Here is a 224212-nt window from a genome sequence, read left to right on the forward strand (position 1 = left end):
TCCGGGCGGAGCCCCAGGGGGTCCGGGCGGAGCCCCAGGGGGTCCGGGCGGAGCCCCAGGGGGTCCGGGCGGAGCCCCAGGGGGTCCGGGCGGAGCCCGGGGTCCCGCCTTCAGCCCGTCCGGCGTTTGAGGACTGGGGTCCGGGCAGCGCCCGGGGAACGGTGGAAGGGCGGGTAGGGGACAGCCGCCCGCAGGGCCCGGGCAGTCGCACCCGCCCCGCGGGCCCCGCGCCGCCGGACGGAGTTCGGAGCAGCGGGGCGCAGCCCGCGCGGGAGGTCAGGGGCCGCACCGCGGGAGTGGAGGTGCAGGGGAGAGGATGGGCCGCGGGGCGCCGATCTTGGCGGGGCCCGTCGGATTCATTCGGAGGTGCCTCATGGACGCAGCCCGTTCCCACGACCTCGTGCCGCCCGGCCCGCTCGTAGGCGGTGACTGGCTCGCGGAGCGTCTCGGTATACCCGGGCTCGTCGTCTTCGACGCCTCCGTGGGGGCGCATCGGGATGCGAGTCGGGGGATTCCGGGGGCCCGGCCCTTCGACCTCGACGGCGTGCTGTCCGACCACACCGCCGCCGCCCCGCACACCATGCCCGGCCCCGCCGCCTTCGCCGAGGCGATGTCCGCCCTCGGTGTCGACGACACGAGCACGGTCGTCGCGTACGACGGCGCCGGGATCTACTCCAGTGCCCGCGCCTGGTGGATGCTGCGCAGCATGGGCTTCGACCGGGTCGCCGTCCTCGACGGCGGGCTGCCCGCGTGGCTCGCCGCCGGGCTGCCGGTCGAGGAGGGCCGGCCGGGCTACGAGGGCCCGCGCGGCTCCTTCACGGCCCGGCCCCGCGCCGGGCTGCTGGTGGACGCCGCCACCGTCTCGGCGGCCCTGGCCGATCCTGCGGCGGCCGTGCTCGACGCCCGTACGCGCGAGCGCTTCGCCGGCACCGCCCCCGAACCCCGCCCGGGGCTGCGTGGCGGCCACATGCCGGGTGCGGTCAGCCTCCCCTTCGGCGAACTGCAGCGCCCCGACGGCCTGATGCGTCCCGCGGCCGAGCTCCGCGCCGCTTTCGGGGCGGCGGTGGGTGAGCGGGAGCGGCTGTACTTCAGCTGCGGTTCCGGGGTGACGGCCTGTGTGCTTGCGCTCGGGGCGGAACTCGCCGGGTACGGCAACCTCGCGGTGTACGACGGCTCCTGGAGCGAGTGGGGCGTGCCGTCCCCGGACCGGCCGGTCGTGCAGGGGAGTTAGGCCGCCCCCGGCCCCGGGGGTTAACCCCACCCCGGATCCGGGCACATGCACCATGCCCCCGCGGCCACCGCGCGGGCACGATCGACACCATGACCACGAAGACGCGCCCGCGCGGCACCAAGGCCACCGCCACCCTCACCCTCACCGCCACGGCGCTCGCCGCCGGGCTGCTGCTCACCGGTTGTTCCTTCGGCTCGCTCGTCTCCCGCGGCGGACCGGAGAAGACGGCGAGCGCGGACGCCACGGTGGCCGAGGCCGTCACCGCGGTCGAGGTGTCGGACTCCGGAAGCGGGTCCATCGAGGTGGTCGTCGGATCCGGCCCCGGTGTCGTCGTCGGCCGCACCGTCCACTACCACGGCGACACCGTGCCCGAGCCCGCCCAGCGGCTCTCCGGCGGAGTGCTGACCCTCAGCGCCGGCGACTGCTCCGGCCGCTGTTCCGTCGACTACCGGCTGGAGGTACCGGCCTCCGCCACGGTCCGGGCCAAGAGCAGCAGCGGCCGCGTCGCGGTGTCGGGGGTGGCCGCCGCCGACGTCGTGACGTCCTCGGGCGGGGTGCGCGTGGAGCGGATCGCCGGCGCGCTGGAGGTCGGCACGGCCTCCGGCCCGGTCCGGGCGGACCGGATCGCCGGCCCGCTGAAGGTCCGTACGTCCTCGGGCTCGATCACGGCCGGGGAACTGTCCGGAACGGGCGCGGACGCCCGTTCCGACTCCGGCGACGTCCGCCTCGCCTTCACGACGGCCCCGGCCTCGATCGCCGTGCGGACCAGCTCGGGCGAGGCGAAGCTGAAGGTCCCCGCAGCCCCGTACGCACTCGACGTCGCCACCGACTCCGGCGCACGCGACATCACCCTGCCCGCGACCCCCTCCGCCGCGGCCCGCCTCGCGGTGACGACCTCCTCGGGCGACATCCACATCTCCGCGGCCTGAGCACCGGTCCGAGCTACGGGGCTTCGACGACCTGCCAGTCCTCGATCGGCTTCGTCCGGAACAGCCCGCGGTACACCCGCCGGGTCAGCACGGCGGCGCCCGGCCCGTACTCCGCGATCTCTCCGAAGGCCTCGGCGGCGGACTCGTAGACGAACTTCTTGCCCTTGGCGTTCTGGATGACCCATTCCCTGGCCTCGGCGACGCCCTCACCCTCTACGTACATGTGGGGAGCGTAGCCCTGCCCGGAACGCGACCCCGCTCGCGGTGACCTGGGTATTTCCAGTGATGTCACCGCCTGGGTGGGGATGTGCCCGACCCTGTTCGCCCCCGGCGAACGGGTGTTGGGGAACATTGGGCGACGCACATGCATTGAGTCGGCATAGCTCAACTTCACTGCCGGAGGGAACATCATGGCTTCGACGTCCGTAACGCTCACCCTGCCCGTGCTGCCGCTCGACGACGAGGTCGTGCTGCCCGGGATGGTCGTTCCGCTGGACCTGTCCGACGCCGAGGTGCGGGGTGCCGTCGAGGCCGCTCAGGCTGCTCAGGCCGGTGCCGCCGGGGACAAGCCGAAGGTGCTCCTCGTGCCGCGGGTCGACGGGAAGTACGCCGCCACCGGGGTGCTCGGGACCGTCGAGCAGGTGGGGCGGCTGTCCGACGGGGATCCCGGGGCGCTGATCCGGGGACGGGGCCGGGTAAGGATCGGGGCCGGTACGACCGGGCCCGGGGCGGCGCTCTGGGTCGAGGGGGAGACGGTGGACGAGAGCGTCCCCGATCCGCTGCCCGGGGCCGTCGCCGAGCTCGTCAAGGAGTACAAGGCGCTCGCCACCAGTTGGCTCAAGAAGCGCGGGGCCTGGCAGGTCGTGGACCGGGTGCAGCAGATCGAGGGGGTCGGGGCGCTCGCGGACAACTCCGGCTACTCCCCGTTCCTGAGCGTCGAGCAGAAGGTGGAGCTGCTGGAGACGGCCGACCCCGTCGCCCGGCTGCGGCTCGCCGTCAAGGCCCTCAGCGAGCACCTCGCCGAGCAGGACGTCGCCGAGTCCATCGCCAAGGACGTCCAGGACGGCGTCGACAAGCAGCAGCGCGAGTTCCTGCTGAAGCGCCAGCTCGATGCCGTGCGCAAGGAACTGCGCGAGCTCAGCGGGGAGAAGGACGGCGAGGAGTCCGACGACTACCGGGCCCGGGTCGAGGCCGCCGACCTGCCCGAGAAGGTACGGGAGGCCGCCCTCAAGGAGGTCGACAAGCTGGAGCGCTCCAGCGACCAGTCCCCGGAGGGGTCCTGGATCCGCACCTGGCTGGACACCGTGCTCGAACTGCCCTGGAACGAGCGCACGGAGGACGCGTACGACATCCGGGGCGCCAGGGCCGTACTGGACGCCGAGCACGCCGGGCTGAGTGACGTGAAGGACCGGATCACCGAGTACCTCGCCGTGCGCAAGCGCCGTTCCGAGCGGGGGATGGGCGTCGTCGGCGGGCGCCGGGGCGGGGCCGTGCTGGCGCTCGTAGGCCCTCCGGGCGTCGGAAAGACCTCGCTGGGCGAGAGCGTGGCCCACGCCATGGGGCGCGAGTTCGTCCGCGTGGCCCTCGGCGGGGTCCGCGACGAGGCCGAGATCCGCGGGCACCGGCGTACGTACGTGGGCGCGCTGCCCGGCCGGATCGTACGGGCCATCAAGGAGGCGGGGTCCATGAACCCGGTCGTCCTGCTCGACGAGATCGACAAGGTCGGCTCCGACTTCCGCGGAGACCCGGCGGCCGCGCTGCTTGAAGTCCTCGACCCGGCCCAGAACCACACCTTCCGGGACCACTACCTGGAGGTGGAACTGGACCTGAGCGACGTCGTGTTCCTCGCCACCGCCAACGTGCTCGAAGCCATCCCCGAGGCCCTCGCCGACCGCATGGAACTGGTCCGCCTCGACGGCTACACCGAGGACGAGAAGGTCGTCATCGCCCGGGACCACCTGCTGCCCCGGCAGCTGGAGCGCGCCGGCCTGGCCGCGGAGGAAGTGGTCCTGGAGGAGGACGCGCTGCGCAAGCTGGCGGGGGAGTACACCCGCGAGGCGGGCGTGCGCACCCTGGAGCGTTCCCTCGCCCGGCTGCTGCGCAAGGTGGCCTCCCAGCACGAGCTGGGGGAGCGGGAGCTGCCGCTGCGGATCGGCGCGGACGACCTGCGGGTGCTCATCGGGCGGCCGCACCACGTACCGGAGTCCGCGCAGGACCCGGCCGAGCGGCGTACCGCGGTACCGGGCGTGGCCACCGGCCTCGCCGTGACCGGGGCGGGCGGCGACGTCCTGTTCGTCGAGGCCTCGCTGGCCGATCCCGAGACGGGCGCGGCCGGGCTCACGCTGACGGGCCAGCTCGGGGACGTGATGAAGGAGTCGGCGCAGATCGCGCTCAGCTTCCTGCGCTCGCACGGCGCCGAGCTCGAACTCCCGGTCGCCGACCTGAAGGACCGGGGCGTGCACATCCACTTCCCGGCGGGAGCGGTGCCGAAGGACGGCCCGAGCGCGGGCATCACCATGACGACGGCGCTGGCCTCCCTGCTGTCGGGCCGACAGGTCCGCACGGACGTGGCCATGACCGGCGAGGTCTCGCTCACCGGGCGGGTGCTGCCGATCGGCGGGGTCAAGCAGAAGCTGCTGGCCGCGCACCGGGCCGGGCTGACCACCGTCATCATCCCGAAGCGGAACGAGGCCGACCTGGACGACGTTCCCGCCGAGGTGCTGGCCGGGCTGTCGGTGCACCCGGTGACGGACGTACGGCAGGTCCTGGAGCTGGCGCTGTCGCCGGCGGCGGCGGAGACGACGGCGGACACGGCGACGGATGCGGCCGTGGACGGGGTGCCGGTGGCCGCCGCGGCCTGATCCGGCGGCCGGCATCCGCCCGGCCGCCCGGCTGCCGTCCGGGCCGGGGGCCCGGGGTTCCCCGCTCCGGCGGGGCCCCGGGCCCCCGGCGTACGCGCTGCGAAATACTGGTGGACCACACACCAGCGAAGGAGCGGGCCGTGCACGGGACCGACGACCAGGAGTTCCTTGCCCTGGAGCGGGAGCTGTCCGTCTTCCTCCGGCGGGCCCGGGCCTCCTCCGGGGAGATGGCGCGCGAGCTGCACCCCGAACTGGAACCGGCCGCGTACGGGCTCCTCGTACGGCTGGAAGCCGCCGGCCGGCAGCGGGCGACCGAGCTCGCCGCGTACTTCGGGGTCGGCAAGGCCACGATGAGCCGGCAGCTGCGGGCCCTGGAGGTGCTGGGCCTGCTGGCCCGCGAGCCGGACCCGGCGGACGGGCGGGCCTTCCTGGTCGGGCTCACCGAGGAGGGGCGGGAGCGCTTCCTGCGGGTCCGGGGCGCCCGGCGCGAGCAGTACATGCGCAAGCTCGCGGACTGGGACCGCGGGGAAGTGGCGGAACTGGCACGGCTCCTGAACCAGTTGAACGCGGGCGGGGAGTAGCTCCCCAGACGCCAGACCCCAGAGCCCAGAGCCCCCTAGAGCTCCGCGTAAGCCGCCGACGCGTCGTCGTGGCGCTTGCCGCGCCGGTGGGTCCGGAGCGGATCCGATTCCAGGGTGCGGACCCGGTCGATCAGGGACTGCGCGCCCTCCTTGCGCAGCACGGCCAGGCATTCGGCCCAGTCGCCCTCTCCGAACGTGTCCGTCCACCGGCTGGCCCCGTCCGTGAGCACCGCCACCGCACGCACCTCCGCGCGCGGCGTCCGCCCGGTCACCGCCCGGGCCGCCACCTCCGGGTCCGCGGCGGCGGTGAAGAAGCCGCCCTCCGCGTTGCGCAGCGCGTCCGCGGAGGCCTCCGTACGCAGGCGTTCGCGCGGGATCCGGTCCAGCCGGTCGTCGAGGACGGCGCGCACCTCGCCGCCGGGCGCCTGGAGGAGGAGTACGGAATCCGAGAGCACCAGGTGCTCGACGCAGGAGGCGTCCCAGCGGACCACGACCACCGTCGCCTGCGGCGTCCGGACGTGAGAAAGGTCACAGGTGTCGCGGTGGGCGTCCGCGGTGACGCGGATGGCCTCCGCGAGGACGCGGTCGAGCGGCATGTCCCGGCGCGATCCGGACAGTTCGGTCAATCGGCCGCCGAGCCGGGCCGCGAACCACGGCACTCCGTGCGCGCATCCGACCTCGCCCGGCGGCGGGGTGACCCCGTCGAGGGCGACCAGGACCCCGCCGCCCGAGGCGGGGATCGCGGCCGACAGCCAGTCCTCGTTGGGGCGTTCCGGATTGCCGGGGGCGGAGGAGAGATCGATGCGCATGTGAACATTCTGCTCGCGCGGGGCCGCGCGGAAGCGGAACGGGACATGGAAGGGCGGGGAAGGTCCGGACCAAAGTGCGACGGGTGGGGAGAGAAGGGACTTCCGGGGCCTGCGGGGTGGCCCTCCGCGATGTGGCCGAGCATCCTGCCAAAAGCCGCATCGATCTTTCAACCACCCGTCCACGGCAGCGCTCTGACAGCCGATCGCCGAGTTGGTCGCCAACTCCTCCGTGCTGTTCACTCCTTCGTGTGGCCGGGCGGGCGATGTGCGGCCCTCTTCCCGACGCACTGCGAGGGTCTGAGGCGGTACGGCGGTGGACGCGCGTACGCGGCACCGGGTAGCACGTACCGGGCATCAGACAACGAGCACGAGCAGCACACGTAAACACGTAAACAGGATTGCGAGCACCGGTGCAGAAGAAGCGGCCTCGGAAGAACGGCACCGTCGCGAACGGCACCGCACCCGACGGCACCGCACCCGGCCGACGAGCCCCCGGCGGCCCGGTCGTCGCGGCCGCACCCGCCGGGCGCCGCGTCCGGGTGCGCCGCAGGCTGGTCATCGGGGTCGCCGTGGCCGGGCTCGCCGTGCTCGTGGCGGGTGCGCCCGCCGTCCTGTCCGCCTCCGCGGACCTCAGCGACTCCCAGCGGCTGGTCACCCTCGCCGACCGGAGCCGGCAGACCCTCACCCTCGCCCACCTGCTCGGGGACGAGCGCGACGCCGTCACCGCCTACGTGGCCAAGGGTCGCCCCGGCGGCGCCCGGGGCCAGCAGGCCGCCGCGGTCCAGGAACGCGCGGCGGGCACCGACCGCCAGCTCGCCGAGGTCCAGCGTGAAGCCGACGAGGAGCTCGCCCGCGCCCTCGGCCGGGTCGCGGCTGTCCGCACCGAGGCCATCCAGGGCCGGGACAGCGCCCTCGCCGCCCACCAGGCCTACTCCGGGGTCATCGCCGAACTCCTCGCACCCGGCACCCGGCTCGCCGAACTGACCCCGCCGCGCGCCGCCGACGCCCTCGTCACCGCCCGACCGCTGGCCGCCCTCGGCCAGGCCGTGGAGCAGGCCTCCGCCACCCGCGGGCTGCTGCTCGCCGCGCTGTCCGTGCCCGGCGGCGACAAGCAGCCGGGCGCCGCCTTCGTGGACGAACTCACCGCCGCCGCCCAGCGGGCGCGCGTACGGGAGCAGGGCGCGCTCGACGATTTCGCGCGGGCCGCGCGTCCCGACGTACGCCAGAGCCTCACCGCCACCGTCACCGGACCCGAGGTCAAGACGGCCGACGACTACCTCAAGCGGCTCACCGACCGGCCGGCCCTTTCCACGGCCGACCGCAAGCTCGATCCCGGCGACGTCGGACCGGCCCTCACCGCCCGCGTCGACCGCATGCGTTCGGTCGAGGCCACCCTCGCCGGCCAGCGCGCCACCGCGCTCGCCGCGCTGCGCGACGACGACGTGACCGCGCTGGAGGTCATGGTCGCCTTCCTCGGCGTGCTGTTCCTCCTCACCCTCGGCATCTCCACCGCCATCGCGCGCTCCCTCACCCGCCCGCTGTCGGTCCTGCGGCGCGGTGCGGCCCGGCTGGCCACGCCGGAGGGCTCGGTGGAACCGGTCCGCTTCACGGGCCGCAACGACGAGTTCGCCGAAGTGGTGCGCCACCTCAACGCAGTACGCGACCAGACGGTCTCCCTGCACACCCGGATCGCCGGACTCGACGCCGACCGGCACCGCCTCGTGGGCCGCACCGAGGCGCTCTCGGCCGGCCGGGAGGCCCTGGAGGAGGAACTCGCGCAGCTGCGGGCGGGGCTGGAGGAGCACCGCCGCATCATGTCGACCACCTCCGTGTCGCTGTCCCTGCGCACCCTCGGGCTCGTCGAGCGCCAGCTCGCCGTCATCGAGGAGCTGGAGTCGCAGGAGCCGGACCCGGACCGCCTCTCCACCCTCTTCAAGCTCGACCACCTGGCGACCGTGATGCGCCGCCACAACGAGAACCTGCTCGTCCTCGCCGGCCAGGAACACGGCCACGGACAGGGCCTGCCGGTGCCGCTGGTGGACGTCATGCGGGCGGCGGTCAGCGAGATCGAGCGCTACGAGCGCGTCGACCTCGGGGTGCTGCCCTCGTACACGCAGGTCGCAGGGCACGCCGCCGACGACATCTCGCACGTCCTGGCGGAGCTGCTGGAGAACGCGACGACCTTCTCGCCGCCCGACGCCAAGGTCAAGGTGTCCGGCTGGCTGCTGGACTCCGGCGACGTGGTGCTGTCCGTCGTCGACGAGGGCATCGGGATCACCGGTGACCGGCTCGCCACGCTGAACGAGCGGCTCGCCACGCCCGACGCGTACGACGAGGAGCCCGAGTCGGAGCACGGCCTGGGCCTCGGCCTGTACGTGGCCGGGCGGCTCGCGGCCCGGCACGGGGTCAGCGCGGAGCTGCGCGCCCCGGGGCACGGTGGCACGGAGGCCCTGGTCGTCGTACCGGCGGCGCTGCTCCCCGCCACCCCGCCGGCTTCCCCGGTCCACACCCTGGGCGCACCGGGCGCACCCGCGCTGCACCTGCCCGGGGTGATCGCGGAGGCCAACGAGAACACCCTCCCCTCGCGCCTACGGGGCCCTGCCGCCGCGCCGCCGAAGACCCCGGCGGAGCCGGTGGGCCAGGCCCCGGCGGAGCCCGCCGTCGAGGCGGCCCCGGCCCCCGTCCCGGCCCCGGCGGCCGAGGAGGCCCTTCCGGAGCCCGCCTCCTTCCCCGAGCCGGAGCCGGCGCACGGCACCGCGCACGACACCGCGCGGGCCACCGCCGAGGAGCCGCCCGCGCGGGTCGCTCCGGAGCCGGCTCCGGCGGCGTTCGCGCCCCCGCCCGGGCAGCTGCCGCCCACGGAGCAGGTGTTCCGGGTCCCGGCCGCCGCGGAGGCGCCGGTCGAGGTGCCGGCCGAGCAGGTGTTCCGGGTTCCGGCCGCCGCCGAGGCGCCCGTCGACGTACCCGCCGAGCAGGTGTTCCGCGTACCGCCGCAGGCCGCCGCGCCCGCCGGGCAGGACGACGCCGGGGAGTCCGGCCCGCAGGAGGTCCTCACCGACAAGGGGCTCCCCAAGCGGAGCCCCCGTACGGTGGCCGCCGGGCGCGGGGACGAGGCGCGTCCGGCCCCGGGCCGGGTGGACGCCGAGGAGCTGCGCCGCCGTCTCGGCGGGTTCTACCGGGGAGCCCTGGACGGGCGCCGCGTGGTGGAGGCCGAGCTCGCGCAGGACCCCCGCAATGGCCCGCCGCAGGACCAGGGGCAGACCGACCGGGGGGACACCGCACAGGAGGCACGCACATGAACGCGTCCAGTACGTACGGACTGAGCACCCAGGCCCGCAACCTTCAGTGGCTGCTGACCGACCTCGTCGAGGAGGTACCCGGGGTCAACTCGGTGGCCGTCGTGTCCTCGGACGGGCTCCTCCTGCTGTCCTCCGATCCCGCGGCACCCGACACACCAGCCGCCGCCCGCCCCGCGGGCCCCCGCGGAGCGTCCGCCGATCTCGCGACCATCGTCTCCGGCCTCGGCTCGCTCACCACGGGCGCGGCCGCCCTGATGGACGGGGGCTCGGTCAAGCAGACGATGGTGGCCATGGAGCACGGTTCCGTGTTCGTCATGTCCATCAGCGACGGCTCGCTCCTCGGCGTGCACGCCACGCCGGACTGCGACATGAGCGTCGTCGCCTACCACATGGCCTTGTTCGTGGGCCGCGCCGGCCACGTCCTGACCCCCGAAGTCCGCAGTGAGCTGCGCCAGTCGATGGAGAACACCCCGTGAGGAGTCCGGCCTCCGACCGGCTGCCGATACGCGGCGCCGACCGCCGTCCCGCCCGCGTACGCCCGTACTCCCTGACGGGCGGCCGTACCCGCTTCACGCAGGTCCTGCACGTCGAGACCTTCGTCGCGGCCCTCGACACCAAGGTGTCCGGGCCGCGCAAGGCCGACCGGATGCCGGAGATGCCGGCGATCGTCGAGGTCTGCCGCCGCATGCGGACGATCGCCGAGATCGCCGCCCTGCTGAAGCTTCCGCTCGGCGTGGTCCGCGTCCTGGTCAGCGATCTCGCCGACCAGGGCAGGATCCGTGTCTACGGGACCGGGCACGGCAGCGGCCGTCCCGACCGCGCTCTGCTCGAAAGGGTGCTCAGTGGGCTCCGCCGTCTCTGAAACCGGCCTCTTCTCCGCGCGCACGGACGCGGACCCGAACACGGCCCCGGACACGGATCCGGACGAGCCCGTACAGCCCTGGCAGTACGACCGCTCGCGCGCGCCCGTCGCCGTGAAGGTGCTGGTGGCGGGCGGTTTCGGGGTGGGCAAGACCACCTTCGTCGGTTCCGTCTCCGAGATCCGGCCGCTGCGCACCGAAGCGGTGATGACCGAGGCCGCCGCTCCGACGGACGACCTGTCCGCGACCCCGGACAAGCACACCACCACGGTCGCCATGGACTTCGGACGCGTGACCCTCGACGACGACCTCGTCCTGTACGTGTACGGGACCCCCGGCCAGGAACGCTTCTGGTTCATGTGGGACGACCTGGTGCGCGGCGCCGTCGGCGGGATCGTCCTCGCCGACACGCGGCGGCTGCGCGACTGCTTCCCCGCCCTCGACTACTTCGAGAGCTGCGGGCTCCCGTACGCCGTGGCCGTCAACCACTTCGAGGGCACGCCTTCGTACGAACCGGAGGACGTGCGGGAGGCGCTGACCATACCGGGGCACGTACCCGTCGTGATCATGGACGCGCGGCGCCGGGTCACGGTACTGGAATCCCTGATGACCCTCGTGGGCCACGCCCTCGACACGACTCCCGAATAGAGAACGTGCACATGCGCAAGATACTCGTCGTCGGTGCCGGCCAGTCCGGCCTGCAGCTCGCCCTCGGACTCCAGGCGAAGGGCTACGAGGTCACCCTCATGTCCAACCGGACGGCGGACGAGATACGCACCGGCCGGGTCATGTCCACGCAGTGCATGTTCGATACGGCGCTCCAGCACGAGCGGAACCTCCAGCTGAACTTCTGGGAGCAGCAGGCGCCGAAGATCGAGGGCCTGGGCGTCTCCGTCTCCGCCCCCGACAGCAGCCGCGCCGTCGACTGGCTCGGCCGGCTGAAGGGCTTCGCCCAGTCCGTCGACCAGCGCGTGAAGATGGCCGGCTGGCTCGACACCTTCGCGCAGCGCGGCGGCCAGCTGGTCATCCACGGGGCTTCCGTCTCCGACCTGGACTTCTTCTCCCGTACGTACGACCTGGTGCTGGTCGCGGCCGGCAAGGGCGAGCTGGTCTCGCTGTTCGCCCGGGACGCCGCCCGCTCCCCGTACGACGCCCCGCAGCGCGCGCTCGCCGTGTCCTACGTGCACGGGCTGGGTCCGCGCCCCGAGCACCCGGAGACGGAGGCCGTGCGCTGCAACCTGGTCCCGGGCGCCGGCGAGCTGTTCGTGATGCCGACCCTGACCACCTCCGGGCGCGCCGACATCCTGTTCTGGGAGGGGATCCCGGGCGGACCGCTGGACGTCTTCGGCGGCGTGAAGGACCCGGCGGACCACCTCGCGCTGACGCTGGATCTGATGGAGAAGTTCACTCCCTGGGAGTACGCGCGGGCGACGAAGGTGGAGCTGACGGACGCGGGCGCCACGCTCGCCGGGCGGTACGCCCCCGTGGTCCGCAACCCCATCGGCCGGCTGCCGGGCGGCGGGCTGGTGCTGGGCGTGGCGGACGTGGTCGTCGCCAACGACCCGATCACCGGGCAGGGTTCGAACTCCGCCGCCAAGTGCGCGGCCTCCTACCTCTCGTCGATCCTCATGCACGGGGACAACCCGTTCGACGAGGCGTGGATGAAGGCGACCTTCGACAAGTACTGGTTCACCAGCGGCAAGCCCGTCACCCAGTGGACCAACGCCATGCTCGGCGTCCCGCCGGAGCACGTGCTGAACCTGATCGGCGCGGCCGGGCAGCTCCAGCCGGTGGCGGATCGATTCGCCAACGGCTTCGACAACCCGGCCGACTTCGACGCGTACTTCTACGACCCGGAGGACGCGGCGGACTACCTCGCGGAGGTCGCGGGCGCCTCGGACGCTGCGGACGTCCAGGACGCCTAGGACGTCTCGGGCGCCCCGGCCTCCGAGTAGCCCGTGTCGTCCCCCGCCGTCGCGGCCTCGGGCAGCGGCGGCGGGGTGAAGGACCGCAGCGGAGCTCCGTCGGGGTCCGGCCGTACCGCGCCGAGCAGCGGATTCGCGGCGATCGGCGAGACCTTCACCTTCGCGCCCGGCCGCGGCGCCTGGATGACCTTGCCGTCGCCGATGTAGAGGGCCACGTGGGTGGCGGTCGGGAAGTACACCACCAGGTCGCCGGGGCGCAGTTCGTCGAGCGGCACCCGGGGCAGCCGGGCCCACTGCTCCTGACTGGTCCGGGGGATCTCGCGGCCGGCGTGGGCCCAGGCCTGCGAGGTCAGCCCCGAACAGTCGAAGGAGGCCGGCCCCTCGGCGCCCCAGACGTACGGCTTCCCGATCTGGGCGGCCGCGTACGTCAGGGCCGTGCCGCCGGCCGCGGTCGGGGTGCGCAGCGACGGTGCGCCGCCGCTGCCCAGCTTCCCCGAACCGAGCAGCTCCCGCTGCGCGGTGGCGGTGTCCCGGGCCTCCCGCGCGTCGAGCTCGGTGAGCTGGGCGGGGGTGAGCGAGGCCAGCATCCGCTCGACCTCCCTGAGCTGCGCGGCGGCCTCCTCCTTGCGCTCCTTGGTCTCGGCGGCCAGCTTCTGTTCCGAGTCCAGGGCCTTGCGGGCGGCTGTGGCCAGGGCGTCGGCCTGGCGCTCGCCCCGGGTGAGCCGGTCCAGCGCGGCGGCCCGCCGGGCGCCCTCGCGTTCCGCGACCCGGCGCTGCTCCAGGGCCCCCTGGGGGTCCCCCGCGAACAGCATCCGGGCGTACGGGGAGAACCCGCGGGACCCCTTGTACTGCTCGCGCGCCAGCCGGCCCGTGGTGGTCTGGGCTTCGGTGACGGCGGTACGGGCCTTCCCGAGCTCGGTGCTGAGCCGGCTCTCCTCGCGCTGCCGGCCCGCGAGCGCGGTCTCGGCGGCGTTGTAGGCCTCGGCGGCCTGCTCGGCGCGCTGATAGAGGCCCTGGAGGCGGGTGAGCAGGACGCCGACGGGTTCGGCGGGGGCGCCCGGGGTGCCCGGAGTCGTGGGTGTGTCCGGGGCCGCCGGTGCCTCCGGGACCGCGGGGGCCTCCGGGACCGCGGGTGCGGCGGGTTCGGCGTGGGCGACGGGGAGCGGGCCCGCCGTGACGAGGGCTGCGGCGAGGCAGGCGGCACGAAGCAGCCGGCGCCGACGTCGATGTGACATGGGGTCACCTCCAGGCGGCCGATGCTGCCACGCGCGGTATGACAAATCGCCCAACGGTGCGGCCGACCGGGCCCGGGGTCACCCGGTTGGCGGGTCGGGGGGAGCGGGCCGGCGGCACGGAAACCTGTTCGATCGGGAGTCGTCCGCATGGGATGCTGCCTGGCGATGATCACCTTTGACGCGCGTCGTAACCCGCTGCTCACCCTCGCCGCCACCGCGGTCGCCCTCACGGTTCTGTCCGGCTGCCAGGACTCCGGGAGCGCCGGGTCCGCCGCAGCATCCGCATCCGCATCCGCCACGGTGTCCGCATCCGCATCCGCGTCCACCCCGGCTTCCGCCGCGCCCGCTGCCGGGGCGTTCGAACCGGAGCAGGCCCTCGCGGAGGCCGCGCGGACGCCCTACGCGGCGACGATGAAGGCGTCCACCCAGCTCGCCGGGAAGGACGTCGCCACGAGCACGGGCCGCGGCAACTTCGAAACCCTGTTCACGGGCCGGATGGAGACCCGCTCCACGGACGCGCTCCCCGCCGCGCAGGCCGTCTGGATGGAGAGCGTGATGACGGCGGACGGCACGTACGTCCGCGACCGCCTCAAGCCGGGCGGCGCCTGGACCAAGGCGCCGCGCTCCCCGGACAACCAGGCGAGCTACACGGGTTACGCGAAGCTCCTGCTCGCCACCGGACCTTCGGCGAGGAAGGGCATGGAGGACCTGGGCGGAATCCCCGCGTACCACCTCACCGGGCGCCTCGATGTCGATCAGATCGCCTCGGTCGATCCGCGGGTGCACCGGTCGATGAAGGCGAAGGGCGTCACGGGCTTCGACTGCGACCAGTGGATCGACGCCCACGGCCGCACGCTCCGCTTCGAACAGCGGATGGAGATGCGCGGCATGGCGGGCGGCAACAAGGTCACCTTCGGCGAGTTCGGTCCGGTCGAGACCTTCGCAGCACCCACGGGCGGCTGACCCGGACCCCGGCCGTCAGTCCCGCAGCAGGCGGGCCTTGGCCGTCGAGAACTCCTCCGGAGTGAGCAGGCCTTCGCGGGCCAGCGAGGCCAGCTGGGTCAGGCGGTCCGTCAGTTCGGCCCCGGGGGAGACCGGTCCGGGGACGCCCCGGCCGGCGGGGGGACCCGGACGGGCGGCCGCGGACTCCCGGCGGGCGGAGGGACCAGCGGCCGGGGCCGTGCCCGAGCCCGGACCCGGACCCGAGCCCGCGCCCGAGCGCGGATCCGGGCCTGAGGCGGTGCCAGGACCCGGAGCTGTGCCCGCGCCCGGGGTGTCCTGAGGGTGCGGGGTCGGGGCCGCCACCGGGTGCTGGGACGCGTCCCAGACGTAGGCCCCGCGGGCCAGGAGTCCGCGCAGCAGGGGGTGGCCCGCGGGGCGAAGGGAGGGGTTCACCACGGAGCCGATGGGGCGGATGAACATCAGGCCGCCCCCAGCCGGTCGGCCGGGAGCCGGACCGCTCCGGCGATCCGGCCGCCCGCCGCGCGGACGGCGATGGCGGCGTCCTCGGCCCATACGTGCTCGACGACGAGGAGGAGGGCGCAGCTCCCGCGGTCCATCAGCTCGGCCGACTCCCTGACGTCCTCCGGCCCGATCAGCGGGGCCGCCTCCCGGTGGGCGAGCAGACCCCGGAGTTCGACGAACTCGTCGAACTCCGCCGACAGCACCTCGCCGCTCGCGGTCCTGGTGGCCACCAGCCCGTCGACCAGCCGGACGACCCCGGCCTTGCGCAGCCCCATCACCGCCTCGACCGCCGCGACCCGCAGCTGTTCTTCCGGAAAGGCCAGGACGATGAACTCCGCAGGTCCCATGGGAGGAGACTCCTGATCCGCTGATTCCCTGATCCGCTGATTCGCTTCCGACCAGTTCTGACGACTCTTCGGCACACTATGACATAAGCGGACATACGGCCCGGCTCCTTGCTACGTTTCCCCGTATGACCGCTCTGACGGCGAAGGTGACGGAACCCGCCCCGCCACCGCCCCCCGACGCCCGCACGCCCAAGCGTCGTGGAGTCGAGCTGTCGCTGCTCTTCGGCGCCGTCCTGATCGCCGTCCTCGGCCACCTCTACGTCGGGCTCGCCACCACCGGCCAGATCCCCGCGGCCGCCTCCCACTACGCCGCCGGACTCGGGGTGGCCGCGCTCGTCGCCCATCTGGCCGTCCGCCTGTTCGCCCCGTACGCCGATCCGCTGCTGCTGCCGATCGCCGTCCTGCTCAACGGCCTCGGTCTCGTCCTCATCCAGCGCCTCGACGCCACCACCCCAGGCAACGCCACCGCCGGCGAGCAACTGCGCTGGTCCGCCCTGGGGGTGGTGCTCTTCGTGCTCGCCGTCGCGCTGCTGCGCGATCACCGGGTGCTGCAGAGGTACGCGTACCTGTCCGTCGCCACCGCCCTCGTGCTGATGCTGGTGCCCGTCTTCTTCCCGGCCGTGAACGGCGCGCACATCTGGATCCGGTTCGCCGGACTCTCCTTCCAGCCGGGGGAGTTCGCCAAGATCCTGCTCGCCGTCTTCTTCGCCTCCTACCTCGCGGCGAACCGCACCGCCCTGGCCCTCACCGGGCGCACCCTCTTCTGGAAGCTGAGGCTGCTGCCCGGCCGGGTGCTCGGCCCGATCCTGGCCATCTGGCTGCTCTCCGTCGGCGTGCTCGTCCTGGAGCGCGACCTCGGGACCTCGCTGCTCTTCTTCGGGCTCTTCGTGATCATGCTGTTCACGGCCACCGGCCGGATCGGCTGGATCGCCATCGGGCTGCTGCTCGCGGCCGTGGGCGCGTACGCCGTCGGAACGTTCGAGCCGCACGTGAACAGCCGCGTGGACGACTGGCTGAATCCTTTCGCCTCGATCGAGCGCGGCGACGGCCCCGGTCAGCTCGCCCAGTCCCTCTTCGCCTTCGGGGCCGGTGGACTGCTCGGAGCCGGGCTCGGCCACGGCCAGTCCTTCCTCATCGGGTTCGCCGCCAAATCGGACTTCATCCTCGCCACCGCGGGGGAGGAGCTCGGCCTCGTCGGCCTCACCGCGATCCTGCTCCTCTACGGGCTGCTCGTCGCCCGCGGTTTCCGCACCGGGCTGGCGCTGCGCGACCCCTTCGGGCGGCTCCTCGCCACCGGACTCGCCTCGATCGTCGCGCTCCAGGTGTTCGTCATCGCCGGCGGGGTCACCGGGCTGATCCCGCTGACCGGCATGGCCATGCCCTTCCTCGCCCAGGGCGGCTCCTCCGTGGTCACCAACTGGATCATCGTCGCGCTGCTCGTCCGGCTCAGCGACAGCGCCCGCAGGCCCGGACCGGCAGAGGAGGCCGACGGGTGATCCGCTACATCCGCTGGTGCGCGTACTTCTGCGCCCTGCTGCTCGTCGCCCTGCTGGTCAACGTCACCCGGGTGCAGGTCTGGGAGGCCGCGGGGTACGGCGCGAACCCGGCCAACAAACGCCCCGCCATCGAGCGGTACGCCGAACCGCGCGGGGACATCACCGTCGACGGCCGTCCCGTCACCGGCTCCCGGGACAGCCGCCAACTGCTGCGCTACGAGCGCACGTACAAGAACGGCCCGCTCTACGCGCCCGTGACCGGCTTCGCCTCCCAGACCTACGGGACCAGCTTCCTGGAGCGCGCCGAGGACGCGATCCTGTCCGGCACCGCCCCCGGGCTCTCCGCCTTCCCGCTCTGGTACGAGCTCTCGCGCGGCCGCCCCGGCGGCGGGAACGCCGCCACCACCATCCGGGCGAACATGCAGCTGGCCGCGTACGCCGGGCTCGCGGGCAAGCGGGGCGCGGTCGCCGCCGTGGAGCCGTCCACCGGCAAGATCCTCGCGCTGGTCAGCAGCCCCTCCTACGACCCCGGGGTGCTCTCCGGGACGGGGCCGCGGGTGAAGGAGGCCTGGGAGGGGCTCAACGCGGACCCCGCCAAGCCGATGCTCAACCGCGCGCTGCGCGAGACGTACCCGCCCGGCTCCACCTTCAAGATCGTGACGGCGGCCGCCGCCCTCGACGCGGGCGTGGTCACCGACGTGGACGCGCCGACCGAGACCCCGGACCCGTACCCGCTGCCCGGCACCAGCACCCTGCTGCCGAACGCGGGCACGGGCTGCGCCGACGCCTCCATGGCGGACGCGGTGCAGTGGTCGTGCAACACGGTGATGGCGAAGATCGGCGTACAGGTCGGGCTGCGCGGGATGACGGAGGCGGCGCGGCGGTTCGGCTTCAACGACGCGGGGCTGCGGGTGCCGGCCTGGGTGTCGCGGTCGAACTTCGACACCGACATGAGCCCCGACCAGCTGGCCCTGTCCTCGATCGGGCAGTTCAACACCAAGGCCACCCCGCTGCAGATGGCCATGGTGGCGGCGGCCGTGGCCAACGGCGGGGAGCTGAAGGCCCCCTACCTGGTGGACCGCACGACCCAGGACGACGGGGACCCGGTCCGCCGCGCGGATCAGCGCAGTCTGGGCCGGGCCATGTCCCCGCTGACCGCGATGCGGATGCAGGAGCTCATGGTGAAGGTGGTGGAGGGCGGCACCGGCCGCAACGCGGCGATCCCCGGAGCCGTGGTCGGCGGCAAGACCGGTACGGCCCAGCACGGCGTCGGCAACGCGGGCACCCCGTACGCCTGGTTCATCTCCTGGGCCGGACCGAAGGGCGGCAGGCCGCCGGCGGTGGCGGTCGCGGTGGTCGTCGAGGACGCGTCGGCGGTCCGCGGGGACATCAGCGGGAACGGCGCGGCCGCGCCGATCGCCCGGGCGGTGATGGAGGCGGCGCTGTCCGCCCAGTGAAATGGCTTCGGGGAGGCGGCCGTTCTGTGCCTACGGTGAGGAAATGACCCACGAACTGGCACAGGTGAACATATCCCGGCTCAAGTACCCCCTCGATTCCCCGGAGCTGAAGGACTTCGTCGACGGCCTCGACCACGTCAACGGCGTCGCCGACGCGGCGGAGGGGTTCGTCTGGCGGCTGGTGGGCGAAGGGGACGATGGGGGTGACGCCACCGCGGTACGGGTCTTCGACGACGAGTGGATCATCATCAACATGTCCGTCTGGCGCGACTTCGACGCCCTGAAGGCCTTCATGTACGCCGGCCGGCACCGCGAGCTGATGGTCCGCCGCCGGGAGTGGTTCGAGCACGTCAAGGAGGCCATGACCGCCCTGTGGTGGGTCCCGGCGGGGCAGCGCCCCACGGTCGCGGACGCCGAGGAACGCCTGCTCCACCTGCGGCAACACGGCCCGACTCCGCATGCGTTCACCCTGAGTACCCGGTTCGCACCGCAGCCCGTGGCGTAGGGCCGCAGGCCCGGCACCGTCCGCGAGCCGGGCCGCCGCCCTAGGTGTCCGCCCCCTCCGCGACGGCCTCCGCCACCTCCGCCACCCGCAGCTCCTCCTCGGCCGCGAACCGTTCCCGGTCGAGGGCCTCGGCGATCTCCTCGTCCTGGCTCATCAGCAGGTCCAGGTTGGAGTTCCCCATCTCGAAGACGCCCATGTCCAGGTACGCCTTCTGCAGCCGCTCGCCCCACAGCCCGATGTCCTTCACGCACGGCACGATCCGGCTGAACAGCAGCTTGCGGAAGAGCGCGAGGAACTCCGACCGCTCGCTGAGCTCCTCCGACTCCCGGCGCGAGATGCCGAAGTTCTCCAGCACCTCCACCCCGCGCAGCCGGTCCCGCATCAGGTAGCAGCCCTCGATCACGAACTCCTCGCGCTCGCGCAGCTCCGCGTCCGACAGCTGCTTGTAGTAGTCGCGCAGGGCCATCCGCCCGAAGGCCACGTGCCGTGCCTCGTCCTGCATCACGTAGGCCAGGATCTGCTTCGGCAGCGGCTTGTTCGTGGTGTCGCGGATCATCCCGAAGGCGGCCAGCGCCAGTCCCTCGATGAGCACCTGCATGCCGAGGTAGGGCATGTCCCAGCGGGAGTCGCGCAGGGTGTCGCCGAGCAGTCCCTGCAGGCTGTCGTTGATCGGGTACAGCATCCCGATCTTCTCGTGCAGGAAGCGCCCGAAGATCTCCGCGTGCCGGGCCTCGTCCATGGTCTGGGTGGCGGAGTAGAACTTCGCGTCGAGGTCCGGCACCGACTCGACGATGCGCGCCGCGCACACCATCGCGCCCTGCTCGCCGTGCAGGAACTGGCTGAAGTTCCATGCGCTGTAGTGCCGGCGCAGTTCGCCCCGGTCCTGCTCCGTGAGCTTGGCCCAGTGCCGGGTGCCGTGCAGCGGAAGAGCCTCGTCCGGGGTGCCCAGGGGATCGTACGGATCCACCTCGATGCCCCAGTCGATGCGCTTGGCGCCGTCCCACTGCTTGTCCTTGCCCTTCTGGTACAGGGCCAGCAGCCGCTCGCGGCCGCCGTCGTACTCCCAGCTGAACCGGGCGTTGCCGGAGGCGGGGACCGCCCAGACGGTCTCGCCGGGATCGTTGGTGTAGAGCCGTTGCGTCGACACTGACGCCCCCTCGTCTCACGTAACCGCGTACTTCCGTACGGGACCGGACAGTTGGCAGCGTCACACGTTGGTAGACGGGCGGTCAACAAGTCACGCACGAGGGATTGACGGTCTTGCTGACAGGCAGTCTCATAAGAGGTGACCGCCGGTAACTCGACGCAGAGGTGTCCGAAGCCATGACCACCGTGACCGAACGAGCCGAGCTGCGCGACGCCCTCGGCCTGCTCAAGGACCGCGAGCAGATCGCCGAGCGACTGCTCGAATCCTCGGCGAAGCACTCCTTCGACCCGGACAAGGAACTCGACTGGGACGCCCCGCCCATCGACGGCAAGTACTACTGGCCGCCGGAGCTGCTCTCCCTCTTCGACACCCCGCTCTGGAAGAAGATGGGCGAGGAGCAGCGCATCGAGCTCTCCCGCCACGAGGCGGCGGCCCTCGGCTCGCTCGGCATCTGGTTCGAGATCATCCTCATGCAGCTCCTGGTCCGGCACGTCTACGACAAGCCCCTGACCAGCAATCACGTCCGGTACGCGCTCACCGAGATCGCCGACGAGTGCCGCCACTCGATGATGTTCGCCCGCATGATCAAAACGGGCGGCGCCCCCGAGTACCCGGTCTCCCGCGCCAACCACAACCTCGCCCGCGTCCTGAAGACCGTCTCCACCACCCCCGGCTCCTTCGCCTGCACCCTCCTCGGCGAGGAGGTCCTCGACTGGATGCAGCGCCTGACCTTCCCCGACGAGCGCATCCAGCCCCTCGTCCGCGGAGTCACCCGCATCCACGTCATCGAGGAGGCGCGCCACGTCCGTTACGCCCGCGAGGAACTGCGCCGCCAGATGCTGACCGCCCCGCGCTGGGAGCAGGAACTCACCCGTGTGAGCTGCGGCCAGGCCGCCCGCGTCTTCTCCCAGGCCTTCGTCAACCCCCAGGTCTACGACAACATCGGCCTCGACCGGCGCGAGGCGCTGGCCCAGGTCAAGGCGAGCGGCCACCGCCGGGAGGTCATGCAGACCGGAGCCAAGCGGCTCACCGACTTCCTGGACGACATCGGCGTGCTGCGCGGAGCCGGCCGCAGGCTCTGGAAGAGCTCGGGCCTCCTCGCCTGAACACTCCTCACCCCAGGGCCATGGGGTGCGGCTACCCTGCGGACATGACAGCCGTACGGGCGTACCGCAGGATGAGCGTCGAGGAGCGCCGGGCCCAGCTCCTCGATGCGGCCCTGACGTTGTTCGCACACCGGGCGCCGGAGGAGGTCTCGCTCGACGACGTGGCCGAGGCCGCCGGCGTCTCGCGACCCCTCGTCTACCGCTACTTCCCCGGCGGGAAGCAGCAGCTCTACGAGGCGGCCCTCCGCTCGGCCGCCGACGTCCTGCGGCTCTGCTTCGCCGAACCCCAGGCCGGCCCCCTGACCCAGCGGCTCTCCCGGGCCCTGGACCGCTACCTCGCCTTCGTCGACGAGCACGACGCCGGTTTCTCCGCCCTCCTCCAGGGCGGCAGCGTGGTCGAAACCTCCCGCACCACCGCCACCGTGGACGGCATCCGCCGGGCCGCCGCCGAGGCGATCCTCTTCCACCTCGGCGTACCGGCCCCCGGCCCGCGCCTGCGCATGATGGTGCGCACGTGGATCACGGCGGTGGAGGCCGCCTCCCTGATCTGGATCGACGAGGGCAAGCAGCCGGAGACCGATTCGCTCCGCGACTGGCTGGTGGACCAGTTCATCGCCCTCCTCACGGCCACGGCCGCCACCGACCCGGAGACGGCAGCCGCGGCCCGCGCCGCCCTCGCGCTCGAATCGGCGGACGGACCGGTGGGGGTGCTGGCCCGCCGGGTGATCCCGGTGGTCTCGGAGGCGGCCCACCTCCTGTGACCGCCGAAGAGCTGTGACCTCGGAAGAGCTGTGACCTCCGAAGAACCGCGACCTCCGAACAGCTGTGAGACTGGAGGGGTGAGAAGCCAACCCACCCCCTTCGAGGGCGGCCCGATGGACGGCCGGATCCTCCCGATCCTCCTCGGCCCGACCGGCCACCCGTCGAAGTGGTACGAGATCCCGGTCCCCGCCCCGGACGGCGGCGCCCCCACGGTCCTGCTCTACGAGCGGGTCCCCGCGGGGTACTCCAAGCGGCTGGGCCTCCAGCAGGGATGGAAGTACGTCTACGCCCCGGGCGGCCAGAAGCCGAAGCTCCGCTGGCCCTGGACCAAGCCGACCCCGCCGCCCCCGACCCCGGCCCCGCCGGGGGAGTGAGGGCCGGGCCCCGCCCGACGGCGGCCCGGCCCGGCCCCGCCAGGCGGCTGCCGTGGGTCAGCTCACGGCAGCCGGGCCTCGACCAGGGTCAGTACGGCCTCCGCCCCGCCCTCCCCGTCCCCGGTGGGCTCCGCCTGCCGGAACACCAGCCGGGCCCCGATGACCTCCGCCTGCCCCACCGCGATCGTCAGCCCCAGCCCGTGCCCCTTGCTCCCGCCCCCGGTGCGGAACCGCTGGGGCCCGTGGGACACGAGGTACTCGGGATAGCCGTCGCCGTGGTCCCGTACCGTCACCACCGGCCCGTCCACCGTCACCACCACCGGCGGCCGTCCGTGCTTGTGGGCATTGGCGACCAGGTTCCCCAGCACCCGTTCCAGCCGGCGCCGGTCCGTCTCCACGTGCGCGTCCCGGACCACCACCACCTCGGTACCGGTCCCCGACGCCCGCACCACCCGCCGCGCGAGCCGCCCGAGCTGGTGCAGGTCCGTCTCCACCACCTCACTGCCCGAGTCGAGCCGGGAGATCTCCAGCAGGTCCTCCGTGAGCTGCCGCATCGTGCGCACCCGCTCCTGCACCAGCTCCGTCGCCCGCCCCTCCGGCAGCAGCTCCGAAGCCGCCTGCAGACCGGTCAGCGGGGTGCGCAGCTCGTGCGCCACGTCCGCCGTGAACCGCTGCTCCCGCTGGAGCTTCGTCTGCAGGCTGGCCGCCATCGTGTCCAGGGCCGCCGCCACCGTCGCCACCTCGTCCTGGTGCCGCGAGGGGTCCTTGGTGCGCGGGTCCCCGACCCGGGCGTCCAGGTCGCCCTGGGTGATCCGGCGGGCCACCGTCGCCGTCTGGTGCAGCCGCCGCGTCACCCGGGTCACGGCGAAGGCGCCCACGAGCAGCGTCCCGCCGATGGCCAGCACCGACGAGCCGATGATCGCGTTGTCCAGCCCGGTGATGGTCCGCGCGCTCTGCCCGTAGTCCACGGCCGCGGCCAGCGCCTTGCCGTCGGCCGGGGCCGCCGCCCACATCAGCTGGCGGTCCCCGTGCCGCGCCACGAGCGTCCCGCGCTGCCCGGTCAGGGCCAGCGCGCGCAGCCGGTCCGGCAGTCCGGCCGGATCCAGCCCGGACCCCGGCGGCAGCATCTCGCCGGCCTCGTAGGCGCGCGAGGCGTCGGTCAGTTTGCCGAGGGCCTTCTCGCGGGCCGTCGCGACGGTCTGCCGGCTCACCTCCACGTGCACGAGCACGCCCAGCACCGCCGCGAGCGCGCAGCACATCAGCACGATGAAGCACGCCGACTTCCAGGTCAGCGTCGCCGTCCACGAGGGCATCCGCGGCTTCACCGCGCGGCCCCCGGCGAGCCGGGGCTCGGGGAAGGTGCAGGGGTCCGGCTCGGGCCGGTGCGGGGCACGCGGACGATCTGCTCCCACGCGGGCAGCATCGAGCGCTGGGTCGCGTCCCAGGACCAGGTGGTGTTCACCTCGTAGCCGGCGTTGGCGCTCGGGACGCGCAGGATCACGTCCCGGCCGGCGAGCTCGACGCTGATGACGGTGTCGGTGGTGGCCATGATCCGGTTGAGCCGGCCCTCGGCGTCCGCCGTGTAGACGCGCACGGACATCTGCCGCTCCGGGTACTCGATGCCGACGATCAGCTCGTCCTTGCCGTTGCCGGTGAGGTCCCGGTAGTACGGCGTCAGCACCGGACAATTCCTCGGATCGGCCCCGTCCGTCCCGCACGCCAGGATCGCGGCGGCGGTCTCGGGCGGCATCCCGTCCGGACCGGTCCGCAGGTTCGAGTGGGCCCGCAGCTCCGCCTGCACCAGGGTCACCGGGCTGATCGCGTGCACGTTCTGGTCCTGGACGGGCGCGATCCCGGGCACGTACTCGGGCGGCGCACCCCCGGGATCGGCGGGCGGTACGACGGCCCCCACGCGCCCCGGCCACAGGTGTACGGGCCCGCTCGCGGTCGGGGTCGCCCCGGCACCGGCCAGCCCGCCGGTGTCACCGCAGGCGCTCACCAGCGGCAGCAGCAGGGCGGCCAGCAGCCCGGCCGACAGACCGGCCCGGACACGCCGGTCCCGGCCCGGGCTCCGGCCCCGGTTCCCGCTCACCCGTCCACCCTCCTCCGCCGCGCGCCTGTGCCCGTCCACAGTAGGCAGAGGCGCATCGTTTCCGCCCGTGAGCCCGGGCCGGGAAGCCGGGGTCCGCGGGAGGAGTGGGGCCTACGCCTCCGTCCGCCCGCGGCGCAGCATCGCGAAGCCCAGCCCGGCGGCTCCGACCGCCGCGAAGCCGGCACCCGCGGCGATCAGCAGCATGCCGTCGCCGGGGCCGTCGGCCAGGTTGTCCAGGCCCAGCGCCTCGACGGTCCCGGCACCCTCGCGCGGGGCCGCGGCGACGGGGACGACCTGCCCGTCGCGGTGCGCGGTCTTGTACCCGGCGGTGCTCCCGGCGCCGGAGTCCGCCGCACCGCTCCCGCCCCCGGACCAGGAGCTGAGCCGGCCGTCGGACCGCAGCGCGAGGTGCATCTCCCCGGCGTCGCCGAAGCCGGTGCTGCCGTCGCGGCTGGTCAGGGTCGCGGCCGTGGAACCGTCGGGGTTGAGGACATCGGCCTGGTAGGCACCCTTGGCCACGCGGTACACGCGGGCGGTGGAGACGCCGTCGGCCAGGGACAGGGTCTTGACCAGGGTCCGCGGGGCGGTGACGCCCTGCGGACCGGAAGCCGGCGCCGCCCCGTCGGCGAGCGCGGCCGCCGTGGGGAACGCCAGCAGGGCGCCGGCACCCACGGCCACGGCGGCGGCGCGGACGAGCGTGCGAGGGCTGCGGCTCCGGCTGCGGCTCACGGTGTTCACGGGAACGTCCTTCGGTGCAGGTCAGGCCCTGGGCTGTCCAGGTGGGATAAACGTATGCACCGGCCGTTGCGGTAACCCGTTGCTTCTGTAACAGCCGTGCCTCGACGACCCGGCGGAGTCGTTACACACCGGAGGCCGCACGGCACGCACCGCGGTCCCGACCCCACCGGGGGATTGCCGCCGGGCGCCCGGGCTGCTCCCATGGACGGCGGGGGTGAGGACCATGGCATCGAGGGGACTGAAGGTACTGCCGAGCGGCCGGCCCGGCCGCGGCCGGCTGTACGTGAACCTGCCCGACGGCCGCGCGGTCGCCTGGTACGACCGGCGGGCCAACCGGATCAGCGTGCTGGCGGACGAGCGCCGGGAGGAGATCCTGACGGCGTTACGCCCCTACCTCACCGGAACCGTGGCCATCGGCCCGCCACCCGTCCCCACGGCCGAGGACCTGCTCCGCCTGTCGCTCCCGCCCGACGAGGACCTGGCCCCGAACCGCCCGGGGGAGGCCCTGCTCGGCGCCCTCACCTACGGCACCGCGGGCACCCGGGCCCGGCACCGGCTCCGCCAGGAACTCACGGTGAGACAGCGCATGGGCGACGTCCTGGACGCCCTGGCCGACTCCGAGGACTGGAAGGTCCTCCACTCCGTCCACTCCCTCCACCCCGTCGCGGACCACCTGCTCATCGGCCCGCCCGGAGTCTTCTGCATCCGCACGGTCCCGGGCCGCCGCCAGCGCGCAGTGATCGGCGAACTCCTCCTCACGGTGGGCCGGGCGAACCCCACCCCGGACCCCCGTGAAGCCCGCCGCGCGGCCACGTACGCGACCCGCGCCCTCTCCACTCCGGTAACCCCGGTCCTGGCGGTGGTGGACGCGACCCGCCTGGAGATCGCCCCCACCCTCCGGGACGTCCAGATCCTCACCCCGTCCACCACCTCCACCTTCCTGACCAACACCCCCACCACCCTCAAACTCCCGGACATAGAAGCCCTCTTCACCAAGGCCAGAGACCGCAGAACCTGGCAATAGCCCCATCCGGCCCGGCGAGCCTCGGAGCCCGAGGCCCGGGGCGCCCTTTCAGCCGGGCCGGGGTCTGTCCCTTCAGCCGTCCGGCGTTCGAGGACCGGGGTCCGGGGCGGAGCCCCAGGGGGTCCGGGCGGAGCCCGGGAGCCCTCCCAGCCTCGCCGGCGTTTGAGGCGCGGGGTCCGGGGCGGAGCCCCGGGATCCTTTCAGCCGGTCCGGCGCCTGAGGCGCGGGGTCCGGGGCGGAGCCCCGGGGTCCTTTCAGCCGGTCCGGCGCCTGAGGTGCGGGGTTCGGGGCGGAGCCCCGGGGTGCTTTCACCCCGTCCGGCTCCTGAGGCGCGGGGTTCGGGGCGGAGCCCCGGGGTCCTTTCAGCCCGTCCGGCGTTTGAGGACCGGGTCCGGGCGGAGCCCGGGGAACGGTGGAAGGGCGGGTAGGGGACTTCGCCCCGCAGGGCCCACGGCCCCCTCAAGCGGAGCTCCGCTTGCGCGGTGTCACCGCCTTCTTCGCGGCAGCCCGCACCGGCTTGGCCTCCGCGGCCTTGCCCGAAGCCGTCTTCTTCGCAGCCGCCGCAGCGGCCTTCTTCTTCGCGGCAGCAGCCGCAGCCGTCGACTTCTTCGCAGCACCAGCGGCACCACCCCGGCCACCACCCGACGCCGCCGACGCAGTCGACTTCTTCCCGCCCACCGCCTTCGGCGCAGCCGCCCCCACCGCCTTCTTCCGCCGAATCGGCGTAACCTCCGCCCCAGCCCCCTCCGCCTCCGGCGCCCCGCCCCGAGAGGCCTTCGCCGCCCGCACACTGCTCTCCAACGCCGCCATCAGGTCGATGACCTGTCCACCCGCCCCCTCCGCCGGCCCCGCCGGCACGACCCCGGGCTCCCCTCCGCCTGCCTTCGCCGCGATCATCGCCTCCACCGCTTCCCGGTAGCCGTCGCGCAGCGAGTCCATCTCCACTTCCCCCAAAGTCGCCATCAGCGCGTCCGCCAGGTCCAGTTCGGCTTCCCGTACCGACACCTCGCCCTCGGGCGCCACCCCCTCCGGAACCCGGATCTCGTCCGGCCACAGCAGCCCGTGCATGGCGATCACGTCGTCGACGACCCGCAGCATGCCCAGCCGTTCCCGCCCCCGCAGCGCGTACTTCGCGATCGCGACCTTCCGGCTCCGCTTCAGCGCCTCCCGCAGCAGCGTGTACGGCTTGGCCGCCGTGGCCCCGCTCGCCGCGAGGTAGTACGCCGCGTCCATCTGCAACGGATCGATCTGATCGGCCGGCACGAACGAAACGATCTCGATCGTCTTCGCGGTGGCGATCGGCAGCTGCGCCAGATCCTCATCGGTGATCGGAATGATCGACCCGTCCGCCTCCTCGTACCCCTTGCCGATCTCGGCGGTCGGCACCTCCTCCCCGTCCAGCTCGCAGACCTTGCGGTAGCGGACGCGTCCGCCGTCGCCGACATGGATCTGGCGGAAGGAGATCGAGTGGCTCTCGGTGGCGTTCACGAGCTTGATCGGAATGCTGACCAAGCCGAAGGAGATCGCCCCGTTCCATATGGATCGCACGGTTCCTCCTGTTTCGTGGCAATCTCATCGTATGACCCCGATCACCCTGGTGGAGGGCCGTCGCATTTCGCTCAGCAACCTCGACAAGGTCCTCTACCCGGAGACCGGTTTCACCAAGGGCGAGGTCCTCCACTACTACGCCACGGTCGCGGACCCCCTGCTCGCCCACATCCACGACCGGCCGGTGTCCTTCCTGCGCTATCCCGACGGCCCGGACGGACAGCTCTTCTTCACCAAGAACCCGCCGCCCGGTACCCCCGCTTGGGTGAAGACCACCCCGGTGCCCCGCTCGGAGGACCTCCGGGCCGAACAGGTGGTCGTCGCCGACCTGCCCGCCCTCATGTGGGCCGCCAACCTCGTCGTCGAGTTCCACACCCCCCAGTGGCCCGCCGGGGCCCCCGCCCTCGCGGACCGCCTGATCCTGGACCTCGACCCGGGTCCCCCCGCCACCGTCGTGGAATGCTGCGCCGCCGCCCTCTGGCTCCGGGACCGGCTCGCCGCCGACGGCCTCCACGCCTGCCCCAAGACCTCCGGCTCCAAGGGCCTCCATCTGGCGGTACCCCTCGTACCGACCCCCTCCGAGCACGTGTCGGCGTACGCCAAGGCCCTCGCCCAGGAGGCCGAGCGCGAGCTCCCCGACCTCGTCGTGCACCGGATGACCAAGGCGCTGCGTCCCGGGAAGGTCTTCGTCGACCACAGCCAGAACGCCGCCGCCAAGACCACGGCGGCCCCCTACACCCTGCGCGCCCGCGCCCTGCCCATGGTCTCCGCCCCCCTCTCCTGGGCGGAGGTCCGGGCCTGCCGTACCCCCTCCGACCTGGTCTTCCTGGCCGATGACATCGCTCCCCGGCTGGCCCGCGAAGGCGACCTCTTCGCCCCGCTCCTCGACCCCGGCCTGGCCGGACGGCTCCCGTGATTCCCGTGATCACCGTCGCGCTCGCCGTCGCCGTACGGACCCTGCCGCGCGCGCCCGGTCTCGCGTACGAGCCCAAGTTCGACGGCCACCGCCTCGTCGTCATCCGCACCGACCGCGCCGTTGACGGGGTGGTCCTCCAGGCCCGCTCCGGCCGGATCGTCACCGCGGCCTTCCCCGATCTCGCGGCGGCCGCGCACCACCTGCCCGCCGGGACGGTCCTCGACGGGGAGGTGGTGGTGTGGCACGCGGGCCGCACCGACTTCGCGCTCGTGCAGCGCCGCGCGGCGGCCGCCTCCGCGGCGCGGGCCGCCGTACTGGCCCAGACCCTGCCGGCCTCGTACGCGGCCTTCGACGTCCTCGAACTCGCCGGGCTGGACCTGCGCGCCCGGCCCTACGAACGCCGGCGCGCGCTCCTCGTGGACCTCCTCCTGCCCCTGGGCCCGCCGCTCCAGCCGGTCCCCATGACCACGGACCCGGAGCTGGCGGAGACCTGGTACGAGACCCTGCCCGCGAGCGGTATCGAGGGTCTGGTCGTCAAACGCATGGACCAGCCCTATCCGGCCGGCCGGCGCGCCTGGCAGAAGCTCCGCCACACGAACGTCCGCGACGCGGCGGTGGTCGGCTACACGGGCACGGCCCGCCGCCCCCTCGCCCTCGTCCTGGTCCTGCCCGTCGGGGACGAGACCCCGCTGGTGTCGAGCCCCCTGACGGCGGCGCTACGGGCCGAGGTGGCGGCGGTGGTCGCCGCCCGGGCACCCGCGGCGGCGGCCGGGGGCGCCACCGTCACGGCCATCGGCCTCGGCGAGGTCCCCTTCCGGCCCCTGGACCCGCCGCTGACGGCCGAGGTCCGCCACACCTCGACCCGGCACCCGCCGCCTGAGGTGCTGCGCCTGCGGACGGACCTGTGACCCGCGACGGGGCCGCGGGTCACAGGTCCGGCCGCCGGATCAGGCGTGTGCTCCCCGCCCCGAGTCGGGCGGAGAACCGGGCTGCGGGTGGGGGCCCGGCCCTTCGACGTGCTGGTGGGCCGATTCCCGCCGGGCCCTGACCTCTTCCGGGTGGAGCGAGGTGGTGGAGCCGAAGTTCCCGTAACCCTGCATCTCGTGCGGGCGCAGACCGCTCTCGGGGAAGTCCACGTAGTCCCGCTCCTCGCGCACCTCGTACACCGCACCGCCGTCGGGCAGGTGCGGCTGGCTCTCCGGAGTGGGGGGTGCGGGTTCGTGTGCCCGGACCCGCTTGCCCAGCAGGAAGCCGCCGAGCAGGAAGCCGACCACGATGAGCCCGACGACCAGGAACCACGCGATGTTGGTCAGTGTTCTGTCCACCGCGAGGAAGATCAGAGTCGTGTCCATACAACCCATTTTCCCGCATAGGTGACTATTTCACCCGGTCGGACCCGGCGCCCCGCGCCCGCGCCCCGCCCGCCCCCGCCTGCGCCCCGCTCGCGCGGGACCGACCGCCCCCTCAGCCCTTGAGCGGCCCGTCCGCGTCCCGCACCCCGCGCACGTCCCTGCCCCCGAGCACCGCGAGGATCTCCGCGCAGATGGCCAGCGCCGTCTCGGCCGGGGTCTGCCCGCCCAGATCCAGGCCGATCGGCCCGTGCACCGTCCGCAGCCGCTCCTCGCTCACCCCGGCCGCGAGCAGCCCCTCGGTGCGCCGCGCGGTGGTCTTGCGGGAGCCGAGCGCCCCGACGTACGGGATCCCGAGCGCGAGCGCGGTCCGCAGCGTCGGCACGTCGAAGTCCGGGTCGTGGCTCAGCATCGCGAGACAGGCGGCGTCCCGCCGCGCCTCCAGCAGCTTCGCGGCCTCGGCCACGGACACGACGACGCTCACGTCCCACCCGAGCAGCAGGGCCTGGGCCTCGATGACCTCGGCCAGCTCCCCGCCCCCGCCGATCACCACGTACGGAGCCGAGGGGTACGCCTCCACGAGCACCAGCCCGGACCCCGCGTACAGCGCGTCCCGCCCCGGCCGCCGCGTCCGCAGCAGCTCGCCGGCCCGCCGCTCGGCGTCACCGGAAGGCTGGTCCGCCCCCCGCACGACAACACTCACAGCCTGATCGGCCCGCTCGTTCAACTGGGTCACGAGCGCGACCCCGACCCCCTGTCCGAGCAGCTCCCACCACTCACCGGGAATCGCCCCCAGCGGCTGCAACAGCACCTCGGCCTGCCCGCCGCAGGTCAGCTTCGCCTCGACGGCCTCGTCACCCCCGACCGAGACCTCGCACACCCGGGCGGTCTCCCCGCCCCCCATGGAGGCGGCCTCCGCCACCAGCTCGGCGTCGAACACCCCCCGGTACAGGGCCCCGACGCACTCGCCCTTCACATCCACGAGCACCGCCCCGGCCGGATCCCGGGGCCCGAACCCCTGCTCGGTCACGGGCCGGGCCAGGAACCCGACCCGCCCCTCGGCCACCCACCGCTGCGCCGTCTCCACCAAGTCACGCATTTCGCGCCGCCCCATCCTCACCGTCAGAGCACGCCACGAAGCGCCAGGTCAGCGGCACAAGGTGGCCTCCCACCCAACGTACGCACCCCAGCCCCCCGCCCCCACCCCCCAAAACCCACAGACCCGCCCCCACGTCCTTCGTACGGACCACCGGAACCCGCCCCGGCACCGCGGAGGCCCCGTAGCGCGCCAGGCCCCTCAGGGACACCGTGACGGCTCCACCGAGGCAGCGAAGTGGGCCGCGATCCGCAGCAGTTCCCGGACATCGCCCTCCGGGGTCCGCAGGCCCGGGTGCCGGAAGCCTCGCGGACGGCGGGCTCCAGATGGACGTCCAGCGCCCACTGGCCGTCCTGGAGTAGCTGCTGCATGGTGCGGGCAGGTCACCGCCACTCGCGGAGCGGCGGCCGGGCAGCCCGGTCCTGACGGGTGGTCCGCCGTCGCACCGGCCGGTGCAGCAGGTGCTGGAGGTGGGTGCCGATCAGTTCGGCCGCCCGCTCCTCCTCGTGCGCGGAGTCGGTGCGGCCGAGCATCACCCGGACCTTCGCCGGGTCCGGGTACGGGACGAGCCGCTCCAGCTGGTCGGCCGTCGACGGCTGTTGCTGCGCGGCACCCAGCCGATGCCGGTCGGGCGCGCAGCGCAGCAGTTGGCTGCGCATACGCGAAGACCCCGTCTCAGCGAACTCGCTGATGGCGGGGTCTTGGGCACTTCCTGCGAAGTGCCCCCGGCAGGATTCGAACCTGCGCACACGGCTCCGGAGGCCGTCGGATTTTCACACGTTTCCGCAGGTCAGCGAGCTGTCTGACGGGTTATCAGGCTCGTCGGCCCACGCATGTCCCACGGTAATGAAATGTCCGATCTGGCCACCTTGCGCTGGGTTGATTGGCTCGCGCGACGTGACGGAGGTCACGGGGCTTCTGTAAGGGTAGGGGGTGTACATCCCCGGCTTCAATCGAACGAGCAGGCGGCCGGGAGCGCGCGGGCAGCCGAGTGCGCCGGGCGTGCGCCTGGGGTCAGTGGATCTCCCGCGATACCCCGGGGTCGGGGCGGGTGGAGGGCATGCGTCATGGCCTCCCGTGGATGGCCGGGAGGCGGTCCGGGTGTCGGTGCGGAGTCGCCGGCTTGTGGCCGAGGGCAGAAGGCCCGTCGCCCAGCCTGAGTGACGAGGTCCGTGCCGCGTCGTGAATGGGGGCGGCGGCTGTCGTATGTAATTGCGGGTTCGGCTTGGGTGCGGCCTTTCGGCGTGGTGGTCAGGGAGTGGCGGTGGATCTTCCAATGATGCGCGTGATCCCCGGTTGGGCTAACCGGGGATCACGTGCTACACGGGGTCCGGGGGTTCCGATCGGGGTGGGCGCCTTCTGCGGACGGGCAGGATCTTCAGGGCCATGACGGTGCCGTCGGGGTGGAATGAGATCGGGCCGTTCCATTTCTCGGCTTCATGGGTGCCGGTGCGTATGGAGCGAAGTTCGTAGGCTGCATGCCGGTACTCCTCCACGCGGCCGTCTTTGAGGAGGTCGTACAGGTCCGACGCCATACCGGAGAACGCCTCGATTCGGACCATCTCTATGCGGAAGACGTGGTCGGTGCCGATGAATTTCGTGCTGCCGGCCGTGATTTCCGCGTCGTGGTGGCTGCATGTGGCGGCGAAGGTGGGCATGCCATATTTCTCTCGGCCGTGGCGCGTAGTGAGGTACTGGGCCGTTTTCTGTCCTCCGCCGGCGAATGCGATCAGGCCGGCGTTCCCCGTTACGGGCCAGGAGCTGGCCGAACCAGCCGAGGTTTTCCTCGCCGACCTGGAAGCCGTCGGCATTCCGTGCCCGACTCCCGTCGCGGGCGGGTATGCGGATGGCATTGGGGTAAGGGATTCCGGATGCGGCGTAGCCCTCTCGAACGTCCGACAATCCGCACTCGTCAACCGGGTGATACGCGAGTTCCCTCTTGCCGGGGGATCTTCGATTGAATGCGCCGGGCAGTCATGTCCCGCCGATCAGAAGGAGGCGGGCATGGGGTCGAACGGGCGATACAGCGGTGCGGCACTGGACTTCGCGGTGCCGGTGCACAGTGAGGGGCGATGGGATGGGGGCAGCGCTGTCGCGGATCTGGCGGGGGAGTTCGGCGCGGAGCTGGTGCGGGCCATTCGCGTGGGCATGGCCCAGGGCAGCACGGCAGCCCACACGCCCCGGGGGTCGTCTCAGCTGAGTTGGTATGCGTTCGCGACCGAGTATGCGCGGGCCCACTGGCCCGGCCGGGCGGCGAAGACCCGTGACGAGACCAGCGACGGGCTGACAGCCGTCACGCTGGCGATGTTCTGGGACCTTCCCGGCCGGCCGAACGAGCGGCTGCTGCGCCGGGCCCTGCGGCACTGGGCTTTCGTCGTACCCGGGCCGGGACAGCAGATGGGGCCGCCGGCGGAGGACCGGCTGGTGCTGCAGTGGGTGGCGAAGGCGTCGAGGCCGCTGGTCGACCTGCACGATCCGATCCTGGCGCGTGACGTGCTGGAGTCGCTGCGCCGCAAGCTCGACGGTGGCGAGGCGGCCGTGGAGACGATGCGCCGCAAGCGCAAGGTGCTGGTGCACGCCTTGGGCTATGCCATGGAGCGGGGCGAGTTGGGCAGCAACCCGCTGGCGCAGGTCCGCTGGCGGGTGCCCAAACCGGCCGTCTCCGTGGATCCACGCGTGGTCGCCAACCCGTACCAGGCCCGGGATCTGCTGACAGCCATCTCCTATGTCGGCGGATACCGGCGTGCCCGTGGCCGCCGGCTGGTCGGGCTGTTCGCGGGCATGTACTACGCGGGCCTGCGCCCGGAGGAGGCAATCGCGGTGGCGCTGCCGGACTGCCGTCTGCCGAGGACCGGCTGGGGGCGGCTGATCGTGCACCGCACCCTGCCACAGGCAGGCAAGCGGTGGACCGACACCGGCCTGTATCACGACGAGCGAGGGCTGAAGAACCGTCCGCCCGGGGAAACGCGGGTGGTGCCGCTCCCGCCGCATCTCGTGGCGCTGTGGCGTGAGAGCGTCACCACCTTCGGCACGGCCGACGACGGCCGGCTGTTCTTCAGCGAACGCGGCGGCATCCTCAGCTATACCGCCTACCACTATGTCTGGCGCGAGGCCCGCGCCCTGGCACTGTCTCCCGCTCTCGCGTCCACCCCGCTCGCGAAACGCCCTTACGACCTGCGGCACTCGGCCCTGTCCACCTGGCTGTGCGCGGGAGCCGACCCGGCCGAGGTCGCCCAGCGCGCCGGCAACAGCGTCGAAGTCCTCCTCACCCGCTACGCGAAATGCCTGTACGACCGGCAGTCGATCAACAACCAGCGCATCGAAGGGCTCCTTAGCGCCTACGACCGGCCGGCTGATCTGGATGAATAGCGGTTGGACTGAAAGACGCCGCCCCTCGGCGAGGGGCTGGGCAGATCTTGATCACGGTGGCGTGACCACCCCCAGTGCGGTCAGATCCTCGGGGCCGGAAGCGATCTTCGGGCGTCGCCCGCCGACCCGGCCGCGGACCCGCGCGGACGCGAGCCCATGTTGGTGACGTTTCGTGAGCGCGCCGGGAGGCGTGTACGCCCGTGTGTGCCGCTGCTTGTGATCACGTCGTCCATGTTCGGCGGTCGCGGCGGATATCGAGGGTGGCGCAGTGGAAGGAGCCTCCCAGGGCCTGGACGTTGCGGAAGGGGGACGGCAGGGGTGTGAAGCCGAGTGAGGTCAGCAGGGTTTGGAGCTTCTCGTCCTGGGCTTCCACGAGGACGTGCTGGTCGTCGACGACGAGGAGGTTGATGCTCAGCCACGCGCTCGTCATGTAGCGCGGCGGGGGTCCGGCGTTCGGTTCGGGCCGTGGCGCGGGAACCAGTTCCCACCCGTCCAGCGGCGTGCCGCGCATCGTGTCCGGGGTGATGCGGTCCGGGTTGTAGAGGGCGAGTCCTTCGCGCAGTGGGCAGAGGGTTGCGTCGATGTGCATGGCGTGGGGATCGTCAGGCTGCAGCAGGTGCACCTGGATGTCGGGTCCGAGCCGCGCGCGCAGGTGGTCGATGCCGGAGCGGTTGGTGACGTGGCTGAGCTGGCCCACGACGGTGCGTGGCCCCAGGCGGAGGAAGTCGGCGGCGTCCCAGGCGGGCCTGCCTTCACCGATCACCCATCGTGGTCCGGGTTCGCGCGGTCCGGCGTCGAGGAGCTCCATGCCAAGGTCGACGTCGGCCGGCAGCCAGCGTGCGCCTGCCTGCCGCCACTGCTGGATCAGCGGCCAGTAGGCGAGCAGCTCGTGCTGGCGGCTGCGCCAGGCCATGGGGGCTTCGATGATGCGGTCGCCCATCACGACCAGGCTGTCGCGGGGCATGGTCGCGCAGTACCCGCCCAGTCCCTCCCAGGGCACGCGCTTGGGGCGGTGGACGCGGCAGCCCATCGACTCCAGTAGTTCTGCCACCGCCTGGAGTTCCTGCTCCGCGGCTTCGGTGATCCATACCGGGAACGGGTGGCCTGGCCGGAACTCGTCCCAGTGCTCGCGCGGCATGGTGGCCTCGATCATGCGGCGGTCCTCGTCGGGGAACATCGCCCCGTACGCAGTGCCGACCACCACCTCCCGCAGAGGACTCCATTCGTCGCACGCGTCCACCACTGCCACAGGCGCTCCTGTCCACTCAGCCCTTGCGAAGGACCGTACGCAGGCACGGGGTGCGACAGGTCAGGACACGCCGCGGCGGCCGACCCTGACCGCGCAGGAGGACGGCGTAGTGCCGTTCCCGGCTCTGTCGCGACATGGGGGCGTTGTCACAGGAATTGTGCTGATGGGGGCAGGGTCTGGGTGACGCGCCACAGGCATCGGGGCAGGTCGCCTTCCTCGAAGGGGTGGACCTCCTCCAGGGTCCAGCCGTCGGCGAGCGCGTCGACCAAGTGGCGGGGGAAGAAGTGTACGGCGAACCCGCCGCGCTCGTAGATGTCGTCGCCGCGGGCGATGCCGGTGCCGTAGTGGGCGTCGCCGGTGTGCCGGACGGTGTAGACGAACATGCCGCCCGGCCGCAGCACGCGGCGGACCTCGTTCACCAGTCTGATGATCTCCCGGGTGGACAGGGCCATGCACAGCAGCATGTGCGCGAAGACCGCGTCCACACACTCGTCCGGGAACGGGAGAGCCTCGCGCACATCGTGGACGGCTGTGGTGACCCGTGCGGCGACGCCCTGCTCCCGGGCGGCCTTCTCCAGCTGCTCCAGGCCGGTCGCGCTGAAGTCGGTGGCCCGGACGGTGAACCCCGCACCGGCGAAGTGGAGAGCGTCGCGGCCATGGCCGGCGCCGAGTTCCAGTACGTCCTTCGCCCCAGCAGCCCGGAAAAGCGCCGCAGCGTGGAGCGCGGGCGCGGAGGGCTCTCCGCCATACATGCCGGGATGGGCGGTATAGGTGCTCTGCCAGTGGCGGCGCTGCGCGTCCGCGAGATCGTGGTCGCTGTCCGTCATGGACCGTGTTTCCCTTCGTGTCCCAGGCCGGTTCTGGTGTTGTTGCAGGTCTGGCCGGTTGTGCCGGTCAGTGCTTGCCGCAGCTGCTCTGGGCTGGGGAGACCGCAGAAGCCGTCGGGTGTCCGGTATACCCGGCACGCCAGCCCCGCCGGACGGCCGGGCTCGGAGTGGGGGCAGTCCGGTACGGCCGGGAACCTCGACGTTCATGTCTTCAGGATCGCGCACATCGCGCCGGGCGGGCGCCGTCTGCTGCTGGGCCAGGGCTTCCGCCGTGCGGGCGTGTCACCCAGACCCTGCGGAGTTGATCAGCGCTGCTTGTGGCTGGGGATCCAGTCGGACCAGCATTCGGCGTATCCGGGCCGGCAGGTCTCGCTGCTACTGCTTCGGGAGGTCAGACAGGACCCGTGTTGGAAGGTATGGGGTTAGGGCGAGACGAGCGTTATTGCGGCTCGGGAGGGGAGCGATGGGGCGGGTTCTGGGCATCACTCGCCCGGCACCGTAGGCCCCCGTACATGCCCCTCTGCGACGCATTGGTCGGCACATCTCGTACGTAGCACGGCAAGCCGTCATTCTTCTCTCACCGTCTCGGAGTTCCCGGTTCCGGCGTCATCATGATCACTGGCCTACGCTGAGAATCCACGTGGACACCAGCTGGTGTTCGTTGACAGCATCCGCACGTCTGTTCTCAACTTTCCATGATTTTCTAGGAGTTGACAGCGTGAAGAGACCGAAAAAGGTAGTCGGCCGGTCCCGTAGACCTGTTCGAAACGCCCTGCGTAGCGGGGGTGTGGCTGTTCCCCTCGCCCTGCTCCTGCTGGCCCAGGCCGGCAGCGCGGCATTAGCCGCTCCCAGAGTTGGCGCTGCGGAGTTGCCCGCGTCCAGGGACGGCAGCGCTGTGCGCAGTGTCCAGGACCGTGAGGAGACCGCTGCCCGTCTGACCGCGCAGGCGCAAGGGCGCCGGATCGAGGTCGTGGAGGCGCGCACGGAGACCACCTCCCTGTGGGCGAATCCCGACGGGACCATGTCGGTGGAGTCCTTCGCCGGCCCTGTCCGCTACCGCGAGAACGACGCCTGGATACCGGTGGATGTCTCTCTGGTGAAGGACTCTGATGGTTCGGTGCGCTCGAAGGCGCACCCCCATGGTCTGAAGCTGGCCGGGCGCACCGGTCAAGCGGGCGGTGACCTGGTCACGCTCGGCCGTGGTGACCGGGCAGTCGCCTTGGGCTGGAAGGGCTCTTTGCCCGATCCGGTTCTGGAGGGCGCGAAGGCCACGTACCGCGATGTGACCGCCGGCACCGACCTGGTGGTCGAGGCGACCCGGACCGGGTTCGAGCAGTACCTGGTGGTCAAGGACCGTTCGGCGGCCGGGCAGGCCGCTTCGTTCACACTGCCGGTGCGGGCCAAGGGCCTCAAGGCCGGCCAGGGCGCGGATGAGACGGTCACCTTCACCGATGCCAGGACGGGGAAGACGGTCGGCCAGCTGCCGACGCCCTTCATGTGGGACGCCTCCCGCGACAAATCCGGCCGTGAGGGCACCAAGCGTGCTCCCGTAGACGTCGACGTTGTTTCCCGCGGTGAGGAGTTCGACCTCAAGGTCACCGCGGACAAGGGCTTCCTGGCCGCCGCGGACACCCAGTTCCCGGTCACCATCGACCCGGCGGTGTACTTCGGAACCAACTTCGACACTTTCGTCCGCAACGGCGACACCGCCGACTTCTCGGGCGGCATCGGGCTGAGCGTCGGCCGGGAGTGGCAGAAGACCGAGGCCCGCTCCTTCATCAACTTCCCCCGTCACTCATCGGTGACCGGGCAGGACATTCTCAACGCCGAGCTGAACCTGTTCGCCACGTGGTCGGACTCCTGCGAGCCCCGCTCGTGGGAAATCTGGGACACCGGTACCGCCTCGGCGGCGACCCGCTGGAGCAGCCAGCCCGCCTGGCGCTCCAAGGTGACCGCCTCCACCCAGACGCACGGGCACGGAGACTGCGGGCCGCGCTGGCTGTCGGAGGACATCACCCCGCTGGTCAAGCAGTGGTCCCAGACCAGCCGGACGGTGGACACCATCGGGCTGCGGGCCACCGACGAAGCCGACTACAAGTCGTACAAGATCTTCGCTTCCGCCGACGCGCCGGCGAACGCACCCTCGATCCTGGTGACGTACGAGGCTCCGGCCGACCCGGTCAAGGACCACGTTGTCTACTGGAACGACGTCCTGCAGGAGACCTACCGGCAGGTAGGAGGCGCGCCGGGCCCGCTGGCCCGCGCGGGCGCCATGATGCACGGCGCCGTCTACGACGCGGCCAACTCCGCGCGCTGCGCCGAGGGCGCCACCAAATGCCTGGGTGACCCTTACCTGGTCAAGGCCACCGCGGCCAATGGCGCTGTGCCGGATGTGAACAGTGCCATCGACCACGCTGCCTTCGAGGTTTTGAAGTCGCTCTACCCGCAGTACAACTTCGACGACGAGATCGCCGCGGCTCGCTCCACCATTCCGGCCGCTGTCACCGCCGAGCAGCGCGCGGCAGGCACCGATGTCGGTCAGAAGGCCGCCGCCGCGATGGTCGCGAACCGGCAGGACGATGGCTCGGCCCCGGCCGCTCCGTACACGGGCAGCACGGTTGCCGGACACTGGCGTCCCACCGGAACCGGGAACGGCGCCACACCTGAATGGGGCAAGGTCAAGCCCTTCGGCATGGCCTCCGGCGCGCAGTTCCGCCCGGCCGGCCCCGCAGGCCACACCGTCATGGACACCCTGCTCAAGAGCCAGCCCTACACGGATCAGTTCAATGACGTGAAGAGCCTGGGCGGCGCGAACTCCACGACCCGTACGGCCGACCAGACCAAGGCCGCGCTGTTCTGGGCCAACGACCTGGACCTGACCTACAAGCCCCCGGGCCAGCTCTTCGAGCACACCCAGATCCTCTCCCGCCAGAACGGCCTGGCCGTCGCGGGCAACGCCAAGCTGTTCGCGCTCACCGCGTTCGCCATGGCGGACGCCGCGGTCACCGCCTGGGACGCGAAGTACCAGACCGAGATCGACCTGTGGCGGCCCGAGAGCGCGATCCGTGTGGACGGCGACGGCAACCCGAACACGGCCGGCGACGCGAACTGGCAGCCGCTCTCGCAGGACCGCAACGGCAACCACTTCAGCCCTGCCTTCCCCGCGTACATCTCCGGCCACGCCACCTTCGGCGGCGCCTGGGCGAAGGCCATGCAGGACTGGTTCGGTACCGACCAGATGACGTGGACGGCCACCACCGAAGACCCCAACGCCCTCGGTGTGACCCGCACGTTCACCACCTTCTCGGCCGCGGCCACCGAGAACGCCGTCGGCCGCGTCTGGCTGGGTGTGCACTACCGCTGGGACGGCACCGACGGCGTCAGCGCGGGCAGCAAGGCCGCCGGATACGTGTCGGCCAACAAGCTCAAGGCCAACACCGCCGCCAGCTGGGTCAAGTACGAGGACCTCAACAACCGCGCCGGCTGCGAGGCACAGGGCAAGCGCCTGCTCGCCGAACACCGCTGGACGGCCTACCAGTGCACCCAGATCCAGGCCCCCAGCCCCGACCACACGCTCTACGTCAAGTAGCCGGCCCCGTGACAAGGAGAGACACCACCATGCGTGTGAGGTACACACCCCGGACACGTTCCGGGCGGGCCCTCCTGGCCGTCGTCGCGGCCCTCGCGATCGGGGCCGCCGCGGCCCCCCTGTCCAGCGCCGTCTCCGGACCGGACACCCAGTCCGCAGCCGCCCGCAGCGACGGCCCCAATGACCGGCTGCTCCGCACCCCCGAGGCACCGCGGATATCGGATGGCCCCTACGCCGGATTCCAGGTCTGCGGCGGCGGCATCAAGCCGGTCGTCACCAGCGGCTCGCCGACCCTGGCCGCCACCCTGGAGTCGGTGGCCCCGCCCGGCACCGTCGAGAACGGCACCGAGACCGGCCCGCGCCGGAAGGTCGTCTTCGAAGTCGACGCCGCCAACGGCAAGCAGGCCGTGCGCAAGCAGCTGACCAGTGACAACAGCCACGACGCGGGCTTCCAGCTGCCCGAGGGCAAGCTCACCGACGGCGAGTACCGCTGGCGGATGAAGGTCAAGGACGGCTCCGCCGTCTCCGAGTGGACCGCCTGGTGCGAGTTCACCGTCAAGCGCGCCTGACCAGGCATGTGACCCGCACTTGGTGAAATCTCGCCGCGCAGTGCGGCCAGCGGCCCGCCGACCACACGTCGGCGGGCCGCTGCCGCTCCGTCAGGTCTTGGCGAGTGCCGCGGCGCCGAAGGAGACGTTGAAGCGGTCGCACCAGATGCTCACGCTCGTGTACTGGGAGAGGTCCACATCGGCGGGAAGGACGTAATTCTGGTCGCCCTTGTTGCCCTTGAGCTTGCCCAGACTGACGTACTTGCCGTCATCGAAGACCTCCCAGCCCGCCTTGCCTTCCTTCACCGGAGCATCGGTCAGCCACACGTGCAGGTCGGGACCGTTGCTGGTGTCGAGGTTCTCCAGCCGCACCGTGTGCGATCCGTCCGCCAGGCGTACGATCTTCACCGTGCCTGTCGTGGTGTGCTCATGACTGATCAACTGCCCCGTAGAGACAGTCCGGGGCTCTGGAGGCGCCGACGGCGAAGCCGAACCCTTACCGGACGGGGTCGGCACGGCCGACGCGGTCGCCGCTGTGGAGGGCAGGGCTTCCCGCACCGTCTCGTCCTGCCACAGCTTCCACGGCTGAAACAGGTACATGCCCACGCCGATCACAGCGACCGCAACCACCGCGACGCCGAGAACAACCGGCCTGCTCGATATCCATCCACGCGCCATAAATGCCTCCCGCAGCATCAGAATCCCGCCTGACATTAGACGGCATCCACCACTGGCGAGAGCCTGGATCCAGACTCCGGACCCTGGCTCGGCTGCGTGAGCGACACGCGGCACCGCCATTGGCCTCGTTCGCCGGCCACATACGACAGCCTGGCAGGCGAGCACCGTTCAGTTCGGGCCGGCCGCTCGGACGGTCTCGGCTCGCTGCCCTGAGGAGCACGGCATGGCGATCGAAGGGGTGTCCCCCTACCTGCGGTACGCGGACGCGGACGCGGCTCTCGACTGGCTGGAGCGGGTCCTCGGCTTTACCGACGCGATCCGGTGGCGCGACGATTCGGGGCGGACGTTCGAGGCCGACATCCATGCGGGTGGGACGAAGATCGGGGTCAGCGGCGGCAAGTCGAGCGGCCAAGGCAAGAACGCCCTGCTCATCGTGCACGTCGACGACGTCGACGCGCATTTCGAGCTGGTCCGGGCCGCATCCGGCATGGAGCTGGACGCTCCGGAAGATCAGCCGTACGGGCCGCGGACCTTCACGATCACCGACCCCTGGGGGTATCAGTGGAGCTTCTGGCAGGGCGAGGCCACACCACCCCAGTGATCGGCGGTACGCCCCGGCGGCTTCACTGGGCCGTCGACGACGGCGCAGCCGACTCCGGTGCCGCCGCCGTGATGTGGCTCAGCAGGCACAGCCAGCGGCCGTCCCGCTTCACGAACACATCCGACGTCCACTCGTCGGCGTCGAACCGTCGGCCCCCGTAACGGGCGGTGTTGGTCATCCGCACGCTGAAGACCGCGGTGTCGCCGTGCACCCGGACCCGCGGCCTGCTGACGAGGTCCATGGCCGAGTGGGACAGCTGCCCGGAGGCGACGAACGCCAGGAACTCCTCCTTGGAGGCGATGCCGGACTCCGAGACGATGGCCCAGTCGTCGGTCATGAAGCTCGCGATCCGTGCCGCGTCGTTGGAGACGATCGCCGCGGCCCAGGCCTCCGCTAGGGCGGTGAGGTCCGCTTGGACCGCGGCGTCGACGCCGTGCTGAGCCGCTTCGTCCGCCGGACCGGTCGGGTCTCCGCTGTGGTTCTCGGCCATGACTCGATGCTAGGCCCTGCCCGGGCCCGCCGGGCTGTGGAGCAGCCCGGCGACCCTCGGCGGGCGGTGCGTGGGGGCTGCCGGAACCTCTGGGTGGCTGCAGTCACCGGGCCGGGCGCCCCTTGCCGCGGGCGTGGATCCGTCGGGAGCGCCGCAGCGCCCACCCGGCGAGAACCGCAATCGCGGCTACCGCGTACGCGGTAGTTGCCACCGTGTGCCGGTCGCCGAACGCCCGGCCCGTGACGTAGGTGGCGGCTCCCGCCAGCGCGATGCTCAGCCACTCCCAGCGGCCGTCGAGCGCGACCAGGGCGACGAGCAGCAGCGCGTACCAGGAGTAGCCCGGCGTCAGCAGCAGGAACGCCGTTCCTGTGACCAGCAGGCCGCCGCTCCAGGGGCGTTCAGGATCGCCGTGCCGCAGGACGTGCCACACGACGGCCAGCATGCCGGCCGCTGCGGCGGGCGGAGCCCAGGATTCGGGCAGGACCAACTGGAGCAGGGCGTAGCGGTTCGTACCCGATGGGGCACCGGCGTACCCCTCCTCCTCGACGTAGCCGCCGAGGTAGCCGAAGACCGAGCCCTTGGAGATCAGCATGTACGGCAGATAGGCGGCGGCGACGACCGCGGCGGCAGGGAGCAGTACGGCCGCGGCGTCCCGGACCCGCCGTACTCCGGACAGTGCGCCGGGCAGCAGCAGCGCGGGCAGCAGTTTGGTCGCGACGGCCGCGCCGAGCAGGGCGCCGCCCGTGATCCGGTGGCGGGTGACGATTCCGAGCGCGACGACGGCCAGAAGTACGCCGAGGACGTCGGCGTGCGCGTTGTTCACCGCTTCGATGGGCACGGCCGGGCACCAGGCCCAGTACGCCGCCCATCGCACATTGCCCCGCCGGCGCAGCAGCAGGAGCAGGGCGGCCGTGGTGCCGACGGAGAGGAGCGCCCCGCCGATCTGTAGCGGCTTGTGGCGGGACCCCTCCGGGGACAGGGCGTGGAGCAGGAGGAAGTAGCCCTCGGCGACGGGTGGATAGATGGTGCGTACCTGCGGCCGGTTGATGCGCGTGCAGTGACTGGCGCCGGCCGGAGCGGGGATGCGTGCCAGGTCCGGATGTCGGCATGCGCTGCCGGTGGGGAAGAGCCAGCCGTCCCGCAGCCCGGCCAGTTGCGGGGCTGCGGGCGCATGGTCGTAGGGGGAGATACCGGCCGTCTGGACACGGCCGTCCCAGGCGTAGCGGTAGGAGTCGGTGCTGGTGCGCGGGGGAGCGGCCAGCCCGGTGGCGGTCACCGCGATGCCGCCGGCCAGGACGAGCAGCACGACGTGACGGCCGGGAACCATCCGCAGCGACCACACCGCGACCGCGAACAACATCCAGCACACCCCGTACCACCAGGACAGCCCGGCCGGATCGGAGTGATACCCGTCCTTGCGGACGGTCAGGACGAGGGCAGCGGTCAGGGCAGCCAGCAGGAGAGCGGTACGGACGGTAGGCGGATTGATCACGGGTTGGCAGCTGCCGTGCTGCTTGAGCGGCTTGCCTGGCGACTGCACCGTTCGCTTGTCGGGCGTGCGGAGTTGTCGGGTCCAGGCGAGCGAGGAGCGTATCGGCGTACCCGTACCCGCAACGGTACGCATGCCGGACCGGGGCGCGGTGTGATGTCGGCGGTCATCGCGGCCTGGCCGGCGTCAAGGAGGCCAGGGTGGAGGCGAAGAGAGTGTGCGGGGCCTCGGCGGCCACCGCCAGTGCGTCGGCGGCGGTGTCGACATCGCGCAGCACCTCCAGTTCGCGCACTGTCAGACCGGCGTCGGTCAGCCGCCGCCGTTGCCGGGTTCCGGTGTCGGGTACGTCCATCGGCACGCCTCGCAGGAGCGCCGGATCGGGTTCGGCGAGCCCCAGTGCCCAGAAGCCGCCGTCGGCCGCCGGGCCGAACCAGGCGTCGCAGTCCCGCCAGGCGTTCTCGGCCAGTGCGGGCGCGAGGATGGCCGGGGTGACGTGCGGGGTGTCCATGCCGATCAGCACGGCCGGACCGGTACAGAGTCCGAAGGCCGCGGCCAGTCGTTCGTCCAGTCGGCCCTGCCCCTGTGGCGCGACCTCGATGCCGGGCGGCAGCCAGGGGCCTGGCGTGCCTTCGAGGACCAGCACACGCCGCTGCACCGGGGCCGCGAGCATGGCTTGCAGGGAATCGGCGAGCATCGCCTCGGCCAGGAGGGCCGCCTCCTGGGGCGTGTACGGCGGAGTGAGCCGGGTCTTCACCCGCCCGGGCACTGGTTCTTTGGCGAGGATGAGCATCGTGGTCACCGCGCACCCGCCCCACCGGCTGCGGGGACGGTCAGCGGCGGCTCGGAGAGCACCGCGCGCATGTCGTGTACTGCCTGCCAAGTACCGCGCCAGGTTCCGGTGACCTTCGATCTCCCTGAACGCGGAAGGTAGGGGACGTCGAGTTCGCTGACGCGCCAGCCCGCGTCGGCCGCGCGTACGACCATCTGGAGGGGGTAGCCGCTGCGCCGGTCGGTGAGGCCGAGGCCGAGCAGCGGCTCACGCCGTGCGGCGCGCATGGGCCCCAGATCATGCAGCCGCAGTCCGGTGCGGCGGCGCACCATCCGGGACAGGGCCAGGTTCCCCGCCCGGGCGTGAAGGGGCCAGGTGCCGTGCCCCTGCGGTCGGCGTCGTCCCAGCGCCAGATCGGTCTTCCCGCCTGCCACCTCCCGTACGAAGGCGGGCAGCAGTCCGGGGTCCAGGGAGGCGTCGCAGTCGCAGAAGCAGACGAACTCGGCCTCCGCCGAGAGCAGCCCCGCTTGGCAGGCGGCGCCGAAGCCACGTTCCGGCTGGTACACGACGGTGGCGCCGAGCGCGGCGGCGATCTCTCCAGAGCCGTCGCCGGAGCCGTTGTCGACGACGATCGCACGCCAGGTGGGCGGGATGCGCTCCAGCACCCAGGGCAGGGCGCGGGCTTCGTCCAGGCACGGCAAGACGACGTCCACCGTCGTCGCATCCGGGTCGGTCACCCCCTCACCGTACTCACCCAAACCGCACATCCAGGGCTTTCGGGTCACTTCGGGGTCACAGGGGTGCGTGTCCAGTGATCCTGCTCACGGCATCGGACCAGTCGACCGGCAGCGCGCCGCGGGGCACAGTCCACGTGACGAACACCGGATCGCGCAGCCGGAGGTGGAAGTCCCTCATGGTTCGCTCGTGCGGCAGGGCTTCCACGAACGAGTCCAGCGCCTCCTGGTCACGCCAGGCCGAGAGCGTCCAGAAGGTCTTGGCGAACGGCTCGGCCCGCAGGGACAGGCCGAGAGCGCCGTCGGCCGCCATGACCTGACGTCGAATGGCCTGGGCCGCGGTGATGAAGCGCGGAATGTCCCGTGCGCGGCGCAGGAGCAGGCGCGAACCCAGGACCAGCACCTCGTCCGGAAGTGACCCCGCTGTGCCGGCTGCGGCCGACGTGGCGATCCAGGGCAAGGTCGGCATCCCGATCCTCCTCATCCGCGGTCGGCCTGGTCTGATCCCCGAGCCATCCCAGCGTGACCCGCTGCCGGTCCGGCCGCGACGTGAACGGGGCGTACCGGTGACACGAGCCAAGGCGCCCGGACACAAGCTGCCGCGCAGGAGAAGGCAGCGGTGGGTGAACGATCGGTGGTGAGTACACGGCGCTGGTCGTGGCATTTCGAGATCACCCTCCGCGCAGTCCGCTGCGGGCGAACTCCGCCATCCCCTCGGCGAAGCCGACCTCTGCCCGCCAGCCCAGCTCACCGGTCAGGCGGCGCGAGGACGCGGTGATGTGCCGTACGTCCCCCAACCGGTACTCACCCGTGACCACCGGCCGTGGGCCGCCGTGCGCCAGGGCCAGTGCCGTCGCCATCTCCCCGACCGTGTGCGGTTCGCCGCTCCCGGTGTTGAACACGGCCAGGACGCCCGGCTGACGGCCCGCGAGCGCCTCCAGCGCCACCACGTTCGCCGCCGCCACGTCCCGGACGTGCACGAAGTCCCGCCGCTGCCCGCCGTCCTCGAAGACCCTCGGCGCCTCGCCCCGGGCGAGCGCCGACCGGAAGAACGAGGCCACACCCGCGTACGGAGTATCGCGCGGCATCCCCGGCCCGTACACGTTGTGGTAGCGCAACGACACGGCCCGCCCGTTACTCGCCCGCGCCCATGCGGCGGACAGATGCTCCTGGGCGCGCTTGGTCGCGGCATACACGTTGCGAGGATCGGCGGGCTCGTCCTCATCGACCAGTCCGGGCACCAGTTCGCCGCCGCAGCCCGGGCATAGGGGCTCGAAACGCCCGGCTTCGAGATCCGCGGCCGCCCGCGGCCCCGGCCTGACCCGCCCGTGCCGTGGGCAGTCGTAGCGGCCCTCCCCGTACACGACCATCGACCCCGCCAGTACCAGGTCACGGACCCCGGCCTGCGCCATGGACGCCAGAAGTACGGCGGTGCCGAGGTCGTTGCAGCTCACGTAGTCCGGCGCGTCGGTGAAGCCCTCACCCAGGCCCACCAGCGCCGCCTGATGACAGACCGCGTCCACGGTGTGCAGTACTCGGACGAGCGCCTGACCGTCCCGGACATCCGCGTTGATCCAGTCCACGGCGGCGACCGGTCGTACGGGGGCGGACGTATAGGCCGTGGGAAGCAGTGCGTCGAGGACGACGGGTTCATGGCCGCGGGCGGCGAGCGCAGTGACGATGTGCGAGCCGATGAAACCCGCGCCTCCGGTGACAAGTACACGCATACCGGGACGCTAGGCGATGCGACGGCCTGCTGCCCGGGTGCGCGCCGGGAGGTCACAAGACCCGGGTGCCGACTCTGATGCCCGTAGGAGAAGGCCCCCGCGGCTTGCCGCTCCCGTACCGGCGTGAGTGGATGGGAGGTAGGCAGATGACTCCTGGAGTTCCTGGAGCTGGATCAGAGGTCGTTCAGCATGGCCGTCACCCATCGGTCCCCACCCCCCGGCCTGGAGCCGCTGGGCTCGTCCCGCGTCTCCCGGGTGCTGTTGGCCGTGTGCCGCGTCACGGTCGGCCTGCTGTGGATCCAGAACCTTTCCTGGAAGCGCCCACCGGACTTCGGGAACAACAGCGACCCCCCGCAGGACCTGTACGCCTGGACCCTGAAAGGGGTCGACAACGAGGTCTTCGCCCCGTGGGCGTGGCTGGTCGAGCATGTGATCATTCCGAACTTCGCGGTGTTCGCCTGGGGCGCCTTCGCGGTCGAGGCGTGCCTGGGTGCGTTCCTGCTGGTGGGCCTGGCCACCCGCTTCTGGGCGGCGGTCGGGCTGGTCCAGACGACAGCCATCCTGTTCTCCGTGCTGAACACCCCGCACGAGTGGTTCTGGTCGTACTTCCTCATGTACGCCGTGCACCTGGCACTGCTGGCCACCGCCGCCGGACGCGCCTACGGCGTCGACGGCGCCCTGCGCCCCGTATGGCGGCAGCACGGCGGCACGCTGTCGCGGATGCTGCTCGCGGCATCCTGAAAGAGAGAGGCGTTTCGATGCGGACTCAACGATCCGCGATCGGCCGGACCGCCTCCGGCCTGGGCATCGGCGCCGCGGTGAGCACCGTCCTGGCCATCGCCGACGGCCCGCCCTGGGGGCTCGTCGCGCTGGGTGGCGTGGGGACTCTGGTGCTGCTGCTCCTGGCCGCGGCGGCCGTGGCGGCGGGCTTCTCAGGGGTGCGTTCGCTGATCGCGCTGGCCGGGGCGGGTTTCCTGGCGGCCGCCGTCCTGCAGCTGGTGCAGATCGGCTGGACCGGTGCGAACCTGCTCGGGGGCGACGGTTCCACCGTGGCCCTGCTGATCGGCTTCGCCGTGGGCCTCCTCGCCCTCGGCCTTACTCCCGTAGCCGACAGCGCCGCCGCCCCCACTCCCGTCACGGGAAGGCATGATCCCGCATGAACGTCGACAGCCTGTTGCAGCCGGTGCTGGCCGCCGCCACGGAGGACTGCCGTAGAGGTCGAAAGTATGCGGCGGCGCCGCGGGGGTCGGGCCCCGATCCGCACGCCCGTTGCGACCATTCACCTCCCTGGTCGGGGGCCGGTCGGGTGCCGTCGGGTCGCTGGTGGGTGCACGGCGAACGTCCGGGCCGCGTTGTCGTGGCAGACGGCGCGTAGCCAGTCGTCGCCGAGGTCGAGCCGGGTGAGTGCGTGCAGCGCGTGGGCATAGGGGTAGGGGATGTTGGGGTAGTCGGTGCCGAGCAGGATGCGGTCTTGGAGGTCGCGCAGGCGGGGCAGCTCGTGGTGGGGGAAGGGCGCGTCGCGTTCGGCCATGTCGGTGAAGGTCATGGTGGTGTCGAGCATGATCTGGGGGTGGCGGGCGGCGAGGTCGAGGAAAGCCGTGTAGTCGGGATGGCCCATGTGGGCGATGATCAGGCGGAGCCGGGGATGGCGTTCGAGCAGCTTGTCCATGGGTGCCGGTCCGGTGTGCCGGCCGGGGGCCGGGCTGGAGCCGCAGTGGATGACAACGGGCGTGCCGGTGTCCTGGAGCAGTCCCCAGACGCTGTCGAGGAGCGGGTCGTTGGGGTCGTAGTCGCCGACTTGGAGGTGGGCCTTGAATACCCGGGCGCCCGCCTCGACCGCCTGCTGTACGTATGTCGCGGCGCCGTCCTCGGGGTAGAAGGTGGCGGTGTGGAGGCAGTCGGGTGTGCGGGCGGCGAAGTCGGCGGCCCAGGAGTTGAGCCAGTGCGCCATGTCCGGCTTGTGGGGGTAGATCATCGCGGTGAAGGCTCTGACGCCGAACGCCCTGATCCGGGCCAGTCTTTCGGCTTCTCCCATGCGGTAGGTGATGGGCCAGGGGCGTCCGGTGAGCGGGCCGGCCGCGTCGAAGTACTGCCAGACCTTGGTCATGACCGGTTCGGGCATGAAGTGGGTGTGTACGTCGATCAGGCCGGGCAGGCCGAGGTCCTGCCAGAACGCGGTCACCCGGCCGATGTCGTCCGTCATGCGATGACCGTTCGGGCGCGATCGAGGATGGCCGCCGTGTCGATGCCGGTCGGCAGCGTGCCGAACGCGTGGCCGTGTTCGCCGCCGAGCCGGGAGGCGCAGAAGGCGTCGGCGACCGCTGCGGGGGCGTGGCGCTGGAGGAGGGAGCCCTGGAGGACGAGGGCCATGGTCTCGGTGAGCTGCCGGGCCCGGAATTCGATCTCGGCGGGGTCCGCCAGCTGCTTGTGGAGTCCCGCGGCAGCCGCGTCCAGGTGCCGGTTGACACCCGCCGCCTGACCTACTTCGTCGAAGAACGCCTCGACGGTTTCCGGTTGCCGTGCCATGGCGCGCAGCGAGTCCAGGGCGGCTACGTTTCCCGAGCCCTCCCAGATGGAGGAGAGCGGTGCCTCCCGGTAGAGGCGGGGCATGCCGGATTCCTCGATGTATCCGTTGCCGCCCAGGCATTCGAGGGCCTCGGCGGCGTGCGCGGGGGCGCGCTTGCAGACCCAGTACTTGGTGACCGCGAGGCCCAGCCGGCGGAGCATGGCTTCGTCGGTGTTGCCTGCAGCGACGCGGTCGGTGGCGCCCGCGAGGCGCAGGGCGACGGCGGTCGCGGCCTCGGATTCGAGGGCGAGGTCGGCCAGGACGTTGCGCATGAGCGGCTGGTCGATGAGGGCCTTGCCGAAGGCGTGGCGGTGGGTGGCGTGGTGGACGGCCCGGACGAGGCCGAGCCGCATGCCGGACGCCGCACCGAGGACGCAGTCGAGGCGGGTCATGTTGACCATCTCGATGATGGTCGAGACCCCTCGGCCCTCCTCACCGACGAGCCAGCCGAAGGCCTCGTCGTACTCGATCTCGGCGGAGGCGTTGGAGCGGTTGCCCAGTTTGTCCTTGAGGCGCTGGATCAGGAGCCGGTTGCGGCTGCCGTCCGGCAGTATCCGGGGCAGCAGGAAGCAGGACAGTCCCCCGGGCGCCTGGGCGAGGGTGAGGAAGACGTCTGACATGGGGGCGGAGGTGAACCACTTGTGGCCGGTGAGGCGGTAGGTGCCGTCGCCTGCCGGGACCGCGGTCGTGGTGTTGGCGCGGACGTCGGAGCCGCCCTGCTTCTCGGTCATCGACATGCCGGCGATCAGGCCGTGTTTGGTGTCGGGCTGCCGGAGGCCGAAGTCGTACGTGCGGGCGGCGAGCAGCGGCTCCAGCCAGCCGGCGAGGTCCGGGGCGGCGCGCAGCGCGGGCACAGCGGCGTAGGTCATGGACACCGGGCAGGTGTGGCCGGCCTCGACCTGGCCCCATACGTAGAACTTCGCGGCGCGCGCGACATGCGCGCCGGGCCGGTCGTCCCGCCAGGGCGCGGCGTGCAGACCGTTGCCGACGGCGATGCCCATCAGGTCGTGCCAGTGGGGGTGGAACTCCACCTCGTCGATCCGGTTGCCGTAGCGGTCGTGGGTGCGCAGCACGGGTGGGTTCTCGTTGACCAGCCGGCCCCACTCGGCGGCCTGTTCAGAGCCGGCGAGGACACCGAGGCGGTGGATGTCGGGGGTGGCCCATTCGGCGCCCTCCCGGGCGATGGCCTCCAGCAGGGCCGGATCGGCGGCCGCGTCGTATCCGTGGTGCGGCGGAACCTGGTTGGTGACCTCATGCGTCTGCGGCATCGTGTCCTCCCAGGGCACGCAAGGTGAAAGTGATCAGAGCGGGAATGACGTCGTCTGGTGCCGCGTCGCCGTCCGCCAGCGGGCCGATGAGCGCCTCCGCGATCGCACCGACCAGGGCGGCTGCGGTCAAGTCGGGTGACTGCGGAGGCAGCTCGCTGGCAGCCACTCCGGCGGCGACCGCCTGCGCGTACACGTCGCGGAACGCCCGGCGGAAGACGAGCCGTTCGGTGTCCACGGCCGGGTCGGCGGGCTCCGCGAGAAGGGCGAAGGCGCGGCGCGGGGCCTGCAGCGCCCGGGTGGCGAAGACCTCGACGGCGGCGGCGACGCGCTGTGGCGCGGGGCCGGGACGGTCCGCCGCGGCGGCGACCGCCTCGACCTCCCGGGCGACCAGGGTCCTGAACAGCACGGCCGCCAGTTCGGATTTCCCTGAGAAGGACTGGTAGACGCTTCCGGTGGAGATGCCCGCCTCGGCGGCGATGGCCGCGACCGAGCATCCGGCGTACCCCTCTCGGGACAGCAGGCGGACTGCGGCCTCCAGCACCTCGTCGCGACGGGCGTCGAGACGGGCCTGTACGGCGGGTGGGCGTCGGTAGGGCATACGAAGAATTGAAGCATTGATTCAGTGCTTCACGCCAGCTCCTGTATGCCACCGTCCGGACCGGGTTTGTGGCTGCCGACGCCATAGGCGCCTGCACGCCCGCGCTCAACCCGCCCGTGTCGTCCAGAGCCGATTGCCGTGCTGGAGCGCACGCTGCGCAAGGACCGCACCGAGGTCAGCGCAAGGACGGGGAGCGTTCAGCTTCATCTCCCCGCACTTCCGCCCCCGGCGACACCTGATGACAGCCCGGAACTATCGAGAAGAGATGACCACCCGCTTCACCGTCTGGAAGACGGTTACCGGCGTGTCCACGATGAGCTGAGCCACAGCGGACCCCGCGGACAGCCACACCCCGATCCGGAACAAGCCGCCCACGACCCGACCAAGTTGACAACGCCGTGCGGACGGCTGTGACGGAGAGGGAAGCGGCCACCCCTGTCACAGCCGTCCGGTGGCGACCGCGCCGGTCCGCCACCTACCGCCGACGATGACCGGTCGGAGACAGCGGGCGGGCCGCGGCACGCCGGGGACCGACCCGTACGGGTGAACGGCCGCTGCCAGAGAGGTGGAACCCGCACCGCTGCCGGTGGCGCCGCTCGGCAGAAGACGACCAGATGCCGGTGGATGTAGGGGAGCCTGCACTTCACCGGCGGCTTCCCGTCCGGTAATAGGGGGACGGGGCTGGTGAAGCTTCCCCCGCGAGACTGGGCGGCTCCTACGTGCTCTCGGTTCGGGTGTAGCGGTACCAGCCCGCCGCGGGCGCTTCGGCCTGCTGCCAGCGGTCGCCCAGGAGTGCGGTGATCTCGCCCGCGCTGATCCCGCGTGGTCCGACCCCTCGGTGCTGGGGCGGTGCGGCGCGTACGAGGAGGACGGCTCCTGGCGCGGCCAGGATGTTGACGGTGACGGCCCAGCCCAGTCGGCGTACGGCCGGGATGCCGTGCAGGCAGCCGTTGTCGAGCAGGAGCGACGTAGCGCCGGAGAGGTGGCCGTCGGGGTCTACCTCTTGAGGCTCGGTCGCGTCGGCGACGCGCCACAGGACCTGCCCGCGGGGATCCTTGTGGCGGGCGGCGGAGATGGCCTCGGGTGTGTAGTCGACGGCCGTGACCTGCCAGCCGTGTTCGGCGAGGTAGCGTGCCTGGCGGCCGGTGCCGCAGCCGAGGTCGACGGCCTGAGCGGGTGGCAGCGTGCTGTGACCCTCGACGATGTCGACGAGTGGGGCTGGTACCCCGGTCGTATCCCAGGGGACGATGCCCAGGCGGTAGAGGGTGCGGTAAGCGCGGCGCATGTCGATTCCTGTGTCGTGGGCCGGCGTACCGGCGCCCGGCCGCCGACACTCGGGGAAGCGCTGGAGCGCGCCGGTGAAGAGCAACCGGACGAATGCCTGGCGCGGGGCCCGGCCGGCGGTCAAGGCCCCGCGCGAGTTCAGTGGGATCGCAGCAGAGGGGCGAGTACGTCCTGGGGCGTGGTGGTGCCGTGTTCGATGGGCGCGTCGTCGTTGAAGGCGACGCGGCCGTTGGCGATGCCGGCGTACATCTCTGCGTAGAGTTCCGCGGCTTGCTGAGGGAAGCCCATCCCGGTGAAGGCTGCGGTTGCGTCTTCGGCGGGTGCGGGGGCGAGTGGTACCGGTTTGCCGAGGAGGTCGGACAGGGCGGAGGCGATGTCCTGCGGGGTGTACTGGACGGGGCCGGCGACGTGCCTGATCCGGTGGCCCTGGGCCGGGTTCAGGAGGGAGTCGGCGACGAAGGCGCCGATGTCGGCGGTCGCGATCGTGTCGATCGGGGTGTCGGGCGCCAGGAACGTCGGCAGCACACCGTGCTCTAGGACGACGGGCAGGACGGGGGCCCAGTTCTCCAGGAAGTACGCGGCCCGCACGAAGGTGAGGTTCCGGCCGACGGGCCTCAGCGCCTGCTCGCCCCAGTTGACCGTGACGATCGGGCCGGTGCCGGAGTCGTGCTGCGCGCCGACGGAGGAGAGGAGCACGGTGTGCTCCACTCCGCTGTCCTTCACAGCGGTGGCGAGCGAGGAGATGAGTTCCCGGCTCGCTTTCAGGTAGTCGGGGACGGAGAAGTTCGGCGGGACCATCAGGAAGGCGCCCACCGCTCCGGTCAGCAGTCTGGTGAGAGCGGGTGCGTCGGTCAGGTCCAGGACCGCGGCCTCGGCACCCTCCTCACGCCACTGCCGGGCCTTCTCCTCGGAGCGGACGATGACGGTGACCGGCTTGCCGGCCTTGATGAGAGTGCGTGCGGCCGCCGATCCGACGTTGCCGGTGGCTCCTGCGATGACGTACATGTCCGGTTCCTTGTCTGATTCTGCTGCGAGGGGATCGGGACTGAGTGAGGCCGGGGGCCGGGTCTTCCCCCGGAGGCATCGGCACGGCGGGAACTCCCGCGCCTCCCGGTGGTGCACGTTCAGTGACAACCGCCGTGCGCGGTCATGATTTCCGAAAGATACGGATATCTTCAAAGTGCTATAGTTACCTGATGGAAACCATCGAGGTCAGCGTCGTCGACCAGCTCGTACGCTGTGGCGATCTGAGCAACCCCGACTGTCCCAGCCGCGATGCTCTCGACTTGCTCGGCGGTAAATGGAGCGTGTTGATCATCCTGACGCTCGCGTCAGGCACTCACCGGTTCTCCGCACTGCGCGACGCGATCGCGGGTATCACTCCCAAGGTCCTGACCGCCAACCTCCGCGCGTTCGAACGCGACGGCCTGGTGGAGCGAAAGGTGTACGCCGAGGTGCCGCCGCGCACCGAGTACAGCCTGACGCCGCTGGGGGCCAGTGTGATCGAGCCCTTCACCGTGATCCGGCACTGGGCGGAGACGCATGCGGCCGAGATCCACCGCAATCGCACTGCCCACGACCGGGCGGCGGGCTGACCTGCCCAATGCTCCTGAACCACGGGCACGGGATGAGTGGCGTCACGGTCCGCGGTTGGTTTCGGCTCAGCCTCCGTCCAGGGCGACTGTCTGGTACCGGTCCATGCTCATGGTGGCCGCGTCGATCACCGACATGAATCCCTGGGTGTTCGGGTCCGTGGCGAAGCGTGACATGGAGGCGTCGGCGTCCGCCGCGGTGCGCCAGTGGACCACGACGACGTACCCTCCTCCCTCGCCCGAGGCGAGTTCCCGACTGAGGAAACCGGGCTGCTTGACGATGTAGCCGGCTTCCAGGACACGGTTCTGCTCGATGAACTGTTCATGCGTCGCTCCTGACGCCAGGGCAACACGGGCGATCTCGATCACGCTCATGGGATTCCTTTCATACGCCGACGCGGCTGCCGAGCATGTGACGCGCCGGTCGGGCGGGCCGGCCCGTCAGGGCGATGTCATGGCCGGTCTGTTCGACCTTGGCCCACAGGTAGGCCTCATTGCTCTCGGTCACGAAGGCGCCGGTGGGTACCCGATCACGGACAGTGATTCCCAGCCGTCGCAACTGCCGTGCCTTGGCAGGGTTGTTGGACAGCAGGTCGAGGGTGTCGATGCCCAGCGCGGTCAGCATCTGGGCGGCGGCGGTGTAGTCCCGGCCGTCCTCGGGCAGGCCGAGGGCGGAGTTGGCGGCGTAGGTGTCCAGGCCGCCGTCCTGCAGAGCGTAAGCGTCGAGCTTGTTGTAGAGGCCGATGCCACGCCCTTCCTGGCGCAGATACAGCAGAACGCCGCCGACAGCGGAGATCCGTTCGAGCGCCTCCTCCAGCTGGGGGCGCAGTCGCAGCGGGCGGAGCCGAAGACATCGCCGGTCAGACACTCGGAGTGCAACCGCACCAGCGGGACCCGGGTGGCCGGCGGGGTCCCCAGCACGAGCGCGACGTGCTCCGCGCCGTCGGCCAGGCCGTGGAAGGTGACCGCCTCGGCGGTGAGGGTGAAGCCGTCGCTGAGACGGCAGGGAATGGGTACCCGGGTACGCTCCGTCGCTCCGGCGAAGGTGGGCCGCATGGAAGTCTTCCGATCATCCGGTCAGTAGTGAGGGGTCTGGTAGGCCGGCGTCAGAGGGTGGTGACGACGTCGTCGTAGTCCAGGCGGGGCAGGCGAGGGAACCAGGCGTTCTCGCCGGGGTGGCCGATGTTGACCACGACCATCGCCTGGTGCTCGCGGTCGGGGAAGAACTTCTTCGACACGCCGTCCGCGTCGAAGCCGGTCATCGGTCCCGCGGCCAGTCCGGCGGCCCGCCCGCCGACGATGAAGTAGGCGATCTGCAGTGCCGTGTTCAGGCGGGCGGGCTCGACGCGAGCCCCGGCGTCGCCTTCGAACATGTCGCGGGCGCCGGGGAAGTGCGGGAACAGCCTGGGCAGCTCGTCGTGGAAGCGGGTGTCGGCAGCCAGGACCGCGACGAGGGGGGGCAGTCGCCGTCTTCTTCCGGTTTCCCTCGGCCAGGTACGGGACCAGGCGCGAGCGGGACTCGTCGGAGCGCAGCAGCACGACCCGCAGCGGGCTCTGCAGTGAGCGGGTCCAGCAGGTATAGGTGCAGCCGGGGCGCGCGTGCATGGTCAGAGCGGCGAACAGCTTCTCCTCGCCCAGATCGGTGACGGCCACCCGTACGGCCCGCCGGTCCTCCGGGTCGGACGTACGGGCCAGCAGACCGTCCCGCTCCATGCGGTCCACGAAACGCGTGAAGCCGCCGGAGCTGAACGTCATCTCCTCGGCCAGCACGCTCATCCGGGCAGTCCCGCCCGGGTGGCGGGAGAGTCGCAGCAGCACCTCGAACTGTTCCGAGCTCAGCCCGACCTCCGCGATGTCTCGCACCGCCCTGGCCTTGACCACGTATCCCGCACGCAACAGCAGGCCCAGCAGCACGACCGCGTCGTCATCGAGCAGCCCGTCGAATCGATCACTCATACCGGCCATGCTCACACGTGCGTCGGCCGAGATCCCGGCACGGCCACCGCTCCAAAACGTCCGGCACCCGGCTGCGCCGCGCCACGGATTCGCGGGCGGGCCGGCCGCATGGGAGTGGCGGCCGGCCGCGCTCCCCGCGGGGCGCACCCCGCGGCGGGTCAGCCGACGAACGACTTGACCTGACCGTAGGCGGTGCTGCCGGAGCGCAGTTCGCCGTGGCTGATGCAGGCGGTTTGCTGTTGCTCGCGCCGGAGAGCGCGACGCTGGTGTCCGGCTTGATCACGGAGTCGCAGGGCCACCATCACGTGGCGTACCGGGAGGCGCCGGGGGGCTCATCGCCGGAGTTGAGGGCGCCCAGGAAACTGGAGCCGGGGCGCATCTCGGTGCAGGAGGCGCACCCCCAGAAGTACGCGGTGTCCGTTCCGTGGTTCGGCCCGCCGAGGGAGATCCAGGCGTCCGCCTTCGCGTCTCCGCCGAGATTCTTCGTGTAGTAGCGGGACGGCAGGGCACCCATGGAGTGCGTCACCACATCGACCTCGGACGCTCCCGTTGCGGCGAGGACACGGTCGATCTCCTGGGACAGCTGCGAGGCGGTGGTGGCGTTGGGCTGGCTGGTATTGTAGGTCCACTGGCCGGGGGCGTCGATGGGCTCCCAGCCGACCCCCTCATCAGCCCACGCCCGGACCCGTCGGGGTGCCGACCGCCGACGACGTTGCCTGACCACGGGGGATCCACCGGACGGCGTCCGACCAGCACCCGCGCGCCGGGGCGCCGACACGGGGGCGAGCATCATCAGAGGTTCACCGCCTTCGCCTCAGAACTTTCCGCTGTTCCCTGCCTCGGCGGGAGAGGGAATCGGCTCGGCGTTGTCCCAGTGCTCCACGATCAGGCCGTCCTTCAGTCGGAAGATGTCGAACACCGTCATGGGCGTGCCCGCCCAGTCGACCTCGCTGAGGGTGACGACGAAGTTCCCCTGGCCGATGAGTCGATGCACCTTGGTGTACGTGAGCGACTGCCCCTTCACCGCCAGGTCGGCGGCGAAGGCCCCGAAGCCCTCGATCCCATCGGCCACTTCCGGGTTGTGCTGCACATAGCGATTCCGTGAGATGAACTCGGCGATGCGGTGGGTCTGTCCGCCTTGCAGCACATCGGTGATGAACGCCGCGACCCGCTGCTTGTTCTCCTCCGTCCGCCCCAGGTCGGTGATCTCGGTGGCGCCGTCCGTCTGGGTGTGACCCGACGGGCTGGTCCGCCCGCCGGCCGCGATCGTGTCCCAGTGCTCGACGATCCGGTCGTTCTCGTCGGTGTCGAACAGGTCTGCAGTGACCCACCGCGTCGTCCCTCCGAGTGTCTGTTCCACGTGGAGGAAGACGCACGGGCCGTCCTGGATCGCCCGCACGACCTCGATCTTCCGGTCAGGGTTGCGTGTGAGGAACGGTTCGAAGAACGCGAGGAAGCCTTCCTTGCCGTCGGCGACGCCCGTGCTGTGCTGCGTGTAGCGGTCGCCGACGTACCGGTCGAGGGCCTCGCGCGCGTTGCCGTCGCGGATCCCGTCGAGGTAGAGCCCCACAGCGTTGTCCAGTTTGGCTGTCATGCGCGTCATCATGAAGGCCGTGTCGCACCCCGCGCGGCCACGACGCGGACCGCGCGGAACGGTGCGCCGTACCGGTGGCGGCGCCGTGGTCGCGACGGCAGCGAAGGGTCTGGTGTGAAGCAGCGAATCAATCCTTCAATTCTTCCCATGCCCTACCGACGACCCCCCGCTGTGCAGGCCCGTCTCGACGCACGTCAAGAGCTGGTACTGGAGGCCGCGATCCGGCTGCTGTCCCGGGAGGGCTACGCCGGCTGCTCGGTCGCCGCCATCGCCGCGGAGGCCGGGATCTCCGGAACGGCGGCGCAGCGCGTGGCCGCTGCCACGGAGGTCGTCGCCACCCGCGCGCTGCACGCCCCGCGCCGGGCCTTCGCCCTGCTCGCGGAGCCCGCCGACCCAGCCGTCGACACCGAACGGCTCGTCTTCCGGCGGGCGTTCCGCGACGTGTACGCGCGGGCTATCGCCGCCGGTGTGGCGGCGGGGGAGCTGCCCCCGCAGTCACCCGAGCTGACCGCGGCGGCACTCGTCGGAGCCATTGACGAGGCCCTCGTCGGCCCGCTCGCCGACGGTGACGCCGCTTCGGGGGGCGTCGTCTCCGCCCTGATCACTTTCACCCTGCGCGCCCTTGGAGGACACGTTGTCGCAGACGCATGAGGTCATCAACCAGGTCCCGCCGCACCACGGTTATGACGCCGCCGCCGACCCGGCACTCGTCGAGGGGCTGCGCCGCGAGGGTGCCGACTGGGCCACCGGCGAACTGCACGAGCTCGGCATCCTCGCCGGCTCCGAGCAGGCCGCCGAATGGGGCCGCCTCGTCAACGACAGCCCGCCCGTTCTGCGCATCAACGACCGTTACGGCCACCGCGTCGACGAGGTCGAGTTCCACCCGCACTGGCACGAGCTGATGAGCATCGCCGTCGGCAGCGGACTGCACGCCACCCCGTGGCAGGAGCCCCGGCCCGGCGCCCACGTCGCCCGCGCCGCGAAGTTCTACGTCTGGGGCCAGGTCGAGGCCGGCCACACCTGCTCCGCCTCCATGACCTACGCCGCCGTCCCGGCCCTGCGCACCACGCCCAGCCTCGCCGAATGGCTGGAACCTCTGCTCGCATCCCGGACGTACGACTTCGGCCTCCGCGCACCGCGTGCCGCGGCCTGCAACACCGACGAGGTTTCCCAGGTCAAGACCCGGTGGCCTCATCGGCTGAACACCCTTCCTGCCTACGCGATGGGGTCGGCGGGCCCCCACCGCGTACGCGTCCCCGCTCCGTTCGGCATCCCGGCAAGCCGGGTGCGGCGCCGGGCACAGCCGGCCGCCTCAGGTGCGGCCCTCCGTCGGCGTAGACAGTGAGTTGAACTCAACTTAGCATCGTGCTCATGGCATCTGACAAGAGGTCCCGAGGGTCGGCCGCTCGTGCCGGGCTGCTGCGGGCCGCCGCCCAGGAACTCGCCGCGACCGGCCATCTAGAGGTGGCCGCCGTCGCCCACAGGGCCGGAGTCAGCGTCGGCCTGCCCTACCGCTATTTCGGCACCCGCAGCGGTCTGCTCATCGCAGTGGCGGAGGACTTCCACCAACGCCTCTGCCAGGCCAGTGCGTTGCGCACCTACGACGCGCCCACATGGGCCGCGCGCGAACGATCGCGCGTCCGCGACTGGATCGCCTTCCTGTACGCCGAGCCGCTGGCGCCGTTGATGCTCGCCGGCCCGGTGGGCGACGGCGAGGTCGCCGCCGCGCACACCCGGCTGCTCTCCCGACTGGTCGACCTGGGCGCGGCCAACATCGCCCACGGTCAGGCCACCGGCGAACTGGAACCCGACCGGGACCCCGAGCTGACCGCTGCGGGTGTCCTCGGCGGCATCCACGCGATGGCCACCGTCGCCCTGGCCCGCACCCCGACACCGCCCGCCGACCTGGTCACCGACCAGGTGTGGGCCTTCACCCGCAGGGCCGTCGGCCTGCGCGACCGAAAGGACTGAGCACCATGCCCGCCACCTCCCGCGAACACCCGCAGCCGGCCGTCACCGTCCTTGACGACCTCGCAGGCGACCTGGCCCGCCGTTACAAGGCCGCCCCGAGCAGCGGCGCCGCAGTCGACCCTGCCGTCACCGACGCAGACCTGGCCGCCGTCCAAGAGCACGGGTACGTGATCTGGGAGGGCCTGCTCGACCGGCGCCAGTGCGAACGCATCCATGCCGAGGTCGCGCCCCTGCTCGACCGCACCGGTCGCAACATCTTCGAAGGCCACCGCACCCAGCGCCTCTACAGCGTCCTCAACAAGACGCGCGTCTGCGATCGGCTCGTCGACCACCCGCGCGTCCTGGCCCTCCTCGACCGGCTGCTGATGCCCAACTACCTGCTCTCCCAGCTCCAGGTGATCAACATCCAGCCCGGCGAGGACGGCCAGCTCCTTCACCACGACGACGCGTTCTACCCGATCCCCCGTCCGCGTCCAGCCCTTGCAGCGGCCACCATCTGGGCCATCGATCCCTTCACGTGCGACAACGGCGCCACCATGGTCCTTCCGGGCAGCCACCGCTGGGGCGAGGGGCGCCGCCCCACCGACACCGACCCGCGGGTGCCCGCGACCATGCCCGCAGGTTCCTGCGTGTTCTTCCTCGGCACGCTGTGGCACGGCGGCGGAGCCAACCGCTCGGACCGCGATCGACTCGCCGTCACCGCCCAGTACTGCGAGCCCTGGCTACGTCCCCAGGAGGCCTACACCCTCTCCACCAGTCGCGACACCGCTCAGACCGTCTCCGAGGACATCCGGCGCATGCTCGGCTACAGCATCCACCCGCCCTTCGTCGGCGCCACCAACGGAATGCACCCCAAACGGCTCCTCGAAACGGAAGCGTCACGAACACCGGACCCGACAGCGTGAGCCGGTCAGCCGCGTCCCCGTCGCGGGCGCGGAGATCGACCTGCCGTCCTGGCGGACCTTCGCCGCCACCCGTGGCGACCACCGGCTCACCATGGCCGGGCTCAGCCCGGACCTGTGGGCGATCGGCCACAGCACCACGACGGCCGCCGTCATCCAGCAGGACGGCACGATCCTCGCCGAAGCCCCCGACTCACCGTCCCTGACCGTCCTGCTCGACTGGCTGAAACAGTGGGAAGAAGCCGGGTCCCCTGCCCCCGCCACCTACACCCCTGCCCTGGTCCGCACCGGCGACGGCTGGGACCTGAGGCTCTCCCGGTAGCCCTGCCGCTCACGCATGATGCCCGGAACGCTGAAGCGTTCCGGGCATCATCGTCTGTGCGGGCTGACCACGGTCAAGCCGGGCCGCGGTTACATGCGTGGCAGGTCTCCGCGCAGGGCCGCGATGCCCCATTCCACATCCGGGGCGCTCATCTGCTGTTCCAGGGTCGCGCGTTCCAGCAGCGCCGCCATGTCGAGGATCTGTGCGTTGATGCGGCGGAGTTCGGCGAGGTTGCCGTCCAGTTCCGCCAGGCCGCTGCGGCGCGAGCCGGTCAGGTTCGGCAGAGCCGCCCAGCGCGCCGACTGAGCTCGAACAGCGCCAGGTCCTCCTGCTGCTCGGTGTAGACGCGCTTGATCCGAGCGACGTCGGAGTCCGTCAGCACTCCCGGACGGCTCAGCCCCTCCTTCACCGTCTCCGCGTTCTCCCGCGCCTCCCGTTTCCACGCCGACGTATGGCGGAGGAAGAACGAGACCTTGGAGATCGGGTGGTCGATCGGCGTCGGCTGCGTCATCCCCCGAAAATAGCGCTCTGCCTGCGCCAATGGGGCAAGAACCCTCATAAGGACGGCGGTCCCGCCGAACCGGCGGCGTCAGTCTGCCGGGACGTCGCCAGCGAGGGGCCTCGGCGGCGGTCCCGCGTTGCGGAGGCTGTGTTCGACGAGGCCGGGCTGGTCGATGGTGCCGGAGTAGCGCAGGGCCGCGCCGACGGACAGGTCGAACAGGTCGCAGATGCGGCGGGGGTCGCCGCCGGTGGCCTCGGCCTCGTGGAGGAGGCGGTCCTCGCGGAGCCGGCTGGTGGGCATGCCGAGCACGTCGTTGATCCAGACGTGGCTGACCGGCTCCACGCCGCAGCCCGTGGTCTGGGAGACGAATAGGTGGGAGTTCGCGGTGCGGGGCCACCGGTGGTTGCGGTAGTCCGGGTAGGCCGCCAGGCGGGTGCGTACGGGGTCGGCGAGCAGGACCGTCCGGTTCGGCAGGAACAGCGGGCCGTCGCGCAGATCGGTGGTCTTCAGGCTGCGCAGTTGCCCGGAAGTGAGCGCGTGGAAGATGGCCAATGCCGCCAGGGCCGCCCGCGGTACTTCCTGGGCGTGGAGGATTTTACGGAGGTCGTCGACCTCGACCGGCAGAGGGATGGTGGAGGTCGGCATGCCGCAGAAGATCCGTGCGGTGGGGTCGGTGAAGATGATCCGCCGGTTCTTCAAGGGCCGCAGGATGTGCCGCAGGCCCTGGAGCATGACGGCGACGGGGTGTTGCTGCTTGCTGCGTCGGCGACCTGTTCGGCGACGTGTTGTCCGGCCTTCGCCAGGCGGGGCCGGTACGGTCCTCTTCGTCGGCGAAAAGTTACGTCTCGGCGCCATTCGTCCCATCCCGGCAGAGAGCCAGAGCGTGACACCCCGGCCCCAGGAGAACCGCGTGCGTCCGCGAGGGAAGAGGTCACCGTGCACTACGGCAGTGGGAATTACGAGGCATTCGCACGTCCGCGCAAGCCTGAGGGGGTGGAGCGGAAAACGGCATGGTTCGTGGGCTCCGGAATCGCTTCCCTTGCCGGCGCTGCCTTCCTCATCCGTGACGGACGTATGAGCGGTGACCGGATCACCGTCCTGGAACAGCAGAAACTTCCGGGGGGCGCGCTGGACGGCATCAAGGAGCCGGAGAAGGGCTTCGTCATCCGCGGGGGCCGCGAGATGGAAGACCACATGGAGTGTCTGTGGGACCTGTTCCGGTCGATCCCCTCGATCGAGATCGAGGGCGCCTCGGTCCTCGATGAGTTCTACTGGCTGAACAAGGACGACCCCAACTTCTCCCTGCAGCGGGTCACCGAGAACCAGGGCCAGGACGCTCACACCGACGGGCTGTTCGCCCTCAGCGACCGCGCGCAGAAGGACATCTTGAAGATCTTCCTCGCCACTCGCGGGGAGATGGAGGGCAAACGCATCAACGAGGTCTTCGGCCGAGACTTCCTGGACAGCCACTTCTGGCTGTACTGGCGCACGATGTTCGCCTTCGAAGAGTGGCACAGCGCCCTGGAGATGAAGCTGTACCTGCACCGCTTCATCCACCACGTGGGCGGTCTTCCCGACCTGTCCACGCTGAAGTTCACCAAGTACAACCAGTACGAGTCGCTCGTGCTCCCGCTGACCCGGTGGCTGGTCGGCCAGGGAGTGACCTTCCAACTCGACACCGAGGTCACCGATATCAGCTTCGACATCACCTCGGATCGCAAGCAGGCGACCCGCATCCACTGGATCTCCGCCGGAGAGGCGGGCGGAACCGACCTCGGAGCGGACGACCTGCTGTTCACGACGATCGGTTCCCTCACCGAGAACTCGGACGACGGTGACCATCACACCGCGGCCCGCCTGGATGAGGGCCCGGCCCCGGCATGGGACCTCTGGCGGAGGATCGCGGGCCACGATGAGTCCTTCGGCCGGCCCGAGGTGTTCTGCGGCAACATCCCCGAGAGCAAATGGGAGTCGGCTACCGTCACCACACTCGACTCGCGGATCCCGAGACTGATTCAGAGGATCGCCAAACGCGACCCGTTCAGCGGAAAGGTCGTTACCGGCGGCATCGTCACGGCACGGGATTCCAGCTGGCTTATGAGCTGGACTGTCAACCGGCAGCCCCACTTCAAACAGCAGCCGGCCGACCAGATCGTCGTGTGGCTTTATGGGCTGTTCACCGACCGGCCCGGCGACTACGTGAAAAAGCCGATGCAGGACTGCACCGGGGAAGAGATCACGCAGGAGTGGCTCTACCACCTCGGCGCCCCCACCGACGAGATCGGGGAACTCGCGGCGAACGGCGCTACGTGCGTGCCGGTGATGATGCCCTACGTCACCGCCTTCTTCCTGCCCCGCCGGGCCGGGGACCGCCCGGACGTGGTACCCCGGGCAGCGGTGAACTTCGCGTTCATCGGCCAGTTCGCCGAGACCACCCGCGACACGATCTTCACCACCGAGTACTCCGTACGCACGGGCATGGAAGCCGCCTACCAACTGCTCGGCATCGAACGCGCCGTCCCGGAAGTGTTCAACTCCACCTACGACATCCGCAGACTGCTCGAAGCCGCCGGACGGCTCCGGGACGGCGAGACACTCCACCTGCCAGGCCCCGAGATCCTTCGCAAGCACCTGCTGCGCAAGCTGGACTCCACCGAGATCGGTGAACTGCTGACGGAATTCGGCCTCATCCCCGACACGGCATAGCCGAGGCCGCTGATTCCCGGCGGGCAGATGGCCGCGTTGGATGCCAGGGAGACGGAGGTGTGGCGGGTGCGGGCCAGCAGCATCGGCGTGGATGCGATCGTCTTCACTTCTTCGTCGCCGCAGCGATCCGGTCGGCATGCGTGCGGTACGCCTTGCGCCCTGCCGGGGTGGAGCCGTCATCGGCGAGGGCGGCGCACTGCTCAAGCGCGGCCTGGTGGAGCGCGAGCGGGGCGGTGACCCGCACCGAGTAGCCCTGCCCTCGGCGGATGGTCCGGCCGCTGCGCAGCGCCTCGTGGACAGCGGCGTCCTGGGCGTCTTCAAGGTGGTCGGCGAACAGGCCGGGCACGTCGATGGCATGCGGGTGCTCGGGCTCGGGCGCCTGCTCCTGGTCCCGGCCACACCGCCCAGTTGTGGGACGACGTCATTCGGGATGTCGCGGGCTCCGGCCGCATCCAGGATGGTCTTGGGCGCCAGGCCGTACCGCCGGGCGAGCCCCTTCACCGCGGCGCCCTCGCCGTACGCCTTCACGATGTCGGCGGCCGGGTACTCGTCGAGGGTGGCCGGGCGGATGAGGATCTTGCCGGAGGCCGCTGCGGCGGCGGCGCCCTCCTTGGTGTTCTCGCTGATCATGTCGCGCTGGAACTCCAGGACCCCGGCGAGCATGGTGACGAACAGCTTGGTCTGCGGTCGTCGGCGGCGAGATCGAAGCCGGGCCAGGCGCCGGTCGCGATGCGCAGGTGCAGGCCGCGCTGCTGGAGAACCTCCCGGATCTGGATGACGTCCTTGGTCGAGCGGAACAGCCGCGCGGCATCCGCGATGCGGATGGTGTCGCGTACCGCCGCCTCGTCGAGAAGCCGCCGGAACCCGGCCCGGTTGATTGCGTAGACGCGGGACGACGTGGCCGGGTCCTCGTACTTGGGTGCGCCGCACTTTGAGGCTGATCCATTGTGAGGGTGTCCACTCCAACGGATCAGCCTCAGTGTGCCATTACCCCGGAGGGGTGGTTGTATCGGTTGCGCGTCGCAGCAGGACCGCGGTGAATTGCTGGGAGGTTCCCCAGGGGGTCTGGTGGTCCTCTCCTGCTGTGTCGACGAGCTGAAAGCCGGGGAACTGGTCGGCGAGTTCGGCGTGGGTGTAGCGAACGATCGGCAGGCCGCTGCACGTGGTCGGGCCGTCCGGGCCGAACGTTGCCACGACGAGCCATCCGCCTGGTCGCAGCGAGCGTTGCAGCGACGCCAGGTAGTCGGCGCGCTCTTCCGGTTCGGTGAGGAAGTGGTAGACGGCGCGGTCATGCCACAGCGCGTAGGTGCGGCCCATGCGGAGGTCGAGGACGTCGGCGACGGTCAGGACGACGTCCGCGCCTGCGGGGCCGAGTCGGTCCCGGACGGTGTGCAGGGCGGTGACCGACAGGTCGACCGCCGAGAGGTCGCGGTAACCGCGTTCCACCAGATGGTCTATCAGGGTCGACCATCCGGCCCCTACGTCGATGATCGGTTCGTCGGGGCCGAGCCCGGTCTCGTCGACGAGGCCCAGGGAGAGTGCTGGGACCGACTGCCACCAGGAGACTCCGTCGACGTTCTTGCCGTGATGGATCTCTTCCCAGAACGTCGCGCGGGCCGCTGCGTTGTCGGGGCGCGCCTTGCCGTCGGTCATGGCTCCGACGATAGACCCCAGGGGACTGGTTCGCAGAAGCGGACGACGACATCACCGTGTCGTCATGAGTGATCAGCTCTACGCCGGGCAGTGTCGCCGCTACCGTGGGAGACATGACTCAGCCGGCTGATCCTGATCGGGCACCGAATCCCCTCGGCGAGGTCGCTGCCCTCGTCGACGGCGGTGACATGGACTGTGGGAGTGGTCTGCTGCTGCTGATCACCCGTGCGATGAGGCGTCTGGAGCCCGGGCAGCTGCTCGGTGTGCGCAGCGCGGAGGTCAGCGTGGTCACCGACCTGCCGGCCTGGGCGGACCTGGTCGGGCACGATGTGGTGACCGAGTTCGCCGAGTCGGCGGAGGGCCCATGGTGGTTCGCGGTGAGCAAGACAGGCGCGTCCACCCGTCCGGACACGGTCTTCAGTCGGGGCGCACGGACACCGGTGGGCCGACGATTGTGGGTCTATACCAATTTCAACTGCAATCTCGCCTGCGTCTACTGCTGCGCCGAATCCTCTCCGAAAGCCGTCGCGCGGCGCTTCGATCCCGCTGTCGCCACTGCGGTCTTCGCCGAGTTCCTCCCCCAGGGAGGCCGCGAGGTGTTCTTCACCGGCGGCGAGCCCTTCATGCACCCGGAGCTCGGTGCCCTGGTGGCCGCCGGCGCCGGCCTGGAGCGCACCGTCCTGACGAACGGCATGATCTTCGCAAGGGGCACCCGCCGCGACACCCTGGAGAACCTGGACCGTGACGTGGTGCTGCAGATCAGCCTCGACTCGGCCACGCCCGAGCTGCACGACCGGCAGCGGGGTGCCGGCTCGTGGTCGAAGGCCATGGACGGCATCGCGCTGGCCCGTTCCCTCGGGTTCCGGGTGCGGGTGGCCGCCACGTTGTACGACGAAGACCCGCAGGGCGTCGACGCGCTGCACCGGCGCCTCGACGATGTGGGGATCGCTCCCGGGGACCGTGTCATCCGCCCGGTGGCCCAGGAGGGTTTCGCGACCGAGGGAGTGCACGTCTCCCTGGAGAGTCTCGAGCCGGAGCCGACTCTCACCGCGGACGGCGCTTGGTGGCACCCGGTGGCCGTCACCAACCCGCATCTGCGGATCGCCGACGCCCCGCTGCCGCTGTCGGAGGTCTTCGGCGTGGTGCGCGACACCCTCGCCGTTCAGGACGCCGCCGCCCGTTCGGGACGTGAGGTCTTCCGCTGTGCCTGAGCAGGACTCACCGGTCTACCACAGATGAAGGAGACACCGATGGCGACCGCACCCGGGGTAAAGAATCTCGTCCGCTGGCTCTTCGCTCCCGCGGCCGACGACGTCCCCCGCCCACAGGCTGCCGCCGCGGTGTTTCTCCGCATTCTGCTCGGCCTGATGTGGCTGTACAACGTCGAGTGGAAGCGTCCCCCGGACTTCGGAGAGCAGTCCGACAGCGGGCTCTACCACTTCACGTCCTTCGCGGTGGGCCATCCGGTGCTCCCACCGTTCAGCTGGGTCGTGGAGCATCTCGTACTGCCCCATATCGAGGTCTTCGGCTGGGCAGTGCTGATCGTCGAGACCGCGCTCGCGGTGATGCTCCTGACCGGTGCCTGGGTACGGGTGGCCGCCGCACTCGGCGTGGCCCAGTCACTGGCCATCGGCCTGTCGGTCGCCTTCGCCCCCCACGAATGGCCGTGGTCCTACTGGCTGATGATCGGAGCCCATGTGGTCATCCTGTTCTCCTCGGCCGGGCGGATGTTCGCCGTCGACGCGGTACGGTCCGGACTCCCCGCCCGGCGCCTCGGACAGATCTGGGGTGCGCTCGCCGTCGTCGTCGGCGCGTACAGCGTGGTGCGCTCCGCTGGGGATCCCCTCGACTCGCGTGGCCCCGGGCTGGTTTCGAGCGACCTGTCGCTCAGCCTCGGCGAGTACAACCTGGCCGGCGGGGTGGTGCTGATGCTGGTCGGCGGACTGCTGCTGGCGGCAGCCCGGAGCGGCACGGCCCTCCTCGGACGGGCGGCAGCAGCCGTCGGCCTCGTTGCAGCCCTTTCCCTGTTCGCTCAGATCGGCTTCACCGATCCGTTCCTGGGCGGCACCGCGACCTCGGCGGCCTTCCTGTTGTCCACGGCCGTGGTCGCCTGGGCGGTCGCCGGCCCTCGGGACCGATCCTCACCCCGCAACTGATCTCGAGCGCGCGATCGCCATCCGCCCGGCGGTAAGGGAGAGCAGTGCCCAGGAACCCGTTGACCCGTCGCACCTTCCTCCTCGGCACCGGTGCGACGCTGGTGCTGAGCGCCTGTGGCAGCGGGGGCAGGGGTGGTTCGGATGCCCGACAGCTCGGGATCTCCGCCATCCCCGACCAGGACCCCGAACTCCTCAACCGGCTCTACCCGGCGGTCGCAGAACGGTTCGCCGACGCCACCGGCCTCCCGGTGGCCTACCGGCCCGTCACCGACTACACCGCGGTGGTGCGTGCCTTCGAGATCGGCGACATCCACCTGGCCTGGATGGGCGGGCTCACCGGCGTCCAGGCACGCGTACGCGTTCCCGGTGCCACCGCTCTCGCGCAGCGTGACATCGATGCCGACTTCCACAGTGTCTTCATCGCCGGCGCCGACTCCGGTCTGCGGCCCTTCGGCACGATCGACGGTCTGCGCTCTCTCGCCGGGCACACCTTCACCTTCGGCAGCGAGACGTCCACCTCGGGCCGGCTCATGCCGCAGTTCTTCATGCGGAAGGCGGGACTCGAGCTGAGCGACCTGCGAGGGGCGCCGGGCTTCTCCGGTTCGCACGACGCCACCATCGAGGCGGTCGCCACCGGCAGCTTCGAGGTCGGGGCCGTCAACGAGCAGGTGTGGAAGGCGAGGGCCGCGGCCGGCGGAATCAACCCGAGCGGAGTGACGGAGTTGTGGCGCACCCCCGGCTATGCCGACTACCACTGGCTGGCGCGTCCGGACCTCGACGAGACCTTCGGGTCCGGTACCCGGCAAAAGGTGCTCGACCTGCTCCTGGACCTCGACGCCAGCGATTCCCAGGACGCGCAGATTCTGGGGCTCTTCGGAGCACAGTCGTTCGTCCGGACCGAGAACTCCGCCTACGACCGCATCGAGGATGTGGCCCGCGGCCTGGGGCTGCTGCGGTGAACGCCTCGCCCGTGCTCCGGCTGTGCGGGGTCGGGCACAGCTACGGCTCGCACGAGGCGCTTCGCGATCTCGACCTCACCGTCCACGCCGGGGAACGCGTGGCGGTTCTCGGCACCAGCGGCGCCGGGAAGAGCACGCTGCTGGCACTGCTCAACGGGTCCCTGACGCCGACCAAGGGCACCGTGGAGGTCTTCGGCGAGAACCCGGCGCTCCTGTCGGCTGCACGACTTCGACTGCTTCAGCGGCGCATCGGCACGGTGAGCCAGCACCTCGCTCTGATCGAACAGGTCCGGGTGCTGCACAACGTCAACGCGGGCAGGCTCGGTCAGTGGAGTACGCCCCGCGCCCTGGCCTCACTGCTCTGGCCCCGGTCACTCGACGTCGTGCGGGACGCGCTCGCCCGCGTCGACCTGAGCTGGGCGCTCCACGAGCGCACCGAACGCCTCTCCGGCGGCGAGCGGCAACGGGTGGCGATCGCCCGCCTTCTGGTACAGGATCCGGAACTGGTGGTAGCCGACGAGCCCGTCTCCAGCCTCGATCCCGTCCGCGCGGCACGGACCCTCGGCCTGCTCGGCACCTCATCCCACGTGCGCACGCTCGTGGTGAGCCTGCACCAGCCGTCACTCGCCCGAGAGCACTGTGCCCGCCTGGTGGGTCTGCGCGACGGCCGGATCGTTCTCGACGCTCCCGTGGCCGACGTGAGCGACACCGCACTGCATGATCTGTACGCACTCGCATGACGCTCCAACCCGTTCGCTCGCCGTCACCGCCGGACGCCGCCGCTGAGCGGAAGGGCGCCAGCGGGCGGCGGGTGACGCTGCGCAGGCTGGCAGGGCTGGCAGCGTTCACCGGTCTGCTGGCCTGGGCCGTCCACCGCGCCACACCCTCAGGCGGCGCGCTGGTCAACCGAGGCGGCCTGCGTCTCCTCGACGACCTGGCGGCGACCGCACTGCGCCCCTCCCTCGAGGCCGAGTTCCTCGGCGTGGTCCTCGAAGCGACCGCCACCACGCTGGCCTTCGCCCTGCTCGGGACGGCCGGAGCACTGGCCATCGGACTGATCGGCGGGCTGGTCCTCAGCGACGTGGCCTGGGGCAGCTCGCCGCCCTGGCCCATTCGTGCGGGGCGACTTGTGCTCCGCGGCCTGCTGGTGACGGTTCGCTCGGTCCACGAGCTGGTGTGGGCGCTGTTCTTCGTCAGCATTTTCGGCCTCGACCCGCTCGTCGCCGTCCTGGCTCTCGCCCTGCCCTTCGGCGCACAGAGCGCCCAGGTCTTCGGGGAGACCTTCGACGCCGTGCCCGACACGGCGCTGCGGGCGCTGCGCACCCTCGGCGCCCGCCGGGGTTCCGCGCTGGCCTACGCCCTTCTTCCCCGCACAGCGCCGTTGCTGCTGTCCTACTCCTTCTACCGTCTGGAGTGCGCGCTGCGGTCGGCGGTCGTGCTGGGGATCGCGGGCGTGGGCGGCCTGGGATTCGAACTGATCGTGAGCCTGCAGTCCCGCAACTGGAGCGAAGTCTGGACGCTTGTCGCAGCACTGCTGCTGCTGGCGGCCGCGGTCGAACTGTGGAGCCACCGCGTTCGCCGCGACGTCGCGGTGGTGACCTGCGCCGACTGGTCAGTCGGGCGCGAGCGCACCCGCGACGGAGGTCGGGCGCCGCGCGGCCTGTCCCGCCCGACCCGCTGGTCCCTGGCCATGATGCTGCCGGCGGTCGCGGCCGCGTGGTGGTGGGTGGGCCTTTCGCCCGCCGGAATCGTCGCGGCCCGCACCCGGGATCTCAGCAGCCGACTGCTCACGGACCTCTGGCCCCCCGCATTCCCCGCAGGCGGTGGGCGGGTACTGGCGGACGCCGCCCTCGACACGGTGAGCATGGCCGTCCTCGCCATGCTCGTGGCCATCGCGATCACCCTGATCGTGGGCCCCTGGGCCAGCCGCCCACGCGCCGACCGGCGCGCCCCCGCGGCCTTGGCCCGACGGGGCGTCTGGGGGGCGGCCCGGCTGCTGCTCCTGGTGCTGCGGTCGGTGCCACCGACGGTGTGGGCCGTCGTCGCCCTCCTGGCCTTCTTCCCCGGCGTACTGCCCGGCGCGCTGGCGCTGGGGGTCTACACCGGCGGCATCCTCGGCAGGCTCGTCGCCGAAGCCTGGGAGACCATGGACCTCCAGCCACGCGATTCCCTGCGCAACGCCGGCCTGCACCGCACGGTCTCCGCCATGCTCGCCGTCGGGCCCCCGTCCGCCCATCACCTCATCACCTACACGCTGTACCGGTTCGAGATCTGCGTACGCGACACCGCCATCGTCGGCGTCGTCGGCGCCGCAGGCCTGGGCCGACTACTCAGCGAACGTCTTGCGGCCTTCGACTTCCCGGTCGTCGCCGGCATCCTGCTGGCGTCGCTGGCGCTCAGCCTCACCGTCGAGGTCCTCGGACGCCGACTGCGACGCGCGCTGCGGGCCTGAGGACCGTCATGTCGAAGGCCGAGCTGTGCGCGGCGATCCGGCGCGGCCATCGCCCGCGAGGGGGCGACGGATGGCACTATCGGCTCGCTCCCGACAACCCTTCCTTCGCGTCGGCGGGCCGCTTGTCGTCAGGCTGTCAGGCCTTCGCGAGTGCCGCGGCGCCGAAGGAGACATTGAAGCGGTCGCACCAGATGCTCACACTCGTGTACTGCGAGAGGTCAACATCCGCGGGAAGAACGTAGTTCTGGTCGCCCTTGTTGCCCTTGAGCTTGCCCAGACTGACGTACTTGCCGTCATCGAAGACCTCCCAGCCCGCCTTGCCTTCCTTCACTGGCGCATCCGTGAGCCAGACGTGCAGGTCGGGGCCGTTGCTGGTGTCGAGGTTCTCCAGCCGCAGCGTGTGCGAACCATCCGCAAGACGGACGATCTTCACCGTGCCCGTCGTCGTGTGCTCATGACTGATCAGCTGCCCCGCAGAGACCGTCTGAGGGCCCGCAGGCGCCGTGAGCGTCGGACCCGGACTCGGCTGGGACGGCCCGGGCGACGCGGTGGCGGCCGTGGAAGGCAGGGCCTCCCGCACGGTCTCGTCCTGCCACAGCTTCCACGGCTGAAACAGGTACATGCCGACACCGATCACCGCGACCACCGCAACAGCGAGAACGACCGGCCTGCTCGTTGCCCATCCACGTCCCATGAAAAGCCTCCCCTTGCATCCGATTCCCGCCAGACAATAGCGACCCCGCGCATAGCTGCATGTGCCCGGTCCGCGATCACAGCAGCGATACCAGCGGCACGGCCTGCGAAGCCGGGCCAGGGTCTGTCAGACACGAACGGCCCCCATTGAATGATTAATCCGCATTCATACCGATCACCGAATTTGGGGTTCGAACAGGGTTCTGGTACGTGAGGACAGGGCCTCTTGGCGGTTCGGGGGTGTCCGGTGTCATTGACACTCGAACCAAAGGCACCCTGTCGCGCCTGACCCACCGCGTCCTGTCCTCCGAGGCGTGCACCGCCCCACGCGGACGGCCGGATGCACTGCGTCCGGCGCCTGGTGGTATGGCCGGAAGGCGGCGGCTCCGACCCCTACACTAGGTGTGAGCGATGACCCGCACGGCGCCGGGCGATCTACCAGCGGGTACGTAAGCGCTTTTTCATACCAGCACCCACCCCGCTCCTCACGTCGTCTTGAGGATGAGGGAATTCGAGCCAGAAATCGGCGATATGCAATGACCAGCGCGTTGCGGGCCTACGCGAGGACAGCCGTCATCCCGGACCACACGGTCTGGGGGGCCGCGGCGGGCCTGGTCGGCGGCGTGGGGATGGGCATCTGGATGTCGGTATCCCGTCCCGTGATGGACACCGCGATGATCACGATGGTGGCCGGGCTGCTCGGCACGACCAACGCCTTCGCCGGTTGGCTGATCCACCTGTCCATCGCGCTGTTCGCGGGCGTCAGGTTCGGCGCGCTGCTCGGCCCCTTCGCCCGGAGCCCCTTGCCTGCCGCCGTCCTCGGTCTCGTCTACGGCGCGGCGTGGTGGACCTTCGGCGCCCTGTGGATCATGTCGGCCAACATGGGCATGCCAGTCTTCGACTGGAACGAATTCAGCGCCTCCAGCCTCGGCGCCCACCTGGTCTTCGGGCTCCTCGCCGGTCTGACCTTCGCCACGATCGCCCGTGCGACAGCTGGCCGCGCAGTGGTACGGCCGGAGAATGAAACCCGCACCGCCCGATACGCGTCGCATCCGGGGCGGCGGTGACGCCGAGCTCCACCCTCTCTCGGCTGCACCATCGCGTCCTTCCTCGCCATCGTGGTCTCCCCTTTCCGCAGCGGGTTCCTGGCCCAGGGCGTCCTCCTCTTCGCCGTACGTCCTCGGCATGGGCCTGATCGTTGGCGTCGCCTCCCTCACTGTCTCCCTCACCCAGACCACCGCCGTCACCCACCTGCGCCGCAGCTTTCCGGGCTCGGCTTTCCGGTCACCGTCGCTGACATCCATGCAGCTCGTTAGCAGATTGCTCGGCGCCCGCCGGACGCGCGTCACCTGAGGAGAACGTGCCGCACATCTTCGGCCCGGTCAGGCAAGCCACACCGTGGGACACGCGGGCGGGCCGGCTTCCCGCCGGATACCGGCGGGAAGCCGGCACCGTATCCTCCTCGAGTCGCGAACCTGGTCACAGCGACCGGGCCCCGGCCGGTGGAGCGCACCTTCTGGCCGTACGGGCGAATGCCCGGCTGCATCATCGTGCCGCTGGGCCTTCGCCTTGGAGCGCCCGGTCATGACGCTTGGGGCTTACAGGAGCGTGGCCACCCGGTCGCGGTAGGCGCGGCCCGCTGCCGTGTCGCGGTAGGGCCCCAGGCGGCGTTCGAAGGCGCGGATGTATTCCACGGCTCGTACCGACCGCATCTCGGCCGCCTGGTGCGCCGCCTGCGTGGCCAGGGCGCAGGCGTGGTCCATTTCTCCCAGGCCGAGGCGGGCGGTGGCGAGGACCATCTGGCACAGCAGGCGGCTTCGTGCGTATCCAGGGGCCCGCAGTTGCAGGGAACGTTCCGCATGCTGGGCGCAGGCGCGATACTGGTGAAGATCCCGGTGGCAGTGCGCGAACTCGCCCGCGAGCTGGCCCTCGTCGTAAAAGCTTGCCCAGTGCGGCACCTCGTCCCCTGGCCGCACCATGCTCAGCGCGCGCTCCGCCCGTACGAGCGAAGCCGTGCAGGCCCTGGCTTCGCCGCACGCCGCGTGCCCGCGGGCTTCCGCGGAGTGCAGCATTGCCTGGACAACGGGCGGGGCACCGGCGCCGACGCCCTGCTGGGCCACCCGCGCCAGCTGTACGGCCTCGCGGCCGTGGCCCAGGTAGACGGCCTGACTGCTCATGGTGACCAGGACGTAACAGCCGTACACCCGGTCGCCGGACGCTTGCGTGAAGCGCAGGGCCTGAACGAAGTACCGCTGGGCGAGGCCGTGGGCGACTACGTCGTACGCGGTCCAGCCCGCCAGGCGGGTCAGATCGGCCGCGGCGGCGAACAGCCGTCTGCCCGTCGCCTCGCCGTAGGAGCCCCGCAGCAACGGCTCAACCTCATCGGTCAGATAGCTCACCAGCGCCCGCCGCGCGTGCCCGCCCCCATGGGTCTGGTCGAGGGCGTGGAAGAGTTCACCGGCCGAGCGCAGCGCCGCGATGTCCCCGCCATTGACCTGTCGGCCCGCTCCCCGACAGGTCTGCCTCTGTGGGGGGACGGCAGTCCTGCTCTGAACGGGAAGGTGCGGTCTTGCCAGCGTGGCCGGGTCGGGGCGGCCTACGGGCTCGTTGGCCCGGCCGATCAGCCAGTCCCTGCTTGGCACCACAAGCCCGGCGGGGGTGAAAGCCATCTTCCTCAGCGCGGCGTTGCCACCCGCGTCCCTGCGCCACAGACCGCTCGCAATATTGAGGGCCTGCTCCGGCGTCTCTGCGAACTCCAGGCCCGCATACTCGGGGGCACACGCATCGAAGCCCACGGCCTGGGTCGACATGCTCCGGCCCAGGCGCCGGGTGAACACCTCCACGATCAGGGCGGGGGTGGCCCCGCGCGGCTGCTGTCCACGCAGCCACCGGGCGACTGAGGTCTTGTCGTACCTCAGATCCAGACCGCGCTCGCGGCCAAGCTGAGTGACCCGGCGTGCGAGCTCGGCGTTGGAGAATCCCGCCTCTCCGATCAGCCCCGAGAGATGCCGGTTGGCCACACGCTCCGGAGGTCCTTCGGCCATCAGCTCCACGGTCTCCTGCCTTTGGGGCTGGCACCCCAGCCCTGTGAACGCTGCGAATGTAGCGGCCGACTCTCCACCCAACGCACCCTTTGCCCGGGGTTCATCCCATCGTGCGAGCGAGGGACCGCTCCACGGAGATGGCCGAGCAACCGACAGGGCCTGGTGTCGTCGTGCTTCCCTACGGGTACAACCCATGCGGCGCCGGCGGTGGAGGGGCGGGCTCATGGCTCACATGGTGACGGAAGCCGAGCGGGCTGCCCAGCGTCGCGTGGTCGGGGTCGTGCGGATCTCCGGTGTCCTGTCGGGTGGCGGGCTGGCCGTGTGGCGCGATGACGCCACCGGAGACTCGGGGGCGTCCGCGGCGGAACTGTCGCAGGACCTGAACCTGCTGGGGGTGCCGCACGAGACCGTGACAGCCTTCAGGCCACGCCGGGCCCGCGAACCGTACCACCGCAAGGGACGCGAGGTACGGATTCCGTTCGCCGAGATTGGCAGGCTGGTGCGGTGGGTGCCTTCGCTCCAGCAGCCGATCGACGAGCTGCCAGCGGGGACATCGGGCTTCACGTTCACCTGTTTCGAGCCCAGGCGATCGGGGATGGCGACGGTGCTGCTGTCCTGCTTCGCCGCCGAATGGCCGACGTGGACGGTCAGGCAAGCCGGTTCGATGGGACTGCTGTGTGCCCGCTGTGGCTTTGACCTGCGCACACGCAGGGCAGGACAGCGCCTCGCCTACAACATCCCGGAGCGGCCGGAACTTTGCCGTCTGGTGTGCGGGACCTGTTGCGAGGATGGGCTTCCCGAGCTGGAGCGGCTCTCCGGAGCCGGGGAGCCCGCGTGAACGGACAAGTCCCGTGGCGGCACAGGCGCCCTGCTGTGCTGCCTGGACATCCTCGGCCAGTCAAGCCGCCTAAAGCGTGTATGTCCGTGTGTGGCGCGCATATCTTCACGCCGTCCATGTTCGGCGGTCCCGGCGGATGTCGAGGGTGGCGCAGTGGAAAGAGCCCCCCAGGGCCTGGACGTTACGGAAGGGGGACGGCAGGGGTGTGAAGCCCAGCGAAGTCAGCAGGGTCTGGAGCTTCTCGTCCTCGGCTTCCACGAGGACGTGCCGGTCGTCGACGACGAGGAGGTTGATGCTCACCCACGCGCTCGTCATGTACCGCGGCGGGGGTCCGGCGTTCGGTTCGGGCCGTGGCGCGGGAACCAGTTCCCACCCGTCCAGCGGAGTGCCGCGCATCGCCTCCGGGGCGATGCGGTCCGGGTTGTAGAGGGCGAGTCCCTCGCGTAGTGGGCACAGGGTTGCGTCGATGTGCATGGCGTGGGGATCGTCAGGTTGTAGCAGGTGCACGCGGATGTCGGGTCCGAGGCGCGCACGCAGGTGGTCGACGCCGGAGCGGTTGGTGACGTGGCTGAGCTGGCCCACGACGGTGCGGGGCCCCAGGCGGAGGAAGTCGGCGGCGTCCCAGGCGGGCCTGCCTTCACCGATCACCCATCGTGGTCCGGGTTCGCGCGGTCCGGCGTCGAGGAGGTCCATGCCGAGGTCGACGTCGGCCGGCAGCCAGCGTGCGCCTGCCTGCCGCCATTTCTGGATCAACGGCCAGTAGGCGAGCAGCTCGTGCTGACGGCTGCGCCAGGCCATGGGCGCTTCGATGACGCGGTCGCCCATCACGAGAAGGCTGTCCCGGGGCATGGTCGCGCAGTACCCGCCCAGTCCTTCCCAGGGCACGCGCTGCGGGCGGTGGACGCGGCAGCCCATCGACTCCAGCAGTTCCGCCAGCGTCTGGAGTTCCTGCTCCGCCGCTTCGGTGATCCATACCGGGAACGGGTGCCCGGGCCGGAACTCGTCCCAGTGCTCGACCGGCATGGTGGCCTCGATCATGCGCCGGTCCTCGTCGGGGAACATCGCCCCGAACGCCGTGCCGACCACTACCTCCCGCAGAGCACTCCACTCGTCGCACGCCTCCACCACCGCCACGGGCACTCCTGTCCGCTCAGCCCCTGCGAAGGACCGTACGCAGGCACCGGGAGCGGCAGGTCAGGACACGCCGCGGCGCGCCGGGCCTGACCGCGAAGGAGGAGATCAGGGTGAGGTCGGCGAGGAGGCTGAAGTCCTGGTTGACGAACCCGATCTCTCGCAGCCGCAGCGCTGACAGCTCGGCCGGAGTGCTCGTGTGGACCTGGTTGCCCAGTACCTCAAGGGTGCCGGAGTCGACTCGTTCCAGACCCGCGATCAGATGCAGCAGCGTGCTCTTGCCGGAGCCGCTGGGCCCGGTGAGTGCGGTCAGCGTGCCGGCGGGAAGGGAAAGGGAGACATCCCATAGCGCGGGCACGGTCTGCTTGCCCATCGGGAACTTCTTGCCGACCTTGGTGGCGACGATCGCCACGTTCTTGCCCATGCGGATGGTTGTTCCTCTCAAGCGCGAAGGGGCGGCCGGCATCCCGGCCGCCCCATAGTTCACCTCACACGGCTACCGTCAACAGGCAGTGGGGGAGCTGAGCTTCCTCGCCGAGCTCGCCTCGTCGGAGTCCTGGAAGCTGAAACTGCGGTTGCCGCAAGGCGAGCTGCGGTGCCCGGTCTGTGAGCAACACGTAGACGCGACCGTCCGGAGACGGCACAAGACGCTCGGGGTCTACGTACCCGTATGGGGCCCGGCTTCTTGCCGCAACCCCGACTGCCCTGAATATCTGGCAGCCCCTGACCACGCCCAAACCCCAGACCATCCATAGGCGACGCAAGTCACGCACCGGCGCCTCGCGGGCCCGCGGCTCCAGGCCCCCGATGGGCGGCAGCCCCGCACCCCGAACTGGGCCGGCCCCGTCCGTTGGCTTCCGCGCGACCTGGGCCCCCGGTTGCCGCCCGTTGATCCACGGCGCGGGGTGCGCGCCCGCCCGCGCCCGGTGCCGGCCGTGCGTGCCCGGTGTCTCTGCGAGTCTGACGGCAACAGGTGGGTCGCGCGCCGGGCTTCGGTCCTCCCACCCGGTAGGCGGGGACCGGGGTCCGTCCGTGGGACGATCCGGCCATCACCCTTGGCGCCCCTTGGCCATGGCGGCACCGGCCCTACAGACTGTGTCCGACCGATCTCTTTTCGTGGTGGCACTGGGAGTGGTGTGATGGTTGCGCAGACCGTTGTTCACAAGGGCAGGACGCTGGCATGGGAAGGGTTCTGCACCGGTCCGGAGCTGTTGTCGCGCGGGGAGTTGGACGGGCTGTCCCGACGGTTGCTCGGGATCGGCCTCGCCGCCGCCGAGGTCGCCGCCGAGAAGGAGCTGCGGCCCTTCGGAGTGCCGCGCGGGGCCGCGCCGGCGATCGTGTTGGGGACTGCGTCCACGCTCAAGGGATGCTTCGAGGCGGACGTGGCCAAACTCGCGCTGGGAGCCTCCCCCGACGACTTCTCCGCCTACATCGAGGCCCGATCGGTGTACCTGGCCGCGCCCGGCGACTTGGTGGTCGGGCGGGGCGAGGCGTGGCGGCAGGCGGTGGCCGCCGCCGAGGTGGTGCCGGTGGAGGTCGACGAACCGCGCTACTACTACCTCACGCATGCCCTGCTCACCCTGGCGGCCGCTGAGCCGCCCGACCGCCTGGCCCGTCCGCTGGAACTGCTGATCCGGCAACTGAGGGACGTGCCGGAGACGGTGGTTCGCCTGTTCGCGGTGGACACCGAGGCACGGCTGCTGCTGCTGTGGCTCAAGCGGGCCGCGGGGCTGGACGTCCTGCGCGTGGACGCCAACGGCCCGGAGGTCGCCGAGGGGTGGAACCGCAAGACGACCCTCTATCCGACCCCGGAGGCGGTCCGCGCCCTCGGGGGCCGGATCCCGGCCGGCGATCCAGGGTCCCTCCTCGCGGTCGAGTTCGAACTTACTCCGTTCCACGCCGAGTTCGGGGTGTTGCTGCCGAGGCTGCCGGGGTACTCGATCTCCCGGGCGGGCGCCGATGAGGAATCGCTGTACCGCCAGGTGCGGGAGGCCGCAGGCCTGCTGGTGGAGCGGTACGGGCTGGAGCTGGGCTGCTTCAAGCCTGCCGAGGCGTTGACCGGTGACCGGATCAGGACGGCGGTGCCGCTGGGCGACGAGGCGGCTCTGGAGGCACTGGCCCGGCAGATGATGGAGTCCGAGGAGGACTACGTCCTGGAGGCCCACACGCACTACCTGCGGCACCGGGTCCCCGGCTACGAGTTCATCCTGGCGCCCTCCGTGCACGTGGTGGCCGGCCGGCCGGCCGAGGGCGGGACGGTGCAGATCACCCGGGGCAGTGTGTGGGAGGGCAGCGTCTACGTGGACGAGGGCACCTGCGCGCGCTTCGGCATCGCGCCCGAACAGTTCCGCACCGCGCGCGAGGGCATGGCGGGACTGCACGAGGCATTCCGGGGTAAAGGCCGCGACCTTGGTTTCGTCAAGGGCGGTGTCGACTTCGCGATCGCCCGGCTGGGCGGCAGCTTCGGATCGACTCCGGTGGTCGCCATGCAGGACCTCAATCTGTCCTCGAACGGCGCGGAGTACGTACGGGCGCTGCTGGCCGAGGCCCGGGAGCGGGCCGGGCGGCCGGACGGGGTGTACGCGGCCACGAAGGTGGTGCGCCCGGCCGCCGACACCGATCTGAAGCGGTTGGAGGACGGCGTGGGGCGTCGGAGCGCCCAGGGTTGGGCGCGGGCGATCACCTCGGTACCCGGGCGGTGGGGCCTGATCGGAGTGGCGGCCTCGTGTCCTCGCGAGGCCGCCGTCGAGGTGCTGGAGCTCGAACAGCGCCTGCACCGGGAGGGCATGCTCCGCACCAGTCTGCGCGACGAGTCGATCCAGGGCGAGGAGGGGGCCGTCACCCCGGGTTGAGCGCGACGCCCCGCGACGTGGGCCGGCCGGGCCGGCGTCACGGGGCGCCGCGCTCAACCTCCTTGCCCCCTCTTGCCCCGCCGGGGGCCTCTGGCCCCGTAGCGGTCCCGCGTCCGGCGACGAGACCCTCCCCGGAGGGCGGCGCACCGGCCGACCCGGGCACGGGATCCGGCGGCCGGACGCGGCGCACGCGGAGCAGGGGCCCTGTCATCACCGTGGTCAGGATGGCCACGACCACCAGGATCGCGTAGAACGACCGGTCGATGAAGCCCAGGTTCAGACCGAGGGTGAGGATGACCACCTCCGTCAGCCCCCGGGTGTTCATCAGGACCGCGAGCATCCGGGCCTCCCGTCGCGGCAGACCCCCGAGAGCGGCCCCCACCCGGGTGCCGGCCATCTTGGTCCCGACCGCGACGGCCGACATCACCGCCAGGGCGCCGAGATCGACGGCCCGGAAGGCGGTGAGGTCCACGCGGGTGCCCGCGATCACGAAGTACACGGGCAGCAGAAGGTGCCCGGCCGAGTTCGCGAGGTCCTCGAACACCGACGGCCGGGCCGCCGCCGCTCCGCCACCCTGCGCCCGGGGCATGACCGCGCCGAGGGCGAACGCCCCGAACGCGAAGTGGACCCCCATCCACTCCGTGGCCGCGCAGGACGCCATGAGCGCCGTGGTCACCATCACCGCTCCGGTGGCTCCGGCCTCCGCGCCGTCCCGCGCGCGCCGCCGCAGTACCCCGGCCATCAGAGGGCGGACCATCCCGGTCAGCAGGCCGAGGTACACGGGCAGGAAGGCCAGGCGCCAGGCCTCGCCGGTGCCGAGGAGCGCGGCGATGACGGCCAGGCAGGACCAGGCGACGAGATCGTTCACCCCGGCGGCGGCCATCGCGATCCGACCGACCCGGGAATGGTTGAGCTTCTGATCGGAGAGGATGCGGGCCAGCACCGGGAAGGCGGTGACGGACAGGGCGACGCCGATGAAGAGCGTGAACCCCAGCGGACCGGCGGGCCCGTGCTCCTCGGCGTACGGAAGGGCGACCAGCACACCGCCGCCCAAGGGCAACAGGACCGCGCCCGCCGCCACCCACAGCACGGTCCGGCCGCTGCGCCGGGCGAAGGCCGGGTCCAGCTCGTGGCCGATCACGAACATGAACAAGGCCAGACCCACGTTGGCCAGCGCCCCCAGCAGCGGCTGCGCCCGCTCGTAGGGGCCGGTGCCGAGCCCGCCCCAGGTCTGCGACAGTACCGTCGAGCCGAGCAGCACACCCGCGAGGATCTCGCCCACGACCGCCGGTTGCCCCAGCCGGCGGGCGGCGGCCCCGCACACCCCGGCCACGCCCAGCACCAGGGCGAGTGCGAGGAAGAGGACCGCCGTGGTGTCGGCCGTCATGCCTTGTCCGCGGTGGAGACCGGGGCGCCGGGCCGGTTCAGCCGGTCCCGGCCGATGAGATCTCGCAGGACCTCGCTGGGGCCCGCGGCGATCGTGGCGGCGCGGGCGTCGCGGTGCACCCGGGCCGCCGAGGATTCTTCCAAGTAGCCGTGCGAGCCCTGGAACTGCAGGGAGGCGTCGGCCACCCGGCAGGCGAGTTCCGTGGCGCGCAGCTTGGCCATGGAGCACTCCACTGCGGGCAGCTCGCCGTGCTCGTACAACCAGGCGGTGTGGTACACGAGTTGACGGGTTGCGGCCAGGTCCGTGCTCAGGTCCGCGATCCGGTGCACGAGCGCCTGGCGTCCGGCGAGGGCCGTGCCGGCGACGGAGCGCTCCCGGAGGAAGGCGCACAGGTCGTCCAGAGCGTGTTCTGCGCCGCCCACGGCCAGTACGGCGGCGACCAGACGCTCCAGTTGCAGCCCGCGCATCAGGTAGTAGAAGCCGTGGTCGAGCCGGCCGACGACGCGATCGGCGGGGACGCGGACCGCGTCGAAGGTGATGGCGGCGGTGCCGGCCGAGCGCCACCCGAGGGTGCGCTGCGGGGTCCGGTGGACTCCGGGCAGGTCGGTGTCCACCACCAGAAGGGAGAGCCCGGTGGCGCCTCGCGGGCCCTGGGTGGCGGGCCCGGTCCGCACGGCGACGACGAGGAAGTCGGCGGTCATCCCGTTGCTGACCATCGACTTGACGCCGTCGACCACCAACCGGTCGCCCACCCGCTCGGCGGTGACGGACAGCCCGGAGAGGTCGGCGCCCGCCCCGGGCTCGGTGATGGCCAGTGCCGAGATCCGGTCCCCGCGCACGGCCGGGGCCAGATGGGTCCGGATCAGCTCGGGTCCGCCGAACCGGGCGAGGTAGTGGGTGGCCATGTAGGCGTGCACCGAGACGGCCGCGCGCAGCCCGCCGAAGCCGGCGCGGCCGAGTTCTTCCAGGAAGACCACGGACGTGAACAGGTCACGCGCTCCGCCGCCTGCGGCCCTCGGGTGCGTCAGGCCCAGCCAGCCGCGCTGCCCCAGGCCCTTCCACACGTGGGGGGGAACGTTCCCCTCCACGTCCCAGCGGGCCGCGTGCGGGATGACCTCGGCGGCGAGGAAGGCCCGGACCTCCGCGCGGAAGGCCTCGTGCTCGGGGGTGAAATAGGGTGACCTCACGGTCGATGACTCCTTCGTGACGTGCCGAGGCACAAGGCGATCTCGTCGTCGAGCAGCCCGAGGAACTCAGAGGTCCGTTCGTAGGGGAAGAAATGCCCGCCCCCGACCCGCCTGCGCCGGAATCCGTGCGGGGCCAGGGCCCGCCAGGCGCCGACCGCCGCGGGCGGCGCCACCGTATCGTCCGCGCCGGCGAAGACGGTGACGGGCACCGGCAGTGCGTCGGCAGTGTCGGCGGGCCGCGACCAGGTCTCGGCGAGCCGGATGTCGGCGCGGAGCACCGGTTCCAGAAGGGCCATCAGCCGAGGGGACGCGAGCACCGCCCCCGGGGTGCCGGCCAGCCGGCTGAGTTCGGACCGGAACCGCTCCGTCGGCAGATCGTGGATGGCCGGCAGGGCTCGGGGCACAGTGGGTGCCCGGCAGCCCGAGAGCAGCACGCGCACGGGCGGTCGGGCCAGGCCGCGCACGGCGCTCTCGTAGACCAGCATCGCGCCCATGCTGTGCCCGAACAGCAGGTAGGGTCCGGTGATCCGCCGCTCCAGGGCGAGGGCGAACTCCTGTGCCAGGGTCGGCCAGTCCGACGGCAGCGGATCGCGCCGCCGGCTCTCCCGCCCGGGCAGCCGCACGGCGACCGGCTCGACCTCGGGCGGCAGCAGGTCTGCCCACGGCCCGAAGGCGGCGGTCCCGGCGCCCGCGTGGGGTACGCAGACCAGGGTGATGCGGGCCGCCGGGCGGGGCGCGAGATGGTGGAACCAGCGCCCCGTCCGGGTCTGAGGAGGGCTCTCGGCCCGGTCGTTCATCGCGTCCTCCTGGCGGGGGCCGCGGGTCGGCGGGCGGGGGCGGGCGCAGCCGTGCGGGCCGGTGTTCCGGTCCGCACGGCGCTCAGGGACGCGGCGCTCCCTCGGCCGGGGCGCCGTTCCCGAGGGCGGCGGCCAGCACCGCGAAGGTGCCGTCGGAGAAGAGCAGATCCGGGGCGAGGGCGTCCGGGCCCAGCTCGTCCTCCACTTGGGCCAGCAGCCGGACGGCGGTCAGGGAGTCGCCGCCGAGGTCGAAGAAGTCGGCGTCCGAGCGTACGGCGTCCGCACCGAAGAGGTCGGTCCAGACGCGCGCGAGCACGGCGACCCTCTCGGGCGCCCCGGCCGCCGGGGCCGGCGATGCGGGCGTGGCCGGCGATGTGGCCCCGGGGGCGGGGCCGAGGCAGGGGACCGCCGTCCAGCGGCCCGGCGGCGGCGCCGACGGCAGCTCGCGGGCGAGGAGTTCGCGCAGTTCCCCCTCCAGCCGGCGCAGCGTGGGGCCGCCCTCGAAGACGGGGGCCGGCGGCGGGCCGGCGGTTGCCCGGGGGCGCCGGGCGTAGACGTTGTGGCAGGGGGTCAGAGCCAGTCGGGGATCCTGATCGTGTGTGACGTGAAACCCCCGGTCCCGCAGCAGCTCCAGGACGGCCTCCAGACGCCCCTCCATGTCGTGGACCTCCACCACGACCCGCTCCACTCGCTCCCATGCTTCCTCGTCGAGGCCGGCCAGGACTTCCGCCTCGGCCTTCTCCACGTCGATCTTCAGCAGGTCTACGCGGGTGAGGTTGTGGTCGCGGATCACGTCGCCGAGGGTGGCGACGGGCACCCGGCGCGGGTGCGCGGCCAGCCGGTCGGTGACCAACCGGTTCAGGGAACGGGACCGACTGTCACCGCCCGAGCCCTCGTCTCCGCTCCCCGGGCCCGCGTCGTCGCCGGTCAGCAGATAGCCGCGCAGCACTTCCGCGTCCTGCGCCACGTCCGCGTACCGCCCGGACATCACGCTGTTGTTCGGGTAGAACGTGAACGGGGTCTCCCCCCGGCTCCGGCCGAGCGCGGTGGGCAGCACCGTGACGTCCAGCCCGTGGAGTTCGGCGTTGAGGCGTACAGCGGCGGCGAGTTCGGCCACCGGCTCGACGGCGATGACCCGGGCGCCGGGTGCTGCGAGACCGACGCGGAGGGAGAACATGCCGATGTTCGCCCCCACGTCGAGCACGACGGGCCTCGGGGGCAGGGTGATGCCGTGCCGGAAGTAGGCGCCCTCGACGAAGATCTCCCGGTACAGGAAATCGGTCTCGCCCCGGTTGAGACCGGCCACCCGGATCACGTCGGCGGGCTCGTGCCAGGCGAGGTCGCCGAGCCGGTTCGCCGCCTCCAGGGCGACGGACCGGCTCAGGGTCCGGGCCGCTTCGCGGTCGGGGACGATCCGGGCGTGCCCGCCGGGGGTGCCCTGATCGTCGACGATCACGACCTCGGCCACCGCGGGATGCCTGGCGAGGAGCTCGCCCGGTGTGAAGCAGCCGTTCTCGGCCGCGCTGTGGACGCTCATGTGTCCTTCCGGGGATGGTCGGTCACGGAGTGCAGGAACTCCTCCGCCAGGGTGACGAGCGCGGGTTTCGCGTCGAAGGCGCCGAGGTGGTCCCCGTCCGGCAGGGTGCGCAGCTCGGCGGCCGGCAGGTGCCGTGCGACGTAGACGGAGCCGGCCGGGTGCGCGGTGGTGTCCCGGTCGCTGGTGACGACGAGGGCCGGTTGGTGTGTGGTGAGCAGCCGTCGGCAGTCGGTGGTCATCAAGGTTCCGTTCAACTGCCCGTAGCGGTACAGGAGTTCGGGAGTCGCATAGGGGTGGATGAGGTAGTGGGCACGATCGGGGCGCAACCCGTCCAGGGTTGAGGGACGGCTCAGCAGCCGGTGCATCGCGGCGGCCTGGTTCGGGCCCCGGGCGACCATGGCGAGCAGGGACTCCATGTCCCGCTGGTGGGTGGTCTTGGGCGCCTCGCCGCCGAGTTCCCAATCGCCGTGCCACAGGCTCAGCGAGTCGATCCGCTCGGATCGGGCGGCGGCGGCCAGCGCGACCACCGCGCCCCCGCACAGGCCGAGCGCGTGCGCCCGGTCGATGCCGAACCCGTCGAGAACGGCCAGGAGGTCCTCGCTCTGGGCTTCGACGGAGTGGTCGACCGGGCCGCCGAGCCCGGCGCACTCGCCCGAGGCGAACAGCCCCCGACTCTCCCAGGTGACCACGCGGTACCGAGAGGAGAGCGCCGCGAGCCAGTTCACCGTCAGCCCGACGGGCATCCCGCAGGCGCCGACCACGGCCACGGCCGGAGCGTCCGGCGGGCCGGCGGCCCAGCACCGCAGGAGTGTGCCGTCCCGGGCGGGCAGCACCACGGGCGGGCCGGGGAAGGCCGTGCGCGCCCGGTGCGCCGCCTCGGCCACCCCCCGGTCGTCGAGATCGAGTCCGGCCGCGTCCCCCGCGTGTGCGGGGCGACCCGCGGTTCCCGTGGTGCCCACGGCCAGCCGGCGGCCGACCGCGAGCTCCGGCGCGGTCAGCCCGTCCGGGGTGGCCACGAGCTCCGGTCCGGGAAGACCGAGGGCGCGGGCGAGGCGATCGACCCCGCTCTGGAGCGCCGGGAGCCGGGCGGCGCTCACCGGGGCGGTGGGCGCGACCCGGAGCCGCCCGGTGCCGGCGCGGAGAACGGAGGCCGTGTCCAGCAGCGCGTGGGCGAGCGCATCCCCCGAGGACGCGCCGGTGGCGGCGCCCGCCTGTGACGCGGGCGCCGTCACGCCCGGACCGGGGGCCGGGTGGTGAAGGGGTGGTCGCGGGTGGTGTGTTCGGCGATGCGGTTGTGGCCGTGCTCGTCGTCGCCGCTGACCAGGACGGCTCCGTAGCGGTCGAGGCTGACCCGGCCGCCGTACTCCTCGATCGCGATGGTGTCGGGATAGACCTGCACGGAGGTGGGCACGTAGCGGGAGGCGAAGCCCATGCGCATGTCCTTGGTGCTGCCCTCGTGCGGGTGCGAGGCGTGCATCAGGGTGGACCAGAAGACGATGAACTGCCCCGCCCGCAACTCCATCGAGACCGCTTGCGACTCGTCCGGCTTCCAGTCGGGGTCGATCTGGAGTTCGCGGTAGTCGTATCCGAAGAAGCCGCGCCGGATGCCGCCCTTGTCGACTGAGGTGTTGTGATCCGGGGAGTAGTGCATCCGCTTGGTCTCGTCGTAGTGCATCGTGCGATGGGTGCCAGGGATGAACTGGAGGGCGCCCATCTTCGCGCTCGCCTCGGTGAAGGCGGACCAGACCGTGATGGTGCCGCCGAAGTCGGACCCCCCGGGCCACTGGATCTGCGGGGTTCCGGACGCGTTGGCGAAGGTGTCCGCCTGGTGCCAGTCGGTGCCCTCGTCCCCGGGGTGCTTGGGGAAGAACTCGGTGCGCCAGCAGAGCACGTCGGGGCCGAGGACGGAGGCCACGCGGTGGACGATCTCGGGCCGCGTGACGTGGTCGGCGAGGAAGGCGTGGTCGAGGTGGCGGTCGTAGTTGGAGATGTTGGTGGCCCCGGACACGGCGGCGCCGTCGCTGTAGACGGCGGAACTGCGGTCCAGGAGCTCCCGGCGGGTGCGCGACCAGATCTTCTTGATCTCGTCCGGCTCGTAGAGGGTGAAGGGGCCCGCGTAGCCATCGCGGTGGAAGGCCGCCAGTTCCTCGGGGCTGAGCGAGAAGTCCGGTCCGGGCGCGCGGTCGGGACGTGCGGACATGTGTCCTCCGGGGGAGTGAATGGCCGGGGCGATGCGGGGCGGGGCTCCGGGTCAACGGGCCGGGGGAGTGGCGGCCCGCGCCGCCTCGACACGCTGCGCGAGCTCGGCGACGGTGGCCGCCTCGATCAGCACGGTGACGTCCAGATCCGTGCCGAACTCCGAGTTGACCCGCTCGAACATGCGGAGCAACGACAACGAGGTGCCGCCGAGATCGAAGAAATCGGTGTCCCGGCCCACCCGGGGCACCTCCAGCACGGCCTGCCAGATCCGTGCGATCCGCCGCTCGGCGTCGGTGAGCGCCGCCGGGGCCCCGACCGGCGAGGCGACGGGCGCACTCGCCCGCTCAACGGTCGGCGCGGGCAGCCGGGCCTTGTCCACCTTCCCGTTGGAGGTGAGGGGCAGCCCGCTCCGGACGAGGTAGGCGGAGGGCCGCATGTGCTCGGGCAGGAGGCCGGCGGCCAGCCCGCCCAGGCGAGGGGCGAGTACGGACGGGTCGGCGGCGGAGACGACGTGGGCGATCAGGCGCACGTCGTCCCCGCCGTAGCCGTGGGCGAGGACCACCGCTGCCGAGACCTCGGGGTCGCGGAGCAACACCGCCTCCACCTCCCCGGGTTCGACCCGATGGCCCCGGATCTTCATCTGATCGTCGGTGCGGCCGAGGTAGACGTGGTCGCCGTCGGGCAGGGCTCGCACGCGGTCCCCCGTCCGGTAGGCGCGGCAGACGCCCCCCGTCGGGTCCTCAAGCTCGATGAAGCGTTCCTTCGTCAGCTCGGGGCGGCCCAGGTAACCCCGGGCCACACCGGCGCCCGAGAGATACAGCTCCCCGGCCACGCCGCCGGCGACCGGCCTGCCGTCCTCGTCGAGCACGTGGAAGACCAGGTCCGGCAACGGGACGCCGATCGGACTCACTCCCGGCGAATCGAGGTCGGCGGTGGTGATCGGCCGGTGGGAGGCATGCACGGTGGCCTCCGTGATGCCGTACATGTTGACCAGACGGGGGCGCGCGTCACCGTGGCGGGCGATCCACCCCCGCAACCGGCCGACGTCGAGACGTTCCCCGCCGAACACCACCACGCGCAGCGCGGTCAACGGGCGCTCGGCCTCCTCGTCGGCGGCGGCCAACCGCGCGAAGGCCGACGCGGTCTGATTGAGAACGGTCACTCCCTGGACCCGCAGCAGTTCGTGCAGGCCGCGAGGCGAACGGGCCACCGACCTCGGGACGACGACGAGCCTGCCACCGAAGAGCAGCGCACCCCAGAACTCCCAGACCGAGAAATCGAAGGCGATGGAGTGAGACAGCGCCCAGACGTCGTGCTCGTCGAAGCCGAACCACGGGTGGGTGGCGCCGAAAAGACGGACGACGTGGCGGTGCTCGACCTCTACCCCCTTGGGCAGGCCCGTGGAGCCGGAGGTGTGGATGACGTAAGCCAGGTCCTCCGTACGCGGTGGGCCTGCGGGCGGGGAGGACACCGCCGCCTCGGCGTCCTCCCCGACAGGCACGGGGAGGACCTCGGATCCCGCGAGCAGGTCCGCGAACCCCGGCACGGTCACGACGTGCGAGGCGCCCGTGTCCTTCAGGGTCCAGGCGATGCGGTCCCCAGGGTGGTCCGGGTCCAAGGGGACATAGGCCGCGCCGGCCTTGAGGACGCCGATCAGACCGATGGCCAATTCGGCGCCGCGCGGGAGGAGGAGGGCCACCGGGGCCTCGCCCGTGACTCCCGATTCCCGCAGGCGCCGGGCGACCGCGTTCGCCCGGCGGTCGAGTTCCCGGTAGCGGAGCTCTTGATCGCCCGCCGTGATCGCCACCCGATGCGGGAAGCGGTTCACGACCTCTTCGAACAGCGTGATGAGCGTGTGTTCCCCTGGCTCCACTCTGCTTCCATCCTGTGAGACGGCATGGTGCGGGGCACTTGCGTTCTCGGGGCGCCGACGGGCACCGAAGAAATCGATAATTCTCGATCAGGTTTAGGCAAAGAAGCATCGAGGCAGGCGCCCTGCGGGCCGACCTGGGGTGCGAATGGTCATGTTCGTGCGGCTGATCCGTTCGGGCAACCCCGCCACACCACCGACACCCTTACCGCCCCGCACGTCCTTGGACCGTTGACCCGCACCCGCGAAACGCCTCTGACCTGGGAGATTCCCGGCACGGAGGGCAGGTGCGGCCTTCTTGTCGGCGAGGAGGGGATTCCGGTCATTCGGGCCGGTCGCAACCCGGACCGAACTCGCTGCGGAATACACCCCTCCTGCCGCCCGTGGAATCGGCCGCGGGCTGCGGTAATGCGAGGAGTGAGAGGTGGGGGCACGCCTTCTGGCCGGCGCCATCCCCGAAACATGTAAAGGGTGCTGTTTCAGCCATCTCGACCCGCTTTTCCCGGGACATGCCCCGACTTCACCCGAGAGGGGAACCCCCGGAACCGGGTAGCCGGGACCGCATTGATCTCCTGGGGCCGGAGGGGCGCGAGAGGACTCGGGAGGTCGGCGGGCGCCGCCCGGCCAGGTGGCCGCGTGTTGGACGACTCTCTGTATGAGCAGGTAGGTGGGGGTTCGCGACGCTCCCGGTGAACATGGGTGCTGGTTTCGCTGGGCAGTCTGATCTCGCTTCGTGTGCGACGACACGGTGGGCACGAAGTGGAGAGGTGCGGAGTGCTCATCGTCGATACGGACGTGCTGCTGGTGGAACGACAGTTGCGGGAAGGCCGGCTGACGTGTCCGTCGTGCAGGGCGGTCCTGGCGCCGTGGGGTCATGGCCGGCCCCGGGAGATCCGGGGTGATCTGGGGGCCCGGCTGTTTCTGCGGCCACGCCGTACGCGGTGTTCGGGCTGCGGGGTCACGCACGTGCTGCTGGCGGAGGTGTTCTGGCCGCGGCGGGCGGATGCGGCCGTGGTGATCGGGGCCGGGCTGGAGATAGCGGCGCTGGGCATGGGCCACCGCCAGGTCGCCGCCCGCCTGGGCCTGGCCGAGGGCACGGTCCGTGGCTGGCTGCGGGCGTTCGCCGGGCGGGCGGAAGCCGTGCGCCGCCACTTCACCGTCGCTCTGGTCGCGCTCGCCGATGACCCGGTGATGCCGGACGCGGCGCCGTCGACGCTCGCCGACGCGGTCTCGGCGGTCGCGGCCGCCCATCGGGCGGCCTCGGCGAGGTGGCCGGGGATGCTCACCAGCCGGACGGTGACCGTAGGTGGTCGCCGGATGCGGTCCGGCTCCAGGTGACTCCGGCCTGGCTGGCGAGCTTGGTCGTAGTTCAGGAGCGTTCTAGCCGAGCAGGTCGTCCCACCACCAGGCGATGCAGGGGATGGGCAGGGGACCCGGCGTGGTATTGGCCGGCTTGTCCGAGTACCGGTGCGCGGGGTCGGGCAGTGAGAAGGTGGCCAGGTTGCGCGGGTTGAGGTAGCGAGCGGTGGTGTGGGACCAGTCGATGTTCGTGCGCACCATGTTGCCGAGCCCGTCCACATAGCGCTGGACCTCGGTACCCGCATGCTCCTTCAGTTGGGCGCCCAGCTCCAGGAAGCGGACCATGACACGGTCGCGCATGCCCACTGCCTGCGCCAGGGCCTCATCGTCCGTCACGTTCTCGTGGTAGGCGAGGATTTCGACCAGGTTGTGTGCCGGGCCGACCCTTCCGTCCCTGACATGCTCCTTGTTCCGGGAGAAGAAGTCGTTGTCCCAGCAGATGAGGATGGTCGTCATCTCGATGAGCGCCTGGACCGCGGGGGAGGCGAAATCCTCGGCTGGCACCTCGTAGCCGTCGGCCCAGTCCAGGAGCGTGGCGAACGGCGCGAGGAGACCGCACTGCAGGCGGGCCACCATGAAGTCGTTGAGACTCGCGGGTTCCGGCCTCGCCTTGAGGGCCAGTTCGCAGATCAGACCGAGGAAGTAGGCTCGCCACGCGGTGGTGAAGCGGGCGACCTGCGCGTTGGTCGCACCCTCCTCCGCGAAGCGCCGACACGCGTCCTGGTGAGCGCGAGTCCACGCCTCATCCTTGGCCGGAGCCTGGTACGGGCGTTCCATGGCCCGGTGCAGGTGCGTGGCGAGGGTGGAGACTTCGCCCGGGTTCTTTGCGAGCGGACCGGCGTCATCGCACACATGGTCCTCCCAGTTCGAGCAGTAGAAGAACTGGGTGACGATGATGACCCGCTCGGCGATCCCATTGGCGTAGCCCTGCGAGATCCACAGGTGCTGATCCTGGCTGCGGTGGTACTCCAGCTTCTCGGGGGTCTCGGCCATCACCCCGCTGGACGTGAACCGCTCCCAGGAGATCCGTCCGATCTCCTCCACGTCCGGGTGCATCAAGGTTGGCAGGGGGCAGTAGACGGCGGGGAAGCGCAGCGGCTGGTTCATGGACGGAACCCCTGTCTGTGGGTCGGGGGCGCTCGGATGTCAATCCCCCCGGAAAGGTAGAGGCCTCCCTTATGCGGTTTGGTCCCTCTGATGGTGCTCGGCGCGTGCTTCGCTGATGGTGCGTTCGAACTCGATGGGCGTAGGCTGGCGGCTCCGCTGTGGCGGCGGCGCGGGTTGTAGAAGTCCGGTGGATCCAGGCTGGCCTACGCTCACCCCAGCGTCCAGGGCCTGCTGACAGAAATCGACAGACCCGGCGCGGATTTCGACGTGCCGCCTCCGCATAACTACCTGGCTGACACCTCCGTGGTGATCCACCCAGTTACACCCGAGGCGCGCTGCGAAGTCTCTACGGCGTTGCGCCCATGAAGCCGAAGTCGACAGAGCCCTGGGCGAACGTCGTACCCGCGGTGCCCGCGCCCTCACCGAAGAGGTCGGTGAGGACCTTTGCGAGCACGGGGTTCACCTTCGCGACCGCCTCGTCGATTCCGAATGCTGCGCTGAGGGGGGACACATGGATCTTGGTCACATCCAAGGAGTAGTCGAAGAGCTCCATACGGGTGCCGCCGCCATCGGCACTGGTCCGTACAAGGCACGTGGCGCTGCCGCGGGGCAGCATCCCGCTGGGGTCGGTGACTTCGACGAATGCGCCTGCCGTGTCCTGCAGGCGGAACCCGCCCTTGAAGCCGAGTCGGCCGCGGCCGGTCAGGTCCAGCACGCCGACACCGCTCACGAGCCTCATTCCCGGCTCAGCCAGGCCGGTTTCCAGCGTGGCAGGTGCCACAGCAGAGAACGTAATCTTCCGGTCCTTCAGCTTCTTCCACTGCCCGGGGTCCAGGTGGACGATGGCGCTGCCGCTCGGCTCGGGCATTTCTGACCTCGTTCTCGTTCCTGCCGGACACATTGATGCTCCGACACTCATCTGGGGCTCCTGACCAGGGAATCCGTGGAGATCACAACTTTGGAGGACCCAGGACGCGACACACCGGGAGATTCATCCGGATGGGAAATAGTCTGTGAGGTTCCGGCCTTTACTGGTGGGCTCGCCACGCAACGCGGTGCCGGGCGCCGCGCACGGCGGCACCGACGGGTTGTCGCGACGGCGCCCAGAGGCACCCCGGCGGCGGCCCGCTCACGGCGACGCCGGCCGGAACCATCGGCCCGGAAGTGGAGTGCTGGCCGAGCTCGGATGCCCGGGGAGATGAGCCGATCTTCGTTACTGACTGTAGCGACAGTCGCGGCCAGATGACTCCCCGTCAGGTGGCCGCCGGCGGGGAAATCCAACTGGCCACCGACACATCTCCCAGCGCACCGAGTAATCGTCAAGACCTGTGGATCGGTTGATCTCAGTTTCGTTGTGATGGGTTGATCGCGACGAGTTCGATCTCGAAGCCGTCGTCGTTCTCCAGGTAGGCGGCATAGTGCTGCGCGCCGCCTGCGTGCGGATGCCGGTCGGGGAACATCAGATGCCAGCCGTGCCGGGTCGCGTCGGTGGCCAGCTGTTCGACTGTGGTGTCGTCTTCGACGTGAAAGGCCAGGTGGTTCAGCCCTGGCCGGCAGCGGTCGTGCCGGTCGGCGGTGAGGGCGGGGGACTGCTCGAGGACCAGGTAGGTCGGCCCGAGCCGCCAGCTGCGTCCGTTGTTCCAGCTCTGGAAGAGGGTGTGGCCCAGTGCCTCCAGCAGCCAGCCGAGAGAGGCGACGGCGCGGTCGAGGTCCGGCACCCACAACTCGACGTGGTGCAACATGCCGCTGGTGGGCCGGTTCATGCCGCCACCGCCTCGGGGCGTTCGACGAGGTGGCCGCGTTCGAAGCGGGCGCCGGCCCGGACCAGGGCGACGAGGTGGGGTGCGTTCACGGCCCGCCAGCGTTCCTGGGCTGACTCGATGAGCTTGAAGACCATGGCCAGGGCGGCCGCGCGGGAGCCGGCGCCCTTGGTGACCTTGGTGCGTAGCCGGACGGTGGCGAAGGTCGACTCGATCGGGTTCGTGGTCCGCAGGTGGATCCAGTGCTCGGCGGGAAAGTCGAAGAACGCCAGCAGTTCCTCCTCGTCGTCCGTGATCCGCTTGACGACTTTGGGGTACTTCGCCCTGTACTGCTTGGCGAACGCGGCGACGGCCTTGACCGCGTGCTCCTTGTCCTCGGCGTTGTAGATCTCCTGGATCGCGCGCTTGGCCGCGGGCTGGGCCGACTTCGGCAGCGCGTCGAGGACGTTCGCGATCTTGTGGACCCAGCACCGCTGGTGGCGGGTCTCGGGGAACACCTCGTTCAACGCGTTCCAGAACCCGAGCGCCCCGTCGCCGACGGCCAGGACGGGGGCCCGCATGCCCCGGCGGGCACAGTCCCGCATCAGTCCCGCCCAGGCCTCGGACGACTCGCGGTAGCCGTCGGTCATCGCGATCAGTTCCTTGGTGCCGTCCGCCCGCACGCCGACCATGACCAGGACGGCGGCCTTCGCCTCCTCCAGGCGAATGCGCAGGTGAACGCCATCATCCCATACGTAGACGTAGTCCGTGGCGGACAGATCGCGGTCCATGAACGCCTTGTGGTCGGCCTGCCACTGCGCGGTCAGCCGCGTGATCGTCGCGGGCGACAGGCCGGCGGAAGAGCCGAGGAACTGCTCCAGCGCGGGCACGAAGTCACCGGACGACAGGCCGTGCAAGTAGAGCAGCGGCAGCACCTCGCTGATCTTCGGGGACTTACGGGCCCAGGGCGGCAGGATCGCCGAGGAGAACCGCCTGCGCTCGCCCGTCGTCTCGTCGACGCGCTTGTCGTTGACCCGCGGGGCCTTCACTTCGATCGCCCCGGCCGATGTCGTCACCTTCCGCGGCTGGTGGAAGCCGTTGCGCACGACCAGACGGCGGCCGGAATCGTCCCGCTCATCGGCCAACTCGGCTATGTAGGAGTTGACTTCCGCTTCCAGAGCGGCGGCCAGCATCCGCCTCGCGCCCTCGCGGACGATCTCGTCAATCAGGGAGCCATGTGGCGTCGTTCCGTCTTCGTTGACTACCGTGAGCACGGGCGTGCCTTCCCGACCGACGCAGCGAACGTCGGCCTACTCGATGACCATCACAGGATCATTCGGGAAGGTACGCCCTTCACGTGCCAACCCGAGGCCGATCCACAGGTCTTGAGCATTGCTCCCCTTGTCCGCGTCCGACCCGTGTGGTCCGACATCTGGACCTCAGCGGTTCGGCCAGGGGTTCAGCGACCACGGAACTGCGCTGAACAGCCATCAGTCCAGGCCAGGCGAGGGGACAATGAGTGTTCAGCGGTGTTCAGAATGAACAAGGGGAAGCATGGGCGACACATCCACGCCCAGCTCGGCGAGCGCTGCGAGCTGCCAGGGGTCGAGCCGGTCGCGGCGCTGCTTCTGGTTGACGATCCACATCCCTGTCCGGTGCGAGCTGCCGTCCGGAAGCAGCTCAGCCCGCCCGGCGGAATTTCGGACCCCGCGCTCGCCCGCCGGTCAGCGGAGGGCGAGCGCGACGATCTGGGTGACCGCGTCGTTGGCGAAGTTGTCGTCGCTGACGAAGATCAGCGTCCGCTCGCCGGACGGCAGGGCGGGGCCCCACGTCATGCCTTCGGTGTTGTCGACGGTGGACAGGCCGAGGGTGTGGAAGTCCGCGACAAGCCTCTTGCGCATGGGCACGACGGGCCTGCCGGCCAGGGAGTCCATGGCCCGTACGTCGGTGGCGCCCCGCGCGGTGGCGTCGTACAGGCGGATTTTGTATCCGGAGCCGGCGACCCAGGTGCGTTCGAGGACGAGGTAGCGGTCGGGGTCGTCCGGGAAGGCGAGGAGGGACGGTACGCCGGTGTCGGGGCCCCAGGGGCTGTCCGGGTCGGACTCGGCGAAGATCTTCTCGACGGGGTAGGCGAACTGTCCGAGCACCCGACCGCGACGGGTCTGCTGCGTGACGCGGACGAGCGCGCCGTGCGTCAGGTCCGGCACGGGGCCGTCCTGGAGCAGCGGGCCCTCGACCGCGCTGGTGACCATCGTGCCGCGGGCGCCGAAGGTGAGTGCCTCGACGGCCTGGTTCCGGCGCGGTCCGCGCTCCGCCGTGATCGTGTAGTTGTCCGGCAGCTGCAGGCTGCCGCGGTGGGTGCCGTCCGGGGCGGAGATCTCGATGGACGGCTGGATCACCGGCGGGCCTGCTACGGCGGGCCGGTCGCCCTCCTGCCCCCACCAGTAGCGGCAGTCGAGCGGGTCGACACGGATTTCCTCCGGGTCGACGGCCTTGCCGTCCCCGAGGGCGGGCGACGGGTAGACCGCCCCGTCCGGCTGGAGGAAGGGGCGGGTGCCGGTGAAGTCGACGGAGTGCACGCCGTCGGCGTCGACGTCCAGCTTCGCGGTGTAGAAGCGCGCGGGCTGGAGGAAGGAGCGGTCGTCGCTGATGAACACGTACTCGCCGGTGCACCGGTCGCGGTCGACGCCGGAGAGGCCGCCGACCGTGGTGCCCTGGAAGCCGAGCTTGTGGGGAACGATCTTCTCGCCAAGCAGGCGGGCCTGCACCGCGCGCCCCGACTCCGGCTCGGGGCCGCCGGGTTGGGGCGCGGCGGCCACCGCGGGGGCCAGCGTGGACGTCAGGAGCAGGGCCGCGGCGCAGGCGCGGCGGATCAGGGAGGCACTCATGCCGGTGATCATGGCCCGGCCCGGACCCGCCCCGCAGTCACCCACACGGGTATTCCTCCCGTCGCCTCCCCGCCACATGGACCAACAGTCGGATGATCGGCCCGGCCGCGATCCGCCGGACAGGCCCTGCCCCCGGCCGGCCCGCTCGGAGCGCGGACCATTGCATGGCTGGGGCCCGGTCCGGATCGCCGAGACGGCGAGCGCGCCCGCGTGCCGACTGCCATGCCCGGCCGCGTTGGTGGCAGGTACCGCGCTCCACGCGGGGCGCCGATACCTGGATGAACCGGAGACCGCGCCCTTGGACGGGGCTGGTGTTCAGACGGATGACCGTGTCCGCCGGCGACGGGGGCATCGCTGAGGCCGCTCGGCGGATCATGGCCGCGGCCTTCGCCGATCCTGCCCACGCCTACGAACGCGTCGGGGCGGGACGGGCGGGAGAACGCCAACTACTCCCACCCGTCCCGCCCCGACGCGTTCGTCCAGTGCTCCAACGGGCTCGCCTACGTCTTCGACTGCTGGCCCGGTTGCCGGTGACACCCGCCGCTGACGCGTGTGTCGACCGTATTCTGGGAGGCGACGGGAAGGCTGCTGGAGGACGGGAGCGTGCCTAAGCCGGTGTACTTCGACGGGAACTCGTCGGTGGGGCACACGAGCGCGTTCTGGGCCGGCTACAGCGGCCGGCCGTTCTACGGGCCCGGGGCGCAGTTGTTGCGGGCGGTCTGCGCGTGCGGCTGGACCGGCACCGAGTACCCGCTGGACTGGGACCGGATCGGTGACCGCTCCCAGTACGAGGACGAGACGGCCCGCACGGCCGCGGACAACTGCGTGAACAACTGGGACCGGCACATTCAGGAAGTCGAGGCGTCGACCGTCGCGTTGCCCGCGGAGGTCGGCGAGCTGCTGAGGAGCGAGGCGCTCGACCGGCTCGCGGGCGAGTCTCCCGCTGGAGCCCTCAAGGCCGCCCGGCGCCTGGAGTTCCTTGCCGGGGCGGTCGGCTACCACGCCGACGACACGGCGTACCGGTCGATGGAGGTCGAGGAACTCGGGACAGCCCTCGGTATCACCGCCGATCACGCTGGAGATGTTCTGGACCACTACCGGCACGGGTAGGTACCGCGGGCCTTCGTCCAATCGAGCCGTGACTCGCCACGATGGTCTGGGGCACTCATCTCACAGGCGGGGCTCCTCGCGGTGTGTCCAGTCGCGTGCGTCTTCCCACAGGTTGATGTGGTCCTGGGTGAGGCTGGAGTAGGACACTGAGCGGCGGCCTCGTTGGACCCGCTGCGCGAGCCAGTACCGGGCGAAGTCCGGCGGGACGACCAGGCACGCGCTGCGGGAGTTGTTGCAGAACGCGTGGACGAGGGCGATGTTGTCCGGGTGGTCTGCTCCGCCGTCTTGCAGGGCTTGGAGGTGGTCGAGCTGGGCGGCGCGCGGGTCGGGGCGACGGTGGGAGAGGTCCACCGGGCCGAGGCACCACGCGCACGTGCCGGCGTCCCGCTCGTAGATTCCGGCGAGGGAGTACGGGGCGCTCAGGCCGTTGCCGCGCTTCCTGCCTTCGCGGCGGGCAGCGCGGTCCCGCTCGGCCTCGGCGCGTTCTTCGGGTAGTGCCGCGAGTCCTTCAGCATGCGCTGCCTTGCGCTCCTCGTCGGTCATGGCGGCCGCGGCGGTGCGGCTCTCGACCCTGCGGTCCAAGATCTGCTGAATGAGTTCCCTGCGCTCCGCGCGCTCCACCGGCGTCCCGCTTTCCAGGTGGCGCTTGGCCAACCGGTACAGACGGAGCATTAGCTGCTCGCGCAGGGTCAGCTGTAGCACCGCGCCGACGGGCACGCGCTGGCCGCGCCGCCGGTAGCGGACTTCCAGCGCGTACCGCAGCTCGGCCGGCAGCTTCCGCTCGGGCACGCCCATGGTGCGCTCGGCGGCCGGGCGCGGGGCCGGAGGTTCGTCGGTGTCGGAGATCGGGTGGGCGGTGACCCGGAACCGGCCGAATCGTGTGCCGGCCGGGGGCCGCGCTTCCTTGGACTTCGGGGGCTCGCTCATTCGGCAAGCCTACGAGGAACCCCCGCCTGGCGGGCTGTTCCTGGACGTGGTGCGGACGGCGCTGAGGTGCATCGTTCCTGCGGTGAATCCGCTCGCCCGGCGGAGTGAGGTCCCCTCCGCGGGGACTGCTCCGGGGGCGGCCGGGGCGGTATCACCGGGCGGTGATCAAGAACCTTTCTCGCGGCCTCGCCGCTACTGCCCTGGCCTTCGCGGTCCTGGCTCCCGTCTCTCCCGCGCACGCCGACGAGTACACCCTCACGGAGGCCATCACCTCCCTGCCGATCGCCGAGGAGATCCGCGCCGGCTACAAGCGCGAGCTCTACCCTCACTGGAAGGACGACGACAAGAACGGCTGCTCGGCGCGCAACGATGTGTTGATCGCCGAGGCGATCGAGGCCCCGACCGTGGGTGCCGGCTGCACCATCACCGGAGGCGTCTGGCACTCCTACTACGACGACGTCCTCGTTCAGGGCCCGGCCGGGGTCGACATCGACCATTTCGTCCCGCTTGGGGAAATTCACGACTCCGGTGGCTACGGCTGGACGACGGAGCGGCGCCGCCGGTATGCCAACGACCTCGGGTCGGACGTGACTCTCGTGGGAGTCACTGCCCGCTCCAACAGGCAGAAGAGTGACCAGGACCCGTCGAGCTGGATGCCTATCCCGGCCGTGCACTGCCGGTACATCGGTGAGTGGGTGGCCACCAAGCACCGCTGGGCGCTGGCCGTGGACCAGGCCGAGCGCGAGGCGCTGCTGCGGTACGCGGCCGACTGCCCGAACGCGACGCTGGCCTTCGACCGGGCGTGAGCAACGACTAGCTCTCCCCCTCCCCCGACGCGGGCCGCCATCATCCGGGACGCGTTGGTCAATTCGGGGGCCAGTTCCTCTCTGCCCCGCTGGGCATCGGCCCGGTGGGGCAGAGTTCTGCGAACTGCGATACCGGCACGAGTGCCAGCAGCCCCGGTGACCAGGCCGGCTTGCCTTGCACCGGGAACAGGTCCGTGAACTCGCTGGAGGGCGGGGCTGCGGCGTTCCGCTGTGCAGCGCGTGCGCCGAGTGCGACTTCGCGCTCCGGCGAATGGCGTAAGCGTCGCTGGGACGGACTCGCCATGATCAATAACCTGGCGCCGGCGCGTGACCTCGCGTCTGTCGGACAGAGAAGGCGAGCGACCCCAGTGGAACTCCCGATGTTGCAGCGTATGGCCTGGCTCACCGCGGCGGCCACGCTGCTGACGGTGCTCGCCGCCGCCCCGGCCGGTGCGGACGGCGCATGGCAGAAGGTCGGCGGAGACGCCCGCAGCGGTGTCAGCGGCATCGCGTTCGAAGGCCGTACCGCAGACGGCGCGGGGGTGGACGTGCTGGTTGTGCACGACAACAAGCGGTCCGGACAGCCGCGTCTGTCCCGGATCACCCACAGGGAGGGCACCGACGGAATCTCCCCGATTACATGGGACGGACCGGAACCCGTCGACCTGGAGGCCATCGAAGCCATCCCCGGTATGCCGGGGGAGTATCTGGCGCTCACCGGCCGTGGCATCGTCTACCGCCTGAAGGTCACCGGCGCCACGGCGACGGTCGTCGACTACTCGCCGCTGCCGGCGATCGGCGAGGGTGACGACTTCGAGAGCTTCGCGCTCGTCGCCCAGAACGGGCGACTCGCCGCGCTGTGGGCGGACCGCGGAGCGGGCGCGGACCGTCCCGCCACCTTGTACGCGGCGCCCCTGACGTTCGCCGCATGGGGGCAGCCGCTGTTCGGCCCCGTGACACGCCGCGCCTACCGGACGCCGTACCCCACCGGAGACGGCACACGGCACATCTCCGACATCGCGGTGACCGACTCCGGCCGGATCATCACGAGTTCGGCGTCGGACGCCGGTGACGACGGCCCGTTCGACTCCGCGGTGAGCGACGCGGGCCGGGTGACCGTGTCGGCAGCGGGCCGGGTACGGGTCACGCTCGCGGCCTCCCCTACCGTGCTCGGGACGTTCCCGCAGTACAAGATCGAAGGCGTGGAGTGTCTGCCCGGTTCCGCCGACGCCCTCCTGGGCACCGACGACGAGAACCTCGGCGGGTACGTGCGGACCATGCCGTTCTGCGCAGCCTGACCCGGTCGCCGTACGCAACCCGGCACCGCCCCGCCAGACCGACGCCCAGCGGGGCAGAGAGGAACTGGCCCCCGAATTGACCAACAGCGTCCCGAGTCCTGCGCGGGGGGAGAGCTGACTACCTGCGGGCCTGTTGCCAGACCCTGCCGGTAGCGTCGAAGGCGAAGGCGAGGACCGGCTGGCGGTGTCATTCGAGGGGGTCGACCAGCGCTGCGCGCGACGGGTCCGGCGGGAAGGGGCGCCCGTAGTACCGGGTGTCGCGGACGATGCGGCCTGTCTCGTCCAGCTCAAGGACGAGCACAACGTGCCAGACGTCGCCGGCGTAGTCGTTGATGCCCTCCATCACCCACACCCGGCCGGCGCCGGTCACCCGGCGCACGGTGATCGCCGGCGGGACAGGGTAGGTCTCCTGCATCCGGCGCATCGCCTCGCGGCCGCGGATCCGCTCCCTGGACTGCGGCATCTCCATGACGTAGTCGGGCGAGCGGATGGCGTACTCCGCCGCGGCCGAGAGTCCCTCGGGGCCCTGCGAGAACAACCGGTCCACGGCCGTCCGCATCGCCTCGGCGTCGCTGTGCACCACCGCCCGGTGCAGGAGCTCCCGAAGCTCCGCCAGTCCGGACTCGGACCAGAGTGTCATCGCGCCTCTCCTCCCTCGGCGGCCGAACCGGACGGCCCCGACGCCGAGCATGCCTGCCCACCCGGGAGGCTGGCGGGCGCGCCCTTCATCCGGACGGCCCCGCCCCGCCGCCCGACAACGCACCCAGATCCCTGACTGCCCGTGACCTTGCGGTATCACCGCGCCCAGTCGAGCCCCATCTCGGCGAGCGCGTGGAGCTGGGCGGTGTCGAGTTGGTCGCGGCGGGCTTTCTGGTTGGCGATCCAGACGCCGGTGCGGTGCTGGGTGCCGTCGGGGAGGGTTTCGGTGTGCGCGCGGCCGACTACGGTCGTGCCCTCTCTCGCGACGTACTGCGAGAAGGCCTCCAGGCCCTTCTGGAAGACCGTCGCAGCCCGGGCTGACGTGGGCTTCGTACTTGCCTTCGTGGTGGTCTTCCGTGCCCGTGCGGCGGGTTTCACTCCGAGCTTGCCGAGCCCGTGCCTGCTGTTCGGCGTTGAGCCGGCTGAAGTCGCGTCGTTGGGTGGTGAGCCAGCGTCCGATGTCTTCGCCGTGGTGGTGACCCCGGGGACGATGTCGGTGAGGCTTGGAGCACCCCGGTCTCGCACCGTGTTGGACGTTCCGTCTCGAGTACGTCGTCAGTTTCGGGGATGCCGGGCGCACTCGGGTGGCTTACGACGTGGTCGGCGATTGATGTCGGCGCGTCCAGGTCTGTGGTGGGAGGCCAGCGATGATGCGCGGTAGCCGTGCTCGGGTGGACAGGCACCCCGGTTCACCTCCCGCAGTGCAACTCACTCATTCAGGCGGATTACATGACAACCTGGCAGGGAATGCCTGATCGCAGTTTTGTCCGCGGTACCCGGCTCGCGAGACGTGCCGAGCGAGGCAGCGGGCATCGGATGCGAAGGAGCGAGTCGATGGCTGTTCAAGGAACGGTGAAGTCGTTCAGCGCCGAGAAGGGCTTCGGATACATCACACCTGACAACGGAGGGGCAGACGTCTTCGTGCACTACAGCGAGATCCAGAGCGACGGCTACCGAACCCTGGAAGAGAACCAGAGGGTCGAGTTCGAGATCGGCCAAGGGCAAAAGGGGCCGCAGGCTCAGACGGTAAGGCCTCTATGACACACAGCGACGTAGCATCACAGCTGTTCTGATGCCCCTCGTCCCGGCAGCTTTGGGTGCCCTTGGATTGATGCGCTCCGACGGCGTCGTTGGCGATTGAGGGCGTCGGGCGTGACGTGGCGACGGTCGCACGGGTTCTTCGACTGTGACCAAGAACTGGGCCCGTGCGGCCTTGTCGCATCCTGTCTTCACCGGCGTCTCCCGTGCACATCTCGGCGTCTTGATCGAGGAGCTGGCCGTGCCTTGGTCGGCTCGCCAGGAGTCCGCGCTGCTTGAGCGGCGTGGCGGAGCGCGCCGCCGGGCGCCCGGAGCCGGTCCCAGGCGGGAGCTGGTGTTCACCGACCGAGTGCTGGTCACCCTCGTGCACCTGCGCACCCAGCTGCCTCATGCCGCTCTCGCGGAGCTGTACGGGGTGGGCCGCTCCACCCTCACCGAGGCCATCGGTGAGATCCGTCCGCTGCTGGCCGAGCGCGGCTGCGCCATCCCAGACCGGCCGGGTCTGCGGCTGCGCACACTGGCGGACGTTTTCGCGTACGCCGACGCCGAGGGCGTCGTCTTACGGATCGACGGCACCGAGACCCAGGTTCGCCGGCCGGCCGCACACCGGCTCGGACGGCGGGCGTTCGTGTCCGGCAAGCGCAAGCAGAACACCATCAAGACCACCACGATCAGTGACGGCCAGGGCCGCACCCTGTTCTCCGGTGCCGACCGACCCGGCCGCATGCACGACCAGACGGCGATGCGCACGGAGGGCATCGCCGAGCAGTTCCGCCTCCACGCCAACGTGAAGGCCGAGGTCGACGAGGGCTACAGGGGCCTGGCCAACGAACTCCCTGACCAGGTCAGCGCCCCGCCGAGGAAACCGAGGGACGACGCCCCGCTCGGCGAGCGGTACGTCTGGCGGGAGATGCGCTGCCGCCAGTCGTCCCTCCGGATCTGCGTGGAACACGCGAATGCCGAGCACCGGAAGTGGCGCCAGCTCCAGCGGTATACCGGCCGCCGTGAGACCTATGCCGAGACCCACCGGGCCATCGCAGGGTTGGTCTCCGACCGCGCAGCCCGCCGGGCCACGCTCCGCAAGCCCAGCACCGAACTGGCACTCGCCCGGTCGGTGACATCCTGATCACCCATCAGCCGAACCGTCAGTCCAGCACGCCCCGACCTCAATCGCCGACCACGTCGTTAGTCGGCTGGTGTGAATGAGGATGTGGCGTTGCATTCGCGGCAGGGGACGGTGCGGGGTTGCTGGAGTGCGTCGAGGGCTTGGTCGAGGTCGATGGGGGTGGCGCCGGGCTGGCAGCCGATGATGTGGATGAGGCGTGCGCCGGGGCGGTGGGGCAGGTTCTGTATCGTCCAGGCCTGACGGGCCCTTCCGCGGCCTGCAGGGGCTGCGGGCCGGGTCGGTACGCTGCTGTAGTCGCCGCCTTCGATGGGGCGGACGTGGCCGGAGTCCAGCCACACGGTGTGTTCCACGGGTTCTGGGCCGCCGCTGCTTGCGGCTGTCCAGATGGTGATGGCGACGCGGTACTGCCAGCCGTCGGGTACGCGGCGCCGTTCATAGAGTGAGGCCCGAAGTTCCTGGCCGTCGGGCAGGACCACGATCACCCGGGCATTGCCTGCGGGCATCGAATCCCTCCTCACCCCTGGTCAGCATCCTATTCGGTGGTAGTCGTTAGCCTGTTGGTATGCCGGAGCTTGTCATCCCGGGCCGCACGGGCGGTCTGATCACTCTGGGCGCCGCGGACACTCTGTGGGCCGGCTTGACGGCCGACAGTGCTGTGCCGACGGCTTCTGGAGCGTTCACCGGCTTTCCTGCCGATGCCCGGGTGGGGTACGTCCTTCTCGGCGGCCGTGTGGTGGCGACGGTGAAGACCGGCGGCCGGTGGAGTGTTCCGGAGACCGAGGTGCGCCGGGCGGCCGCGGAACTGAACGCGGTGGAGATGGACCGCCAGGACCTGCTCCGCATCGGCCCGTTCCGCCACTTGCCGCGGCAGGAGGAGCACATCGAGGGCACATCGCTGCGATGGCGCCGGCGCATCACTCAAGAACTGCGGGGGCTGGGCGGTCCCGAGCGGGCGGGACGGTGCGAAGGGGGGCAGTCGTGTCATCTGGCGGGGATCGATTGGCGGCGGATGCTCGTGGAGCAGACCCGTGACCGCACAGCGCGGACGTGGTGGCTGCCGCGCTGCTGGACGGAGCCGAGCACAGCGAAGCACGGTGGCTGCAAGCCGCCCAGGCCCGCCAGGCCAGTTCAGCCGTCCCCGGGCCGCCCTCCCCGCACCGGCAGGCCCGAGCCGCCGACAACCGACAGACGACCAGCCCCGACTGCCCAACCACTCCACTGCGCACGTACACCGGGGAGTTGGAAGGTCACCTGTACTCGGTGCTCAGCAGGAAGCCCGGTATCTCCGGCAAGGTAGCCGGGTGGACGTGTGCCGTCTGCCGCACCGCGCCCGCTGCCGTACTGGACCACTGCCACGAACACGGCTACGTCCGCGGCCCGGTCTGCCAGTCCTGCAACACCCTAGACCGCCCTGACCACCTGTACAGCAATGACGTCCGCGTCGCCGACCGCTACACACGACTCTTCGACACCCACACCGTCGACTGGCTGCGCCACTGGCACCGCTGCCCCGGCTGCCGCGCCCGCACCACCCTGCCCCTGCCACACCTCGCCGCATGGACCGCCCACACCGCCTGCCGCCCCCTGCGCCCGACCCACCGTGGTTCCCGCGGCCGCACACCCTGCGGTGTGCTGCGCGTGTCCTGGACGGGAAGCCAGAACACACCCCGTTCCTGCCTGCTCACCGTCACCGTCGACTTCTGCCCCTCCGGCGAGCACCGTGTCCTGGCGCAAGTCGGCTACCGCGAAGCCGCCGAGCGATTTGGCGCCTGGCTGGCCGAGACCGCTCCCGACGTGGCCGCTGCGGCCGGACCCGACCGCCTCGACGGCCTCCCCACCCAGTCACGGCCAGTCACCGCCGACACCAGCGGCGAGGGCCTGGCACTGTTCTGAGCACGACCTCCTGAGAGGGCTCGAGCCCTACCGCACCCCGTCGAAGCCGAGTTCGGCGTAGTGCCTCTCCGGCTCCACGGCGACACGGGGGTGTTGTCACAGGAATTGTGCTGACGGGGGCAGGACCTGGGTGACGCGCCACAGGCATCGGGGCAGGTCGCCTTCCTCGAAGGGGTGAACCTCCTCCAGCCTCCAGCCGTCGGCGAGCGCGTCGACCAGGTAGCGGGGGAAGAAGTGCACGGCGAACCCGCCGCGCTCGTAGATGTCGTCGCCGTGGGCTATGCCGGTGCCGTAGTGGGCGTCGCCGGTGTGCCGGACGGTGTAGACGAGCGTCCCGCCCGGCCGCAGCACCCGGCGCACCTCGTTCACCAATCTGAGGATCTCCTGGGTGGACAGGGCCATGCACAGCAGCATGTGCGCGAAGACCGCGTCCACACAGTCGTCCGGGAGCGGGAGGGGCTGACGCACATCGTGGACGGCTGTGGTGACCCGCTCGGCGACGCCCTGCTCCCGGGCGGCCTTCTCCAACTGCTCCAAGCCGGTCGCACTGAAGTCGGTGGCCAGGACGGTGAATCCCGCACCGGCGAAGTGGAGAGCGTCGCCGCCGTGGCCGGCGCCGAGTTCCACTACGTCCTTCGCCCCAGCCGCCCGGAAGACCGCCGAGGCGTGGAGCGCGGGGGCGGAGGGCCCTCCGCCGTACATGCCGGGATAGGCGCTATAGGTGCCCTGCCAGTGGCGCCACTGCGCATCCGCCAGATCCTGCTCGCTGTCCTTCACGGACCGTGTTTCCCTTCGTGTCCCGGGCCGGTTCCGGTGTCACCGCCGGCCTGGCCGGGGGTGCCGGTCAGGGCCTGCCACAGCTGCCCTGAGCTGGGGAGACCGCAGAGGCCGTCCGGTGTCCGGTATACCCGGCACGCAAGCCCCGCCGGATGGCCGGGCTCGGCGAACGGATCGCGCCCGTCGATGAGGAAGGTCGGAGAACCGGTGAAGCCGGTCCTCTCCGCCTGATCCTGGCCGGTGATCACGCGCGTGGTGACCTCGATGCCGTCCAGACCGAGATCGGCGAGCACTTGGCGCACCCGGGCGGCGGCGGGCGCGGCGTGGGGACAGTCCGGTACGACCAGGACCTCGACGTTCATGTCTTCAGGATCGCTCACATCGGGCCCGGCGGGCGCCGTCTACTGCCGGGCCAGGGCTTCCACCGTCTCGTCAGGGGTGTCGCGCAGGCCCAAGGGCACGTCCTCGACTTGGTAGAGGGCCTGGTCGACGAGTCCGGCAACGTGGTGGTCGTAGAGGGCGTACGGGTAGGCAGACGGTCGGGTGCTGGATGGAGCGAGCGAGGGCGACCAGGCCCCCATCACTGGCGAGCCGCTGCCCGTTGTCAAGGAGGCGGGCGACGAGATGTTCGCCGGCGCGCCGAACAGCACCGGAGCCCTGCGTGTGCGGGTCGAGCGGGACCCTTCCGAGTCGGCCATCGCCCGAATCGTGGCGATGGTCGCCGAGGCGTCCGAGACGAGTGATCAGCCCCGCCCGCAGTCCACTCCATGTCGACGGGCCGTACACGAATCGGGTCAGCCGCCTGCCGGCAGGGGATGGGGGGTGCCGAGGTAGGGGAAGGCGGGCAGCAGGTCGGTGTGCGCGGCGATATGGTCGGTGGTGATCTTCCCGTTGGAGAGCATGGACAGGCGGGCAGAGGTGACGTCGTCGGTCAGGGTGCGGCCGTTGGGGTAGGCGGCGGGCCTGGCGCGGTCGTAGCGCAGGATGTCCGGCAGAACGGTGCGCAGGGCCTGCTCGGCGGCGCGGGGCTCGTAGTTGCCGAAGTGCTGGAGCGCCGCGGTCCATGGCTCGCGGTAGGTGTCCCAGTCCTTCGCGGGTTCGCCTGCGTTGTAGGTGTCCTTGGCGTCCTCGGCGTTGAAGTACGCGGTCAGGGACGGGTGGGCGCCGCGGTCGACGGACTTGAGCTGTCCGTCCTGGTGCAGGCTCACTCGCGCCCACACCCCGATTGTCGGGTCGGCGGCGAGCTCGGCGTTCGGCATCTCCAGCACGATGCCGAGGACGTTCTTGTCGGCGCCCCAGTCGACGCCGGTCCACTGGAACTCCTTGACGATGCCGTCCAGGTCGGCGAAGAACGGGTCGCTGCGCGGCCCGGCGGAGAACCGGTAGGGGCCGGCTTCGACCACGGCCGGCTCTGGGCCGGAGCCGACCGGCGCGTCGGTGAAGATCTCATAGCCGACGGCCTCGTGGGCGCGGGCCTGTGTACCGGTCGCCCGGTACATGGTGGCGGTCTGGCTTCCGTCACGGGGCGGGGAGAAGACGAGGCTGAACGCCACGTCGGCCTGTTGGTCGCCGTCGGTGTCGACGTTGATCCGGTACACGGCGTCCGGATGGAAGGCCGCGCCCTCGGCTGGCGCGATCGGATGAACGTTCATGATCAGGACGGTGCGGTCGCCGGGGAGGTGAACGCGAAGAGATCCGTCAGATCGAGCCGGGCGTCGTCCATGGGGGAGCGCAGATTCGGTCCGCTGAGGTGGTGAGACATGACCTCAACATCCACCGCGCACCCGTGCGCGACGCGGCGGCGAGCCGACACGCCTCCAGGAGTCACCCATCCGGCCACAGCGGCCCTGCCGATCAGATCAGCCCGGAGACGGTGCGGCGGCCGGTGGTGCGTTCGGGGTCGTGGACGAAGAAGACGCCGACCAGGGGGACGTCACGCATCCCGTCGGGGGTGTCGATGCGCACGCCACCGGCACCGTCGAGGTGCAGAATGTGGCCGCTGACGCTGCGCAGGGTTTCGCCGCCCTCCCCGTTCCGGGAGATGACACCGGAGGTGAGGGGCCGGTCGGCTTGGGCCTGTTGGCCCAGGGCGCTGCGCACGAGGAGGCGACCGGAGGTGTCCCAGGTGGCGGGACTGGTCCAGGTGCAGCGGCTGACGGTGTCGGAGAAGATCTGGCGGCGCCCGCTGCCGTCCTGGGCGTCACCGATCCAGATCAGTCGCATCTGCCCGGGCAGCGTGCTGGTCGACTCGAACATGCCGCCACCATCGCACGTCCCTCGGGCCGTGGGCCGCTCACGCGCCGGACTCGCCGGGCCTGGGTCCCGGCTGGAAGGACCGGACCCCGCAGATCGCGAAGTACCTGCAGGCCACCGTCCATGCCGGACCCGAGTATGTCAAACCTGCTCTCTGGGCGGCCAAGAGCGTCGAGGCCACCTTGGGCATTCTCGCCCTGGTCGCGCTGCTCCGGAAGAACGCGATGCTGCTGATCTGCGTCATCGCGGGGTGGATGGCACAGTTCACCTTCTTCGCGGCCATGGATGTATGGGCGGCCGACCGCGGCGAGCTGCAGGAGCACACCGTCTACTTCGTGGTGTTCACCCAGCTGCTGGCGACGGTCCTCGTCATCGCGCTCGCGGCGAGGGTGAGGCAGTGGCTCCAGCGGTCCACCTCGCTCACCTCGCTGTCCGCCCCCGGCGCCGTGCAGACGGAGCCGGGGGTCCGCTCTCCCGCGGCGGGAGGACCTTCGGTGTAGGCGGCCCGCCGCCGCCGGCGCGCAGGAGGCCCTCGGAAGGCAGCCGTGCGTGCCCGGGCTGAAGAAGGGCGGCCGACGTGCGCTCACCGAGGCACCGGCCGCCGACCAGCTTCCCCTGCCTCAATTCGGCGGGGGAAGCCGGCATCAAGGTCACCGAGGCCCGGTGTCCTGGGAGGCGGGGAAGGTGTCACCGTTCTGACGCTTTGGCCCTGTTCGCCCCGCCCCAGAGCGAACCTGGGTTCGCCCGGTTCGGGTACAGCGCAAGCATCGCCTCGTACAGTTCGGTCGCCGTTTGGGTCTCGGCGTCCAGCCGGTTGAAGTCACCCAGGTACTTCTTGGTCTCGGCCAGGATCTTCGGGTCGTCGGGCAGATCGGGGTTCTTGTGGCCGGCGACGACGAAGGCAGGGTCGAGCGCGGCGAGCGCGTCAGTGGCGCGCATCCATTCCTCCCGCGACGCGGTGGTGGTCTCACCCAAGTACTGGTGGATGCCGTTGTAGGCGACGTCTCCGGCCACGACCAGCCGCAGGTCCGGCACCCACAGCGCGGTGCTGCCCTCGCAGTCGGTGAAGCCGGTTTCGACCGCCCGCAGCGGGTGCCCTTCGAGCGTGAACGTGTCGCCGTCCAGGACCTCCGGGAAGACCTGCGGCTGCGGGACCTGGCCCGGAAAGCGCGAGGTCCAGAAGGTGTCGATGTAGGGCGGTGTGCCTTCGAACTTCGCCTTGGCTACCGCTGCGGCGGTCGAGACCGCCTTGACCTGGGGGAATGCCTCGATGAGCTGCTTCACGCCGAAGCCGTGGTCGCCATGGCCGTGCGTGATGTAGACATAGGCCAGGTTGCGGTCTTGCGTCTTCACCCAGTCGACGAGCTGCTGATTCTGTTCGACGGTGAGGAACGTGTCGACCAGCACGGCGTCGCGCTCGCCGAAGATCAACGTCGCAGTGTTGACCACCCACTGGAGCTCTTCCGTGCCGGGCGGCAGGTCGCGGGTCAGGCCCGACCGGCGCACACACAAGGTGTCGTACTGCAGCGCTGACGCGGTTTGCGGCATGGCGCGGTTTCCTTCCACACTCGTGGAGACTCAGGCTGACGCCCTGACTTCGTCGGTTCCCCGAGGTTGTTCGGCTGCTGGCCACGACCCCGACCCCTATCGGAGCAGTGGGCCAACTGGCGACTGGATTCCCCGAAAGCCATCCTGCGCGCCCGCATCCGATCCGCAACATGGCCGCGCGCCCGACTCTGTACACCCGTCCCTTCCTCCCCACGCCTCCCGCTGTGTGGAACAGGGCCGAAACGGAACTCGGCCGGTGGGCCGAACGGGTGAGCGGCAGCGGATCCCGGATCTGCTGCCCCGGCCGGCCTTCCCTCACACTTGCGAACCGCTCTGAAGACGGACCCGCTCGCATGCCGTTCGAGTCACCGCACGCGACCGCCGTCCCCATGGGGAAACGTGACCGCGAGGGTGGCGAATTGCGTACGCTCAAGCACTCGGAAGTGGGGAATTGCAGCGTGACCGCTGACAATCGCCGTCTGTCGTATTTGTGGCCGTCGCGGTGCCGTCGGCGAGGGCCTTCTCGACAACTGGCCGCCCGACCTCGAAGGCATCGGCGACCGGCAGGACTTGAGCGCCGGGGTGCTCGGCGAGCCAGTCCTTGGCGGCGTCGGCGCTGGTGAAGAAGTGGACCTGATTGCAGAAGGAGACGCGGACCGAGGCCGGAGCGTCGGGGGTGACCAGGGAGACGACGGCCGTGGCCGGTTCCACGTGCGTGGGTCCGTCCGGGGTCACGGTCAGGCGGACCGGCTCCCCGGTGGCCCAGCAGGGGGAAGTCACCTGGGCGGTGTGGCCGATAATGGCCGGGAAGACCAGGGTGTCCAGCGCGCACCAGGTGTACAGGGTGCGACCGCCGGTCTCGTAGCGGTGCGGGGTGGGGTTCTGGGTGAGGCCGTTCCCGATGATGCGGCCGTCGGTGTCGTACTCGGTGTCGGGCATGTCGGCGAGCGCCTGACGGATCTCGTCCGCGGTGCGGCCGGCCCGGTCGGCGAGCTGGTCGACTGCGACCGGCTCACCGGCCGCCAGCAGGGTCAGCAGCGGGTGCAGCAGCCAGAGCTTCACGCCCGGGGCGCGGTTGACCGTGTCGGTGAAGCGGGCGGCCATCTTCTGGGTGTCGGTGTCCACGGCGGGTCATCCCTTCCATGCGTGGATGGGTCCGATGCCGCCGACTGTAGGGTCTGCCCCCGGGGTGAGGGTCAAGCCCGCAGGCCACAGCCCCGGGGATCACCGGCCCAGCACAGTTCGCCCTCCGCCAAGTCCGCCTGGTGCTCGGCCTCGAACTTCTCGATCCGGTCCAGGATCTGCTGCTGGGTGGCGATGCGTTGCAGCAGCCGCTCCCGGGAGCGGTGCAGCAGCTCGGCCAGGTGCGAGCCGGCCAGCCCGTTGGGGGGCCGCCCAGACACACGGCGGTCAGGGCGCGGATCTCGGCCACGGTCAGCCCGAGCCCGCGCAGCTCGCCGATGAAGTGCACGCACCACAGGGCCTCGGCGTCGTACAGGCGGTAATTCGAGGGGCTGCGGCCGAGAGTGTAGATCAGCCCGAGGTCGGTGTACTCGCGCAGGGCTTTGACCGGTACGCCGGTGCGGCGGGACAGCTCCCCGACCGTCATCGCGGGCCTACGACCCACGGGCCGGCTCGTCTCCACGAGCGCCTCCGTTCCGTTGCCGTCGGCTCAGCCCGCGCAGCAGGAGAGCTTGGCGACGTCCGCCGTGAAGGTCTGCGCGGCGAGCTTGAGGGCTTCGGCCATGGTCAGGTACGGGACCCAGGCATGGGCGAGCTGGGCGACGGTCATCCCGGCGGTGATCGCATAGGTGGCGGCGGTGATGATCTCCCCGGCGCCGTCGGCGATCACGTGGACGCCGAGCACGCGCCCGGTGTCGGCGTCGGCGACGAGCTTGACCAGGCCCCGAGTGTCGCGGTTGGCCAGCGCCCGGGGTACGTACTGAAGCGGCAGAGTGCGGTAGTCGCAGCGGATCCCGGCCTCGGCCACCTGGGCGTCGGTCATGCCGACGGCGGCGATGGCCGGGCTGGTGAAAGTGACCCGGGGCAGCGCGGTGTAATCCAGAGTGCGGCCTGCCCCGGCGAGGGCGTTGTCGGCGGCCAGGCTTCCCTGGGCGGCGGCCACATACACGAACTGAGGCCCTCCGGCGACGTCACCCGCGGCCCAGATCCGCTCGTTGGAGGTGCGCAGGTAGTCGTCCACGACGACTTCGCCACGCGCCCCGGTCTTCACTCCCACCGTGTCAAGGTTCAGCCCCGCCGTGACGGGGCGGCGACCGGTGGCGATCAGCAGTTGCTCGGCCCGCAGCTCGGCGGGAGCCCCGCCGCTGACGGTGAGGGTGTAGCCGGGCTCGTCACGCCGGACGGCGGCGAGGGCCGCACCGGTGTGCACGGCGATGCCCTCGCCGGTGAAGACCTCCTCGAACGCGGCGGAGACTTCGGGCTCCTCGAACGGGGCGAGCCGGTCCAATGCTTCGACGACGCTCACGCGGGTGCCGAGGCGGGCGAAGAGCTGGGCCAGCTCCAGGCCGACCGCGTTCCCCCCGACTACCACCATCGACTCCGGCAGCACATCGAGCTCCATTGCCGTGGTGGAGGTCAGGTAGCCCGCATCCTCCAGGCCCGGCACGGGCGGCGCCCATGGGGCCGAGCCGGTCGCGATCAGGTAGTGCGCGGCCTCGATGCGGCTGTTGCCGCCGTCGTTCAGGGCGACGTCCAGGGCCGGGGCATCGGTGGTCCCGGTGAAGGCGGCGGTGCCGTGCACGATCTCCCAGCCGTACCCGTCGGCGAGGTCGGTGTACTTCTCCGCCCGCAGCTGGGCGACCAGAGCGTCCTTCCCGCCGATCAGGTCCGGGAAGCCGACCGGGACCTCGGCCGCAGTCAGGCCGGGGAAGCGTCCAGCCGCCAGCGCACCGTGGCGGGCCTCGGCGGCGGCCAGCAGCGCCTTGGACGGCACGCAGCCCACGTTCACGCAGGTACCACCAGCGGTGCCGCGCTCGACCATCACCACGCGCTTGCCCTGATTGGTGGCGGCGATGGCGGCGGCGAACGCCGCAGAGCCGGAGCCGATGACCGCCAGATCGAAGCCGGATTTCGCCGTGTTCACGATGCGGTCTCCTCGTACGGAGCCCAGGGTTCCGGGCCAGCTGCTATGCGCCTTGCCGAATGGCTCGATATCAGCATACTATTCGGATAGGCAAATAGTTCCAGTCGTGGAGGCCGCCCGTATGCCCCAGAGCCTTGCCGCACCGACGTCCCTCGAGGACGAGGTCCCCTGCACCCATCTGGACACGGTGGCGCGGTTCTTCCGCGCCCTCGCGGACCCGACCCGGCTCAAGCTGCTGGAGTTCATCCTGCGCGGCGAGCGCACCTCCGCCGAATGCGTCGAGCGCGCCGGGATCTCCCAGCCGCGGGTCTCGGTCCACCTCTCCTGCCTCGTGGACTGCGGCTATGTCACCGCCGAGCGCGACGGGCGAAAGCTGCGCTACTCCGTCGGTGACCCGCGCGTGGCCGACCTGGTCGTACTGGCCCGATCCCTGGCCGCCGACAACGCCACCGCCCTGACCTGTTGCACCCGCATCCCCGACAGCCAGGACTGAGAGCTGCAAGGAGAGTCCCGCCCGTGCCTGCCACCCACCGGCCCCCCGGCCGTAACAACGAGCCCTCCGGTGCCGGCACGGCCGCAGCCGGGCTCGGCATCGCCCTGCTGATGATCGCCTGCTGCGCCCTGCCCGTGCTGATCGCCGGTGGCGTTCTCGCCGGAATCGGCGGCGCCCTGGGAAACCCCTGGCTGATCGCCGCTGTCGTCGTACTGGTGGCCGCCGGGATCACCGCGATCGTGCGCCGCCGCCGCTCCGGCCGCGACGCCTGCTGCCCGCCCACCGAGGCGGACAACCACCGCACCGACCGGGACCACCAGCGCGACGTGGCAGACGAGGAGGGCCCTCGCTTCTGATGACGACATCCCCGCCCCGCCGCCCCGCTGCCCTTGCCCCGCCGGGGCGCGTCGCCGAAGACACGGCCTGAACCCGGACGCACGAGAGCCGTACCGGTGGCACGGGGGAACGCCACCGGGACGGCACCACTCAGCGTAGAGACACCAGGGGGACACGGTGGGAAAATCGAGGTGCCGCGGGGGACGGTTTCTCCTGGAGGTCGCCATGGACGTACTGGTGTTGATCGGACGCGTTCTCTTTGCGCTGATCTTCCTCGGCTCAGCAGTCGCACACCTCACCAAGACCCAGGCCATGGGGGCCTACGCCGCCTCCAGAGGCGTACCGGCCGCCGTCCCGGCAACGATCACCAGCGGCCTGGTGATCCTCGCCGGAGGACTGAGCATCGCCCTCGGCATCTGGGCGGACCTCGGCGCTCTTCTCCTCGCCGCCTTCGCCTTCACTGCCGCCGTCCTGATGCACGGGTTCTGGCGGGAGGAAGACCCACAGGCGCGGCAGACGGAGCAGACCCACTTCCTGAAGGACACCGCCCTGGGCGGTGCCGCACTGATGCTGATCGCGTTCTTCTCGTACGTCGGCGACGACCTCGGCCTGACGATCACGGGCCCGCTCTTCGACATCAGCTGAACCACAGCGGACGGTGCCGGAGCTGGTCGTGCCGGCTCCGGGGGCGCGAGGGAGGCGTGTTGGGCAGGTCGGCCTCGCCCGACGCCCGTGGGTGGGCGGTGGTCGGCGAGATGTGGAACCGCTCGGTGGCCCGCAGCAGCTGGCCGTTGTCACGGCGCAGCGGGCGGGCCGCAGCCTTCAGGGCCTGGGGCGGGGGCATTACCGTGGGGGCACGAGTGCCTTCCGGTCCGGCGTGGAGATTGGCATCAGCACCGGGCATGGAGGGCAGGCGGATCTCCTCCTGTCGAGTGGTCTGCGTCGCTGTACGGCGGTCCTGCTCCGTCTGTGGCCACGATGTCCTCCTCCCTGCCAGGAGCCATTCCATGACTCGCCGTTCCCGCAGCGGGCCGCTTACCCCGCTCTTCGCCTTCGGCGCCGTCCTGACGGCGGCCGGGGCGGCGATGTATGCGTTGCCGGGCCCCGGCCTGCCGCTGTTCGCCTCGGGGGCTCTCGTTCTCGCTGCGGTCGCCGCCGTGTGGCTTGCCGCCCGGCAGCCCTGAGCCGAGTGCGCCGACGGGTCCCACCACCGGCCCGGATGCCGCCCCCTGCTTCCGCAGCTCGGCATCCGGGCCGTGCCGGCTCCCCCGTGACCTGATCCTGCCCGTGCCGTGCCCGGCCGCGCATTGCCGGTGACCGGCAGTCTTGACGCCGCCCTGATGCCGATGGCGGCGCGCGCCTCGGCACGTGTCACCCTGGTCCCCGCGTCAAGGACGTGTCATGGAGTCGTCAGGATCGGGGGAGGGCCATGACCGATGGAGCTGTACCGGCGGAGTATGTGACGGGGTATGCCGAAATCCTGCTGGACGCCTGTGTCACGGGCCGTCGACTCACCCGTGCCGAGCTGGAGTCCCGCAGGGTGCAGGGCACGCGGGCGGCGGAGGCGGGCCTGGCGCTGCGCGGGCTCATCCGGGACCATCTGGGCGCGGCGCGGGAGATGCAGCCGCGGTTGCCGTCCGGGTCCATGGGCCCGCTGCTGGCCGCTGTCGAGCAGGCGGTGGACGCCTTCGCTGAGGGGTACGAGCGGGCGCAGCACCAGGCGGTGCGGCAGGAGGAGGCCGCGCGCCGGGAGTTCATCGACGACCTGCTGTACGGCGGCAGTGATCTGGGGCGGCTGGCGGAGCGGGCCGAGCGGTTCGGGCTGCGGCTGTCGCAGGCCCATGCGGTCGCGGTCGCCGAGGGCCCGGAGCCGTACGGTGACGGCTACCCGGTGGCCCGGGGGATCGAGGAGACCGTCCTGGCCCGGTTCGGCAACCGGCAACTCCTGCTGACCACGAAGGACGGGCGGCTGATCTGCGTCGCGCCGGGCGAGCAGCCGGATGTCCTGGCGTATTTCGCGAAGCGGGCGTACGCGGCCACCGGCGGGGGCCGGGTCGCCATAGGCCGCTCGCACCCGGGGGCCGGCGGGGTCGTCCACTCGTATGAGGAGGCCCTCAACGCCCTCGAACTGGCGGAGAGGATGGGTCTGGAGGGGCCGGTGCTGCACGCCGCCGACCTGCTGGTCTACCCGGTCCTGACCCGGGACCGGCAGGCCATGGCCGACCTGGTGGAAAGTGTGCTGGGCCCTCTCCGGAACGGCCGCGGGGGCGCCCAGCCCTTCATCGACACGCTCACCGCCTACTTCGACAGCGGCTGCGTGGCGACCGAGGCGGCCCGCCGCCTGTCGCTGAGTGTGCGGGCCCTGACCTACCGGCTGGAGCGGATCCACAAGCTGACCGGCGCCGACCCGGCTGATCCTGTGAATCGCTACACGCTCCAGACGGCGGTGATCGGCGCTCGTTTGCTGGGCTGGCCGGGCGAAGCCGGGGCCTGAGTACGGCCCTCAGTGCCGCCGCGGGAGCCGGGAGCGGGCACGCCACCGTCGGCGCAGCCACGCTCCGATCTCTCCCAGAGCGACCAGCAGAGCCGCGCTCGCGGCGCAGGTCACGGCGGACGCGGGCTGGTGTCGGACCTGTCCGCCGCACCACAGGAGCAGGGTGAGGGCGGCCCACCACAAGACGATCGATATGGCTTCGGTGGGCCGGTCATGACGGGCCACGGGCATGCTCCCTTTCCGGCACGGCCGGCTCTCATGCGAGGGCGAAGTAGCGCAGCCACAGGTAGAGGGCGGCGACGGCGATCGTGACGGCGGTGACGACGAGCCCGTACTTGGTGAACTGCCAGAAGGTGATCGGGGTCCGGTTGCGTTCGGCGATGCCGAGGACGACGACGTTGGCGGAGGCGCCGATGGCGGTGGCGTTGCCGCCGAGGTCGGCGCCGAGGGCCAGGGCCCACCACATGACGTGGTCGGGATCACCGCCCATGTCGGTGACCAGCTCGCTGGTGACGGGCGCCATGGTGGCGACGTAGGGGATGTTGTCGACTATCCCGGAGAGCACGGCGGAACCGCCCAGCAGGAGCATGGAGCCGCCGAGTTCGGCGCCCCCGATCGCGTCCGCGAGGGAGCCGGCGAGTTCGCCGATGACACCGGTCTCAATGAGGGCACCGACCATGACGAACAGGCCCGCGAAGAACGCGAGCGTGGGCCACTCCACTTCGCCGAGCACCTCGCCCGTCTCGACCTTGGAGACCGCGACGAGCAGGCCGGCGCCGAGGAGGGCGACGACGCTGGGTTCGTAGTGCAGGACGGGGTGGAGGACGAATCCGGCGACGACCAGGGCGAGGACACCCAAACCCTGGACGAGCAGCCGGGGGTCGCGGATCGCCTCGCGTTCACGCAGTTCCATCAGCTCGGCGGCGCGCTTCTCGTCGTAGACGAAGTGCTTGGCGAACATCACCCGGCACAGAGCGACCAGGACGACTATCAGGACGGCGCACAGCGGGGCGAGGTGGACGAGGAAGTCGTTGAAGGTGAGGCCGGCGCGGCTGGCGATGATGATGTTGGGCGGGTCGCCGACGAGGGTGGCGGTGCCGCCCACGTTGGAGGCGAAGACCTCGGCGATCAGGAACGGAGCTGCGGGGAGCCGTAGCCGGTCGCACACCAGCAGGGTGACGGGGGCGACCAGCAGTACGGTGGTGACGTTGTCCAGGAGCGCCGAGGCGACCGCGGTGATGACGATCAGCATGGTCATCACCCGGAAGGGCCGGGCTCTGGCCTTCTTCACGGACCAGATCGCCAGGTACTCGAAGAGGCCGGTGCGCTTCAGCACGCCGACGATCATCATCATGCCGAGCAGCAGGAAGATGACGTTCCAGTCGATACCGGTCTTATCGGAGTGGAAGGCCGCGATGTCATCGGTGGCGCCGATGGCCAGCATCAGCGCGGCGCCGCCGAGGGCCGCGGCGACCCGGTGCACCCATTCGCTGATGATCAGGATGTAGGCGCCGGCGAAGACGGCGATCGCGGCCCAGCTGTGCCAGTCGCTCACGCGTGCCCGCCCGCCTGGAGCAGGTGGCGCATCAGGGACGCCGCCGAGACCACCCCGATGAGCCGACCCGTGTCACCGTCGCGTTCGACGACCGCGACCAGGGGGACGTGGGTGCGGGCCATGGCGGCCGCGATCTCCATCGTCCCCGCGTCCGGGCCGATGTAATGCGGCTTGAACTCGCGCCGGGGCAGCCACTCGGCGACCGTCTTGCCCGCCAGGCCTTCGGCCATCGCTTCGGCGTGCCGCTCGTCGATGACTGGGGCCAGCAGCGGGTCCTCCATCACGTACTCGGGTACGAGCTGGCGTACAAGCTGGGAGCCCGGAACGATTGCGTACGGGGTTCCCTCGCTGTCCAGAACCAGGAGTGCGGGCAGGTTCTGTTCGGCGAGCAGGCGGACCGCGTCCACAGCTGGGTCGTCGGTGGTCACATGGGGGTAGGGCTCGGCGAGTTCACGGGCGGGCATGGTGCGTCTCCTGGTCGGGTGCACTTCTCGGGGCGGGAACGGCGGACGGCTTCGCGGTGTGGTCCTCGCTCGTGATGCCGGCAAGGTCGTCGACGCGGAAGAGGCGGGCGATCGGTACGTCGGTGCTGGAGTGGGCGGTGATCGAGAAGGCGATGCAGACGGCGATCAGGGTGTACGCCTCCTCGCCTTGCGGGATGCCGGCCTGCAGGACCAGCAGCCCGTAGACGACCGAGGCGAAACCCTTGGGTCCGAACCAGGCGGCCACCAGCTTCTCCCGCCGCTCGATTCGTGCCCCCAGCAGTGAGACCAGCAGGGAGGCGGGGCGGATCAGCATGATCGCCAGCACCACCGCCACGTATCCGCCCACCGACAGGTCTCCGAACAGCTGCGGCGTCAGCAGGGCACCGAACACCAACAGGGCGGCGAACTTGGCCAGTTCTGCCAACGCCTCGCCGAGCGGCTCGAAGACCGTCTTCCCTTCGGGCGATACGGAGGCCAGGACGGCGCCGGCGGAGAACGCGGCCAGGTAGGGGTTGGCGTGGGTGAGGTGGCACAGCCCGTAGAGGATGATCCCGGTGGCCAGCGGCAGCAGCGGCTGCAGCTTCGGCTCCGCCCCCAGCAGCCGCAGCCGCACCAGCCCCGCGACCGCCAGAGGCAGCACGATGCCGAAGACCAGCCCCAGGCCGAGCTCCAGGGCGATCGAGCCCACGGAGGCGTGTGCCTGGCCGGAGGTGGGCCCTGCGGCGGCGATGAGGATCAACACGACGGGCAGCGCGAGGCCGTCGTTGATGCCGCTCTCGACGTTCAGCAGCTGCCGCAGCTTCGCCGGGACCTCCCGGCGGCCCACGATCGCGGAGGCGAACACCGGGTCCGTGGGCGCGAGTACCGCCCCGACCAGGAACGAGGTCGTCCAGTCCAGGCCGACGAGGTAGTGGGTGATCAGGGCCATGCCGGCCATAGCGAGCGGCATGCCGAGCCCGAGCGCGCGGGCCGGGTTCTTCCAGTTCCGCCGCAGCTTCGGGAAGGAGACGTGCATGCCGTCGGTGAACAGCACGGCGAAGAGGGCCAGATCGGCGGTGACCGAGACGATTTCGCTGTCAGGGGTGATGTGGATCAGCCCCAGGAACCCGTCGCTGACGAGGGCCCCGCTCAGCAGGAAGAGGAGGGAGGTCGAAAGGACCGTACGGGCGGCGAGCCCCGACAGCAGCACGGCAATCAGCAGCGCCACACCGAAAACAGCGACGAGCACCATGGCAGAGCCCCGATTCGCGAAGAGAGTTGTCCCCTGTTCGCCGACCAGGCTTCCCGGCACACCACCGGCTACTTTATACATTCCTTACGCATTTTTGACGGCTCTCTGACGGCAGTCCAAGAGGGTCGATGCTGCCGGACTCCGGCATGCACGTGTCACGCGAAGCCCCTCTATGGTGGGCGTTCGCACCAGAGAGGTACCGATGAACGGAAATCCGGCGTTCCACGCCATCGCCCTCGCGACGGCGACCCTGCTCCTGCCCCCACTCCCCGTGGCGATGCTCGCCGGATGGACGCCGCCCAAGTTGCCGTCAAGGGCAGCGGTGGTTCCGTATGCCTGGGCCCTCCTGTGCCTCTATGTCCTTGCCCCGCTCAATGCCGTCCCGCGGATGCTGGACGCGCCGACGCGTGTGGTGACGGCCTGCACCGCAGCGGGTCTCGTGTTCAGTGCGGCAGTCGTTGCCTGCCTCATCAGGGCGGTGTGGTTCTCCCGCCGCCCGACACGGACCGAGGTCTGACCTGCCATGCCCGGCACCCGCACTATCTCCTGGTTGCGACACCACGTCACCGAGTTCCGCCTGGCCGTCGCTTTGGTAGGCATCGGTGCTCCCACCACCCTTGCTGGCGCTGTCCTTTACACCCATTCCCGCCCAGGGTCTCCTGAGGTGATCATCGGTTTGTCCTGCCTCATCACCGGCGTGGTCATGTTGCTGGCAAGGGTCGGGCGCCACTGAGCTCGACGGCTCGCACTCCTTGCGCACGCGTGAGTGCGGCTGCGCTGAGCGACCCCGTCCGGTGCTCCGGGGGATGTCGTCGGGGGGCAGGCCGGGGTCCCCGTTGCCGATGACGCATCACGTGAAGCATGACGGGTGCCGACTGCGCCTCACCGCCGCCGCTCGAGACTGGGCGTCCAGTCGGAAACCCACCAGACCGTTTACGTTTCGCCTCATCCGCAGGCGCGTCAGAGCAGGTCACAGGCCGTTCCCACGGGAGTGGCGACGCAAGGAGGGTCAGACCGCACAGTGCTCGTCTCTGAAGGCCGGCAAGCGCGGAGAGCGACCGCCGAAACAGCTCCGACCTGCGGAGATCCGAGGTCGAAGGGGTCGGTCACGGCGGGTGAGGTGCCGCCCGCCCCCGGAAAGAGCAACGGTCATAGGACCGTGTGCGTTTTGGCATGAACAAGAAAGGCTCTGACCTGCGTTTCCGCTGGTCAGAGCCTTGTTCCGGAGTGCCCCCGGCAGGATTCGAACCTGCGCACACGGCTCCGGAGGCCGTTGCTCTATCCCCTGAGCTACGGGGGCGCTGTCGCTGGTGTTGCGGCGACGGGTTGAACACTACCAGCTTCCGGACGGTGATCAGGAACGGATTCCGGGGGAGGGGGGTGCGGGTCGCTCGGAGGGGGTGGAAGTGGCGAAAGCCCGGACGCGGGGGCGGGGCTCGACCTACTCTCGAGTTGTGTCAGGCGCCTCGGGTCGGGTGCTTGTTGTCGACGACAACAAGGTCATCCGGCAGTTGATCAAGGTCAATCTCGAGCTGGAGGGCTTCGAGGTCGTGACCGCGAACGATGGTGCCGAGTGTCTGGACGTCGTTCACCACGTGCTGCCCGATGTGATCACTCTTGATGTGGTCATGCCCCGCCTGGACGGGTTCGGTACCGCCGCGCAGTTGCGGGCCGATCCGAGGACGCGGCACCTGCCCTTGGCGATCGTGAGCGCCTGTACGCAGAACGAGGTCGAGGCCGGGATCGCCGCCGGGGTGGACGCCTTCCTCGCCAAGCCCTTCGAGCCGACGGAGCTGGTGCGGGTCGTCCGCCGGCTCATCGACCGCCGTGACCAACGTGACCGGCGCGAGCAGCGAGAGCAGCGCGAGCAGCGGAAGGGTGCTCCCGCGGGGAGGGAACGGGGATGATCCGTCCCTCAGTGGGGTGATCCACCCCCCAGCGGGGTGATCCGCCCAGGCGGGATGATCTTTCCGTCCCTTCCGCCGGGGCCCGCTGTTCACATGGCGAAACCCTTGGCGTGACGTGGGGGCTTCTCCCCTAGGCTGGTCACGTGACCCCCGTCGACCTCTCCCGCTCCGTCGTGCGCGCCCTGCGCCGCGCCGTCGAGGACGGGGAGCTGCCCGCCGGGGTGGTCGTGCCCGAGCGGGTCGTCGTCGAGCGGACCCGGCCCGGGGGAGTGGGGGACTACGCCTCGCCCGTCGCCTTCGGGGTGGCCAAGGGGGCCGGCGTCGCGCCCCGGGTGGTGGCCGAACTGCTGGCGCCCCGGCTGGCGGCCGCTTCCGGGATCGACCGCGTCGAGGTCACCGGCGCCGGGTTCCTGAACTTCGTACTCGCCGCGAGTCCGGTCGGTGAGCTGGTACGGGGCATTCGAGCCGGCGGGGCGTCGTACGGCTGCGCCCCCGGGGGGCGCGTGGCCCCCGAGCCCGTCGGCGTCCCCGGTGCGGCCCTGCGCGAGCGCGTCGTGTGCGCGGCCGTGCAGCGGATTGCCCGGAGCCAGGGGGCGGAGGGGGAGCGTGCCGCCGCCGCCCTCCGTGTCGCCCCCGTCGCCAAGCGGGACGGGGATGTGGTCGCCGCGTACGGGGCCGGTGCCGCCGTGTGGGCGATGGTCGGCGTTCCCGCCGCCGAGACCCCCGTGTTCTCCGCTGCGCTGCTCGTCCAGGACGAGTCGAGCGAGTTCTTCCGGGTGCGGTACGCCCACGACCGGGTGCGGGCGCTCACCCGCAACGCCGAGTGGCTCGGCTTCAGTGGTGACCCCGGTGATGTCCCCGGTGATGTCCCCGGCGCCGACGCGCTGCTCGGCGCCCTGCTCGACCACCCGCTCGTCCTCGAAGCCGCCGCGCACCACCGGGCGCCCGAGCGGCTCGCCCGCCAGCTCGTCGTGCTGGCCGACGCCCTCCTCGACTTCCAGTACCAGGTCCTGCCCAAGGGGGACGAGAAACCCTCGGCCGCCCACCGTGCCCGGCTGGCCCTTGCCGAAGCCGCCGGGACGGTGCTGGCCGGCGGCCTGACCCTGCTCGGCATAGACGCGCCCGACCACCTGTGATGCCCGCGATGCGTATGTGATCCGATGTGACTCGCCTGCGATCCGGACGATTTGCGAAGAGAGAATGCCGAGATGAGCCGTTCCGCACACCCCGCCGGCCCCCGCCACGCCGACGTCCTGCCCGAGGGCCACTACTCCCCGCCGCCCGCCGACCTCAACGCCCTCGACGAGAAGGTCTGGGCGCGCACGGTCGGCCGCAACGCCGAGGGGGTCGTCACCGTCGGCGGGATCGAAGTGACCCGTCTCGCCGAGGAGTTCGGGACCCCGGCCTACTTCCTCGACGAGGAGGACTTCCGGGCGCGCTGCCGTGCCTGGGCGCACGCCTTCGGTCCGGACGCCGACGTCTTCTACGCCGGCAAGGCGTTCCTCTCCAAGGCCGTCGTGAAGTGGCTGAACGAGGAGGGGCTCAACGTGGACGTGTGCTCCGGCGGGGAGCTCGCCACCGCACTCGCCGCCGGGATGCCCGCCGGGCGGATCGCCTTCCACGGCAACAACAAGTCCACCTCGGAGATCACCCGCGCCATCGAGGCCGGCGTCGGCCGGATCGTGCTGGACTCCTTCCAGGAGATCGCCCGCGTCGCGCACATCGCCCGTGAGCTCGGCGTGCGCCAGCCCGTGCAGATCCGCGTCACCGTGGGCGTGGAGGCGCACACCCACGAGTTCATCGCCACCGCGCACGAGGACCAGAAGTTCGGGATCGCCGTCGCCGACGGATCGGCCGCAGAGGCCGTACGGCGCGCCCTGGGGCACGACAGCCTGGAGGTGCTCGGCGTCCACTCGCACATCGGCTCGCAGATCTTCGACATGGCCGGCTTCGAGGTCTCCGCCAAGCGCGTCGTACAGCTCCTCGCGGCCGTCCGCGACGAGCACGGGGTGGAGCTCCCTGAGATCGACCTCGGCGGCGGCTACGGCATCGCCTACACCTCCGGCGACGACCCGCGCGAGCCGCACGAGATCGCCAAGGCCCTGCACGAGATCGTCGCCCGCGAGTGCGAGGCGGCCGGTCTGCGCGCCCCGCGGATCTCCGTGGAACCCGGACGGGCGATCGTGGGGCCGACCGCCTTCACCCTGTACGAGGTGGGGACGGTGAAGCCGCTGGAGGGCCTGCGGACCTACGTCTCCGTCGACGGCGGGATGTCCGACAACATCCGGACGTCCCTGTACGACGCCGAGTACTCGGTCATCCTCGCCTCCCGCACCTCCGACGCCGAGCCCATGCTCGTGCGCGTCGTGGGCAAGCACTGCGAGAGCGGCGACATCGTGGTCAAGGACGCGTTCCTGCCCGCCGACGTGGCCCCCGGGGACCTCCTCGCGGTCCCGGCGACCGGCGCGTACTGCCGGTCGATGGCGAGCAACTACAACCACGTGCTCCGTCCGCCGGTCGTCGTCGTGCGCGACGGCGAGGCGCGTGTCATCGTCCGCCGGGAGACGGAGGAAGATCTCCTGCGTCTCGACGTCGGGTGACACGCATTCTTCTGGGGGACTCCCCCCGGACCCCCGAATAGGTGTCTCACTCAATGGACCGAGGGTGGAAACTGTTGTCCATTGAGTGAGACTGGTTCACACCTGGGGTGCAAACCGCGCAACAGGTACTGATGTGAAGATCGAAAGGCGTAGGTCGAATGATGCGTACGCGTCCGCTGAAGGTGGCGCTGCTGGGCTGTGGAGTGGTCGGCTCGGAAGTTGCCCGCATCATGACGACGCACGCCGACGACCTGACGGCCAGGATCGGCGCGCCCGTCGAGCTCGCGGGCGTGGCCGTCCGCCGCCCCTCCAAGGTGCGCGAGGGCATCGACCCGGCCCTGGTCACCACCGATGCGACCGCGCTCCTCAAACGGGGTGACATCGACATCGCGATCGAGGTCATCGGCGGCATCGAGCCGGCCCGCACACTGATCACCACCGCCTTCGACCACGGCATCTCCGTCGTCTCGGCGAACAAGGCCCTGCTCGCCCAGGACGGCGCCGCACTGCACGCCGCCGCCGAGACCGCCGGGCTGGACCTGTACTACGAGGCCGCCGTCGCCGGCGCCATCCCGCTGGTCCGCCCCATGCGCGAATCCCTCGCGGGCGACAAGATCAACCGGGTGATGGGCATCGTCAACGGCACGACGAACTTCATCCTCGACAAGATGGACTCCACCGGCGCCGGGTACCAGGAGGCCCTCGACGAGGCCACCGCCCTCGGGTACGCCGAGGCCGACCCCACCGCCGACGTGGAGGGCTACGACGCCGCCGCCAAGGCCGCGATCCTGGCCGGCATCGCCTTCCACACCCGGGTCCGCCTCGACGACGTCTACCGCGAGGGCATGACCGAGGTCAGCGCCGCCGACTTCGCGTCCGCCAAGCGCATGGGCTGCACCATCAAGCTCCTCGCCATCCTGGAGCGCGCCGCCGACGGCGAGTCCGTCACCGCCCGCGTCCACCCGGCGATGATCCCGCTGACGCACCCGCTCGCCTCCGTCCGCGAGGCGTACAACGCCGTCTTCGTCGAGGCGGAGGCCGCCGGCCGGCTCATGTTCTACGGGCCCGGCGCGGGCGGCGCGCCCACCGCGTCGGCGGTCCTCGGCGACCTCGTCGCCGTCTGCCGCAACAAGCTCGCCGAGGCAACGGGGCCGGGCGAGTCGGCGTACACCCAGCTGCCGGTCAGCCCCATGGGGGATGTCGTCACCCGCTACCACATCAGCCTCGATGTGGCGGACAAGCCGGGCGTGCTCGCCCAGGTGGCGACCTGCTTCGCGGAGCACGGGGTCTCGATCGACACCGTCCGGCAGCAGGGCAAGGACGGCGAGGCCTCCCTCGTCGTCGTCACTCACCGTGCGCCCGACGCTGCCCTCTCCGGGACCGTCGAGGCGCTGCGGAAGCTGGACACCGTCCGCGGTGTCTCCAGCATCATGCGTGTTGAAGGGGAGTAAGGACCCATGAGCAGCAATCGCACCCACCAGTGGCGCGGCATCATCGAGGAGTACCGGGACCGTCTGCCGGTCACGGCGACGACCCCGGTGGTCACGCTCCGCGAGGGCGGCACTCCCCTCGTCCCCGCCCAGGTGCTCTCCGAGCGCACTGGTTGCGAGGTACACCTCAAGGTCGAGGGGGCCAACCCCACCGGGTCCTTCAAGGACCGCGGCATGACCATGGCGATCACCAAGGCCAAGGAGGACGGCGCCAAGGCCGTCATCTGCGCCTCCACGGGCAACACCTCGGCCTCCGCCGCCGCCTACGCGGTGCGCGCCGGGATGGTCTCCGCCGTCCTCGTGCCCCGCGGCAAGATCGCGCTCGGCAAGATGGGCCAGGCGCTCGTGCACGGCGCCAAGATCCTTCAGGTCGACGGCAACTTCGACGACTGCCTGGACCTGGCCCGCGCGCTGTCCGACAACTACCCGGTGGCGCTGGTCAATTCCGTCAACCCGGTGCGCATCGAGGGCCAGAAGACGGCGGCCTTCGAGATCGTGGACGCCCTCGGCGACGCCCCCGACATCCACGTGCTGCCCGTCGGCAACGCCGGCAACATCACCGCGTACTGGAAGGGCTTCAAGGAGTACAAGGCCGACGGCCTGGCCTCCCGTACGCCCCGCGTGTGGGGTTTCCAGGCCTCCGGCTCCGCGCCGATCGTGCGCGGCGAGATCGTCAAGGAGCCGCACACCATCGCCACCGCGATCCGCATCGGCAACCCGGCCTCGTGGGACTACGCCCTGCAGGCCCGGGACGAGTCGGGCGGCTTCATCGACGAGGTGACGGACCGCCAGATCCTGTCCGCCTACCGCCTGTTGGCCGCTCAGGAGGGTGTCTTCGTCGAGCCCGCCTCGGCCGCGTCGGTGGCCGGCCTGCTCAAGGCGGCCGAGCTCGGCCTGGTCGACCCCGGCCAGAAGATCGTGTGCACCGTCACCGGCAACGGCCTGAAGGACCCCGACTGGGCGGTCGCCGGCGCTCCGCAGCCGGTCACCATTCCGGTGGACGCCGAGGCCGCCGCGATCCGCCTCGGTCTCGTCTGACCGCAGGTCCCGCAGTTCCGGCAGGCCCCGCAGTTCAGTGACCGGGTTGCCGGATTCAGGAAGCCTTTCGAAGGCTGAGGAATCCGGCAACTCGGGCCGTACGGCACCAAAATCCCCGCAGGAGCCCGCGACACGCATCGTGCGCCTGTCGTGCGCCCTATGTCGGAGAAGAACCTTCCTTCGATAGGCTGTACTTACATCCGCCGTCGCGCATATGACCGCGGTGCTGCCCACAGGGCCTTCGGGTGTCGTACGTTCTCCAGTACATTCACAGCGAGCCAGTGAAGATCCCGTCTCGCACAGTCACAAGGAGTGTCATCGGAAGATGGCCGGTCCAGCGTTCCGCGCCGCCGCCGTACGGGTGCGCGTTCCCGCCAGCAGTGCCAACCTCGGCCCGGGCTTCGACGCCTTCGGGCTGGCCCTGGGGCTCTATGACGATGTCGTCGTACGCGTGGCCGATTCCGGCCTGAACATCGACATCGCGGGCGAAGGTGCCGACACCCTGCCGCGGGACGAGAGCCACCTCCTCGTACGTTCCATGCGCACCGCCTTCGACCTGCTGGGCGGCCAGCCGCGCGGCCTCGAGGTCGTCTGCGCCAACCGCATCCCGCACGGCCGCGGCCTCGGCTCCTCCTCCGCCGCCATCTGCGCGGGGATCGTGGCCGCCCGCGCCGTGACCATAGGCGGAGAGGCCAAGCTCGACGACACGGCGCTGCTCGAGCTCGCCACCGAGATCGAGGGCCACCCCGACAACGTCGCCGCCTGTCTGCTCGGCGGCTTCACCCTTGCGTGGATGGACGGCGGCAGCGCCAAGGCGATCCGCATGGAGCCCGCCGATTCCATCGTTCCGGTGGTCTTCGTCCCGACCAAGCCGGTCCTGACGGAGACCGCGCGCGGCCTGCTGCCGCGCACCGTCCCGCACGTGGACGCGGCCGTAAACGCGGGCCGCGCGGGTCTGCTCGTAGAGGCCCTGACCAGGCGTCCCGAGTTCCTGCTGCCGGCCACCGAGGACCGTCTCCACCAGGAGTACCGGTCCCCGGCGATGCCCGAGAGCGCGGCGCTCGTGGCCCGGCTGCGGGCGGACGGCATCCCCGCGGTGATCTCCGGCGCGGGCCCCACGGTCCTCGCGCTGGTCGACAACGGTGCGGCCGACAAGGTCGCACGGCTCGCGGGCGAGGGGTGGGCGGCCAACCGGCTCGCACTCGACGCCGCGGGCGCGAGCGTACTTCCGCTGGGAACCCAGGGCGGCTGATCCGTTCAGTAGAGGACACAGCCGGCAAGGGGCGGGCGGCCAGGGCAGGCCGCCCGCGCGGAGCCCGCGCGGAACCCGCGCGGAAGGGCGCCGAAGCCGGTGATGGAGAGGGGGAATGTCTGTTGGATCCGGTAGTGTTAGTCTCAAGTGCGCATCCGAAGCCGCCATGGCTTGGTGCTCAGTGTCCCTATCAGGGACCACCTTTCTTCCGGGAGCCTCCCCGACTGCTTTGATCACTGCCAGCAGTTTCGGGCACGCTCCGGAATCGGCGTGACATTCCCACGCTTCCAGCTCGGGGGCTTCTCGCCGGAACCACCCACGCACCTGCACGTTTCTCTCCGCCGTACCTATCGGCGGACCACCGCCCCGGCACAGTCCCGCACGCAGGACTGCCGTCGGACAGCACAACCGGTCGCCGAGCCAGACAGGCCGACGTCCGCTCCAGGGAAGGACCCTTCGTGAGCGACACCACCGATCTGATGGGCGCTGCCGACACCAACGTCGACACCAGTGCCCCCGCCGAGGGCGCCGCGCCGACCAAGCGCCGCCGCTCCGGCACCGGCCTTGACGGCATGGTCCTGGCCGAGCTCCAGCAGGTCGCGTCGGGCCTCGGCATCAGGGGCACCGCGCGGATGCGCAAGGGCCAGCTGATCGAGGTCATCAAGGAGGCGCAGGCCGGAAGCGGCGCCCCCAAGGCCGCTGCCTCCGCGCCCGCCGCCGCGGCCGCCGACGCCGGCGAGACCAAGCCGAAGCGCCGCGCCACCAGCAAGGCCCGTACGGGCGAGGCCGCCGCCGAGGCGCCCGCCGAGAAGACCGCCACGCAGGCCCAGATCGACATCCCGGGCCAGCCCGCCAGTGAAGACGCCGCCCCGGTGGGCGAGCGCCGCCGCCGGCGTGCCACCGCCCCCTCCGGCAGCCCCGAGGGCTCGGCCCCCGCCGCCGCCGTGCAGGTGGAGCCGAAGTCCGAGACCGTCGCTCCGGCCGCCCAGGCCGAGGCGAAGGCCGAGGCCGCCACCGCTCCCGCCGGCCAGGCCCAGGGCCAGGAAGGCGAGGGCCGCGGCCGTCGCGACCGCCGCGAGCGGGGCAACGACCGCGCCGACGGCCGCCGCGAGCGCCGTGACCGCGGCGCCAAGGCCGACGACCAGGGCCAGGGCGCCCAGGGTCAGGGCCAGGCCGGTCAGGGTGGCCAGGGTCAGAACCAGGGCCAGCAGGGCGGCCGCCAGGACCGGACCGACCGTCAGGACCGCCAGCAGGGCGGCCGCGGTCAGGGTCAGGGCCAGCAGGGCGGGCGCCAGGACCGGGACCGTCAGGACAACGGCCCGCAGGACGACTTCGACGAGGACGGCCGCCGCGGCCGCCGCGGCCGCTACCGCGACCGCCGTGGCCGTCGCGGGCGCGACGAGTTCGCCCCGGTCGAGACTCCGGTCGCCGACGACGACGTCCTGATCCCCGTCGCGGGCATCCTGGACATCCTCGACAACTACGCGTTCATCCGGACCTCGGGCTACCTGCCCGGCCCGAACGACGTGTACGTCTCCCTCGCCCAGGTCCGCAAGGCCGGTCTCCGCAAGGGCGACCACACCACCGGTGCGGTCCGCCAGCCCAAGGACGGCGAGCGCCGCGAGAAGTTCAACGCGCTCGTGCGCCTGGACTCCGTCAACGGCATGGCGCCCGAATCCGGCCGCGGCCGCCCGGAGTTCCAGAAGCTGACCCCGCTGTACCCGCAGGACCGGCTCCGTCTGGAGACCGACCCGGGCGTGCTGACCACCCGCATCATCGACCTCGTGTCGCCGATCGGTAAGGGCCAGCGCGGTCTGATCGTGGCCCCGCCGAAGACCGGTAAGACCATGATCATGCAGGCGATCGCCAACGCGATCACGGTCAACAACCCCGAGTGCCACCTGATGGTCGTCCTGGTCGACGAGCGTCCGGAAGAGGTCACCGACATGCAGCGGTCGGTGAAGGGCGAGGTCATCTCCTCGACCTTCGACCGCCCGGCCGAGGACCACACCACGGTCGCCGAGCTGGCCATCGAGCGCGCCAAGCGCCTCGTGGAGCTGGGTCACGACGTGGTCGTCCTGCTGGACTCGATCACCCGTCTGGGACGCGCGTACAACCTCGCCGCCCCGGCCTCCGGCCGCATCCTGTCCGGTGGTGTCGACTCGACCGCGCTGTACCCGCCGAAGCGCTTCTTCGGTGCCGCGCGCAACATCGAGGACGGCGGCTCGCTGACCATCCTGGCCACCGCGCTGGTCGACACCGGCTCGCGCATGGACGAGGTGATCTTCGAGGAGTTCAAGGGCACCGGCAACATGGAGCTCAAGCTCGACCGGAAGCTCGCCGACAAGCGCATCTTCCCGGCCGTGGACGTGGACCCCTCGGGCACCCGCAAGGAGGAGATCCTCCTCAACAGCGAGGAGCTCGCCATCGTCTGGAAGCTGCGCCGGGTGCTGCACGCGCTCGACTCGCAGCAGGCCATCGAGCTGCTCCTCGACAAGATGAAGCAGACGAAGTCGAACGCCGAGTTCCTCATGCAGATCGCGAAGACGACCCCGTCGGGCAAGAACGACGACTGACGTCCGCGCACCGCACCACCTGCGTGACCACGACCGCCCCCGCCGCATCCGCGGCGGGGGCGGTCGTTTCATGTCCGGGTGCGAGCTTTGACACATTCCGTATGCCGCTGCCGGGGCCGTGGAACCCTCGATGGCTTCCGTCCGTCTTTGTCTGATGGATGAGGGATGAGGGATACGGGGTCGGGGAGTCGGACCGAGCACGGACAGGCGGGCAGAGGAGAGCATGAGCCAGGACAACAGGGGCCACGGCCGCAGGGCCCGCGCGGGCCGACGCCGACGGAAGCCGGCCGCGCGCCGCAGGGCCGTCGTCATCGCCGCGTGGACCGCCGCCGGCGTGGTCCTCCTTGGCGGGGCGGGGCTCGGCTACTTCTACTTCAAGTTCAACGGCAACCTGAAGACGGTCGACATCGACGCCGCCCTCGGCAAGGACCGCCCGCAGAACGTGGACAACGGCTCGATGGACATCCTCGTCCTCGGCTCCGACTCCCGCAGCGGCGCCAACGGGGAGTACGGCCACGACGACGGCGGCTCCGCACGCTCCGACACGGCGATGATCGTCCACCTCAACGAGGGCCACACCAGGGCCACCGTCGTCTCGATACCCCGCGACACCCTCGTGACCAGGCCCGCCTGCAAGCTCCCGAACGGCAAGAGCGACCCGGGCGGCCCGCGCAAGATGTTCAACGAGTCGTTCACCGTCGGCGGGGCCCCCTGCGCGGTGGCGACCGTCGAGAAGATGTCCGGGATCCGCATGGATCACTACCTCGAAGTCGACTTCACGGGCTTCAAGGAGATCATCGACAAGCTCGGCGGCGTCGAGGTGACGACCACCAAGCCGATCAAGGACGACTACAGCCACCTCGACCTGCCCGCCGGGACCAACAGGCTGAACGGCGAGCAGGCCCTCGGCCTCGTCCGCACCCGCCACGGCGTCGGCGACGGCGGCGACCTGGGCCGAATACAGCTCCAGCAGGCCTTCATGAAGGCGCTGATCAAGCAGGTCAAGAGCATCGGCGTCTTCGACAACCCGAAGAAGCTGCTCGACGTGGCCGACACCGCCACCAAGGCGATCACCACGGACAAGGCGCTCGGCGATGTGAAGTCCCTGATGGGCTTCGCCCAGGGGCTGGAGGGCATAGGCCCCGAGCACATGCAGATGATCACCCTGCCGGTGACCGGGGACACCCGTGACCCCAACCGGGTCGTCCCGCTCACCAAGGAGTCCCAGATGGTCTGGGACGCCCTCCTGGCCGACCAGCAGGTCCCCGCCGAGGCCACCGCGAACTCGGCCGGCGACAAGGGCACCGCCGGCTCGGTGGTCCAGTAGTCGCCCAGCGGTACGAAAGCGCCTGGTCGGACGGGTTCCGGCGGTCCGCGGAATAGATGCGGGCCCCCCTCCGTTGAGGGAGGCGTCCTCAGAATTTTGACAGGCAGCCCGGTCCTGGCAGACTGGTCTGTCGGCCCCGGTTCACGCAGCGCGCAATTCGGCTCCTGCGACCCGGCGCCCTCCCGAATCTAGGAGACACCTTGAAGCGCGATGTTCACCCCCAGTACGTCGAGACCCAGGTCAGCTGCACCTGTGGCGCGTCGTTCACCACTCGTAGCACCCTGACCGAAGGCACCATCCGTGCCGAGGTCTGCTCCGAGTGCCACCCGTTCTACACGGGCAAGCAGAAGATCCTCGACACCGGTGGCCGCGTGGCCCGCTTCGAGGCCCGCTTCGGCAAGGCTGCACAGAAGTAGCGAGCCTCAGGCGCCGGCTCCCGGCTGCACCCTGTTCGCACGGGGGCAGCCGGACCGGCGCCTTTCTCGTCCCGCAGCCCTTTTCTTCACATTCACCATCTTCAGGAGCCCCCGATGTTCGAGGCGGTCGAGGAACTGATCGGCGAGCACGCCGATCTTGAGAAGAAGCTCGCCGACCCTTCGGTCCACTCGGATCAGGCCAACGCGCGCAAGCTCAACAAGCGCTACGCGGAGCTGACCCCGATCGTCGCGACCTTCCGTGCCTGGAAGCAGTCCGCCGAGGACATCGAGACGGCGAAGGAGTTCGCGGCCGACGACCCGGACTTCGTGGCCGAGGTCAAGGAACTGACCGCACAGCGCGAAGAGCTCACCGAGAAGCTCCGCCTGCTGCTCGTTCCGCGCGACCCCAGCGACGACAAGGACGTGCTCCTGGAGGTCAAGGCGGGTGCGGGCGGCGACGAGTCGGCCCTGTTCGCCGGCGACCTGCTGCGCATGTACCTGCGCTACGCCGAGCGCGTGGGCTGGAAGACCGAGATCATCGACGCCACCGAGTCCGAGCTCGGCGGCTACAAGGACGTCCAGGTCTCCGTCCGCACCAAGGGCGGCAACGGCGCCACCGAGCCCGGCCAGGGCGTCTGGGCCCGCCTGAAGTACGAGGGCGGCGTGCACCGCGTCCAGCGCGTGCCGGCCACCGAGTCCCAGGGCCGCATCCACACCTCCGCCGCCGGCGTGCTCGTCACCCCGGAAGCCGAGGAGGTGGAGGTCGAGATCAACATGAACGACCTGCGCATCGACGTGTACCGCTCCTCGGGCCCCGGCGGCCAGTCCGTCAACACCACCGACTCGGCCGTGCGCATCACGCACGTCCCGACCGGTGTGGTCGCCTCCTGCCAGAACGAGAAGAGCCAGCTCCAGAACAAGGAGCAGGCGATGCGCATCCTGCGGTCGCGCCTGCTGGCCGCCGCCCAGGAAGCCGCCGAGCAGGAGGCCTCCGACGTGCGCCGCAGCCAGGTGCGCTCCGTGGACCGCTCCGAGAAGATCCGTACGTACAACTACCCGGAAAACCGGATCTCGGACCACCGGACGGGCTTCAAGGCGTACAACTTGGACCAGGTGCTCGACGGAGACCTCGACCCGGTCATCCAGGCCTGCGTCGACACGGACTCCGCCGCGAAGCTCGCGTCCGCGCACTGATCCGCCGCAGGACCGCAGCACCCGGCAGGACCGCAGTACCCCGCAGGACCGCAGCACCCCGCACCACCCCCCGTACGACAGCAGCCCGGAGGACCAGCGTGAACTTGCTGCTTGCCGAGGTGGCCCAGGCCACCCAGCGGCTGGCCGCCGCCGGCGTGCCCTCACCGCGTTTCGACGCGGAGGAGCTCGCGGCCTTCGTGCACGGCGTCAAACGGGGGGAACTGCACCACGTCAAGGACGCGGACTTCGACGCCCGCTACTGGGAGGCCGTCGCCCGCCGCGAGGCGCGCGAGCCGCTCCAGCACATCACCGGCCGCGCCTTCTTCCGGTACCTGGAGCTCCAGGTCGGGCCCGGGGTCTTCGTGCCCCGGCCCGAGACCGAGTCGGTCGTGGACTGGGCCATACAGGCCGTCCGGGCGATGGACGTCGTCGAGCCGCTGATCGTGGACCTCTGCACCGGCTCCGGCGCCATCGCGCTCGCCATGGCGCAGGAGGTGCCGCGCTCGCGCGTGCACGCCGTCGAGCTGTCCGAGGACGCCCTGCGGTGGACCCGCAAGAACGCCGAGGGCTCCCGGGTCACCGTCCACCAGGGCGACGCGCTCAGCGCACTGCCCGAGCTGGACGGACAGGTGGACCTGGTCATCTCCAACCCGCCGTACATCCCGCTCACCGAGTGGGAGTACGTGGCACCCGAGGCCCGCGACCACGACCCCGAGATGGCGCTGTTCTCCGGCGAGGACGGCCTGGACACCATCCGCGGCATCGAGCGCACCGCCCACCGGCTGCTGCGCCCCGGCGGCATTGTCGTCATCGAGCACGCCGACACCCAGGGCGGACAGGTCCCGTGGATCTTCGCCGAGGAGCGGGGCTGGGCCGACGCCGCCGACCACCCCGACCTCAACAACCGCCCGCGCTTCGCGACCGCCCGCAAGGCCCTGCCGTGACCGGCCCCGCCATGACCGGTCCGGTCGGCGCGCGCATTCCCGCCACCACCCTGCTGCACGAGGAGGCCCGCTGATGGCCCGGCGATACGACTGCAACGACGCGACGGACCGCAAGACGGGCCTGCGTGAAGCCGCCTCCGCCGTACGCCGCGGAGAGCTCGTCGTGCTGCCCACCGACACCCTGTACGGGATCGGCGCGGACGCCTTCAGCGCCGAGGCCGTCGGCGACCTGCTCGCCGCCAAGGGGCGCGGCCGCAGCATGCCCACCCCCGTGCTCATCGGTTCCCCGAACACCCTGCACGGCCTGGTCACCGACTTCTCCGAGCAGGCGTGGGAGCTCGTCGACGCCTTCTGGCCGGGCGGTCTGACGCTCGTCGCCAAGCACCAGCCCTCGCTGGCGTGGGACCTGGGCGAGACCGGCGGCACCGTGGCCGTACGCATGCCCCTGCACCCCGTGGCGATCGAGCTGCTGACCGAGGTCGGCCCGATGGCGGTGTCCTCGGCGAACCTGACCGGGCACCCGGCGCCGGAGGACTGCGACGCGGCGCGCGAGATGCTCGGCGACTCCGTGTCCGTGTACCTGGACGGCGGCCCGACCCCCAGCACCCTGCCCTCGTCGATCGTCGACGTCACCGGGAAGGTCCCCGTCCTGCTGCGCGAGGGCGCGCTGACCGCCGAGCAGCTGCGGGAGGTCGTACCCGACCTCGAGGTGGCTCCGTGAGCCCTCAGGGGCGTGGCATAGCCGGGGACAACACCTTCCGCATCCTCCACGTCAGCACCGGCAACGTCTGCCGCTCGCCCATCACCGAGCGGCTGACGCGGCACGCGCTGTCCCACCGGCTCGGCGGCCCCGTCACCGGCGACCTGATCGTGGAGAGCGCGGGCACCTGGGGCCACGAGGGCGCGCCCATGGAGGCCAACGCGGCCGCCGTGCTGGCCGACTTCGGGGCGGACGCCTCCGGCTTCACGGGCCGCGAGCTGCTGGACGAGCACGTCATACGCGCCGACCTGGTCCTGACCGCCACCCGTGACCACCGTGCCCAGGTCATCTCGATGGGGCATTCGGCGGGGCTGCGCACCTTCACCCTGAAGGAGTTCACCCGGCTGGTGCGGGCCATAGACCCGGCGACCCTGCCGCCGCTGGAGGACGGGATGGTGGAGCGGGCCCGGGCGCTGGTCCGTGCCGCCGCCGCTCTACGCGGGTGGCTCCTCGCGCCGTCCCCGGACGCGGACGAGGTGTACGACCCGTACGGGGCTCCGATCACCTTCTTCCGGTCGATCGGCGACGAGATCAACCAGGCGCTGGACCCCGTGGTCACGGCCCTGACGGGCGTCACGGCTTCCCGCTGACGCCGGCGGTGCCGGGTGCGGTTGCCCTGCGGGGCCTTCCCCCACCCGCCCTTCGCCCGTTCCCCGGGGCTCCGCCCCGGACCCCGCGCCTCAGGCGCCGGCGAGGCTGGACCGTCGCGAGGCGGGACGGGCGGGCCCGGCCTACAGTGGCTGGTACCCGGTATGCGGTACCCCCCTGGAGTCGCGCCATGAGCGTCATCACCCAGCCCCTGGACCTGCTGCGGCAGCAGGATCCGCAGATGGCCGACGTCCTCGACGGGGAGGGCCGGCGGCAGACGGCCGGGCTCCAGCTGATCGCCGCGGAGAACTTCACCTCCGCCGCCGTGCTCACCGCCCTCGGATCGGTGCTCGCCAACAAGTACGCCGAGGGGTATCCCGGAGCCCGCCACCACGGCGGCTGCGAGTACGCCGACCTCGCCGAGCAGATCGCCGTCGAGCGGGCCCGCGCCCTCTTCGGGGCCGAGCACGCGAACGTGCAGCCGCACTCCGGATCCGCCGCCGTGCTCGCCGCGTACGCCGCACTGCTGCGGCCCGGGGACACCGTGCTCGCCATGGCGCTGACCTCCGGGGGACACCTCACCCACGGGTCGCCCGCCAACTTCTCCGGGCGCTGGTTCGACTTCGTCGGGTACGGGGTGGACGCGGAGAGCGGGCTCATCGACTACGCGCAGGTGCAGCGGCTCGCGCACGAGCACCGCCCCAAGGCCATCGTGTGCGGCTCCATCTCCTACCCGAGGCACCCCGAGTACTCCGTGTTCCGGGAGATCGCCGACGAGGTCGGGGCCTTCCTGATCGCCGATGCCGCCCACCCCATCGGCCTCGTGGCCGGCGGGGCCGCGCCGAGCCCCGTGCCCTACGCCGACATCGTCGTGGCCACCACCCACAAGGTGCTCCGGGGCCCCCGCGGCGGGATGATCCTGTGCGGGGCCGAGTTCGCGGAGCGGATCGACCGGGCGGTGTTCCCCTTCACCCAGGGCGGCCCGCAGATGCACACCATCGCCGCCAAGGCCGTGGCCTTCGGCGAGGCCGCCGGGCCCGCCTTCACCTCCTACGCGCACCGGGTGGTCGCCAACGGCCGCGCCCTGGCCGACGCGCTGGCCGCCCGCGGATTCGCGATCACCACCGGCGGCACCGACACCCACCTGATCACCGCGGACCCCGCACCGCTGGGCCTCGACGGCGCGGGCGCCCGGGGCCGGCTGGCCGCGGCCGGCATCGTGCTGGACACCTGCGCCCTTCCCTACGGCGACCAGCGGGGCATCCGCCTCGGCACCGCGGCGGTGACCACGCAGGGCATGGGGGAGGCGGAGATGGACCGGATCGCCGCGCTGTTCACGGCCGCGCTGACCGGCGGGGAGCCGGCGAGGATCCGTAGAGACGTCAACGAGCTGGTGGTCAATTTTCCGCCGTATGGGGTTTAAGCGGGGCAAGAGCGGCGTACCGCAACCGGGATACGGCCCCTGCGCGTCCCCGACAGTGAGTACATCGCAGCTAGTGTGTGGGGCTGAGATGGCCGGCGATACATCTGGGGCAGCCCGTGCGTGAATATCTGCTGACGCTTTGCGTCACGGTCGCGGTGACTTATCTACTCACCGGGCCCGTGCGGAAGTTCGCGATCGCCGTGGGCGCGATGCCAGAGATCCGCGCCCGCGACGTGCACCGGGAGCCCACTCCGCGGCTCGGCGGCATCGCGATGTTCGGCGGACTGTGCGCCGGCCTGCTGGTCGCGGACCACCTGCAGAACCTCAACGGGGTCTTCGAGAAGTCGAACGAGCCGCGGGCCCTGCTCTCCGGGGCGGCCCTGATCTGGCTGATCGGCGTGCTCGACGACAAGTTCGAGCTGGACGCCCTGATCAAGCTCGGCGCCCAGATGATCTCCGCCGGCGTGATGTGCATGCAGGGCCTGACCATCCTGTGGATCCCCATCCCGGGCATCGGAACGGTCTCGCTCACCCCCTGGCAGGGCAACCTGCTCACGGTGGCCCTCGTCGTGATCACCATCAACGCGGTGAACTTCGTGGACGGCCTCGACGGCCTCGCCGCCGGCATGGTCTGCATCGCGACCTGTGCGTTCTTCCTCTACGCGTACCGGATCTGGTTCGGCTACGGGATCGAGGCGGCCGCGCCCGCGACCCTCTTCGCCGCCATCCTGATGGGGATGTGCCTCGGCTTCCTCCCGCACAACATGCACCCCGCCCGGATCTTCATGGGCGACTCCGGCTCGATGCTCATCGGCCTGGTGCTGGCCGCCGCCGCCATCTCCGTCACCGGCCAGGTGGACCCGGACGCGATGGCGCTGTTCGTGGGCGGCGAGCGCAACGCGACGCACGCGATGCTGCCGGTCTTCATCCCGCTGATCCTGCCGCTCACGATCATCGCGATCCCGATGACGGACCTGGTCCTGGCCATCGTGCGGCGCACCTGGAAGGGCCAGTCGCCCTTCGCCGCGGACCGCGGCCACCTCCACCACCGGCTGCTGGAGCTCGGGCATTCGCACAGCCGGGCCGTGCTGATCATGTACTTCTGGTCGGGGCTGATCGCCTTCGGCACCGTGGCGTACTCGGTGCACTCCGCCTCGATGTGGATCGTTCTGGCCATCGCCGGGCTGAGCGCCGTGGGCCTGCTGCTGCTCCTGCTGCCCCGCTTCAGCCCGCGGGCCCCCCGCTGGGCGGAGCGGCTGGTCCCGCCGCGCTACCGGCACGCGGAGCGGGCCGCCGAGGCCGCCCTGCAGGACGATTCCGCGGCGGAGCCGGAGCCGGCCCGGCCGATCGCGGCGGGTGTGTCCGGCGTCAACGGGGCAACCGCCATCGGCCCCCGTTCGCGCTTCCCCGACCGGCGTAAGGCCGGGTCCTCGCGCTGACGTCCATCACGCATGTCGGACATGAACGCCCTTTACCAGACAAGCCACTTGCGTGTCGCGCACACACGCGCAGGGTCACTCTCATGTGTGACAGTCGGCACACCCCCCGGGTAAAGCTCTCATCAAATACTTTGTGATACCGTTCACTAAACCCGGCGACAGAGCCGAAGGACCGTAGTGCGACGGTCCATTGGCCCGAGGTCCTCACTCGGACCGGGCTTACGCTCGTCCTGTACGAGTCCCGTGCCCCCACCACCACGCGGAGCAAACCGCCATGCGGTCAGATGACGTCCGATCCCTCCTGCAATCCGCCGTACCCACGGCTGTCGCCGGCGCTCTCGCCGCCGTCGTCAGTGGGATCGTCGCCGGTGGCAAGGGGGCGGTGGGCGCCGTCGTCGCGACGGTCGTGGTGATGCTGTTCATGGGCATCGGATTCCTCGTACTGCAGCGCACGGCGAAATCACTGCCGCACCTGTTCCAGGCCATGGGGCTGATGCTCTACACGGCCCAGATCCTGCTGCTCTTCGTCTTTCTCGCCGTGTTCAAGAACACGACGCTGTTCAACCCCAAGGCCTTCGCGATCACGCTCGTCGTCACCACCCTGGTGTGGATCGGCGCACAGGCGCGTGCTCACATGAAGGCCAAGATCCTCTACGTCGAACCTGATTCGGTGAAGGGCGACAAGCCCGGAAATTCGGGTCAGAAGTCGTGAGGGGTAGGGGCGGAATAAGTACGCGTTCGAGATGCTGCTATCGTCCGGTTTCAACTGTGGCAATGCTGGCGCGGGCATCTGAGCTGACGCCTGTTCCATCGCGAGGCTCGACGCCCGACCGCCGCCCCCACATCCGTAACACCAGTCCAGTGCCGAACAGCGGCTGTCCGCCGCGCCGACACAACGAGGTTGCCGTACCTATGCGCCACGCTGAAGGAGCCCGCGGTGAGTGCTGACCCGACTACGGTGCTCGCCTTCGAGACCGATTGCCACATCTTCGATGGTTGTGGATTCCCGGCTCCCGGCCTGCACTCGTTCCTGTTCCAGCCGATCTTCGGGGACGGTGACAGCAACGCGTACTTCAACAAGACGATGCTGCTGGCCCTGCTCGGCACGGTCGTCATCGTCGCCTTCTTCTGGGCCGCCTTCCGCAAGCCGAAGGTCGTCCCGGGCAAGCTGCAGATGGTCGCCGAGGCCGGCTACGACTTCGTACGCCGCGGCATCGTCTACGAGACGCTCGGCAAGAAGGAGGGCGAGAAGTACGTCCCCTTCATGGTCTCGCTGTTCTTCTTCGTCTGGATCCTGAACCTCTGGTCGATCATTCCGATCGCCCAGTTCCCGGTGACGGCGATCTTCTCGTACCCGGTCGGCCTCGCCCTGATCGTCTACGTGATCTGGATGAGCGTCACGTTCAAGCGCCACGGCTTCGTCGGCGGCTTCAAGAACCTGACCGGCTACGACAAGTCGCTCGGCGCGGTCCTCCCGCTGGTCATGGTCATCGAGTTCTTCTCGAACGTCCTGGTCCGCCCGTTCACCCACGCGGTCCGACTGTTCGCGAACATGTTCGCCGGTCACACCCTGCTGCTGCTGTTCACCATCGCCAGCTGGTACCTGCTGAACGGGATCGGCATCGCCTACGCGGGCGTCTCGTTCATCATGGTCATCGTGATGACCGCGTTCGAGCTGTTCATCCAGGCTGTCCAGGCGTACGTCTTCGTCCTCCTGGCCTGCAGCTTCCTGCAGGGCGCGCTCGCCGAGCACCACTGAGCCCCGGCTCGCTCCTGCAATCCCCCCGAATCGTCCGGTGGCCAACCCCCACCGGTCCATGAAAGAGAAGGAAGAACTGGCATGTCCCAGATCCTCGCTGCCACCGAAGGCGTCACCGGCTCCCTCAGCTCCGTTGGCTACGGCCTCGCGGCCATCGGCCCCGGCGTCGGCGTCGGCATCATCTTCGGTAACGGCACGCAGGCTCTTGCCCGTCAGCCCGAGGCTGCCGGTCTGATCCGCGCCAACCAGATCCTCGGCTTCGCCTTCTGTGAGGCGCTCGCCCTCATCGGTCTGGTCATGCCGTTCGTCTACTAAGACGAACTCCACGACTAGTCCGAATCGACGAAAGGCACTGATGTGAACCTCCTGGTTCTCGCGGCTGAGGGTGGGGAAAACCCCCTCATTCCGCCGATCCCCGAGCTCGTCATCGGTCTGATCGCCTTCGTCATCGTCTTCGGTTTCCTCGCGAAGAAGCTCCTTCCGAACATCAACAAGGTTCTGGACGAGCGCCGCGAGGCCATCGAAGGCGGTATCGAAAAGGCTGAGGCCGCTCAGACCGAGGCTCAGAGCGTGCTGGAGCAGTACAAGGCCCAGCTCGCCGAAGCACGGCACGAGGCCGCCCGTCTGCGCCAGGACGCACTGGAGCAGGGCACCGCGCTCAAGGAAGAACTGCGCGCAGAGGGCCAGCGGCAGCGTGAGGAGATCATCGCTGCCGGTCACGCCCAGATTGCGGCTGACCGCAAGGCCGCCTCTTCGGCGCTCCGTCAGGACGTCGGCAAGCTGGCGACCGACCTGGCCGGAAAGCTTGTCGGCGAGTCCCTCGAGGACCACGCCCGGCAGAGCCGCACGATCGACCGCTTCCTCAGCGAGCTTGAGGAGAAGGCCGAGGCCGCCCGATGAACGGAGCGAGCCGCGACGCGCTGGCTACCGCCCGCGAGCGTCTCGACGCGCTGACGGACAACACGTCCGTCGACGCGGCGAAGCTCGCCGGCGAGCTGGCGGCCGTCACCGCGCTGCTCGACCGTGAGGTCTCGCTGCGTCGGGTCATCACGGACCCGGCGCAGTCCGGCGAGGCCAAGGCCGAGCTGGCCGGTCGTCTGCTCGGCGGCCAGGTGGGCGGGGAAACCCTCGACCTGGTGTCCGGCATGGTCCGGTCCCGCTGGTCGCAGTCCCGTGACCTGGTGGACTCGCTCGAGGTCCTGGCGGCCACCGCCGACCTCACGGCGGCCCAGCGCAGCGGAGGCCTCGACGACGTCGAGGACGAGCTGTTCCGGTTCGGCCGGATCGTCACCTCGAACACCGAGCTGCGCGCCGCACTGACCGACCGGTCGGCGACCGCCGCCGCCAAGAGCCAGCTGCTGCGCAGCCTGCTCGGCGGCAAGGCGAACGCCGTCACCGAGCGGCTGGTCACGCGTCTCGTCACGCACCCGCGTGGACGTAGCCTGGAAGCGGGCCTCGAGTCCCTTTCGAAGGTCGCCGCCGAGCGCCGCGGCCGCATGGTCGCCACCGTGACCAGCGCGGTTCCGCTCAGCGACGTCCAGAAGCAGCGTCTCGGCGCGGTGCTGGCCAAGCTGTACGGCCGCCCGATGCACCTGAACCTCGACGTGGACCCCACGGTCCTCGGCGGGATCTCGGTGCGGGTCGGCGACGAGGTCATCGACGGCACCATCGCGGACCGCATCGCCGAGGCGTCGCGCCGCATGGCCGGCTGACCAGCCACTTATTAGAACAAAGCATTCCTAGCGGCCCGGTTGGGCCGTGCAGAACTTGCAGAAGATTCCTGGGGGTCGCCCCCAGACCCCTAAGAAGCTTCAGGCCCAACAAGGAGAGCAGGGAACCCAGATGGCGGAGCTCACGATCCGGCCGGAGGAGATCCGGGACGCACTGGAGAACTTTGTCCAGTCGTACCAGCCGGACGCGGCCTCGCGCGAGGAGGTCGGGACGGTCAGCGTTGCCGGCGACGGCATCGCGAAGGTGGAGGGCCTGCCCTCCGCCATGGCGAACGAGCTGCTGAAGTTCGAGGACGGAACCCTTGGTCTCGCCCTGAACCTCGACGAGCGCGAGATCGGTGCGGTCGTCCTCGGCGAGTTCAGCGGTATCGAGGAGGGCCAGCCGGTGCAGCGCACCGGTGAGGTGCTCTCCGTCGGCGTCGGCGAGGGTTACCTCGGCCGCGTTGTCGACCCGCTCGGCAACCCGATCGACGGCCTCGGCGAGATCGCGACCGAGGGCCGCCGCGCCCTCGAGCTGCAGGCCCCCGGCGTCATGGTCCGCAAGTCGGTCCACGAGCCGATGCAGACCGGCTACAAGGCCATCGACGCGATGGTGCCGGTCGGCCGTGGTCAGCGTCAGCTGATCATCGGTGACCGTCAGACCGGCAAGACCGCTCTGGCCGTCGACACGATCATCAACCAGCGCGACAACTGGCGCTCGGGCGACGTGAACAAGCAGGTCCGCTGCATCTACGTCGCCATCGGCCAGAAGGGCTCGACCATCGCGTCCGTTCGCGGCGCCCTGGAAGACGCCGGCGCGCTCGAGTACACGACGATCGTCGCCGCCCCGGCGTCCGACCCGGCCGGCTTCAAGTACCTGGCGCCGTACACCGGCTCGGCCATCGGCCAGCACTGGATGTACGCCGGCAAGCACGTCCTGATCATCTTCGACGACCTGTCGAAGCAGGCCGACGCCTACCGCGCCGTGTCGCTGCTGCTGCGCCGTCCGCCGGGCCGCGAGGCCTACCCGGGCGACGTCTTCTACCTGCACTCCCGTCTGCTGGAGCGCTGCGCCAAGCTCTCTGACGACATGGGTGCCGGTTCGATGACCGGTCTGCCGATCGTCGAGACCAAGGCGAACGACGTGTCGGCGTTCATCCCGACCAACGTCATCTCCATCACCGACGGCCAGTGCTTCCTCGAGTCCGACCTGTTCAACGCGGGCCAGCGCCCGGCGCTGAACGTCGGTATCTCGGTCTCCCGCGTCGGTGGCTCGGCCCAGCACAAGGCCATGAAGCAGGTTTCCGGCCGTCTGCGCCTGGACCTCGCCCAGTACCGCGAGCTGGAGGCGTTCGCCGCCTTCGGTTCCGACCTGGACGCCGCTTCCAAGGCTTCGCTGGAGCGCGGCAAGCGCCTGGTCGAGCTGCTGAAGCAGGGCCAGTACCAGCCGATGCCCGTCGAGGAGCAGGTCATCTCCGTCTGGGCCGGCACCACCGGCAAGATGGACGACGTCCCGGTCAACGACATCCGCCGCTTCGAGTCGGAGCTGCTGGAGCACCTGCGCGTCTCGCGCAAGGACCTCCTCACCTCCATCGCGGACGGTGGCAAGATGTCGGACGACACCCTCACCTCCATCGCTGACGCCATCGCGGACTTCAAGCGCGGGTTCGAGACCTCGGACGGCAAGCTCCTGGGCGAGGACGCGCCGGCCGTCAACGTCTCCAAGTGACGACGGAAGGAAGCTGACTCATGGGAGCGCAGCTCCGGGTCTACAAGCGTCGCATCCGTGCCGTCACGGCGACCAAGAAGATCACCAAGGCGATGGAAATGATCGCCGCCTCGCGCATCGTCAAGGCGCAGCGCAAGGTGGCGGCATCGATGCCGTACGCGACCGAGCTCACCCGTGCGGTGACCGCGGTGGCGACCGGTTCGAACACCAAGCACGCCCTGACGACCGAGGTCGAGGCGCCGGTGCGCGCCGCGGTCCTGCTCATCACGAGCGACCGCGGTCTGGCCGGCGGCTACTCCTCGAACGCCATCAAGCAGGCGGAGCGGCTCACCGAGCGGCTGCGCGGCGAGGGCAAGGAGGTCGACACGTACATCGTCGGCCGTAAGGGTGTCGCCTACTACGGGTTCCGCGAGCGCAAGGTCGCGGAGTCGTGGACCGGCTTCACCGACAGCCCGGCCTACGCCGACGCCAAGCGCGTCGCGGCGCCGCTGATCGAAGCCATCCAGGCTGTTACGGCCGAGGGTGGCGTCGACGAGCTGCACATCGTCTACACGGAATTCGTGTCGATGATGACGCAGAACGCGGTCGACGGCCGGATGCTGCCGCTCAGCCTCGACAAGGTCGAAGAGGAGACCGGCGCGAAGGGCGAGATCCTTCCGCTGTTCGACTTCGAGCCGTCGGCGGAGGACGTCCTCGACGCCCTTCTGCCGCGCTACGTCGAGAGCCGCATCTACAACGCACTGCTGCAGTCGGCCGCCTCCGAGCACGCCGCCCGCCGCCGCGCGATGAAGTCGGCGACCGACAACGCCGGGGATCTCATCAAGAGCCTCTCCCGGCTTGCCAACGCGGCCCGCCAGGCCGAAATCACCCAGGAAATCAGCGAGATCGTCGGTGGCGCCAGCGCCATGGCAGACGCGACCGCGGGGAGTGACAAGTAATGACGACCATTGAGACGGCCGCCGCCACGGGCCGCGTCGCCCGGGTCATCGGCCCGGTCGTCGACGTGGAGTTCCCCGTCGACGCCATGCCCGAGATCTACAACGCCCTCAAGGTCCAGGTCGCCGACCCGGCCGAGAACGGCGCCCTGAAGACGCTGACCCTGGAAGTCGCCCAGCACCTGGGTGACGGCCTGGTCCGCACCATCTCCATGCAGCCCACCGACGGTCTGGTCCGCCAGGCCCCGGTGACCGACACGGGCGAGGGCATCACCGTCCCCGTCGGTGACTTCACCAAGGGCAAGGTCTTCAACACCCTGGGTGAGGTGCTGAACTACCCGGAGGAGAACGCCAACGTCACCGAGCGCTGGCCGATCCACCGCAAGGCGCCCCGCTTCGACGAGCTCGAGTCGAAGACCGAGATGTTCGAGACCGGCGTCAAGGTCATCGACCTTCTCACCCCGTACGTCAAGGGTGGAAAGATCGGTCTGTTCGGTGGTGCCGGTGTCGGCAAGACCGTTCTGATCCAGGAAATGATCTACCGCGTCGCCAACAACCACGACGGTGTGTCGGTCTTCGCGGGCGTCGGTGAGCGTACCCGTGAGGGCAACGACCTCATCGAGGAAATGGCCGACTCGGGCGTCATCGACAAGACGGCGCTTGTCTTCGGCCAGATGGACGAGCCCCCGGGCACGCGTCTTCGCGTCGCGCTGGCCGGTCTGACCATGGCGGAGTACTTCCGCGATGTGCAGAAGCAGGACGTGCTCTTCTTCATCGACAACATCTTCCGTTACACCCAGGCCGGTTCGGAGGTGTCGACCCTTCTGGGCCGCATGCCGTCCGCCGTGGGTTACCAGCCGAACCTGGCTGACGAGATGGGTCTGCTGCAGGAGCGCATCACCTCGACCCGTGGTCACTCGATCACCTCGATGCAGGCGATCTACGTCCCCGCGGACGACCTGACCGACCCGGCGCCGGCCACCACCTTCGCCCACCTCGACGCGACGACGGTTCTTTCCCGTCCGATCTCCGAGAAGGGCATCTACCCGGCCGTGGACCCGCTGGACTCGACGTCCCGCATCCTCGACCCGCGGTACATCGCGGCGGACCACTACGCCACGGCGATGCGCGTCAAGGGGATCCTGCAGAAGTACAAGGACCTCCAGGACATCATCGCGATCCTCGGTATCGACGAGCTGGGCGAGGAGGACAAGCTCGTTGTCCACCGTGCCCGTCGTGTCGAGCGCTTCCTGTCGCAGAACACGCACGTCGCCAAGCAGTTCACCGGTGTCGACGGTTCGGACGTTCCGCTCGACGAGTCGATCACGGCCTTCAACGCGATCTGCGACGGAGACTACGACCACTTCCCCGAGCAGGCGTTCTTCCTGTGCGGTGGCATCGAGGACCTGAAGGCGAACGCCAAGGAGCTGGGCGTCTCCTGATCCGGCGCGCTCCGCGAGGAGCGCATCCGGTTCGCAGGTTTGCACGGAGAGGGGCGGGTGTGTCCCGTCCCTCTCCCCACGCCCATTAGAATTTGACCCAACACCCGGCCTTCCCGCCGGGTGGTGACCCGAGGAGCCACCTTGGCTGCTGAGCTGCACGTCGAGCTGGTCGCGGCGGACCGTAGCGTCTGGTCCGGCGAGGCCACCCTGGTTGTCGCCCGCACCACGTCCGGCGACATCGGCGTCATGCCCGGTCACCAGCCGCTTCTCGGTGTGCTGGAATCGGGCCCGGTGACCATCCGTACCGTCGGGGGCAACACTGTTGTCGCCGCGGTGCACGGCGGATTCATCTCGTTCGCGGACAACAAGCTGTCCCTGCTGGCCGAGATCGCCGAGCTTGCCGACGAGATCGATGTCGAGCGGGCGGAGCGGGCACTGGAGCGCGCGAAGTCGGAGACCGATGGGGCCGCCGAACGTCGCGCCGATGTCCGGCTGCGCGCGGTTTCGGGGCGCTGAGCCCCAGTACTGGTAAGAGTTTTACACCTCAGCCGCGGCCCGTTCCGGAATTTTCCGGACCGGGTCGCGGCTGAGGCGATGCGGGTGCGTTTTGGGATGTGCGTCATTCGATGAGCGAGGAGGTCGGTGAAAGATGCTCCTCGCTCTGCTTGTGAGCGGCCTGGTCGTCGTGGCCCTGGTGGTGATCGGGCTGTTTGTGTTCGGGCTGCGCCGCAGACTGATCCAGCGCTCCGGCGGCACCTTCGACTGCAGCATGCGCTGGGGCGTGTCCGAGGAACCGGACGTCTCCGGCAAGGGCTGGGTGTACGGGGTCGCGCGCTACAGCGGTGACCGCATCGACTGGTTCCGCGTCTTCAGCTACTCCCCGCGGCCGCGCCGGCTGCTGGAGCGGTCCTCCATCGAGGTCGTCGCCCGCCGTGCGCCCGAGGGCGAGGAGGAGCTGGCCCTGCTCTCCGACGCCGTCGTGCTCGGCTGCCTGCACCGCGGCACCCGCCTGGAGCTGGCGATGAGCGAGGACGCGCTGACCGGTTTCCTGGCCTGGCTGGAGGCGGCGCCTCCCGGCCAGCGGGTGAACGTGGCCTGAGGCCGGCGCAGCCGCACGAGCGGCGCGTAGAAAACGAAGAAGCCGGGAAGAGGGGGGCGGACCCCTCTTCCCGGCTTCGGTCCTTTACTGGAGTCCGCTGTGGACCGCGGCGGCCAGCTCGCCGTTCGCGGTGTCACCGCTGAACTCCCAGTAGAAGGCTCCCCTGAGCCCCTGCTGCTTCGTCCAGGCCATCTTCGAGGCGATGGTGGCCGGGGTGTCGTAGCTCCACCAGTTGCTGCCGCACTTGGCGTACGCCGTGCCGGCGACGGTGCCGGTGGACGGGCAGGTGTTCTTGAGGACCTTGTAGTCCTCGATGCCCTGCTCGTAGGTGCCGGCGGCCGGTCCGGTGGCGGTGCCGCCGGGGGCGGCCTGGGTGACACCGGTCCAGCCGCGGCCGTAGAAGCCGATGCCGAGGTTGAGCTTCGAGCCGGTGATGCCCTTGCCCTTGAGCTTGGTGATGGCGGCCTCGGAGTTGAAGCCGGCGATCGGGATGCCGCTGTACGAGGTCAGCGGGGAGTGCGGGGCGGTCGGGCCCTTGGCGTCCCACGCGCCGAAGAAGTCGTAGGTCATGACGTTGTAGAAGTCGATGTACTGGGCGGCGCCCGCGTAGTCGGCGACGTCGAGCTTTCCGCCGTTGGAGCCGTCGGCGGAGATGGCGGCGGTGACCAGGTTGTTCGCGCCGAACTTGGCGCGCATGGCCTGCATCATGTTCTTGAAGGAGGCGGCGCCGCTGGTGTCGCAGGACAGCCCGCAGGCGTTCGGGTACTCCCAGTCGAGGTCGATGCCGTCGAAGACGTCGGCCCAGCGCGGGTCCTCGATCAGGTCGTAGCAGGACTGCGCGAAGGCGGCCGGGTTCTGGACCGCCTGGCCGAATCCGCCGGACCAGGTCCAGCCGCCGAAGGACCACAGCACCTTGATGTTCGGGTACTGGGCCTTGAGCTTGCGCAGCTGGTTGAAGTTGCCGCGCAGCGGCTGGTCCCAGGTGTCGGCCTTGCCGTCGACGCTCTGGTCGGCGGTGTAGGCCTTGTCGTAGTCGGCGTAGGCGTCACCGATGGTGCACTTGCCGCCCTGGACGTTGCCGAAGGCGTAGTTGATGTGCGTGATCTTCGCGGCGGTCCCGGAGGTGACCAGGTTCTTCACGTGGTAGTTGCGCCCGTAGACGCCCCAGTTGGTGAAGTAGCCGAGCTTGACCGTGCCGCCGGGGGGCGGGTCGGTGACCCCGGCGGTGGTGAGCGTGGCCTGGGCGGAAGCGGCGCCGGTCTGGTCGGCGGTGTCACGGGCGACCACGTGGTACTGGTACGGGGTCGCCTTGGTCAGACCGGTGTCGGTGAAGGAGGTGCCGGTGACCGTGGCGACCTTGACGCCGCCGCGGTAGAGGTCGTAGTTCTTCACGCCCTTGTCGTCGGTGGCGGCCGCCCAGCTCACGGTGATCGCGGTCTCGGTGATCGCGGAGCCGGTGGGGGTGCCGGGGGCGCTCGGCGGGTTGTCGCCGGTGCCGCCGCCGGTGGTCACCGAGAGGGGGCCGGAGGCGGGCCCGGTCTGGTCGATCGTGTCGCGGGCGGTGACCGTGTAGCTGTACGTCGTCGCCCTGGTCAGGCCCGAGTCGGCGTAGGAGGTGCCGGTGACGGTCGCGATCTTGGCGCCGTTGCGGTGGACGTCGTAGTTCTTGACGCCCTTGTCATCGGTGGCCGCGGCCCAGCTCAGCGTCAGCCCGGTCTCCGTGACGCCGCTGGCCGTGGGGGTGCCGGGGGCGCTGGGCGGGGTGTCGGCGGTGCCGCCGTCGCAGCTGCCGCCGTTGACCTTGCAGCCGCTGGGGGCGCCGGAGCCGGTGCCGTTGAAGCCGAAGCTGATGGTGGCGCCCGGGGCGAGGGTGCCGTTCCAGCCGACGTTCTTGCCGGTCCAGTGGGTGCCCGAGCTGGTGACGGTGGCGTCCCAGGCCGAGGTGACGGCGGTGCCGGCCGGGTAGTCCCATTCCACGGTCCAGCTGGTCAGGGTGGTGGTGCCGGTGTTCTTCACCGTCCACTTGCCCTCGAAGCCGGAGCCCCAGTCGGAGACCTTGGTGTACGTCGCGGTCGCCGAGGCCGCGGCCTGGGCCGGACCGGCGAGGGCCACGAGTCCGGCGATGGGCAGGGAGAGGACGGCCAGGACGGCCGCGACTCTTCGCAGCAGGGGTGTGCGTCGTGGGGGTGCTGTGCTCAAGGGTGCTCCTCCGAGGTCCGCGGCGGACGTGGGGACGTCCGCCGCATGGGGGTGGGACCTGCGCCGCCCGTGAACGCGCCCATGAGGTTTTGTCATGGCGTGCTCACCACAGTTGTGCGTGAGAGTAGAAAGGTCTGGACCAACCGTCAAGAGGTCCAGACCTCCCGTAGCAGCCCCGGATTCATTTCCGGTCGAATCCCGTCAGAGCCCCAACTCCTGCGCCAGCACGGCAGCTTGGACCCGGCTGCGCAGCTCCAGCTTGGCCAGCACCCGGCTGACGTGGGTCTTCGCCGTCGCCTCCGCCATCTCCAGGCGCACCGCGATCTCCGCGTTCGACAGACCCTCGCCCAGGCACCCCAGCACCTCCCGCTCGCGCGGGGTCAGCGATTCCACCGAGGCCGGCACGGGGACCCGTACGGGCTTCGGATCCGCGAACTCCGCGATCAGCCGGCGGGTCACCGCCGGGGCGATCAGACCCTCCCCGCGCGCGACGGTCCGTACCGCCGCGATCAGCTGCGCCGCGTCCGCGTCCTTCAGCAGGAAGCCCGACGCGCCCGCGCGCAGGGCCCCGAAGACGTACTCGTCGAGATCGAAGGTGGTCAGCACGAGCACGTCGGCCAAACCCTCCGCGACCACCTGGCGGGTCGCCGAGACCCCGTCCAGGCGCGGCATCTGCACGTCCATGAGCACCAGGTCCGGCCGCAGCGCGCGGGCCAGGCGCACCGCCTCCTCCCCGTCCGCGGCCTCGCCCGCCACCTCGATGTCGCCCGCGCTGCGCAGGATCAGGACCAGCCCGGCCCGTACCGCGCTCTGGTCCTCCGCCACCACGACCCTGATCGTCACGCCCGTACCGCCCCTTCCTCCACGGGCAGTGTCGCCCGGACCCGCCAGACCGCGTCCGCGCGGCCCGCTTCGAATGCCCCGCCGAGCAGTTCCGTCCGCTCGCGCATGCCGATCAGGCCGGCGCCGGAGCCGGGTGCCCGGGGGCCGGGCCGCTCCCCGTAGGGGGAGTCGACCACGACGTGCAACGCGCCGCCGCCCCCGGCCCTGCCCCCGGCCCCGGGCTCCTCGCGGTCCAGCCGGACGGTGACCGTACCGGGGGCCGCGTGCTTGAGGGCGTTGGTCAGCGACTCCTGGACGATCCGGTACGCGGCCAGCTCCACCGGGGCGGGCAGCGGCCCGGGAGCCTCCCCGGGCCGCCGGTCGAGGAGTACGAAGTCCAGCCCGCTCGCGGCCCCGTTCGTACGGGCCTGCTCCAGCAGGGCGTCCAGCCCGTCCAGCGAGGGCGTCGCGACGGCCTCCGCCCCCGCTCCCGCGTCCCGCAGCAGCCCGATCAGCCGGCGCATCTCGGCGAGTCCCTGGACGCTGTTCTCCCGGATCACCCCGAGCGCCTCCCGGCTGGTGGCGGGGGAGTCGATGGAGAGCGCGGCGGTGGAGTGGATGGCGATGGCGGAGAGGTGGTTGGCCACCATGTCGTGCAGCTCGCGGGCCATCCGGGCCCGCTCGGCGACGACCGCCTGGGCCCGGTCCATTTCGGCCAGCAGCGCCGTCTGCTCGGCGCGCAGCCTGGCGGCCGTGGCGGCCTCGCGGTGGTTGCGCAGGGTGGCCCCGGTCAGGGCCGGGCCGAAGCTCACGATGCCCGTGACCACGCCGATCAGCAGGGCCTGCGGGGTGCGCAGCCAGGCCACGGCGGCGATGGTCACGGCGACGGTGATCAGGCCGGTGATCACCGGGAGGCGGCGGGCCATGGCCGGTTTTCCGTAGACCACGGCCGCGTACATCAGGTCGGTGAAGATCAGCACGGTGGCCAGGTTCCCCACCGTGAACTGGTCGGCGACCAGCCCGGCGGTACCGACGGCGAGGGTCAGCCGGGGCGCGCTGCGGCGCAGCAGCTCCATCGCGCCGAGGGCGAGGAGGGGGACCAGCGCCGCCCAGGCGGGGAACAGGTCGCGGGTGGGGGAGCTGTGCACCCCGAGCGACCACAGGAGCAGGCCGGCGGCCACGCTGAACACGGCGAGCAGCACGTCGTCACGGTGCGGCGGCGGGATCTTGAGGGTCACGGACCCATCCAACAGGCTGCGGCGGGAGCGGGCGTCGCCATCGCGGCTGCTTTTCGGACGGTCCCCTACATCGAAGGATGCAGGGCGGCCGCCCCGGCATTCGTCCCCGGCGACGAGGAAACCCGGCGAACCGGGCGGGAAGCTGGGGTCATCCCCCTCGCAGGAACGGAGAATCCCGTGCTCGTCACCCTGATCATCGCCTGTGAAGTCGGCTTCTGGGTCCTGCTGGCCGGCGGCCTGGCCCTGCGCTACCTCGCGAAGATGCCGAGGACCGGCGCGGCCGTGCTGCTGTGCGAGCCGCTCCTGGAGCTGGTGCTGCTGGTGGCCACCGCGGTGGACCTGCGCGGCGGCGCCGAACCGGACTGGAAGCACGGGCTCGCCGCGCTGTACCTCGGCTACACCGTCGCCTACGGGCACTACACCGTGCGCTGGCTCGACGGCCATGCCGCGTACCGGCTGGCCGGCGGCCCGAAGCCGGCCGGCGCGGGGTACGGCGCGGCGCGGGCCGCCCACGAGTGGAAGCTGTTCGCGCGGACCGTCCTCGCGGCGGCCGTCGCGGCGGGGCTGCTGCAGGCCGCGATCTGGTACGTCGGCGGTTCCGGCGACACCGCGGTGCTGCGCGGGTGGCAGCTGACGGCCCTGCGGGTGGTCGGCATCCACGCCCTGATCGCCGTCACCTACACGGTGTGGCCGAAGCAGCAGCCGAAGCCGGATCCGGAACCCGCGAAGGCGCTCTCCGACGCGGACCGGCCCTAGGACGGGAGTCCGTCAGGGGCCGCCGGCCCTCCGGGTGCCGTCGGCCCTCCCGGTGCTACCGGTCGCCGCCGGGGACCCACAGGACGTCGCCGACCTCCTTGTTGGCCGTGCGGGCCAGGATGAAGAGGAGGTCGGAGAGGCGGTTGAGGTAGGTGGCCGTCAGCGGGTTCATTACCTCGCCGTGCACCTCCAGGGCGGCCCAGGTGGAGCGCTCGGCGCGCCGGACCACCGTGCAGGCCTGGTGCAGGAGGGCCGCGCCGGGGGTGCCGCCGGGGAGGATGAAGCTGCGGAGCTTCTCCAGCTCGCCGTTGAAGAGGTCGCAGTCGGCCTCCAGCCTGTCCACGTAGAACTGCTCGACGCGCAGCGGCGGGTACTCCGGGTTCTCGGCCACCGGAGTGCAGAGGTCGGCGCCCACGTCGAACAGGTCGTTCTGCACACGGACCAGGACCTTCACGACATCGGCGGGCAGCGAGCCGAGCGCGATCGCCGTGCCGATGGCCGCGTTGGCCTCGTTGGCGTCGGCGTACGCCGAGATCCGCAGATCGGTCTTGGCCGTGCGGCTCATGTCGCCGAGCGCGGTCGTGCCCTGGTCGCCGGTGCGGGTGTAGATGCGCGTGAGGTTCACCATGCCGCCACCCTAGTGCGGGTCAACTGCGCGCCCCTGCCGCACTGCTGGGCCGTCCCGGTGTGATGTCCGTCATCTGAGACGTGACGCGTGTTACTTCACGGTCACTGCGCCCCTCGCGGACGCTAGTCTCCGCCGGAGAACGAACGAGGCCGTGCCGTATCCGAGGCCGTGTCCCGGGGAAGAAACGTGGGGTGTGCAGTGGCTGGGAAGCTCGCCGTCATCGGTGCCGGACTGATGGGTTCCGGAATCGCGCAGGTCTCCGCTCAGGCGGGTTGGGACGTCGTGCTGCGCGATGTCACCGACGCCGCCCTGACGCGCGGAACCGACGGGATCAAGGCCTCTTACGACCGGTTCGTCTCCAAGGGCAAGCTGACGGCCGAGGACGCCGAGGCGGCGCTCGCCCGCATCACCACGACCACCGAGCTGGAAGCGGTCGCCGACGCCGACATCGTCGTCGAGGCCGTCTTCGAGAAGCTCGAGGTCAAGCACGAGATCTTCCGCGCGCTCGACAAGCTCGTGCGCGAGGACGCGATCCTCGCCTCCAACACCTCCGCCATCCCGATCACCAAGATCGCGGCCGTGACGGAGCGTCCGGAGCGGGTCGTCGGCGCGCACTTCTTCTCGCCGGTCCCGATGATGCAGCTGTGCGAGCTCGTGCGCGGCTACAAGACGAGCGACGAAACCCTCGCCACCACCCGGGCGTTCGCCGAGTCGGTCGGCAAGACCTGCATCGTCGTCAACCGCGACGTCGCCGGCTTCGTGACGACCCGTCTCATCTCGGCGCTGGTCGTCGAAGCCGCGAAGCTGTACGAATCGGGCGTCGCCTCGGCCGAGGACATCGACATCGCCTGCAAGCTCGGCTTCGGCCACGCGATGGGCCCGCTGGCCACCGCCGACCTCACCGGCGTCGACATCCTGCTGCACGCCACCAGCAACATCTATACGGAATCCCAGGACGAGAAGTTCGCGCCGCCGGAGCTGATGCGCCGCATGGTGGACGCGGGGGACATCGGCCGCAAGAGCGGTCAGGGCTTCTACAAGCACTGAGCGCCCGTTCGAATGCCTGCACCCCACAGGGTGAATTAGGTATCGGTTCGCTCACGGTCGGCAACTTCCCTGCCCCTGAGGCAGTCAGTTGCAGTGAGAGTTGCCGACCAAGAACCAGTCGGACCATACGCAATCAGTACCGCGCTGCCGGGAGTACACATGCACATCAGGGGCGACCACGCCGAACTCGCTGTCGGGGGTCGCCTCGACGTGCGCAGCGCGGCGGACGCCCGTACGGTCCTGCACACCGCCCTCGACGACGGTCACGGCGACCTCGTGCTGGACCTCACCGGGCTCGACTCCTGGGACGCGACGGGCCTCGGCGTGATCATGGGCGCCCACCGCCGGGCCGGCCGCACGGGCCGGCGGCTCGTCCTGCGCGGGGTCCCGCCGCAGATGCAGCGGCTGCTCGTGGCCACCCGGCTGCACCGGATCCTCGCGATCGAGGGCGGGCTGGAAGCGGAGTCGCTGCCGCGCGCGTGACCCGTACGCGGTGCACGGGGGAGGGCCACTGCGCGGGACCCGCGCGAACGTAACGGTCCGGTGGTGAACGCACCCCTGAGGTTCACGCTCCGCCGGGCACGGTCTAGGGTTCGGGCGGAAACCGGACCAGTAGCGACAGCGGCGTGTGCGAAGGCCGGGCGGACGACGGCGCACGGCGCGATCGGGGGACTTGGTCATGGACCGCAGCAGCACACAGGGGCAGACCGATCCGGCGGAGTCGCCGGCGCGCGTGGTGACGCTGACGTCCGGGGAGTACACGCTCACCGTGAACCCCGTCGACGGCAGCGAGATCGTCCGGACGCACCGCCCCGGCGGCGTGCCCGCCCCCGCCCCGGTCAAGCGCACCCCCGCCGCCCGCGCCTCCGCAGCGGCCGCCGCACGGCCTCCGGTGCCCCCGGGCGCCGCGGCCGCGACGCGGACCCTGCTGGGCCGCGAGGAGGAGCGCGAGCGCCTCGTACGCCTCCTCTCGCGCGGCCGCTCCATACGCCTGACCGGTCCTGCCGGATCCGGGCGCACCGCGCTCCTCGACGCGGTCGCCGACGCCTGCGCGGACCTCGCCCCCGACGGGGTCGTACGGCTCAGCGCGCAGGGACACCAGCAGCCCGGCGAACTGCTCCAGGCGCTGTACGCCACCGTGTACGAGGCTCCGGGCGAGCGCCCCGACCGGGACGTGCTCCTCGCCCGGGTGGCGGAGATAGGCGCCGTCGTCGTGATCGACGACCTCGACATGGGCGGCACCGCCCTCGACGAACTGCTGCGGGCCACGCCCGAGTGCGCGTACCTGCTGGCCGCCACCCCCGACACCCGGGCCCCCTCCGACGACTCCCACCTCGAAGAGGTCTTCCTCGGCGGGCTGGCCCGCGCCGACTCCACGGCCCTGCTCGAAGCGGGCACCGGACGGCCGCTGACCGATGAGGAGACCGCCTGGGCGGCGGACCTGAGCTTCGCCTCCGAGGGGCTGCCGCTGCGCTTCGTCCAGGCCGCCGCCCTGCTGCGGCAGCGCGACGAGCTCAACCGCACGGGTTACGACGAGGCCGACGAGGACGAGGAGCCCGGCGTCTTCGAGGAGAAGCCGCGCGACACCGTCTTCGTGCCGCTGCCCACGCTCGCCGAGGGCGCCGCCCCGGCGGAACTGCTCGCCTCGCGGCTCAGCGAGTCGGCGCGGGCCGCCCTGCGGATCGCCTGCGCACTGGGCGGGGAGCTGCCCCACCACACGCACCTGCCCGCGCTGGTCGGCGACACGCACGCCGACACGGCCGTCGCGGAGTTGCTCGACTGCGGGCTGCTGAGCCCCGTCGGGACCCGCTACCGGCTGGCCGCGGGGGTCGCCCGGCAGCTCGAGGAGATCGGCTACGGGGAGACCGCGGACGAGGAGGCCCGTACGGCCGCCCGGCACTACGCCTGGTGGACCGGGCACACCTCGGTCACCCCCGAGCGGGTCGCGGCCGAGGCCGACGCGGTGCTCGCGGCGCTGGCCGGGGCCGACGTGGTCGCCGCGGTGCTGCTGGCGCGGACCGCGGCCCCGGCGTTCGCGGCCTCGCTGCACTGGGAGGCCTGGGAGCGGGTGCTGCGCGCGGGCGCGGAGGCCGCGCGGAAGGCCGGCGAGGTCGCGGAGCAGGCGTACTTCCACCACGAGCTGGGCGTACTGGCCCTGTGCGAGGGCCGGCTCGACCGGGCGCGGGCCGAGCTGGAGGCCTCGGTCGGGCTGCGCGGCGCGCTGGCCGACAAGCGGGGGACCGTGGCGGGACGGCGGGCCCTGGCCCTGGTCACCGACCGCGAGGCGGCGGAGACCCCGGTCTCGCCGCCGCTGCGGCTGGCTCCGCCGGCTGCGGCAGGGGCTCCGGCCCTGGCTCCGGCTCCGGCCGGGCCGGGCGCCGGCGGGGCGGGACTCCCCGCCCTTCCCGGGGCTGCGGGGGGCACCGCGAAGCTTCCCCTTCCGGGGCTGCCGGGGGCTCCGGGGGCTACCCCGAAGTTGCCGTTCCCCGCGCTCAAGGGGGCTCCGGGCACTCCGCTTGCTCCTGGTGCGGGTGCCGCGGGCGCTGCCGGGGGTCCGCTGGCAGCTGGTGCTGCAGGGGCCGCCGGTTCGGCCGGTGCAGGCAGCGTCTGGACTCCGCCGGTCGCTGGTGCTGCCGCAGGCGCCGGTGCCGTCGGGGGGCCGCCGGCTCCCGGCGGGGCAGGTGCCGACGCCGGTGCTGCGGGTGTTGCCGGGGCCTCCGGTTCCGCCGGCCCTGTCGCCGGCGCCGGCAACGGCGGGAATCCGCTGACTGCCGGCGCTGCCGGAGTTTCGTTCGCTGCCGGTGCTGCCGGTGCTGCCGGTGCTGCGGGTGCTGCGGGTGCTGCGGGTGCTGCCGGTGCTCCCGGTGTCGCCGGGGTGTCTTCGGCGTCCGGGACGCCGGGGATCCTGTCGAAGGGGTCGGCCGCTCTGCCCGGGGCCGCCCCCGTGCCCGAGCGGGCGGCGGCGCGGGCTCCGGAGGCCTTCACGACGGTCGTGCCCGCGGTGGCGCCGCCGGGCTCCGTCGCGCCCGCGAGCCTGGCCGAGGTGTTCGAGGACGCCTTCCCCCTCAGCCCCGCGCCGGCCCCCGCGCCCGGCGCGCTGCCCGGGCCGAAGCCGAAGTCGGGGCCGGGCCGCAAGCCGCTGCTGCTGGCCGCGGCCGGAGCGGTGACCGCCGTGGTGCTGGGTACGGTGGTCGCCCTGGCGATGACCACCGAGGACGAGGAGCCGCCCGCCCAGGCGCCGGCCGTCTCCACGGCACCGAGCTCGGAGGAGTCGCAGCCGCAGCCGAGTGCGCCGGAGCCGGGCGGGAACGTTCCCTCGCCGGAGCCGGGAAGCTCGTCCCCCACCTCGCAGGCACCGGGTACGACCCCGCCGCCGCGCAGGTCCACCTCGGCGACGCCGTCGACGACCCCGTCGGCGACCCCGTCCTCGTCGAGCCCGGTGGTCCCGCCGTCGCCGCCGGCGTCGAGCTCCACCCCGCCGGTCAGCAGCCCGCCGGTTTCCGCTAGCCCGTCGGGGTCCGTGACGCCGAGCCCGACGCACACGCCGCCGACCAGCAAGCCGGAGCAACCCCCCACGGGCACCACGGAGGATGCGGGGACCCCGACCCCTTGACGGGGGCGGGGCAGCCCTAGAACAGGCGGAGCTTGTCGTCCTCGATGCCGCGCATCGCGTCGTAGTCGAGGACGACGCAGTCCATGCCGCGGTCGTTCGCCAGGACGCGCGCCTGGGGCTTGATCTCCTGGGCCGCGAAGATTCCCTTGACGGGTGCCAGGTGGGGGTCCCGGTTCAGGAGCTCCAGGTACCGCGTGAGCTGCTCGACGCCGTCGATCTCCCCGCGGCGCTTGATCTCGACCGCCACCGTCGCGCCGGAGGCGTCCCGGCACAGGATGTCGACCGGTCCGATCGCGGTCATGTACTCGCGGCGGATCAGCGTCCAGCCCTCGCCGAGGGTCTCGATCCGGTCGGCCAGGAGCTCCTGCAGGTGGGCCTCGACCCCGTCCTTGATCAGACCCGGGTCGGTGCCCAGCTCGTGGGAGGAGTCGTGGAGGACTTCCTCCATGGTGATGATGAGCTTCTCGCCCGCCTTGTTGACGACGGTCCAGACGCCGGCGTCGTCACCGCTCCCCTCCTTGAGGGTGCAGGGCGGCGACATCCAGTTGAGCGGTTTGTACGCTCGGTCGTCCGCGTGGATCGAGACACTGCCGTCGGCCTTCACGAGGATCAGACGGGGTGCCGAGGGCAGATGGGCGGTGAGCCGGCCCGCGTAATCGACGGAGCAGCGGGCAATGACGAGACGCATGGTCGGCAACGCTACTCGACGAGAAGGCCTGCACGCGATTCGCCCCCGAAAGCCCCCTTCGCGGATGGCGCGTTGTATGTGCATTCTCCTGGTGCGGTACCCACCGGGCGCCTACCGTGGTGAGCGGGAGGTTGCGACACGTGCACACTGCGTCGCGATCTCCCTCCCTGCCCGTAAGGCTCCGGCAACCCAATCGGCCGGAGTCGCGAGAGGAGAACCCATGTCGCTCGACGTCTCACCGGCCCTACTCGAACAGGCCGAGCGAGGCGAGGTCGACGAAGCCGCTTTCGTCGACTGCGTCCGGACCTCCCTGCCCTACGCATGGGAGATGATCAGCTCGCTGGTGGCCCAGCTGAAGGTGGACGGCGGACAGTTCGCCGACAACCAGACGCCGCCGCCGGACGAGCAGGCGCGTGGTCAGCTGCTTCGAGCCCTCGCGAGTGACGCGATACGGGGTGCGCTGCAGCGCCACTTCGGAGTGCGCCTGGCATTCCAGAACTGCCACCGGGTAGCGGTGTTCCCGCTGGACTCCTCGGTGGACGACCGGCTGGCCAAGTTCACTTCGATCCGTGGTCAGCTGCTCAACCAGTCGCCCGAAATGCGCGACTGTTAGCAGGCAGTTCCGCACGACCGGCACATCAGGCAAGCCCAGTACGACCACAGCACGACCGCACTCCGCACCGCCGAACGACCCCGTATCGCCGCACGACCGGTACCTCGCTGCCGCTCCGGTGCCAACGGAGCGGCAGCCCTGGTCTCAGCCGAGTCGGGGCAGCACCTCGGCACCGAGGCGCTTGAGGTTCTCCTCGGTCGCGGCGAGATCACCCGATCCCTCCGTCAGCAGGGCGAACCGCGTGATGCCCGTACGCTCCGACGTGGCCGCCAGCCGGTCGGCCGCCAGCTCCGGTGTGCCCACGGGGTGCAGATCGCACAGCAGCTCGGTGTACGCGACCGGGTCCCGCATCGCCCGCTGCCGTCCGTCCACCGTGACGTGCGCGTCCAGGCCCTGCTTGAGCCAGCCCGGCATCGCCTTCAGCAGCGTTTCGCGGGCGTCCGCCGTCCGGTCCGCCAGCTGGCAGACCCCGGCCGATACGTGGTCCGCCTCGGGCGAACGCCCCGCGGCCCGCGCCGTACGCCGCCACAGATCGACCATCGCGGCCTTGTCCTCGTCCCCGCAGTGCATGCCCAGCAGCATCGGCAGCCCGCGCTCCGCGGCCAGCCGTACCGAGGCGGGGGAGGTGCAGGCGACGATCAGTTCCGGCCCCGTCCCGTCCCCGTGCAGCGCCTCCGACGCGCGCGGTACGACGGCCACTTCCCGGAAGCCGTACCGGCCGCCCGCCGCCGTCCCCACCCGTGGCTCGGTCAGCCAGCGCCGCAGCAGGTCCAGGTCCTCCGGGAAGCGGTTCTCGTACGCGTCGAGCCCGCCGCCGAAGACCTCCAGGTCCACCCAGGGACCGCCCCGGCCCACCCCCAGGGTGAACCGTCCCTCCGAGGTCAGGTGCAGCAGGGCCGCCTGCTCGCCCAGGGCCACCGGGTGGGTGCTCGGCAGCACGCTCACCGCCGTGCCCACGCGCAGCCGCCGGGTCCGGCCCAGCATCAGGGCCGCCAGGGTGACCGCGGACGGGCAGACCCCGTACGGGACGAAGTGGTGCTCGGCGAGCCAGACCGAGTCGAGTCCGGCCTCCTCGGCCACCTCGGCGGTCCGCACCGCCCGGTGCAGTGCCTCGCCCTGTCCCTGGCCCGGGAACTGGGCGGCCAGTACAAATGCTCCTACGCGCATCGCCTTTAGCCTCCTCGCGGCTGACGCGGCCTCCCCCAGGCGGACCGGTTTCTCCACCGGCAACAACGTCTGACACGTGCCAAAGGCACGGCCTGACCGGAAAGTTATTGGGATTGTCGGGCCAGTCGCTTTTTACCTACGGTCGTCCTTCGGCCACCCTGCGGGTACCCGGGCTCGCTGCGCGTAGTCTGGGAGAAAGTCACTGCCGGCCGCCCATCCGTGAGGTATACGTGTCACCGCGCCACAACCGCCCCAGGGGCGGCGAGAATCCAGCCGATCGTTCGGACCAGGGCTCGGGCCCGGGCAGTCTGGACCGGTACGGCTTGGAGCGCACGGAGGAGTACCAGGGCGAGGACTGGAAGGTCCGGCACGTCGCGGGCGCGAGCGCCGCGGGCAAGCGCTACCGCTGCCCCGGCTGCGACCAGGAGATCCCCTCCGGCACCCCGCACCTGGTGGCCTGGCCCGAGTACGGCGGGGTCGACGACCGCCGGCACTGGCACAAGGCCTGCTGGAACGCGAAGGACCGCCGCACCTCCAAGGTGCAGCGGTCCCGCAACGCTCCCAAGTACTAGGCCGTCCTTACACGTCCCGGCGCCCGGACACCACGTACGAGGCGGTGACCGCGACGCCCGTCACCAGCAGGATCAGCACCAGGTGGCTCAGGCCCGTCGGGTACGGCGCGCTCCCGTCGGCCGGGGCCTCGGCGCTGTCCAGCGGCATGCCGAACAAGGTGATCAGCGCCACCGGCGCGTTGTACTGGAGCAGGGCCCGGCCCACCGGGGCGAGGGCCTCCCAGATGCTGAGCACTGCCCCTATCACCGGCGGCAGCGTGACGATCCCGAGCATCGCGGCGACCGCCCCGGCGGAGTGCCGCACCAGCGCCCCGACCGCCAGGGCCAGCACGCCGAGCAGGGTGACGTAGAAGCTGCCCAGGAGTCCGGTGGCCCACTCGGTGCTCGCGTGCACCCCGGAGCCCCGGCCGTCGCGCAGGATCGACGCGGTCAGCCCGACCAGGCAGACGGACCCGGCCGTGACGAAGAAGGCGGTGGCGGCGAAGACGAGGTACTTCGCGGTGAGCACCCGGTACCGGTCGGGGGCGGCCGTGAAGGTGGTGCGGATCAGGCCGGTGCCGTACTCGGAGCTGATGGTCAGCACTCCGAGCACCATCACCGCCAGCTGCCCGACCAGCAGGCCGAACAGGGCGGGGGCGATGAACGGCATCTGCTCGTAGTCGCGGGAGGAGGTCTGCAGGATCACCGTGCCGCCGATGCCGACGACGAGCAGCACCAGGGCCCCGAGCGTCCACATCGTGGAGCGCACCGAGGTCAGCTTGGTCCACTCCGAGGCCAGCGCGTGCCCCAGGTGCGGCCGGGGGGACGGCAGGGGCGAGGTGTATCCCGGCGGGCCCTGCTCCCCGTCGGTCGCGATCGTCGGGGCGGTCATTTCTGGTCCTCGGGCTTCTGCGCGGGGGTGTGCACGGGGTCGGGGGAGTGCCCGGCCCCGGTGGCGTTCCCGGTCCCGGCCCCGTTCGCCGGGCCGGTGAGCTCGCCCGGGCTGGCGGGCATCAGGAACGGCTGCCCGGAGGCCCCGGGCGGCGGGGGAGCGAAGAAGGACGCCGCGGGGACCTGGAGGGCCTCGGCGGCCTCCCGGGCCTCCTCCTCCCACTGCGGGACGCTCAGCGGCTCGGGCTCCCAGAGCTCGGCGCGCGGGTCCTCGGTGGAGGTGTACTCGACGGAGGACTGGGTCATCCGCATGTACGCCTCCTCCAGCGAGGCCCGGTGCGGCGAGAGCTCCCACAGCCGTACGCCGGCCGCGTGCGCGAGGTCGGAGATCCGCGACAGCTCCAGCCCGGTCACCCGCAGCGCCCCGTCGGGCTCCCGCAGGACCCGGCCGCCCGCCCTGGTGAGGACGGAGCCGAGGGTGTCCCAGCCGCCCGGGTCGGTGTCGGCCGTGCGGACCCGGGCGAATCCGGCCGAATTGTGGGTGATGAAGTCCTGGGTGCTCATGTCGGCGAGCAGCCGGCCCCGGCCGATCACGATCAGGTGGTCGGCGGTCAGCGCCATCTCGCTCATGAGGTGGGAGGAGACGAAGACGGTGCGGCCCTCGGAGGCGAGCCGGCGCATCAGGTTGCGGACCCAGAGGATGCCCTCGGGGTCGAGCCCGTTGACCGGCTCGTCGAAGAGCAGCACCTGCGGATCGCCGAGCAGGGCGGTTGCGATGCCGAGCCGCTGGCCCATGCCGAGCGAGAAGCCCTTGGCGCGCTGCCGGGCCACGTCCTGCAGCCCCACGACGCCCAGCACCTCGTCGACCCGCTTCTCCGGGATGCCGGAGAGCTGGGCGACCGACAGCAGGTGGGTGCGGGCCCGGCGGCCGCCGTGGACGGCCTTGGCGTCGAGCAGGGCGCCGACGTGCCGCTGGGCGTTCGCGAGCTCGCGGAAGGGCAGGCCGTTGATCGTGACCTGGCCGGCGGTGGGCCGGTCCAGGCCGACGATCATGCGCATGGTGGTGGACTTCCCGGAGCCGTTGGGCCCCAGGAATCCCGTCACGTGACCGGGCTTGACCTGGAAGGAGAGGTCGTCGACGGCGGTCTTCGCGCCGAAGCGCTTGGTCAGGCCGACTGCCTCGATCATCTTTGCTGCCCCTTGCCAGGCCGGGACGACTCTCGCCCGCGTAAGGGTTAAGAGGATATCCAGTCCCTTGCGGTTCCACGTCGTCCTCGACCCTGAGCTACCCCTGAGAACCGACCCGGGGATCCCCCGTACTACGTCAGGCGTCCCTCTTCTTGAGGACGAGGTAGCCGCCGAGGGCCGAGGCGGCCACCCACAGGAGCATGATCCCGAGCCCGCCCCAGGGACCGTAGGGGGTCTCGGGGCTGCCCATGGCGTCCGGCACGATCTGCATGATCTTGGATCCCGCCTTGTCGGGCAGGTACTGGCCGTACTTGCGGGTCACCTCGAAACCGCTGAGAAGGTTCGAGACGATCAGGAAGAACGGGATCAGGATGCTGATCGAGGCGACGGAACTGCGCAGCATGGTGGCCACGCCCATGGAGAAGAGGGCGAGCAGTGCCATGTACAGGCCGGCGCCGACGACCGCCCGCAGGACGTTGTCCTCGCCGATCCCGATGCCGCGGTCGCCCAGGATCGCCTGGCCGAGGAAGAAGGCCGCGAAGCTGGTCAGCAGTCCGACCACCAGGGCCAGCGCCGTGGCCACGGCGAACTTGCCCAGCAGGAAGCTGCCGCGCCGGGGCACGGCGGCCAGCGAGGTGCGGATCATGCCCGAGCTGTACTCGGTGCTGACGACCATCACGCCGAAGACGATGATGGCCAGCTGCCCGAAGCCCATGCCGGTGAAGCTCAGCAGGGTGGGGTCGAAGGTGGCCCGCTCGAGCTCGCTCATGTCGTCGAAGGTCGCGTTGACCAGGGCGCAGAACGCTGCGCCGAAGCCGACGGTGACGAGGAAGGCGATGGCGAGGGTCCAGCTGGTCGAGGCGACCGTGCGGATCTTGGTCCACTCGGACTGCAGGACGGCGGAGAAGGCGGACATGATCACTTACCGCCCTTGCGCTGAGCCTCGAAGCCGGCGCCCCACGCGGGTACGTCGGCCGGCCTCGCCGGATTGTCCGCCGCCATGCCGGGAACCGGCGGGACCCCGCCCGCCCCCGGTGCGTGGGCGTGGTACTCGACGGAGTCCGCCGTCATGCGCATGAACGCTTCCTCCAGTGAAGCCCGCTGCGGGCTGAGTTCGTGCAGCACGATCTGGTGCTGGGCGGCCAGCTCGCCGAGCCGTTCCGCCTCCACGCCGTCGATCTCCAGGGTGCCGGTGGCCGGAACGCTGATCGCGTCGATGCCGGCCTCGTGCAGGACGTCCTTCAGCCGTTCCTGCTGCGGAGAACGCATGCGGACGTAACTGCGGGAGTTCTGCTGGATGAAATCGGCCATGGACAGGTCGGCGAGCAGCTTTCCCTGTCCGATGACAACCAAATGCTCTGCGGTCAGGGCCATTTCGCTCATCAGATGGGAGGAAACGAAGATCGTCCTTCCCTCTGCCGCGAGCCCCTTCATCAGATTGCGGATCCAGAGAATTCCCTCCGGGTCCAGACCATTGACGGGCTCGTCGAACATCAGGATCTCCGGGTCGCCGAGCAGCGCGGAGGCGATGCCGAGCCGCTGGCCCATGCCCAGCGAGAATCCCTTCGACTTCTTGTTCGCCACGGCCGTCAGGCCGACCAGGTCCAGCACCTCGGAGACCCGGCTGCGCGGGATCCGGTTCGACTGGGCGAGGCAGAGCAGGTTGTTGTACGCGCTGCGGCCGCCGTTCATCGCCTTCGCGTCCAGCAGTGCCCCGATGTACTTCAGCGGCTCCGGCAGGTCCCGGTAGTGCTTCCCGTCGATCCTGACCGTACCGCTGGTCGGGTTGTCGAGGTCGAGCATCATGCGCATGGTCGTGGACTTGCCCGCCCCGTTGGGGCCGAGGAAGCCGGTGACCACCCCCGGTCTGACCTGGAAGCTGAGGTTGTCCACGGCGGTTTTCACGCCGAATCGTTTCGTAAGGCCCTCAAGCTCGATCATTCCGCCACGCTAGAACGCCCGAGGGCCCTACGCCACCTCTCATGGGTGACGAAGGGCCCTCGGTGTCGAAGTGGATTGTTGGCTTCCGGCCACTGGTGCCGGAAGCCCTCCGTCGACTAGCGGCTCTGCTGCGCCGGAACGCCGCGGGTGACCGGCTCGTCGTCGATCGGCGCGGAGGCGGCGGCGACCGCGGCACCCGTCAGCGTCGCCAGCATCTCGCGGACGTTGGTGAGCTGCGCGTTGATCGAGTCGCGGCGGTTGGTGAGCGCCGCGAGCTCGCGCTCGGACTCGCTGCGGATCCGGTCGGCCTTGGCGTTGGCGTCGGCCACGATGTCCTCGGCCTGGCGCTGGGCGGTCTCCACGGTCTGGCGGGCGCGGCGCTCGGCGTCCGTACGGAGCTTCTCGGCCTCCAGGCGCAGCTGCTCCGCGCGGTGCTCGATCTCCGCGAGGCGCTTCTCGGCCTTGGCCTGACGGCCCGCGAGGTCGCGCTCGGACTGCTCGCGGCGCTTGGCCAGGTTGGTCTCGAAGTCCGCGGCGGCCTGGGCGGCCTTGGCGCGGGTCTCCTCGAAGAGCGCGTCGGCCTCCTCGCGCTTGGAGGCGGCGTCCTTCTGCGCCTCGGCGCGCAGCGACGCGGCGTCGCCCTTGGCCTTCTCGACGATCCGGACGCCCTCGTCCTCGGCGGTCGACTTCCGGTCGGCGGCGAACGACTCGGCGTCGTTGCGCACCTGCTGGGCGGCCGACTCGGCGAGCTCGCGGTGCTGCTCGGCCGCGCGACGGGCCTCCTCACGGAGGTCCTTCGCCTCCTCCTCGGCCAGGCGCAGGATCTTCTCGACCCGGGCGCCGAGGCCGGCGTACGACGGCTCGGCGTCGTTCACCTGAGCCTGGGCGTTCTGCGTCTCGAGGTGCAGCTCCTCGATCCGCTTTTCCAGAGAGTTGATACGTCCGAGGGCGCTGTCACGGTCGGAGACCAGCTTGGTGATGCGGTCGTCCACCTGACCGCGGTCGTAACCACGCCGCACGAGCTCGAAGCCGAAGGGGGAGGATGTGTCGCTCATGGGGTTCCTGTCGAATGAGACCGATGAGGTGCTACGCGGGGTGTTAGGTGTTAAGGGGAATCCTAGGCGCCAGGACGGCGTGTCATCGAGTCAATCCGCGTTTGATCTGGACAATGACACCCCTTTTGAGTGGCAAGGCGACAGAATGCTTGTCACTCGTTCGCCTGAACCTCCATCAGGAGCACAGAGTCGAGTGTGCTGACTAGCCCTCTGACGTCTTGCCACCCGATCGAGTGGAACCCGCTGTCGCACCGGCCTTCACGCCCCCCGCGCCCTGGCCGCCGACCCCGGGCTTTCCGCCACCGGAAGGCGCCTCGAATGATTCCAACGCCTCAAGAACGTCCTGGACACGGGAGATCTCCGCCTGAATGTCCTCGCGCCTGCGCACGAGGACCTCCAGCTCGCGCCGGCCCTCCTCGACGAGCCGCTCGGCCTCCGCCGTCGCCTCCGCGAGCTTGCCCTCGGCCGCCCGGACCAGTTCGGCCTTCTTCTGCTCGGCCTCCTTGAGCAGCGCCTCCGCCTTGCGCACCGCGGCGATGCGGACCTTGCTCGCCTCGCTGCTCGCGTCCGACACCAGCTCCTTGGCCTTCGCATCGGCCTCGACGCTCTGCTCGGTCGCCGCCCGCACCAGCTTGTCCACGCGCTCGCCGGCCGACTTCATCTGCTCGGCCGACTCCCGGCGGGCCCGCTCGTGCAGCTCCTCGACCTCCGCCTCGACGCGGCCGCGCAGCTCCTCCGCCCGCTCCCTTATGGCCGACGCGTCCGTGCGCGCCCCGACCAGCAGTTCGTCGGCGTCCGTACGGGCCTTCTCCACCAGGGAGTTGCCCTCCACGGTCGCCTCCGAGGAGATCCGCGCGGCCTCCTTGCGCGCCGCGTCGACCATCGCGTCCGCCTGCTCCTCGGCCGCCGTCGTGGCGGCCAGCGCCTGCTTCTGCGCGTCCCCGGTGAGCTTCTCGGCCTCCGAGGAGGCCTCCGTGATGAGCCGGTCGACCTGGGTCGCGGCCTCGCTGCGGCGCTTGTTGGCCTCCTCGCGGGCCTCGTCGAGCACCCGCTCCGACTCGGTGCGCGCCTCGCCCCGGACCCGCTCCGCCTCGGTGGCGGCCTCGGCCTTGACCCGCTCGGCCTCCGACCGGGTACGGGTCGCGTGCTCCTGCGCCGAGGACAGCGCCTCGGAGGCCTCGGCACGCAGCCGCTCCGCCTCGTTCGCCGCCTCGCCGACCGTGCGCTCGGTGTCCTTGCGGGTCTGCTCGGTGAGCCGGTCCGCCTCCGCGACGGCCTCGCCGACCAGGTGGTCCGCTTGCTCCGCGGCCTCGGTACGGATCCGGCCCGCCTCGGCGCGCGCCTCGTCCAGGGTCCGCTCGGACTCCCGCTCGGCGCCCGCCAGGGTCTCGTTCGCCGCGACCGTGACCCGGTCCGCCTCCGCGGTGGCCTCGCCGATGATCCGGCCGCCCTCCGCGCGGGCGTCGTCCAGCGTGCGCGAAGCCTCGGCGCGCAGCCGGTCGGCCTCCGCCGCGGCCTCGCCGACGGTGGCCTCGTTGGCCGTGCGCGTCTCCTCGACGAGCCGGTCGCCCTCGGTGCGCGCGTCGATGAGGATCCCCGTCGCGTCCCGCTCGGCCCCGGCCAGCGTCTGCGCGGCCTGCTCCGTGAGCCGCTCCGCCTCCGCCTTCGCCGCCTCCAGGGCGGCGGCCGCCTCGGCCCGCAGCGCCTCGGCCGCGGCCTCGGCCTCGCCGACGGTCAGCGCGTTGGCCGCGCGGGTCTCCTCGGTGAGCCGCTCGGCCTCCGCCGCCGCCTCGGTGATGAGCCGGTCCGCCTGCTCGGCGGCCTCCGTGCGCAGCCGGTTGGCCTCGGAGCGGGCCTCGTCCAGCGTGCCGGCGGCCTCGGTACGGGTCGCCTCGCCGGCGGCCTCGGCCTCGGCCGTGAGCCGCGCCGCCTCCGCCGCTGCCGCGGCGACCGTGGCCTCGTTGGCCGCGCGGGTCTCCTCGGTGCGGCGCTCCGCCTCGGCCGTGGCCTCGGCGACGATCCGGCCGCCCTCGGCGCGGGCGGCCTCCAGGGTCTCCGCGGCCTCGCCCCGGATCCGGTTGGCGTCGTCCCGGGCGTCGGCCTTCGTACGGGCCGCGTCGCGCTCGGAGGCGGCCAGCGCGTCGGTGGCCTCCGTGCGCACCCGCTGCGCGTACTCCGCGGTGTCCGTGCGCAGCTGCTCCGCCTCGGCCGCCGTGTCCGTGCGCAGCCGGTCGGCCTCCGCCGCCGCGTCCGTGCGCAGCTGCTCGGCCTCGGCGATCGCGTCGCCGACCGTCCGTGCGGCCAGCTCCTTCGCCGCGTCCGTCTCGGTGCGCGCCTCGCTGCGGATCCGGTTGGCGTCCTCGGTGGCCCGCTCCCGCTCGGCGTACGCGTCGGCGCGGACCCGGCCGGACTCCTCCTCGGCCTCCGTCCTCGTACGCTCCGCCGCGTGCTCGGCCGCGCTGCGCAGCCCCGCGACCTCTTCCTCGGCCTGCTCGTGCAGCCCGGCCACGGCCTCGCGCACCTGCTGGGCGGTGGCCTCGGCCGCCGCGACCACCTCGGACGCGCGCCGCTCGGCCTCCTCGGTGAGCCAGACGGCCTCCGCCGTGGCCTCCTCGGACCGCTTGCGGGCCTGGGCGAGGAGCTCCTCGCTCTCCTCCCGGGCCTGCGCCCGCTCGCTCTCCGCGTCCGTACGCGCCGAAGCCAGGGTCTCCTCGGACTCCCGGCGGCGCCGGGCGGCCTCCTCCTGGGCGGCGGCCAGCGCTTCGGCGGCCTCCTGCGCGACCCGCTCGGCGGCGGCCTTGGCCTCCGCGCGCAGCCGGTCCGCGGTCTCCTGCGCCTCGGAGCGCAGCCGCTCCGCCTCGGCCTCGGCCTCGCCGGTCAGCCGCACCGCGCTCTGCTCGGCCTCCGCGCGGACCCGGCCGGCGTCCTCGGCGGCGTCCGTGCGCAGCTGGTCGGCCTCCGCCTCCGACTGCGTCTGCAGCGTGCGGATCCGCTCCGCCGACTCCGCGCGGAGCCGGTCGCTCTCCTCGGTGGTCTCCTTGCGGATGTTCTCGGCGGCCGCCCGGGCGTCGCGCAGCGTCTGCTCGGCGGTCGCCAGGCGTCCCTCGGCGTCGGTGTGCAGCCGGACGAGCTCCTCGTCGGCCTCGGCACGCTTCGCCGACAGCGCCCGGTCGGTCTCCTCGCGCCGCACGGCCGCCGCGGCGTCCGCCTCGGCCCGTACCGACTCCGCCTGCTCCTCGGCCTCGGCGCGCAGCCGCTCGGCCTCGGCGCGGGTCCGCTCCAGGGTCTCCTCGGCCTGCTTGCGCAGGGTGGTGGCCCGCTCGACGGCCTCGCCGCGTACCCGCTCGCTCTCGGTGTTCGCCGCGGCGCGCACCTCGTCGGCGTCGGCCCGGGACTTGCCCAGCAGCTCCTCGGCGGTGCGGGCCGCCTCCTCGATCTGCTGGACCGCCTCGCGGCGGGCCTCGCCGCGGATCCGCTCGCCCTCGGCGACGGCCTCGGCGCGCAGCTGCTCGGCCTCGCCGCGCAGCCGGCGGGCCTCCTCCTGGAGTTCGACCGTACGGGCCCGGTACTCCTCCGTGTCGTCCTTCGCGGCACCCTTGAGCTCATCGGCCGTGGCCGCGGCCTGGGCGCGCAGCCGCTCGGCCTCCGCCTCGGCCTCGCCGCGGATCCGCTCGGCCTCCTCGGACGCCGCCCGGGTGGTGGCGCGGGCGTCCTCCGAGGCCTTGTTCAGGACCTCCTCGGCGGTGCGGGCCGCCTTCGCCAGCTGGGCCGCCGTGTCCTCGGCCGCCGCGGTACGGGCCTGCTCCCCGGCCTCCGTGCGCAGCCGCTCGGTCTCGGCGCGGGCATCGGCGAGCGCCTGCTCGGCCTCCGCCTTGAGGGTCTCGGCCTCCTTGTTGGCCTCGCCGACCAGGCGGGCCACCTGCTCCTTGGCCGTACGGGTGCGCTGCTCGTTGACGGACTCCGCCGAGGCGAGCTGCCGCGCGGCGCTCTCCTTGGCCTCCGCGAGCAGCTTCTCCGCGGCCGCGCGCGCTTCGCGCAGGGCCCCTTCGGCCTCCTGGGTGCGCTGTTCGGCGACCCGGCCCAGGTCCATCGTCTGGCGACGGGTCTGCTCGGCCTCGGCGGAGGTGGTGGAGCGCAGCCGCTCCGCGTGCTCGGTGGCCTCCTGGGCCTGCGCGGAGGCGGCGGTCAGCAGCCGCTCGGCCTCCTTGCGGGCGCGCAGCAGCGTCGACTCGGCCTCGGCGCGGGCGGCTTCGTTCTCGGAGGCGAGCCGGCGGGTGGCCTCGGAGGCGACCCGGGCGGCCTCGGACCGGGCGGTGTTCAGCGTCTGCTCGGCCTCGACGCGGGACTCGTCCATGAGCCGGCGGGCCTGCGCCTCGGTGCGGGCGCGCAACTGCTCGGCCCAGGCCACGTTCTCGTTGACGTGGGCTTCGACCGTCTGCCGACGTTCGCTCAGCTCCTGGTCCAGGCGCTGGCGGCGGTTGACGGCCTCGGCGTGCAGTTCGGCCTGGAGCCGCGCCTGGTGCTCGGCGTGCTCCTGCAGGATCCGCTGGGTCTGCGCCCGTACGTCGCGCAGTTCGCGCTCGGCGTCCGAACGCATCTGGTCGGCCTGGATCTGGGCATTGCGGAGCAGCTGCTCCGCCTGGTACCCCATGTCCGCGCCGTCGTAGGCGGGGCGGGACGCCAGGTTGCGGCGTACCTCGTGGAGCTTGGCGCGCAGCACCTCGACCTGGTACCCCAGGTCATCGGCGTGCTGGACGGCCTTCCCGCGTTCCTTCTTCAGCCGCTCCATCTCGGCTTCGAAGCGCGAGAGATGGTCGGCCTCGGCCTGATGGCTCTCCTGGCTTTCGTAGCCCCGCACAGCGCGGTCCCATCCGTCCCCTGGTCGCAAGCTCACTACCGAATGAGCACCGTCCGCCCGCTGAACGACGCCCCCGGGGAATGGTGTCAGATCCGGGTCGGGCGATGCAGGCCCCGACCCCGTCTCCGCACCGAACCCCGGCCGAGCCAGAGCCACTCTACCGGCCGGGGAAACGGGACATCAGTGCCCTCGTGCGGTAAACCCGGCGAGCTGACCCCGCGGGGGATTCCCTCTCTGCCTCCGCGGAGCGCCGATTCGGGGTGTTCGCACGCATCCGCAGGGCCGGATCGCATGGTCGCTGGTGTGAAGCCCGTGGTGCGGGCCGGGCCACTGCCGACGGCGCCGCAGGAGCCGGCGCCCGTGGCGACCCTGCGCGCCTGCAATGAGGCCGCCCCGCGGTGGGGGGTCCGGAGCGCGGGCCGACCGGTATGTGATCAAGAAGACGTGCGGCGCACCACGGCCGGTGATGCGCCGGAACGCGAGCCCGTCAGTGCGGGGCGGTCGACTGGTCGGGGTTGCTCGTGACCAGTTCGGTGAGGACGCCGTGGCAGTCCTTGGGGTGCAGGAAGGTGATCGAGGAGCCCATCGAGCCGGTGCGGGGCTGGTCGTAGAGGACGCGGACGCCCTTGCCGCGGATGGCCTCCGAGTCGCCCAGGACGTCCTCGGTGCCGAAGGCGATGTGGTGGACGCCCTCGCCGTTCTTGGCCAGCCACTTGCCGACCGCGGAGTCCTCGCGGGTGGGCTCCAGGAGCTGGATGTACGAGGCTCCGCCGTCGGAGGTTCCGTTGATCTTCAGCATGGCCTCGCGGACGCCCTGCTCCTCGTTGACCTCGGAGTGGAACACTTCGAAGCCGTACGTGGCACGGTAGAACTCAACCGTCTTGTCCAGGTCGAAGCAGGCGATCCCGATGTGGTCGATTCTTGTCAGCATGGACACAGTGCAGCGCTACCGGAGGCGGTTACGCAACGTGCGCGCGATCACACTGACGTGCCGGTGACGGCACGGGTACCGCTCAGTACATTCGGGTAAACCCTCGTTCACTCCTCATCCTCAAGGGGCTGTGCTCCATGTCCGGAACGAACAACACCACGTCAGTGATCGTCGCCGGGGCCCGCACGCCCATGGGGCGACTGCTCGGCTCGCTGAAGTCCTTCTCGGGTGCCGATCTCGGCGGCTTCGCCATCAAGTCCGCGCTGGAGCGGGCCGGGATCTCCGGCGACCAGGTCCAGTACGTGATCATGGGCCAGGTGCTCCAGGCCGGCGCGGGCCAGATCCCCGCCCGCCAGGCCGCCGTCAAGGGCGGGATCCCGATGAACGTTCCCGCGCTCTCCATCAACAAGGTCTGCCTGTCGGGTCTCGACGCCATCGCCCTGGCCGACCAGCTCATCCGCGCCGGGGAGTTCGACATCGTGGTCGCGGGCGGCCAGGAGTCCATGACCAACGCCCCCCACCTGCTGCCGAAGTCCCGCGAGGGCTACAAGTACGGCGCCATCGAGATGCTCGACGCGATGGCCTACGACGGCCTCACCGACGCCTTCGAGAACATCGCGATGGGCGAGTCCACGGAGAAGCACAACACCCGCCTGGGCATCGAGCGCGCCCCGCAGGACGAGTTCGCGGCCACCTCCCACCAGCGCGCCGCCGCCGCGCAGAAGAACGGCGTCTTCGCGGCCGAGATCACCCCGGTCGAGATCCCGCAGCGCAAGGGCGACCCGGTGGTCTTCTCGCAGGACGAGGGCATCCGCGCCGAGACCACCGCCGAGTCCCTCGGCAAGCTGCGCCCGGCCTTCGCCAAGGACGGCACCATCACCGCCGGCACCTCCTCGCAGATCAGCGACGGCGCGGCCGCCGTGGTCGTCATGAGCAAGGCCAAGGCCGAGGAGCTGGGCCTGGAGTGGCTCGCGGAGATCGGCGCCCACGGCAACGTGGCCGGCCCGGACAACTCGCTCCAGTCGCAGCCCTCCAACGCGATCCTGCACGCCCTCAAGAAGGAGGGCCTGGGTGTGGAGGACCTGGATCTGATCGAGATCAACGAGGCCTTCGCCGCGGTCGCCGTGCAGTCAATGAAGGACCTCGGCGTGACCCCGGAAAAGGTGAACGTCAACGGCGGCGCCATCGCCCTCGGGCACCCGATCGGCATGTCCGGCGCCCGCGTGGTGCTGCACCTGGCGCTGGAGCTCAAGCGCCGCGGCGGCGGGGTCGGCGCGGCCGCCCTGTGCGGCGGCGGCGGCCAGGGCGACGCCCTGATCGTCCGCGTCCCGTAGGGGAGGGGCGGCCGTCCGGCCGCCCGCACCCGTTCCCGTACCCGTAAGAGAACCGAGGAGCGCAGCAAGAATGACGGCGGTGGACGTCCCCCAGCTGGTGGCCCAGGCCCGTGAGGGCAGGCCGAGGGCGGTGGCCAGGCTGATCTCGCTGGTCGAGGGGGCGTCCCCGCAGCTGCGCGAGGTGATGGCGGCGCTGGCGCCGCTCACGGGCAACGCGTACGTGGTGGGCCTCACCGGCTCCCCGGGCGTCGGCAAGTCCACCACCACCTCGGCGCTGGTCTCCGCGTACCGGCAGGCCGGCAAGCGGGTCGGCGTGCTCGCCGTCGACCCGTCCTCGCCCTTCAGCGGGGGCGCGCTGCTCGGCGACCGGGTGCGCATGTCGGACCACGCCTCCGACCCGGGGGTGTACATCCGCTCCATGGCCACCCGCGGCCACCTGGGCGGACTCGCCTGGGCCGCCCCGCAGGCGATCCGGGTGCTGGACGCGGCCGGCTGCGAGGTGATCCTCGTCGAGACCGTCGGGGTCGGGCAGTCGGAGGTGGAGATCGCGGCGCAGGCCGACACCTCGGTGGTGCTGCTGGCCCCCGGGATGGGCGACGGGATCCAGGCCGCGAAGGCGGGCATCCTGGAGATCGGCGACGTCTACGCGGTGAACAAGGCCGACCGGGACGGCGCGGACGCCACCGCCCGGGAGCTGAACCACATGCTGAGCCTGGGGGAGTCCCGGGGCAAGGGCGACTGGCGGCCGCCGATCGTCAAGACGGTCGCGGCGCGCGGTACGGGCATCGACGAGCTGGTCGAGGCGCTGGAGAAGCACCGGGCGTGGATGGACGAGCACGGGGTGCTGGCGCGGCGGCGCACGGCCCGGGCCGCGCGCGAGGTGGAGACCATCGCGATCACCGCACTGCGGGCCCGGCTGGCCGACGTGCACGGCGACGCCCACCTGGAGGCGCTGGCCGCGCGGGTCGCTCGGGGAGAGCTGGACCCGTACGCGGCTTCGGACGCGCTGCTTGCGACGCTGACGGAAGCGGCGGAACCGGATGCGGAGCCCGCGGGCCGGTCATAGACTGGCGAACGCCCGGAATGCCCCGACGCAGGGAGGTTTCATGGCGAAGCGCGGCAACAAGAAGCGAGCCCGCAAGAAGAAGAAGGCCAACCACGGAAAGCGTCCCAACGCCTGACCGTGAGCACTGACTGATCACATACGGAAGCCGCACCCCGTCCACGGGGTGCGGCTTCCGTGCGTGTGGCGCGCGGGGCTCAATTGTCCCCGTCGTCGTTGTCATCGGTTTCGGAGTGGACCACCTTGGCCGAGGCGGTGTCCACGTGGACGTTCTGGGTCTTTCCGTCGGTCGTCTTGACCTCGACGTTCCAGACGGCGGCGCGGCCGTTGTCGTCGTCGTCCCACTCGACCGACCAGACCTTGCCGGGGTGGGCGGCCACGGCCGTCTTCATCGCCTGCTCGGCGGTCACCTTCGCGGCGAGCAGCGCGGCGTACTCGTCCGCCTGCTGATCGTCGTCCTGGTTCTCCTTGGTGACGCTGCCGCTCGCGGCGTCCACCTCCAGTTCCGAGTGGGTGCCGTCCTTGCTGACCACGTCCACGTGCCAGACCGCCCCGTCGCGGTCCAGGGACTCGATGACGCCGGGGTTGGCCTTCAGGGCCGCCGCGGCCGCCGCCTCGGCGGTCACGTCGGCGCGCGCGGCGGTGGCCGCGGTCAGGGCGGTCGGGGTGGCGGCGGCCGCCGTCGCCGCGGCCGCCACCGGGCCTCCCAGTGCCAGAACCACGGCTGCGGCCGCCGAAACGAAACTGTTGCGCTGCATGGCTGGACCTCCTCAGGCCGACCACGTGCGCCTACGGTCGCTCGGCTGGGCCGGCTGCGAGTGCGTTGTTCCCATTGTCCGGTGATCCGCCGGGATGGGCGCGCCGAGCGGCCCGGGCTCAGGCCTTGCCGCGGCCCGCGCGCAGGTGCTCGGCGACCGGTGTGAGCGCGGCGCGCAGCGCGGCGAGGGCTTCCGGCGGGAGCAGGTCGATGAAGTGCCGGCGGACGGACGCCACGTGGTGCGGGGCCACCTTGCGCATCGTGTCCATGCCCTCGGGCGTGAGGACGGCGTAGAGCCCGCGGCGGTCGGACTCGCAGTTCACGCGGCGGACGAGGCCCGCCGTTTCCATGCGGGTGATCTGGTGGGAGAGCCGGCTCTTGGACTGCAGGGTCGAGGTCGCGAGGTCGCTCATCCGCATCCGGTGCTCCTCGGACTCGGAGAGGTTCACGAGGATCTCGTAGTCGTTGTTGGTGAGCCCGAACGGCTGGAGGTCCTTTTCCAGCTGGTGGGACAGCAGTCTGCTGACGTCCAGGTGGGTGCGCCAGGCGCACTGCTCGGCGTCGGTCAGCCAGGGGGTGGCCGTCTCGGTCTCGATGGTCTCCATGAAAGAACTCTACCTAAGAAGTTGAATTACGTACAAAGATGCCGCGGGTGGAGCGGTTTCCTGCGTCCGATTCCTACAGTCCGAAGCGCCTCTGGAGATCACCCAGCTGCCCCGGCATCCGCGGTACGCCGAGCTGGCCCAGCGGGCCCTGTCCCTGCCCGGGCACGCCCTGCGCGTTGCCCGCGGCCGCGCCGGCGCCCACGGCCCCGACCGCCTGCTCCGCCATCATCGTCTCCGAGGACTGGAGCAGTACCGTACCCGCGCCCACGAACTCGAACTGGTGCTCCTCGCCCGAAGAGCCCCCGATGCCCGTCAGCGAGCGCAGCCCGCCGAGCACGCCCGACATGTACCCGTGGTCGTAGTGGTGGCACGGGGACGGGCAGTCCGCCCACCCCACCAGCGCCTGCGGGTCCACGCGCAGCGGCGGCTCCATGAACACCACCGGACCGCTGGAGGCCGCCACGAACTTCCCGGTGCCGATCAGGGTGAGGAAGCCCGGGACGATCGACTGCTTCAGCGCCAGGGAGGGCTGGTAGGCGAGCAGGTTGCCCGACCGGATGGTGAGGTTGCCGTTGTCCAGGTCGTACGAGTTCACGTCGAAGGCCCGGTCGGCCAGCAGCATCTTGCCCTGGCCCTCGGCCACCACCCAGTCGCTCGCGTGCAGCGGCGAATGGAAGCTGGTGCGCAGCAGCCGGTCGAACCGGCCGTGGCCGATGCCGTTGAACTCGATGCGCCCGTAGTAGGCGATCATCTTGCCCTTCTGCAGGAACCACTGGCTCCCCTTGAGCTCCACGCAGAAGGTGTAGGCGTTGACGTTGTCGTCGGACGGCAGGGTGTACGGGTCGAAGACGGTCGGACCGCCGGGCCCACCGGTCACGGGACCAAAGTTCACCGGATCTCTCCCAGCATGCTCCGGGCTTCGGCCCGTGGAGGAATGGGTCCCGCCATCGTAGGTGCGGAGCGTAGGAGTTCTGCTCGCATCTGCCGTGACCTGCACTTTCTGGTGTTGTCAGCGGATGGGTCTAGGTTGCTCCCGTGACGGCACCCCAGGAGACCGAGGCGACCGCGCGTGCCCGGTTCACCTTCCGGCTGCGGGTGTCGCCGACCGCGCTCGCCAAGTTGTCGGGTGAGTGGGCGCGATGCCGGTGGGTTTGGAACGAGTGCGCCGCTCGGTCGAAGAAGGCCCATGCCGAGGGCGAGAACTGCGGGCCGGCCCGGCTGGACAGGATGCTGACGGAGGCGCGTACCCGCAACACATGGTTGCGTAATGGCAGCAGCGTTCCGCAGCAGCAGCTGGTACGCGATTTCGGGAAGTCGCGTGCCAAGGCGTTGAAGGACATCAAGGCCGGGTTGCCGGTGCGGCAGCGGGCGGGGATGCCCCGGTTCAAGAGGAAGCGCGCGGCCGATCCGAGCCTGAACTACACCCGGCGCGGTTTCCGGATCAAGGACGGCCGTCTGCATCTCGCGGGCGGCATCAGTCTGAGGGTGGTGTGGTCCCGCGCTCTCCCGGCGGAGCCGTCGTCGGTGCGGGTCTTCCGCGACAGCCTTGGGCACTGGTATGCGTCTTTCGTCGTCTGTATCGACGTGCAGCCCCTGCCTGAGACGGGTGCGGTGCTCGGGATCGACTGGGGTGTGAAGGAGACGGCGACCACCACGAGCGACGCCCACGACCTCCCGCACGACGGGCACGGCAGGAAGGCTGCCGCCGGGCTTGCCCGCTATCAGCGGATGATGGCCCGCCGGAAACCAGCGAAGGGCACACCGGGTTCGAGGGGCTACCTGGCGGCGAAGAGGCTGGCAGTGAAGCTCCACAAGAAGGTGGCCCGGCAGCGGCAGGACACCGGTCGCAAATGGGCCAAGGCCGTGGTCCGCGACCACGACGCCCTCGCCGTGGAGGACTTCCGGCCGCGCTTCCTCGCCAAGTCGACCATGGCCCGCAAGGCCGCCGATGCGGCGATCGGCGCGACCAAGGCAGCCCTGATCGCGATGGCCCGCAAGCACGGGCGCATCGTGCACCTTGTCCATCCCGCGCACACCACCATGGACTGCGCGCAGTGCGGAGCGAGAACCAAGCACGCACTACCTCTCTCAGAACGTACCTACACCTGCACCGCGTGCGGTGCCGTGTCCCCCAGGGACAAGAACTCCGCACACGTCATGCTGGTCCGGGCTGGTCTCAACCCGGCTGGTGCCGATCGTGCAAGAGCTGCCGGACCGCCGGTCCACAGCCAACGTGAGCCAGGAATCCCTGCCCCTTGAGGCGGGGAGGATTCAAAGCTTCTCCTCCGAGGCCTGTACGTACACCGCGCCCTGGCCGGACAGTTCCAGCTGGAACGCCTCGCCCGAGCCGCGGCCGACCATGTCCCGCCAGCCCAGTGCCGTGGACAGCTTGTTGCGGACCTCGCCGTGGTGGGCGACGTAGGCCTGCGGGTCCACGTGGATCGGGCGGTTCGGGTGGATCGGCAGTTCGATGACCCCGCCGTGGGCCATCACCGCCACCGAGCCGTGGCCCTTGAGGGTGGTGGTGAACAGGCCCTGGCCGGTGACCTGGCCGCGGACCATGCCCATGACCCCGCCCTGCGCGCCCATGAACATGGTGCCCTGCTGGAGGGTGCCGTCGAAGGCGAGCAGCCGGTCGGCCTCCACGTAGAGGGTCTCGCCGGTGAGGCTGATGACCTGGATGTGGTGGCCGCCGTGGCCGAACATCACGGTGCCGCTGCCCTCGACCTCCATCAGCGGGGTCTGCTCGTTCGCCACGCGGCGCCCGATCATGCCCATCACGCCGCCCTGGCCGCCGGTCAGGCTCGGGGTGAAGGAGACCTCGCCGCGGTAGGCGAGCATCGCGCCGCGCTGGCTGTACATCTTCTGCCCCGGGACGACCTGGGCCTCGACCATCTTCGAGTTGATCTCGCGGAACGGCATCAGACGTCGCCCCCGACGGTGTTGCGCTCGCTGGGCTGCACGTACACCAGGCCCTCGCCCTCGAAGCGGATCTGGAAGGCCTCGCCGGAGCCCTCGCCGATCAGCGTGCGGAAGGTCACGCCGGACTGGAAGGACTGCTGGAGGTTCCCGGTGTGCGCGATGTACGCACCCGGGTCGACCGACAGCGGGTACTGGGAGCTGACCCGCAGCACCACCGCCGGGCCGTCGGAGGTGATCGCCGCCTGCCCGCTGCCCTCGACGGTCGTGGTGAACAGGCCGTTGCCCGTCGTAGCGCCGCGCAGGCCCGTGAAGGTAGTGCCGGTGCGCAGGCCGGCATCGGTGCACAGCAGGTTGCTGGACTCGACGTACAGCTTCTCGCCGCGCAGATTGACCAGATTGATCTCACTCGCCCGGTCGGCGAAGAAGCAGGTGCCGTGACCCTGCACTTCCATCACGGTCATCTGCTCGCCGGTGAGCCGCCGGGTCACCATTCCGCGGAGGCCTTCGCCGCCGCCCGTCATCTTCTTGAAGGCCATCTGGCCGTCGTACGCGACCATGGCGCCGTTCTTCGCTTTCACGGCGTCCCCGGTCAGGTCGACGGCGAGCACCTTGCTGCCTTGGAGTCGGAACTGAGCCACGGGAAGACGGTATCCGCAGCGGGCGGCACCGAACAGGGCCCGTTGGCCGATATCACACCCGGCCCGTCCCGGTCCGCCGGGACCCCGGGCCCCGCGGCAAGATCGCCGGGGGCGGCTGAGACACTGGGACGGACCCCCGGCATCCACCCCGAAGGTTCCACGTGGACATCAAGACCGCTTCCGCCCTGCACCGGCTGCGCCTCATCTCCGTACCGGAGGCGCTCTCGTTCCCGGCGCTGCTGATCTTCGGCTCGGTGCTGAGCCGCGTCTCGGACATCGACTACCTGATGATGCCGCTCGGCATCATCCACGGGATCCTGTTCGTCATCTACGGGGTCTTCCTGCTGGACGTCTGGGTCAAGGCGAAGTGGCCCCTGAAGAAGGTCGTGCTCTTCTTCCTGCTGGCGCTGGTCCCCTTCGGCGGGCTCTACGGCGACCGCGTCCTCAAGCGCGACGAGTCGGCCGGCGTCCTCGCCGCCCGCGCCCGTGAGGCGGCCCGCGCATGATGATCGCCTTCTCGGTGACCCCGCTGGGCGTCGGCGAAGAGGTCGGCGAGTACGTGGCCGACGCCGTCCGCGTCGTCCGCGCTTCGGGGCTGCCGAACCGCACGGACGCGATGTTCACCACCATCGAGGGCGAGTGGGACGAGGTGATGGACGTGGTCAAGCGTGCGGTGGCCGCCGTGGAGGAACGCGCGCCCCGGGTCTCCTTCATCCTCAAGGCCGACATCCGCCCCGGCGTCACGGACGGCATGACCTCCAAGATGGAAACGGTGGAACGCCACCTCGCCGGGGGCTGAGCCGTCCGGTCCGCGGGGGGAGCGGAATGCAGCAGACTTCGGAGGCATGACCGCTTCCGTGATCAAGCACGTCGTCCCGTACTACTCCCAGTGGGAGTCCGCCGATCTGGTGCCCGGGTTCGTCTCGGGGGCCGATGCGGCCCGGGATCCTCTGTGGGCCGGGTCGGGGGCCGACTCCCCCGAGGAGTACGCCTTCTGGGCGCCCCGGATGTGCGGGGTGGCCTGCCTGCGGATGGTGCTGGGGAGCCTGGGGCTTGCGGTGCCGCCCTCGGTGGAGCTGGTGAAGGAGCTGTCCGGGGCCGGGGCGTACGTGCGGGACGGGGACGCGGTGAAGGGGCTGATCTACCAGCCGTTCGCGGAGTACGTCGCTGCCCGCTGGGGTCTGGACGCGCGCTCGGCGCCCGTCCTGGACCACGGGGCCGTCCGGGACGTGCTCGCCCGGGGCGGTCTGGCGATGCTGTCGGTCCACTGGTCCATCCGGACCCTCGCCCCCGTGGTGGACGCCAGGGGCGGTCACCTGGTGCTCGCCGTGGGGGCCACCGAGGACGCCGTCCTCGTGCACAACCCCTCCGGTTTCCCCGGCGCTTCCCAGCGGTACGCGTCCGTCCCCTGGGTCGACCTGGACCGCTTCTACGCCGGACGCGGGATCCTGCTGGGAGGCCGGACCGGCTGAGGGCGGCGGCCCGGGCCCCGCGCCACCGCTTCCCGGTGCGGTGACCCGTTCGGCTGGGCCGCTTCGAACACCGGCTGGAGGTCTACAGACCGCCCTACCTGCACCGGGACCCGGCGCTGCGGCCGGTCCTGGGGGAGGGGCCCGAGGAGGTCCGGCTCGGCGGCCGCGCCACCTTCCGGGCGCCGAAGGCCGAGCGGATCCAGCGGGCCCGGCTGATGCGGCCGAGCGCGGTCACGCACACCACCGACGTGGAACAGCGCTCGATCGAGCTCGGACTGGAGAAGACGGCCGGCGCGGTGACGGTCACCGTGCCGGGCGACCCGACGCTGGTGCCGCCCGGCTGGTACATGCTGTTCGTGACCGACGCGGACGGGACCCCGTCGGTGGCGAAGTGGGTCCGGGTGCGGCCGGCTCCGGAGCCGTCGCCGCCTCCGCCGCCCCCGTCGACGGAGTCGCCGGACGGCTGGCTGGGCCCCGCCGGGGCCGGGTCCGGCTAGGCGGCGCACCCCGGAGGCAGGAGGAGCGCACGCGGCGCCCCGCAGGCGGACACCCCGGTTCCCTACTCGTCGTCCCCGGCGCGTGGCACGATATTGCAGTTGGCCCAAGTGGCCTTCCTTTAAGGGGTGTTAGGTGGATCCGCTGACCAGCGGAGATCCGAGGCAGGTAGGGCCGTACCGACTGCTGATGCGCCTGGGAGAGGGGGGAATGGGGCGGGTGTACCTGGGGCGTTCGCCCGGTGGCCGGACGGTGGCCGTGAAGCTGGTGCATGCCGGGCTGGTCGGGATGCCGGGCTTCCGGGAGCGGTTCGCCAGGGAGGTACGGGCCTCACGGGCCGTCTCGGGGACGGGCACCGTGCCGGTGGTGGCCGCCGACCCCGACGCCGCGATTCCGTGGTTGGCCTCCGCCTACGTTCCGGGCCCTTCGCTCGCCGAGGCCGTGCACCAGCACGGGCCGCTGCCCGAGGCGTCGTTGTGGCGACTCCTGTCAGGACTGGCCGAGGCTCTGGAGGCGGTACACGCCTGCGGGCTCGTCCATCGGGACCTGAAGCCCTCGAACGTCCTGCTGTCCCTGGACCGCCCCCTGCTGATCGACTTTGGGATCGCGCGGGCCGCCGACGGGGCCGATCTGACCGGGACCGGACTCGTGGTGGGTTCGCCCGGATACATGTCGCCGGAGCAGGCCGAAGGCCGGGAGGTGGGTGCGGCCAGCGACGTGTTCTCACTCGGAGCGGTGCTCGTCCACGCAGCGACCGGACGAGCAGCCTTCGGCAGCGGCACCGGACCGGTGCTGCTGTACCGGATCGTTCATCACGACCCCGACCTGAGCGGCCTGCCGGACGCGTTCGCCGTCATCGTGCGGGAGTGTCTGGAAAAGTCTCCGGAGCGCAGACCCTCCCCTGCGGCGTTGCGAGCCCGGGCGGAAGCCGCCCGACCGAGCGGCGGAGCCGACTGGCTGCCGGCTCCGGTCGCTTCCGCGATCGCCCGCAAGGCCGAGCACCTGCTCAACCTGGACGGGGAGGAACATGCCGGGACCGACGGCGGACGGGCCTCGGCTCCACCCGCCGTCATCGCGACCGAGATGGATCCCCGCCCGGCCCTTGACCCGCATGCCGTACCGACCCGGATGGCGGCCGGCAGTGGTGTCCCCGCACCTCCGCCACGGCAGGCACCTTCCCGTCCCGGCCCGCCCCGTGGCCGGGGCTTCAGAGCCCTTCCCTGGGTCATCGTCGCCGCTGTCGCAGCGGTCACGGTGGGAGTGATCGCGGCCGACACCGACGGTGATTCGACGCCCCCCGGAGCCGGACCCCACACGACTTCGCCACATCCGACTCAGCAGGTGACGGCCCCTTCGACCGCGCCCACGACAAAGGCTCCTGCGAAGCCGACGACGGCCGACCCCACCGAGTCGGCGACGGAGGAGCCGTCACCCCTGGCCGGTAAGTGGCGCGGCAGCTACTACTGCAGCAAAGGTGAGACGGGCCTGATCCTCACCATCTCTCAGAATGCCGACGACCTCACCGCCACCTTCGACTTCTACCCTCTTCCCTCCAATCCCGGGTTGTCCCGGGGTTCCTTCGCCCTGCGGGGAACGCACGCCGGCACGCGCATGAGGCTCTTTGCCGAGCGATGGCTCCAACAGCCGGAGGGCTACGAGATGGTCGGTCTGTCGGCGGAGGTGGGCGGGAAGTCGCCGCGGACGATCACGGGATCCGTCACCAACGCGGACGGCACGCCACGGGACTCCTGTTCCACCTTCACCGTGGAGAAGAACTGATGAGGTCCCCGGCAGCGGCGAGGACCGCGGCCGCCGGCGGGCCTGACCGGCACGATCCGGAGGGGACGGCCTAGTCGGTGGAGCGGCGGGCCAGGCCCAGGGCGTAGTCCGGCCACCAGGTACCGGCCGGGGGGCCGCCGCGGCAGGTGCCGTCCGATTCGCCCGGCCGCTTGACCCAGAGGTACGCGTCCACGAGCGGGTCACCCGTACCGTCGGTCGGCGGTGTGCCCAGCGCCCGGCCCGGCGGGTTGCACCAGGCCTGGGCGCGGTCGCCCCGGAGCGGGCCGTCACCGTTGCGGCTGGTGTCGATGACGAAGTGCTTGCCCTTGGCGGCCCTGGAGAGGGCGGCGCCGTACTCCCGGGCTCCCGTGCTGGGCTGGAAGTTGGAGACGTTGAGGGCGAAGCCGTCGGCGCGGTCGAGACCGGCCGCGTAGAGGGGAGCGACCAGCTTCTTCGGGTCCGGGATCCAGGCCGGGTTGCCGGCGTCCAGGTAGACCCTGGTGTTCTTGTTGTGCTTGAGCCGGTCGACGGCCTCGGACAGCAGCCGCAGCCGCTCGTCGCGGTGACCGGCCTGCGTGCAGCCGTCCACGAGGTGCGGGACGGCGTCCGGCTCCAGGACGACCAGGGCCTTCGTGTCCGCGATGTTGTCGGCGAAGGCGCCGATCCAGCTCCGGTAGGCGGTGGCGTCCTTCGCACCGCCCGCCGAGTGCTGCCCGCAGTCCCGGTACGGGATGTTGTACGCGACGAGGACCAGGGTGCGGCCGGCCTTACGGGCGCCCGCCCCGGCCCGGCGGATCTCCGGGCCGGGGTCGCCGGCCGGGCCCCACAGCGCCATCGGCCGGTCGGCGATGCGGCGCAGCACCTGGGCGTCGCTGTTGCGGCCCTGCGCCTCCCAGGCGGTGACCTGGCGGGCGGCGTCGCTCTGCGGGTCCACCCAGAACGGGGACTCGTCCACCAGGCCCACTCCCGTGGGGCGGTGGGGCGGTGCGGATTCCGGCTGGGGCGTGGGGGTGGGGGAGCAGGCGACTGCGGCCGCGAGGGCGAGGGTCGGAGCGAGGAGGGTGACGGGGCGTCTACGGGGGCGGCGGCCTGGCATCCGGCTTCCTCGGGGCGAAGGGGTGGGCTGCGAACCGGGTCATCGTGACATAACGGGCAGTTGGGGTGGGGTGCGACACCGCTGGCCGCGGTCGGGTGGGGCCGGGTGGGGGCGGGGGTGCCGCTGCGCGGGGCCGTCCCCTACCCGCCCCTCGGCCATCCCCCAGACTCCGTCCGGGGGGACCCCCAGCCGGGCTGCGCCCGGACCGCTTCGGGGGCTCCGCCCCCGGGCCTCCGCTCCTCAAACGCCGGAGGTTCGGCCCCCGTCAGCGCGATGGCCAGGGGGGTGCGTTCGTAGAGGATCTGGTGGCCGTGGCGGGAGGGGATGAGGAGGCCGGCCTGCTGGAGGGTCTTCAGGTGGGAGGAGACCGTGGAGGGGGCCAGGGACAGGCGGTGGGCCAGGGCGGTGGTCGAGGCCGGCTCGGTCAGCGCGCACAGGACGTCGGCGCGGGCGCGGCCCAGGAGGCGGGCCAGCGCCAGGGGGGCCGGGCCCGCCGGGGCGGTCCACAGGGCGCCGATGCCCCGGGCCGGGTAGGCGAGGGTCGGCTGCCACGGCGGGTCGTAGCCGCCCACCACCTCCGGCCAGACGAAGGCGCTCGGCATGAGGAGCAGTCCCTGACCGTCGAGGGAGCGGTCGTGGTGGCCCCGGCGGGCGATGGTGAGGGTGCCGTCCGACCAGCTCAGATCCGGGTGGAGCCCGTCGAAGAGGGCCTCCAGCCCGCCCGCGGCCAGCCGCCGGGAGTGGAACAGCACGTCCGCCTCCAGCAGGGCGCGCAGCCGGGGCCAGTGCGGGGCTACCAGCGCCCGCCAGGCCTGCTCGTAGAGGTCGGCCAGCTCCTGGACGGCCCGCTCCGGATCCGCGAGCATCCGCTGCCCGGCCGCACTCTCCAGCGCGCCCGGGGTGCAGACGAGGGAGCGCCGCAGGTCCTCCCGGGCGGCCTGCGGATCGGCGGCCCGGACCCGCGCGAGCTCCTCCTCGAAGGTGACCGACGGGCCCGTCGGGGGCGGGCTGAGGAAGTCCGGATTGTGCCCCGTGCGCGGCATCAGCAGCCACAGCGGCCGCAGGTCCAGGCCGGCGGCGGCCGTGCGGATCCCGCGGAGCCAGGGCAGGTGGTAGGCGTGCCGGCGCCGGTCCAGGAGGACCCGTACCGCCTCCTGGGTCTCCCAGCGGGGCGAGAACGAGAACCGGCAGCGCAGCAGGTCGGCGGGGCCGAAGCGGAAGTGAAAGGCCACGGGTCCCTCCGGGGGTGGGGCGGGATGGGGTGGTGCGGGGCGGCGGGGTGCCGGGTGTCGGGCCGGGCCGGACGTGCTGTCGGGCGGGGCGCCGGGGTCGGGCGGGAGGACTGGGTAGGACTGGGTGGGCGGGGCCGGGTGGGTCGGACAGGGTGGCGGACGGTCGGGGTCGTGTGCGGGTGATTCGGGTGAGGGCGAATCTCTGTTCTGTCAGCCTAGGGCGCGCCAAGGTCGCCCGTATGACAACCGCGAGCCGGGATACGCCCGCAGCCGAGCCACCCGCCGCCCCCGGGCAGTCCGCCCCAGGGCAGGCGCCCGCCCCCGGGCCCGGTCACGACACCGCGCAGGGTGCCGGCGGGTACCGGGCCGTCTTCCGGGTCCGGGAGTTCCGGCCCGTGTTCGCCGCGCACCTGCTGTCCGTGCTCGGCGTCGTCGTCGCCGAGATCTCCCTCACCGTGCTGGTGTACCGCGCCACCGGCTCGCCGCTGATGAGCGCGCTCACCTTCGCCCTCGGCTTCCTCCCCTACGCCCTCGGCGGCACCCTCCTCGCGCCGCTCGCCGACCGGCTCCCCGCCCGCCGGGTGCTCGTCGGCTGCGACCTCGTCTGCGCGGCCTGCGCGGCGGCCATGGCCGCGCCCGGCACCCCGGTCGCGCTGCTGCTCGTCCTGCGCTGCGCGATGGCCTTCGTCGCGCCGCTGTTCCAGGGGGCCCGCAGCGCCTCCCTCACCGACGTCCTCGGCGCCGGCGAGGCGTACGTCCTGGGCCGCTCGCTGCTGCGCATGGTGGCGCAGAGCGCCCAGCTCATCGGCTTCGGGCTCGGCGGGCTGCTGCTCACCGTGCTCGCCCCGCGCGGGGCCATCCTCCTCACGGCCGCCGGGTTCCTCGGCTCCGCGGCCCTGCTGCGCCTGGGCACCCGGGCCCGGCCCGCCCGTTCCGCGGGCTCCGGCCGGGGGGCGGACCGGGTGTCCCCGCTCGCCGGACTGCGCGCGGTCCTGGGCCGCCGCAGGCTGCGGGCGCTCACCCTGCTGTCCTGGGTGCCTCCGCTCTTCGTGGTGGTGCCCGAGGCGCTGCTGACCCCGTACGCCACCGGCCTCGGCATCTCCACCGCCGGGCTCGGGCTGCTGATGTGCGCGATGCCGGCCGGAGCCATTGCCGGGGAGGTGTGGGCGGGCTCCGCGCTCACCGCACGAACGCGTGCGCGGATCACGGCCCCGCTCGCGGCGGTCTCGCTGCTGCCGCTGCTCGCGTACGCCGTCCGGCCCGGCCTGCCGCTCCTGCTGGGCGCGCTGGTCCTCGCCGGGCTGGCCCACGCGTACACCCTCGGGCTCGACCAGTGGTACGTCGAGGCCGTCCCGGAGGAGCTGCGCGGCCGGGCGATGACCCTGCTCAGCACCGGGCTGATGACCCTTCAGGGCGTCGGCATGGCGCTCGCCGGGGTCGCGGCGGAGTTCCTGCCCGTCCACGTGGTGGTCGCGTCGGCCGCGGTCCTGGGCACCGGTGCCGTCCTGCTGCTGCTCGCCGAGGTGCGCCGGACGGACGGAGGGACGGACGGAGAGGCGGACGGAGGGACGGACGGAGGGACGGACGCAGGGACGGACGCAGGGACGGACGGGCCGAGGCGTGAGACGGATCCCGCCGCCAAATGACCGCCCGGTAGGGTCTGGTGCGTGCCCAAGCCGCTCAGCCTTCCCTTCGACCCCATCGCCCGCGCCGACGAACTCTGGCAGCAGCGCTGGGGTCCGGTGCCCTCGATGGCCGCGATCACCTCGATCATGAGGGCGCACCAGATCCTGCTCGGCGAGGTCGACGCGGTCGTCAAGCCGTACGGTCTGACCTTCGCGCGCTACGAGGCGCTGGTGCTGCTGACCTTCTCCAAGGCCGGGGAACTGCCGATGTCGAAGATCGGCGAGCGCCTGATGGTGCACCCGACGTCGGTGACGAACACCGTGGACCGGCTGGTGAAGTCCGGGCTCGTCGCCCGCCGCCCGAACCCGAACGACGGGCGCGGCACGCTCGCGTCGATCACGGACAAGGGCCGCGAGGTGGTCGAGGCGGCCACCCGGGACCTGATGGAGATCGACTTCGGGCTCGGGGCCTACGACGCCGAGGAGTGCGGCGAGATCTTCGCGCTCCTGCGCCCGCTCCGGGTGGCAGCGGCCGACTTCGAGGAGAAGTGACCCCCGGGTCCCGCTGACCCCTCCGGGTCCCGCTGACACCGGGCACCGCCCCCGCCCTCGGCGTACGCTCGGCAGAGCTGGCCCGGACCGGACCGCGGGAGGCCCGATGACCGCACTCGGCGACCTGATCGAGATCGACGACCGGACCGTCCTGGTCCTCGGTCAGGGCCTGGACCTGGGCCGCGGACAGCCGGACGTCGCCAACGCGCTGGTGCACCGGGCCGGCGACACCCTGGTGCTCGTGGACACCGGGGTCACGGAGGTCTTCCGCGCGGCCCTGCGGGAAGCGTCCGCCCGGGTCGGGCCGTGGTCGCGGGCGCTGGTGCTCACCACCCACGGCCACCTGGACCACGTCGGCAACAACGACCTGGCCGACGCACTGGGCGTACCGGCGGAGCACTGGGTCCCCGCCCCCGACCTCGACCAGATGCGGGACCCGGTGGGGTACTGGATACGGGCCTTCGAGCGGGTGGCCGGACCGGCGGAGCTGTCCGACCCCGCGGGGACGGCGGCCCGGGTGGTCTCGCTCTTCCGGCCCATGCGGCCCTTCGGCAGGACGACCCGGACCTACGAGGAACGGCCGCTGGAGCGGATCAGGACCGGCCCGCTCCGGTCCACCGGCTGGACCTTCGCCGACGGCGCGGTCCGCGTGCTGCGCAGCCAGGGGCACTGCGCCGGGCACGTGATCGTGCACCTGCGGGACCCCGGCGTCCTCCACCTGTCCGACGAGGGCAACGGGCCCTGCGGTGCGATGGCGGACGCCGACCAGCTCAAGATCCAGACGGTCCTGGGCTCCGCCGCGCTCCTCTTCGAGGCGGGGGAGGCCGCGCTCCTCACCGACGGGCACACCTTCGCGGTGCGCCCCGCCGCCGAGGCGGTGTCCCACCTGGACCGGCTGCTGGACCAGGCCATCGCCCTCCAGGAGGCCTCGCTGGGCCTGGTCGGGCAGGGCGGGCCGGTCGCCCCGGGCGGGTTCGCCGCCGGGTACGGGCGCGCCATGGCCGACCTGGGCGTCGGCGGGGCCAACCCGAATGCGCTGTTCACCGCCATGTCGGCGGTCAACCAGCTCCGCGAGCTGGGTCTGCGCCCGGAGTCCGGAGCCGCCGACGCACCCTGGTCCCGGCCCCCGTCAAGATCGTGCAAAGCGGACGGCTAGGCTCGACCGCATGAAACGAAGCGTGCTGACCCGCTACCGCGTCATGGCCTACGTGACCGCGGTCATGCTCCTGATCCTCTGTGCCTGCATGGTGGCGAAGTACGGCTTCGACACCGGCGCCGACCTGACCTTCGCGGTCTCGCAGACGCACGGTGTGCTGTTCATGATCTACCTGGTGTTCGCCTTCGACCTGGGCTCCAAGGCCAAGTGGCCGTTCGGCAAGCTCCTGTGGGTCCTGGTCTCCGGCACCATCCCGCTGGCCGCGTTCTTCGTCGAGCGCAAGATCCGCGAAGAGGTCGAGCCCCTCCTCGAAGGCGCGCCGGCCACCGTCCGCGCCTGACCCCGGCTGATCCATCCGCCGATCCGTCCACCCCCGGGGCGACTCCCCGGGGGTTGGCCATCGACATTTACTAGGACGTCCTAGTAAATTCAGAGGTATGGACGCTGACGCCATTGAGGAAGGCCGCCGTCGCTGGCAGGCCCGGTACGACAAGGCCCGCACGCGCGAGGCCGATTTCACCACGCTCTCCGGCGACCCCGTCGATCCCGTCTACGGACCCCGGCCCGGCGACTCGTACGAGGGCTTCGAGCGCATCGGCTGGCCGGGGGAGTACCCGTACACCCGCGGTCTGCACGCCACCGGCTACCGGGGGCGGACCTGGACCATCCGGCAGTTCGCCGGGTTCGGCAACGCCGAGCAGACCAACGAGCGCTACAAGATGATCCTGGCCGCCGGCGGCGGCGGGCTCTCCGTCGCCTTCGACATGCCCACCCTGATGGGGCGCGACTCCGACGACCCCCGCGCGCTCGGCGAGGTCGGCCACTGCGGGGTCGCCATCGACTCCGCCGCCGACATGGAGATCCTCTTCAAGGACATCCCGCTCGGCGACGTGACCACCTCCATGACGATCAGCGGCCCCGCCGTCCCCGCCTTCTGCATGTACCTCGTGGCCGCCGAACGCCAGGGTGTCGACCCGTCCGTCCTCAACGGGACGCTCCAGACCGACATCTTCAAGGAGTACATCGCCCAGAAGGAGTGGCTCTTCGAACCCGAGCCGCACCTGCGCCTCATCGGCGACCTCATGGAGTACTGCGCGAACGGCATCCCCGCCTACAAGCCGCTCTCCGTCTCCGGCTACCACATCCGCGAGGCCGGGGCCACGGCCGCGCAGGAGCTCGCGTACACCCTCGCCGACGGCTTCGGGTACGTGGAGCTGGGCCTCTCGCGCGGGCTGGACGTGGACCACTTCGCGTCCGGGCTCTCCTTCTTCTTCGACGCGCACCTCGACTTCTTCGAGGAGATCGCCAAGTTCCGCGCCGCCCGCCGGATCTGGGCCCGCTGGATGAAGGAGGTGTACGGGGCGAAGTCCGACAAGACGATGTGGCTGCGCTTCCACACCCAGACGGCCGGGGTCTCCCTCACCGCCCAGCAGCCCTACAACAACGTCGTGCGCACCGCCGTGGAAGCCCTCGCGGCCGTCCTCGGCGGTACGAACTCCCTCCACACCAACGCCCTCGACGAGACCCTCGCGCTGCCGAGCGAGCAGGCCGCCGAGATCGCCCTGCGCACGCAGCAGGTGCTGATGGAGGAGACCGGCGTGGCCAACGTGGCCGACCCGCTGGGCGGCTCCTGGTTCGTCGAGCAGCTCACCGACCGCATCGAGGCCGACGCCGAGAAGATCTTCGAGCAGATCAAGGAGCGCGGACTGCGCGCCCACCCGAACGGGCAGCACCCGATCGGACCGATCACCTCGGGCATCCTGCGGGGCATCGAGGACGGCTGGTTCACCGGGGAGATCGCCGAGTCGGCCTTCCAGTACCAGCGCTCGCTGGAGAAGGGCGACAAGCGGGTCGTGGGCGTCAACTGCCACCACGGCTCGGTCACCGGGGACCTGGAGATCCTGCGGGTCAGCCACGAGGTGGAGACCGTACAGGTCCGCGAGCTCGCGGAGCGCAAGGCCGCCCGGGACGACGCGAAGGTGAAGTCGGCGCTGGACGCCATGCTGGCCGCCGCCCGCGACGGGTCGAACATGATCCCGGCGATGCTGGACGCGGTGCGCGCCGAGGCCACGATGGGCGAGATCTGCAACCTGCTGCGGGACGAGTGGGGCACGTACACGGAGCCGCCGGGCTTCTGACGGCCTGTCGCCCGTGACACCTAAGGTGGCGGCCATGACAGGCCGCCACCTTCCCGTCCCCGTGTACGGAGTGAGCGCCCGCGTGCTCATGCAGACCGGCTGCGGGCCGTACGCGTACATCGCCGCCGACTTCGAGCCCCCCGGGGCGGACGGGCTGACGGAGGTCCTGAACGCCGTACCGGCCGAGCGCCGGCTGCCCGAGGTGTACGTGCCCTGCGTCCGCGCGGGCATCCTGCGCGGGCTGGACGGGGTGGCGGCCTCGGTGCTGATCACCGACGCCCACTTCCACGACGTGGACTCCTCGGAGTACGGCTACCGGCTCGCCGGGCTCGAAGCGGGCCGGGCGGCCCTGGTCGCCTCCGGGCTGCTGCCGCCGGAGGAGGCCGACAGCCTGCGCTGGGCCGACTGGCCGGGGCGCCCGAGGCCCTGGCCGGGCCACAATCCGCGCTCGGAGGCGCTGACCGCCTCGGCGCCGGCCTGGTGCGAGGACTTCCTGCCGCTGTCGGACGGCGGCCGGCCCGCGGTGGTCACACCGCCGGAGCGGCGCCGGAAGGGCCGGCGGGGGAGCCCTGGAGGCCGTACATGAGCAGGGCCGTGAAAGTGGCGACCCACAGCTCGTCCACCGGCTCGGAGCTCACCAGGGCGCGGTGTACCACGGTGCCCGCGATCACGTCGAAGATCAGGTCCGTGGTGTGGGCGGCGAGGGAGTCGTCCTCCTCGCGGGGGAGTTCACCCCGGGCCTGCGCGCGCTCGCGTCCCAGTACGACGAGACGTTTCTGCCGGTCGACGATCGCCGACCGGATCCGGTCCCGCAGGGCCTCGTCCCGGGTGGACTCGGCGACGACCGCCATGAGGGCGGTACGGGCCTCCGGGCGCCGCAGCAGCGCCGCGAACTGGAGCACCACGTACTCGATGTCGGCTTCGAGCGAGCCCCGGTCGGGGAGTTCGAGGGAGTCGAAGAGCTCCGCGACCGCGTCCACGACCAGCTCGCTCTTGCCCGACCAGCGCCGGTAGAGGGTGGTCTTCGCGACCCCGGCCCGCGCCGACACGTCCCCCATCGTCAGCTTCGACCAGCCCAGCTCCACCAGTGCGTCCCGGGTCGCCGCGAGGATCGCGGCGTCCGCCGCGGCGCTGCGCGGGCGGCCGGTGCGGCCGGGCGGGCAGGTGGTGTCGGAGCTGGGGTTGCGCATGGCGCAGACCATACCCGCCGGTAGTACGGGCGTCCGGCCCCCCGGACGTGTGGTTCAGATCACGGGGCGCGGGCGGGCGGGGGGAGTTACGCTACGACCCGTAGCGTAAGAGCGGCAACCACGCGAAGAGCTACCGGCGCCAGGTGGGGACCCGGCGCCACAGCACGACCATGCAGCACAACCGCACAGCACGGCAGGTACCGCGATCGGTTCGTTTCGGCCGATCTTTTTCGTCGGCGCGCGCACTCGGGGGAGGATGTACGCATGCAGCCCAGAAACATGTCCATGAGCGGCGTCGTCGACCTCGCCGCGGTGAAGGCGGCCGGTGAGGCCAAGGCCAAGGCCGAGCAGGCCCGCGCCGAGGCGGCCCGGAAGGCCGCTCAGGGCGGTGCGCCCGCGCCCGCCGGGGCCGTTCCGCCGTCCGCGCTCGTCTTCGACACCGACGAGACCCGCTTCGAGAGCCACGTGGTCCCGCTCTCGGGCGAGGTTCCGGTCATCCTCGACTTCCGCGCCGACGGCTTCGACCAGGGGCGGGAGCTGAGCCTGCTGCTGGAGCGGCTCACCCTCGAGGCGAACGGCCGGCTCGCGCTGGCCGCGCTCGATGTCGCCGCCAACCAGAACCTGATCCGCGAGTTCCGCATCCAGGCCCTCCCGGCGGTCTTCGCCGTGGTCGCCGGTCAGGCGATGCCGCTGTTCCAGGACTTCGCCCCCGAGGCCGAGGTCCGCGCGGTCCTGGCCCAGCTGGTCCAGATCGCCGAGGAGCGCTTCGGGGTCCTCGGCGTAGCGGTGGATCCGGGTGCCGAGGGCGCCCCGGGCGCGGGCGCGGTGGAGGCCGAGGAGCCCGCCGGCCCGTACGACGCGCTGCTCGACGAGGCGATCGAGGCGCTGGACGCCGACGACCTGGACGGGGCGGTGCGCGCCTACAAGAACGTACTGGCGGCCGATCCGGCCAACACCGACGCCAAGCTGGGCCTCGCCCAGGCCGAGCTGTTCGCCCGGGTCAAGGACATGAACCCGCAGGCGGTGCGTGCCGCGGCGGCCGAGAACCCGAAGGACCCGGCGGCGCAGATCGCCGCGGCCGACCTGGATCTGGCGGGCGGTCACGTGGCGGACGCCTTCGGGCGGCTGGTGGACACCGTGAAGGTGACGTTCGGTGAGGACCGCGACGCGGTGCGCGTGCGGCTCCTGGAGATGTTCGAAGTGGTGGGTCCGGACAACCCGCTCGTCACCTCGGCCCGTACGGCGCTCGCGCGGGTGCTTTTCTAGCACCGGCACAGGACCGCCACAGCACCGGCACACCACCGGTGATTTGTTGACACAGAGATAAACAGCGGCCGCGCTTTGCCAAAACTTGGCAATCGCGGCCGCTGTTACTCGCAGTAAATCGAACCCCGTGAACTGTCCGGTGTGTTCACTCTTCCCCCGATCTGTCGTGGCCCTCGGTGACACCCTGTGTTGCGGCCCGACGACGACAGGACTCCCTCAGGTTATCTGGCCGTTACCCGCCAGTAACGAACCCCCTTGTGCCCCGCTCGTGAATGGACCACGATCGGCGACGCCCGGTCCTTCCCGCAGAGCCGCTCACCCGGAGCCGCGGTGGAGGGTCCCCACCGGGCCGGCCGGTGGCAGTGGCACCGGCCGTGGGACAGGGGGGTCTCCGTCACACGGCGGGGCCTGTCCCCCCAGGTTGCGCGAACGCGTGGCCAAGTGGTTGTCGCTCGGGGGTGAACGCCGGTGTACGGACGCGGTAGTGCCGCGGCTCGGCCGCTCGCGCTCCTTCCCGAGGACGTAGCACTTCTCCCATCCCAGGACGGGCACCGCCCGGACCGGAGATGTACGTCCGAGAAGGAGGAACGAACATGATTTCCCAGATTCGTGGCGGGACCAGATGGAAGCGCTTCGCGCTCGTCATGGTGCCGAGCATCGCCGCCACGGCGGCGGTCGGTGTGGGTCTGGCGCAGGGTGCCCTCGCGGCGTCCTTCAGCGTCTCGGGCCAGGACTTCAAGGTCAGTGCCGACTCGCTCGAAGGCACTGACATGATCCAGTACGGCAGCGTGGCCGTGGGCGCGACCCTGGACTCGAAAGAGAAGTCCTACCACCCGGTGATCATCTCTGGCTTCAAGGAAGCCAAGATCACCAACATGTGCCAGTCGCTGGTGACGAAGACGCCGCTCGGCAACATCACCATGCAGCTCAAGACGGGCCACAAGGGCACCTCCGCGGTCGCGAAGAACATCTACCTCGACGTCGCCGAGCTCGACGCGGACGCCGTCCTGGGCGACCTCGACATCGGTGTCGCGGCTGGTGACGGCTCGCACGCCACCAAGCCGAAGGAGGGCACGCTGGCGGACGGCGCCCTGTTCTCGCAGCGTGCCAAGACGGCCACGCTGACGAAGGTGCGCCAGAAGGCCTGGGCGACGACGGCGGGTACCTTCACCCTGCCCGACCTCAACCTCCGCCTGTACAACGGCGACAAGCCGTGCTACCAGGACGGGAAGTAGTCCGTCCGGACTCCTGACCGGACGGGCCGGGGGCGGCGGCCACCGTCGTCGTCGGCCCGTCCGGGCTCCACATCGTTCTCCGTACCACCCGTTTCCAGGGAGCTGTTGTCCATGAACCCCCAGGCCCCGGTTTACGTGCGCGCCGAAGACGACGCCTGGCTTACCGTGGTGTACTACCGCTTCCACGCGTGGAGCGGTCACCGCCCCTTCTGGGCAGGTCTGTTCACGCTCCTCGCCGGTGTTCCGATCCTCTACTTCCCGTACGGGGATGTCCGGCTCGGCAACGTCACCCTCGCGATGGCGACGACGACCGGCGCCGGTTCGCTGATCATCGGCATCCTCCTGGTAACGCTGGGGCTGACGCTCTGGTTCCAGCAGGGCGTACGGATCTTCGCGGGCGTCGCCTCGATCCTGCTGGGTCTGGTGTCCCTGCCGATCTCGAACCTCGGCGGCTTCGGTATCGGGTTCATCCTCGCGCTGGTCGGCGGCTGCCTCGCGCTGTCGTGGGCGCCGGGCAAGCCGGCGGACGAGACCGAACCGAGGGACACCAGCGACCCGGCGTACGCCGTGCACCTGGGCAAGACCGAGGCGATGGCGGGCCCCCACGGGGTCCCGGGACAGCGCGACACGGAGACGACGGCATACACGAGCGAGACGACTGCCCACGCCGATGGCGGGAGGAACAGTGCGGGGTGACGAAACGCAACGGGGCGAGGCTCCGGGTGCGGAGTCCCGTGAGAGGAAGGGCCCGCGCCACGCGGCGCCCAGGAAGTCCCTGCTGACGAAGATCCAGATACCCGTCGGCAAGACGATGGCGCTGGCCGCCATGCCGACCGCGGTCTTGGTCGGCATGAGCATGGCTCCGAAGCTGGCCGTGGCCGACGACAAGGAGATCCCCTTCGCGCCCGGACCGTGCGTGACGCGGTCCGACGAGCCCGCGGAGTCGGCTTCCCCGTCGGCGTCGAAGAAGCCTTCCAAGACCCCGTCCAAGACTCCGCGGACGACGCCCGCACCGGGCAAGTCGCCCACGGCAGTGCCTTCGCCGGGCACGAGCCCGTCGGCCCGCAAGCCGGTGGAGGGCGCCGGGAAGCCCGGACTCATGCCGTCGGCGGTCGCCCCGGCCAAGCCGGCCAACCCGCTGGACCCGCTGGGCGTCGGTGACGCGATCAAGGGTCTGGTCGACGACCTCGGCAAGCCCCTCACGGGAGCCGCGGCCGCGCCGTCCCCGACGGCTTCGACCCCGGCCAGGACCACCGCGACCGCTCCGGACCCGGCCGAGGCCGCGATCCGCGATGCCGCGAAGACGGCGGGCGTCACCGTCTCGGAGCTGTCGGAAGAGGTCAAGGGCACCAAGGCCACGCCGAAGGACGAGACGGGCGCCGTCAAGCCGAAGCCCAAGCCGAAGCCGGAAACGGCGACGGAGGGCCCGAAGGGCAAGGGCGGGAAGGAACCCTTCCCGTGCCCGACCTACGACGCCGAGGCGCTGGCCGCGGCCGAACTGGAGCAGGGCATCCCGCTGCTCCCGGACGAGCCCTGGTACCTGGACAGCTCGCTGCTGACCCTCTACGGCCTCGACTACGAGGGCATCGTCGAGGTGAAGACGGCGGGCGGCAAGACCAAGACCGTCCTGAAGTTCACCGCGGACTCGCTGGACATCAAGGACCTCTACCAGACGGTGGGCAAGGGCAAGCACATCGCCCACCTGAAGTCCCGTCCGGGGTCCACCTCGAAGATCCGCGGGGCCAAGGTGACGATGTACACCGAAAGCCTCAAGGGCAACCTCTTCGGGCTGATCCCGATCGAGTTCACGCCGAAGAGCCCGCCGCCCCTGAACGTCCCCTTCGCGTTCTTCACGAACGTCAAGGTCGTCCAGGCCGGCCAGTTCGGCGGCACCCTGACCGTCCCGGGCCTCAAGAACTACATCGGCCCGGCGGAGTAGACGCGTACGGCCTCGCGCGGCCGCACGCACCGAGGGCGGCACCCCGGATCCTCATCGGATCGGGGTGCCGCCCTCGGTCTCTGTGCGGCAGAGTTTCACACGGTGCGGCGGGTGCGACGTCAGTCGCGGGCGCCGCCGCCCAGGTGGTGGACCCGCACCATGTTGGTCGTGCCCGGGACGCCGGGGGGCGAGCCGGCGGTGATGACCATGGTGTCACCGTTGTTGTAGCGCTGGAGCTTGAGCATCTCCACGTCCACGAGGTCGACCATGGCGTCGGTGTTGTCCACGTGCGGGACGACGTAGGACTCGACGCCCCAGCTCAGGGTGAGCTGGTTGCGGGTGTTGACGTCGGTGGTGAAGGCCAGGATCGGCTGGTTCGCGCGGTAGCGCGACAGGCGGCGGGCGGTGTCACCGGAGTGGGTGAAGGCGACCAGGGCCTTGCCGCCCAGGAAGTCCGCGATCTCGCAGGCCGCGCGGGCGACGGCGCCGCCCTGGGTGCGGGGCTTCTTGCCCGGGACCAGCGGCTGCAGGCCCTTGGACAGCAGCTCCTCCTCGGCCGCCTCGACGATCTTCGACATCGTCTTGACGGTCTCGATCGGGTAGGCGCCGACCGAGGACTCGGCGGACAGCATGACCGCGTCCGCGCCGTCGAGGATCGCGTTGGCGACGTCGGAGGCCTCCGCGCGCGTCGGGCGCGAGTTGGTGATCATCGACTCCATCATCTGGGTCGCGACGATCACCGGCTTGGCGTTGCGGCGGCACATCTCCACGAGGCGCTTCTGCACCATCGGGACCTTCTCGAGCGGGTACTCGACGGCGAGGTCGCCACGGGCCACCATGACCGCGTCGAAGGCCGCGACGACGCCCTCCATGTTGGCGACGGCCTGGGGCTTCTCGACCTTGGCGATGACGGGGACCCGGCGGCCCTCCTCGTCCATGACCTTGTGGACGTCCTTGACGTCGTTGGCGTCACGCACGAAGGAGAGGGCGACCATGTCGCAGCCCATCCGCAGGGCGAAGCGGAGGTCGTCGACGTCCTTCTCCGACAGGGCGGGGACGTTGACGGCGGCACCCGGCAGGTTGATGCCCTTGTGGTCCGAGATGACACCGCCCTCGATGACGATGGTCTTGACCCGGGGGCCCTCGACCTCGGTCACCCGGAGCTCGACGTTGCCGTCGTTGATCAGGACCTGGTCGCCCTTGGAGACGTCTCCCGGCAGGCCCTTGTAGGTCGTGCCGCAGATGGACTTGTCGCCCGGGACGTCCTCGGTGGTGATCGTGAACTCGTCACCGCGGACGAGCTCGACGGGACCCTCGGCGAAGGTCTCCAGGCGGATCTTCGGGCCCTGGAGGTCGGCGAGGACGCCGACCGCGCGCCCGGTGTCCTCGGAGACCTTCCGGACGCGGTCGTACCGCTCCTGGTGTTCTGCCTGGGAGCCGTGGCTGAAGTTGAATCGGGCCACGTTCATACCGGCCTCTACGAGAGCTTTCAGCTGCTCGTAAGAGTCGACGGCGGGGCCCAGCGTGCAGACGATTTTGGAACGGCGCATGGAGCGGATCCTATCGGTTTGTTTCGTAGCGGAATATTCCGTCTGGCGGAAAGTCCAAAGTGACTACCCGGTAACCAGCGCGTACGTCTGGCTGGCGATCTCCAGTTCCTCGTCCGTCGGGACCACGGCCACGGCCACCCGCGCGTACTCCGCGGAGACCAGGCGCGGCTCGGGGGACCGTACCGAGTTCGCCTCCAGGTCGAGGGCCAGGCCCAGTTCGGCCAGGCCGGCCAGGGCCATCTCCCGGATCTCGGACGAGTTCTCGCCCACGCCCGCGGTGAAGGCGACCGCGTCCACCCGGCCGAGGACCGCCGAGTAGGCACCGATGTACTTCTTCAGACGGTGGATGTACGAGGCCAGCGCCAGCCGTGCGGAGGCGTCGCCCTCCGCCGCCCGCCGCTGCACCTCGCGCATGTCGTTGTCGCCGCACAGACCCAGCAGACCGCTCTTCTTGTTGAGCAGCGAGTCGATCTCGTCGACGGACATCCCCCCGACCCGGGCCAGGTGGAAGACGACCGCCGGGTCCAGGTCGCCCGAACGGGTGCCCATGACCAGGCCCTCCAGCGGGGTCAGCCCCATGGAGGTCTCCACGCACACCCCGCCGTGCACGGCCGAGGCCGAGGCGCCGTTGCCCAGGTGGAGCACGATCACGTTCACGTCCTCCTCGGCCTTGCCCAGGAGCTCGGCCGTCGCGCGGGCGACGTACGCGTGCGAGGTGCCGTGGAACCCGTACCGCCGGACGGAGTACTTGTCGGCCGTCGCGGCGTCGATCGCGTACCGCGCCACGTGCTCCGGCATGGTCGAGTGGAAGGCCGTGTCGAAGACCGCGACCTGCGGCAGGTCGGGCCGCAGCTCCCGGGCCACCTCGATGCCGGTCACGTTCGCCGGGTTGTGCAGCGGGGCGAGCGGGATCAGCGCGCGGATCTCGGCCAGGACCGCGTCGTCGACCAGCGTCGGGTGGGTGAACTTGGTGCCTCCGTGCACCACCCGGTGGCCCACGGCGGCCAGCTCGGGCGAGTCCAGGCCCAGCCCGTCGGCGGCGAGCTCCGCCGCGACGGCCTGGAGCGCGGCGGTGTGGTCCGCGATCGGGCCCTCCGTGACGCGCTTGCCGCCCGCAGCGCCCGGTCCGGTCAGCGGCTCGTGCGTGAGCCTGGAGGTCTCCTCGCCGATCCGCTCCACCAGGCCGACCGCCAGGCGGGAGGAGTCCGCCATGTCGAGCAGCTGGTACTTCACCGACGAGGAGCCGGAGTTGAGGACGAGTACGCGCGATGCGGTCACGATGGGGGTCTTTCCTTTGCGGTGGGGGCTCGGTGGGTGCGCGGTGGGGCGGCTCAGCCGGCCACGGGCCGGGACTGCGCCTGGATGGCGGTGATGGCCACGGTGGTGACGATGTCCTGGACCAGGGCGCCGCGCGAGAGGTCGTTGACCGGCTTGCGCAGACCCTGCAGGACCGGGCCGACCGCCACGGCGCCGGCCGAGCGCTGCACGGCCTTGTACGTGTTGTTGCCGGTGTTGAGGTCGGGGAAGATCAGCACCGTCGCGCGGCCGGCCACCTCGGACTCGGGCAGCTTGGTCGCGGCGACCGAGGGCTCCACGGCGGCGTCGTACTGGATCGGCCCCTCGATCAGCAGGTCGGGGCGCTGCTCACGGACGATCTCGGTGGCCTTGCGGACCTTGTCCACGTCCGCGCCCGAGCCGGAGGTGCCGGTCGAGTACGAGAGCATCGCGATCCGCGGCTCCAGGCCGAAGGCGGCGGCGGTGGTGGCCGACTGGACGGCGATGTCGGCGAGCTGCTCGGCGTTGGGGTCCGGGTTCACGGCGCAGTCGCCGTAGGCGAGGACCTTGTCGGCCAGGCACATGAAGAAGACCGAGGAGACGATGGACGCGTCGGGCTTGGTCTTGATGATCTCGAAGGCCGGACGGATGGTGGCGGCGGTGGAGTGCACCGAGCCGGAGACCATGCCGTCGGCGAGGCCCTCCTGGACCATCAGGGTGCCGAAGTAGTTGACGTCGGTGACCACGTCGTGGGCCAGCTCGACCGTCATGCCCTTGTGCGCGCGGGCCTTGGCGTAGTACTCGGCGAACCGTTCCCGCAGCGGGGAGGTGGCCGGGTCGATGAGCTGGGCGGCCGAGATGTCGATGCCCAGGTCGGCGGCCTTCTTCGAGATGGCCTGCTCCTCGCCCAGCAGGGTGAGGTCGCAGACCCCGCGGCGCAGCACCACGTCCGCGGCGCGCAGCACGCGCTCCTCGGTGCCCTCGGGGAGGACCACGCGGCGGCGCTCGGCACGGGCCTGCTCCAGCAGCTGGTTCTCGAACATCATCGGCGTGACCCGCTCGGAGCGGGCCACCGAGAGCACCTCGCGCAGCTCGGCGGTGTCCACGTGGCGTTCGAACAGGCCGAGCGCGGTCTCCAGCTTGCGCGGGGTCGCGGAGTTCAGCCGGCTCTGCAGTGCGAAGAGTTCGGCGGCCGTCGGGAAGCTGTTGCCCGCGACCGACACCACCGGGGTGCCCGGAGCCAGCTTGGAGGCCAGCGTCAGGATGTCCTTGCTCGGGCGCTCGTTCAGCGTCAGCAGCACACCGGCGATCGGCGGGGTGCCGGAGGTGTGCGCGGCGAGCGCGCCGACGACCAGGTCGGAGCGGTCCCCGGGGGTGACGACCAGGCAGCCGGGGGTCAGGGCGTTCAGGAAGTTCGGCAGCATGGCTCCGCCGAAGACGAAGTCCAGGGCGTCGCGGGCCAGTCCGGCCTCGTCGCCGAGGAGCACCTCGCCGCCGAGCGCCCGGGTGATCTGGGCGACCGTCGGGGCCGACAGGTGCTTGTCGTCCGGCAGTACGTAACAGGGCACGGGGAGTCGGGCGGCCAGGCGCTCGGCTATCACCTCGCGGTCCTCGGCGGCCACCCGGTTGACGACCATCGCGCCCACGTGGCAGCCCAGGGCCTCGTACGCGCGGTAGGCGTTGCGGGTCTCGGCGCGCACGGCCTCGGCCGGGTGCTTGGTGCCGCCCACGACGGGGATGACCAGCGCGCCCAGCTCGTTGGCGAGGCGGGCGTTGAGCGCCAGCTCGTCCGGGAGGTTGGTGTCGGCGTAGTCGGTGCCGAGGACCAGCATGACCTCGTAGTCGCGGGCCACCTTGTGGTAGCGGCCGACGAGCTGGGAGACCAGTTCGTCGGTGCCCTTCTCGGCCAGGATGGCGGAGGCCTCGTGGTACTCCATGCCGTAGGCCGTCGCGGCGTCCTGTTCGATCCGGTACCGGCCCTTGAGGAGGTCGAAAAGCCGGTCGGGCCCGTCGTGCAACAGGGGGCGGTACACGCCCACCCGGCCTGTCTGGCGGGTCAGGAGCTCCATGATGCCCAGCTCGACGACCTGGCGGCCGTCCCCCCGCTCGATCCCCGTCACGTACACGCTGCGCGTCACGCGTGCTCTCCGTCCCAATTCGAGTCGGTTGTCCCAGTTAATGTGGGCTTGACCTCTTGACAATACCCCTGCGATTCCCTAGGACGCCCGCCGGGAGAAGGGCCCGGAGGAGGGGTCGAAAGGCCCTGCGGGCCCTCACGGGCGGAGTGGCACGGAGGGCGCGCCACCCGGGGCGCGTGGAACAATCGGACAGGGTTCATCAATACGCCCGTCATACGGCACCTCATATGCAAGACCGACCGGCTGTCCGCCCGCACGCGAACGGCCAGGTACGACCAGGAGCAGGAGACACAGCACGATGCGTATCGGAGTTCTCACCGCAGGCGGCGACTGTCCGGGCCTGAACGCTGTCATCCGGTCGGTCGTACACCGTGCCGTGGTCGGGCACGGCGACGAGGTCATCGGCTTCGAGGACGGCTTCAAGGGCCTCCTCGACGGCAATTTCCGCCCCCTCGACATCAACGCGGTCAGCGGCATCCTCGCCCGCGGCGGCACGATCCTCGGATCGGCCCGCATGGAGCGCGCCCGCCTCCACGAAGCGGCCGAGAACGCCGTCGAGCTGGCGAAGCGCTACGGCATCGACGCGCTGATCCCGATCGGCGGCGAGGGCACGCTGACCGCCGCCCGGATGCTGTCGGACGCCGGAATGCCGGTCGTCGGCGTACCGAAGACCATCGACAACGACATCTCCTCCACCGACCGCACCTTCGGCTTCGACACCGCCGTCATGGTCGCCACGGAGGCCATCGACCGCCTCAAGACCACCGCCGAATCGCACCAGCGCGTCATGGTCGTCGAGGTCATGGGCCGGCACGCGGGCTGGATCGCCCTGGAGTCCGGCATGGCCGGCGGCGCCCACGGAATCTGCCTGCCGGAGCGTCCGTTCGAGGTGGACGCCTTGGTCAAGATGGTGGAGGAACGGTTCGCCCGCGGCAAGAAGTTCGCCGTCATCTGCGTGGCCGAAGGCGCGCACCCGGCCGAGGGCTCCATGCCGTACGAGAAGGGCGCGATCGACCAGTACGGCCACGAGCGCTTCGCCGGCATCGGCAACCGCCTCGCCGTCGAGCTGGAGCACCGCCTCGGCAAGGAGGCCCGCCCCGTCATCCTCGGCCACGTCCAGCGCGGCGGCACCCCCACCGCCTACGACCGCGTCCTCGCGACCCGCTTCGGCTGGCACGCCGTCGAGGGCGTCCACCGCGGCGCGTTCGGCAACATGACCGCCCTGCGCGGCACCGACATCGTCATGGCCCCGCTGGCCGACGCCGTCACCGAGCTGAAGACCGTCCCCGAGGACCGCATGTACGAGGCCGAGTCCGTCTTCTGACCGTCCCGGCGGCCGGGACTTCCGTCCCGAATTCCGGCGCCGAAAGGCCCCGATCGCGTCCTCCTCCGGACGCGGTCGGGGCCTTTCCCGTAAGGGGGCCGCGGGCGAAATGTGTCCTACGCCGCACCGCCGGCGAGGGCCCAGAACCGGTCCACGATGCCCTCCAGGTATTCACGCCCCGAGTCGCCGCTGCCGGCCTCGCCCTGACCGCCGCCCCAGCTGAGGGTGGCCACCATCCGCGACTGGTACTCGGCGTGCAGCTGCTCCAGCACCCGCTCCAGGTGCGCCTTGGGCACCGGGAGCAGCTTGGCCAGCGGCTTCACGTACGCCTGCCAGCGGGTGGTCACCCCGCTGCGCAGCAGCTCTGCCAGCTCCTCGTGCTTGCCGGTCGCCGTCACGAACTGGGCCAGCGTCAGCCCCAGCGCCGTCGCCAGGGCGGCGGACTGCCGCTCGTTGCCCTTCCAGCGGCCGGTGTCCTCCATCTTCTGGTACGCACCCGCCTCCACGCCGACCCGGCGGGCCAGGTCCTCGGCGGCCAGACCCCGGGCGATGCGGTGCTCCCGCAGGGTGACGGGCTCGGCGAGCAGCTCGCCGGGGGAACACCACAGGACGCCGGCCAGAGCGGTGAGCTCGGTGGAGGTGGGCGAGATCTCGCCACGCTCCCACGCCATCACGGTCTCGGGAGTGACGAGCAGTCCGTACTGGGCCCGCAGGCCATAGGCGACATGACCGGGAGCCATGCCCAGGGCCGCGCGGAGACGACGCGCGGCGGGGGCATTGAAGGGGGGGCTGGAGTGCACATGGCACACCGTAGGAGTGGCCGAGGCACGGCGACTACAGACCAAACAAACAAGCCCATAACTCGTAGGAACGTCCTATGGAGTTAAGGACTTTGGACGGTTTTCCCTGCGACTGTCCGGTAATCGGATCGATCGGTGATCCACTTCCTAGCGTACGTTTCCAGCCGTGCGCAGCGATACCCCCGTGCGCGATCCCCTCACACAACCTCCTTCCCTTGACGTCGGGGTCAAGGAATACGGTCGGGCCATGCGCATCGGCGAACTGGCCGGGCGGGCGGGCACCAGCACCCGGACCCTCCGGTACTACGAGTCGCGGGGGCTGCTCCCCGCCCGGCGGGACGGCAACGGACACCGCACCTACGACGAGGACGACCTGCGGCTGCTCCGCCAGATCCGCACGCTCCAGGACTTCGGCTTCGACCTGGAGGAGACCCGCCCGTTCGTGGAATGCCTGCGCGCCGGGCACCCGTCCGGCGACTCCTGCCCGGCCTCGCTGGCCGTCTACCGGCGCAAGCTCACCGAACTGGACGCCCTGATCGGCCGCCTCGGCGAGGTCCGCGACCAGGTCGCGAACCAGCTCGCCGAAGCCGAGGCCGAAGCAGAAGCCGAAGCGGCACCGCCCAGATGCGAGATGACCGGCTGACCGGCCGGAACGAGAGGGGAAAAAGATGAAGGCCCACGCAGTGGCCGAAGTGACCGACGCGGACTTCGAGGAGGAGGTGCTCGCCGAGCGCGGCCGGCCCGTCCTGGTGAAGTTCACCGCCGACTGGTGCGGCCCGTGCCGCCAGCTCGCACCCGTCCTGTCCGCCCTCGCCGCCGAAGAGGCCTCCCGCCTCAAGGTCGTCCAGATCGACGTGGACAGGAACCCCGCCACCCTCGTGCGCTACGGGGTGCTGTCCACGCCGACCCTGCTCGTCTTCCGCGACGGCGAACCCGTCCAGCAGATGGTCGGAGCCCGCGCCAAGCGCAGGCTCCTCCAGGAGCTGGAAGGGGTCCTCGCCGCTACCGCCGGGGCATCGGGCTGAGCCAGAGCGTCGCCAGGGGCGGGAGGGTCAGCCGCAGGCTGGCCGCCCGGCCCTGCGCGGGCACCGGCTCGGGCCGCACCGGCTGGGTGTGGTGGACGCCGCTGCCGCCGTAGGCCTCCAGGTCGGTGTTCAGCACCTCCCGCCACAGCGGCACCTCCTCCGGGACCCCGACCCGGTAGCCGTGCCGGACCACCGGGGAGAAGTTCGAGACGCACAGCAGCTGCGAGCCGTCCTGGGCGAAGCGCAGGAAGGCGAAGACGTTGTCCTCCGCCGCGTCCGCCTCCACCCAGGCGAACCCCTCCGGCACCGAGTCCCGCTCCCACAGGGCCGGAGCCGCCCGGTAGGTCCGGTTCAGCTCGCCCACGAGGCTGCGTACGCCCCGGTGGTCACCGGCCGCCGCGTACGAGGAGTCCAGCAGCCACCAGTCCGGGCCGTACGTCTCGGACCACTCCGAGCCCTGCGCGAACTCCTGCCCCATGAAGAGCAGCTGCTTGCCCGGGTGGGCCCACATGAAGCCCAGGTACGCCCGGTGCGCGGCCCGCTGCTGCCACCAGTCCCCGGGCATCTTCGACACCAGCGAGCCCTTGCCGTGCACCACCTCGTCGTGCGAGATCGGCAGCACGTAGTTCTCGCTGAACGCGTAGACCATTCCGAAGGTCATGTCGTGGTGGTGGTACTTGCGGTGCACCGACTCCCTGGACGCGTAGCGCAGGGTGTCGTGCATCCAGCCCATGTTCCACTTCAGGCCGAAGCCGAGCCCGCCGGTGTCGGTGGGCTGCGTGACGCCCGGCCACGCCGTGGACTCCTCGGCGATCGTCACCACGCCCGGGCAGCGCCGGTAGACGGTGGCGTTCATCTCCTGGAGCATCGCCACCGCGTCCAGGTTCTCCCGGCCGCCGTGCTCGTTCGGCGTCCACTCGCCGTCCTTGCGGGAGTAGTCGAGGTAGAGCATCGAGGCCACCGCGTCCACGCGCAGCCCGTCCACGTGGAACTCCTGGCACCAGTACACGGCGTTCGCCACGAGGAAGTTGCGCACCTCGCGGCGCCCGTAGTCGAACTCCAGCGTCCCCCAGTCCGGGTGCGCGGCCCGCTGCGGATCGTGGTGCTCGTACAGGGGCCGCCCGTCGAACTCGGCGAGCGCCCAGTCGTCGCGCGGGAAGTGCGCCGGCACCCAGTCGACGATCACCCCGATCCCGGCCCGGTGCAGCGCGTCCACCAGGAAGCGGAAGTCGTCCGGGGTGCCCATCCGGGAGGTCGGCGCGTAGAAGCCGGTGACCTGGTAGCCCCAGGAGCCGCCGAAGGGGTGCTCGGCGACCGGCATGAACTCCACGTGCGTGAAGCCGAGCTCCGTCACGTACGCGGGCAGCTGCTCGGCCAGCTGCCGGTACGAGAGCCCCGGCCGCCAGGACGCCAGGTGCAGCTCGTACACGGAGAAGGGGGCCTGGTGCGGCGGGCGCTCCCCGCGCTTCGCCATCCACTCCGCGTCCTGCCAGACGTAGGAGGAGGAGGTCACCACCGAGGCGTTGGCCGGGGGGACCTCGGCGTGCTGCGCCATCGGGTCCGCGCGCAGGGTGTGCGAGCCGTCCGGGCGGGTGATGTCGTACTTGTACAGGGCGCCCTCGCCGACGCCGGGCAGGAACAGCTCCCACACGCCGGTGGAACCGAGCGAGCGCATCGGGTGGGCGACGGAGTCCCAGTACGAGAAGTCCCCGCTGACCCGCACCCCCTGCGCGTTCGGCGCCCACACCGTGAACCGGGTGCCCGCCACGCCCTGGTGCTCCATCGGCTCCGCGCCGAGCGCCGTCCACAGCTCCTCGTGCCGGCCCTCGCCGATCAGGTGCAGATCGAGCTCGCCGAGCGCGGGCAGGAACCGGTAGGGGTCGTGGACCTCCACCTCGTCGCTGTCGTACGTCACCAGGAGCCGGTAGTCCGGCACCCCGGCCAGCGGCAGCAGCCCGGAGAACAGCCCGTCGCCCTCGTCGAGGAGCGCGGCCCGCAGCCCCTTGGCCACGATGGTGACCGCCTTCGCGTACGGGCGCAGCACCCGGAAGGAGACCCCGCCCCGCCGGGTGCGGGCCCCGAGCACCGCGTGCGGATCGTGGTGGCGCCCCTCCAGCAGCCGGGCCCGTTCCTCCGCGTCCAGCGCCGGCACCGGCCGGACCCCGCGCGGCGGGGCCGCCCGCCGGGCCCTCGGGGCCCGGGGCTTCTTCGCGGGCTCGGCGGCGCCGGTGGCGGCGGCCGCGGTGTCGACGGCAACGGTGTCGACGGTGACGGCGGACGGGGCTTCGGCGCGGACGGTCGGTGACGGCTGTCGTGCGGCGCTCACGCGAGCGGCCTCCTCGGGGGCTTCGGGTGGGGGGTGGCGGAACCGGGGATGAGGGGAAGCGTGCGGTGGGAGGGCGGCCGCTGCGGCTCCGACAGCCGCCGGATCGCCGCCATCGGCACGTGCAGCCAGTCGGGGCGGTGCCGGGACTCGTAGCGGGCCTCGTACACCGCCTTGTCGGTCTCGTAGGCGCGCAGCAGTACGGGGTCCTCGCGCGGATCCCGGCCGGTGGTGCGGGCGTAGCCCTCGCAGAAGGCGGCCCGGCAGGCGTCCGCCCAGGCGGGGGCGAAGGGCCGGTGCGAGCGGGCGGCGTAGTCGAAGGAGCGCAGTATCCCGGCGATGTCCCGGACCGCCGGCTCGGGCCGCCGCCGGTCGGCCAGCGGCCGGGCCGGCTCCCCCTCGAAGTCGATCAGCGCCCAGCTGCCGTCCGCGGTGCGCAGGGTCTGGCCCAGGTGCAGGTCCCCGTGGATCCGCTGGGCGCGGACCCCCGTCCCGCGGGCGGCGGCCAGCGCGTCGAAGGCCCCGCGCAGTCCCGCCTCGTAGGGGCGCAGGGCCGGTACCTCGCGGGCGGTGGCGGCGAGCCGGGCCGTCATCCCGGCGGCGAGCCGGGCCGTCTGCTCCGGTCCCAGCGCGAGGGTGGGCAGGGCCCCGGCCAGCGCGCTGTGCACCTCGGCGGTGGCCCGGCCCAGCGCGTACGCCTCGGAGGTGAAGTCGGCTCCGGTGCGCAGCCGGTGCAGCGCGAGCTGCCAGCCGTCGTCGGAGCCGCGCAGGTAGGGCTGGAGCACGCCCAGGGTCAGCGGTTCGGAGCCGGGCAGCTCGGCCTCGTACCAGGCGACCGGCGCGGGCACCCGGGCGCAGCCGGCGGCGGCCAGGGCGCGGGGCAGCTCCAGGTCGGGATTGACCCCGGGGCCGACCCGCCTGAAGACCTTCAGGATGTACGAATCCCCGTAGATCAGCGAGGAGTTGGTCTGTTCCCCGGACAGCGGCCGGGGGGCGGGAGCCTCCGGGATCACGGCGGCCGGGTCCCGGTCGAAGCGGAGCGGGCCGAGGGTGCCGGGGGAGCGCAGCCGCTCCAGCAGCAGCGAAGCGAGCCGGGGATCGCCCAGCCCCTCGTAGACCGACTGGCCGGCGTACGGGCCCTGCTCGGCGCGGCCGATCAGCGCGGGCGCGAGGGCCGGCGGCAGCGGGCTCGGGCGGATCCCGAGCAGCAGCTGGTAGCAGTCCCCGTCCACGTCCAGCAGCAGGTGCAGCAGTCCGGGGGAGGATCCGGGCGGCAGCAGTTCGGCCGCCGAGATGCTTCTGAGCCGTCCGATGGCGCGGCCCTTGCCCGCGAACCAGCGCTGCGCGGGCAGCCAGGCCCGCAGCATCGGTTCCAGCGGACCCAGCCCGGGTCCCGGCCCGAGCCCCGGCCCCGCGGCCCGGTCGGCGGTGAGCCGATCCCGGGCGGATGCAGCCTCCGACATGGCGTCGCGTCCTTTCCCCGGGCCGTCAAAGAATGCGCAGAGTGTCCCGGATCGCGATGTTTGCTTCTCCGGTGTGATCGAGTGTCGGGTCAGGATGGTCCGTACAGGGGCGGGCGATTGACCCATTCGCCCGCCCTCGTGCGTCTACGCGCGCGGCTGCTGCGCTTCCGAGCGCAGGCGGAACCAGTAGAAGCCGTGGCCCGCCAGGGTCAGCAGGTACGGCCATTCGCCGATCGGCGGGAAGCGGACGTCGCCGGTGAGTTCCACCGGGACCCGCCCGTTGAACGACCGCAGGTCCAGCTCGGTGGGCTGCGCGAAGCGCGAGAAGTTGTGCACGCACAGCACCAGGTCGTCCCCGTACTCACGGAGAAAGGCGAGCACCGCCGGGTTGGACGAGGGCAGTTCGGTGTACGAGCCGAGTCCGAAGGCCGGGTTGGCCTTGCGGACCTCGATCATCCGGCGGGTCCAGTGCAGCAGCGAAGACGGTGAGGCCATCGCCGCTTCGACATTGGTCACCTGGTACCCGTGGACCGGGTCCATGATGACCGGCAGGTTCAGCCTGCCCGGATCGCACGAGGAGAAACCGGCGTTGCGGTCCGGGGTCCACTGCATGGGCGTGCGCACGCCGTCGCGGTCACCGAGCCAGATGTTGTCGCCCATGCCGATCTCGTCGCCGTAGTACAGCACCGGCGAACCGGGCAGCGACAGCAGCAGGGCGGTGAACAGCTCCATCTGGTTGCGGTCGTTGTCCAGCAGCGGGGCGAGCCGGCGCCGGATGCCGATGTTGGCCCGCATCCGCGGGTCCTTGGCGTACTCGGCGTACATGTAGTCGCGCTCTTCGTCCGTGACCATCTCGAGGGTGAGCTCGTCGTGGTTGCGCAGGAAGATGCCCCACTGGCAGCGGTCCGGGATCGCCGGGGTCTTGGCCAGGATTTCGGAGACGGGGTAGCGCGACTCTCTTCGTACCGCCATGAAGATGCGCGGCATGACGGGGAAGTGGAAGGCCATGTGGCACTCGTCCCCGCCCTTCTGGAAGTCCCCGAAGTAGTCGACGACGTCCTCGGGCCACTGGTTGGCCTCGGCGAGCAGCACGGTGTCCGGGTAGTGCGCGTCGATCTCGGCGCGGACCGCCTTGAGGAGGGTGTGGGTGCGCGGCAGGTTCTCGCAGTTGGTGCCCTCCTCCGCGTACAGGTAGGGCACGGCGTCCAGGCGGAAGCCGTCGATCCCGAGGTCGAGCCAGAAGCGCAGCGCGGAGACGATCTCCTCGACCACGGCCGGGTTCTCGTAGTTGAGGTCCGGCTGGTGGGAGAAGAACCGGTGCCAGTAGTACTGCTTGCGGACCGGGTCGTACGTCCAGTTGGAGGTCTCGGTGTCGACGAAGATGATGCGGGCGTCCTGGAACTGCTTGTCGTTGTCGGCCCACATGTAGTAGTCGCCGTAGGGCCCGTCCGGGTCCTTGCGGGACTGCTGGAACCACTCGTGCTGATCGCTCGTGTGGTTCATCACGAAGTCGATGATCACCCGCATGCCGCGGGTGTGCGCCGCGTCCACGAACTCCACGAAGTCGGCGAGGTCGCCGAATTCGGGCAGCACGGAGGTGTAGTCGGCGACGTCGTAGCCCCCGTCGCGCAGGGGTGAGGCGAAGAACGGCGGCAGCCACAGGCAGTCGACGCCGAGCCACTGGAGGTAGTCCAGCTTGGCGGTGAGCCCCTTGAGGTCACCCACGCCGTCGCCGTTGCTGTCGTGGAAGGACCGTACGAGGACCTCGTAGAAGACCGCCCGCTTGAACCAGTCGGGATCGCGGTCCTTGGCGGGGGTGTCCTCGAAGGTGTCGGGGACGGGATCGTTGATCATCATGAGATGGGTGACCCTCCGGTGGGCGGGGACGGTCGCAGAGCCGCCAGTACGTGCGCGGGCGTGCGGCCCGGTTCCAGGCGCACGTAGTTGGCCCTGCCCCAGTGATAGGTCTCGCCGGTGAGCTCGTCGCGCACCGCGAGGGACCCGTGCCAGTCGAGGCCGAGTACCGGCATGTCCAACGAGACCGTCGCCTCCTGGGTGTGGTGCGGATCGAGGTTGACGACCACCAGTACGGAATTGCCCCCGGAGTGCTTCGAATAGGCGATCACCTGTTCGTTGTCGGTCGGGTGGAAATGGATGTCGCGCAGCTGCTGGAGCGCGGGGTTGCGCCGGCGCAGCCGGTTCAGGGCGGTGATCAGCGGGGCGATGGTGCGGCCCTCGCGGTCGGCGGCGGCCCAGTCGCGCGGGCGCAGCTCGTACTTCTCGGAATCCAGGTACTCCTCGCTGCCCTCCTTGACCGGGGTGTTCTCGCAGAGCTCGTAACCGGCGTAGACCCCCCAGGTCGGGGAGAGGGTGGCGGCGAGGACCGCGCGGACCTCGAAGGCGGGACGGCCGCCGTGCTGAAGGTAGGCGTGCAGGATGTCGGGGGTGTTGACGAAGAAATTCGGCCGCATGACGGAGGCGGACCGGGTGTCCGCGAGCTCGGTCAGGTACTCCGTCAGCTCGGCCTTGGTGTTGCGCCAGGTGAAGTACGTGTAGGACTGCTGGAAGCCGACGGCGGCGAGGGTCCGCATCATCGCGGGACGGGTGAAGGCCTCCGCGAGGAAGATCACGTCGGGGTCGGACTTGTTGATGTCCGCGATCACCTTCTGCCAGAAGACCACCGGCTTGGTGTGCGGGTTGTCGACCCGGAAGATGCGGACGCCGTGCTCCATCCAGTGCCGCAGGATCCGCACCGTCTCCGCCACGATGCCGGCCATGTCGGCGTCGAAGTGGATCGGCACGATGTCCTGGTACTTCTTCGGCGGGTTCTCCGCGTACGCGATCGTGCCGTCGGCGCGGTGGCGGAACCACTCCGGGTGCTTCTCCACCCACGGGTGGTCCGGGGAGCACTGCAGGGCGAAGTCGAGCGCCACCTCGATGCGCAGCTCGCGGGCCCTGGCGACGAAGGCGTCGAAGTCCTCCAGGGTGCCGAGCTCGGGGTGGACCGCATCGTGGCCGCCCTCGGTGGAGCCGATGGCCCAGGGCACACCCGGATCCCAACTGCCCGCCGACAGCGTGTTGTTCGGGCCCTTGCGGAAAGTGCTCCCGATCGGGTGGATCGGCGGCAGGTACACCACGTCGAAGCCCATCGCGGCGATCGCCGGCAACCGCTCGGAGGCGGTCCGGAAGGTCCCGCTCACGGGAGCCGCGCCGGGCTCCAGCACCGCCCCCTCCGACCGGGGGAACATCTCGTACCAGGAACCGAAGAGGGCCCGCTTGCGCTCGACCAGCAGCGGCAGCGGCTTGGAGGCCGTCACCAGCTCCCGGAGCGGACGCTTCGCGAGCAGCGCGTCGATGCGCGGGCCGAGGGCCGCCGCGTACCGCTCGGCGACGGGCCGGTCCTCGTCCCGCATCACGTCGGCGGCGGCCAGCACGTGCTCGCGGCCGTCCCGCTTGGGAATCTTGGCCGCGGCCCGCTCGTACAGCTCGGCGCCCTCCAGGAGGGTGAGCCCGGTGTCGATCCCGGCCGGGATCTTCACCGCCGCGTGGGCCCGCCAGGTGCCCACCGGGTCGCTCCACGCCTCGACGGTGTAGGTCCACCTCCCCTCGACCTCGGCGGACACCCGCGCCCCCCACCGGTCGGTCCCGGGAGCGAGCTCGGACAGGGGCACGGGGGGCCGCAGCCGCCCGCTCGGATCTCGGAGCACGACATGGGCCGCCACGGCGTCGTGCCCCTCGCGGAACACGGTGGCGGAAATCTCGAAGACCTCGTCCACGACCGCCTTGGCGGGTCTGACGCCGCAGTCGACGGCGGGGCGGACGTCCAGCACGGGAATGCGACCGATCATGATGGGATCACCTGGGGGCAGTTCGCAGGGCTCGGTGACAACAGGCCAGCCGGCATGGCGGCTGGTAGTGCACGCTCTGTTCGCTCTGTTTCTAGCTGCTCGGAAGACGGCTGGGCTGCGGGCATGGCCGCTCCTGTCCGCGTTCACTCGGGTGGCGGGAGAGGTCGGGGGAGGGTGCGCCGTGCGCGTACCCGGGGAGCCCTTCCCACTCCAGCCCGACCCATGCCGCGTGTTCGGTTAACTACTCGTACGTACTGGAACGCCTGCCCGGTCGCCGATCCCCGACACCTGCCGATGCTCCGTCAACTCCAGGAGGACTACCGGATGTCCACCGGCCCGCGGATCCCCGGCGGAGGGCCGCCCGAGGCGCCATGGCCGGGGGAGGGGGAGGGCGCTAGCCTTCCGAGGGTGACGCTCGCGGTGCACAGCGTGGTGCGGCCGCTCCGATCCGTAATCCCCTGCGAAGGTGGAACGCGTGAAGGCTATCCGTCGATTCACCGTGCGCCCCGTCCTCCCCGAGACCCTCTCGCCGCTCGCCGACCTCGCGCGCAACCTGCGCTGGTCCTGGCACGCCGAGACCCGTGAACTGTTCCAATCCGTCGATCCCGAGGGCTGGCAAGCCGCCGGCGGGGATCCCGTCCGGCTGCTCGGCGCCGTGTCCGCCGCGCGGATCGCCGAGCTCGCGGGGGACCGGCGGTTCCTGCGGCGGCTCGCCGTCGCCGCCGCCGACCTCGATGACTACGTCCACGGCGGGAGGTGGTACCAGAGCCACGAGGCCGCCGCCGAGCTGCCCGCCGGCATTGCCTACTTCTCGCCCGAGTTCGGGATCACCGCCGCCCTGCCCCAGTACTCCGGCGGGCTCGGGATCCTCGCCGGGGACCACCTCAAGGCCGCCAGCGACCTCGGCGTCCCCCTCATCGGTGTCGGACTGCTGTACCGGCACGGGTACTTCCGCCAGTCGCTCTCCCGCGACGGCTGGCAGCAGGAGCACTATCCGGTGCTCGACCCCAACGAACTGCCCGTCGCGCTGGTGCGCGAGGAGGACGGCTCACCCGCGCGGGTGTCCCTGAGCCTCCCCGGCGGCCGGGCCCTGCACGCGCACGTCTGGCAGGCCCGCGTCGGCCGGGTGCCGCTGCTGCTCCTCGACTCCGACGTCGAGGACAACGACGCCGCCGCCCGCGAGGTGACCGACCGGCTGTACGGCGGCGGGAGCGACCACCGGCTGCTGCAGGAGATGCTGCTCGGGATCGGCGGGGTGCGGGCCGTCCGGGCCTACTGCCGGATCACCGGGCATCCCGACCCCGAGGTCTTCCACACCAACGAGGGCCACGCCGGGTTCCTGGGGCTGGAGCGCATAAGGGAACTGGAGGGGCAGCAGGGGCTCGGCTTCGACGCCGCCGTCGAAGCGGTGCGCGCGGGGACCGTGTTCACCACGCACACCCCCGTCCCCGCCGGCATCGACCGCTTCGACCGGGCCCTGGTCGCCCGCCACTTCGGCGAGGGCGGTGAACTGGCCGGCGTACCCGTCGACCGGATCCTCGCCCTCGGCGCCGAGTCGTACCCCGGCGGCGACCCCGGGGTGTTCAACATGGCGGTGATGGGCCTGCGCCTGGCCCAGCGGGCCAACGGGGTGTCCACCCTGCACGGCGCCGTCAGCCGCGGGATGTTCGCCGGGCTGTGGCCGGGCTTCGACCCCGCCGACGTCCCCATCACCTCCGTGACCAACGGCGTGCACGCCCCGACCTGGGTGGCGCCCGAGGTGGTCCGGCTCGGCGCGCGGCAGATCGGCGCCGGCCGCACCGAGGACGCGCTCTCCGTCGGCGGCTCGCAGCGCTGGGACGCCGTCGCCGACATCCCCGACCAGGACGTCTGGGACCTGCGCCGGGTGCTCAGGGAGCAGCTAGTCCAGGAGGTACGGGACCGCCTGCGCGCCTCCTGGCGCCAGCGCGGGGCCGCCGCTGCCGAGCTCGGCTGGGTGGACTCCGTCCTCGACCCGGACGTGCTGACCATCGGCTTCGCCCGCCGGGTGCCGTCCTACAAGCGGCTCACGCTGATGCTGCGCGACCCCGACCGGCTGCGCCGCCTGCTGCTGGACCCGGACCGGCCCGTCCAGATCGTGGTCGCGGGCAAGGCGCACCCGGCCGACGACGGCGGGAAGCGGCTCGTCCAGGAGCTGGTGCGGTTCGCGGACGACCCCCGCGTGCGCCACCGGATCGTGTTCCTGCCCGACTACGGCATGGCCATGGCCCAGAAGCTCTACCCGGGCTGCGACGTCTGGCTGAACAACCCGCTGCGCCCGCTGGAGGCCTGCGGCACCAGCGGGATGAAGGCGGCGCTCAACGGCTGCCTCAACCTGTCCGTGCTGGACGGCTGGTGGGACGAATGGTTCGAGCCGGACTTCGGCTGGGCCATCCCGACCGCCGACGGACTCGGCGCGGACGAGGACCGCCGCGACGACCTGGAGGCGAACGCCCTCTACGACCTGATCGAGGGCCGGGTCGCCCCCCGGTTCTACGACCGGGCCGGACAGGCCGGACTCCCGGTGCGGTGGATCGAGATGGTCCGGCGCACCCTCGTCTCCCTGGGGCCCAAGGTGCTCGCGGGGCGCATGGTGCGGGAGTACGTGGAGCGGCTCTACGCTCCGGCCGCGCTCTCCCACCGCGCCCTCACCCCGGACGCGGCGCGGGACCTCGCCTGGTGGAAGGGGCGGGTCCGCGCGGCCTGGCCGCAGCTCGCCGTCGAGCACGTGGAGGCCCTGACCGCGGGCCCGGTCGGCGGCACCGCCGAACTCGGGGCCACCCTCACCCTGCGCGTGCAGGTCTCCCTCGACGCGCTGGCCCCCGAGGACGTGGAGGTGCAGGCCGTCGCGGGCCGGGTCGACGCGCAGGACGTGATCCAGGGCGGGCGGGCCTTCCCGCTCAAGCCCGCCGGCGGACCCGACCTGGAGGGCCGCTGGCTGTACGAGGGCCCGCTCGCCCTCGACCGTACGGGGCCCTTCGGCTACACCGTACGGATCCTGCCCTCGCACCCGCTGCTGGCGACCCCGGCCGAACTGGGACTGGTCGCCGGCCCCGCCGCGGGCACGGACACGGACGCGGGGGGCGGAGTCGTGCTGCGCTGACGGCCCCGGCCCGCCCGAACGACCCGAACGCCCCGAATCCCGTGCGGATCCGGGGCGTTCGGCTGTCCGGCTCCGGAGGGGACCGGGAGGGTGAACCTTCGAACGCGCTGCCGTGCCGAATCGCTTCTCCACGGGCTTCCGCTCCTACGCTGCCCGCGGATGCCGACCGCACCGGGCAGGCATCCGCATCCGAGGAACACGCGGAACCCGAGAAACGGACTCCCCCATGCGTCTTCGCACCACCGCCACCGCACTCGTAGGCGCCCTCGCGCTGGTCCTGCCGACCGCCGGGCTGTCGTACGCCAACGACCACGACGACCGCGAGCGCCTCGGAACCCTGTACTACCGGTACACCGACGACGACGGCGACCGCCGGCACGGGCAGATCCGCCCGGCGGACAACGACACCTGCTACCGGCTGACGAACACCTCCGAGCACCGGCCGGCCTTCGACGTGACGAACGAGACCGAGTCCCTCGCGGTGGTCTACCGCAACCGCAGCTGCGGCGGCGTCCCGGAGGCGGAGCTGGAGCCGGGCGAGCGGCTGCGGAACACGGAGGTGGCCTCCGTCTACTTCAAGCCGGTCGACGGCCGCCACCACGGGCACCACGACTGGCGCGACGACGAGGACTTCGACGGGCGCAACGACGGCCGGCACGACGGCCGCCGTGACGACTGGCGTGACGACGAGGACCGCAGCATCGGCGGGCGCGCCGCCACCGCGCCGACCGGCACGGCCTCCAAGTTCCTCGACGAGATCTTCAGCTCCATCCGCTGATCCCGCGCGCAGGCAGACCCGAAGGGCCCGGCTCCCCAGGTGTTTCCGGGGGAGCCGGGCCCTTCGCATGCCGTGGGTGAGGGGGTCAGCGGCCGGCAGCGGGCCGGGCCGCGCCCGCCGCGAGCCAGTGCACCACGTCCGCGGCCGTGTACGGCTCGGCGTTCGGGGCCAGCTCCGGCAGGAACGACAGGTCCTTGCCGATCGTCACCAGCGGGGGTTCCACCCGGCCGTGCGGACGGCGCTGGGCCAGCCCGATCGTGGCCAGCAGCCCGTTGCACAGGCACTGGCGGCCCTTGGTGTCGGAGGCATCGCCGCCCTTGCGGACGTACGCGGCCACCGGCTCGGCGGCGCACCGGTAGACCAGACCGCGCGGACCCCGTACGGGAGTGCGCAGGAAGCCGAGGTCGCAGACCCGGCGCCGGGCTTCGGCGACCTCCGGCTCGGAGACCGTCCCCGGCAGGTCCGCCACCTTGAACGGGAACGAGGTCGGGGAGGCCTCGGGGTCGTTGCGGACCGAGAGGGTGCCGGTGTGGGCCCGCTCCAGCAGCTCCTCGCGCAGGTGGCGGGCCATGCCCGACTCCTCGCACAGGGCGAACGCGCTGCCGATCTGGACCCCGGCGGCGCCCTCCGCGAGCGCCCCGGCCACGGCCTGGGGGCTGGCCTGGCCGCCGGCGAGCCAGAACGGCAGCCCGAGCGCCGCCATCTTGGCGAGGTCGGGGTTGTCGCGCGGCCCGTAGACCGGCTCCCCGTCCTCGTCGAGCTTCATCGGCCCGCGCGGCGGGGCGCTGTGGCCGCCGGCCTGGCTGGTCTCGATGACGAAGCCGTCGGGGCGGGTGATCTCGTCCCGGGCCAGGTAGGTGGCCAGGACCGGGAGCGAGACGATGGCCAGCACGTGGGGGCGGCGCAGCGGGCCGGGCAGGTGCCCGGCGAGCAGGGCCGCGGGGTCGAAGAGGTGCTCCAGGGGCTCCTCGTCGCCCTCCACATGGATCTTGCTCACGCAGCGTTCGTAGACCGCCAGCCGGGAGGCGAGGGCAGGGATCTGACCGGGGACTCCCGCGCCCACGAGCACGTAGTCGACGCCTGCCAGGATCGCGCCGAACATCGCGGGGGCAGTGGCGAGCTGGATCTTCTCCAGGTAGTTGATGCCGATGACACCGTCATGTCCCTCCTTGGCGAGCCAGACCTCGACGAAGTTGCCGAGGACGGTGAGGATCTCGGCCTGCGATCCGCCCGTCGCCCGCAGTCGCGGGGTGGTGCGCATCGCCGCGCCGTCCGCGAGCCCGTCCTCGCGGAAGTAGAGGTCGAGGGCGGACTGGGCCAGCTCCGGCAGCGGAAAGGCCGCCAGCGCCCGGCGGGCGTGACCGCCGGGGTCGCCGGTCTGCAGCACGCGGGCCAGTACGACGTCCAGCGCCGTGCCGGACACCACGCCCAGCTGCCCTTCGCCGGAGACCGCCCTGGCCAGCCGCCAGCCGGAGACTCCGACGCCCATGCCGCCCTGGATGAGCCAGGGGTGCGGTGTGGCGGGGGCGGTCGTGGGGGGCTGCGGCATGGGTCACGTCCTCGGAATCACCCGAACCTACGGTTCCGTAGGTTCGCTGTTTCCACTATGACCGTGGGGCGGCGCGCCGGAAGGCGCCGAAGGTCCCGGCCCTCAGGGGCCCTGGACCCTGCCCGGCGGGGGCGAATGGAACAGGGCCGCCCGGGGAGGTCTTCTCCCGGGCGGCCCCGTGGTCTGGCGGTTCAGCTCTGGCAGTTCAGCTCTGGCGGTTCAGCTCTGGTTGGCGGACTGCCCCGGTGGGGGTCAGAAGGTGAGCTTCCAGCTGTCGATCTTGCCGGTGTCGAGGTTCGCGTTGTCGTTGACACGCAGCTTCCACACGCCCTGGGCCACCTCGGAGGAGGCGTTGACCGTGACGGACTTGATGATGTTGTCCGCGCTGCCACCGGTGCGGTTGTGCAGGTTGTACAGGGTGCCGTCGGGGGCGACGAGGTCGACCTTCAGGTCACCGATGTAGGTGTGCAGGATGTTCAGGTCCACCTTGAGGGTGCTCGGGGCGTTGCCCGTGCGGTTCACGGTGATCGGGGAGTCGACCGTCGCGTTGTCGGCGATCGCGAAGTCGGTGGTGTTCTCGAAGACGTTCGGCTGCGTGGTGCCGACCGTCCAGGTGAACGCCGCCGTACCGGTCTGGTTCGCGGAGTCGGTCACCGTGATGGTCACGTTGGACGTGCCCGCCGTGGAGGCCGTGCCCGAGATCAGGCCGTTGGAGGAGTTGATCGACAGCCCGGCCGGCAGGCCGGTCGCCGCGTAGCTCAGGGCACCGGGGTTGGTGCTGGTGGCCTGGATCTGCAGGCTGACGGCGCTGCCCGTGACGGTGTTCTGGTTGCCCGGGCTGGTGACCGAGACGCCGTTCACGGGGCGGGTGCCGACGTTGATGGCGGCCCAGGCGTGTGCGACGTTGTTGTACGTGGTCGAACCGGCGCCGTACAGGTCGGCAGCGGCCTGCAGGGTGGCGGTACGGGCGGCCGCGTAGTTGGTGTTCGACCGGAACAGGCCCGTGGTCAGGGCGCGGAACCAGATCTTGGACGCGGCGTCGCGGCCGATCGGGGTGACCGGGAGGCCGTCGGAGGTCGGCGAGTCGTAGCTCACGCCGTTGACGACCTTGGCGCCCGAGCCCTCGGAGGCCAGGTAGTACCAGTGGTTGGCCGGGCCCGAGGAGTAGTGGACGTCGATCGAGCCGAGGCCCGAGTACCAGGCGTCCTTCGACGAGCCGTCCTTGCTCGGCTTGTCCATGTAGCGCAGCGGGGTGCCGTTGCCGCGGATGTCGATCTTCTCGCCGACCAGGTAGTCGCCGACGTCCTGCGGGTTGGCGGCGTAGAACTCGACCGCGGCCGCGAAGATGTCGGAGGTGGCCTCGTTCAGACCGCCCGGCTCACCGCTGTAGGTCATGTTGCCGGTGACCGAGGTCAGGCCGTGCGTCATCTCGTGCGCGGCCACGTCGGTGGAGGTGAGGGGCTTGGCGTTGCCCTCACCGTCGCCGTACGTCATGCAGAAGCAGGAGTTGTCCCAGAAGGCGTTCACGTAGTTGTTGCCGTAGTGGACCCGGCTGTACGGGGAGACCCCGTCGTTGCGCAGGCCGTTGCGGCCGTGGACGTTCTTGTAGTAGTCCCACGTCACCTGGGCGCCGTAGTGGGCGTCGGCGGCGGCCGTCTCCAGGTTGGCCGGCAGGCCGTTGCCCCAGACGTCGTCGGTGCCGGAGAAGAGGGTGCCGGTGCCGGAGGTGGCCCGGTTCAGGTTGTTGGTCTTGTGCCCGCCGCGCGTCGCGTCGTTCAGCGTGTAGTTGCTGCCCGACTGCGAGGTGCCGATCGTCACCTGGCCGCTGTACATGGTGTTGCCGGTGCCGGTCTCGATGGCCTGCCACTCGGTGATCTTGGCGCCGGTCTTGGCGTTGGTGACCACGTGCAGCTCGCTCGGGGTGCCGTCGTGCTGGATCCCGCCGACGACGGTCTCGAACGCGAGGACCGGAGCGCCCTCGGCGGCCCAGATCACCTTGCGGGCGCTCTGGGAGGCCTTGGCGTCCTTGGATCCCTCGGCGTTGGCGGCGGCGACCGCCTGGCCCTCCGCCGCGGCGGGGGTGACGGTGGCGGTGGTGTCCGCGACCTTGATGTCGTGGTTGGTGGCCTTGGTGACGCTCTTGGTGACGCCGTTCTTGGCGTGGATGGTGAGGTCACCGCCGAGCACCGGTATGCCGTTGTAGGTGCGCTCGTACGTGGTGTGGGTGGTGCCGTCCGCGTCCTTGACCACGTCGCGGACGATGAGCTTCTCCGAGCCGGCGAGGCCGAGGCCCTTGGCCGCCTGCACGGTGGTGGAGTTGGCCTCGGCCAGGAGCGTCGCACGCTCCGAAGCGCTGAGTTTGAGGTTGGCCGCGCCCGGATTGGCCTGGGCGACCGAAACAGCCTGCGACGCGGTGGCGTCGGCGGTGGCGGATCCGGTCTGGATGCCTACGGCGAGGAGGGCGGCCGCGGCAACAAGCGCGCCGGCCGTGGTGGCACGCCGCTGGGGGGTGGGACTCAACGCAGACTCCTTCTGCAAGGGGGGTTCCGGATGGCTGGGTGGGCCTCCGGGCAGATCGGGCTGGTGCGATGAACGGTCGAAGAGTGCCACTTGGGCGCCGTGATGTCAGGGCCGCGTCAAAAGGTTGGCCGGAAATCGTTCGTTGTCCGAAGAGACGTATCCGGTATGCGGAACATTCACTTTGGCGTGAGAAAGGGGTCCGTCCACAAAGGGGCGAGGGGCGCCCGGCCGGAACGAGGGCCACCGCCTGCTAACGCTTGGGCAACAAGACGTCCGGTTCCCGCAAACGGCATTTACCGTACGGGCGTTTGTCGTACTGTTTCCCGGTGCGCCTGACGTCCACGGTTTGGGGAAGCCGCGGACCGGACTCGCGCAACTGTCAGAGACCACGTGCCAGGGGGGCCCATGAGGCATGTCCATATACCTGTGCAAAGAGTGGCCCGAGCGGCCCGGGCGTCGGCCATGCCCGCCCGGGGCCTCGGTGACAAGGCCCGCTGGTACCTGCCCGCCGCGGTCTCCGCGGACCTGATCGGCGCGGGAGTCCCCGTCGGCCTGGTCTTCGCCGCCGCCCAGCAGGCCCGTCCCCTGTTCTGCGCCCTCGGCACCGCCCTGGCCTGGACGAGCGTGCAGCTGATCCGGAGGCGGTACGCCGGCCGCGCGCTCGGCGAATCCCGGGGAGTCCTGCCGGTCGTGCACGACTGGCTGATTCTGATCGGTGTACTCGCCGTGGCCCGCGTGGTCACGGGCGAGAACACCCCCCGGCTGTCCGCCCTCGGCGCCCTCGTACCCGCTCTGCTCATCACCGTCGCCTGCCACAAGCTGACCTACCGCCACCTCTCCGCCGCCCGGCGCGAGGCCCAGGCGGTGAGCCGGGTCCTGGTCGTCGGCGAGCCCGCTGCCGCCGAGTCCGTCATCGGACACCTCGCCGCGCGCACCGACCACCCGTACGTCGTGGTCGGCGTGGTCCCCGTGGGCCCCGCCGGACTGGACAGCGGGGTGCCCGTCGCCGCCCGGCTCGGCTCCGAGGCGTCGAAGTCCCCGACCGGGGACTCCGCCGCCGTGCTCGGGGCCGTCGCCGCCCACCGCGCCGACCTGGTGCTCGTCGCACCGGGGGCCCGGCTGGCGGGGGAGCGGCTGCGGCGGATCTCCTGGGCCCTGCACGACGCCGGGCTCGAACTGGCGGTCTTCCCCGGTCTGGTGGAGGTCTCCGTCAAGCGGCTGGAGACCCTGTCCGCGGGCGGCCTGGCCATGCTGCGGGTGGCGCCGCCGGTGAGCCGGGGCATGCAGCCCCTGCTGAAGTCGGTACTGGACCGGACGGGCGCGGCGCTCGGCCTCGTCCTGATGTCGCCGGTCTTCCTCGCGGTGGTCCTGGCGATCCGCTGCGGTTCGCGCGGCCCGGCGTTCTACCGGCAGCGGCGGATCGGCCGCGACGGGGTCCCGTTCGTCATGTGGAAGTTCCGCACGATGGTCGTGGACGCCGACGCACTGAAGGCCGAGCTGTCCGGGGCCAACGAGAACGACGGCCTGATGTTCAAGATGCGCCGCGACCCCCGGGTGACCCGCGTCGGCCGGCTGCTGCGCCGCACGTCCATGGACGAGCTGCCGCAGCTGATCAACGTGGTGGCGGGCAGCATGTCCCTGGTCGGCCCGCGCCCGCCGCTTCCGGAGGAGGTGGCGGAGTACGACGAGGTCGAACTGCGCCGGCTCGCCGTGCGGCCGGGGATGACCGGGCTGTGGCAGATCAGCGGGCGGTCCGACCTCTCCTGGGACGAAACGATCCAGCTCGACCTGCAGTACGTGGACAACTGGTCGTTCACCAGTGACGTCGACGTCATGGGCCGCACGCTCCGCGCCGTCGTGGACGGCCGCGGAGCCTACTGAGGCACGGGGCTGCTGAGGGGCGGGGGCGCGGGGCGGGGGATCCCGCCCAGGTCCCGCCCCGGGATCAGCTCTGCCCGCGCCACCAGGCGTACGTGGCGGCGATCCCCTCGCGCAGCGGGACCTCGGGCTTCCAGCCGAGCCCGCGCAGCCGGGTCACGTCCAGCAGCTTGCGGGGCGTGCCGTCGGGCTTGGAGGTGTCCCAGGCGAGCCTGCCCCGGAAGCCGGTCACCTCGGCGACGGTCTCCGCGAGGGCCTTGATGGTCAGGTCCTCACCACAGCCGATGTTCACCGGCTCGGCGCCGTCGTACTCGCGCAGCAGCACGGCGCAGGCGGCCGCCAGGTCGTCCACGTGCAGGAACTCCCGGCGGGGGGTCCCCGATCCCCACAGGGTGACCTCCTCGCGCCCCTCGGCGGCGGCCTCGTGGAAGCGGCGGATGAGGGCCGGCAGGACGTGCGAGGACTCCAGGTCGAAGTTGTCGCCCGGGCCGTAGAGGTTCGTGGGCATGGCGGAGATGTACGAGGCCCCGTACTGCTTGCGGTACGACTGGACCTGGACGATGCCGGCGATCTTCGCCAGGGCGTACGCCTCGTTGGTCGGCTCCAGCGGGCCGGTCAGCAGGGCGTCCTCGCTGATGGGCTGCGGGGCCAGCTTGGGGTAGATGCAGGAGGAGCCGAGGAAGAGCAGCCGGCCGACCTCCGCGGCGTGCGCCCCGGCGACGACGCTCAGCTGGATCCGGAGGTTGTCCTCCAGGAACTGCACCGGGAAGGTGCTGTTGGCCATGATCCCGCCGACCTTGGCGGCGGCCAGCACGACGGCGTCGGGCCGGACCTCCCGCAGGTACGCCGCGGTCGCCGCGGCATCGCGCAGATCGAGCTCGGCGCGGCCGCGGGTGAGCACCTCGTACCCGTCGGCGGTGAGGCGGCGGGCGACCGCGGACCCGACGAGGCCGCGGTGGCCGGCGACGAAGACGCGGGCGTTCGGGGGCAGGAACGGCGAACTTGTCATACCGCCGATGATGCCAGTCCGCTGTCCGCGGTTTCACGGGGGAGCCCCGCGGCCCCGATCCGGTGCCGCACGCCCCGGGCCGCACCCCGGGAGCCGCCCCGGACCGCCCGTCCCGGACCGGCCGGGAGCAGGGGGATTACGGTCACCCCGGGGCGGTTCGGTGCATACCGACCCGCAAGGGGGCGAGGGGCCCGATCCAGCGGGAGGGGCTCCGGACCGAGCGTGTACGGTACCCATCCGGTACCCGTCTCCAGCCCCCTGGCGGCGGACCGCACAGCCCCGCACCGCAGCTCCGGCCCGTGCCCCGGGGTGCGGCCACGACCCGTACCGCAACGATCCCCGGGGGGACCCCATGGGCAAGACCGCGCTGATCACCGGAGTCACCGGGCAGGACGGCTCGTACCTCGCAGAGCTCCTGCTCTCCAAGGGCTACACGGTGCACGGGCTCGTGCGGCGGTCCTCCAGCTTCAACACGGAGCGGATCGACCACATCTACCAGGACCCGCAGACGGAGAACCGGTCCCTCGTCCTGCACCACGCCGACCTCTCCGACGGCGTGGCCCTGGTGAACCTGCTCCGCGAGATACGCCCCGACGAGGTCTACAACCTCGGCGCCCAGTCGCACGTCCGCGTCTCCTTCGACGCCCCGCTCTACACCGGCGACGTGACCGGCCTCGGCGCCCTGCGCCTGCTGGAGGCGATCCGGGCCAGCGGCGTGGACACCCGCATCTACCAGGCCTCCTCCTCGGAGATGTTCGGCGCCACCCCGCCCCCGCAGAACGAGGCCACCCCGTTCCACCCGCGCAGCCCGTACGGCGCCGCGAAGGTGTTCGCGTACTGGACGACGGTGAACTACCGCGAGGCGTACGGCATGTTCGCCGTCAACGGGATCCTCTTCAACCACGAGTCCCCGCGCCGCGGCGAGACCTTCGTGACCCGCAAGATCACCCGCGCGGTCGCCCGCATCAAGGCCGGCCTCCAGGAGAAGCTCTACCTCGGCAACCTCGACGCCGTCCGCGACTGGGGCTACGCCCCGGAGTACGTGGACGCCATGTGGCGGATGCTCCAGCAGGACGAGGCCACCGACTACGTGGTGGCCACCGGGGTCGCCGCCACCGTCCGCGAGTTCGTCGAGGCCTCCTTCTCCCACGCCGGTCTCGACTGGAACGAGCACGTTCGCTACGACCCCAAGTACGAGCGCCCCAGCGAGGTCGACGCTCTGATCGGCGACGCGTCCAAGGCCCACGAGCTGCTCGGCTGGAAGCCGACGGTCCTGGTGGCCGAACTGGCCCGGATCATGGTGGATTCCGATATCCGGCAGGTCGAGGACCAATTGGCCGGGGCCAACGTCCGCATCGACCGCTGAGGCCTTATATTTCGCCTACGATTTGCCGTGTCCTGGTCATTCGCGCAGCTGACAGCGGGTACGGCCGGGGCAAATCTGCCGTATGTCCGTAGTGCTCCATCCACACCGGACTCGTTGATTCCAAGTTGGTATGCAATGGGTCAAGCGTGGTGACCAGGCCCTCGCGTGAGCCCTAGTCTGCGCCAGTACATATGGCTGTTACGACAGATGCCGAACCAGCCATTCAAGCCGGGCAATTGCCCTGGGGGGCTCATGCGTAGATCCAGAGGGCTGACTGCTGCCCTCGCCCTGTCACTGGCCGGTGCCGGGACCGCAGTCGGCCTGGTGCTGATACCCGAGGCCTCGGCCATCACGCAGCCGGTGGCCTTCACCGCCGACGCCCTGCCGACGTGGCAGCCCAACGGGATCGTCTGGGCGATGGCCGAGGCCAACG

The 224212-nt window shown here is 71.2% G+C and carries 210 protein-coding genes, 1 tRNA gene and 8 pseudogenes (1 of these 219 only partly in view); 112 read left to right on the forward strand and 107 right to left on the reverse strand.

What is annotated here, in order from left to right:
* Positions 1–373 precede the first annotated feature (373 nt).
* Both NLX94_RS18880 and NLX94_RS18885 read left to right on the forward strand, forming a co-directional pair.
* Complete coding sequence (locus tag NLX94_RS18880) at positions 374–1231, forward strand: sulfurtransferase (protein ID WP_254384120.1); 858 nt, start codon at positions 374–376, stop codon at positions 1229–1231.
* An 89-nt stretch (positions 1232–1320) separates the two neighbouring features.
* The gene (locus NLX94_RS18885) at positions 1321–2160 is read left to right on the forward strand and encodes a DUF4097 family beta strand repeat-containing protein (RefSeq protein ID WP_254384121.1); all 840 of its coding nucleotides are present in this window, start codon (positions 1321–1323) and stop codon (positions 2158–2160) included.
* 13 nt (positions 2161–2173) lie between these two features.
* Here the strand turns inward: NLX94_RS18885 and NLX94_RS18890 are convergent, their stop codons facing one another.
* Complete coding sequence (locus tag NLX94_RS18890; protein ID WP_254384122.1) at positions 2174–2383, reverse strand: hypothetical protein; 210 nt, start codon at positions 2381–2383, stop codon at positions 2174–2176.
* 187 nt (positions 2384–2570) lie between these two features.
* On the opposite strand from NLX94_RS18890, the gene lon reads away from it, so the two are divergent.
* Together lon and NLX94_RS18900 are read left to right on the forward strand one after the other, a co-directional pair.
* Positions 2571–5021 (forward strand): endopeptidase La, encoded by a 2451-nt coding sequence (lon, locus tag NLX94_RS18895; RefSeq protein ID WP_254384123.1) that lies wholly within the window; start codon positions 2571–2573, stop codon positions 5019–5021.
* 140 nt (positions 5022–5161) lie between these two features.
* A complete protein-coding gene (locus NLX94_RS18900) occupies positions 5162–5602 on the forward strand; it encodes a MarR family transcriptional regulator (RefSeq protein ID WP_254384124.1) in 441 nt (146 codons plus the stop codon).
* A gap of 35 nt (positions 5603–5637) precedes the next feature.
* Here NLX94_RS18900 and NLX94_RS18905 read toward each other — a convergent pair whose 3' ends face one another.
* A complete protein-coding gene (locus tag NLX94_RS18905) occupies positions 5638–6411 on the reverse strand; it encodes a protein phosphatase 2C domain-containing protein (RefSeq protein ID WP_254384125.1) in 774 nt (257 codons plus the stop codon).
* Between the two features lie 410 nt (positions 6412–6821).
* Between NLX94_RS18905 and NLX94_RS38980 the strand changes: the two genes are divergently transcribed.
* From NLX94_RS38980 to NLX94_RS18935, 5 genes are read left to right on the forward strand one after another with little or no spacing between them, the layout of a single operon-like run.
* Positions 6822–9710: a nitrate- and nitrite sensing domain-containing protein gene (locus NLX94_RS38980; RefSeq protein ID WP_308402456.1), complete on the forward strand. Its 2889-nt coding sequence runs from the start codon at positions 6822–6824 to the stop codon at positions 9708–9710.
* Positions 9707–10186 (forward strand): roadblock/LC7 domain-containing protein, encoded by a 480-nt coding sequence (locus NLX94_RS18920; protein ID WP_254384126.1) that lies wholly within the window; start codon positions 9707–9709, stop codon positions 10184–10186. The genes NLX94_RS38980 and NLX94_RS18920 overlap by 4 nt, the downstream gene beginning before the upstream one ends.
* Positions 10183–10572 (forward strand): DUF742 domain-containing protein, encoded by a 390-nt coding sequence (locus NLX94_RS18925; protein ID WP_254384127.1) that lies wholly within the window; start codon positions 10183–10185, stop codon positions 10570–10572. The genes NLX94_RS18920 and NLX94_RS18925 overlap by 4 nt, the downstream gene beginning before the upstream one ends.
* On the forward strand, positions 10553–11218 hold the full coding sequence (locus tag NLX94_RS18930) for an ATP/GTP-binding protein (RefSeq protein WP_254384128.1): 666 nt from the start codon (positions 10553–10555) through the stop codon (positions 11216–11218). Before NLX94_RS18925 ends, NLX94_RS18930 begins: the two co-directional genes overlap by 20 nt.
* Positions 11219–11229: 11 nt before the next feature.
* Entirely contained in the window at positions 11230–12495 is a 1266-nt protein-coding gene (locus tag NLX94_RS18935) for a styrene monooxygenase/indole monooxygenase family protein (protein ID WP_254384129.1), read from the forward strand.
* On the opposite strand, the gene NLX94_RS18940 is transcribed toward NLX94_RS18935, so the two are convergent.
* Entirely contained in the window at positions 12492–13730 is a 1239-nt protein-coding gene (locus NLX94_RS18940; RefSeq protein ID WP_254384130.1) for a C40 family peptidase, read from the reverse strand. The genes NLX94_RS18935 and NLX94_RS18940 overlap by 4 nt on opposite strands.
* 165 nt (positions 13731–13895) lie before the next feature.
* Between NLX94_RS18940 and NLX94_RS18945 the strand changes: the two genes are divergently transcribed.
* On the forward strand, positions 13896–14693 hold the full coding sequence (locus tag NLX94_RS18945; RefSeq protein ID WP_254384131.1) for a hypothetical protein: 798 nt from the start codon (positions 13896–13898) through the stop codon (positions 14691–14693).
* 15 nt (positions 14694–14708) lie between these two features.
* On the opposite strand, the gene NLX94_RS18950 is transcribed toward NLX94_RS18945, so the two are convergent.
* Together NLX94_RS18950 and NLX94_RS18955 are read right to left on the reverse strand one after the other, a co-directional pair.
* A complete protein-coding gene (locus NLX94_RS18950; protein WP_254384132.1) occupies positions 14709–15152 on the reverse strand; it encodes an SHOCT domain-containing protein in 444 nt (147 codons plus the stop codon).
* Complete coding sequence (locus tag NLX94_RS18955) at positions 15152–15541, reverse strand: DUF6325 family protein (RefSeq protein WP_254384133.1); 390 nt, start codon at positions 15539–15541, stop codon at positions 15152–15154. Before NLX94_RS18955 ends, NLX94_RS18950 begins: the two co-directional genes overlap by 1 nt.
* Before the next feature lie 125 nt (positions 15542–15666).
* Here NLX94_RS18955 and NLX94_RS18960 point away from each other — a divergent pair, with 125 nt between their 5' ends.
* The 3 genes from NLX94_RS18960 to NLX94_RS18970 are packed head-to-tail and all read left to right on the forward strand — an operon-like array spanning position 15667 to position 18999.
* Positions 15667–17037: an FtsW/RodA/SpoVE family cell cycle protein gene (locus NLX94_RS18960; protein WP_254384134.1), complete on the forward strand. Its 1371-nt coding sequence runs from the start codon at positions 15667–15669 to the stop codon at positions 17035–17037.
* A complete protein-coding gene (locus NLX94_RS18965; RefSeq protein WP_254384135.1) occupies positions 17034–18494 on the forward strand; it encodes a penicillin-binding transpeptidase domain-containing protein in 1461 nt (486 codons plus the stop codon). The genes NLX94_RS18960 and NLX94_RS18965 overlap by 4 nt, the downstream gene beginning before the upstream one ends.
* A gap of 43 nt (positions 18495–18537) precedes the next feature.
* Positions 18538–18999 (forward strand): DUF3291 domain-containing protein, encoded by a 462-nt coding sequence (locus NLX94_RS18970; protein WP_254384136.1) that lies wholly within the window; start codon positions 18538–18540, stop codon positions 18997–18999.
* 40 nt (positions 19000–19039) lie between these two features.
* On the opposite strand, the gene NLX94_RS18975 is transcribed toward NLX94_RS18970, so the two are convergent.
* A complete protein-coding gene (locus NLX94_RS18975) occupies positions 19040–20146 on the reverse strand; it encodes a ferritin-like domain-containing protein (protein ID WP_254384137.1) in 1107 nt (368 codons plus the stop codon).
* Between the two features lie 176 nt (positions 20147–20322).
* Here NLX94_RS18975 and NLX94_RS18980 point away from each other — a divergent pair, with 176 nt between their 5' ends.
* The 3 genes from NLX94_RS18980 to NLX94_RS18990 all read left to right on the forward strand — a co-directional run bounded on the left by NLX94_RS18980 (position 20323) and on the right by NLX94_RS18990 (position 22388).
* Positions 20323–21252 (forward strand): diiron oxygenase, encoded by a 930-nt coding sequence (locus tag NLX94_RS18980; protein ID WP_254384138.1) that lies wholly within the window; start codon positions 20323–20325, stop codon positions 21250–21252.
* A 44-nt stretch (positions 21253–21296) separates the two neighbouring features.
* Complete coding sequence (locus NLX94_RS18985) at positions 21297–22013, forward strand: TetR/AcrR family transcriptional regulator (protein WP_254384139.1); 717 nt, start codon at positions 21297–21299, stop codon at positions 22011–22013.
* Positions 22014–22091: 78 nt separating this feature from the next.
* The gene (locus NLX94_RS18990) at positions 22092–22388 is read left to right on the forward strand and encodes a hypothetical protein (protein WP_254384140.1); all 297 of its coding nucleotides are present in this window, start codon (positions 22092–22094) and stop codon (positions 22386–22388) included.
* Positions 22389–22450: 62 nt separating this feature from the next.
* On the opposite strand, the gene NLX94_RS18995 is transcribed toward NLX94_RS18990, so the two are convergent.
* The 3 genes from NLX94_RS18995 to NLX94_RS19005 all read right to left on the reverse strand — a co-directional run bounded on the left by NLX94_RS18995 (position 22451) and on the right by NLX94_RS19005 (position 25218).
* Positions 22451–23701: a HAMP domain-containing sensor histidine kinase gene (locus tag NLX94_RS18995; RefSeq protein ID WP_254384375.1), complete on the reverse strand. Its 1251-nt coding sequence runs from the start codon at positions 23699–23701 to the stop codon at positions 22451–22453.
* 8 nt (positions 23702–23709) lie between these two features.
* Positions 23710–24480 (reverse strand): hypothetical protein, encoded by a 771-nt coding sequence (locus NLX94_RS19000; RefSeq protein WP_254384141.1) that lies wholly within the window; start codon positions 24478–24480, stop codon positions 23710–23712.
* A 111-nt stretch (positions 24481–24591) separates the two neighbouring features.
* Positions 24592–25218, reverse strand: coding sequence for a hypothetical protein (locus NLX94_RS19005; protein WP_254384142.1), 627 nt, complete (start codon positions 25216–25218; stop codon positions 24592–24594).
* Positions 25219–25441: 223 nt separating this feature from the next.
* Here NLX94_RS19005 and NLX94_RS19010 point away from each other — a divergent pair, with 223 nt between their 5' ends.
* Positions 25442–26242, forward strand: a complete 801-nt coding sequence (locus tag NLX94_RS19010; protein WP_254384143.1) for a nuclease-related domain-containing protein — start codon at positions 25442–25444, stop codon at positions 26240–26242.
* A gap of 459 nt (positions 26243–26701) precedes the next feature.
* Here the strand turns inward: NLX94_RS19010 and NLX94_RS19015 are convergent, their stop codons facing one another.
* Positions 26702–27790: a Ku protein gene (locus NLX94_RS19015; RefSeq protein WP_254384144.1), complete on the reverse strand. Its 1089-nt coding sequence runs from the start codon at positions 27788–27790 to the stop codon at positions 26702–26704.
* Positions 27791–27821: 31 nt separating this feature from the next.
* Between NLX94_RS19015 and ligD the strand changes: the two genes are divergently transcribed.
* Positions 27822–28706, forward strand: coding sequence for a non-homologous end-joining DNA ligase (gene ligD, locus NLX94_RS19020; RefSeq protein WP_254384145.1), 885 nt, complete (start codon positions 27822–27824; stop codon positions 28704–28706).
* A gap of 8 nt (positions 28707–28714) precedes the next feature.
* Positions 28715–29614 (forward strand): ATP-dependent DNA ligase, encoded by a 900-nt coding sequence (locus NLX94_RS19025; RefSeq protein WP_254384376.1) that lies wholly within the window; start codon positions 28715–28717, stop codon positions 29612–29614.
* A 39-nt stretch (positions 29615–29653) separates the two neighbouring features.
* Here the strand turns inward: NLX94_RS19025 and NLX94_RS19030 are convergent, their stop codons facing one another.
* The 4 genes from NLX94_RS19030 to NLX94_RS19045 all read right to left on the reverse strand — a co-directional run bounded on the left by NLX94_RS19030 (position 29654) and on the right by NLX94_RS19045 (position 32809).
* The gene (locus NLX94_RS19030) at positions 29654–30058 is read right to left on the reverse strand and encodes a DUF6479 family protein (protein WP_254384146.1); all 405 of its coding nucleotides are present in this window, start codon (positions 30056–30058) and stop codon (positions 29654–29656) included.
* Positions 30059–30170: 112 nt separating this feature from the next.
* Positions 30171–31154 carry an XdhC family protein gene (locus NLX94_RS19035; RefSeq protein WP_254384147.1) on the reverse strand — a complete coding sequence of 328 codons (984 nt, stop codon included), beginning with the start codon at positions 31152–31154 and terminating at the stop codon, positions 30171–30173.
* Positions 31155–31534: 380 nt separating this feature from the next.
* Positions 31535–31810 (reverse strand): hypothetical protein, encoded by a 276-nt coding sequence (locus NLX94_RS19040; protein WP_254384148.1) that lies wholly within the window; start codon positions 31808–31810, stop codon positions 31535–31537.
* A gap of 660 nt (positions 31811–32470) precedes the next feature.
* Complete coding sequence (locus NLX94_RS19045; protein WP_254384149.1) at positions 32471–32809, reverse strand: hypothetical protein; 339 nt, start codon at positions 32807–32809, stop codon at positions 32471–32473.
* 346 nt (positions 32810–33155) lie between these two features.
* On the opposite strand from NLX94_RS19045, the gene NLX94_RS19050 reads away from it, so the two are divergent.
* Positions 33156–34520 (forward strand): site-specific integrase, encoded by a 1365-nt coding sequence (locus tag NLX94_RS19050; RefSeq protein WP_254384150.1) that lies wholly within the window; start codon positions 33156–33158, stop codon positions 34518–34520.
* A gap of 220 nt (positions 34521–34740) precedes the next feature.
* Here NLX94_RS19050 and NLX94_RS19055 read toward each other — a convergent pair whose 3' ends face one another.
* Positions 34741–35769 (reverse strand): amidinotransferase, encoded by a 1029-nt coding sequence (locus tag NLX94_RS19055; RefSeq protein ID WP_254384151.1) that lies wholly within the window; start codon positions 35767–35769, stop codon positions 34741–34743.
* A gap of 146 nt (positions 35770–35915) precedes the next feature.
* Positions 35916–36596 carry a class I SAM-dependent methyltransferase gene (locus tag NLX94_RS19060; RefSeq protein ID WP_254384152.1) on the reverse strand — a complete coding sequence of 227 codons (681 nt, stop codon included), beginning with the start codon at positions 36594–36596 and terminating at the stop codon, positions 35916–35918.
* A gap of 895 nt (positions 36597–37491) precedes the next feature.
* On the opposite strand from NLX94_RS19060, the gene NLX94_RS19065 reads away from it, so the two are divergent.
* Both NLX94_RS19065 and NLX94_RS19070 read left to right on the forward strand, forming a co-directional pair.
* Positions 37492–40185, forward strand: coding sequence for a DNRLRE domain-containing protein (locus NLX94_RS19065; protein ID WP_254384153.1), 2694 nt, complete (start codon positions 37492–37494; stop codon positions 40183–40185).
* 29 nt (positions 40186–40214) lie between these two features.
* On the forward strand, positions 40215–40754 hold the full coding sequence (locus tag NLX94_RS19070; RefSeq protein ID WP_254384154.1) for a hypothetical protein: 540 nt from the start codon (positions 40215–40217) through the stop codon (positions 40752–40754).
* Between the two features lie 90 nt (positions 40755–40844).
* Here NLX94_RS19070 and NLX94_RS19075 read toward each other — a convergent pair whose 3' ends face one another.
* A complete protein-coding gene (locus tag NLX94_RS19075) occupies positions 40845–41411 on the reverse strand; it encodes a DM13 domain-containing protein (RefSeq protein WP_254384377.1) in 567 nt (188 codons plus the stop codon).
* Between the two features lie 223 nt (positions 41412–41634).
* Between NLX94_RS19075 and NLX94_RS19080 the strand changes: the two genes are divergently transcribed.
* The gene (locus NLX94_RS19080; RefSeq protein WP_254384155.1) at positions 41635–42012 is read left to right on the forward strand and encodes a glyoxalase/bleomycin resistance/extradiol dioxygenase family protein; all 378 of its coding nucleotides are present in this window, start codon (positions 41635–41637) and stop codon (positions 42010–42012) included.
* A gap of 22 nt (positions 42013–42034) precedes the next feature.
* On the opposite strand, the gene NLX94_RS19085 is transcribed toward NLX94_RS19080, so the two are convergent.
* The 6 genes from NLX94_RS19085 to NLX94_RS19110 all read right to left on the reverse strand — a co-directional run bounded on the left by NLX94_RS19085 (position 42035) and on the right by NLX94_RS19110 (position 47221).
* A complete protein-coding gene (locus NLX94_RS19085) occupies positions 42035–42502 on the reverse strand; it encodes a nuclear transport factor 2 family protein (RefSeq protein ID WP_254384156.1) in 468 nt (155 codons plus the stop codon).
* 103 nt (positions 42503–42605) lie between these two features.
* Positions 42606–43994: a glycosyltransferase 87 family protein gene (locus NLX94_RS19090; RefSeq protein WP_254384157.1), complete on the reverse strand. Its 1389-nt coding sequence runs from the start codon at positions 43992–43994 to the stop codon at positions 42606–42608.
* A 163-nt stretch (positions 43995–44157) separates the two neighbouring features.
* Positions 44158–44781, reverse strand: coding sequence for a DUF2064 domain-containing protein (locus tag NLX94_RS19095; RefSeq protein WP_254384378.1), 624 nt, complete (start codon positions 44779–44781; stop codon positions 44158–44160).
* Between the two features lie 5 nt (positions 44782–44786).
* The gene (locus NLX94_RS19100; protein ID WP_254384158.1) at positions 44787–45497 is read right to left on the reverse strand and encodes a glycosyltransferase family 2 protein; all 711 of its coding nucleotides are present in this window, start codon (positions 45495–45497) and stop codon (positions 44787–44789) included.
* 55 nt (positions 45498–45552) lie between these two features.
* Entirely contained in the window at positions 45553–45963 is a 411-nt protein-coding gene (locus NLX94_RS19105; protein WP_254384159.1) for a DUF3291 domain-containing protein, read from the reverse strand.
* A 202-nt stretch (positions 45964–46165) separates the two neighbouring features.
* A complete protein-coding gene (locus tag NLX94_RS19110) occupies positions 46166–47221 on the reverse strand; it encodes an NAD(P)-dependent oxidoreductase (RefSeq protein ID WP_254384160.1) in 1056 nt (351 codons plus the stop codon).
* A 189-nt stretch (positions 47222–47410) separates the two neighbouring features.
* Between NLX94_RS19110 and NLX94_RS19115 the strand changes: the two genes are divergently transcribed.
* Both NLX94_RS19115 and NLX94_RS19120 read left to right on the forward strand, forming a co-directional pair.
* Positions 47411–47962 (forward strand): DoxX family protein, encoded by a 552-nt coding sequence (locus NLX94_RS19115; RefSeq protein ID WP_254384161.1) that lies wholly within the window; start codon positions 47411–47413, stop codon positions 47960–47962.
* A gap of 17 nt (positions 47963–47979) precedes the next feature.
* Positions 47980–48381: a hypothetical protein gene (locus tag NLX94_RS19120; protein WP_254384162.1), complete on the forward strand. Its 402-nt coding sequence runs from the start codon at positions 47980–47982 to the stop codon at positions 48379–48381.
* A gap of 119 nt (positions 48382–48500) precedes the next feature.
* Here NLX94_RS19120 and NLX94_RS19125 read toward each other — a convergent pair whose 3' ends face one another.
* The 5 genes from NLX94_RS19125 to NLX94_RS19150 form a co-directional block, all read right to left on the reverse strand.
* Positions 48501–49424, reverse strand: coding sequence for an amidohydrolase family protein (locus tag NLX94_RS19125; protein WP_254384163.1), 924 nt, complete (start codon positions 49422–49424; stop codon positions 48501–48503).
* A complete protein-coding gene (locus NLX94_RS19130) occupies positions 49421–51055 on the reverse strand; it encodes an isovaleryl-CoA dehydrogenase (protein WP_254384164.1) in 1635 nt (544 codons plus the stop codon). Before NLX94_RS19130 ends, NLX94_RS19125 begins: the two co-directional genes overlap by 4 nt.
* Positions 51039–51653 carry a TetR/AcrR family transcriptional regulator gene (locus NLX94_RS19135; protein WP_254384165.1) on the reverse strand — a complete coding sequence of 205 codons (615 nt, stop codon included), beginning with the start codon at positions 51651–51653 and terminating at the stop codon, positions 51039–51041. Before NLX94_RS19135 ends, NLX94_RS19130 begins: the two co-directional genes overlap by 17 nt.
* 715 nt (positions 51654–52368) lie before the next feature.
* Positions 52369–52938: a class I SAM-dependent methyltransferase gene (locus NLX94_RS19145; RefSeq protein WP_254384166.1), complete on the reverse strand. Its 570-nt coding sequence runs from the start codon at positions 52936–52938 to the stop codon at positions 52369–52371.
* A gap of 137 nt (positions 52939–53075) precedes the next feature.
* Complete coding sequence (locus NLX94_RS19150; RefSeq protein WP_254384167.1) at positions 53076–53942, reverse strand: NmrA family NAD(P)-binding protein; 867 nt, start codon at positions 53940–53942, stop codon at positions 53076–53078.
* Between the two features lie 191 nt (positions 53943–54133).
* Between NLX94_RS19150 and NLX94_RS19155 the strand changes: the two genes are divergently transcribed.
* Positions 54134–54532 carry a helix-turn-helix domain-containing protein gene (locus NLX94_RS19155; RefSeq protein WP_254384168.1) on the forward strand — a complete coding sequence of 133 codons (399 nt, stop codon included), beginning with the start codon at positions 54134–54136 and terminating at the stop codon, positions 54530–54532.
* 66 nt (positions 54533–54598) lie between these two features.
* On the opposite strand, the gene NLX94_RS19160 is transcribed toward NLX94_RS19155, so the two are convergent.
* From NLX94_RS19160 to NLX94_RS19180, 6 genes and pseudogenes are all read right to left on the reverse strand, one after another.
* Complete coding sequence (locus NLX94_RS19160) at positions 54599–54904, reverse strand: hypothetical protein (protein ID WP_254384169.1); 306 nt, start codon at positions 54902–54904, stop codon at positions 54599–54601.
* A gap of 10 nt (positions 54905–54914) precedes the next feature.
* Positions 54915–55585, reverse strand: a pseudogene (ribA, locus tag NLX94_RS19165) (GTP cyclohydrolase II).
* Positions 55586–55635: 50 nt separating this feature from the next.
* Positions 55636–56086: pseudogene (locus tag NLX94_RS19170) on the reverse strand (malonic semialdehyde reductase); the annotation flags it as partial.
* A gap of 87 nt (positions 56087–56173) precedes the next feature.
* Positions 56174–56494: pseudogene (locus NLX94_RS39620) on the reverse strand (MarR family winged helix-turn-helix transcriptional regulator); the annotation flags it as partial.
* Between the two features lie 292 nt (positions 56495–56786).
* Positions 56787–57209, reverse strand: a complete 423-nt coding sequence (locus NLX94_RS19175) for a hypothetical protein (RefSeq protein WP_254384170.1) — start codon at positions 57207–57209, stop codon at positions 56787–56789.
* A gap of 90 nt (positions 57210–57299) precedes the next feature.
* Positions 57300–58079 carry a nuclear transport factor 2 family protein gene (locus tag NLX94_RS19180; protein ID WP_254384171.1) on the reverse strand — a complete coding sequence of 260 codons (780 nt, stop codon included), beginning with the start codon at positions 58077–58079 and terminating at the stop codon, positions 57300–57302.
* Positions 58080–58226: 147 nt separating this feature from the next.
* Here NLX94_RS19180 and NLX94_RS19185 point away from each other — a divergent pair, with 147 nt between their 5' ends.
* The 5 genes and pseudogenes from NLX94_RS19185 to NLX94_RS19205 all read left to right on the forward strand — a co-directional run bounded on the left by NLX94_RS19185 (position 58227) and on the right by NLX94_RS19205 (position 61274).
* Positions 58227–58730 carry a TetR family transcriptional regulator gene (locus tag NLX94_RS19185; protein WP_254384172.1) on the forward strand — a complete coding sequence of 168 codons (504 nt, stop codon included), beginning with the start codon at positions 58227–58229 and terminating at the stop codon, positions 58728–58730.
* Positions 58714–59217, forward strand: a pseudogene (locus tag NLX94_RS19190) (DNA alkylation response protein); the annotation flags it as partial. The gene NLX94_RS19185 and the pseudogene NLX94_RS19190, both read left to right, overlap by 17 nt.
* Before the next feature lie 233 nt (positions 59218–59450).
* Entirely contained in the window at positions 59451–60050 is a 600-nt protein-coding gene (locus tag NLX94_RS19195) for a TetR/AcrR family transcriptional regulator (RefSeq protein ID WP_254384173.1), read from the forward strand.
* A 5-nt stretch (positions 60051–60055) separates the two neighbouring features.
* Positions 60056–60955: a phytanoyl-CoA dioxygenase family protein gene (locus tag NLX94_RS19200; protein ID WP_254384174.1), complete on the forward strand. Its 900-nt coding sequence runs from the start codon at positions 60056–60058 to the stop codon at positions 60953–60955.
* A 91-nt stretch (positions 60956–61046) separates the two neighbouring features.
* Positions 61047–61274, forward strand: a complete 228-nt coding sequence (locus tag NLX94_RS19205; protein WP_254384175.1) for a hypothetical protein — start codon at positions 61047–61049, stop codon at positions 61272–61274.
* A gap of 271 nt (positions 61275–61545) precedes the next feature.
* Here NLX94_RS19205 and NLX94_RS19210 read toward each other — a convergent pair whose 3' ends face one another.
* On the reverse strand, positions 61546–61785 hold the full coding sequence (locus NLX94_RS19210) for a hypothetical protein (protein WP_254384176.1): 240 nt from the start codon (positions 61783–61785) through the stop codon (positions 61546–61548).
* Positions 61786–61863: 78 nt separating this feature from the next.
* The gene (locus NLX94_RS19215) at positions 61864–62508 is read right to left on the reverse strand and encodes a hypothetical protein (protein ID WP_254384177.1); all 645 of its coding nucleotides are present in this window, start codon (positions 62506–62508) and stop codon (positions 61864–61866) included.
* Positions 62509–62712: 204 nt separating this feature from the next.
* Here NLX94_RS19215 and NLX94_RS19220 point away from each other — a divergent pair, with 204 nt between their 5' ends.
* Complete coding sequence (locus tag NLX94_RS19220) at positions 62713–64482, forward strand: oleate hydratase (RefSeq protein WP_308402457.1); 1770 nt, start codon at positions 62713–62715, stop codon at positions 64480–64482.
* Between the two features lie 103 nt (positions 64483–64585).
* Here NLX94_RS19220 and NLX94_RS19225 read toward each other — a convergent pair whose 3' ends face one another.
* The 3 genes and pseudogenes from NLX94_RS19225 to NLX94_RS19230 form a co-directional block, all read right to left on the reverse strand.
* Positions 64586–64828: a hypothetical protein gene (locus NLX94_RS19225; RefSeq protein WP_254384179.1), complete on the reverse strand. Its 243-nt coding sequence runs from the start codon at positions 64826–64828 to the stop codon at positions 64586–64588.
* Between the two features lie 433 nt (positions 64829–65261).
* A pseudogene (locus NLX94_RS39625) lies at positions 65262–65492 on the reverse strand (hypothetical protein); the annotation flags it as partial.
* Positions 65470–66135, reverse strand: coding sequence for a class I SAM-dependent methyltransferase (locus NLX94_RS19230; protein WP_254384180.1), 666 nt, complete (start codon positions 66133–66135; stop codon positions 65470–65472). The pseudogene NLX94_RS39625 and the gene NLX94_RS19230, both read right to left, overlap by 23 nt.
* Before the next feature lie 113 nt (positions 66136–66248).
* Here NLX94_RS19230 and NLX94_RS19235 point away from each other — a divergent pair, with 113 nt between their 5' ends.
* Genes NLX94_RS19235 through NLX94_RS19255 form a run of 5 tightly spaced genes read left to right on the forward strand, consistent with a single transcriptional unit; the run spans position 66249 to position 71702 of the window.
* Entirely contained in the window at positions 66249–67346 is a 1098-nt protein-coding gene (locus tag NLX94_RS19235; protein WP_254384181.1) for a radical SAM protein, read from the forward strand.
* A 39-nt stretch (positions 67347–67385) separates the two neighbouring features.
* The gene (locus tag NLX94_RS19240; RefSeq protein WP_254384182.1) at positions 67386–68291 is read left to right on the forward strand and encodes a hypothetical protein; all 906 of its coding nucleotides are present in this window, start codon (positions 67386–67388) and stop codon (positions 68289–68291) included.
* Between the two features lie 59 nt (positions 68292–68350).
* The gene (locus NLX94_RS19245; protein WP_254384183.1) at positions 68351–69250 is read left to right on the forward strand and encodes a putative selenate ABC transporter substrate-binding protein; all 900 of its coding nucleotides are present in this window, start codon (positions 68351–68353) and stop codon (positions 69248–69250) included.
* On the forward strand, positions 69247–69990 hold the full coding sequence (locus tag NLX94_RS19250) for a phosphonate ABC transporter ATP-binding protein (protein WP_254384184.1): 744 nt from the start codon (positions 69247–69249) through the stop codon (positions 69988–69990). The genes NLX94_RS19245 and NLX94_RS19250 overlap by 4 nt, the downstream gene beginning before the upstream one ends.
* Positions 69987–71702 (forward strand): ABC transporter permease, encoded by a 1716-nt coding sequence (locus NLX94_RS19255; RefSeq protein WP_254384185.1) that lies wholly within the window; start codon positions 69987–69989, stop codon positions 71700–71702. The genes NLX94_RS19250 and NLX94_RS19255 overlap by 4 nt, the downstream gene beginning before the upstream one ends.
* A gap of 136 nt (positions 71703–71838) precedes the next feature.
* Here the strand turns inward: NLX94_RS19255 and NLX94_RS19260 are convergent, their stop codons facing one another.
* Entirely contained in the window at positions 71839–72396 is a 558-nt protein-coding gene (locus NLX94_RS19260; protein WP_254384186.1) for a DM13 domain-containing protein, read from the reverse strand.
* A 535-nt stretch (positions 72397–72931) separates the two neighbouring features.
* Here NLX94_RS19260 and NLX94_RS19265 point away from each other — a divergent pair.
* Positions 72932–73462, forward strand: a complete 531-nt coding sequence (locus tag NLX94_RS19265; protein WP_254384187.1) for a hypothetical protein — start codon at positions 72932–72934, stop codon at positions 73460–73462.
* A gap of 531 nt (positions 73463–73993) precedes the next feature.
* On the opposite strand, the gene NLX94_RS19270 is transcribed toward NLX94_RS19265, so the two are convergent.
* Entirely contained in the window at positions 73994–75439 is a 1446-nt protein-coding gene (locus NLX94_RS19270; RefSeq protein ID WP_254384379.1) for a regulator, read from the reverse strand.
* A gap of 223 nt (positions 75440–75662) precedes the next feature.
* Here NLX94_RS19270 and NLX94_RS19275 point away from each other — a divergent pair, with 223 nt between their 5' ends.
* Complete coding sequence (locus NLX94_RS19275; RefSeq protein ID WP_254384188.1) at positions 75663–76277, forward strand: hypothetical protein; 615 nt, start codon at positions 75663–75665, stop codon at positions 76275–76277.
* Between the two features lie 105 nt (positions 76278–76382).
* On the opposite strand, the gene NLX94_RS19280 is transcribed toward NLX94_RS19275, so the two are convergent.
* Positions 76383–77411: an amidinotransferase gene (locus tag NLX94_RS19280; protein ID WP_254384189.1), complete on the reverse strand. Its 1029-nt coding sequence runs from the start codon at positions 77409–77411 to the stop codon at positions 76383–76385.
* Positions 77412–77427: 16 nt separating this feature from the next.
* A complete protein-coding gene (locus NLX94_RS19285) occupies positions 77428–77832 on the reverse strand; it encodes an ATP-binding cassette domain-containing protein (RefSeq protein WP_302169915.1) in 405 nt (134 codons plus the stop codon).
* 715 nt (positions 77833–78547) lie between these two features.
* Here NLX94_RS19285 and NLX94_RS19290 point away from each other — a divergent pair.
* Positions 78548–80260 carry a hypothetical protein gene (locus tag NLX94_RS19290; RefSeq protein WP_254384190.1) on the forward strand — a complete coding sequence of 571 codons (1713 nt, stop codon included), beginning with the start codon at positions 78548–78550 and terminating at the stop codon, positions 80258–80260.
* A gap of 37 nt (positions 80261–80297) precedes the next feature.
* Here NLX94_RS19290 and NLX94_RS19295 read toward each other — a convergent pair whose 3' ends face one another.
* From NLX94_RS19295 to NLX94_RS19325, 7 genes are all read right to left on the reverse strand, one after another.
* Positions 80298–81647 (reverse strand): cation:proton antiporter, encoded by a 1350-nt coding sequence (locus tag NLX94_RS19295; RefSeq protein ID WP_254384191.1) that lies wholly within the window; start codon positions 81645–81647, stop codon positions 80298–80300.
* Positions 81644–82834: an acyl-CoA dehydrogenase family protein gene (locus tag NLX94_RS19300; RefSeq protein WP_254384192.1), complete on the reverse strand. Its 1191-nt coding sequence runs from the start codon at positions 82832–82834 to the stop codon at positions 81644–81646. The genes NLX94_RS19295 and NLX94_RS19300 overlap by 4 nt, the downstream gene beginning before the upstream one ends.
* Positions 82831–83631, reverse strand: a complete 801-nt coding sequence (locus NLX94_RS19305; RefSeq protein ID WP_254384193.1) for a thioesterase II family protein — start codon at positions 83629–83631, stop codon at positions 82831–82833. The genes NLX94_RS19300 and NLX94_RS19305 overlap by 4 nt, the downstream gene beginning before the upstream one ends.
* A gap of 82 nt (positions 83632–83713) precedes the next feature.
* On the reverse strand, positions 83714–85168 hold the full coding sequence (locus NLX94_RS19310; RefSeq protein WP_254384194.1) for an FkbM family methyltransferase: 1455 nt from the start codon (positions 85166–85168) through the stop codon (positions 83714–83716).
* Positions 85165–86400: an alpha/beta fold hydrolase gene (locus NLX94_RS19315; RefSeq protein WP_254384195.1), complete on the reverse strand. Its 1236-nt coding sequence runs from the start codon at positions 86398–86400 to the stop codon at positions 85165–85167. The genes NLX94_RS19310 and NLX94_RS19315 overlap by 4 nt, the downstream gene beginning before the upstream one ends.
* A complete protein-coding gene (locus tag NLX94_RS19320; protein ID WP_254384196.1) occupies positions 86397–87368 on the reverse strand; it encodes a chlorinating enzyme in 972 nt (323 codons plus the stop codon). Before NLX94_RS19320 ends, NLX94_RS19315 begins: the two co-directional genes overlap by 4 nt.
* Before the next feature lie 51 nt (positions 87369–87419).
* Positions 87420–89240, reverse strand: a complete 1821-nt coding sequence (locus tag NLX94_RS19325; protein ID WP_254384197.1) for an amino acid adenylation domain-containing protein — start codon at positions 89238–89240, stop codon at positions 87420–87422.
* A 963-nt stretch (positions 89241–90203) separates the two neighbouring features.
* On the opposite strand from NLX94_RS19325, the gene NLX94_RS19330 reads away from it, so the two are divergent.
* Positions 90204–90575: a hypothetical protein gene (locus tag NLX94_RS19330; RefSeq protein WP_254384198.1), complete on the forward strand. Its 372-nt coding sequence runs from the start codon at positions 90204–90206 to the stop codon at positions 90573–90575.
* Positions 90576–90617: 42 nt separating this feature from the next.
* Here NLX94_RS19330 and NLX94_RS19335 read toward each other — a convergent pair whose 3' ends face one another.
* The 6 genes from NLX94_RS19335 to NLX94_RS19355 form a co-directional block, all read right to left on the reverse strand.
* On the reverse strand, positions 90618–91703 hold the full coding sequence (locus NLX94_RS19335) for a hypothetical protein (RefSeq protein WP_254384199.1): 1086 nt from the start codon (positions 91701–91703) through the stop codon (positions 90618–90620).
* A gap of 346 nt (positions 91704–92049) precedes the next feature.
* Positions 92050–92571: a hypothetical protein gene (locus tag NLX94_RS19340; protein WP_254384200.1), complete on the reverse strand. Its 522-nt coding sequence runs from the start codon at positions 92569–92571 to the stop codon at positions 92050–92052.
* 475 nt (positions 92572–93046) lie between these two features.
* Complete coding sequence (locus NLX94_RS19345) at positions 93047–93466, reverse strand: VOC family protein (RefSeq protein WP_254384201.1); 420 nt, start codon at positions 93464–93466, stop codon at positions 93047–93049.
* Positions 93463–94716: an IS256 family transposase gene (locus NLX94_RS19350; RefSeq protein WP_254384202.1), complete on the reverse strand. Its 1254-nt coding sequence runs from the start codon at positions 94714–94716 to the stop codon at positions 93463–93465. The genes NLX94_RS19345 and NLX94_RS19350 overlap by 4 nt, the downstream gene beginning before the upstream one ends.
* 249 nt (positions 94717–94965) lie before the next feature.
* Entirely contained in the window at positions 94966–95088 is a 123-nt protein-coding gene (locus tag NLX94_RS38990; protein WP_302169917.1) for a hypothetical protein, read from the reverse strand.
* A 78-nt stretch (positions 95089–95166) separates the two neighbouring features.
* A complete protein-coding gene (locus NLX94_RS19355) occupies positions 95167–96330 on the reverse strand; it encodes an esterase-like activity of phytase family protein (RefSeq protein ID WP_254384203.1) in 1164 nt (387 codons plus the stop codon).
* Positions 96331–96933: 603 nt separating this feature from the next.
* Between NLX94_RS19355 and NLX94_RS19360 the strand changes: the two genes are divergently transcribed.
* The gene (locus NLX94_RS19360; protein ID WP_254384204.1) at positions 96934–97440 is read left to right on the forward strand and encodes a hypothetical protein; all 507 of its coding nucleotides are present in this window, start codon (positions 96934–96936) and stop codon (positions 97438–97440) included.
* A gap of 60 nt (positions 97441–97500) precedes the next feature.
* On the opposite strand, the gene NLX94_RS19365 is transcribed toward NLX94_RS19360, so the two are convergent.
* Positions 97501–98367, reverse strand: a complete 867-nt coding sequence (locus NLX94_RS19365; protein ID WP_254384205.1) for an HNH endonuclease — start codon at positions 98365–98367, stop codon at positions 97501–97503.
* 161 nt (positions 98368–98528) lie between these two features.
* On the opposite strand from NLX94_RS19365, the gene NLX94_RS19370 reads away from it, so the two are divergent.
* Complete coding sequence (locus NLX94_RS19370) at positions 98529–99173, forward strand: HNH endonuclease family protein (RefSeq protein WP_254384206.1); 645 nt, start codon at positions 98529–98531, stop codon at positions 99171–99173.
* Positions 99174–99553: 380 nt separating this feature from the next.
* The gene (locus NLX94_RS19375) at positions 99554–100471 is read left to right on the forward strand and encodes an esterase-like activity of phytase family protein (RefSeq protein WP_254384207.1); all 918 of its coding nucleotides are present in this window, start codon (positions 99554–99556) and stop codon (positions 100469–100471) included.
* A 187-nt stretch (positions 100472–100658) separates the two neighbouring features.
* Here NLX94_RS19375 and NLX94_RS19380 read toward each other — a convergent pair whose 3' ends face one another.
* Positions 100659–101111 (reverse strand): hypothetical protein, encoded by a 453-nt coding sequence (locus tag NLX94_RS19380; protein ID WP_254384208.1) that lies wholly within the window; start codon positions 101109–101111, stop codon positions 100659–100661.
* Between the two features lie 155 nt (positions 101112–101266).
* Entirely contained in the window at positions 101267–101548 is a 282-nt protein-coding gene (locus tag NLX94_RS19385) for a helicase associated domain-containing protein (RefSeq protein ID WP_254384209.1), read from the reverse strand.
* A 456-nt stretch (positions 101549–102004) separates the two neighbouring features.
* On the opposite strand from NLX94_RS19385, the gene NLX94_RS19390 reads away from it, so the two are divergent.
* A complete protein-coding gene (locus NLX94_RS19390) occupies positions 102005–102211 on the forward strand; it encodes a cold-shock protein (protein ID WP_254384210.1) in 207 nt (68 codons plus the stop codon).
* 145 nt (positions 102212–102356) lie between these two features.
* The gene (locus NLX94_RS19395; protein WP_254384211.1) at positions 102357–103334 is read left to right on the forward strand and encodes a transposase; all 978 of its coding nucleotides are present in this window, start codon (positions 102357–102359) and stop codon (positions 103332–103334) included.
* A 59-nt stretch (positions 103335–103393) separates the two neighbouring features.
* Here the strand turns inward: NLX94_RS19395 and NLX94_RS19400 are convergent, their stop codons facing one another.
* Positions 103394–103837: a DUF6233 domain-containing protein gene (locus NLX94_RS19400; RefSeq protein ID WP_254384212.1), complete on the reverse strand. Its 444-nt coding sequence runs from the start codon at positions 103835–103837 to the stop codon at positions 103394–103396.
* Between the two features lie 544 nt (positions 103838–104381).
* Here NLX94_RS19400 and NLX94_RS19405 point away from each other — a divergent pair.
* On the forward strand, positions 104382–105227 hold the full coding sequence (locus NLX94_RS19405; protein WP_254384213.1) for an endonuclease domain-containing protein: 846 nt from the start codon (positions 104382–104384) through the stop codon (positions 105225–105227).
* 96 nt (positions 105228–105323) lie between these two features.
* Here the strand turns inward: NLX94_RS19405 and NLX94_RS19410 are convergent, their stop codons facing one another.
* Together NLX94_RS19410 and NLX94_RS19415 are read right to left on the reverse strand one after the other, a co-directional pair.
* Complete coding sequence (locus NLX94_RS19410; RefSeq protein ID WP_254384214.1) at positions 105324–106004, reverse strand: class I SAM-dependent methyltransferase; 681 nt, start codon at positions 106002–106004, stop codon at positions 105324–105326.
* Positions 106001–106366 carry a hypothetical protein gene (locus tag NLX94_RS19415; RefSeq protein ID WP_254384215.1) on the reverse strand — a complete coding sequence of 122 codons (366 nt, stop codon included), beginning with the start codon at positions 106364–106366 and terminating at the stop codon, positions 106001–106003. The genes NLX94_RS19410 and NLX94_RS19415 overlap by 4 nt, the downstream gene beginning before the upstream one ends.
* A 169-nt stretch (positions 106367–106535) precedes the next feature.
* On the opposite strand from NLX94_RS19415, the pseudogene NLX94_RS19425 reads away from it, so the two are divergent.
* A pseudogene (locus tag NLX94_RS19425) lies at positions 106536–106742 on the forward strand (heavy metal translocating P-type ATPase); the annotation flags it as partial.
* 56 nt (positions 106743–106798) lie between these two features.
* On the opposite strand, the gene NLX94_RS19430 reads toward NLX94_RS19425, so the two are convergent.
* Positions 106799–107656, reverse strand: a complete 858-nt coding sequence (locus NLX94_RS19430) for a DUF4331 family protein (RefSeq protein ID WP_254384216.1) — start codon at positions 107654–107656, stop codon at positions 106799–106801.
* A 202-nt stretch (positions 107657–107858) separates the two neighbouring features.
* Positions 107859–108260 carry a hypothetical protein gene (locus NLX94_RS19435; RefSeq protein WP_254384217.1) on the reverse strand — a complete coding sequence of 134 codons (402 nt, stop codon included), beginning with the start codon at positions 108258–108260 and terminating at the stop codon, positions 107859–107861.
* 179 nt (positions 108261–108439) lie between these two features.
* On the opposite strand from NLX94_RS19435, the gene NLX94_RS19440 reads away from it, so the two are divergent.
* The gene (locus NLX94_RS19440; RefSeq protein ID WP_254384218.1) at positions 108440–108757 is read left to right on the forward strand and encodes a hypothetical protein; all 318 of its coding nucleotides are present in this window, start codon (positions 108440–108442) and stop codon (positions 108755–108757) included.
* Positions 108758–108944: 187 nt separating this feature from the next.
* Here the strand turns inward: NLX94_RS19440 and NLX94_RS19445 are convergent, their stop codons facing one another.
* The 5 genes and pseudogenes from NLX94_RS19445 to merA form a co-directional block, all read right to left on the reverse strand.
* Positions 108945–109805, reverse strand: coding sequence for an MBL fold metallo-hydrolase (locus NLX94_RS19445; RefSeq protein ID WP_254384219.1), 861 nt, complete (start codon positions 109803–109805; stop codon positions 108945–108947).
* A gap of 429 nt (positions 109806–110234) precedes the next feature.
* Positions 110235–110930 (reverse strand): organomercurial lyase MerB, encoded by a 696-nt coding sequence (merB, locus tag NLX94_RS19450; RefSeq protein ID WP_254384220.1) that lies wholly within the window; start codon positions 110928–110930, stop codon positions 110235–110237.
* 71 nt (positions 110931–111001) lie between these two features.
* On the reverse strand, positions 111002–111208 hold the full coding sequence (locus NLX94_RS39375) for a hypothetical protein (protein WP_254384396.1): 207 nt from the start codon (positions 111206–111208) through the stop codon (positions 111002–111004).
* Positions 111209–111276: 68 nt separating this feature from the next.
* Positions 111277–111414 (reverse strand): annotated as a pseudogene (locus NLX94_RS39380) (MerR family DNA-binding transcriptional regulator); the annotation flags it as partial.
* A gap of 63 nt (positions 111415–111477) precedes the next feature.
* Positions 111478–112911 carry a mercury(II) reductase gene (merA, locus tag NLX94_RS19465; protein ID WP_254384221.1) on the reverse strand — a complete coding sequence of 478 codons (1434 nt, stop codon included), beginning with the start codon at positions 112909–112911 and terminating at the stop codon, positions 111478–111480.
* A 121-nt stretch (positions 112912–113032) separates the two neighbouring features.
* On the opposite strand from merA, the gene NLX94_RS19470 reads away from it, so the two are divergent.
* The 3 genes from NLX94_RS19470 to NLX94_RS19480 all read left to right on the forward strand — a co-directional run bounded on the left by NLX94_RS19470 (position 113033) and on the right by NLX94_RS19480 (position 114385).
* Complete coding sequence (locus tag NLX94_RS19470) at positions 113033–113404, forward strand: helix-turn-helix transcriptional regulator (protein WP_254384222.1); 372 nt, start codon at positions 113033–113035, stop codon at positions 113402–113404.
* 23 nt (positions 113405–113427) lie between these two features.
* Positions 113428–113760, forward strand: a complete 333-nt coding sequence (locus tag NLX94_RS19475; RefSeq protein WP_254384223.1) for a hypothetical protein — start codon at positions 113428–113430, stop codon at positions 113758–113760.
* Between the two features lie 205 nt (positions 113761–113965).
* Positions 113966–114385 carry a DoxX family protein gene (locus NLX94_RS19480; protein ID WP_254384224.1) on the forward strand — a complete coding sequence of 140 codons (420 nt, stop codon included), beginning with the start codon at positions 113966–113968 and terminating at the stop codon, positions 114383–114385.
* Here NLX94_RS19480 and NLX94_RS19485 read toward each other — a convergent pair.
* On the reverse strand, positions 114378–114584 hold the full coding sequence (locus NLX94_RS19485) for a hypothetical protein (protein WP_254384225.1): 207 nt from the start codon (positions 114582–114584) through the stop codon (positions 114378–114380). The genes NLX94_RS19480 and NLX94_RS19485 overlap by 8 nt on opposite strands.
* Before the next feature lie 163 nt (positions 114585–114747).
* Between NLX94_RS19485 and NLX94_RS19490 the strand changes: the two genes are divergently transcribed.
* Positions 114748–114924: a hypothetical protein gene (locus NLX94_RS19490; protein WP_254384226.1), complete on the forward strand. Its 177-nt coding sequence runs from the start codon at positions 114748–114750 to the stop codon at positions 114922–114924.
* Positions 114925–115169: 245 nt separating this feature from the next.
* Positions 115170–116234, forward strand: a complete 1065-nt coding sequence (locus tag NLX94_RS19495; protein WP_254384227.1) for a CdaR family transcriptional regulator — start codon at positions 115170–115172, stop codon at positions 116232–116234.
* A 9-nt stretch (positions 116235–116243) separates the two neighbouring features.
* Here the strand turns inward: NLX94_RS19495 and NLX94_RS19500 are convergent, their stop codons facing one another.
* The 5 genes from NLX94_RS19500 to NLX94_RS19520 all read right to left on the reverse strand — a co-directional run bounded on the left by NLX94_RS19500 (position 116244) and on the right by NLX94_RS19520 (position 120805).
* Positions 116244–116459 carry a hypothetical protein gene (locus NLX94_RS19500; RefSeq protein ID WP_254384228.1) on the reverse strand — a complete coding sequence of 72 codons (216 nt, stop codon included), beginning with the start codon at positions 116457–116459 and terminating at the stop codon, positions 116244–116246.
* 31 nt (positions 116460–116490) lie between these two features.
* Positions 116491–117789, reverse strand: coding sequence for an ArsB/NhaD family transporter (locus tag NLX94_RS19505; RefSeq protein ID WP_254384229.1), 1299 nt, complete (start codon positions 117787–117789; stop codon positions 116491–116493).
* A complete protein-coding gene (locus tag NLX94_RS19510; protein WP_254384230.1) occupies positions 117786–118253 on the reverse strand; it encodes a CBS domain-containing protein in 468 nt (155 codons plus the stop codon). Before NLX94_RS19510 ends, NLX94_RS19505 begins: the two co-directional genes overlap by 4 nt.
* A complete protein-coding gene (locus NLX94_RS19515) occupies positions 118240–119505 on the reverse strand; it encodes a sodium:proton antiporter (protein WP_254384231.1) in 1266 nt (421 codons plus the stop codon). Before NLX94_RS19515 ends, NLX94_RS19510 begins: the two co-directional genes overlap by 14 nt.
* 1228 nt (positions 119506–120733) lie before the next feature.
* Positions 120734–120805 (reverse strand) — tRNA-Arg (locus NLX94_RS19520).
* 106 nt (positions 120806–120911) lie between these two features.
* Here NLX94_RS19520 and NLX94_RS19525 point away from each other — a divergent pair.
* The 25 genes from NLX94_RS19525 (at position 120912) to NLX94_RS19645 (ending at position 147132) form a co-directional block, all read left to right on the forward strand.
* Complete coding sequence (locus NLX94_RS19525) at positions 120912–121412, forward strand: response regulator (protein WP_254384232.1); 501 nt, start codon at positions 120912–120914, stop codon at positions 121410–121412.
* Positions 121413–121555: 143 nt separating this feature from the next.
* Entirely contained in the window at positions 121556–122548 is a 993-nt protein-coding gene (gene nrtL, locus NLX94_RS19530) for an ArgS-related anticodon-binding protein NrtL (protein ID WP_254384233.1), read from the forward strand.
* 72 nt (positions 122549–122620) lie between these two features.
* On the forward strand, positions 122621–124012 hold the full coding sequence (lysA, locus tag NLX94_RS19535) for a diaminopimelate decarboxylase (protein ID WP_254384234.1): 1392 nt from the start codon (positions 122621–122623) through the stop codon (positions 124010–124012).
* A 158-nt stretch (positions 124013–124170) separates the two neighbouring features.
* A complete protein-coding gene (locus NLX94_RS19540; RefSeq protein WP_254384235.1) occupies positions 124171–125463 on the forward strand; it encodes a homoserine dehydrogenase in 1293 nt (430 codons plus the stop codon).
* A 6-nt stretch (positions 125464–125469) separates the two neighbouring features.
* Positions 125470–126540: a threonine synthase gene (gene thrC, locus NLX94_RS19545; RefSeq protein WP_254384236.1), complete on the forward strand. Its 1071-nt coding sequence runs from the start codon at positions 125470–125472 to the stop codon at positions 126538–126540.
* Between the two features lie 325 nt (positions 126541–126865).
* Entirely contained in the window at positions 126866–127792 is a 927-nt protein-coding gene (gene thrB / locus NLX94_RS19550; protein WP_254384237.1) for a homoserine kinase, read from the forward strand.
* Between the two features lie 458 nt (positions 127793–128250).
* Entirely contained in the window at positions 128251–130368 is a 2118-nt protein-coding gene (rho, locus tag NLX94_RS19555; protein WP_254384238.1) for a transcription termination factor Rho, read from the forward strand.
* 223 nt (positions 130369–130591) lie between these two features.
* Positions 130592–131695, forward strand: a complete 1104-nt coding sequence (locus tag NLX94_RS19560; RefSeq protein WP_254384239.1) for an LCP family protein — start codon at positions 130592–130594, stop codon at positions 131693–131695.
* A gap of 200 nt (positions 131696–131895) precedes the next feature.
* Positions 131896–132111: a 50S ribosomal protein L31 gene (rpmE, locus tag NLX94_RS19565; protein ID WP_254384240.1), complete on the forward strand. Its 216-nt coding sequence runs from the start codon at positions 131896–131898 to the stop codon at positions 132109–132111.
* A gap of 114 nt (positions 132112–132225) precedes the next feature.
* On the forward strand, positions 132226–133305 hold the full coding sequence (gene prfA, locus NLX94_RS19570) for a peptide chain release factor 1 (protein WP_254384241.1): 1080 nt from the start codon (positions 132226–132228) through the stop codon (positions 133303–133305).
* A gap of 98 nt (positions 133306–133403) precedes the next feature.
* Positions 133404–134249, forward strand: a complete 846-nt coding sequence (gene prmC, locus NLX94_RS19575; RefSeq protein ID WP_254384242.1) for a peptide chain release factor N(5)-glutamine methyltransferase — start codon at positions 133404–133406, stop codon at positions 134247–134249.
* Between the two features lie 73 nt (positions 134250–134322).
* Positions 134323–134970: an L-threonylcarbamoyladenylate synthase gene (locus NLX94_RS19580; RefSeq protein WP_254384243.1), complete on the forward strand. Its 648-nt coding sequence runs from the start codon at positions 134323–134325 to the stop codon at positions 134968–134970.
* Positions 134967–135599, forward strand: coding sequence for a protein-tyrosine-phosphatase (locus tag NLX94_RS19585; RefSeq protein WP_254384244.1), 633 nt, complete (start codon positions 134967–134969; stop codon positions 135597–135599). Before NLX94_RS19580 ends, NLX94_RS19585 begins: the two co-directional genes overlap by 4 nt.
* A gap of 188 nt (positions 135600–135787) precedes the next feature.
* Positions 135788–137020 (forward strand): serine hydroxymethyltransferase, encoded by a 1233-nt coding sequence (glyA, locus tag NLX94_RS19590; protein WP_254384245.1) that lies wholly within the window; start codon positions 135788–135790, stop codon positions 137018–137020.
* A gap of 104 nt (positions 137021–137124) precedes the next feature.
* Positions 137125–138459 (forward strand): MraY family glycosyltransferase, encoded by a 1335-nt coding sequence (locus NLX94_RS19595; RefSeq protein ID WP_254384380.1) that lies wholly within the window; start codon positions 137125–137127, stop codon positions 138457–138459.
* Positions 138460–138733: 274 nt separating this feature from the next.
* Positions 138734–139171, forward strand: coding sequence for a hypothetical protein (locus NLX94_RS19600; RefSeq protein ID WP_254384246.1), 438 nt, complete (start codon positions 138734–138736; stop codon positions 139169–139171).
* Positions 139172–139381: 210 nt separating this feature from the next.
* Positions 139382–140218, forward strand: a complete 837-nt coding sequence (atpB, locus tag NLX94_RS19605) for a F0F1 ATP synthase subunit A (protein WP_254384381.1) — start codon at positions 139382–139384, stop codon at positions 140216–140218.
* 81 nt (positions 140219–140299) lie between these two features.
* On the forward strand, positions 140300–140533 hold the full coding sequence (gene atpE / locus NLX94_RS19610) for an ATP synthase F0 subunit C (protein ID WP_073773063.1): 234 nt from the start codon (positions 140300–140302) through the stop codon (positions 140531–140533).
* 42 nt (positions 140534–140575) lie between these two features.
* A complete protein-coding gene (locus NLX94_RS19615) occupies positions 140576–141118 on the forward strand; it encodes a F0F1 ATP synthase subunit B (protein ID WP_254384247.1) in 543 nt (180 codons plus the stop codon).
* Positions 141115–141930 (forward strand): F0F1 ATP synthase subunit delta, encoded by an 816-nt coding sequence (locus NLX94_RS19620; RefSeq protein WP_254384248.1) that lies wholly within the window; start codon positions 141115–141117, stop codon positions 141928–141930. The genes NLX94_RS19615 and NLX94_RS19620 overlap by 4 nt, the downstream gene beginning before the upstream one ends.
* A 130-nt stretch (positions 141931–142060) precedes the next feature.
* A complete protein-coding gene (gene atpA / locus NLX94_RS19625; protein WP_254384249.1) occupies positions 142061–143656 on the forward strand; it encodes a F0F1 ATP synthase subunit alpha in 1596 nt (531 codons plus the stop codon).
* 20 nt (positions 143657–143676) lie between these two features.
* Positions 143677–144594, forward strand: a complete 918-nt coding sequence (locus NLX94_RS19630) for a F0F1 ATP synthase subunit gamma (RefSeq protein WP_254384250.1) — start codon at positions 143677–143679, stop codon at positions 144592–144594.
* Positions 144594–146033, forward strand: coding sequence for a F0F1 ATP synthase subunit beta (gene atpD / locus NLX94_RS19635; RefSeq protein ID WP_254384251.1), 1440 nt, complete (start codon positions 144594–144596; stop codon positions 146031–146033). Before NLX94_RS19630 ends, atpD begins: the two co-directional genes overlap by 1 nt.
* Positions 146034–146174: 141 nt before the next feature.
* Positions 146175–146549, forward strand: a complete 375-nt coding sequence (locus tag NLX94_RS19640; RefSeq protein ID WP_254384252.1) for a F0F1 ATP synthase subunit epsilon — start codon at positions 146175–146177, stop codon at positions 146547–146549.
* Between the two features lie 133 nt (positions 146550–146682).
* A complete protein-coding gene (locus tag NLX94_RS19645; protein ID WP_254384253.1) occupies positions 146683–147132 on the forward strand; it encodes a DUF2550 domain-containing protein in 450 nt (149 codons plus the stop codon).
* An 84-nt stretch (positions 147133–147216) separates the two neighbouring features.
* On the opposite strand, the gene NLX94_RS19650 is transcribed toward NLX94_RS19645, so the two are convergent.
* The 3 genes from NLX94_RS19650 to NLX94_RS19660 all read right to left on the reverse strand — a co-directional run bounded on the left by NLX94_RS19650 (position 147217) and on the right by NLX94_RS19660 (position 151403).
* Positions 147217–149331 (reverse strand): glycosyl hydrolase family 18 protein, encoded by a 2115-nt coding sequence (locus NLX94_RS19650; RefSeq protein WP_254384254.1) that lies wholly within the window; start codon positions 149329–149331, stop codon positions 147217–147219.
* 201 nt (positions 149332–149532) lie between these two features.
* Positions 149533–150174 (reverse strand): response regulator transcription factor, encoded by a 642-nt coding sequence (locus NLX94_RS19655; protein ID WP_254384255.1) that lies wholly within the window; start codon positions 150172–150174, stop codon positions 149533–149535.
* Entirely contained in the window at positions 150171–151403 is a 1233-nt protein-coding gene (locus NLX94_RS19660) for a sensor histidine kinase (protein WP_254384256.1), read from the reverse strand. The genes NLX94_RS19655 and NLX94_RS19660 overlap by 4 nt, the downstream gene beginning before the upstream one ends.
* Positions 151404–151568: 165 nt before the next feature.
* Between NLX94_RS19660 and NLX94_RS19665 the strand changes: the two genes are divergently transcribed.
* Positions 151569–152147, forward strand: coding sequence for a hypothetical protein (locus tag NLX94_RS19665; RefSeq protein ID WP_254384257.1), 579 nt, complete (start codon positions 151569–151571; stop codon positions 152145–152147).
* A gap of 55 nt (positions 152148–152202) precedes the next feature.
* Here NLX94_RS19665 and NLX94_RS19675 read toward each other — a convergent pair whose 3' ends face one another.
* Positions 152203–152775 carry a cob(I)yrinic acid a,c-diamide adenosyltransferase gene (locus NLX94_RS19675; RefSeq protein WP_254384258.1) on the reverse strand — a complete coding sequence of 191 codons (573 nt, stop codon included), beginning with the start codon at positions 152773–152775 and terminating at the stop codon, positions 152203–152205.
* 198 nt (positions 152776–152973) lie between these two features.
* Between NLX94_RS19675 and NLX94_RS19680 the strand changes: the two genes are divergently transcribed.
* The 3 genes from NLX94_RS19680 to NLX94_RS19690 all read left to right on the forward strand — a co-directional run bounded on the left by NLX94_RS19680 (position 152974) and on the right by NLX94_RS19690 (position 157435).
* Complete coding sequence (locus NLX94_RS19680; RefSeq protein ID WP_250744745.1) at positions 152974–153822, forward strand: 3-hydroxyacyl-CoA dehydrogenase family protein; 849 nt, start codon at positions 152974–152976, stop codon at positions 153820–153822.
* Between the two features lie 159 nt (positions 153823–153981).
* Positions 153982–154305 carry an STAS domain-containing protein gene (locus NLX94_RS19685; RefSeq protein ID WP_243336243.1) on the forward strand — a complete coding sequence of 108 codons (324 nt, stop codon included), beginning with the start codon at positions 153982–153984 and terminating at the stop codon, positions 154303–154305.
* A 196-nt stretch (positions 154306–154501) separates the two neighbouring features.
* A complete protein-coding gene (locus NLX94_RS19690) occupies positions 154502–157435 on the forward strand; it encodes an ATP-binding protein (RefSeq protein WP_254384259.1) in 2934 nt (977 codons plus the stop codon).
* A 16-nt stretch (positions 157436–157451) separates the two neighbouring features.
* Here NLX94_RS19690 and nucS read toward each other — a convergent pair whose 3' ends face one another.
* Positions 157452–158123: an endonuclease NucS gene (nucS, locus tag NLX94_RS19695; RefSeq protein ID WP_254384260.1), complete on the reverse strand. Its 672-nt coding sequence runs from the start codon at positions 158121–158123 to the stop codon at positions 157452–157454.
* 220 nt (positions 158124–158343) lie between these two features.
* Between nucS and NLX94_RS19700 the strand changes: the two genes are divergently transcribed.
* A complete protein-coding gene (locus tag NLX94_RS19700) occupies positions 158344–158736 on the forward strand; it encodes an SCO5389 family protein (RefSeq protein WP_243336246.1) in 393 nt (130 codons plus the stop codon).
* 144 nt (positions 158737–158880) lie between these two features.
* Here the strand turns inward: NLX94_RS19700 and NLX94_RS19705 are convergent, their stop codons facing one another.
* Complete coding sequence (locus NLX94_RS19705; RefSeq protein ID WP_254384261.1) at positions 158881–159903, reverse strand: LLM class flavin-dependent oxidoreductase; 1023 nt, start codon at positions 159901–159903, stop codon at positions 158881–158883.
* 230 nt (positions 159904–160133) lie between these two features.
* Between NLX94_RS19705 and NLX94_RS19710 the strand changes: the two genes are divergently transcribed.
* Positions 160134–160475 carry an ATP/GTP-binding protein gene (locus tag NLX94_RS19710; RefSeq protein ID WP_254384262.1) on the forward strand — a complete coding sequence of 114 codons (342 nt, stop codon included), beginning with the start codon at positions 160134–160136 and terminating at the stop codon, positions 160473–160475.
* A gap of 7 nt (positions 160476–160482) precedes the next feature.
* Here the strand turns inward: NLX94_RS19710 and NLX94_RS19715 are convergent, their stop codons facing one another.
* The 7 genes from NLX94_RS19715 to mce all read right to left on the reverse strand — a co-directional run bounded on the left by NLX94_RS19715 (position 160483) and on the right by mce (position 171318).
* Positions 160483–161346 carry an ABC transporter permease gene (locus tag NLX94_RS19715; protein ID WP_254384263.1) on the reverse strand — a complete coding sequence of 288 codons (864 nt, stop codon included), beginning with the start codon at positions 161344–161346 and terminating at the stop codon, positions 160483–160485.
* A complete protein-coding gene (locus NLX94_RS19720; protein ID WP_254384264.1) occupies positions 161343–162533 on the reverse strand; it encodes an ABC transporter ATP-binding protein in 1191 nt (396 codons plus the stop codon). Before NLX94_RS19720 ends, NLX94_RS19715 begins: the two co-directional genes overlap by 4 nt.
* A 136-nt stretch (positions 162534–162669) precedes the next feature.
* Positions 162670–163449 carry an ABC transporter permease gene (locus tag NLX94_RS19725; RefSeq protein WP_254384265.1) on the reverse strand — a complete coding sequence of 260 codons (780 nt, stop codon included), beginning with the start codon at positions 163447–163449 and terminating at the stop codon, positions 162670–162672.
* A 2-nt stretch (positions 163450–163451) separates the two neighbouring features.
* Positions 163452–164474, reverse strand: coding sequence for an ATP-binding cassette domain-containing protein (locus tag NLX94_RS19730; RefSeq protein ID WP_254384266.1), 1023 nt, complete (start codon positions 164472–164474; stop codon positions 163452–163454).
* Between the two features lie 116 nt (positions 164475–164590).
* Positions 164591–165529 carry a cellulose-binding protein gene (locus NLX94_RS19735; RefSeq protein WP_254384267.1) on the reverse strand — a complete coding sequence of 313 codons (939 nt, stop codon included), beginning with the start codon at positions 165527–165529 and terminating at the stop codon, positions 164591–164593.
* Positions 165530–165731: 202 nt separating this feature from the next.
* Positions 165732–170387: a polarized growth protein Scy gene (gene scy, locus NLX94_RS19740; RefSeq protein ID WP_254384268.1), complete on the reverse strand. Its 4656-nt coding sequence runs from the start codon at positions 170385–170387 to the stop codon at positions 165732–165734.
* 487 nt (positions 170388–170874) lie between these two features.
* Entirely contained in the window at positions 170875–171318 is a 444-nt protein-coding gene (gene mce, locus NLX94_RS19745) for a methylmalonyl-CoA epimerase (RefSeq protein WP_254384269.1), read from the reverse strand.
* 137 nt (positions 171319–171455) lie between these two features.
* On the opposite strand from mce, the gene NLX94_RS19750 reads away from it, so the two are divergent.
* The 3 genes from NLX94_RS19750 to NLX94_RS39630 all read left to right on the forward strand — a co-directional run bounded on the left by NLX94_RS19750 (position 171456) and on the right by NLX94_RS39630 (position 173833).
* On the forward strand, positions 171456–172652 hold the full coding sequence (locus NLX94_RS19750) for an acetyl-CoA C-acetyltransferase (RefSeq protein ID WP_254384270.1): 1197 nt from the start codon (positions 171456–171458) through the stop codon (positions 172650–172652).
* Positions 172653–172722: 70 nt separating this feature from the next.
* On the forward strand, positions 172723–173718 hold the full coding sequence (meaB, locus tag NLX94_RS19755) for a methylmalonyl Co-A mutase-associated GTPase MeaB (protein ID WP_254384271.1): 996 nt from the start codon (positions 172723–172725) through the stop codon (positions 173716–173718).
* A gap of 40 nt (positions 173719–173758) precedes the next feature.
* Positions 173759–173833, forward strand: a complete 75-nt coding sequence (locus tag NLX94_RS39630; protein WP_099895366.1) for a 50S ribosomal protein bL37 — start codon at positions 173759–173761, stop codon at positions 173831–173833.
* Between the two features lie 79 nt (positions 173834–173912).
* Here the strand turns inward: NLX94_RS39630 and NLX94_RS19760 are convergent, their stop codons facing one another.
* The 3 genes from NLX94_RS19760 to NLX94_RS19770 all read right to left on the reverse strand — a co-directional run bounded on the left by NLX94_RS19760 (position 173913) and on the right by NLX94_RS19770 (position 175954).
* Positions 173913–174473 (reverse strand): PepSY domain-containing protein, encoded by a 561-nt coding sequence (locus tag NLX94_RS19760; protein ID WP_254384272.1) that lies wholly within the window; start codon positions 174471–174473, stop codon positions 173913–173915.
* A 118-nt stretch (positions 174474–174591) separates the two neighbouring features.
* Complete coding sequence (locus tag NLX94_RS19765; RefSeq protein ID WP_254384382.1) at positions 174592–175068, reverse strand: MarR family transcriptional regulator; 477 nt, start codon at positions 175066–175068, stop codon at positions 174592–174594.
* Between the two features lie 82 nt (positions 175069–175150).
* Positions 175151–175954, reverse strand: coding sequence for an AIM24 family protein (locus tag NLX94_RS19770; protein ID WP_254384383.1), 804 nt, complete (start codon positions 175952–175954; stop codon positions 175151–175153).
* Between the two features lie 158 nt (positions 175955–176112).
* On the opposite strand from NLX94_RS19770, the gene NLX94_RS19775 reads away from it, so the two are divergent.
* A complete protein-coding gene (locus tag NLX94_RS19775) occupies positions 176113–177336 on the forward strand; it encodes a transposase (RefSeq protein WP_254384273.1) in 1224 nt (407 codons plus the stop codon).
* A gap of 12 nt (positions 177337–177348) precedes the next feature.
* Here NLX94_RS19775 and NLX94_RS19780 read toward each other — a convergent pair whose 3' ends face one another.
* Both NLX94_RS19780 and NLX94_RS19785 read right to left on the reverse strand, forming a co-directional pair.
* Positions 177349–177999: an AIM24 family protein gene (locus NLX94_RS19780; RefSeq protein WP_250744760.1), complete on the reverse strand. Its 651-nt coding sequence runs from the start codon at positions 177997–177999 to the stop codon at positions 177349–177351.
* Positions 177999–178637, reverse strand: coding sequence for an AIM24 family protein (locus NLX94_RS19785; protein WP_254384274.1), 639 nt, complete (start codon positions 178635–178637; stop codon positions 177999–178001). The genes NLX94_RS19780 and NLX94_RS19785 overlap by 1 nt, the downstream gene beginning before the upstream one ends.
* Positions 178638–178798: 161 nt before the next feature.
* Here NLX94_RS19785 and NLX94_RS19790 point away from each other — a divergent pair, with 161 nt between their 5' ends.
* The 5 genes and pseudogenes from NLX94_RS19790 (at position 178799) to NLX94_RS19810 (ending at position 182383) form a co-directional block, all read left to right on the forward strand.
* Positions 178799–179143, forward strand: coding sequence for a DUF3817 domain-containing protein (locus tag NLX94_RS19790; protein ID WP_254384275.1), 345 nt, complete (start codon positions 178799–178801; stop codon positions 179141–179143).
* On the forward strand, positions 179140–179436 hold the full coding sequence (locus NLX94_RS19795) for an MTH1187 family thiamine-binding protein (RefSeq protein WP_254384276.1): 297 nt from the start codon (positions 179140–179142) through the stop codon (positions 179434–179436). Before NLX94_RS19790 ends, NLX94_RS19795 begins: the two co-directional genes overlap by 4 nt.
* A 46-nt stretch (positions 179437–179482) precedes the next feature.
* A complete protein-coding gene (locus NLX94_RS19800) occupies positions 179483–180109 on the forward strand; it encodes a C39 family peptidase (RefSeq protein WP_254384277.1) in 627 nt (208 codons plus the stop codon).
* 50 nt (positions 180110–180159) lie between these two features.
* A pseudogene (locus NLX94_RS19805) lies at positions 180160–180513 on the forward strand (galactose oxidase early set domain-containing protein); the annotation flags it as partial.
* Between the two features lie 280 nt (positions 180514–180793).
* A complete protein-coding gene (locus NLX94_RS19810; RefSeq protein WP_254384278.1) occupies positions 180794–182383 on the forward strand; it encodes a serine/threonine-protein kinase in 1590 nt (529 codons plus the stop codon).
* 70 nt (positions 182384–182453) lie between these two features.
* Here the strand turns inward: NLX94_RS19810 and NLX94_RS19815 are convergent, their stop codons facing one another.
* Complete coding sequence (locus NLX94_RS19815; RefSeq protein WP_254384279.1) at positions 182454–183479, reverse strand: glycoside hydrolase family 6 protein; 1026 nt, start codon at positions 183477–183479, stop codon at positions 182454–182456.
* Between the two features lie 140 nt (positions 183480–183619).
* Positions 183620–184711 (reverse strand): DUF5937 family protein, encoded by a 1092-nt coding sequence (locus NLX94_RS19820; RefSeq protein WP_254384280.1) that lies wholly within the window; start codon positions 184709–184711, stop codon positions 183620–183622.
* 239 nt (positions 184712–184950) lie between these two features.
* On the opposite strand from NLX94_RS19820, the gene NLX94_RS19825 reads away from it, so the two are divergent.
* The 6 genes from NLX94_RS19825 to NLX94_RS19850 all read left to right on the forward strand — a co-directional run bounded on the left by NLX94_RS19825 (position 184951) and on the right by NLX94_RS19850 (position 190768).
* The gene (locus NLX94_RS19825) at positions 184951–186357 is read left to right on the forward strand and encodes an MFS transporter (RefSeq protein ID WP_254384281.1); all 1407 of its coding nucleotides are present in this window, start codon (positions 184951–184953) and stop codon (positions 186355–186357) included.
* 21 nt (positions 186358–186378) lie between these two features.
* A complete protein-coding gene (locus NLX94_RS19830; protein WP_254384282.1) occupies positions 186379–186888 on the forward strand; it encodes a MarR family transcriptional regulator in 510 nt (169 codons plus the stop codon).
* Positions 186889–186994: 106 nt separating this feature from the next.
* On the forward strand, positions 186995–188044 hold the full coding sequence (locus NLX94_RS19835; RefSeq protein WP_254384283.1) for an MBL fold metallo-hydrolase: 1050 nt from the start codon (positions 186995–186997) through the stop codon (positions 188042–188044).
* A gap of 10 nt (positions 188045–188054) precedes the next feature.
* Complete coding sequence (locus NLX94_RS19840) at positions 188055–188384, forward strand: DUF3817 domain-containing protein (RefSeq protein WP_254384284.1); 330 nt, start codon at positions 188055–188057, stop codon at positions 188382–188384.
* A gap of 97 nt (positions 188385–188481) precedes the next feature.
* On the forward strand, positions 188482–190182 hold the full coding sequence (locus tag NLX94_RS19845; protein WP_254384285.1) for a methylmalonyl-CoA mutase: 1701 nt from the start codon (positions 188482–188484) through the stop codon (positions 190180–190182).
* A gap of 34 nt (positions 190183–190216) precedes the next feature.
* The gene (locus NLX94_RS19850; RefSeq protein WP_254384286.1) at positions 190217–190768 is read left to right on the forward strand and encodes a hypothetical protein; all 552 of its coding nucleotides are present in this window, start codon (positions 190217–190219) and stop codon (positions 190766–190768) included.
* Here the strand turns inward: NLX94_RS19850 and NLX94_RS19855 are convergent.
* Positions 190710–191372, reverse strand: coding sequence for a TetR/AcrR family transcriptional regulator (locus NLX94_RS19855; protein ID WP_254384287.1), 663 nt, complete (start codon positions 191370–191372; stop codon positions 190710–190712). The genes NLX94_RS19850 and NLX94_RS19855 overlap by 59 nt on opposite strands.
* 264 nt (positions 191373–191636) lie before the next feature.
* On the opposite strand from NLX94_RS19855, the gene NLX94_RS19860 reads away from it, so the two are divergent.
* The 4 genes from NLX94_RS19860 to NLX94_RS19875 all read left to right on the forward strand — a co-directional run bounded on the left by NLX94_RS19860 (position 191637) and on the right by NLX94_RS19875 (position 195812).
* Positions 191637–192638, forward strand: coding sequence for a tetratricopeptide repeat protein (locus tag NLX94_RS19860; RefSeq protein ID WP_254384288.1), 1002 nt, complete (start codon positions 191637–191639; stop codon positions 192636–192638).
* Between the two features lie 593 nt (positions 192639–193231).
* Positions 193232–193873: a DUF6230 family protein gene (locus tag NLX94_RS19865; protein WP_254384289.1), complete on the forward strand. Its 642-nt coding sequence runs from the start codon at positions 193232–193234 to the stop codon at positions 193871–193873.
* A gap of 111 nt (positions 193874–193984) precedes the next feature.
* Complete coding sequence (locus NLX94_RS19870) at positions 193985–194569, forward strand: DUF6114 domain-containing protein (protein ID WP_254384290.1); 585 nt, start codon at positions 193985–193987, stop codon at positions 194567–194569.
* Positions 194559–195812 (forward strand): hypothetical protein, encoded by a 1254-nt coding sequence (locus NLX94_RS19875; RefSeq protein WP_254384291.1) that lies wholly within the window; start codon positions 194559–194561, stop codon positions 195810–195812. The genes NLX94_RS19870 and NLX94_RS19875 overlap by 11 nt, the downstream gene beginning before the upstream one ends.
* 119 nt (positions 195813–195931) lie before the next feature.
* Here the strand turns inward: NLX94_RS19875 and pyk are convergent, their stop codons facing one another.
* From pyk to pta, 3 genes are all read right to left on the reverse strand, one after another.
* A complete protein-coding gene (pyk, locus tag NLX94_RS19880; RefSeq protein WP_254384292.1) occupies positions 195932–197362 on the reverse strand; it encodes a pyruvate kinase in 1431 nt (476 codons plus the stop codon).
* 63 nt (positions 197363–197425) lie between these two features.
* Complete coding sequence (locus NLX94_RS19885) at positions 197426–198640, reverse strand: acetate kinase (RefSeq protein ID WP_254384293.1); 1215 nt, start codon at positions 198638–198640, stop codon at positions 197426–197428.
* Positions 198641–198693: 53 nt separating this feature from the next.
* On the reverse strand, positions 198694–200775 hold the full coding sequence (gene pta / locus NLX94_RS19890; RefSeq protein ID WP_254384294.1) for a phosphate acetyltransferase: 2082 nt from the start codon (positions 200773–200775) through the stop codon (positions 198694–198696).
* 298 nt (positions 200776–201073) lie between these two features.
* Here pta and NLX94_RS19895 point away from each other — a divergent pair, with 298 nt between their 5' ends.
* A complete protein-coding gene (locus tag NLX94_RS19895; protein ID WP_254384295.1) occupies positions 201074–202099 on the forward strand; it encodes an ATP-dependent 6-phosphofructokinase in 1026 nt (341 codons plus the stop codon).
* 116 nt (positions 202100–202215) lie between these two features.
* Here NLX94_RS19895 and NLX94_RS19900 read toward each other — a convergent pair whose 3' ends face one another.
* Complete coding sequence (locus tag NLX94_RS19900; RefSeq protein WP_254384384.1) at positions 202216–202839, reverse strand: helix-turn-helix domain-containing protein; 624 nt, start codon at positions 202837–202839, stop codon at positions 202216–202218.
* A 307-nt stretch (positions 202840–203146) separates the two neighbouring features.
* Between NLX94_RS19900 and NLX94_RS19905 the strand changes: the two genes are divergently transcribed.
* Both NLX94_RS19905 and NLX94_RS19910 read left to right on the forward strand, forming a co-directional pair.
* On the forward strand, positions 203147–203542 hold the full coding sequence (locus NLX94_RS19905; protein ID WP_254384296.1) for a MerR family transcriptional regulator: 396 nt from the start codon (positions 203147–203149) through the stop codon (positions 203540–203542).
* A gap of 25 nt (positions 203543–203567) precedes the next feature.
* Positions 203568–203924, forward strand: a complete 357-nt coding sequence (locus NLX94_RS19910; protein ID WP_302169938.1) for a co-chaperone YbbN — start codon at positions 203568–203570, stop codon at positions 203922–203924.
* On the opposite strand, the gene glgB is transcribed toward NLX94_RS19910, so the two are convergent.
* From glgB to NLX94_RS19930, 4 genes are all read right to left on the reverse strand, one after another.
* Positions 203902–206250 (reverse strand): 1,4-alpha-glucan branching enzyme, encoded by a 2349-nt coding sequence (glgB, locus tag NLX94_RS19915; protein ID WP_254384297.1) that lies wholly within the window; start codon positions 206248–206250, stop codon positions 203902–203904. The genes NLX94_RS19910 and glgB overlap by 23 nt on opposite strands.
* Positions 206247–207710: a maltokinase gene (locus NLX94_RS19920; RefSeq protein ID WP_374683984.1), complete on the reverse strand. Its 1464-nt coding sequence runs from the start codon at positions 207708–207710 to the stop codon at positions 206247–206249. The genes glgB and NLX94_RS19920 overlap by 4 nt, the downstream gene beginning before the upstream one ends.
* Before the next feature lie 144 nt (positions 207711–207854).
* On the reverse strand, positions 207855–209567 hold the full coding sequence (treS, locus tag NLX94_RS19925) for a maltose alpha-D-glucosyltransferase (protein WP_254384298.1): 1713 nt from the start codon (positions 209565–209567) through the stop codon (positions 207855–207857).
* On the reverse strand, positions 209564–211558 hold the full coding sequence (locus NLX94_RS19930; protein ID WP_254384299.1) for an alpha-1,4-glucan--maltose-1-phosphate maltosyltransferase: 1995 nt from the start codon (positions 211556–211558) through the stop codon (positions 209564–209566). Before NLX94_RS19930 ends, treS begins: the two co-directional genes overlap by 4 nt.
* A 475-nt stretch (positions 211559–212033) precedes the next feature.
* Here NLX94_RS19930 and glgP point away from each other — a divergent pair, with 475 nt between their 5' ends.
* Both glgP and NLX94_RS19940 read left to right on the forward strand, forming a co-directional pair.
* On the forward strand, positions 212034–214679 hold the full coding sequence (gene glgP, locus NLX94_RS19935; protein WP_254384300.1) for an alpha-glucan family phosphorylase: 2646 nt from the start codon (positions 212034–212036) through the stop codon (positions 214677–214679).
* 226 nt (positions 214680–214905) lie between these two features.
* Positions 214906–215457 (forward strand): hypothetical protein, encoded by a 552-nt coding sequence (locus NLX94_RS19940; RefSeq protein ID WP_254384301.1) that lies wholly within the window; start codon positions 214906–214908, stop codon positions 215455–215457.
* Between the two features lie 85 nt (positions 215458–215542).
* On the opposite strand, the gene NLX94_RS19945 is transcribed toward NLX94_RS19940, so the two are convergent.
* Both NLX94_RS19945 and NLX94_RS19950 read right to left on the reverse strand, forming a co-directional pair.
* A complete protein-coding gene (locus NLX94_RS19945; protein WP_254384302.1) occupies positions 215543–217006 on the reverse strand; it encodes a nitronate monooxygenase in 1464 nt (487 codons plus the stop codon).
* Between the two features lie 252 nt (positions 217007–217258).
* Positions 217259–219526, reverse strand: a complete 2268-nt coding sequence (locus NLX94_RS19950; RefSeq protein ID WP_254384303.1) for a M4 family metallopeptidase — start codon at positions 219524–219526, stop codon at positions 217259–217261.
* Positions 219527–219931: 405 nt separating this feature from the next.
* Here NLX94_RS19950 and NLX94_RS19955 point away from each other — a divergent pair, with 405 nt between their 5' ends.
* The gene (locus tag NLX94_RS19955; protein WP_374683985.1) at positions 219932–221407 is read left to right on the forward strand and encodes a sugar transferase; all 1476 of its coding nucleotides are present in this window, start codon (positions 219932–219934) and stop codon (positions 221405–221407) included.
* Between the two features lie 64 nt (positions 221408–221471).
* Here the strand turns inward: NLX94_RS19955 and NLX94_RS19960 are convergent, their stop codons facing one another.
* Entirely contained in the window at positions 221472–222413 is a 942-nt protein-coding gene (locus NLX94_RS19960; RefSeq protein ID WP_254384305.1) for a GDP-L-fucose synthase, read from the reverse strand.
* A 352-nt stretch (positions 222414–222765) separates the two neighbouring features.
* On the opposite strand from NLX94_RS19960, the gene gmd reads away from it, so the two are divergent.
* Both gmd and NLX94_RS19970 read left to right on the forward strand, forming a co-directional pair.
* On the forward strand, positions 222766–223779 hold the full coding sequence (gene gmd, locus NLX94_RS19965; RefSeq protein ID WP_254384306.1) for a GDP-mannose 4,6-dehydratase: 1014 nt from the start codon (positions 222766–222768) through the stop codon (positions 223777–223779).
* A 252-nt stretch (positions 223780–224031) separates the two neighbouring features.
* Positions 224032–224212: the start of a LamG-like jellyroll fold domain-containing protein gene (locus NLX94_RS19970; protein WP_254384307.1), read on the forward strand. It continues 2597 nt past the right edge of the window; the window shows 181 of its 2778 coding nt (coding positions 1–181); its start codon is at positions 224032–224034; its stop codon lies off the right edge, out of view.

This window comes from Streptomyces sp. TBY4 (genome assembly GCF_024213195.1).
Lineage (GTDB): Bacteria > Actinomycetota > Actinomycetes > Streptomycetales > Streptomycetaceae > Streptomyces.

What these genes read in the sequence shown, in the direction of transcription:
- NLX94_RS18880 (WP_254384120.1), top strand. Translation starts at nt 374, where the DNA reads ATGGACGCAGCCCGTTCCCACGACCTCGTGCCGCCCGGCCCGCTCGTA.
- NLX94_RS18885 (WP_254384121.1), top strand. Translation starts at nt 1,321, where the DNA reads ATGACCACGAAGACGCGCCCGCGCGGCACCAAGGCCACCGCCACCCTC.
- NLX94_RS18890 (WP_254384122.1), bottom strand. Translation starts at nt 2,383, where the DNA reads ATGTACGTAGAGGGTGAGGGCGTCGCCGAGGCCAGGGAATGGGTCATC.
- lon (WP_254384123.1), top strand. Translation starts at nt 2,571, where the DNA reads ATGGCTTCGACGTCCGTAACGCTCACCCTGCCCGTGCTGCCGCTCGAC.
- NLX94_RS18905 (WP_254384125.1), bottom strand. Translation starts at nt 6,411, where the DNA reads ATGCGCATCGATCTCTCCTCCGCCCCCGGCAATCCGGAACGCCCCAAC.
- NLX94_RS18920 (WP_254384126.1), top strand. Translation starts at nt 9,707, where the DNA reads ATGAACGCGTCCAGTACGTACGGACTGAGCACCCAGGCCCGCAACCTT.
- NLX94_RS18935 (WP_254384129.1), top strand. Translation starts at nt 11,230, where the DNA reads ATGCGCAAGATACTCGTCGTCGGTGCCGGCCAGTCCGGCCTGCAGCTC.
- NLX94_RS18940 (WP_254384130.1), bottom strand. Translation starts at nt 13,730, where the DNA reads ATGTCACATCGACGTCGGCGCCGGCTGCTTCGTGCCGCCTGCCTCGCC.
- NLX94_RS18945 (WP_254384131.1), top strand. Translation starts at nt 13,896, where the DNA reads ATGATCACCTTTGACGCGCGTCGTAACCCGCTGCTCACCCTCGCCGCC.
- NLX94_RS18950 (WP_254384132.1), bottom strand. Translation starts at nt 15,152, where the DNA reads ATGTTCATCCGCCCCATCGGCTCCGTGGTGAACCCCTCCCTTCGCCCC.
- NLX94_RS18955 (WP_254384133.1), bottom strand. Translation starts at nt 15,541, where the DNA reads ATGGGACCTGCGGAGTTCATCGTCCTGGCCTTTCCGGAAGAACAGCTG.
- NLX94_RS18960 (WP_254384134.1), top strand. Translation starts at nt 15,667, where the DNA reads ATGACCGCTCTGACGGCGAAGGTGACGGAACCCGCCCCGCCACCGCCC.
- NLX94_RS18970 (WP_254384136.1), top strand. Translation starts at nt 18,538, where the DNA reads ATGACCCACGAACTGGCACAGGTGAACATATCCCGGCTCAAGTACCCC.
- NLX94_RS18980 (WP_254384138.1), top strand. Translation starts at nt 20,323, where the DNA reads ATGACCACCGTGACCGAACGAGCCGAGCTGCGCGACGCCCTCGGCCTG.
- NLX94_RS18985 (WP_254384139.1), top strand. Translation starts at nt 21,297, where the DNA reads ATGACAGCCGTACGGGCGTACCGCAGGATGAGCGTCGAGGAGCGCCGG.
- NLX94_RS18995 (WP_254384375.1), bottom strand. Translation starts at nt 23,701, where the DNA reads ATGCCCTCGTGGACGGCGACGCTGACCTGGAAGTCGGCGTGCTTCATC.
- NLX94_RS19010 (WP_254384143.1), top strand. Translation starts at nt 25,442, where the DNA reads ATGGCATCGAGGGGACTGAAGGTACTGCCGAGCGGCCGGCCCGGCCGC.
- ligD (WP_254384145.1), top strand. Translation starts at nt 27,822, where the DNA reads ATGACCCCGATCACCCTGGTGGAGGGCCGTCGCATTTCGCTCAGCAAC.
- NLX94_RS19030 (WP_254384146.1), bottom strand. Translation starts at nt 30,058, where the DNA reads ATGGACACGACTCTGATCTTCCTCGCGGTGGACAGAACACTGACCAAC.
- NLX94_RS19035 (WP_254384147.1), bottom strand. Translation starts at nt 31,154, where the DNA reads ATGCGTGACTTGGTGGAGACGGCGCAGCGGTGGGTGGCCGAGGGGCGG.
- NLX94_RS19040 (WP_254384148.1), bottom strand. Translation starts at nt 31,810, where the DNA reads ATGCGCAGCCAACTGCTGCGCTGCGCGCCCGACCGGCATCGGCTGGGT.
- NLX94_RS19045 (WP_254384149.1), bottom strand. Translation starts at nt 32,809, where the DNA reads ATGCCCACCTTCGCCGCCACATGCAGCCACCACGACGCGGAAATCACG.
- NLX94_RS19050 (WP_254384150.1), top strand. Translation starts at nt 33,156, where the DNA reads ATGGGGTCGAACGGGCGATACAGCGGTGCGGCACTGGACTTCGCGGTG.
- NLX94_RS19060 (WP_254384152.1), bottom strand. Translation starts at nt 36,596, where the DNA reads ATGACGGACAGCGACCACGATCTCGCGGACGCGCAGCGCCGCCACTGG.
- NLX94_RS19070 (WP_254384154.1), top strand. Translation starts at nt 40,215, where the DNA reads ATGCGTGTGAGGTACACACCCCGGACACGTTCCGGGCGGGCCCTCCTG.
- NLX94_RS19075 (WP_254384377.1), bottom strand. Translation starts at nt 41,411, where the DNA reads ATGGCGCGTGGATGGATATCGAGCAGGCCGGTTGTTCTCGGCGTCGCG.
- NLX94_RS19080 (WP_254384155.1), top strand. Translation starts at nt 41,635, where the DNA reads ATGGCGATCGAAGGGGTGTCCCCCTACCTGCGGTACGCGGACGCGGAC.
- NLX94_RS19085 (WP_254384156.1), bottom strand. Translation starts at nt 42,502, where the DNA reads ATGGCCGAGAACCACAGCGGAGACCCGACCGGTCCGGCGGACGAAGCG.
- NLX94_RS19095 (WP_254384378.1), bottom strand. Translation starts at nt 44,781, where the DNA reads ATGCTCATCCTCGCCAAAGAACCAGTGCCCGGGCGGGTGAAGACCCGG.
- NLX94_RS19105 (WP_254384159.1), bottom strand. Translation starts at nt 45,963, where the DNA reads ATGCCGACCTTGCCCTGGATCGCCACGTCGGCCGCAGCCGGCACAGCG.
- NLX94_RS19110 (WP_254384160.1), bottom strand. Translation starts at nt 47,221, where the DNA reads ATGCGTGTACTTGTCACCGGAGGCGCGGGTTTCATCGGCTCGCACATC.
- NLX94_RS19115 (WP_254384161.1), top strand. Translation starts at nt 47,411, where the DNA reads ATGGCCGTCACCCATCGGTCCCCACCCCCCGGCCTGGAGCCGCTGGGC.
- NLX94_RS19120 (WP_254384162.1), top strand. Translation starts at nt 47,980, where the DNA reads ATGCGGACTCAACGATCCGCGATCGGCCGGACCGCCTCCGGCCTGGGC.
- NLX94_RS19125 (WP_254384163.1), bottom strand. Translation starts at nt 49,424, where the DNA reads ATGACGGACGACATCGGCCGGGTGACCGCGTTCTGGCAGGACCTCGGC.
- NLX94_RS19130 (WP_254384164.1), bottom strand. Translation starts at nt 51,055, where the DNA reads ATGCCGCAGACGCATGAGGTCACCAACCAGGTTCCGCCGCACCACGGA.
- NLX94_RS19135 (WP_254384165.1), bottom strand. Translation starts at nt 51,653, where the DNA reads ATGCCCTACCGACGCCCACCCGCCGTACAGGCCCGTCTCGACGCCCGT.
- NLX94_RS19145 (WP_254384166.1), bottom strand. Translation starts at nt 52,938, where the DNA reads ATGCGCCGCGCTTACCGCACCCTCTACCGCCTGGGCATCGTCCCCTGG.
- NLX94_RS19150 (WP_254384167.1), bottom strand. Translation starts at nt 53,942, where the DNA reads ATGTACGTCATCGCAGGAGCCACCGGCAACGTCGGATCGGCGGCCGCA.
- NLX94_RS19155 (WP_254384168.1), top strand. Translation starts at nt 54,134, where the DNA reads ATGGAAACCATCGAGGTCAGCGTCGTCGACCAGCTCGTACGCTGTGGC.
- NLX94_RS19160 (WP_254384169.1), bottom strand. Translation starts at nt 54,904, where the DNA reads ATGAGCGTGATCGAGATCGCCCGTGTTGCCCTGGCGTCAGGAGCGACG.
- NLX94_RS19180 (WP_254384171.1), bottom strand. Translation starts at nt 58,079, where the DNA reads ATGACAGCCAAACTGGACAACGCTGTGGGGCTCTACCTCGACGGGATC.
- NLX94_RS19185 (WP_254384172.1), top strand. Translation starts at nt 58,227, where the DNA reads ATGCCCTACCGACGACCCCCCGCTGTGCAGGCCCGTCTCGACGCACGT.
- NLX94_RS19195 (WP_254384173.1), top strand. Translation starts at nt 59,451, where the DNA reads ATGGCATCTGACAAGAGGTCCCGAGGGTCGGCCGCTCGTGCCGGGCTG.
- NLX94_RS19200 (WP_254384174.1), top strand. Translation starts at nt 60,056, where the DNA reads ATGCCCGCCACCTCCCGCGAACACCCGCAGCCGGCCGTCACCGTCCTT.
- NLX94_RS19205 (WP_254384175.1), top strand. Translation starts at nt 61,047, where the DNA reads ATGGCCGGGCTCAGCCCGGACCTGTGGGCGATCGGCCACAGCACCACG.
- NLX94_RS19210 (WP_254384176.1), bottom strand. Translation starts at nt 61,785, where the DNA reads ATGACGCAGCCGACGCCGATCGACCACCCGATCTCCAAGGTCTCGTTC.
- NLX94_RS19215 (WP_254384177.1), bottom strand. Translation starts at nt 62,508, where the DNA reads ATGCTCCAGGGCCTGCGGCACATCCTGCGGCCCTTGAAGAACCGGCGG.
- NLX94_RS19230 (WP_254384180.1), bottom strand. Translation starts at nt 66,135, where the DNA reads ATGACCGACGGCAAGGCGCGCCCCGACAACGCAGCGGCCCGCGCGACG.
- NLX94_RS19235 (WP_254384181.1), top strand. Translation starts at nt 66,249, where the DNA reads ATGACTCAGCCGGCTGATCCTGATCGGGCACCGAATCCCCTCGGCGAG.
- NLX94_RS19240 (WP_254384182.1), top strand. Translation starts at nt 67,386, where the DNA reads ATGGCGACCGCACCCGGGGTAAAGAATCTCGTCCGCTGGCTCTTCGCT.
- NLX94_RS19255 (WP_254384185.1), top strand. Translation starts at nt 69,987, where the DNA reads ATGACGCTCCAACCCGTTCGCTCGCCGTCACCGCCGGACGCCGCCGCT.
- NLX94_RS19260 (WP_254384186.1), bottom strand. Translation starts at nt 72,396, where the DNA reads ATGGGACGTGGATGGGCAACGAGCAGGCCGGTCGTTCTCGCTGTTGCG.
- NLX94_RS19265 (WP_254384187.1), top strand. Translation starts at nt 72,932, where the DNA reads ATGACCAGCGCGTTGCGGGCCTACGCGAGGACAGCCGTCATCCCGGAC.
- NLX94_RS19270 (WP_254384379.1), bottom strand. Translation starts at nt 75,439, where the DNA reads ATGGCCGAAGGACCTCCGGAGCGTGTGGCCAACCGGCATCTCTCGGGG.
- NLX94_RS19275 (WP_254384188.1), top strand. Translation starts at nt 75,663, where the DNA reads ATGGCTCACATGGTGACGGAAGCCGAGCGGGCTGCCCAGCGTCGCGTG.
- NLX94_RS19285 (WP_302169915.1), bottom strand. Translation starts at nt 77,832, where the DNA reads ATGGGCAAGAACGTGGCGATCGTCGCCACCAAGGTCGGCAAGAAGTTC.
- NLX94_RS19290 (WP_254384190.1), top strand. Translation starts at nt 78,548, where the DNA reads ATGGTTGCGCAGACCGTTGTTCACAAGGGCAGGACGCTGGCATGGGAA.
- NLX94_RS19295 (WP_254384191.1), bottom strand. Translation starts at nt 81,647, where the DNA reads ATGACGGCCGACACCACGGCGGTCCTCTTCCTCGCACTCGCCCTGGTG.
- NLX94_RS19305 (WP_254384193.1), bottom strand. Translation starts at nt 83,631, where the DNA reads ATGAACGACCGGGCCGAGAGCCCTCCTCAGACCCGGACGGGGCGCTGG.
- NLX94_RS19310 (WP_254384194.1), bottom strand. Translation starts at nt 85,168, where the DNA reads ATGAGCGTCCACAGCGCGGCCGAGAACGGCTGCTTCACACCGGGCGAG.
- NLX94_RS19320 (WP_254384196.1), bottom strand. Translation starts at nt 87,368, where the DNA reads ATGTCCGCACGTCCCGACCGCGCGCCCGGACCGGACTTCTCGCTCAGC.
- NLX94_RS19335 (WP_254384199.1), bottom strand. Translation starts at nt 91,703, where the DNA reads ATGAACCAGCCGCTGCGCTTCCCCGCCGTCTACTGCCCCCTGCCAACC.
- NLX94_RS19340 (WP_254384200.1), bottom strand. Translation starts at nt 92,571, where the DNA reads ATGCCCGAGCCGAGCGGCAGCGCCATCGTCCACCTGGACCCCGGGCAG.
- NLX94_RS19345 (WP_254384201.1), bottom strand. Translation starts at nt 93,466, where the DNA reads ATGAACCGGCCCACCAGCGGCATGTTGCACCACGTCGAGTTGTGGGTG.
- NLX94_RS38990 (WP_302169917.1), bottom strand. Translation starts at nt 95,088, where the DNA reads ATGTGGATCGTCAACCAGAAGCAGCGCCGCGACCGGCTCGACCCCTGG.
- NLX94_RS19355 (WP_254384203.1), bottom strand. Translation starts at nt 96,330, where the DNA reads ATGAGTGCCTCCCTGATCCGCCGCGCCTGCGCCGCGGCCCTGCTCCTG.
- NLX94_RS19365 (WP_254384205.1), bottom strand. Translation starts at nt 98,367, where the DNA reads ATGAGCGAGCCCCCGAAGTCCAAGGAAGCGCGGCCCCCGGCCGGCACA.
- NLX94_RS19375 (WP_254384207.1), top strand. Translation starts at nt 99,554, where the DNA reads ATGTTGCAGCGTATGGCCTGGCTCACCGCGGCGGCCACGCTGCTGACG.
- NLX94_RS19380 (WP_254384208.1), bottom strand. Translation starts at nt 101,111, where the DNA reads ATGACACTCTGGTCCGAGTCCGGACTGGCGGAGCTTCGGGAGCTCCTG.
- NLX94_RS19390 (WP_254384210.1), top strand. Translation starts at nt 102,005, where the DNA reads ATGGCTGTTCAAGGAACGGTGAAGTCGTTCAGCGCCGAGAAGGGCTTC.
- NLX94_RS19400 (WP_254384212.1), bottom strand. Translation starts at nt 103,837, where the DNA reads ATGCCCGCAGGCAATGCCCGGGTGATCGTGGTCCTGCCCGACGGCCAG.
- NLX94_RS19415 (WP_254384215.1), bottom strand. Translation starts at nt 106,366, where the DNA reads ATGAACGTCGAGGTCCTGGTCGTACCGGACTGTCCCCACGCCGCGCCC.
- NLX94_RS19430 (WP_254384216.1), bottom strand. Translation starts at nt 107,656, where the DNA reads ATGAACGTTCATCCGATCGCGCCAGCCGAGGGCGCGGCCTTCCATCCG.
- NLX94_RS19435 (WP_254384217.1), bottom strand. Translation starts at nt 108,260, where the DNA reads ATGTTCGAGTCGACCAGCACGCTGCCCGGGCAGATGCGACTGATCTGG.
- NLX94_RS19445 (WP_254384219.1), bottom strand. Translation starts at nt 109,805, where the DNA reads ATGCCGCAAACCGCGTCAGCGCTGCAGTACGACACCTTGTGTGTGCGC.
- NLX94_RS19470 (WP_254384222.1), top strand. Translation starts at nt 113,033, where the DNA reads ATGCCCCAGAGCCTTGCCGCACCGACGTCCCTCGAGGACGAGGTCCCC.
- NLX94_RS19480 (WP_254384224.1), top strand. Translation starts at nt 113,966, where the DNA reads ATGGACGTACTGGTGTTGATCGGACGCGTTCTCTTTGCGCTGATCTTC.
- NLX94_RS19485 (WP_254384225.1), bottom strand. Translation starts at nt 114,584, where the DNA reads ATGCCCCCGCCCCAGGCCCTGAAGGCTGCGGCCCGCCCGCTGCGCCGT.
- NLX94_RS19490 (WP_254384226.1), top strand. Translation starts at nt 114,748, where the DNA reads ATGACTCGCCGTTCCCGCAGCGGGCCGCTTACCCCGCTCTTCGCCTTC.
- NLX94_RS19495 (WP_254384227.1), top strand. Translation starts at nt 115,170, where the DNA reads ATGACCGATGGAGCTGTACCGGCGGAGTATGTGACGGGGTATGCCGAA.
- NLX94_RS19510 (WP_254384230.1), bottom strand. Translation starts at nt 118,253, where the DNA reads ATGCCCGCCCGTGAACTCGCCGAGCCCTACCCCCATGTGACCACCGAC.
- NLX94_RS19515 (WP_254384231.1), bottom strand. Translation starts at nt 119,505, where the DNA reads ATGGTGCTCGTCGCTGTTTTCGGTGTGGCGCTGCTGATTGCCGTGCTG.
- lysA (WP_254384234.1), top strand. Translation starts at nt 122,621, where the DNA reads ATGAGCCGTTCCGCACACCCCGCCGGCCCCCGCCACGCCGACGTCCTG.
- NLX94_RS19540 (WP_254384235.1), top strand. Translation starts at nt 124,171, where the DNA reads ATGATGCGTACGCGTCCGCTGAAGGTGGCGCTGCTGGGCTGTGGAGTG.
- thrC (WP_254384236.1), top strand. Translation starts at nt 125,470, where the DNA reads ATGAGCAGCAATCGCACCCACCAGTGGCGCGGCATCATCGAGGAGTAC.
- thrB (WP_254384237.1), top strand. Translation starts at nt 126,866, where the DNA reads ATGGCCGGTCCAGCGTTCCGCGCCGCCGCCGTACGGGTGCGCGTTCCC.
- NLX94_RS19560 (WP_254384239.1), top strand. Translation starts at nt 130,592, where the DNA reads ATGAGCCAGGACAACAGGGGCCACGGCCGCAGGGCCCGCGCGGGCCGA.
- prfA (WP_254384241.1), top strand. Translation starts at nt 132,226, where the DNA reads ATGTTCGAGGCGGTCGAGGAACTGATCGGCGAGCACGCCGATCTTGAG.
- NLX94_RS19580 (WP_254384243.1), top strand. Translation starts at nt 134,323, where the DNA reads ATGGCCCGGCGATACGACTGCAACGACGCGACGGACCGCAAGACGGGC.
- glyA (WP_254384245.1), top strand. Translation starts at nt 135,788, where the DNA reads ATGAGCGTCATCACCCAGCCCCTGGACCTGCTGCGGCAGCAGGATCCG.
- NLX94_RS19600 (WP_254384246.1), top strand. Translation starts at nt 138,734, where the DNA reads ATGCGGTCAGATGACGTCCGATCCCTCCTGCAATCCGCCGTACCCACG.
- atpE (WP_073773063.1), top strand. Translation starts at nt 140,300, where the DNA reads ATGTCCCAGATCCTCGCTGCCACCGAAGGCGTCACCGGCTCCCTCAGC.
- NLX94_RS19620 (WP_254384248.1), top strand. Translation starts at nt 141,115, where the DNA reads ATGAACGGAGCGAGCCGCGACGCGCTGGCTACCGCCCGCGAGCGTCTC.
- atpA (WP_254384249.1), top strand. Translation starts at nt 142,061, where the DNA reads ATGGCGGAGCTCACGATCCGGCCGGAGGAGATCCGGGACGCACTGGAG.
- NLX94_RS19630 (WP_254384250.1), top strand. Translation starts at nt 143,677, where the DNA reads ATGGGAGCGCAGCTCCGGGTCTACAAGCGTCGCATCCGTGCCGTCACG.
- atpD (WP_254384251.1), top strand. Translation starts at nt 144,594, where the DNA reads ATGACGACCATTGAGACGGCCGCCGCCACGGGCCGCGTCGCCCGGGTC.
- NLX94_RS19645 (WP_254384253.1), top strand. Translation starts at nt 146,683, where the DNA reads ATGCTCCTCGCTCTGCTTGTGAGCGGCCTGGTCGTCGTGGCCCTGGTG.
- NLX94_RS19675 (WP_254384258.1), bottom strand. Translation starts at nt 152,775, where the DNA reads ATGGTGAACCTCACGCGCATCTACACCCGCACCGGCGACCAGGGCACG.
- NLX94_RS19685 (WP_243336243.1), top strand. Translation starts at nt 153,982, where the DNA reads ATGCACATCAGGGGCGACCACGCCGAACTCGCTGTCGGGGGTCGCCTC.
- NLX94_RS19690 (WP_254384259.1), top strand. Translation starts at nt 154,502, where the DNA reads ATGGACCGCAGCAGCACACAGGGGCAGACCGATCCGGCGGAGTCGCCG.
- nucS (WP_254384260.1), bottom strand. Translation starts at nt 158,123, where the DNA reads ATGCGTCTCGTCATTGCCCGCTGCTCCGTCGATTACGCGGGCCGGCTC.
- NLX94_RS19700 (WP_243336246.1), top strand. Translation starts at nt 158,344, where the DNA reads ATGTCGCTCGACGTCTCACCGGCCCTACTCGAACAGGCCGAGCGAGGC.
- NLX94_RS19705 (WP_254384261.1), bottom strand. Translation starts at nt 159,903, where the DNA reads ATGCGCGTAGGAGCATTTGTACTGGCCGCCCAGTTCCCGGGCCAGGGA.
- NLX94_RS19715 (WP_254384263.1), bottom strand. Translation starts at nt 161,346, where the DNA reads ATGACCGCCCCGACGATCGCGACCGACGGGGAGCAGGGCCCGCCGGGA.
- NLX94_RS19720 (WP_254384264.1), bottom strand. Translation starts at nt 162,533, where the DNA reads ATGATCGAGGCAGTCGGCCTGACCAAGCGCTTCGGCGCGAAGACCGCC.
- NLX94_RS19725 (WP_254384265.1), bottom strand. Translation starts at nt 163,449, where the DNA reads ATGTCCGCCTTCTCCGCCGTCCTGCAGTCCGAGTGGACCAAGATCCGC.
- NLX94_RS19730 (WP_254384266.1), bottom strand. Translation starts at nt 164,474, where the DNA reads ATGATCGAGCTTGAGGGCCTTACGAAACGATTCGGCGTGAAAACCGCC.
- NLX94_RS19735 (WP_254384267.1), bottom strand. Translation starts at nt 165,529, where the DNA reads ATGAGCGACACATCCTCCCCCTTCGGCTTCGAGCTCGTGCGGCGTGGT.
- mce (WP_254384269.1), bottom strand. Translation starts at nt 171,318, where the DNA reads ATGCTGACAAGAATCGACCACATCGGGATCGCCTGCTTCGACCTGGAC.
- NLX94_RS19750 (WP_254384270.1), top strand. Translation starts at nt 171,456, where the DNA reads ATGTCCGGAACGAACAACACCACGTCAGTGATCGTCGCCGGGGCCCGC.
- meaB (WP_254384271.1), top strand. Translation starts at nt 172,723, where the DNA reads ATGACGGCGGTGGACGTCCCCCAGCTGGTGGCCCAGGCCCGTGAGGGC.
- NLX94_RS19760 (WP_254384272.1), bottom strand. Translation starts at nt 174,473, where the DNA reads ATGCAGCGCAACAGTTTCGTTTCGGCGGCCGCAGCCGTGGTTCTGGCA.
- NLX94_RS19780 (WP_250744760.1), bottom strand. Translation starts at nt 177,999, where the DNA reads ATGCCGTTCCGCGAGATCAACTCGAAGATGGTCGAGGCCCAGGTCGTC.
- NLX94_RS19795 (WP_254384276.1), top strand. Translation starts at nt 179,140, where the DNA reads ATGATGATCGCCTTCTCGGTGACCCCGCTGGGCGTCGGCGAAGAGGTC.
- NLX94_RS19800 (WP_254384277.1), top strand. Translation starts at nt 179,483, where the DNA reads ATGACCGCTTCCGTGATCAAGCACGTCGTCCCGTACTACTCCCAGTGG.
- NLX94_RS19810 (WP_254384278.1), top strand. Translation starts at nt 180,794, where the DNA reads ATGCGCCTGGGAGAGGGGGGAATGGGGCGGGTGTACCTGGGGCGTTCG.
- NLX94_RS19815 (WP_254384279.1), bottom strand. Translation starts at nt 183,479, where the DNA reads ATGCCAGGCCGCCGCCCCCGTAGACGCCCCGTCACCCTCCTCGCTCCG.
- NLX94_RS19825 (WP_254384281.1), top strand. Translation starts at nt 184,951, where the DNA reads ATGACAACCGCGAGCCGGGATACGCCCGCAGCCGAGCCACCCGCCGCC.
- NLX94_RS19835 (WP_254384283.1), top strand. Translation starts at nt 186,995, where the DNA reads ATGACCGCACTCGGCGACCTGATCGAGATCGACGACCGGACCGTCCTG.
- NLX94_RS19840 (WP_254384284.1), top strand. Translation starts at nt 188,055, where the DNA reads ATGAAACGAAGCGTGCTGACCCGCTACCGCGTCATGGCCTACGTGACC.
- NLX94_RS19845 (WP_254384285.1), top strand. Translation starts at nt 188,482, where the DNA reads ATGGACGCTGACGCCATTGAGGAAGGCCGCCGTCGCTGGCAGGCCCGG.
- NLX94_RS19850 (WP_254384286.1), top strand. Translation starts at nt 190,217, where the DNA reads ATGACAGGCCGCCACCTTCCCGTCCCCGTGTACGGAGTGAGCGCCCGC.
- NLX94_RS19855 (WP_254384287.1), bottom strand. Translation starts at nt 191,372, where the DNA reads ATGCGCAACCCCAGCTCCGACACCACCTGCCCGCCCGGCCGCACCGGC.
- NLX94_RS19860 (WP_254384288.1), top strand. Translation starts at nt 191,637, where the DNA reads ATGCAGCCCAGAAACATGTCCATGAGCGGCGTCGTCGACCTCGCCGCG.
- NLX94_RS19865 (WP_254384289.1), top strand. Translation starts at nt 193,232, where the DNA reads ATGATTTCCCAGATTCGTGGCGGGACCAGATGGAAGCGCTTCGCGCTC.
- NLX94_RS19870 (WP_254384290.1), top strand. Translation starts at nt 193,985, where the DNA reads ATGAACCCCCAGGCCCCGGTTTACGTGCGCGCCGAAGACGACGCCTGG.
- pyk (WP_254384292.1), bottom strand. Translation starts at nt 197,362, where the DNA reads ATGCGCCGTTCCAAAATCGTCTGCACGCTGGGCCCCGCCGTCGACTCT.
- NLX94_RS19895 (WP_254384295.1), top strand. Translation starts at nt 201,074, where the DNA reads ATGCGTATCGGAGTTCTCACCGCAGGCGGCGACTGTCCGGGCCTGAAC.
- NLX94_RS19900 (WP_254384384.1), bottom strand. Translation starts at nt 202,839, where the DNA reads ATGGCTCCCGGTCATGTCGCCTATGGCCTGCGGGCCCAGTACGGACTG.
- NLX94_RS19905 (WP_254384296.1), top strand. Translation starts at nt 203,147, where the DNA reads ATGCGCATCGGCGAACTGGCCGGGCGGGCGGGCACCAGCACCCGGACC.
- NLX94_RS19910 (WP_302169938.1), top strand. Translation starts at nt 203,568, where the DNA reads ATGAAGGCCCACGCAGTGGCCGAAGTGACCGACGCGGACTTCGAGGAG.
- NLX94_RS19920 (WP_374683984.1), bottom strand. Translation starts at nt 207,710, where the DNA reads ATGTCGGAGGCTGCATCCGCCCGGGATCGGCTCACCGCCGACCGGGCC.
- treS (WP_254384298.1), bottom strand. Translation starts at nt 209,567, where the DNA reads ATGATGATCAACGATCCCGTCCCCGACACCTTCGAGGACACCCCCGCC.
- NLX94_RS19930 (WP_254384299.1), bottom strand. Translation starts at nt 211,558, where the DNA reads ATGATCGGTCGCATTCCCGTGCTGGACGTCCGCCCCGCCGTCGACTGC.
- NLX94_RS19940 (WP_254384301.1), top strand. Translation starts at nt 214,906, where the DNA reads ATGCGTCTTCGCACCACCGCCACCGCACTCGTAGGCGCCCTCGCGCTG.
- NLX94_RS19945 (WP_254384302.1), bottom strand. Translation starts at nt 217,006, where the DNA reads ATGCCGCAGCCCCCCACGACCGCCCCCGCCACACCGCACCCCTGGCTC.
- NLX94_RS19955 (WP_374683985.1), top strand. Translation starts at nt 219,932, where the DNA reads ATGAGGCATGTCCATATACCTGTGCAAAGAGTGGCCCGAGCGGCCCGG.
- NLX94_RS19960 (WP_254384305.1), bottom strand. Translation starts at nt 222,413, where the DNA reads ATGACAAGTTCGCCGTTCCTGCCCCCGAACGCCCGCGTCTTCGTCGCC.
- gmd (WP_254384306.1), top strand. Translation starts at nt 222,766, where the DNA reads ATGGGCAAGACCGCGCTGATCACCGGAGTCACCGGGCAGGACGGCTCG.